Origin of the sequence: Salarchaeum japonicum (assembly GCF_020614395.1) — an archaeon.
Classification (GTDB): Archaea; Halobacteriota; Halobacteria; order Halobacteriales; family Halobacteriaceae; genus Salarchaeum; species Salarchaeum japonicum.
Window position 1 is genome coordinate 1,022,339 of sequence record NZ_CP085324.1, and the last position, 216,537, is coordinate 1,238,875.

Consider the following 216,537-nt stretch of genomic DNA (forward strand, 5'->3'; position numbering starts at 1 on the left):
ACCGGCGTCCGCCGCCCAGTCGTAGGGGAGGCTGTGGCTGTCGCCGTGGCCCGCGGTCTGACTGATGGACTTCCCGCTCGTGTACACGCGCGGCCCCGGAATCTCGCCGGACTCGACGGCCCCGCGGAGGCCGAGACCGGTCGTGCTCCCCACGTCGCGCACGCTCGTGAACCCCGCCGCGAGGAGGTCGCGGAGGTCGGCGGTCGCGCGCGCCGCGCACAGCGCGTCGCCGTCGGTCACCCAGTCCATCGGGTTCATCGACCGCGACCCCTGCAGGTGGACGTGCGCGTCGATGAGGCCGGGAATCACGGTCGCGTCGGGGTGCGAGACGTGGTCGTGGCCGTCCGGGGCGTTCACGTCCTCCTGCGTGCCGACCGCGGCGATGGTCTCGTCTTCGACGACGATGCGGGCGTCACTGAGCGGGTCGTCCGCGCGGCCGTCCACGAGGACGCCGCAATCGATAACTACCATGGTACGCTCTCGCGTAGCAGGTGAGAAAAGCCTACGGGTAGCCTACGCCGTCGGCCGGTTCGCGGTGCCGGGAACCGCGTCGATGATGCGGTCGACGGTGTCCGGGTCGTACGTCCAGAACCCGTAGAACTCGCCCGGCTCGCGCTCCTCCGCGAGCAACGCCGACTTCTGTTCGGGGCTGGGGCCGCCGTCGAACGCGACGAACCACGTCTCCCGGACGTCCGGGGAGTCCACGGGGTGCAGGGTCGTCCCGACGGAGGCCACGTCCGCGTCGGGCGCGCCGTACACGTGCACGTCCAGGTTCGTCTCCGCGAGCAACCGGTACGCCTCGTGCTGGGTTTCGAACGTCGACAGCGTCTGGAACCCCGCGACCAGCAAACCCTCGCCGACCCGCCACGCGCGGTCTTCGACCTCACGGGACGCCGTCACCATCTGCCGGCGGTCGTAGGACGTGAACGTCGCGCGGTCGAGGTGTTCGAGGAGCGCCCGGTAGGGCACCGCGTCCCCGAACTCGCGGTTCGAGCGCCCGGAGACGAGTTCGTCCACAGCCTCCACGTCCACGGACGTCACCCGTTCGCCGTCGCCGTCCGAGAGTTCGACGCGCGCGTCCGCCGCGTCCGCGACCGGTTCGTGGGCGACGCGCACGTTCTGGGACGCGAAGTAGTCGCGGACGGCGTCGGCGAGGGCGTCGGTCGGCGTGTACACTGTCAGCGTCTTCTCGCGGCTTTCGACGCCCGAGACGATGTCGCGGAGACCCATCGGCCTCCTTTCACTGACGAAACTATAAATACGTACTGCCTCGTTCGGGGTCGGACGAACCGGAAGGCGTTTTTCGCTCCCAACGTGATGTACTGGCATGGACAGGCGGCAGTTCCTTCGAACGGCCGGTGTCGGCGCGGTCGCGGCGCTCGCCGGATGCGCTGGCGGAACGAACGTCACCGTCACGTCGCTCCCGCCGGAGACGACGCTCATCGAGGTCTCGCCCGACGGCGGGTACGCGTTCTCTCCCGATACGCTCACCATCGAGGCCGGAACCACCGTCATCTGGAAGTGGTTCGACGGCGGGCACAACGTCGTCCCCGACGGCATCCCCGCCGAGTCGGACTGGGCGGGCCACGAGGAGTGGGAGGACGCCGGGTTCGAACACCAGCACACGTTCACCGTTCCGGGCGAGTACCACTACGTCTGCACCCCCCACGAGAACATGGGGATGGTCGGCGACATCACTGTCGTCGAGGAATGAGCCGCCTCGAATCCGCCGAAACGGCCGTTCTCGTGGCCGTCGGCGGGTTCGCGGGCGCGAACCTCCGATACTTCCTCGCGCTCTTTCTCCCCGGCCTGTCCGGCACGCTCGCCGCGAACGCCGCCGGGAGCTTCCTCCTCGGGTTCGTCATGTACGAGGCGTACCACGTCGGCGTGCTCGCCGACCGCACCCGCGTCGTCGCCGCCACGGGCTTTCTCTCCTCGTTCACGACGTACAGCACGTTCGCCGTCGAGAGCCTGCAGAGCGCGCCGCTCGTGCTCGCGGGAAACGTCGCCGCGAACTACGCGCTCGCCCTGCTCGGCGTGCTCGTCGGCCGCGCGCTCGCCCGCGCGCTCGGGGGTGACGCCTGATGGACGTGCCGCCCGCACAGCTCGTCGGCGCTGGCGGCGCGCTCGGCGCGCTCGCCCGGTACTACGTCGGCGTGCTCGTCCCCGAGACCGAGTTCCCGCGGAGCACGCTCGCGGTGAACGTCCTCGGGAGTTTCGCGCTCGCCCTCCTCACGTTCGCGAACGCGAGCGACACGTGGCTGCTCTTCCTCGGAACGGGCGCGTGCGGCGCGTTCACGACGTTCTCCTCGTTCGCGTACGAGACGGTGCGGCTCGCCGAGGACGGGCGGCCCCGAGTGGCCGCCGCGAACGCCCTCCTGAACCTCGTGGGGTCGTTCGCCGCGGTCGGGGTCGCGTGGGCCGCCGCGAGCCTATAGTCTTGGTAACATGACGCACCAGACAAAGGGCTTAAAACTACCGATGTGTTTGGTGTACGTACGATGGTACGCCCCAGCCGGCAGCGGGAGCGCGAGAACCAGGCGGAGGAAACGACGGGCTCCGAACAGGAGGGGGTTCGGGTCTGCCCGGAGTGTGACTCCACGAACCTCAGCGTGAGCGCGGACCAGGGGGAGCTCATCTGCGAGGACTGCGGCCTCGTCATCGAGGAGGACAACGTAGACCGGGGGCCGGAGTGGCGTGCGTTCAACCACTCGGAACGCCAGGAGAAATCCCGCGTCGGCGCGCCAACCACCCAGACGATGCACGACAAGGGCCTCACCACCCAGATCGACTGGAAGGACAAGGACGCCTACGGTCGCTCCATCAGCTCGAAGAAACGCTCCCAGATGCATCGGCTGCGGAAGTGGCAGGAGCGGATTCGGACGAAGGACGCCGGCGAACGCAACCTCCAGTTCGCCCTCTCCGAAATCGACCGCATGGCCTCCGCCCTCGGCGTCCCCCGCAGCGTCCGCGAAGTCGCCTCCGTGATTTATCGCCGCGCGCTGAAGGAAGACCTGATTCGCGGCCGTAGCATCGAGGGCGTCGCCACCGCCTGCCTCTACGCCGCCTGCCGGAAGGAAGGCATCCCCCGCAGTCTCGAAGAGGTCGCTGAAGTCTCCCGGGTCGACCAGAAGGAGATCGGCCGCACGTACCGGTACGTCGCGCAGGAACTCAGCCTCGAAATGGAGCCCGTCGACCCCAAGCAGTTCGTCCCGCGCTTTGCGAGCGAACTCGAACTCTCCGAGGAAACCCAGTCGAAGGCGAACGAAATCATCGACGTGTCCGCCGAACAGGGCCTCCTCTCCGGGAAATCCCCGACCGGCTTCGCCGCCGCCGCCATCTACGCCGCCTCTCTCCTCTGCAACGAGAAGAAGACCCAGCGCGAGGTCGCGGACGTCGCGCAGGTCACCGAGGTCACCATCCGGAACCGCTATCAGGAACAGATCGAAGCGATGGGATTCCAGTAGGCGACCGCCTCGCGTTCGCCGAACAAGCGAGCGGAGAGGAACGACCCGCGAGCACGAGTGGTTCGGAGACGGTTTACGCGGTATTTTTGCGGTGCTATCTGTTGAGCCACCGGAGCGCACCGAAACTACCGGCGAGGAGCACGAGGCCGCCGTAGAGGACGAGTTCGACGGTCGTGAGCGGGGCTTGTCGGAGGAGTGCGACGAGGATGCGGCCCGCGCCGACGGTGATGGCGGCGAGAATCAGGAGGGCGCTGAGTGCGACCTCGTATTCGAGCCAGGTCTCGAAGCCGTCACGGGAGGGCATAGCTGAGCGTTCGGGTCGGGGCCGCTAAAGGTTCGGCTCTCAGTCGAGTTTGACGAGCTGTTTGCCGATGTTCTCGCCTTCGAAGAGCCCGAGGAAGGCGTCGGGGGCGTTTTCGAGGCCGTCCGTAACGGTTTCGCGGTAGGTGAGGTCGCCGGACGCGACCCACTCGGCGAGGCGTTCGGTGGCCTGCTGGAAGCGGGGTGCGAAGTCGCGGACGAGGATGCCCTCGACGCGGGCGCGCGTCTGGATGAGATTGCCGAAGTGGCGGGGGCCGGTGGGGCGTTCGGTGTCGTTGTAGTGGGCGATCTGGCCGCAGACGACGACGCGCGCGTCCACGTTCAGGTGATCCATGACGGCGTCCGTGATGGGGCCGCCGACGTTGTCGTAGTAGATGTCGACGCCGTCGGTGGCGTCGCGGAGGGCGTCGCGGACGTCTTCGTCCTCGTAGTTGATGCCGCGGTCGTAGCCGAGTTCGTCCTCCAGGTATCGGACTTTCTCGTCGCTCCCGGCGTACCCGACGACTTCGCAGCCGGCGAGTTTGGCGAGCTGGCCGACCGTGGAGCCGACTGCGCCGGCCGCGCCGGAGACGACGACGGTGTCGCCGGGCGTGGGTTCGCCCACGTCGTAGAGGCCGAAGTAGGCGGTGCGGCCCGGCATCCCGAGCACGCCGAGCGCGGTGCTGACGGGGGCGTCGCCGGTGCGGACGTGGGAGAGCTCCGCGCCGTCGATAGCGACGTAGTCCGCCCAGCGGAGGTTGCCGACGACGGTATCGCCGGGGTCGAAGTCGGGGTGGTTCGACTCCTCGACGGTGCCGACCGCGCCGGCCTGCATCGGGTCGCCGACGTCCCAGGGTTCGGCGTAGGACTCGGCGTCCCGCATCCGGCCGCGCATGTAGGGGTCGACGGACATGTAGGAGAGGTCGACCAGCACTTCGTTCGCGTCCGGAGTCGGTTTCTCCGTCTCCCGGAGTTCGAAGTCGTCGTGGGTCGGTTCGCCCGTTGGGCGTTGCGCGAGAATCCACTGTCGGTTGGTCTCGGCCATACGAACCCGTCTCTCGGCTGGCATTTAGTCGTGTGTGGTCGGCCCCAACGACTTTTCCGTCCCCCCGCCTACGACGGTGCAAGATGGTCGAGTTCTCACGCCGGAACGTGCTCGCGGGCATGGCGACCGCGGGGGTCGCTGCGGCCGGCATCGGCGCGCTTTCCGAGACGGGGTCGGCGTGGTCGAGCGTCTCCTCTCCGACCGGGAGCAGCCTGCACGACGCGGCATACACGTCCGCGGGCGCGTACGCGGTCGGCGGGAGTGGGACGGTGCTCCGCCGCGACGGCGGCGAGTGGTCGGTCGCGCGCTCGGACGGCGCGGGCCGCGGGAAGTCCCTGTACGCGTGCGCGGCGAGCGACGACGGCGACCGCCTCTGGGTCGCGGGGTCGAGCGGGAGCGTCGGCGCGCTCGACGTCGCGTCGGGAGCGATGACGGACTTCTCGAAGCCCGTGAACCAGGGTGACTCGTTCCGGGACGTGGCGGTCGCGGGGTCGGCGGGCGACGAGCGCGTCTACCTCGCGAAGACCTCGGGGACGGTCGTCGGCGGCGAGGCGTCCGGGGAGTCGGCGTCGTGGACGGCGACCGATACCGGGAGCGGGTACGCGGTGACGGGCGTGGACGTGCGTTCGCGGGACGCGGGCCACGTGGTTACGAGCGGGTCGTCCGTGTACGAGACGACGGACGGCGGCGCGACGTGGCGGACGGTCGGCCTGGAGAAGGCCGCGGTGCCGCTGTACGACGTGGTGAGCGGCCGCGAGGAGACGTTCGTCGCGGGCGCGAACGGTCAGGTGTTCCGGCTTGACTGCGACTGCATGCGGTGGACGCCGGAGTCCGCGGGGTCGAAGGAGGTGAGCGCGTTCGAGCGCGCGGGAGACGAGTTCCTCGGCGCGGGCGGCGCGGGCACGCTCGTCGAGCGCGCGGACGCGGGCTGGACGCAGTACGGAAGCGAGACCGGCAACCACCTGAACGGCGTCGCGCTCGGCAGTCCGACGGTCGTCGTCGGCGACAGCGGCACGATTCTCGAACGGTAGGCCGTTCGCGTTCTCCCGGGAGCCACACGACGGCTAGCCGCGCGACCACCAACCATTTTTGGCCGAACGTTTTATAAATAAGTTATTTAGTGGCCGTTTGTCTAGAAGAATCCGCCATAAGCCACTTTACGTGGACACTCGTTGCGGGTAGTAGGTGAACTAACGATGTCCGAACTGCCTGTCTCACGGCGAACCGCGCTGAAGGGTGCCGGTGGCGCAGCTATCGCGACGCTCGGAGCGGCGACGGTCGTCAACACGACCACCGCGGCGAGCGACGACGGCTGGACAAAAGTGTCCAGCCCGACGGAGAAAACGCTCTACGGCGTCAGCGACACGGTCGCCGGGCCGGTCGCGGTCGGGAAGACGGGGAACATCCTCCACCGGAAGGCCGACGGCTGGGAGGTCGTCTACAACGCCGGCCCGGCGACGCGGAGCAACAGCCTCCGCACGGCCGCCGTGACCGACGACGGCAAGCGCGTCTGGTTCGCGGGCTCCAGCGGCGCGATGGGAACGTACGACGTGGAGACCGGGATGAAGACCGACTACTCCGCGCCCCACGGCATGACGAGCACGTGGGAGGCGATTACGGTCACCGGAGCGCGCGACCAGGAGACCGTGTACGTCGCGAACGGCTCCGGCGAAGTGCTCAAGGGCACCACCGACTCCGAGGGCTGTCTCGTCTGGACGAACGACAGCGACGAACTCCGCCTCCAGAAACCGGGGAGCGGCTCCACGATTCCCGCCATCGACGCCCGCGAGAACGGCACGGACACCGTCCACGCCATCGACACGAGCGGGAACGCGTTCGAGACCGCGGACGCCGGCACGACGTGGACGGACGTGGGAATCCCGGACGCCCAGGTCGCGTTCTACGACACCATCTCGTACAAGCAGGACGGCACCGAGTACGTCTACGTCACGGGCGGCACCGGGAAGGTCTACCGCCTCGACTGCTCCTGTATGCGCTGGACGCCCATCGACCTCGGGTCGAAAGCCCTCCGCGGCATCGACCAGGTGGCGAGCGGCGAGAAACTCATCGTCGGCTCGAACGGCGTCGCGTACGAGGCGAAGGCGGGCGGCACCTGGGAGTCCGCCGACACGGGCGTGACGGCCACGCTCTACGAGGCGTCCCTCAAAGACCACTACGACAGCCCGAGCGGCACGAACGTGGACGTGGTCGTCGGCTCCGGCGGCACCATCCTCGAACGCTAGTCGATAGCGCAGTTGTTCGGGCCGAGTTCCAGCTCGGTGAGTTCGGTCTCGTTCTCGACGGTCTCGCGGCCGCGATTGATGGCGATGACGCGCTCGTAGTTCGGCGGTTTCGCCGGCGCGCTCGCGGTGAGTCGCTCCACGAACGCGTCCTCGGACAGCGACAGCAACGGGAGGCGGTCGCGGAGCGCGCCGACCCGGGCTTTCACGGGCTGACCGGGCGGCGTCGGCGACCACGTGCCGTCCGCGGCGACGCTCGCGTGCCCGGGGAGCACGGCGAGCGAGTCCGGGAGCGCGAGGAGGGTTCGCTGGAGGCTCTCGTGCTGGAGGCGCGCCCCCCGGTCGGCGTCCGCGTCCCCGAACTCCAGTTCCGTCCGCCCCACGGAGTCCGTGAACAGCGCGTCCCCGGTGAGCACCGCGGCGTCCGCGACGAGGTAGCTCGTCAGGTCGGTCGTGTGGCCCGGCGTCGGCACGGCCTTCAGGGAGACGCCGCCCACCGATACGGTCTCGTTCCGCGCGATTTCCTCGTACTCGTAGGTCACGTCGCGTTCGCGGGCGTTCGCGCCAAGGTGGTAGGGCACGTCGAGGGCGTCCGCGAGCCGTCGGCCGCCGGAGACGTGGTCGGCGTGGACGTGCGTGTCGAGCACGCGCACGACCTCCCAGTCCCGTGCGTCGGCGAGGGCGCGGAACCGCTCCGTGTGCCGGGTCGGGTCGACGACGGCCGCCTCCTCCGTTCGCGGGTCGGCGACGACGTAGCCGAGACAGCCCTTCGCGCGGCGCTGCACCTGCACGATTTCGAGGTCGCTCCGCGCGACGACCGGGACGGTCTCGTAGACGGCGCTCCAGTCGCGCATGCCGCCGGCGACGACGGACACGTCACGGTAGCCCGCGGCGTCGAGTTCCTCCGCGAGGAAGCGCGAGGACGTTCCCTTCGCGCAGATGGTGAGGACGCGGTCGGTGGTGTCGAGGCCGTCGGGGAGCGCGTCCGCGGGGAACGGCTGGTTCGGCTTGTACGGGACGTTCGCGGCCCCGGGGAGGTGCCAGGCGTCGAAGCTCTCGGGCGGGCGCGTGTCGAGGATGGCGGCGTCGGCGTCCGCGTCGAGGAGCGCGGCGAGTTCGTCGGGCGTGGTGGTCGCGGGCACACCCGGGCTTGGTGGGTGGCGAACTTAGATGCACCCGATACTGTTATATGGTAACAATACTCACTAAGGTGTATGAGCGACGCGCGAAGCGGCAGTCCGGCGCTCCGACCCGTGGACGCGGCGATACTCGACTTCCTCGCGGACGGCCGCGTGGAGTACGCGGCCATCATCGCCAACCGGGTCGGCGCGCACACGCCCTACGTGGAGCGCCGCTGCGCCGTCCTCGCCGACCGCGGCCTCGTCGAACCCGTCACGGGCGAAGTCGTCTTCCGCGCGACCGACGCCGGCAAGCGCGCCGTCACCCCCGGCGGGTTCCCCGAGTAACGCCGCGCTTACCCGTCTACCGTTCTCAGCGACCGTATGGAGTTCCGTGACGCCCTCGCCGCCGACGGCGTCGTCGTCATCGTCGGAGCCGGCGGGAAGAAGACCACGGCGTTCGCGCTCGCCGACCGCATCCCGCGCGCCGTCGTCACCACGACCACCCGCGTCCCCGACCTCACGGAGCGCGTCTCGACGTTCCGCGTGACCGACGACCCGCGCGCCGCAATCGAGGCCGCGGCCGACTTCCCGGTCGGCGTCGTCGCCGGCGAGTACCGGCCCGGCCACTACCAGGGCTACGACCCCGACACCGTCGCCGGCCTCCGCGACCTCGCGGACGCCGTGCTCGTGAAGGCCGACGGCGCGCGCGGCCGCGAGTTCAAGGCCCCCAAGGAGGGCGAACCGCCGATCCCCGCGAACACCGACACCGTCCTCCCCGTCGCCTCCACCGCGGTCGTCGGCGACCCGCTCACCGACGAGTCGGTTCACCGGCCCGAGCGCGTCGCCGCGCTCACCGACCTCGAAACGGGTGACACCATCGAACCCGAGCACGTCGCCGCGGTGCTCGCACACCCCGACGGCGGCCTGAAGAACGTCCCAGCGGACGCGACCGTGATTCCCGTCCTGAACAAAGTCGACGACCAGGAGCGCCGGGATATCGCCGAAGAAATCGCGTCGGGCGTCCACGAGCGCGCGGACGTGGCGCGGGTGGCGCTCACCAGTCACGTCCGCGACGACCCGCTGGTCGGCGTTCGCTAGTCGATGCGGACGGCGGTCGCGCCCGCGCGGACGAGCGGGTCGGCGGCGTCCGCGTGCAGGGCGACCGTGCCCGCGCGGATGCCGTCCGTGACGTGCGCGACCGCGTCCACTGTGGCGTCGCCGTCCACGGTCGAGACCGCGACGCGGTCGCCGTCCGCGACGCCGAGTTCGGCCGCGTCCTCGGTGTTGAGGCGGAGGCGGTCGTCGCCGGCCTCCATCCCGAACCCGCCCGCGCGGCTCGCGACCACCAGCGCGAACGCACCCTCCGGAATCCGCGACGCCTCGAACGACGGTTCGACGAACCGCGCGCGGCCGTCCGCGGTCGCGAAGGACTCCGTGTAGAGCGTGTCTTCGCCCTGCGGCCAGCGCTCGCCGTCCGGCCCGCCGTGGAGGTCGCTCACGGCCGCGAGTTCGCGCGCGGTGTCCTCGACGTCGCCCGCAAAGGCGTCACCGGCGAGCCGGCGGCCGAGGCCGCCGAGAATCGCGTGGTCGGAGCGCGCGTCCCCGGGCGGGTCGGCGCGCGGGGAGAGCCGCTGGACGCGCCGGTCGAGCGAGGTGACTGTCCCGGGTTTTTCGAGGCCGACGGCGGCCGGGAGCACCACGTCGGCGTGCGCGGTCGTCTCCGACTCGAACACGTCCAGCACGACGAGCGTGTCCAGGGACGCCAGTCGCTCCGCGACCTCGGCTTCGTCGCGCTTCGACACCCCGGGGTTCTCGCCGACGACGAGCACGCCGCGCACGTCCTCGCCGAACGCCGGCAACGCCTCCTTCTCGGTCAATCCCGGCTCCCGGGGCGGTGCGACGCCCCACGCGTCCGCGAGGCGGGCGCGCGCCGACTCGTCGTCCAGCGGCGCGTGACCGGGGAGGCCGTCGGGCCGACAGCCGGCGTCGGTCGCGCCCTGCTCGTTGTTCAGTCCGCGCAGGAGGCCGAACCCGGTACCGGGCCGACCGACGTTCCCGGTGAGCGCGAGGAGGTCGAGGAGCGCGTTCGGCGTCGCGCCGCCGTCGTTCTCCACGCCCGTCGCGGCGAGCACGGCGACCCGGTCGGCGTCCGCCACCGCGTCCGCCACCGCGTCCACCGCGTCAGCCGACACGCCAGTCTCCGCCGCCGCGCTCACGGGGTCGATGTCCGCCACCGCGTCCGCGTACGCCTCGTAGCCGGTCGTGCGCTCGTCGAGGAAGTCCCTATCCACGTCGCCGCGTTCGACGAGGCGCGCGCACACCGCCTGGAGGAAGCGCGCGTCCGACCCGGGCCGCGGCGCGACGTGGTGGCTGGCGAGCCGCGTCGTCTCGTTCTCGCGCGGGTCGACCTGCACGAGCGTCGCGTCCCCCCGGTTCACGGCGGGGCGGACGAACGAGTCGAAGAACACGGGCTGCTGGACTGCCGGGTTCGCGCCGACTGCGAGCAACAGGTCGGTGTCGTCGAGGTCGTCGGCCGCGAACGTCGTCGCCGGATACCCGAACCGCTCGATGAGCGCGCCCGCCGCCTCCTCGTGGCACGCCCGCGCCCGGTTGTCCACGTTGTTCGTACCGAGGGCGCGCGCGAGCTTCTGCAGGCGATAGTTCTCCTCGTTCGTGCAGTGCGGCGCGCCCAGAAACGCGAGCGCGTCCGCGCCGTACTCCGCGCGAACCCCCTGAAGGCCGTCCGCGGCGCGGTCGAGCGCGCGCTCCCACGACGCCGGGACGAGGTCGCCGTCCTCGCGGACGAGCGGCGTCGTCAAGCGGTCGGGGTCGTCCAGCACGCGGGGCGCGCGGATGCCCTTCGCGCAGAGGCTTCCGTCCGGGTTCGCGGGGCCCGTCCGGCCGACCGCGCGGTCGCCGTCGTCGCCGACGTCGAGCCGGCAGCCGACCGCGCAGAGCGGGCAGACGGTTCCCTCCGCCATCAGTCCTCGGAGCGGAGGCGACTCCCCTGCGAGCGGAGCACGGAGAGGAGGTAGCCGAGTCCGGCGCGGATGTCCGCGTCGAACATCGCGCCGACGAGCGCGAACGGCCCCGCCGGCTCCGATTCCTCCTCGGCCTCCCCGACCGCGTCGAGCACGCGGTTCAATCCGGCGACCGTGGTCTCGTCCACGTCGAGCGCGGACAGCACGCCCGCCATCTCGATGAGTTCGTCGAGGTCGCCGGACTGCTGGAGCGCGAGCACGGAGTCCAAGGCGTCCGCGAGGTCGTCGCTGTTCTCGCCGACGCCCTCCGCGAGTGCGACCGTGCCCTCGGTCGAGAGCGCGTCACCGGCCTCGACGAGCGTGACGATGGACTGCGTGACCTTGTCCACGTCGTCGTCGTCCGCGCTCGCGATGACGAGAATCGCCGTCTCCAGGACGGCTTCGAGCTCGTCCGTGTACTCGATGGCGTCCGCGTAGTCCCCGCCGTACTCCTCCAGAACGGAGCGCAGGGCGTCCTCGCCCTCCTGCGGTCGCTCGGGTTCGACGTTCAGCGCCGCGTCGGGAACGTCAGTGGTCGGTTTCGCCATCGTTAGTCGTCACCCGAGACAGGTTCGCGCGTCTCGAAGTCGACGTCCGGTTCGCCCTCCACGGGCGTCACGCGCACCGCGGACACCTTGAACTCCGGCGTGCGGGCGTGCGGGTCGAGGCGCTCCGAGTCCGTGAGTTTGTTCACGCACGTCTCCGCGAAGTGAATCGGCGCGAACACCGTCCCCGACCCGATGCGGGCGGTGACCTGCGCGGGCACCGTGATTTCGCCGCGGCGGGATTCGAGCGTGACGAGGTCGCCGTCCTCGATACCGTAGTCCGCCGCGTCCTCGGGGTTGATCTCCACGAAGTCGCGGTCGTTGTACCCCTGGATTCCCTCCTCGGGGTGCGTCATCGTCCCCGTGTGGTACTGGTAGAGCACGCGCCCGGTCGTGAGCGAGAGCGGGTAGTCCTCGTCCGGGAGTTCACCCGGCTCGTTGTACCCGACGGCCTGCAGGTGCGCGAGCCCGTCCTCGGTGTTGAACTCCTCGGTGTAGAGGCGTTCCGTGCCGGGATGGTCGAGGTCGTAGCACGGCCACTGCAGGCCGCCCTCCTCCTCGACGCGCTCCTGCGTGATACCGCCGTAGATGGGGGTGAGCTGGCGCATCTCCTCCATGATTTCGGCGGTGTTGTCGTAGTCCCACTCGCGGCCCATCCGGTTCGCGAGGTCCTGGAGGATTTCCCAGTCGGTCTTCGAGTCGCCCTTCGGGTCGATGACCTGCTTCACCATCTGGACGCGGCGGTCGGTGTTCGTGAATGTCCCCGTCTTCTCCAGGAACGAACACGCGGGCAGCACCACGTCCGCGTACTTCGCGGTGTCGTTCAAGAAGAGGTCCTGGACGACGAGGAACTCCATCTCCTCCAGAACCTCGGAGGCGTGGTTCGACCCGGGTTCGGAGAGCGAGGGGTTCTCACCGATGCAGTACATCCCCTGGAGTTCGTCCTCGTTCGCCGCGAGGAACATCTCCGTCGTGTAGAACCCGGGTTCGGGGTCGATTTCGCAGTCCCAGGCCTCCTCGAACTTCTTCCGGTTCTCCTCGTCCGTGATGGACTGGTAGCCGGGGAAGTTGTCCGGGAGCGGCCCCATGTCGCCGCCGCCGCCCTGGACGTTGTTCTGCCCGCGGAAGGGGGACACTCCCGTCCCCGGTTTGCCGAGGTTGCCGGTGATGGCGGCGAGGTTCGCCATCGCCATGATGTTCTCCGTGCCGTGGGAGTGCTCGGTCAGGCCGAGCGTCCACCCGAACACGACGCGGTCGTTGCTCGTGATGGTCTCCGCGGCCGACTTCAGTTCCTCGGGCGTGACGCCCGTGACCTCCTCGACGTAGTCGGGCGTGAACTCTTGGACGGCCTCACGCACCTGGTCGATGCCGCGCGTGCGCTCTTCCACGAACTCCTCGTCGTAGAGGTCGTTCTCGATGATGTACCGGACGAGGCCGTTGATCCAGACCTGGTCGAACCCGGGCCGGACTTCCGTGTACTGGGTGGCGTACTCGGCTATCTGAACCTCGCGGGGGTCGAAGACGACGAGCTCCTTCCCGTCCTTGACGTGCTGCTTGATGCGCGTCGCGAGCACGGGGTGGGCTTCGGTCGTGTTCGACCCGGTGAGGAAGATGGCGTCCGCCTGCTCGAAGTCCTCCGTCGAGACGGACGCGGCACCGTAGCCGTACGTCCGCGCGAGCCCGGCGACCGTCGAGGAGTGACAGAGCCGGTTGCAGTTGTCGACGGTGTTCGTCCCCAAGACCTGTCGGGCGAACTTCCCCATCAGGTAGTTCTCCTCGTTCGTCGCCTTCGAGGACGCGATCATGCTCATCGCGGAGCCGCCGTACTCCTCCTTGATGTCCTGGAAGCCCTCGACGACGCGCTCGTAGGCCTCGTCCCAGGAGGCTTCGCGGAACTCGCCGTTCTCGTCGCGGACGAGCGGCGTCGTCAGCCGGCCCTCGGAGTCCACGAAGTCGTACGTGAACTTCCCCTTCACGCACGTCGAAATGCCGTTCACCGGCGACTTCTCGGGTTCCGTGGGCCGGGTGGCGAGCACTTCGTCGCCGTCCGTGTACACGTCGAACCGACAGCCGACCGCGCAGTAGCCGCAGGTCGTGTCCTCGACGGTGAGGTCTTCGAGGCGCTTATCGCCGATGGTGGTCGCGATGTCGAACAGCTTCCCCTCGGGGAGCGTTCCCGCGGCCGTCCCCTCGGCGACGTGCTCGACGTTCGACAGCGCCTTCTTCCGGGCGCCCTGCATGAAGCCGGCGACGCCCTCCTTCTGTTCCTCGTCGTCCGTGGTGCGTTCGTCCAAGTTCGTCATGGCCAGTCACGCTCCTCGTCGCCACCCGTCTCCCGGGTGGTCTCGGTTACCTGGTCGCGCTTCATCGGGGTCATCGGTCCCTTCTCCACGTCCGCGGACTCCACGACCTTCCCGACGCTGTTCTTCTGATTGAACCCGGGCAGGGGGATAGTCGTCGCGTCCTCGATGCCTTTCTCGACGAGACTCCCGGTCGGGCAGACGGTGACGCAGTGCCCGCAGGAGACACAGGTCGAGCCCTCCATCGTGTCCGAGCCGTTCTGGAACCCGATGCGGGTGTCCCCGCCGTGGCCCTCCATGCGGAGAACGCCCTCGACCTGCACGTCGTTACACGCCTCCACGCAGCGGTTGCAGAGGATGCACTTGTTGCGGTCGATCTGGATGAAGTCGCTCGTGTCGTCGATGGGTTCGTACTCGTCGCGGTCGTCGAGCACGCCGTACCGGGGTTCCTCCACGTCGTTCTCGATGGAGACGTCCTGGAGGTCGCACCGGCCGTTCTTCCCGCACGTCGTACAGCGGAGGTTGTGGTCGGAGAGCACGAGGTCGAGGTTCACGTCCCGCGCCTCGGACGCGGGAGCGGCGTCCGTGGACACGTCGAGGCCGTCCTCGGCGGGCGTGCTGCACGCCGGCACGACGCCCTCGTCGGTCTCGACCATGCAGGTTCGACACTCGCTCCGCGGGCCGATGTCCTGGCGGTCGTAGTGACAGAGCGCGGGCACGTACTCGTCGGTCTCGACTTCCTCGACGGCGTCGAGCAGGGTCGAACCCGCTTCGACCTCGACCTCCTGGCCGTCCACCGTGACGGTCGCGGTCTCCGCGCTCGTCACGTCGGGGTCGCTCGCGGTTCCGGGCGCAATCGTCTCCGTCAGTGGCGGTACGTCGAACTCCGAATGTGGTTCTGGTTCGTGTGAACTCATGGTTTCGCCCTCGCTGGCTCCTCTCCTGTCGCGTCAGAGAGACACTGTCCGGCGGGACACGTCCCCTGCGCGTGCGCTTCGAACTCCTCCGCGAACTCCTGGAGGCCCGTGCGGACGGGCCGCGGCGCGTGCTGGCCGAACGCGCAGACGCTCGACGACTCCATCACGCGCATCAGTTCGTCTATCTTCGGGCGGTCGAGCGACCCCTCGTACACGTCCCGGAGGAGTTCGGTCAACTGCTTCGACCCCTCGCGGCAGGGCACGCACCGCCCGCAGTTCGCGTCCTCCGCGAACTGCGCGCGCTTCCCGACGAACGCGACCGGACACGCGTCCGGGCCGAGCACTTCGAGCACGCCGTCCGTCCCGAGGTCGGCGGCGTCGAGCGCGTCCGGCGTCGGCGTCACGTCGAGGTCGGTGGTCAGGCCGCCGAACCGACCGCCGACGAGCACGCCCGTGTAGTCGCTGACGCCGGCGGCGTCGAGCGCGGTGTCGAGCGCGTCGTCCGCGGTGAGTTCGAGCGTCGCCTCGTCGGCGTCCCCCGTCACGGACAGCACGCGCGAGTCCGTGGGTTCGCCGCGAACAGCGGCGGCGACGTGCGCGACCGTCCGCGCCGTGTGCACCACGGTCGGCTCGCCGAACACGCCCTCGACCTCCGGCCCCGGCGGGCGGAGGCGGGCTTCGAGCCGATGGTTGCCCTCCACGGCCTCGATAGCCATCGTCGGTTCCGCGGCGCGGTACGCCGCCGGCCCCTCCACCACCGACACGTCCACGGGGAAGTCGGGGTAGGCGTCCGCGGCGGCGGTGAGCGCGTCCCGGGCGGCCTCGTCGTCCTCGCTCACGTACACGAACACCTGCACGGCGTCCACGACGCGCGCGACGTGCGCCGCGCCCTCAAGTACAGAAAACGGGTCGCTCTCCCCGAGGAGCGCGTCGCCGGGGTTGCCGTGGGCGTTCACGACGACGGCGGGACTGCCGTCGCGCTCGCGGACGCCCTCCCAGAGCGGGCCGACGGGTTCGTCGGCGCTCCAGTCCCCCCAGCCGCGCCCGAGCACGCCGCCCGCGCTCTCGACGACAGCGTCGGGGTCGGCGTCGGTGAAGCCGACCGCGTCGGCGTACGCGTCCGGGTTCGTCGGCGCTATCCAGCCGCACCGCGCGAGCACCGAGCGCTCCGCCCCGAACCCGTCGAGGTCGGGGAGCGGGAGCGCCGCCGCGTCCGCTGTATCGACCGTCGCGTCCCCGTCGGGAAGCGCGCCGTCCCCGGCGAGCGCGTCCGCGACGGCTTCGGCGTCCGCTGGTGTGGCGTTCGCGTAGAACGTCGTCTCGTCGCCGTCGCTCGCGGCGAGGAGCGGTTCGACGCCCGGCACGCCCGTCGAACCCGCCTCGACGACTGGTGCGTCCGCTCGCTCGCGGGCGGCCGCCGCGACGTCCCCCGACTCGCGACCGGCGACCCGTACCGCGAGTCGCTGGCTTCCTACAGTTTCAGACATCGTGCATCGTCTCGAACAACTGTTCTCAAGCCAGCCCCAAATAAGTTTGTTCACGCCGCCTATCCGCCAGAAAGCGGCGACTCGCGCCGGTTCGAACGACGCGCTTTTCCAGCGGCCACAACTACTATGCGCGATGCCCGACCAGCGCGACCGCGGCGTCGTCCTCGCCGGCGGCGACAGCACGCGGTTCGGCGACGCCGACAAGGCCCTCGCGGCCGTGGCGGGGACGCCGATGGTGCGCCGCGTCTTCGACGCGCTCGCGGACGCCACCGGCACGCCGCCCGCCGTCGCCGCCGGCTCCAGCCCCCCCGACGCGTACCGCCGCGTCCTCCCCGACGGCGTGCGGTTCGTTCCGGACGACGACGACTACGCCGGCCCGCTCGCCGGCCTCGCCGCGGCCGCGGCCGGACTCGACGCCGACTGGCTGTTCGCCGCCGCCACCGACCTCCCCCGGCTCGACGCGCCCGCCGTGCGGTGGCTCGCGGCCGAACGCACCCCGGACTGCGACGCGGTCGTGCCGGTCGCCCCGGACGGCGTCCAACAGCCGCTCTGCGCGTGGTACCGCCGCAGGGCCGTTCTCGACGCGCTCACGAACGTGGCGGGGACGGCGGGACCGCGCGCCCTCCTCGACCGCCTCGCCGTCCGCCGCGTCACCCAGGCCGACGCGCCGCCGGCGGTGTCGCTCGCGGACGCGCTCACGAACGTCAACACCCGCGACGAGTTCGGCTCCCTCGACCCCTGACCGCGCCGCGCGCCGCGCGCCGCGCGCCTCGTCTTGGTAACAGTCGTAATCCCACGGTACGGATTCCCTACCCGCGGAAGCCGGTAGTTACGGTTGGTTAGCGAATTTTTATACTCCTGTGAGTCCCCGGGCTAAGGTGATGTCCACAGTCAGCGCAGACAAGAACAGGTGGCTCATCGCGCTCTCGGCGGTCGCGATCCACCTCTCCATCGGTAGCATTTACGCGTACAGCATCTACCAAAACCCGCTCCAGGAGAGCCAGGGCTGGTCGAGTACTGACGTCACGCTCGCGTTCTCCATCGCCATCTTCGTCCTCGGCTTCACGGCCGCGTTCCTCGGGAAGTACGTCGAGAAGTACGGCCCCCGGAAATCCGGGCTGGCCGCCGCCGTCCTGTACGGCCTCGGCATGATCGGCTCCGGGCTCAGCGTACAGATCGGGAGCCTGCCGCTGTTCCTCGCCGCGTTCGGCGTCGTCGGCGGCATGGGTCTCGGTCTCGGCTACATCACTCCCATCGGCACGCTCGTCGAGTGGTTCCCGGACCGCCGCGGCATGGCGACCGGCCTCGCCGTCATGGGCTTCGGGGCGGGCGCGCTCGTCACCAGCCCGCTCGGCAACGAACTGATGCTCAGCTTCAGCACGGGAGCCGCGGAGTACACGCCCGGCGGCATCGCAACGACCTTCTACGCGCTCGGCGCGCTCTACTTCGTCCTGATGGCGGCTGGCGCGAGCTACCTCAAGAAACCGCCCGAGGACTGGCTCCCCGAGTCGATGCACGACATCGAGGACGCCCAGGAGCAGGCGTCCGGCGCGCTCCCCGGCCTCGACATCCTCAGCGCCGCGGAAGCCCGCGGAACCCCGCGCTTCTTCCTCATCTGGGGCATCGTCTTCATCAACATCACCGCCGGTATCATGCTGCTCGCGTTCGCGTCCCCGATGCTCCAGGAGATCGGCGGCGCAACCGCTACCACCGCAGCGTTCATCACGGGCTACATCGGCATCTTCAACGGCGGCGGCCGCATCTTCTGGTCGACGCTCTCCGACTACATCGGTCGGACGACGACCTACGCGGCGTTCATGGTCATCCAGATCGTCGCGTTCTTCGTGATGGTGCAGATCACGGGCGTCTGGGCGCTCGCCGCGCTGTTGTTCCTCATCATCACGTGCTACGGCGGCGGGTTCGCGTGCCTGCCGGCGTACCTCAGCGACCTGTTCGGCACGAAGGACGTGTCCGCGATTCACGGCTACGCGCTGACCGCGTGGGCTATCGCGGGCGTCGTCGGCCCACAGCTCGCGTCCTACGTCGTCGAAACCACCGGTAACTACACGAACGCGCTCTACGTGGTCAACGGCCTGCTCGTCGTCGGCCTCGTCCTCGTCGTCGTCCTCTGGCGGCGCCTCCAGCGCTTCGAGGAAGCGAGCGCGTCCCCCGCGTCGGCCTAACGCCGCACTCGCGGATTCCGCGGTTCCGTTTTCTCTTATCGAACGCGTCGCGTCGGCCCGACCCTGGACAGCGATTCCGCCGCGCGCGAGAGGTCGGTCGCGTCCACGAACGGGTAGACGCCGTCCACGAACGAGAGCGCGGCGCGCATCCCGGGCGCGTTCGGCGACCACTGCTCGTCCGCGGCGAGCGGGTTCAGCCAGAGCAGGAGGCCGGCGCGCCGCGACAGCCACGCGAGTTCGCGCTCCAGGCCGGTGACGCCGCCGCGTTCCAGGCCGTCGCTCACCACGACGACGACGCGGTCGCGGCCGACGGCGCTCGCGTGGGCCGTGCGGAGCGACCGGAGCGCGTCCGTGAGTCGGGTGCCGCCGCTCCACTCCGCGTTCTCGTCGGTGAGCGCCGCGACGGCGTCCTCCGTCGTTTGCGCGTCGAACGCGTCCGAGACCTCGCGCAGGCTGGTGTCGAAGAAGAACACGCGCAGTCGGTTCCACGCCCGGCGGAGCGCGTGCAGGACGGAGAGCAGGGCGTCCCGGTCGAGCGCGTCGAGCACGGACTCGCTCACGTCCACGAGCGCGACCCCGCGAACCCGGGCGGACTCCCGGGAGCGCGTGGGTCGTTCCATCGGGACGCCGCCGTACCGCACGCTCTCCCGGAGCGCGCGCCGCACGTCCGGCGTCTCCTCCCCGGTCGTCCACCGCCGCCCCGGGAGCGCCGCGAGCGCGTCCGTGAACGCCGCGACCGCCTCCCGGGAGTCCGGCGGAGCGGCGTCGAGCGACACCGGCCGACTGCCCGCGTCCGCCGTGTACGCGTCGCCCCGGCCGCCCCGGCCGGCGTCCTCGCCCCCCGACCCGTCCCCGAACCCGCTCCCGCCGCCGTCCTCGTCGGGGGTCGCGGCCGCGTCGTCCCCGCGCCGCCCGACGAGCGGGTTGTCCTCGTCGCTCCCGTCGCTCCGCGGGTAGTCGGCGTTCTCGCCGCGAACGCGCGCCCAGAACGTGTCGAACAGGCGGTCGAACGCCTCGCCGTCGCCCGGACGCGTGCAGAGCGCGGCCCGGAGCGCCGCCCGGACGCGCCCCGCATCGCGAGCGTCGAGCGCCGCCACCGCTCGCGCCGCGGACTGCGCGCCGTCACCCGGCACCGCAACCCCGGCCTCGCGGAGGTGCGCGACGAACGCGACGAGTTCGCGGCGGACGTGGGCGTCGAGCGTCACGCTACGCCCCCGTGTTCACGCCCGCGGCGGCGAGCACGTCCCGGAGCGCGTCGTCGTCGAACCGCTCCACGTCGTCCGCGTCCTTGAGCACGCAGGACAGCGTCTCCCGCACGGACTCGGCGGTGACCGTGTCGCGGCCGAGCACGGAGAACGCCTCCGCCCACTCCAGGGTCTCCGCGACGCCCGGGGGCTTGCGGAGCGGGCGCTCCCGGAGTTCCTGCACGACCCCGCAGAGGTCGGCCGCGACCCCGGAATCGAGTTCGGGAACCTTGCGCTCCAGAATCTCGCGCTGGCGGGCCGCCGACGGCGGTTCGAGGTTCAGGTAGAGACACCGCCGCTTCAGCGCGTCGCTCACCTCCCGCGTCCGGTTCGACGTGAGCACGACGACTGGCGGCGTGTCCGCCTGAACCGTGCCGAGTTCGGGAATCGACACCTGGAAGTCGCTCAGCACTTCGAGCAGGAGCGCCTCGAACGCCTCGTCCGCCCGGTCTACCTCGTCCACGAGCAGGACGGGCGGGCGGTCGCCGTCGCTCCGGAGCGCCCGGAGGAGCGGGCGTTCGAGCAGGTACTCCTCCTCGAACACCGACTCCGCGCCCGTCTGCGCGTCGAGGAGTTGTTTCGTGTAGTTCCACTCGTAGAGCGCCTCCTCGGCCGCGAGGCCCTCGTAGCACTGGAGGCGCACGAGGTCGGTGTCGAACCCGCGCGCGAGCACCTTCGCGAGTTCGGTCTTCCCCGCGCCCGGTTCGCCCTCGACTAACAGCGGCTTCCCGAGTCGGAGCGCGAGCAACGCCGTCGTCACCACGTCGTCGCCCGCGACGTACCGCTCGCGCTCGAACACCGACCGGAGGTCCGATTCCGACACCTCCGAGAGGTCGTCCATACCCACGATTACGCTCCGAGGCCTAAAGACTCGCCGGGCTACCGCCGGGTCGCGCGCGTCGCCGTCGCCTTGAACGACGCGACGACCGAACGCCCCGCGCGCAGGTCGAGGCGCTCCCGGCTCTCCTCGGTCACGAGCGCGAACACGGGCGTCCCGGTTCCGACGGCCACGGCGACGAGCGAGACGGCCTCGCCGCGGTCGATGCTCGCAATCGTTCCCTCGAATCGGTTCCGGGCGCTGGTCGCGTCCGCGTCCGGGGCGTCCGCGGGGTCGTGGAGCGTCACGGCGTCCGCGCGCAAGCATACCTGTACCGCGTCCGCGTCCGGCGGGACGAGCGCGCGCACCCGGCCCGCCGCCGTCTCGACCGTGCCGAGTTCGCCGTCGCGGGCCTCTACTGTCCCGTCGAGCACGGCCTCGGCGGTGTCGGCTATCGAGGCGTAGCCGGCGCGGAGGCGGTCGAAGCGCGCGAGCGTCTTCCGGGCGTTCTCCGTGAGTCGGCTCCCGCCGCCGCCGGAGCCGCCGCGCTGGCGCTCCACGAGCGGGCCGAACGCCGCTTCGAGGTCGGTGATGCGGGCGTGCGACCGCGAGTACGACCGCCCCAGTTCGTCCGCGGCGGCGTGAATCGACGCCGTCTCGTCCACCGTTTCGAGGAGGCGGGCGTCGCGCTCGGTTAACGTCACGCCGTCCGCCCGGAGTCGGGCGTCGAAGTCCGCGTCCATACGCCAGTGTTCGTCCCCGCGAGCAAAACGGTTATGCCGCACTCGACACAACCGCGTTGTATCCATGGGAGAACAACGGTCGCGGCGCGCCGTCCTCGCCGGGGCGGGGGCGTCCGCCGCGTACGCGCTCGCCGGCTGTCTCTCCGCCGCGGGCGACACGGGCGACGAGACCGACCTGACGGTGTTCCACGCGGGTAGCCTCTCCCCGCCGTTCGCCGCCGCCGAGGACGGCTTTGAGGCGGAGACCGGCGCGCGCGTCGTCCGCGAACCGAAGGGGTCGGTCGCGTCCACGAAGAAGGTGACGCGGCTCGGCCGGCGCGCCGACGCCCTCGGCGTCTCCGACTTCCGCCTGCTCCGCGACCGCCTCCTCCCCGACGACGGCGACTGGTACGGCATCTTCGCCACGAACGCGATGGCCATCCAGTACACGCCCGACTCCACCGGTGCGGACGAGATCTCGCGGGAGAACTGGTGGGAGGTACTCTCGCGGGACGACGTGACCGTCGCGCACTCCGACCCCGCCGTCGACCCCGGCGGCTACCGCGCCGTCATGAGCATCCGCCTCGGCGCGATACCGTTCCGCGGGAGCGCGCTCTACGACGCGGCCACCCGCGACGCCATCCTCGACAATACCGTCGTTCCGACGGGCACCGAGGCGAAACTCACCGCGCCGCTCCGCAGCGGGAAGTACGACTACGTCGTCTACTACCGGTCGCTCGCGTCCACCGCCGACCTCCCCTGGATAGCGCTCCAGCCGCAGGTCGCGCTCTCCCGGGCGACCGACGAGTACGCCGCGCACTACGCGAAGGCGACGGTGGATACTGACGCCGGGACGTTCGTCGGCGCGCCCATCGCGTACGGCATGACCGTCCCGTCGGTCGCTCGCTCGCCCGAGCTGGGCGCGCGCTGGGTCGCGTACTTCGCCACCGACCCCGGCCGGCGCGCGCTCCGTGACGCCGGCCTCGAACCAGTGACGCCGCTCGCCGTCCCCGCCGACAGCGCGGACGCCGTCCCCGACCGCGTGCTGGCGCGGGCGAGCGCGACCGACCACCTCGGCCCGCTCTCCCTCTGATGTCCGACCGCCCCGGCGACCGAACCGTCCTCCTCGCCGTCCTGACCGTGCAGGTCGTCGCGTTCGCAGTCTCGCTCGCGCTCGGCTACCCGACGCTGTACGCGGTCTTCATGGTCGTCTCCGCGATAGCGCTCGCGTACGGCGCGAACGCCGGCCTCGCGGGGATGGCGGGCGCGGCACTCGCGGCCGTCCTCCTCGTCGCGCTCGCGTTCCCGCTCGCGCTGTTCACCGCGCGTCAAGACCCGGAACTCGTCCTCGAAACACTCCGCGACCCCGCCGTCCACCGGATGCTGTACGTCTCGCTGTACGCGCCCCTGCTCGCCGCCGCGCTCGCCGTCACCACGGGCCTCCCGCTCGCCTACCTCCTCTCCCGCGACCCGCCCGGCGGCGCGCTCCTCCAGAGCGTCGTCGACCTCCCGCTGGTCGTCCCGCACGCCGTCGCCGGCATCGTCGTCCTGTTCGGGTTCGGCGAGGGCGGCGCGTTCCCCGGCCTCCCCGTGCTCGGAACCGTCACGGGCGCGGTGCTCGCGATGACGTTCGTCTCCGCGCCGTACGCCGTCAACAGCATCCGGAACGGCTTCGAATCAGTGGACTCCCGGGTCGAGCACGCCGCCCGCGTCCACGGCGCGAGCGCGTTCGAGACGTTCCGCCGCGTCACCCTCCCGCTCGCCGCCAGGGGCGTCCTCACCGGGGGCGTGCTCGCGTGGGCGCGCTCCGTCAGCGAGTTCGGTGCGGTCGCCGTCGTCGCGTACACCATCGAGTTCTTCTACCCGCTCGCGGGCGAGAGCGTGCGCTCCTCGCACGCCCCCGTCTTCGTCTTCAAGACGTACCTCGCGGGGTCGCTCGACGAGGCGAACGCCGTCGCGTTCGTCCTGCTCGCGGTGAGCATCGGCATCTTCGTCGTCGTCCGCCGCGTCGCGGACGACGGGGGGCGAGTGCTGTGACGCGCGGTCTCGACGCTCGCGTCCGCGCGACGTTCACGACCGAGGGCGCGGAGCCGTTCGACGTGGACGCCGCGCTCTCCGTCCCCCCGGGCGAGACGCTCGTCGTGCTCGGGCCGAGCGGGAGCGGGAAGTCCCTCCTCCTCGAATCCCTCGCGGGCCTCCACGACGGCGACGGTCACGTCCGCCTCGACGGCCGCGACGTCACGGACGACCCGCCCGACTCTCGGGGGTTCGGGTTCGTGTTCCAGGACTACGCGCTCTTCTCTCACCGGAGCGTCCGCGAGAACGTCGCGTTCGGCCAGCGCTACCAGTCGCGGCCGGTCGCGGACGCGGACGACGAGCGGTCGGCGTTTTCGCTCGCCACGACAGCGGACGAGACCGCGCCCCTCCCGAATCCGGACGCGCTCCTCGCCGCGCTCGGCGTCGCCGACCTCGCGGAGCGGTCGCCGGACACGCTCTCGGGCGGGGAGCGCCAGCGGGTCGCGCTCGCGCGCGCGCTCGCCGTGCGGCCGGACGCGCTCCTGCTGGACGAACCGCTCTCCGCGCTCGACGAGCCGACGCGGCGCGCGCTCCGCGACGACCTCGCCGGCGTGCTGGACGGCGTGACGGCGGTGTACGTGACGCACGACCGGACGACGGCGCGCGCGCTCGCCGACCGGGTCGCCGTGATGGCGGACGGCCGGATTCGACAGACCGGCACTCCCGCCGAGGTGTTCGAGACCCCGGAAACCCCGCGGGTCGCGCGGTTCGTCGGCGCGAACGTCCTCAACGGAACGCCGTTCGGGTATGCGGGGGAGCGGGTCGCGGTGCGGCCCGAGCACGTCGAACTCGGCGTCGCCGACGCGAGCGCCCGCGGGACGGTCGAGCGCGTGACGCGGGAGGACGCGGCGTTCCGCGTGGTTCTCGACCTCGATGGCGAGCGCGTCGCGGCGTTCACGACCGACCCGCCGACGCCGGGCGAGACGGTCGCGCTCGGGGTCGCAGACGCAGACGTGACGGTGCTCGCGGCGGAGTGAGCGACGCGAGTGTGGGACACCGACCCATACACGTAGTGCATACAACAGAACTGTTTAATGCTTCACGGTGATACGCGGTGGTGATGAGTTCGGACTTCCAGCCGAAAACGCTCAGTGACATCCCGCCCGAACGCCGGCCCTCGCTCGGGGAGGCGCTCCTGCCGATTCTCGGCGTCGTCGTCTTCCTCGGCGTCGGCTCCGGCTACCTCGGGCTCGCACCGCACGGCCCCCTCCTCTGGAGCATCGTCTTCGCCGGCCTGGTCGGCCTCGTCCGCCTCGACCTCACCTACGCCGACCTCTACGACGCCGTCTCCAACGGCCTCATCATGGGCCTTCAGGCGCTCCTCATCCTGTTCACCATCTACGCCCTCATCGCCACCTGGGTCAGCGCCGGCACCATCCCCGGCCTGATGTACTACGGCCTCGGCATCCTCACGCCCGAAGTCTTCCTCCCCGTCACCGCCCTGCTCGCCGCCGTCGTCGCGTTCTCCATCGGGAGTTCCTGGACGACCGCCGGCACGCTCGGCGTCGCCTTCATCGGCATCGGCTCCGGCCTCGGCATCCCCGCACCGATGACCGCCGGCGCGATTCTCTCCGGCGCGTACGCCGGCGACAAACAGAGCCCGCTCAGCGACACCACCAACCTCGCCGCCGCCGTCACCAACACCGACCTCTACGACCACATCGACGCGATGAAGGTCGGAACCGCGCTCGCGCTCGGCCTCTCCGTCCTCGTCTACGCCGTCCTCGGCCTCCGCGCCGGCGGCGCGATCCCCGCCGGACAGGTCGAGAGCATCCGCGGCGCGCTCGCCGGCACCTACACCACGAACCCGCTCGTCTTCCTCCCGCTCGTAGTCACGTTCGGCCTCGCGCTCTACGGCGTCCCCGCCCTCCCCACGCTCGTCACCGGCGTGTTCGCCGGCGCGTTCACCACCGTCCTCCTCCAGGGCGGACAGTTCACCACCGCCTGGAACGTCTTCCTCAACGGCACCGCGCCCGAAACCGGCGTCGAACTCGTGAACAGCCTGCTCGCCACCGGCGGCCTCTCCGGGTCCGCGTGGACCATCACCGTCGTCGTCCTCGCGCTCTCCCTCGGCGGCCTCCTCGAAGGCATGGGCGTGCTCGCCGTGCTCGCGAATGAACTCCTCGACCTCGTCTGGAGCGAGAACAGCCTCGTCGCCGGCACCGGCGTCGCCGCCATCGTGACGAACGTCTTCAGCGCCCAGCAGTACATGAGCATCGTCCTGCCCGGTGTCAGCCTCCGGAACGCCTACGAGGAGTACGACCTCGACTCCCGCAACCTCTCCCGGGCCGTCGAAGCCGCCGGCACCCCGACCGGCGCGCTCATCCCGTGGCACGCCGGCGCGGTCTACATGTCCGGCGTATTCGGCGTCCCCACCCTCACCGGCAGCATCGACCTCGCGAACCTCTCCGTCTCCATCGGCGGGTACGCGCCCTACTACGCGTTCGCCTTCCTCAGCCCGCTCATCCTGTTCGCCATGGCCGCGACCGGCTACGGATTCGTCGCGAAATCCGACACCTGAGGGGGAAGGTTAACGGTTCGCGGGGCCGAACAAAAAACCATGACCGACGACGTACTCGACGGTTTTCTCGCCGAAGCCGGCGAGCGCGACACGCTCCGCGTCGCGCTCCACTACGAGGGGGACGCACACGACATACTCTACAAGCGAGACGACATCACCGCCGAGTTCACCGACGAGGAGTTCGACGAGATGGTGAAGAACGTCATCCTCAAAGCGCTCGACGAAATCCCCGAACAAAGCGAGTTCAACCGCTGGGGGACGCTCGACGTGACCGCGCGCTGGTTCAACGAAGTCCTCATCGTCCAGATTCCGCTCGGCGACTGGGAGGGCGTCATCCTGAGCTTCGACCGCGACAAACTCGACGACTACGGCGAACTCGTCAACGCCCTCCTCAACTACGTGGACACGGAACTCCGCCCCGAAGAAGAACCGGACGACCCCGCCGAAGACCACTTCGCCTAGAGGCGCTCCCACTCCGTCGGCGTCCCCTCCAACCCGAGGACGCGCACCTCGATACCGCTGCCCTCCTCCGCGAACCGCGTCTGCACCATCCCGTCGAACAGCGGCGCGAACGTGTCGAACGCGGACTTCCCGTCCGTCTCCAGCACCGTCGCGCCGAACCAGCCGTGCTGTTGCACGCGTCCCGTGAGCACGTTCATGAACCGGAACACCCGCCGGGTGTCCGCGTACATCAACATCGTCGAGAGCGACGCCAACCCGAACCGAACCGGACGGTCTTCGTCGCTGAACTGCTTGAAGAACCCGGCCGCGCGGATTCCGATGTCGGTGAGGTCGCCCGGCGAGGAGACGTACCGGATGTTCTCCCGCTCCTGGTAGTCGCCCCCGCGCTCGCGCGTCACGCAGTCGATGACGCCCGCGCGGCCCTCTATGGTCGCCGTGCGAATCGGAGGGGACAGGTCGAGCAAGCGGTCGGCGCTGTCCCGCGTCGTCACTACGACCGCGCCTTCGCCCCGAGATATCCCGCTCTCAACGAGCGAACGGGCGATTTCGCGCTTCCGGGTCATCGCCGGGCCGCCGATGAGGAGGTTCGTCCCCTCGGGAACGCCGTCGATCGGAAGCGCCGAGCCCACATCGAACATCGAACTACCTAGTGGTTCGGGCCTAACCGTCAAAAGAATATCCGTCTACTCGCGGAGTTCGTCCGCGAGCTGTCGGGCCGCCCGACGCACCGCGTCGTCGCTCGACTCCGGCGGCTCCCAGCCGAGCGCGGACAGCTTCTCGATGGACAGCCGCATCTTCGGCACGTCACCCGTCCACCCGCGGTCGCCGCCCGTGTACTTGTACTCTGGGTCGCAGTCAAGCACGTCCGCGACGATGTCCGCGATGGTGTTCACGCTCGTCGTCGTCCGCGTCCCGAGGTTGTACGTGTTCAGGTCGTCGTCCGCGTGCTCCACGACGTGACACATCGCGTCCACGCAGTCCTCCACGTGCAGGTAGGACTTCTCCTGGCGGCCGTTCCCGAGGATTTCGAGGGAGTCCGGGTCGTCCAAGAGCTTCTCGATGAAGTCCGGGATGACGTTCCCGCGCTGGCGCGGGCCGACGATGTTCGCGAACCGGTACATCCAGGACTGGATGCCGTGGCTGTGCGCGTACGTCGACACCAGGCCTTCGTCCGCGAGCTTCGACGCGCCGTAGATGCTGATGGGTTCCAGGGGCGCGTAATCCTCCGGGGTCGGCATCGGCGCTTCCCCGTACACCGTCGAGGAGGACGTGAACGCGAGGCTGTCCACGCCGACCTCGTTCATGCGTTCGAGGACGTTGTACGTCATCTCGCCGTTCTCCTCGAACAGCTTCCGGGGGTTCGAGTAGTTCGTGTCCGTGTACGCCGCGAAGTGGAACACGATATCGACATCCTCGGTGATAACCTCGGCTACGTCGTCCGCGTCGCGGAGGTCAGCCTTCTCGAACGCGACGCCGTCGGGGACGCGGTCGCGCGTGCCCTTCGAGAGGTTGTCCACGGCGAGCACGTCGTTCTCGTCCGCGAGGTGGCCGGCGAGGTGGGAGCCGACCAGCCCGGCGGCCCCCGTGACGACGACTCGCTGTCCCGTGAGTTCCATACGCGGACTGTCGGCGGCCCGGAGAAGTGCCTTCTGGTTCAGCCGTCGCTCGGGCTTGCGTGGCGTTCGGCGACACGACGACCGGACGCGGGGGCGTGTCGCGCACTCCGAATCCGAGTCCCGCGCGGCGACGGCTACGTCACGCCACCCGCTGGCCCCGCTATCCGATTTGAACGTTCGGTTCCGAAACGCGTTACCCGGCGCGGCCGCTCCACCACGGTATGCAGGGAGAACGCGAAGTCGTCGTCTGCCGGTACGGCCACCGCCCCGGCCGCGACGACCGCATGACGACGCACGTGGGACTGACGGCGCGCGCGCTCGGCGCTGACCGCGTCGTCTTCCCCGGGAACGCCGGGCAGTCCGCCGACACCGTCCGCGACATCACCGGCCGCTTCGGCGGCCCGTTCGCCGTCGAACTCACGGACGAACAGGACGCCCTCATCCGTGACTGGGACGGCGACATCGTCCACCTCACCATGTACGGCGAACGCGTGCAGGACGTCCAGGACGAGATTCGGGAAGCGCACGCGGACGATGACTTGCTCGTCGTGGTCGGCGGGGAGAAAGTCCCGTTCACCGTCTACGACCACGCCGACTGGAACGTCGCCGTCACCAACCAACCCCACTCCGAAGTCGCCGGCCTCGCCGTCTTCCTCGACCGACTCTTCGACGGCCGCGAACTCGACCAGAACTGGGAGGGAGCCGAACGCCGCGTCATCCCCGAAGAAACCGGGAAGAACGTCGAACAGCTCGACGAGTAACACCCGGCTCACGCGTCACGTCGTTTCCGCGTTCGCGTGTTCCGCGGCGCTTCGCCGGCTCGCGGTTCGTTTCACTCTCCGCTCGCTCGTTCCGCGGCGCTTCGCGCCGCGTACCCGATGGTATTAAGGGTCGTTCGGCCCGGAGTTACACGCAAATGGCTTTTGAGGACTTACTCGACGACCCGGTGGTGCAGAAGTACCTCCACGAACTCGTCGGGCCGACGGGAATGCCGGTCGCGGCCGCGCCGCCGGACGGCGAGGTGACGGATGAGGAGCTCGCGGAACGCCTCGGACTGGAGTTGAACGACGTGCGACGCGCGCTCTTCATCCTCTACGAGAACGACCTCGCGACCTACCGCCGGGTGCGCGACGAGGACTCGGGCTGGCTCACCTACCTCTGGACGTTCGAGTACGACAACATCCCGGAGAACCTCGCGGAGGAGATGGACCGCCTCCTGGAGGCGCTGCGGGAGCGCCGCGAGTACGAACTGGAGAACGAGTTCTACCTCTGCGAGGTGGACTCCATCCGGTTCGAGTTCGGTGAGGCGATGGACTTCGGGTTCGAGTGCCCCGAGTGCGGGTCGCCCCTGGAGTCGATGGAGAACACGGACATGCTGGCGTCCATCGACGACCGAATCGACGCGCTCGAATCGGAGTTGAACGCGGCATAATGGTCGTCCTCGCAACCAAAGTGTACGTCGGCGGCGACGCCCGCGAACGCGCGCTCGACGGCCTGCGGTCGCTCATCCGGAACACGGTCGGCGACCTCGACGTGGAGTTCGAAGTCGGCGTGCGCCACGACGGCTTCCCGTCCGTGACGCTGTCCGGGCCGGACGAGGAAGTCGCGCGGAACGCCCTGCGCGAGGAGTGGGGCGTCATCACGCCCCAGTTCCGCGAGGGCGACACCTACACGGGCACGCTCGAATTCTGGGACGAGGACGGGTTCGTGCTCGACGCGGGCGAGGAAGTGCGGATTCCCGCGGACGAACTCGGGCTCGGCCCGGGGACGCCCGAGCAAATCCGGAAGCGCTTCGGTCTCGTCCAGCACGTCCCGCTCCGGTTCGTGTACGGCGAGCCGTGCTCGCTCGCGGAGGCGGAGCGCGACCGCCTGTTCGAGTGGACGCGCGGCACCGGCCGCGTGAACGTGAACAGCGCGACCCGCGGGGAGACGCGCGCGACGGTGAACCGCGCGGGTCACGCGCACGACATCGTCACGGTCGAACGCCTCGGCCTCCTCGAACAGAGCATCATCTGTCGCGAGGACACGGACGCGCCCGGCCTGCTCTCCAGCATCGGCGAATACCTGCCCGCCGAACTCCTCGCCGTCGTTCCATGAGGCGTCGCCTGGTCGCGGTGCTCGCGGTCGCTCTCCTCGCGGCCACCGCCGGCTGTGCGGGCATGGGGTTCTCCGGGGCGAGCGGCGAGGACGTCTCCTACGACTGGAACGCGTCCGCGGACGCCTCCATCGACGTGTCCACGGGCTCCTACCAGGCGGTCTACCGCGCGAACAACACCACGGAACTCTCGTTCTCGACGCCGACCGAACTCACGGGAGACCAGCCGGTCTCGCTCTCCGCCGTGAAGTTCCGGTACCCGAACGGGACGATAGTGAACGAGTCCGTGGTGGACGTCTCGGAGACGCGCTCCGAGACCGTCGTGTCGATTCCCGCCGCGGACGGCCAGTTGGCGTTCACCGCGCCCGCCAGTCAGCGCGGCGTCACCGTCTCCGCGCCCGTCGAGGGCTCCTACGAGGTCGTGCTCCCCGGCGGGATGGACGTCCTGATTCCCGTGCTCGGCCACGTCGACCCCGGCGACTACGAGCGCTCGACGGCGGACGGCCGCGTCCACCTCGCGTGGGAGTCCCTCGACGGCGGGCACGTCGAGGCGAGTTACTACTACCAGCAGGACGTCTACATCTTCGCGGGCGTCATCGTGCTCGCCGCCCTGGTGGGCGTGACGGGCGCGTTCTACCTCCGAAACCAGATTCGACGGCTCCGCCAGTACCGGGAGGACGCCGGCCTCGACGTCGAATAGCGTTTTTGTCGCCGGCGCACGTTCGTCCGGTATGAACGTCGGTATCGTCACCGTCGGCGACGAACTGCTCTCCGGCGAGACGGAGAACACGAACGCGTCCTGGCTCGGCCGCCGACTCGCGGAGCGCGGCGTCACCGTCCGCCGGACGGTCGTCGTGCCGGACGAGGTCGGGGAGATAGCGGGGGAGACTCGGGAGTTCGCGGAGCGCTACGACGCCGCCATCGTCACCGGGGGGCTGGGGCCGACGCACGACGACGTGACGATGGACGGGGTCGCGGCGGCGTTCGACCGCGACGTGGTCGAACACCCGGACGCGGTCGCGTGGTTCGCGGAGCGCGACGGCTACCACAACAGCGACCTCGCCGAGGGGACGACGTTCCTCCCGGAGGACGCGCGAGTCCTCCCGAACGAGGAGGGCGTCGCGCCGGGCGCGGTCGTGGAGAACGTCTACGTCCTCCCCGGCGTGCCCGCCGAGATGAAGGCGATGTTCGAGTCGGTCGAGAGCGAGTTCGAGGGCGAGCGCACGCACGTCGAGGTCGTGCACTCCGAACAGCCGGAGTCCGCGCTCGTGGACGCGCTGACCGAGGTACAGGAACAGTTCGACGTGACCGTCGGGAGTTATCCCGGCGACGGCGTTCGCATCCGCGTCGGAAGCCCCGACCCGGAGACCGCCGAGGCGGCGGCCGCGTGGCTCCGCGAGCGCGTCTAGCGCAGGATGGACGCGACCCACGCGACGACGAACAGGACGCCGACGGCGAGGACGGCGTAGCTCGCGAGGTCGATTGGCAGGCTGCCCGCGGTTTCGGCGACGAGTGCGTTCATACCCGGTTCTCTCGCCCCGCGGGCTTAGTGTTTTTCGAGTCGCCGCGACCCGTCCGCACTTTACGCACCCCCACATAACGGGGGTATGCGCACTATCGGAGTCGTCGTGAACCCCATCGCGGGCATGGGGGGACGCGTCGGCCTGAAGGGAACCGACGGCGTCGTGGAGGAAGCCCGCCGGAGGGGCGCGGAGCCACGCGCTCCCGGCCGCGCGCGGAAGGCGTTTCGAGCGCTCCGCGACGCCGACCCGGACGTTCGCGTGCTCGCGTACGGCGGCCGGATGGGCGCGGACGAGGCCCGGGACGCCGGGTTCGACCCCGAGATTGTCGGTACGCCCGCGGGCGACGAGACGACCGCCGCCGACACCCGCGCTGCGGTTGCGGCGTTCGTGGACGCGGACGCCGACCTCGTGCTGTTCGTCGGCGGGGACGGCACCGCCGTGGACATCGCGGAGACGCTGAACGACCTCGGCGCGGAGACGCCGATGCTCGGCGTTCCGGCGGGCGTGAAGGTGTACTCGTCGGTGTTCGCGGTGCGCCCGGAGGCCGCGGGCCGAATCGCGGCGTCCTTCGAGCGCACCGAGGGACGCGAGGTGAACGACATCGACGAGGACGCCTACCGCGAGGGCGAGGTGCGCGCCGAACTGAAGGCCGTCGTCGAGGTGCCGGTCGCGGAACAGCTCCAGTCGAGCAAACAGCTCGCGGGCGGCACCGTGGAGGCGCTCGCGGAGGGCGTGGCGGACGGCGTCGAGGAGGGCGTGACGTACGTGCTCGGCCCCGGGAGCACCGTCGGCGCGGTGAAGGAGGCGTTCGGCTTCTCGGGGTCGCCGCTCGGCGTGGACGTGTGGCGGGACGGCGAGGTGCTCGTCCGGGACGCGACCGAGGACGAGATTCTCGCGCACCTCGGCGAGGAGAACGTCGTCGTGGTGTCGCCCATCGGCGGGCAGGGGTTCGTGTTCGGGCGCGGAAACCACCAGATAAGTCCCGCGGTGATTCGGCGGAGCGAACTCGAGGTCGTCGCATCTCGGCGGAAGCTCGACGACATCGGCGCGCTCCGCGTGGACACGGGCGACGAGGACGTGGACGAGTCGCTCCGCGGCTGGACGCAGGTCAGGACGGGTCGCTTCGAGCGCCGCCTCGTCAAGGTCGTCTAAGGCCGTCCGTACGGATGCTGGGAGACCCACAGATATCCCGGGAATCCTAAGGTCAATATAAGGTTCGAGAGACAAGATTAAGTCCGATTGGTCACTCTCTTCTGGTATGGACACGCGAAAGGTTCAACGCCTCGGCCCCTCCACGCTCGCGATGACGCTGCCCGCGGAGTGGGCGCGCGCGCAGAACGTCGAGAAGGGCGAGGAGATAACGGTTCGAGAGAGCGGGAAGGGAACGCTCACCATCACGCCCGAGTCCGCCCGCGAGGAGGACACCGAAGCCACGATTCACGTCGAATCGTTCGCCGCCGACGCCCCCGACAGCGTTGACGCCGTCGAGCGCGCCATCGTCGGCCAGTACGTGCTCGGCCGGCGCATCATCCACGTCGAGAGCGACGGCGCGCTCGACTCCGCGCACATCAACGCCGTCTACAAGGCCGAAACCCAGCTCATGGGTCTCGGCGTCATCGAGGAGACGCCCGAACGCATCACCATCCGCTGTTCGGTCGACCCCGAGGACTTCGACCTCGACAACCTCCTCCAGCGCCTCGAAAACACCGGCAGTACGATGCGCGGCGAGGCCGTGAAGGCGCTCGCGCACGGCAACCCCGACATCGCCCAGCGCGCGCTCAACCGCGAACGCCAGGCGAACAAGATCTTCGTCCTCTGCCTCCGTCTCATCTTCACCGCCTACCAGAACCCGAACCTCGCGCGCGCCGTCGGACTGGACGGCGGGTTCCCCCTCATCGGCTACCGGAGCGTCGTGAAGAACCTCGAACTCACCGCCGACAACGCCGAAGACATCGCCGAAATCGTCCTCGAAACCGAGGGGCACACGCTCGACATCGACTCGAAGATACTTCGCCGCATCCGCGAGTTCACCGACCAGGTCGACGAGATAACGAAACTCTCCGTCGACGCGGTCGTGAACCGCGACTACGACGCCACCGTCGAGGTTCGCAAGCTCTTCAAGGACATCGAAGACCGCGAGGACGACATCCTCGCCGACCTCCCCGAGATGGAGAACGAGAAACTCCTCCGCGTCCGCGAAGTCCTCGTGAGCCTCCAGCAGACCGCGCAGTACGCGATGCGGAACGCCGAAATCGCCGCGAACCTCGCGCTCAACGAGCAGTCCGACCACACCACCATCAACTGAGTTTTCTCGCGCGTATCGGACTCCGACTCTCCAGTTCGCACGCGAACCCCGGGTGCTCCGCGAAGTGCCGCACCAGCATGTGGCGTCGCGACCCCGTCAACCCCGCTTTCGAGAGGTCGTCGGCGTCGAACGTCTCGGGGAGGCGGTCGAACAACCGCCGCACCTCGTCGAACGTCTCGAACACCGCCGAGTTCCCCGTTGAGTCCGCGTTCCGGCGTTCCACGACGTAACTCCCGTCCTCGCGGTGGACGCAGGCGGTGCGGAAGAAGGATTCGCGCCGCGTGAGGGCGTCCCCGACGCCGGTCTTCAGTTCCTTCGCGGCGTCCCGGGAGAGTTCGAGCGTCTCGTCACCTATCGTGACGACGACCGATTCGCCCTCGCCGTCGACTGAAATCTCGTCACGCGCGGAGAACGCGACCAGGAGACTGAGTACTCCGTGCCATACTCGACACACGGGCCTCCTCGCTCATAAACGTACCTCCCTGACTGACCGAGAGAATCCCGTCGTCCTCGGTCGTGGTTCCCGCCGTCGTCGTTCCGCCGTCGCTCGTCGTCGTGGTCGTGTCGCCGTCGAGCACGCCGCCATCGTCCGTCGTCGTTCCGTCCTCGGTGGTCGTTCCGGCAGTCGTCGTCCCGTCACTCGTGGTCGTGTCGTCGCTCGTCGTCGTGGTGGCGTCGTCGCTCGTGTCGTTCCCGGGGTCGTCCCGGAAGATGTTCGTCTCGATGGTGCGGGTGTACGTGAGGTCGCGGAGCGGGATGCGCATCGCGCTCGCGCCCTCCACGGGCGGTTCGATGACCGCGTAGAAGTCGATGGTGAGGTTCGTCACCTGGTCGTTCCGGAGGTGGGACACCCACCACTCGTCGAGGCGCTGGTTCCGGATGGCCGTCGTCGCCTCCACCTCCTTCGACGCGTGCGGCGGCACGACGACGCCCTTGTCGAGTTCACCGCTCCCGACGGAGATGTCGTTCATCGTGATGTTGTACCCGATTTTGGAGACGCCGAGCGGAGCGTCCTTCGGGTTGTGAACGAGGAACTCCATGTCGATGGGGGTCTCCGCGGACGACACCTCGCCCCAGGAGGCGTTCGTGCGATTCACGTAGAACAGGGGGTCGTCCACGAGCACGCTCCCCGAGTTTACGGCGCGCGTCTCGCTCGAATTGAACTGGCTGATGATGTCCGTCGAAATCGTCTGTCCGCCGGTCTGATAGTTGAACGTGCGGCCGAGCAGTCCGGAGTGCACGTCCGCGTTCACGACGAGCGACGTGGTCTCCTCGTTCCGGATGTGCGTCACCCACCAGTCCGGAATCCGGTCGTTTTGCAAGTATGTCGTGAGATTGATCGACGTGTTCCCGGTGTCGATGTCGAACCCGGACTTCGACCCCGTCGCCACCGTCACGTCGTTCATCAGCACGCTGTAGTTCACGGTCGTGTCGCCGAGCCGAATCCCGATTGGGTTCGGGTTGTGCACGACGAGTTCGGTGTTCACTGCCGTCGTGTCGTTCGTGACCTCCCCGAAGCCGTTGTCCATCGAGGCCACGCTCGGCACGCCGACGACACCCGTCACGACCGCGCCCCCCGCCACGACGCCCAGGCCGAGAACGACGGTGAGCGCGACGCGGATAGTGCTCCCGAACAACAGCGAACGAACGTCCATACGTCGTGAACGAACGTCCCGTGGTTAATCGTTGTCGGCCGCCATGGAAGTGATTAAGTTACTCGCACGGGACGACTCGCGTATGGCAACCGAAACTGACGCGAGCATCGGCGGCGGCGTGCTCCTCGGCGCGCTCAGCGTCGCCGGCGCGCTCGGAATGTACGTCGCGCAGAGCCAGGCGAACACCGCGTACGCGTTCGCCGCCGCAGTCACCCTCGGCGTCCTCGCCGTCGGCGCGTTCCACGTCTACGACTGACGCCGCAGGGCGATGCGTTTTTGCGGGTACTCCCACAACCACCGGGTATGCCCACGACATCGAAGACCGACCGCGTCCTCTCGTTCCTGTTCAGTCCAGTCAGCTCCGACGACCCCTTCATGACGCTCGTCGGCCTGATGCTGTTCACGGCGATGCTGTTCCTCTTCCTCCCCCTCCTCCCCGTCCTCGCCGCGCTCTGGGTGCTGGACGAGGTGCTCGGCACTCCCGGCGCGGAGTAATCAGCAGAACCATTAAGCGCTCGAAACGCATACCCTGTCGCTAATGGCCGACTACACCGAGGAGGAGCGCGAAATCGTGAACTACCTCCGGGAGAGCGTGGCCACCGGCGAGCGGTACTTCCGCGCGAAGACCATCGCGGACGCCATCGGTCTCACCGCGAAACAGGTGGGCGTGCGACTGCCGCGGCTCGCGGAGAAGTCGGAGGACGTGGACATCGAGAAGTGGGGGCGGTCGCGCTCGACCACGTGGAAGGTCGAACCGCAGTAATCGGCGGGTTTTTCTCTCGACCGCTCGACGTGGGCGTATGACCGTACGTGTCGAGCGGACGTTCGACCTCGACGCGCCGCCGGAGGACGTGTGGGCGTTCATCGCCGACCCGACGCGCCGCGCGAGCGCCATCAGCGTCGTGGACTCCTTCGAGCAGGACGGCGACGTGACGACGTGGCACGTCCGCGTCCCCGTGGTGAACCGCACGATTCCCGTCGAGACCCGGGACGTGGAGCGCGAGGACGGCGAGTACGTGAAGTTCGTCGGGAAGTCCAAGGTGCTCCGCGTCACCGGCGAGCACCGCATCGAACCCCGGGAGTGCGGGGGGACGCGGCTCCACAACGAGTTCGTGGTGGACGGCCGATTGCCCGGCGTCGAACGGTTCTTCAAGCGGAACCTCGACGAGGAACTGGACAACCTCCGGCGGCGACTGGACGAATGAGACTCGCGCTCGCCCAACTGGAGGTCGAGGCCGCGGCCGTGGACGCGAACACCGACCGCGCCGTCACCGCCATCGAAACCGCCGCAGGCGAGGGCGCAGACCTCGTCGCGCTCCCCGAAATCTTCAACGTGGGGTACTTCGCGTTCGACGCCTACCAGCGCGAGGCCGAAGCCCTCGACGGCCCGACGCTCACCCGGATTCGGGACGCGGCGCGCGAGAACGACGTGGCCGTGCTCGCCGGGAGCGTCGTCGAGGACCTCGCCGCGACCGACGGCGGCCCCGCCGACGAGGGGCTGGCGAACACGAGCGTCCTCTTCGACTCGTCGGGCGACCGCCTGCTCGCGTACCGGAAACACCACCTGTTCGGCTACGAGTCCGCCGAAGCCCGCATGCTCGTCCCCGGCGAGGACGTGCCGACCGCCGACCTCGACGGCTTCACGGTCGGCGTCACCACCTGTTACGACCTCCGCTTCCCCGAACTCTACCGCGACCTCGCGGACGCCGGCGTCGATCTCGTGCTCGTCCCGAGCGCGTGGCCCTACCCCCGCGTCGAACATTGGAAGACGCTCCCGCGCGCCCGCGCCATCGAGAACCTCGCGTACGTCGCCACCATCAACGGCAGCGGCAGTTTCGAGGACGCCACGCTTCTCGGGCGCTCCACCGTCTACGACCCCTGGGGAACCCCGATAGCCACCACCGACGACGACCCCGACATCGTCACCGCCGACGTGTCGAGCGACCACGTCGCGGAGACCCGCGCGGAGTTTCCCGCCCTCCGCGACCGCCGCCGGTAAACAACCTTATACGGGAGGACGACCAATCATCGCGTGCCGACGCACAGGCGCTTTTCTCGCCGACGTGTCGGCACAGATTGGCGTCCACGTCCGCCACACCGCGTCCACCCCTTTCCCGGCGTCCACCCGCCGGGAACCCCCACCTCCTCCCGCCACTCACACGACCTCGTAGTGCGCCACGTCCTCCTCCCACCGCGACAGTAACTCCCGGGCCGCCGCGGGCACGTGCGCCGACTCGTACTCCTCACCCGCGAACGCCCGCACCGCGTCGTAGTCCGCGAACCGAATCACCGTCACGAACTCCACCTCGCCGTCCAGCGACCGCCGCAACACCTCGCCGCCGAGACAGCCCTCGATACCGGATTCCGCGTCCGGAAGCACCTCCTCGGTCACGAACGCCTCGTACTCGTCTGCCGACGCCGGCTCCGTGTACCCGTACCAGACACGCGCAATCATACCCCCGCCTACGAACCCGGGGCTTGTCGAACCAGCGAAATAGAAGGCGCGATTCGATACGGCCTGCCGGTGGAGCGCTCGACGGAACCGACTCGGGTAGTCACTCGCTCTCGTCCCACCCAGTCGGGGTTCCCGGCATAGTCTCGAAACTGACCCCGTCCGTGCCGAACGATACGTACAGTGGGTCGTGTGGGTCGCGCCACGTGTAGGTCGCGGACGGCCCGTTCTCGACACGCACACTGACGGTGTACGTGCCGCCCCACGTGATTTTATTCTGTGCGGTCGGGTTCCAGTGTTCGGCGGGCGGGATTGCGCGTGTGGCGTCTATCTGGACGTAGTCACTGTCCGTGGGGCCGACGGTGAGCGTAACGCGCCGCGTCGTATCGGTGTCGTTCGTAATGTACACGTCCGTTGCGCCCGACCCGCCCATCTCGATACAGCCCGTCCCCGAGACGAGTGCTATCGACGCGACACTGCCGAGAACTGTTCGTCGAGCGAACCGGGGTTCCGCGCGCGGTTCCGAATCGTTCGGGTTCATCCTATCGGAACCACACTCCCCATAGTTTCTAACGCGTTTCCGTAGCTTAAAATTCGTTTTGAGCGTCCCGCGGCCGCTCCCTGTTCCCAGTACAGCCCGCTACGACCGTATTTCGTCCCACACGCCCCACGCGATGAACACGTAGAGAACCAGGAGACCGCCGAGGAAGAACATGGCGAACGGGGCGGTGAACACGCCGCTCCCGCTCGGTGACGCGGAGAGTTCCGCGGTTCTGAAGAACACGTACCCCGTGGACAGAACGAGGACAGTAAACGAACTCAGAACGCGCTTCACGAGCTCTACGAGACTGTTCTTTCGGTCTTCAGTCCCGACGAAGACTGCGATCGGTTCGTCAGCGGGCGCGTACACGTTCATCTCGCGCCCCTTCTCGGAGTATTCGGTGCCCGCGACCCGCACAACACCCGTGTCTTCGAGGTTCGACAGATGGTACGAGATCGTCTGCAGCGAGAAGCCCGTCCGCTCCTGGAGCTCGCTGGGTGTGGCTGGCTCCGAGTAGATACTGGAGAGTATTGTTCGCGCCGTGTCTGAACCGAGCGCATCGAGCACCTCACTCGTCTCGTCGTCATCGACGCCGAAAACCCGTAGCTCCCCTTCCTGCTGGGCGTCGACATCGTCGTTCGAGGACGGAAGGAGGGACATACTCGAAGTGTATCTACCGTCTCGGCACTCCCCCAAATATATCCCCCGTATCCCACTCAGCCGAGAAGCCGATAGCCCTGACGCACGAGGCGCTCAGTCGTCCTCGGTTTTGATGTCCGCTGAGAGCCCCTGGGCCATCTCGATGTCCTTGCTGTTGTTGAGCGTCCAGGCGGTGCGTTCGGTGACGGCTTCGATGACTTCGCGGGCGCTCGGGTAGCCGTTCCCGGACTTCTTCACGCCGCCGAACGGGAGGTGGACTTCCGCGCCGATACACGGAAGATTGCCGTAGGCGAGGCCGACTTCGGCGTTGTCCCGGAAGTAGTTGATCTGCCGGTAGTCCTCGCTGATGACCGCGCCGGCCAATCCGTACGGCGTGTCGTTGTGGATTTCGACGGCGCGCTCGATGTCGCCCGAGTATTCCATGAGGGCGACGTGCGGGCCGAACACTTCCTCTCGGATGCACCGGAGGTCGTCGGCGTAGTCGATTTCGTAGACGAACGGCCCGACCCAGTTCCCGTCCTCGTGGCCGTCGGGAATCTCGTCGGCGTCGAGGTCTGCGCGGTCGACGAGGACGTTCGCGCCCTCCTCGCGCGCGAGCTCGTTCCCCGCCGTGATCTTCTCGACGTGCTCGGGTTCGATGGCGGGCCCCATGAACGTCGAGTCGTCGAGCGGGTCGCCGACCGCGACCTGTTTCGCCTTCTCCACGAAGCGTTCCTTGAACTCGTCGTAGACGTCCTCGTGGACGACGAGGCGCTCCGAGGAGACGCAGCGCTGGCCGGTGGTCTTGAACGAACTCATCACCGCGGAGTGGACGGCGACGTCGAGGTCTGCCTTCTCCGTGATGACGATGCCGTTCTTCCCGCCCATCTCGCAGGCGGCGAGTTTGCCGGGTTCGCCGCCGACCTTGGAGGCGATTTCGTGACCGACTTCCGCGGAGCCGGTGAAGAGCACGGTGTCGATGCCGTCGTCGTCCACGATGCGCGCGCCGGCGTCACCGAAGCCCTGCACCATGTTGAACACGCCGTCGGGGATGCCGGCGTCCTCGAACATCTCCGCGATAATCTGGCCGCACCACGGCGTCTGCTCCGCGGGCTTCCAGACGACCGTGTTCCCCTCGACGAGGCTGACGGCCATGTGCCAGAACGGGATGGCGACCGGGAAGTTCCACGGCGTGATACATCCCACGGTGCCGCGGGGTTTCCGCCGCATGTAGGCGTCCTTCGACGGGATCTCGGAGGGAACCACGTCGCCGTGGGGGTGGCGGGCGTTCCCGGCCGCCCACTCGACCATGTGCCACGCCTCGGTCACGTCCGCCTTCCCCTCCGAAATCTCCTTCCCGCACTCCTTCGTGACGACCTCGCCGAGTTCCTCGTGGCGGTCGCGGAGCTCGTGGTAGATGTCCCAGAGGTACTCCGCGCGGTCGATGTAGGAGAGCGCCTGCCACTCCTCTTCGGCGTTGTTTGCGGCGTCGATTGCGGCGTCCACGTCCGCGTCCGTGCCGCGTTCGAACTCGCCGAGCGTCTCGCCGGTCGCGGGGTTCGTGCTCTCGAACGTCTCCGAGCCGTCGCCCGAAACCCACTCGCCGTCGATGTAGTGCTTGTAGGTACTCATCTCGGCAAAACCTGCGCGGTCTGGGAGTAAAAAGATAGGGACTTCTGCGTGGAACTGGCCGTTTCGACGAGGGACCCAGTATGGAACTCTCCGCATTTGTCCGCACGATCGCATCCGTGCTCACCGGACTCGGTGCCGTCCTCATCGTCCACCGCATCAAGCAGAACAGCCGTCAGTTCCGGCGGGACTTCGAGGACGAGCTCACGCGTGAGTACCGCGAACTCACGAAGGAGATGCCGGTGGAGATGCTTCTCGACGAGTCGAAGCCGCTGACCGAATCGGAGTTAAACCTCCTCTACAACTACGTGGACTTAACGAACGAACAGGTGTGGTTACGCCGAGAGGGGCGCGTTTCGCGGGAGACCTGGCTGAACTGGCGGGATGGGATCCGGTCGAACTTTCGACGGGAGAACTTCCGGCGGGGATGGGCGGTGATCTACTGGCGGACCGGAGAGGGGACGTTCGAGGATCTCGCGACGTTCTTCGAACGGGATTCCCCCGGTGACCCATACGACCCGTATCAGACGGCGTGAATTACGCGGCGGCCGACTCGATTTCGCCCTTGAGCGCGCCGGCGTCGAAGTCGTGGTCGGGCCGGATGTTCACGAAGTCGAGGAACTCCCAGGCGTCGAGGAGGTCGGTGGCGTCGTAGTGCTCGCACGCGGCGGCGACGGCGACGCTCGCGCCGACGAGCGGTTCGAGCACGGCGAGCGCGCACGCGAGGTCGTAGGCGCGCGCCGCGGCCTCCCGGCCCTCGCGGACGTTCGTCGCGTCGATGAAGTAGAGGTCGCCGTCGGAGACGAGGACGTTCTCCCCGCGGAGGTCGCCGTGCGCGACACCGTGGTCGTGCATCGCGCGGAGGCCCGCGAACAGCTCGGGCGCGTACGCCTCGATGTTCGCCGGGGGGAGGTCGTCGAGCGGCGTGAACTCGGGGAGGTATTCGAGGACGAGCACGCCCATGTCGTCGAACTCGAACACGTCCACGGGTTCCGGGACGTTCAGTCCGGAGTCCCGCATGCGTTCGGTGGCGTCGTACTCGTAGGCGGCCATCGCGTACGCGTCCTCGAACTGCTCGAAAAAGCCCTCGGTGCCCGAGGAGAACACGCCGAGGTTCCGCATTCCCGTGAACAGCGCGTGCACGGTCGCGTTCTGGGGCGTGACGACCTTCACGAAGTACTCGTCGTTCACCACGAACGGCGTCGAGAACCAGTTCTCCGCGTCGAGGAACGCCACGCGCACCGGCGACTCGCCGTAGCGCTCGCCGAGCTCGCGGGCGAGGGCTTCCAGCCGGTTCCAGGGAACCGTGCCGCGGACGAACCGCCGAACGCTCATACCGATACCTGGCTCGCGCGCCCCATATGCTTCCCGCCTCGCCGGGCCGTCCGGTGTGTTTATACTCTTGGTGGCAAATTTTGACGCATGGATTTCAGCGTCCCCGACGAACACCGGATGATTCGGGACACCGTCCGCGAGTTCTGCGAGGAGGAAATCGAACCCATCGCGCAGGACATCGAGGACGACCACCGGTTCCCCGCCGAAATCTTCGACGCGCTCGCCGACCTCGACATGCTCGGCGTCCCCGTCTCCGAGGACTACGGCGGGCTCGGCGCGGACTACCTCACGTATTCGCTCGTCGCGGAGGAACTCGGCCGCGTCTCCGGCTCCATCGGTCTCTCGTACGTCGCGCACACCAGCCTCGCCTCCAAACCCATCGAGCTGTTCGGCACCGACGAGCAGAAGGAGCGCTGGCTCCGCCCGCTCGCCGAGGGCGACTACCTCGGGTCGTGGGCGCTCACGGAACCCGGGAGCGGGAGCGACGCGAGCGACATGGACACCACCGCCGAACGCGACGGCGACGGCTACCGCATCAACGGCACGAAGCAGTTCATCACGAACGCCTCCGTCGCCGGGTCGGTGCTCGTGAAGGCCGTCACCGACCCCGACGCGGGCTACGACGGCATCTCCACGTTCATCGTCGACCCCGACGAGGACGACGGCTTCGAGGTCACGACCGAGTGGGAGAAGATGGGACTGAACGCCTCCCCGACCTGCGAAATCGTCTTCGACGACCTCTACGTCCCCGAGAACCGCCTGCTCGGCGCGGAGGGCGAGGGCTGGAAACAGACGATGAAGACGCTCGACGGCGGCCGCATCAGTATCGCCGCGCTCTCCACGGGCCTCGCGGAGGGCGCGTACCAGGCCGCGCACTCCTACGCGCAGGAGCGCGAGCAGTTCGGCAAACCCATCTCGAAGTTCGACGCCATCCGCGACAAAATCGTCAACATGTACCGGCGCACCGAACGCGCCCGCCTCCTCACGCACAAGGCCGCCACCGAGTACGACAAGGGCGAGAGCGTGAGCACGGAGTCCGCGCTCGCGAAACTCGACGCCTCGGAGGCCGCGCGGAAGAACGCCGAGGACGCCGTCCAGACCCTCGGCGGCTACGGCTACACCACCGACTTCGCCCCCCAGCGCTTCTACCGGGACGCCAAACTCATGGAAATCGGGGAAGGAACGAGCGAAATCCAGCACATGGTTCTGGGCCGCGAACTCGGCCTCTGACCTGGTGGACTCTGCAAGGGCGAGCGAACAGAGTGAGCGAGGGCTTGCGAGCGGGACGAGCGAAATCCAGCACGTGGTTCTGGGCCGCGAACTCGGCCTCTGACCCTAGAAGCCGACCGCGTGACCGTCTTTTCTCGGGTCTGAGCCGCCGACGAGGGTGCCGTCGTCGTCCCGCCAGACGACCTGGCCGCCGCCCCAGTGACCGCCGGCGTCGAAGAACGTGTCTTCGTCCACGACGCGGTGGCCGCGGCCTTCGAGGTTCGTCACCACGTCGTCGGGAATCCGGGTGGTTTCGAGCGCGACCCGGTTGTCCGCGAGCCAGCGGAACCGCGGCGCGTCCAGCGCGGCCTGCGGGTTCAGTTTCGCACGGAGGTTCGCGACGACCTGGAGGTGGCCCTGCGGTTGCATCGACCCGCCCATCACGCCCCAGGACGCGCGGAACTCGCCGTCCTCGCGGAGCATCGCGGGAATGATGGTGTGGAACGGGCGCTTGCCGGGTTCGAGGCTGTTCGCGTGGGCGGAGTCGAGGCTGAACGAGTGGCCGCGGTTCTGGAGCGCGAACCCGCCCGTGGTGAGCGCGCTCCCGAAGTTCATGTAGATGGAGTTGATGAAGGAGACGGCGTTCCCGTCGCCGTCCACGACGGTGAGGTAGACGGTGTCGGCGTGGTCGCCCGCCTTCGCGTCGCGGACGCTCGCGCGGTGGCCGATTTCGCGGGCGCGTTCCGCCGCGTACGACTCCGAGAGCATCGTCTCCAGCGGCACGTCGTAGGTGTCGGGGTCGGTGATGTGCTCGTAGCCGTCGGCGAACGCTATCTTGACGGCCTCGATGAGGTGGTGGAGGCGGTCGGGGTTCGTCGGGTCGTCGGGGAGGTCGAACTCGCTCGCGACGTTCAGCGCTTCGAGCGCGACCGTCCCCTGGCCGTTCGGCGGGTGTTCGAGGACTTCCAGGCCGCCGTACTCGGTGCTGATGGGGTCGGTCCACTCCGGGCTGTACGCTTCGAGGTCGGAGACGGCGAGTTCGCCGCCGTGTTCGCGCACGGTCTCCACGACCCCCTCGCCGATGGGGCCGCCGTAGAACGCGTCGATGCCCTCCGACTGGATTCGTTCGAGGGTGTCCGCGAACGCGGGGTTTCGGAGGGTGTCCCCGGCCTCGTACGGGTCGTCGTCCCCGTCGAGGAAGGTCTCGGCCGTCTCGTCGTACTCGCGGATTCGGGGGGCGGCCTGCGCGAACTGGCGGGCGACGAACTCGCTCACGGGCACGCCCTCCCGTGCGTACTCGACCGCGGGTTCGAGGAGCGCGCCGAGGCTCCGGGTGCCGTAGCGTTCCGCGAGCGCGTCCCAGCCCGCGAGCGCGCCCGGAACCGTGACCGGAAGCCCGCCGTCGGTCGGCATCGCCGGGTCGCCGCTCTCGTCGGTCGCGTCCGTGCGTTCGCGGTACGTCTCGATGTCCGCGCCGTCGGGTGCGGGGCCGCTCGCGTTCAAGGCCTCGTACTCGTCGTCGAACTGCGTGAGCGCGAACGCGTCCCCGCCGATACCCGTCATGTGTGGCTCCACGACGTTCAACACGGCCGCGGTCGCGACCGCCGCGTCCGCCGCGTTCCCGCCGTCTCGGAGGACGGAAAGGCCTGCCTGCGCGGCGACCGGATGGCTCGTCGCGACCATCCCGTTTCGCGCGTGTACGGCCGACCGCCGCGACTCGAACGCCCAGGGGTACTCGAAGTCCATACCGGCCTCTCGACGCTCGCCCCCAAAAGTCCACGCGCGACGGACGCGCTTGCCGGGACGCGGAAGGCTTCTTGACGACGGCGCGAGACACTCGCCTATGGAGTACACGACCCTCGGCGACACTGGCATGGAGGTCAGCCGCATCTGCCTCGGATGCATGAGCTTCGGCACCCCGGAGTGGCGCGAGTGGGTGCTCGACGAGGACGAGAGCCGGGAGATAATCGAACGCGCAATCGACCTCGGCATCAACTTCTTCGACACCGCGAACATGTACTCGAACGGCGAGTCCGAACGCGTGCTCGGGGACGTCCTCTCCGAGTACGACCGGGATTCGCAGGTCGTCGCCACGAAGGCGTTCTTCCAGATGGACGACGACAACCCGAACGCGGGCGGCCTCAGCCGGAAAGCCATCGAGCAGGAACTCGCGAACTCCCTCGACCGACTGGGGATGGACACTATCGACCTCTACCAGATTCACCGCTGGGACTACGACACGCCAATCGAGCAGACGCTGCGCGCGCTCGACGACGCCGTCCGCCGCAACCAGGTGCGGTACATCGGCGCGTCCTCGATGTGGACGCATCAGTTCGCGGACGCGCTCCACGCGAGCGACAGCCTCGACCTCGAACGGTTCGCGACCATGCAGAACCACTACAACCTCGCGTACCGCGAGGAGGAACGCGAGATGCTCCCCTACACCCAGAAGGAAGGCGTCGGCGTGCTCCCGTGGAGTCCGCTCGCGCGCGGCTTCCTCACCCGCCCCCACGAGGACATCGACGCCACCCGCCGCGGCGAGACGGAAGAACACATGTACGAACACCCCTACCGGGAGGGCGGCGGCCTCGAAATCAACGAACGCGTCGAAGAACTCGCCGACGAGAAGGACGTGACGATGGCGCAAATCAGCCTCGCGTGGGTGCTCCACAAGGACTGGGTGGACGCTCCCATCGTCGGCACCACGAGCGTCGAACACCTCGAAGACGCCGTCGAAGCCCTCGACATCGAACTCAGCGACTCCGACATCGACTACCTCGAAGAACCCTACCAGCCCGTGCCCGTCAGCGGCCACCAGTAACGAAACGAGCGGTGGCGGTACGGTGGCGGTACGGTCACGGTGCGGTCGCGGCGCGGTCGCGGCGCGGAGATTTCGATTCGGTGTTCTTCCGGTCGCCGGCGGCGACCGGTCTTTTTGGTCCAGATTTTTGCGGGGAGTGGGTCGCCGCCGGCGACCCCGACCCGGAAAAAGGTGGGCGTTTAGGGCCAGTTCCCGTTGCCCGTGTACGCGTCTACGACGCGTTGGATGGCGACGACGTAGGCGGCGGTGCGGAGGCTGGGGAGGTCGAGGGTTTCGTAGGCGTGGGTGAGTTCGTCGAAGGCGTCGGTGATGACGCGTTCGAGTTCGTCGTTGACGCGGTTTTCGGTCCAGGAGAAGCGCTGGCGGTTCTGCACCCATTCGAAGTAGCTGACTGTGACGCCGCCGGCGTTCGCGAGGATGTCGGGGACGACGGTGATGTCCGAGTCCTGGAGGACATCGTCGGCGTCGGGGGTGAGGGGGCCGTTCGCGGCTTCGACGATGACGTCGGCCTGTACGTCGCGGGCGATGTCTTCGTCGATGGCGTTTTCGAGGGCGGCGGGGACGAGGAGGTCGACATCGAGCGTGAGGAGGTCGCGGTTGGTGAGTTCCTCGGCGTCGTCGTAGCCGGTGACGTGCCCGGAGTCGTTCTTGAACTCCTTGACGGCGACGGGGTCGAGCCCCTCGGGGTCGTGGATTGCGCCGCTTGAGTCGCTGACGGCGACGACGGACGCGCCCTGTTCGTCGAGGAGTTTCGCGGCGATCCAGCCGGCGTTCCCGTAGCCCTGGACGGCGACGGTCGCGCCGTCGAGGTCCGTATCGAGGTAGTCGAAGACCTCGCGTGCGGCGAACATCACCGAGCGACCGGTGGCTTCGACGCGGCCCTCGCTCCCGCCGTTCTCGATGGATTTTCCGGTGATAACGCCGGGTTCAGTGGTGTTTTCGAGTTTCTCGTAGGTGTCCTTTATCCAGTTCATCTCGCGCTGGCCGGTGTTCACGTCGGGCGCGGGGATGTCCTTGTCAGCGCCGATGAACGGCCGGACTTCCTTCGCGAACGACCGCGTGAGGCGTTCGAGTTCGTCCGCGGAGTGCTCGCTGGGGTCGACGACGATGCCGCCCTTCCCGCCGCCGTAGGGGATGTCGACGACGGCGCACTTGTACACCATCCATCCGGAGAGGGCTTTCACTTCGTCGCGGGTGACGCCGGGGTGGTAGCGGATGCCGCCCTTGTAGGGGCCGCGGTCGCCGTTGAACTGGGAGCGGTAGGCGCGGAAGGACTCGATGCTGCCGTCGTCCATGTCGACGGTGAGGTTCGTCTCCAGCACGCGCTCGGGGTTCTTGAGTCGTTCGAGCACGTCGTCGCCGACGCCGTCGGGGAGGAAACCGGCGGCGTCCTCGATTTGCTCCTGCAGGTTCTCGAACGGATTGGACTCGCTCATCGACTGAACGAACCCCTCCGCTCCGAATAAACGTGATGGCTTCGGTATGGTAACATGAGATATTAGGTGTTTAATTATCTGCGTCGGCGCGGGCGACGATGCGCTCAGCCTGCGCGACCAGCGGCGCGTCCACCATCTCGCCGTCCACGCGGAACACGCCCCGCCCCGACTCGTCCGCGTCCGCCTTCGCCGCGAGCACGCGCTCCGCCCACTCCACGTCCGCGGGATCGGGGCGGAACGCGTCGTGAATCGGCGCGACCTGCGCGGGGTGGACGGCCATCTTCCCGTCGTAGCCGAGGCCGGCCGCGAACGCCGTTTCCTCGCGCAAGCCGTCGCCGTCCTCGATGTCCGTGTAGACGGTGTCGATGGCGTCCACGTCGGCGGCCGCCGCGGCGAGGACGACGTGCTCGCGCGCGTGCAGCACCTCCGTCCCCTCGTCGGTTCGGGTCGCGCCGATGTCCGCGGAGAGGTCTTCCGCGCCGAACGCCACCGCCTCGGTCGCGTCCGCCGCCGCCACCTCCTGCGCGTTCAGCACGCCCTCGGCGGACTCCACGAGCGCGAACACGGCCGCGTCCACGTCGTGTTCGCCCAGTAGGCGTTCGAGCGTCCGCACGTCGTCCGCGGACGCGGCCTTCGGGAGCATCACGGCATCGACGTGGTCGGACGCGGGCGCGAGCGCCGCCACGTCGTCGTCCGCCGCGACCCCGACGGGGTTCACGCGCACGCACACCTCGCAATCGGGGCGGAACGCCGGCGACGTCAGCACGTCCGATACCGTCGCGCGCGCCACGCCCTTCTTGTCCGGCGCGACAGCGTCTTCGAGGTCGAACACGAGCACGTCAGCGCCCGACTCGGGGGCCTTCCGCATCATCCCCGGCTGGTCGCCGGGCGTGAACAGGAGACTGCGTCGAACCATACCGCGAAAAAACACCGACGCGGCTTAGGTGTCGCGGCGGGCGAACAGCGCCACCGCGAGCGCGGCAATCACCGCGGCCGCCACGCCGAACCCGGGCGTACTCCCGCTGGACTCGGTCGTCTCAGTCGTCGTCTCTGTCTCCGTGATGGCCGCCGTCGTTCCCTCGGTCGTGGGGTCGTCGGCGTTCACGGTCGTGGTCGTCGTCTCCGTCGAGTTCGCGGCGGTCTCGGTCACCGCGAGCGCCGCGACGGCCGACCCGCCGCTCGACTGGTGGTTCACGTCCACGGGCACCTCGTACGTCCCCGCGGGGCCGTTCGCCACGTCCTCGTACACGACGACCAGCTGGTCGCCGAGCGAGAGGTCGTAGTTCCCGCCGAGGCCCACGGTCACGACCTGGCCGTCCCCGCCGACGCTCACGCTACTCACGTCGTCGGAGACGTTCACGTCCACGGTCGTCCCCGCGCTGTCGTTCCCGCGGTCGATACCGATCTTCACGACGTCGTTCTGCCCGACGGTACTCGCGTCAACGCCCGTCCCGCGGTAGTCTATCTGGAAGCCCGTCCAGGACGACCCGTCGTTCGCGCTCCCGACGACCGCCATCGCACCGTGCGTCACGCTCGCGTTCGGCGCGGCCGGCATCGACACGACCGACGCCTGCCGCGCACCCGACGCGTCCTCCGCCGTCGTCGTACTCGTGGTAGTCGGTTCCGCCGTGGTGGTCGGCTCCGCGGTCGTGGTCGGCTCCGCCGTGGTGGTCTGCGTCGTCGTGTCGTCACTCGTCGTCGTCGTTGTCGTGGTCGTCGTGGTGGTCGTTGTCGTGGTCGTCGTGGTGGTCGTGTCGGACTCGATGGTCAGCGTCGCGGACGTTTCGCCGCCGCTCGACTGGTAGTTCACGTCGAGACCGACCGTGTACGTCCCGGCGCTCGGGTTCTGCACGTCCTCGTACACGACGACGACCTCGTCGCCCTCGCCGATGTTGTAGTTCCCGCCGAGGCCGACGGTGAGCGTCTCGCCGTTGCTGTCGGCGCTCACGCTACTGAGGTCGTTCGAGACGTCCACGTCGATGGTGTCTCCCGCGGCGTCGTCCCCGCGGTCGATGCCGATCGTCGCCACGTCGTTCTGGCCGACGTCACTCACGTCCGTCTGTTCGTACGTGATTTCGAGGCCGGTCCACGACGACCCCGCCGCGCCGCCGTCCACGGTGGCGGTGACGGTGTGCGTCGCGGTCGCGTCCGGCGTGTTCGGGTCGGCGATGACCGACCCGTTGGTCGCCGCGACGGCCGCGCCGGCGATGAGGCCGACGGCGAGCAACGCCGCGAGAAGAGCGCTCGTGCGCGTCGAGAGTGAGGGCATATCTGTTACATTATGGCTCTCTGACACCGAAAAGGGTGGTGGCCGTTCGAACCGGCGGGGTTTTTCTCCCCGACTCGCGACCACCCCGGTATGCCCGGGAAGTACTACGAGGAGTTCGCGGTCGGCGAGACCATCGAACACCGGAAGTCCCGCACCGTCAGCGAGTCCGACAACCAGCGGTTCTGCGACATGACGATGAACCAGCAACCCCTCCACCTCGACGCCGAGTTCGCCGGCGACACCGAGTTCGGCGAACGCCTCGTCAACGGCCTCTACACGATGAGCCTCGCCGTCGGCCTCACGATTCCGGATACGACGGACGGCACCATCGTCGCGAACCTCTCCTACGACAACGTCGAACACCCCACGCCCGTGTTCCACGGCGACACCATCACCGCCCGCAGCACCGTCACGGACAAACGCGAGACCAGCGACGGCGAACGCGGCGTCGTCACGATGCACGTCGAAGCCCTGAATCAGAACGACGAGGTCGTCTGCGAGTTCGACCGCACCGCGCTCTCCCTCAAGAAAGAACACGCCGAGTAATCGCCGTCGAGCAGGAGTTTAGTTGTCGTCTTCGCGCCAGGTGTGCTCGCACTCCGTGCACACGAAAAAGCGCGTCTCGGACTCGTCCGCGCTCCGAATCTGCTGCATGTACCAGTACGCCTCGTCGTTCCCGCACTCGGGACAGCGCGCTTCCGTGGTCGGGAGGCCGGCGTTCTCGCCGTCCGTCTCGATGATGTCGCTCGCCTCCTGTTCCTCGGAGAGCACGTAGTTCGCGTCGGGGTCTTTCGGCTGTTTGTGCCCGCAGGAGTCACACACCCAGAGGTCGTCCTCCGCGTGCATCATCGAACCGCAGTCGTCGCAGAATTCCATGCCCGCCCTAGCGAGCGTCGTCAGTTAAGCCCCCCGACTTAGCCCTCCCCCTCGGACTGCCCGGGTTCCCCGACCGCCTCCGTCGGGAGGTTGTTTCGAATCTCGGCGTCGAGCATGCTCGGGTCGTCGAACACGTCCTCGTCGGAGCGCTCCACCACGTCCCCGAGCGGCTCCTCGCCGTCCGCGTACTGGAGGACGTACCCGTCGAGTTCGGAGACGGCGTCCCCGTGCGTCATCGGATACGGTAGGTCGGCGAGCGCGTCGTCGAGCTCGTTCAACTTGATACGCGTTACCATACTGGGGCGTCGCGGGCCTCCGCCTTAGTTCTTAGTCGAAATCGGGGTCGCGGTCTTCGAGGAACGCCGCCATGCCCTCGCGCTGGTCGGACGTGCCGAACAGGCCCGCCCACGTGCGGCGCTCGAAGTCGAGGCCGGCGTCGAGCGTGGTGCGGTGGCTCTCGTTGATGGCTTCCTTCGCGGCGGCAAGCGCGAACTGGGGTTGCGCCGCGAGGTCGCGCGCGAGGCTGTGCGCGTGGTCGCGAAGCTCGTCGTGCGCGATGACGTCGCCGACGAGGCCTTCCTCGTAGGCGTCGGTGGCGTCGATGCGGTCGCCGAAGTAAATCATGCGGCGCGCGGTCTCGTCGCCGACGAGCCGGGGGAGGCGCTGGGTGCCGCCCCAGCCCGGAATCACGCCGAGGTCGATTTCGGTCTGTCCGAGCACGGCGCGCTCGGACGCGACGCGGAGGTCGCAGGCGAGCGCGAGTTCGAGGCCACCGCCGAACGCGTAGCCGTTGATGGCCGCGACGACGGGCGCGGGGAACTCCTCGATGGCGCGCGTGAGGTCGTGGCCCTTCCGCGCGTACGCCTCCGCCTCGGCGGCCCCGATGTCCGACATGTACTCGATGTCCGCGCCCGCGACGAACGCCTTCTCGCCCGCGCCCGTGAGCACGACGGCGCGGGCGTCCCGGCGCGCGGCGTCCGCGAACGCGTCCGCGAGCGCGTCCAGCGTCGCCGCGTCAACGCTGTTCAGGCTCTCCGGACGCGTCACCGTCACCGTCGCCACGCCCTCCGAGACGTCGAGTTCGACGAGGTCGCTCATACCTCGGAACACGGCGACGGACTGCATAACGGTTGGGTTCGGGGCTTTCAGAAGGCCGAAATACCCCCGCGGCGAGATACCGGGTATGAGTCTCTCCGAGGAGGCCCGCGAGCGCCTCGCCGACATCGTGGAACTCCAGCCCACGAAGAACAAGACGCTCCAGGAGCGCTGGGGGATGGAGTCGGGGAGCGAGGTTCACCAGTTCCTCGAAGGCGAACTCAAGGACTACTACTACCGCGACGAGGACAGCCTCATCCGCGCGACCGCGGAGGCGCGCGCCCTCGTCACCGGCGAGGACGTCGGGGAGGACGACCCGCTCCGCGTCCACCTCAGCGACCTCGAACAACAGATCCTGGAAGTGCTCGCCGGCCCCGACGAGCGCTCGCAGAGCGTCGTCAGCGTCCTCCACGACCTCGAAAACGAGTTCGACGAGGCGTTCGACACGGGCGAGGTGCGGCGCGCGCTCCGCACGCTCGAACGCAAGGGCGTCGCCGACCTCATCTATCGAACCGTGCCGACGTTCCGCCTCGCCGTCCCCCGGGACGCCGTCGAACTCGCCGACTAACCCCGTCGCTCGCGTTCTCTCCGGTCGTCCAGCACGCGCTTCACTGTCTGCCCCGGCCCGCCTTCGATGGGCCAGCCCCGCTGTCGCCACTGCGGGGGTTCGGGCGAGAACTCGGGACACGACCCCGCGCACTCGCCCGCGGTCTGCTCGCGTCCCTTCGCGCGACAGTACGGCACGTAGCCGTCGCCCGCCCGCCGGAGGTCGAAGTGCCGGCAGTCGGGCCGCATCGTGTCCACGTACGACCGCCAGCCGCGCTCGTACGCGCGCTCCGCGAGCCACGACCGGAGCTTCGCCTTCCGCTCCGCCGGGACGTACTCGAACTCGCAGGCGTCGCTCCCCCGGTCGAGAATTCTGGTGCCCGGTCGCGCGGGGTCGAGCGCTCGCGGATGCCAGCGCACGTCCAGGTCGCCGTCCTCGAACACGAGGATGCCCGCTTCGACCGGCATCTCCTCGTAGAGGGCGCGGTCGCCCGACTCCGTGGCGACCCAGACCTCGTCCGCGAGCCCGAGCGCAACGTCGCGCTCCAGTTGGTCGGAGAGAGCGCGCGCCGCCGACGCGTCCAGGTCGGGCTTGTTCTCCACCGCGACGATGCGCTCCACCCAGTCCGGGTACGCGTGTTTCCGGCGGAGTTCGATGCGGCCGCCGCGCTTTCGCTTTTCCAGCACGCCGCGGGCCGCGCCGCGGTGGATGGTCTCGCGGACGTACCGCCACGGCACCTCGCCCTCCGGGAGCGCGTCCCGGTAGTACTGCCAGTCCGCGGGAGCGTGCCGACACACGAACAGGAGGTTCGGGTCGAGGCGCGTCCCGCCGAACCGGGCGCGCGCCGCGAACCCCTCCGGGTCGACTTCGAGAATCAGCGTGTCCCAGCGCCGCCGCTGCGTCCCGAGCTGGCGCGCGACGAAGAACTCGGTGTCCCGGTCGTCGAGCGGCCAGTCGGCTTCGAGCGCCGCGCAGACGCGGAGTTCGAAACTGAACTCCGCTGGCACGCTACCCCTCCTGTTCGACGCCCGCCTCGCCGTCCGCGTCCGCGTCGGCGTCCTCGGCGAGCGCGTCGTCGATGAACTCGTGGGCGTCCCGGAGGATGTCCCGCGGGCCGTCCTGCGTGATGGTGTTCACCGCCTGCTCGTAGTCGCGCCACTGGAGGTCTGAGTGTTCGCTGGACAGTTCTGCCGAGGCCTCGTACGACTTCGCGATGAAGAGGTGGACGGTCTTGTGGATGCGGTCGCCGCCCGCCTCGAACACGTAGTCGTAGTCGTCGCGGAAACCGTCGAGGAGTCTGAAGTCCTCGATACCGGCTTCCTCCTGAACCTCACGGATAGCCGTCTGCTGGAGTTCTTCGTCCCCCTCGACGCCGCCCTTGGGAAACTCCCAATCGCCGGGCCGGCTCTTGAGGAGGAGGTATTCGCGCCGGCCTCGCGTATCCCGAAAGAGGATCGCACCGGCGCTGGTTGCTTCAACCGTCATTACGTTATGTTACTTGTCTCCGGGTTAAGTGAATGTCGGACCCGCGCGACCCCGTGGCACGCGAGGGCGAAGGCACACGACTTTTCACGGTGGACTGCATCGTACCGTATTACCCAGTTCCAGCCATGACCTTCGTAACCAAGCTCACGTTCACGAGCGGGGACCGAGACACCCTCGAACGGGTCGTCCGGGACATCCGCGACAACGTACGACGAAAAGGCGCAGAGATCAAGGGCCCGCACTCGGACACGCCCGAGAACTACTACGTCTCTCAGTACAAATCCCTCGACGGGGACGAGTCAGACCAGTACGGCGCGTGGAACTACACCGTCTACCAGCGCCGCCTCGAAATCCACGGCCACGACGACCTCGCGCGCCGCGTGATGGAACGCGACCTCCCCGCAAGCATCCGCATGGAAGCGGACATCGAACGCGTTCAAGCGGTCGGCTCCACGGCATAACTTCTCACGACGCCCCGACCCCACACGTGGGGAGGGTGCGGCCAACCGAATCCGATAGCACCGCGAACAGACACCAGAGCGACGCCTCCGACAGCGCCGCTGTAACGGAGACGGCGGGCGGTTTCGACGATAGCGTTCGGACGAACGACCGAGTTCTCCGGACCGCGTTCGTCCGGTTCACTCGCAGCTTCGCCGAGATATTTTTATTGCCAGAACGCGGAGCGCTCTCGCCCTTTTTAGTCGAGGTTTTTGCGGCGAGCGGGTCGCGGAAGGCGACCCCGAGCCGTAAAAAGTCCGTTAGAAGGCGTTCGCTTCCGCCGTGATGTCCGCGTGCAGTTCCTCGCGGAGGGCGGAGTGGACGTGACAGATGTCCTCGCCGCGCGCGACGATGTCGTCGAGGTCGTCCTCGGGGACGTCGGCTTCGACCTTGATGTGGAAGCGGATGGCTTCGAGGTCGTCGTCGTCGTCCAGGTCGGCTTCGGCGTCGATTTCGATTTTGCCGAGGTCGTCGTAGTCGCGCTGCTGGCCGCCGACGCGGAACGCGGGAATGTAGCAGGACGCGTAGTCCGCGACGAGGGTGGCGTTGGGGTTCGGGCCCTCCTGGTCGGTGGCGTCGATGGTGAGTTCGAAGTCGCCGATTCGGGAGCGCGTGACGAAGCCCTCCTCCGAGGTGCTGGTGATGTCGATGTCCGTCATTGCGTTCGAGTGGTCGCCCGGAAAATAGGTAAGCGTTGTCCCTTCGGTACGCGTGGCCTCGACTCGGGCGCGCGACCGTCAGAGGGGGAAGGTCTCGTCGCCGTCGAGCACGTGGACTTCGGCGTCGCTCCCGGTGGCTTTGACTTCCTTCACGAAGTCGTCGGTGTCGATTTCGATGGGCGGGAAGCTATCGTAGTGCATCGGGAACGCGTGGTCGACGTCGAGCCAGTCCACGGCGACGGCGGCCTGCCAGGGCCCCATGGTGAAGTGGTCGCCGGCGGGGACGGCGGCGGCGTCGGGTTCGAGGTAGGGCGCGATGACGTCCTTCATCTCGGAGTGCAGGCTGGTGTCGCCGGCGTGGTAGAACGTCGTGGAGTCCTCGTCGGCGACCTGCGTGGGTTTCGTGTCCGAAATCACGAACCCGGCGGGCATCCCGCCGGTCGCGCCGTAGTCGGTGTCGATGCCGTTCGAGTGGTCGGCGCGAACCATCGTGACGAAGGCGTCGCCGGCCTCGAACGTGCCGCCGAGGTTCATGCCGGTGCCGTCCTCGACGCCGTACTCGTCGGTGAGGTAGCTGATGATTTCGGGCGTCGAGACGAAGTGCGCGCCGCGGAAGCGATCCGAGTCGGCGATGTGGTCTGCGTGGCCGTGCGTCACGAGGACGTAGTCGGGGTTGAGTTCCTCGGGGTCGGTGTCCGTCTTCGGGTTGTCGAAGAACGGGTCGATGAGGAGGCTCGTGTCGCCGACTTCGACGCCCCAGGTCGCGTGGCCGTACCAGGTGAGTTCCATTGCGGCCGTCGATACGGACGTGCGACCCATAAATCGTACCGCCGACGCTCGGTCTTCTGTTTCCACAACGCTTACGCCCCGCGTCTCGAACGCGTAGGTATGCATCACGTCCGATTCCGCGATCCCGCGGGCGCAGTCAGAGACGGCGAGTACCACGGCGACGAAGTGTCCTTCGGCGGCCGAACCTACGACATCGACGACGTGGAGGTTCTCCCGCCGACCGACCCGACGAAGGTCGTCTGCGTCGGTCGGAACTACGCGAAGCACGCCGAGGAGCGCGGTGAGGACGTCCCCGACCGCCCCCTGCTCTTTCTGAAGCCGCCGAACGCCGTCACCGGCCCGGGCGCGACCGTCACTCTCCCCGAGGGCAAGTACTGCGAGCACGAGGCCGAACTCGCCGTCGTCATCGGGAAGGAGGCGAAGAACGTGGACGCAGAGAACGCAGAGGAGTACATCGCGGGCTACACCGTCGCGGACGACGTGTCGAACCGCGACGACCAGGACGCGGAGAAGAACTGGGTTCGCGGGAAGGCGTTCGACGGCGCGTGCCCGCTCGGCCCCGTCCTCGCCGACCCCGAACACCTCCCCGAGGACGCCTCGATTTCGCTCCGCGTGAACGGCGAGACCCGCCAGGACTCCAGCATCGAGCACTTCATCTTCGAGATTCCCGAGCTCGTCGAGGAGATCACGAGCTACCTCACGCTCGAACCCGGCGACGTAGTCATCACGGGGACGCCCGAGGGCGTGAACGAACTCACCGACGGCGACCGCGTGGAGGTCGAAATCGAGGGCGTCGGCACCCTCGAACACACCGTCGAGCGCGCCTGAGCTAGATTCCGGGGACGCCGAACGCGTCGAACTCGTCCTCGAACGCGCCGAAGGATTCCGCGAACGCGAGCACGACGACGAGCGTGAGCCACGCGACGAGCGTGATGAGCGCGGCGTTCACCCAGCCGCCGGGGTAGCGGTGTTTGACGACCCAGAGGTAGGCGAGGAAGACGAGGATGGGGCCGAGGAGGGGAATCCAGCCGAGGAACGTCGCGGTTATCGCCCAGACGATTGCGCCGACCAGCGCGGTGACGACGGCGTGACTGTAGTCGTCAACGCCGGCGACGACGCGCCCGCCGACGTAGATGCCGAACCCGCCGACGAGGAGGCTGACGACGAACAGGACGAGACCGCTCGTGAGTGGTGCCATATGCGGTCGAAGGACGGCCGACTACTTAAACGAGGTTGCCGGCGAGCGCGGCGGCGTCGAGCAGGAGAAGGACGCCGACGAGCGCGGCGGCGAGGAGGAACGGCCGCGCGTTCTCCGCGGGCGTGCGAACCTTCCCGGAGTCGGCGGCGTCCGTCAGCCGGGAGACGCCGACTTCGACGAGGCCGGTGAGGACGAACCAGAGGACGACCATCGTGAGGACGAGGTGGCTGTTCGGGTCGTCCGGGAACCGGCTGGTGTAGTCGAGGACGCTCCAGAGGCCGATGCCGGAGAGGAGCATCAGCGCGCTGGAGACGCGGTTGATGGTGCTGAGCTTCCCGGCGACGGCGGCGAGCACGCCCGGGGAGGCGTCGCCGGCGCGGCCGAGCGGGAGAACGGCGTACGCCGCGAACAGGACGCTTCCCGTCCAGAGCGAGGCGAACACCAGGTGGAACGCGTACAAGGCTGTCTCGGTGAGTGCCATACCCATCCTGGGGGCGGCGGCGACTTGAAACCCGCCGGGACTGACTTTGCGCGGGCGTCCGAACCACGGGTATGGTCGCGCGAATCGTGGTTGACGACGACCCGAAGTACGACCCGAGCGCGTTCGAGCGCGCCGTCCCGGACGCCGCCGTCGCCGTGGGAGACCTCGACACCGCGGCGGGCCTCCGGGCGCACGCCGACGCGGACGTGTGGGTGACGCCGAGCACCGCGCCCGTCACCGCGGACGTGCTCGCGGACGCGAGCGTTCGACTGATAGCGCAACCGAGCATCGGCGTGGACAACGTGGACGTGGCGGCCGCGGCGGCGCGCGGCGTGACGGTGGTGCACGCCGCGGACTACTGCGTGGACGAGGTGGCGACGCACGCCCTCAGCCTCCTGCTCGCGTGCGTTCGAAGCGTCCCCGCCTACGACGCGAGCGTCCGCGACGGCGAGTGGGACTGGCGGGTCGGCGCGCCCATCCACCGGCTCGCGGGCGCGACCGTCGGCCTCGTCTCCTTCGGCCCCATCGCCCGCGCGTTCCGCGACCGCCTCCGCGGGTTCGACGCCGACGTGCTCGCCTACGACCCCTACGTGGACGCCGACGTGATGGCGCGCGAGAACGCGGAGAAAGTCACGTTCGAGGAGCTCACCGCGCGCGCCGACCACGTCAGCGTGCACGCGCCCCTCACGGACGAGACGCGCGGCCTCGTCGGCCGGGACGCCCTCGCCCGCCTCCGGGACGACGCGGTGGTCGTGAACGTCGGCCGCGGCGGCGTCGTGGACGAAGCCGCGCTGGTGGACGCGCTCGAATCCGGCGACATCGCCGCCGCCGGCCTCGACGTGTTCGAGACCGAACCCCTCCCCGCGGAGTCCGCGCTCCGCGACCGGGACGACGTGGTGTTGACGCCGCACGCCGGCTGGTACTCCGCGGAAGCGATGGCCGACGCGAACGAGTCCGTCGCCGCGGACGTGCGGCGGTTCCTCGACGGCGAGACGCCCGCGGGACGCGTCGACCCGGACGCCGACTGGCTGTAGGGAGGCTTAAGGCCGCCCGGGCGCTCGGTTCACCCATGCACCCACGGGACCTCTCCGACCACGTCGAGTACCAGGCGGGTCGGGGAATCGAGGAGGTCGCGCGCGAGCTCGGCCGCGACCCCTCGGAGTTCGTGAAGCTCGCGTCGAACGAGAACATGTTCGGCCCAAGCCCGCTCGGAGCGGAGGCCGTCCGCGAGACCGCGACCGACGTTCACCACTACCCGACCGCCGACCACGCCGACCTCGTCGCGCGCATCGCCGACGAGTGGGACGTGACGGACGACCAGGTCTGGCTCGCGAACGGCGGGGACGGCGCGCTCGACTACCTCGCGCGCGCCACCCTCGAACCCGGCGACGACGTGCTCGTGCCCGACCCCGGGTTCTCGTACTACGGGATGACCGCGCGCTTCCACCACGGCGGCGTTTCGACCTATCCGGTCGAGCGCGACGACGGCTTCTCGCTCACCGCGGACGCCGTCCTCGACGCCTACGACGGCGAGCGCGTCGTCTTCCTCACCAGCCCCCACAACCCCAGCGGCGGCCGGTTCACGCTCGACGCCGTCGAGGAAATCGCGGAGGAGACGGACGAGGAGACGCTGGTGGTCGTGGACGAGGCGTACGGCGAGTTCACGGACGCGCCGACCGCAATCGACCTCGTGCGAACCCGGGACGGCGTCGCCGGGTCGAACCCGGCGGCCAGTCGCGCGAAGCGCGACGACGTCGTGGTTCTGCGGACGTTCTCGAAGGCGTACGGGCTCGCGGGCCTCCGCCTCGGGTACGCGGTAGTGCCCGAGGCGTGGGCGGACGCGTACCGGCGCGTGAACACGCCGTTCGCCGCGAACCTCGTCGCGTGTCGCGCCGGGCTGGCCGCGCTGGAGGACGACGAGCACGTCGAGCGGACGGTCGAGACCGCGGCGTGGGCGCGCGAGTACATGACCGAGCACATCGACGCGCGCGTGTTCGAGAGTCACGGGAACTTCGTGCTCGTCGAAGTCGGGGACGCCGCGGCGGTCGCGGACGCCCTGAAGCGCCGCGGCGTCATCGTCCGCGACTGCACGAGCTTCGGGCTGGACGACTGCATCCGCATCACGTGCGGCACGAAGGAGGAGACCGAGACCGTCGTCGCGGAGCTGAACGAGGTGCTCGCGGAGTGAGAGTCGCGGTTACGGGTACGCCGGGGACGGGGAAGACGACGGCCACCGACCTCGTGGACGCCGACCTCGACGTGATTCACCTGAACGACGAAATACGCGAGCGCGGCCTCTACACCGAACGCGACGAGGAACGGGACAGTCTCGTCGTGGACGTGGACGCCGCCCGCGAGTGGCTGGACGGCCGGGACGACGTGCTCGTGGACAGCCACCTCGCGCACTACTTCGACGCCGACATCTGCATCGTCCTGCGCTGTCACCCGCGCGAACTCGACCAGCGGCTCCGCGAGCGCGGCGAACCCGAACCGAAAGCCAGGGAGAACGCTGAATCCGAAGCGCTCGACGTGATTCTCGCCGAGGCGGTCTCCGAGTTCGGGGAGAACCGCGTCTACGAGATAGACACGTCGAACCGGCCGCCCGAAGAAGTCGCGGGCGACATCGAAGCCGTCATCGCGGGCGACCGCGACCCGAGCGCGGGCCGCGTGGACTTCACTGACTACCTATGACGCTCGATCAGTACCGCTCGCTCGCCTCGCGCATCCTCCGCCCGTTCGTCCGCCTCTCGGTCAGACTGAACCTCACTCCGGACGGCATCAGCGTCGCCGCGTTCGCGCTCGCCGTGCTCGCCGCCGGCGCGTTCTATCGGGCCGGCCCCGGCCCCGACTGGTGGTACGGCGTCGGCGCGCTCCTCGTCCTCCTCAACGGGATGCTCGACCTGCTCGACGGAGCCGTCGCGCGCGAACTCGACACGGACAGCCCCGCCGGCGACCTCCTCGACCACGTCCTCGACCGCTACGCCGACATCGTCATCCTCGCCGGCCTCGCCGCCGGCATCGAACAGTACGCGCTCGGGTTCGCCGCCGTCACCGGCGTCCTGATGACCTCGTACCTCGGCACGCAGACCGAGGCCGTCGGCCTCGAACGCCAGTACGGCGGCCTCCTCGGGCGCGCCGACCGCCTCGCGCTCGTCTGCCTCACCGGCGGCATCTCGGTCGTCGTCCCCGTCGTCGCGGACGTGAGCGTCGTCGCGTGGCTGCTCGGCCTGTTCGCCGTCGTCGGCCACCTCACCGCCCTCCAGCGATTCCTCGGCGCGTGGCGAGACCTCCAGTAACCGGCGGCGTGCGTTTTAAGCCGCTCCCGGAGCTAGATTCTCTATGGTTCAATGCGAGATGTGTGGCGCGGAGACGGCGTCCCCCAAGACCATCAAGGTCGAGGGCGCGGAACTCGACGTCTGTGACGACTGCGCCGACTTCGGCACCGAAGTGAAGACCCAGTCGTCGTCCGCTACGTCCACCAAGTACTCCACGTCCTCCAGCAGTTCCTCGGGCGGCTCCAGCGGCTCCAGCGGCTCCTCCGGCGGGTCGTCGAACACGCGCCGCCGCGACATGTTCGACGAGATGGAGGAGGTCGCGTCGGACTACGACGACCGAATCCGGAACGCCCGCGAGTCCGCCGGCCTCAGCCAGGAGGAACTCGCGAAGGAAATCAGCGAGAAAGCCAGTCTGGTGCGGAAGCTCGAACGCGGTGCGATGCTCCCGAGCGACAGCGTCCAGAAGAAACTCGAAAAACGCCTCTCCATCACGCTCACCGAGTCGTCGAGCGGCGACGACGACTGGGAGTCCGAGAGCGGGGGCTCCGGCCTCACCCTCGGCGACATGGTCAAACGGAAGGACTAACCGCCGTTCTGCGCGCTCGTCTCCTGCTCGACACCCATCGCGTCGAACAGTTTTCGCTTCACCGCCTCCTCCGTCAGCGTGAGGAGGGTTTCGCGGTTCTCCTCCGAGGACTCGATGCCCGTGAAGATGCCGAGCGGAATCTCCGCGGACGCCTGCGTCGAGTGCCCCGCGGCCTCCCCGATGTCCGTGAACGCGTCCTGCAGCACCTTCCCGATGTTCAACCGGATGTCCTTCGAGCGCGCCGCGAGGTAGATGGTGTCGTCCACGATACCGAACACCGCCGTCGTCGTGATGCCCTCCAGGTTGAGGAGTTGCTGGGCGGCCTGCGCGAGCGCGTCCCTATCCCGAATGAACCCCGCGTCGCTGACGAGGTGGCTCCCCCGAACCTCGCGGTTCGTGATGGCTTCCGCGAGCACGTCCAGGGTCTCCGGACTCATGTTCGGGGATTCGACCTGTTCGAGCGTGTCGTGGTCGGCGAACGGATACAGGTAGGCCGCCGCGGTGAGGTCCGCGGGCGTCGTGTCCCGCCGGAAGTCGAGCGTCTCGGTTCGAATCCCGTACAACAGTGCGGTGGCGACCGCCTGGTCGACGCTCAGGTCGAACTCCTGGATGTACTTCGTGAGAATCGTCGATGTCGAGGAGACGTTCGGCCGCACGTCCACGAACTCCGCTTCGACCTCGCCCTCCGTCTCGTAGTGGTCGATGTAGATGTCCACGTCCGCATCGACCTGCAGTTCGCCCGCCTTCGCGGGGTCGATGAGCGCGACCGTGTCGTACTCAGAGATGTCCACGCTGTCGTACGGCGTGAGTTCGAGTTCGAGCAAGTTCACGAACGCCCGGTTCTCCTGGTGGCCGATGTCGCCGAAGTAGAGGATGTCCGCTTCCGCGCCGAGGTGTTCCGCGATAGACCGCAGCGCCGCCGCGGACGCGATGGAGTCCGGGTCGGGGTTGTCGTGCGTCAGAATCGCGAGCTTGCTCGTCGACGCCGTGATGACGTCCGCGAGCTGGCGGGCCTTGTACTCCAGTTCGCCGGATTCGAGCGCGCGGAGCGCCGCGTCCGCGATGACGTTCGACGGATTGATGACCACGTCCGCGCCCAACTGCGTGAGCTCGTCCGCCGTCACCGGGTCGCTCGCCCGCGCGACCACGAACTGGTCTTCGTTCCGGTCGCGGATGTTCTCCACCGCGGCCTCGTTCGCCTCGATGTCCGAGGACATGATGAGCACCACGTCCCGGTCGTCCACGAGCTCCGCGACCCCGTCGTCCCGGATGTCGGCGGCTTGCGCGTTCAAATCCTGGTCGCGCAACGCCTCCACGCGCGACTCGTCCTTGTCCACGATGAGCACGTCCTTCCCCCGCTCGACGAGCTCCTCCGCGACGGAGTGCCCGACGCTCCCGCAGCCGAGAATCGCGTACGTGGACATCGACGAAATCGTAGCCCGGCTACTCATGTACGAACGCGTACCCCCCGGCCGTACTTAGTCCTCCCGACAGCCCCCGAGAACCACCCACACGCGACCCCCAGAAGGAAACCTATTTTACCGTCCCGCGGATACGAGGAATCACAGGGCCGGTAGCTCAGTTCGGCAGAGCGTCTGACTCTTAATCAGACGGTCGCGTGTTCAAATCGCGCCCGGCCCGCTTCTCCCGCGAACCACGCTGGCGAGCACCGCGTGGGTGTGCGGCTTATTACCCCACGCGTCCTATGAGTCCGGGATGGCTCGCGGGGCCGTATTGTTGTGTGAGTGTCTCGTTTTCCCGTCAGTGGTTCCGGAAACCCGAAAAGCCATTTTGGTTCGGGCGCTGTTTGTAGACGTTCGTGGTATCTCTCTCGGGAGTCGTCGTGTTGGTGTGCGTGCTCGCGGGAGGCGTGGGGTCGCTCGGTCTCGCGTGGTTCCTGCGCCGGCATCGCGGGCAGGGCGGCGCGTCCTGGTTCATGGTGACGCTGGCCGCGCAGGGGGTGGCGGCGCTCGGGTACGGCATGGGGTTGGTGGTGTTCGAGTCGGCCTGGCGGGCGTTCACGGAGGCGTGGTTCCTCGCGGCGTTCATCTGGGTGGGGCCGTTCTTCCTGGCGTTCGCGCTCGAATACACGGGGCGGAGCGCGGTGCTGTGGACGTGGGCGTTCCGGGGGTTGCTGGCGGCGACGGCGGCGGGGTCGGCGCTCGCGTTGACGCAGCCGCTACACGGGTGGTTGTGGCGGGAGTTCCGGGTGGTGGAGACGCTGGGGGTCGCGGGCGCGCTCTACGAGATTCAGCCCGCGGGGTACGCGGCGATAGTGGTGTGTCTGGTGGCGGTCGGGGTCGCCGTCCTGTTGCTGGTGGAGGCGATGCTGGCGTACGGCCCGCTCTACCGCCGGGAGACGGTGGCGGTCGCGCTCAGCACGGTGCCGCCCGCGCTCGGGTTCGTGCAGTGGATAACGGGCACGGGGCCGTGGCCGGCGCTGAACCTCCTGGTGGTGTTGCTGGTGGCGCACGTGGCGTTCGACGCGTACGCGTTCGTCGGGACGCACATGTTCGAGACGAACCCGGTGACGCGGCGCGCCGCGGAGCGCAACGCCCTCGACGACCTCGACGAACCCGTGCTGGTGTTGGACGCGGGCGACCGCGTGGTGGACGCGAACGCTCGCGCACGCACCGTGTTCGACGTGCCGCCCGCGAGCGACCTCCCGGTGCCGTTCACGGGCGTGACGGGCCAGTCGCTCGACGCGGTGCGGGACGCGGGCGAACTCTCCACGGCGGGGGCGGCGGGCGGCGTGTTCGCGGTGTCGTACACGCCGCTCACGGACTCCCGCGGCGCGTCCGTCGGCGGCACCGTCATCCTCTACGACATCTCGGACGAACGCCAGCGCGAACAGGAACTCACCGTCCTGAACCGCGTGCTCCGGCACAACCTCCGGAACAAGATGACGATAATCCGAGGGCACGCGCAGTCGATGCGCGCGGAACTCGACGACGAACGCCTCGAATCCCAGGCGGACGCCATCGTGTCGTCGAGCGACGGCCTGCTCGCGGTCGCGGAGACCGCGCACGAGTTCCGGCGCGTCCGCGAGCGCGACCGCGAGTGGGAGTCCGTAGACGCCGCGGCGACCGCCGCGGACGCCCGCGAGGACGTGCTGGCCGACTGGCCGGACGCCCGCGTCGAGGTCGCGGCGGTCACGGACGACCCGGTCGTCAGAACCGACCGCGCGGTGCTCGGACTGCTCCTGTCGAACCTCGTCGAGAACGCCGTCTCGCACGCCGACGACGACCCCAGCGCGGTCGTTCGCGTTCGCGACACCGAGGACGGCCGGGTGGCGGTCGAGGTGCGGGACGACAACGCCCGGATTTCGGACGCCGAACTCGCGCCGCTGCGCGCGGGCACCGAAACCCCGCTCAGTCACGGGAGCGGCGTCGGCCTCTGGGTCGTGACGTGGTGCGCGGACGCGCTCGGCGCGTCGCTCGACTTCGCGTACGACGACGGGAACGTCGTCACCGTCACGCTCCCCGACCGCCGCGACGCGACCTAGGCCGGGTCGTTCAGCGCCGTGTCGGGACGACCGCCCTCGTAGACGGTGCGGACGTGCTCGGCTGTGGCGAGGCTGACGGCGCGCGCCGCTTCCGCCGTGAGGCCGGCGTTGTGCTGGGTGAACACCGCGCGCTCCCGATCGAGGAGCGGGTCGTCCGCGGTCGGCGGCTCCGTCTCGTACACGTCCACGCCAGCGCCCGCGATGTCGCCGGATTCGAGCGCGTCCACCAGCGCGGCTTCGTCCACGACGCCGCCCCGCGCGGTGTTCACGAGCACACCGTCGTCGGGGAGCAGTCGGAGTTCCTCGCGACCGACGACGTGCCGAGTGTCCTCGGTGAGCGGGACGTGCACGCTCGCGTCGTCCGCCGCCTCGAACACCGCCCGAACCGACTCCACGAGTTCGACGTGCTCCGGGAGAACGCCGGGGTCGACGTAGGGGTCGTAGGCGACGCAGGAGACACCGAACCCGGTGAGGAGGGCTGCGAACCGACGACCGGCGTTCCCCGCACCGACCAGACCGACCGTCCGCCCCGAGAGTTCGTGGCCCTCGAAGTCGTGGCGTCGCCAGTCCGCCTGGCGGGTCGCGGCGTCCGCGCGCACGACCTGGCGCTTCGCGGCGAGCAGGAGCGTGAGCGCGTGCTCCGCGACGGCGTTCGTGTTCTTCCCGGGCGTGTTCGCCACGAGCACGCCGTTCCGGGTCGCCGCGTCGATGTCGACGTGGTCGACGCCCGCGCCGTGCTTCACCACCACGCGCAGGGAGTCCGCGGCGTCGAAGAAGTCGGCGGTCAGCGGAACCGTGCGCGTGATGACCGCGTCGAACCGGCCGGCGTCGGCGACCAGCGCGGCCTCGTCCGCGTACTCGCTGATGGAGACGAAGGACGCGAAGTCGCTGAGTTCGTCGGGGCCGCTCGGGTCGATGGTCGCCGGCAGGAGCACCGTCCACGTCTCGGACATACGCTCTCCCTCGGGCCGTACCGCAAAAACGCTCCGCTTTCCGCGAAAAACCGAACCGGGGTCAGTAGAGTCGTTCGACGAGCCAGTACGCGCCGCCGCCCAGGACGGCCCCGGCGAACAGGCCGACGAGGAGGAGCGGCCAGAAGCTCCCCGGGAGGAGTACCGGGACGGCCGCGACTATCGTTAGGAACACCATGATACCTGCGGGGACGGCGAATCCGCTTTCGTCCGTGACCATACGCCACGATTCGGACGGCGGGTATTTTTCTTTGCGGGTTCTGTTCGGTTCGTTCTTCACCCTGGGACGCACACCGTCGCGTATGAGTCTCGACTCGCTCCCGCCGCGGCCGCTCACGGTTCCGGAGGGACGCGCCCTGCACCGCTCCGAATCGTTCCGTATGGCCGCGCCCGCGTCCGCGTCCTCGAAACGCGGCCGGGACACGCGACTGGTGTCCGCGCTCGTGCTCGTCACCGGCGACACCGTCTACGGCGTCGGGTACGACGTGGAACAGGAGGGCTGGCAGACCGTCTTCCGCGAATCCTACGGCACCGTCGGGGAGGCGGACGACCTCGCGGCCGAGGCGAACGACGACCTCCGCGAGTGGGTCGGCCACCGCGAGGAGTCCTTCGGCGAGGTCGAGGAGGGAATCGAAGCGACCGAGGAGGAGAGCGAGCGCGCCCGCCTCCTGTTCGAACAGTACGACGAACTCGCAGACGAGGGTCAGTAGAGCGCGTCGATGACGCGTTCGCGCGTCTGCGCCGTACTGCCCGAGTTGTCGATGACCGTGCAGGAGTCCTCTATCGGCTCGAACTCCTCCTTGTAGAGTTTGTACACGTCGAAGTCCGCGTCGCTCGCGTCGTCCGTGCGCGCGGCGATGCGCTCTCGCACCACGTCCTCGTCGCACTCCACGCGCACGAGGCGGAACCGCGCGTCGTGGTCGGCGGCGAGGTCGCGTGCGCGCTCCCGGTGCATCGCGCGCTTGAAGGTTCCGTCCACCACGACGGATTCGCCGCGCGCGAGGCGGGTGGCTGCCCGCGAGAACAGTTCGTCGTACACTCGGCGGAGTTCCGCTTCCGTGTAGTCGGGGTCGTCCACCACGTCCCCGCGGACGATGTCGGTCCGCAGGAGGTCGGGGTCGCCGTCCACGCGCTCCCGTATCGTCTCGGCCACCGTCGTCTTCCCGACGCCGGGGAGTCCGCACACGACCACCAACTCGGGTCTGCCGCCGTCCGCTCGCGCACTCATCGTACGAGTACGTGGAGGGGCCGACCGATTAATCAAGGTGTGGAAACGTCCTCGTCGCCGAGTTCGTCCTCGCTGAGTTGAATCACGGACTCATCCTCGTCCTCCGTCATTCCCGTCGTCATCAACAGCCGGATGGCGGCGCGCACGCTCAACTCGGACTCGTGCGCCTGGCTCTCCGGCACGAGGATGAGCGACCCCTGCGTCGGGTTCGGACTCCCCGGCACGAACACGTTGTACGCCTCCTCGCCCGCCACGTCCTCGACGCCCGCGGGACTGTCACCGGTCTTCAGGCCGAGGCGGTAGACGCCGTCCTGCGGCCACTCCACGTACACGACGGACTCGAAGTCCGAACTCCGCGTCGTCACCGACGACACCATCCCCCGGATGCTCCCGTAGATGGTGCGGAACACGGGGATGAACGTCACCACCCGGCCCGTCCGCCCGAACACGCGCTTTCCGACCGACCACTGCGCGACCGCCCCGACGACGGTGACGCCCACGACGAACAGCACCAGCGCGAGCAGTTGCGCGAGCAGGAGGTTGTTCGCGGTGAACGTCGCGAGCCGCGACCCCTCGATGAGCGGCGCGAGGAATCCGGTCACCCACGAGAACACGAACTGAAGGATGACGAGCGTCACGAGCAACGGCGCGACCAGTATCAACCCTGCCAGGAAGTCGCTCTTCAACGAGGTCTTGATTCGCATACTCGAACCCCGTCCGCACCCAGAATAAACGTAGGGGACGCAGACCGAACCACCACGAACACATCGTATCCCCGCGGTCGTGAAGCTGGAGCGGAGACGGTCACAGAGAGAAACGGTAGCGGGCGGGAAATTGGATAGTACCGCGAGCGCCGTCGGCGCTCGCGGCCTTTTTCCCTCCAGGTTTTTGCAAGCGGGGGTTCGCGGAGCGAACCCTCCGCAGTAAAAAGGTGGGCTAGTAGATGAGTTCGTCGTCGTTCTCGACCATGTAGAGGGTGCGGGCGGAGATGTTGACGGCGTGGTCGCCGATGCGTTCGAGGTCGCGGATGGTGAGGAGCATGCGGGAGACGTCCTGCATGAGGCTCTCGATTTCGTCTTCGGTGGTGTCGTCTTCGACTTCGGTTTCGATGAGGTCGCGGACGACGGTCTGGCTGGCGTCCTCGCACATGGCGTCGATGTCGTCGTCGCGGTCGGCGATGGCGAAGCAGGCGTCGGCGTCCTCGTTCGCGTAGGCGTCCATGGCGTCCTCGACCATATCGACGGTCTCCTGGCCGATGGCGTGGATGTTGACCTCGGGGAACATCTCGTGTTCGGCGTCGAGGGTGTACTCGCCGAGGTTGACGGCGAGGTCGGCGATGCGTTCGAGGTCGGTGATGATTTTGAACGAGGACGCGATGAGACGGAGGTCGCCCGCCACGGGCTGTTGGAGCGCGAACAGATTGATGCAGTCCTGTTCGAGGTCGAGGTAGAGGTCGTTCACCTCGTCGTCGCCCGCGATGACGTCCTTCGCGAGTTCCTCGTCGGACTGCTGCATGGATTCGAGCGCCATGCGCAGGCGGTCGGTGACGACTTCACTCATGTAGAGCACGTCGTTGCGTAACGCTTCGAGTTTCTCTTGATAGGATTCTCGTGGCATACTGTGTTACCCGAACTTGCCCGTAATGTAGTCTTCGACGCGCTGGCTCTCGGGGTTCTCGAAGATCTGGTCGGTGTCGCCGTACTCGACGAGCTCGCCGCCCGTGAGGAAGACCGCCGTCTGGTCGCTGATGCGCGCCGCTTGCTGCATGCTGTGCGTGACGACGACGACCGTGTAGTCCTCCGCCAGGTCTTCGATGAGGTCTTCGATTTTGGCGGTGGCGATGGGGTCGAGGGCGCTCGCCGGCTCGTCCATCAGAATCACTTCGGGGTCGACGGCGAGACAGCGCGCGATGCAGAGGCGCTGTTGTTGGCCGCCCGACAGCCCCAGCGCGTTGTCGTCGAGGCGGTCGCTCACTTCGTCCCAGAGCGCGGCCTGCCGGAGCGCGCGTTCGACGAGTTCGTCCTCGGTTTCGTCGTCGCCGCGACCGAGGAGCCGGGAGAGCAGTCCGGTGTCGATGTCGCCGTGTTTGCGGGGGCCGTAGCTGACGTTGTCCCGAATCGACTTCGGGAAGGGGTTCGGTTGCTGGAACACCATCCCCACCCGTTTGCGGAGTTCCACCAGATTGACCCCGTCCTGGTAGATCTCTTCCCCGTCGAGCTCCACGGAGCCGTCCACGCGCGCGCTCTTGATGCGGTCGTTCATGCGGTTGAGACACCGGAGGAACGTCGATTTCCCGCACCCCGACGGCCCGATGAGCGCCGTCACGGATTTCTCGGGAATGTCGAGGTCGATGTTCTTGAGCGCGTGCTCCTCCCCGTAGTGGACGTTCACGTCGGTCGCGGAGATCTTCGCGTCCCCCTCGAACTCGTAGTTCGTCCACGCGGAGTCGATGCGTTCTTCGCTCTCGCCGGCGGTGCGTTCGGATTCGGTGTGTTGCGTGCTCATGCTTCGAGTTTCTTCCGGAAGTAGATTCGTGAGGCGATGCCGATGGCGTAGAAGCCGAGGACGACGAGCAGGAGGACGAGCGCGGTCGCCCACGCGAAGCCCTCACCCATCTGTCCGACGCCGGCGCTGATGCTGGCGAACAGCTGGTAGGGGAGCGCGCTCGACGGTTCGAGGAGCGCGCCCGTGTTCAGGATGTCCACGAACGGGAACGAGGACGTGAAGGAGAACGACCCGAGGACGTTCGCGCCGTTCGTCGGGAACGGCTCGCCCGTCATGACGAGCAGGATGGGCGCGGTCTCGCCGGCGATGCGGCCGACGCCGAGGATGACGCCCGTGATGACGCCCGGCATCGCCGCGGGTAACACGACGCTCTTGATGGTCTGCCACTGGGAGACGCCGAGCGCGGCGCTCGCGTCACGGTACTCGTCCGGGACATTCAGCAAGGCCTCGCGGCTCGTGATGACGACGAGCGGGAGGAGCATGAACCCGAGGACGAGCATGCCCGCGAGCAGGCTGTTCGTGTTCCCGAGGCGGGGCACGAGAAACGCCAGCCCGAACAGGCCGTACACGATGCTGGGCGTGCTCCAGAGGCCGTTCGTCGAGACTTCGACGAGCTGAGTGAACCGGCCCTGCTCGGCGTACTCGGTGAGGAACACCGCGGTGCCGACGCCGAGCGGGACGGAGAGCAGGACGGACCCGATGACGAGCCAGACGGTGCCGACGATGGCGGGCGCGATGCCGTTCACGGCGTTCGTGAGCGCGACGCCCTCCATCACGAACGGCCAGTAGAACCAGACGATGGGGCCGCTGAAGATGACGTACTGGTCGAGGAGGGGAACGTGGAACCAGAACCACGGCCCCCAGTAGAGGCCGTACTGGATGCTCCGCGTCATCGGCTCGAACCCGCGGACGACGATGAGGCCGACGATGACGACGAGGAGCGCTATCATCGCGGCGGCGTTCGCGCCGACGAGGAAGTTCGCGCCGCGCTCCCGGCCGCGCGCCCCGAACCCGCTGTACGCCTGCGCGCTCACCCAGGCGAGGGCGAGGCCGGCGACGCCGACGAGGACGGGAACGACGGTGTTCGGCGTGAACACGGCGGAGGACTCGATGGGCGTCCACCGCCACCCAGGGCCGATGACATCGAGGAGGACGACGAGCGCGACGAACCCCGCGAACCCGCCGCCGGCGACGGCGAGCCCCACGTCCTCGCGCGGGTAGGCGACGAGCGCGACCGCGACGGCCGCGCCGACGAGCGCGCCGACCGGCCAGAGCGTCGCGAACCCGAGGGTCTGTGCGGCGACCAGGCCGCCGGTGACGAGGCCGAGCAGGCCGAACCCGGCGACGACGGAGACGCCGGCGGTCGTGTTCGGCGTCGTGTCGATGGCGTCGAGGCGGGACGCGACGCCGACCGCGGCGAGCGCGAGCGCGCCGACGAGCAGGCCGCCCGCGAGCCAGTCGGAGAGCGCGACGCCCGCGAGGTCGGTGGTGACGGGAACGACCTGCGCGAACGCGAGGATGCTCGCGGCGAGCGCGAGCGCGCCCGCAGTGACGCCGACGCCCGCGGCGTACTCGGCGCGCGACGATTCGGACTGAACGAGCGAACTCACTCCTGACCACCCAGTTTCCGGTTCATGCGTGCTTCGATGTACTGCGAGCCGATGCTGAGCGCGAGCACCGTCACGAACAGGACGACGCCCGCGGCGAACAGCGCGCTCATCTGACTCCCCGTCGCGATGCCGTACTGGCTCGCGATGAGCGACGTGAGCGTGATGGTGCTCCCGAACACGTCGTAGAGCGGGTCGGGGAGCTCGGTGAGGTTCGCGAGGATGACCGTCGCGGCCATCGTCTCACCGACCGCGCGCCCGACGCCGAGGAGAATCGCGGCGGAGACCCCGGAGAGCGACGCGGGAAGGGTGACGCTCGTCGTGGTCTGCCAGCTCGTCGCGCCGAGCGCGAGCGACCCGTCCTTCATCTCGCCGGGCACGCTCGCGATGGCGTCCTCCGCGACGGACACCACGGTCGGGAGCGCCATCACGCCGATGACGAACCCGACGACGACGAGACTCCCGAACGTCGGGAGGCTGAACTCGTCCATCATGAAGCCGCTGAGGACGATGAAGCCGATGAAACCGTACACGATGGAGGGGATGCCGGCGAGCGTCTCCACGCTCGGCTTCAGGATTTCGCGCGCCCACCCGGGAGCCATCTCGCTGATGAACAACGCGCCGGCGACGCCGAGCGGTCCGGCGACGGCGGTCGCGATGAGGGTCGTGACGAACGTCCCCCAGAGCATCGGCGCGAGCGCGTACAACTGCTGGCTCGGCGTCCAGAACGGCGACGACGTGTCCGTGAACATGCGGAGGCCGGGCACGTCGAACGACACGCCGAACAGCGAGACGTGGTGGCTCATCAGGCCGAACGCCTCCCGCGAGCGCAGGAAGAGGTAGACCATGATGAGGCCGAGCACGAGAACGGTGCAGGCGGTCGCGACGAACGCGAGGTAGCGCGCGGTCGCGCCGGGATAGCGGAACGCGCCGAACGCGTTCGCGGCGACGAACCCGACGAGGGGAACCCACGCGAGCGTGTTCCCGAGCGTGAACGCCGCGAGGAACGCGACGAGGAACAGGGTTCCCAGTCCGCCGACGACCTTCGTCCCGCGGTCGAGGCGAACCACCCAGTCCGCGGCGGCGCGCGCGGCGTCCTGAACGCGGTTCGTGGCCGACTCTGCGACGCTCATACTGTGTCGGGGAGTTTCGCGAGTTCTTCGTCCTGTCGCTCCTGCGTGAGCGCGGAGTACCCGACCGGCTTCACGAAGTTCTCCTGGCCGTAGTCGCTGAGAATCATCCGGAGGAACGCCGCCTCCATCTCCGACGTGCCCTCGTACGTGTAACAGTGGAGGTCGCGGGAGAGGGGATAGTTCGGGTCGGAGAGGTTCTCGCCGGGCACGTACTCGGTGCCCTCGAACGTGAGCGAGATGGCGGGCACGGAGTCGTCGACGAACGCGAGCGCCATGTACGCGATGGCGTTCCCGGAGCGCGCGACGATGTCCCGCACCTGCTGGTTCTGGCCCTTGCGCACGTCGATGCCGGGCATCGGCGCGTTCGGGTCGCCGTAGAGATTCGTGCGGAACGCAGTGTCGGTTCCGGAGCCCTCGGCGCGCCCGATGCACTGGATTTGCTTCGACGGGCCGTCGTAGTCGGGGACGTCACGCCAGTCGGTGATGTCGCCCTTGTAGATGGCGCGCAGGGTCTCCGCGGTCATGTGGGTGACGCCCGCGTCGTACACCTCCTGACTGATGACGATGGGTTGGGCGTCCACGCCGACGACGTGGTTCTCGAACTTCGACAGCTCCTCCTCGCTCGCCTCCGGGAGTTCGGCGGAGACGGGCGCGCTCGAATTCCCGATGTCGACGCGGCCCGCTTTCAGGTTCTCCAGGCCCGTACCGGAGTGACTGAGGTTCACCTTCACCTCGAACGGCGGAACGCCGCCGTCGGCGGGGCCGAACCCGTAGAGGCCCGCCCAGTAGTCCGCGAGGTGGGCGTCGGTGTCGATATCGTACTGCTCGGGACCCCAGTACTCCTCGTCGTCGGGGGCGGCGTTCGACCCCCAGTACGAGGACGCGCGGTTCGCGATGGGGAACACGGTGGACGACCCGCCGGCGCGCAGGAGCGGGACGCTCCCGCCGCCTCCGTCGCCGCCGCCGTCGGTGTCGCCGCCGCTCCCGGGCGGTGTCGGACTGGTGCTGATACAACCGGCGAGTGCGGCGAGCGCCGACCCCCCCGCAGCGAGGGCGAGACGGCGTGTCGCACGCCTTTCAGACATCACCCGGACGTACCCGAGACGGGGGTAAATACTCTACTATTACAACTATATAGTAGAATATACATCGTGGTATATCCGCTCTATTCGGGCGCGGTTTCGGACGGTGTATCGCGATATATGTGGGTTGTACGGGCCGCTAAGGCGATATCGGGGCGCACACGAACCATCAATATATAGACCGAAGATAATTTATTGTGTAGCGCGTAGCGGTGGGTATGGAACGACGGAAGGTGCAGGTGACGGGCGGGTCGACGTTCACGGTCTCCATCCCCAAGGACTGGGCGCGCGAGAACGACATCGAAGCCGGCGACGAGATGGTGTTCCACGAGGACGGCCGGAGCCTCCTCGTCCAACCGGTCGGGAGCGAAGACCCCGTCCGGGGGACGTTCGACATCAGCGGCCTCGACGGCGACCACCTGATGCGAACCGTGATGACGATGTACGTCTCCGGGTTCGACGTCCTCGAACTCGAATCCGACCGCATCACCGCCGACCAGCGCCGCGTCATCCGGAACGCCACCCAGAGCCTCGTCGGCCTCGAAGTCCTCGAAGAGACCGGCGACCGCGTCGTCATCCAGGACCTCCTCGATTCGAGCGAACTCTCCATCCACAACGCCGTCCGCCGCATGCGCCTCATCTCCACGTCGATGCTGGACGACGCCGTCACCGCCATCGTCGAGAACGACGACGACCTCGCGCGGGACGTGACCGAACGCGACGACGACGTCGACCGCCTCTGGTTCGTCGTCTCCCGCATCTTCCGCGGCGCGCTCCGCTCCCCCGAAGCCGCCACCGAAATCGGCGTCTCCCGCGAAGTCTGCTTCGACTACCATTCGAGCGCGCGCCAGCTCGAACGCATCGCCGACCACGCGACCAAGATGGCGAACGTCGCGCTCGACATGGACGAGGACATCCCGGAGGAAGTCGCCGACGCGCTCGACGAACTCCACGAGGAAGCAATCGGCATCGTGGACGTGGCGATGGACGCGCTCGTCACCGACGACACCGGCGAAGCCACCGACCTCGCGAACGAAGCGCGCGAACGCATCCCCCACATCGACGACCTCACGCGCGCCGTGGACGAACACCTCCGCGACCTCGACCCCCGGAACGCACAACAGCTCAGCCTCGTCGTGGACTCCCTCTCCCGGTGCGCCGACTACGGCGGGAACATCGCGGAAACCGCACTCCAGAAAGCAGCGCCCACGCCGGGCGTTTAGTCGTCGCCCGCCGTCACCGGCCCGCTCGGCTCCGGCGCTTCCTCCTCGATGCTCGGCGGGTACTGCCCGCGGTCGAGCACGAGGTCGGACTGCGGGCGCGCCATGCACGTCAGCGCGTACTCCTCCGCCTCCTCCTCGGTGAACCCGCGCGCGGCGGGCTGTGCGACCTCGCCCTCGATAATCTTCGCCGAGCACGCCAGGCACATCCCGACCCGACACGAGTACTCCTGCGCGATACCCTCACGGAAACACGCCTTCAAGATGGTCTCCTTCTCGGAGACCTCGATGGTCTCGTCGCGGCCGGCGAACTCGACCGTGTACGTCGTCATACACCCTCGTTCTGCGACGACGGGTAAAACTCTTTATTCCGCGGTGTCCCCGCGCAGGCGACGGATTAAGGAGTAAAGAGTTTTCCCGCCCGCCTTCAATCGGGCGAGTATGACTACCCACGAGTACGACGCGGTCGTCGTCGGAGCCGGCACCTCCGGCTGTTACGCCGCCGCGACGATAGCGCAGGCGGGCTACGAGGTCGCTATCGTCGAGCGGAAGACCGAGCAGGAGGCCGGTCACATCGCGTGCGGGGACGCCCTCAAGGGCGCGGCGAACTTCCCGGACGCCATCCCGAAGTCGAAACTCGAACCCGCCATCACCAACACCGAGGTCGACCACGGCCGCTTCGAGATTCCCCAGGAGGACACCGTCCTCGAAATCCCCGTTCCCGGCGAACTCGCGGTCGTGGACCGCTGGAAGTACGGCCAGTGCGTCATCGGCGGCGCGGAAGACCGCGGCGTGGACTTCCACTACAACGTCGTCGTCACCGACGTGCTCCAGGACGACGACGGCACCGTTACTGGCGTCCGCGGGAAGCACAAGGGCGACGTTCACCAGTTCGACGCCGACATCGTCGTGGACGGCGCGGGGTCGCTCAGCGTCCTCCAGGACAACGCGGACTTCGACGGCACGCACTTCGACACGAACGTCAACTACAGCCAGTTCTGTAGCGGCTACCGCGAAATCGTCGAGGTCGAGGAGGAAGTCGAGTGGAAGGACGCGCTCGTCTTCAAGCCGACCAAGCGCGCCGCCGGCTACCTCTGGTACTTCCCGCGCACCGGCACCGAAATCAACGCCGGCCTCGGCTTCCAGATGACCGAGGAGCCGATGCAGATGATAGACGACCTCAAACGCGACCTCCGGAACCGCCCCGAGTTCGCGGGCGCGACGGTCAAGGACAAACTCGGCGCGGCGCTCCCCACCCGACGGCCCTACGACTCCGCCGTCGCGAACGGCTTCATCGCCGTCGGCGACGCCGCCGGCCTCGTCAACCCCACCACCGGCGGCGGCATCGCCGGCGCGGCCTACTCCGGGAAGTACGCGGGCGAACAAGCTATCACGGCCATCGAGGAAGGCGACGTGAGCGAGGAGAACCTCTGGCGGTACAACGAACGCGTCATGGATCACTTCGGCGCGCGCTACGCCGGCCTCGACGTCTACAACATCCTCTCCACCGCCGTGGACGTGGACAACCTCATGGGCCTCCTCGCCAGCCTCCCCATGGGTAAACTCAGCGAAGCCATCTACGCCGGGAGCGCCGAACTCAGCCTCGGCGTCAAGGTGCAGACCGCCATCAAGAGCTTCGGGAACTGGGGCACCATCTACAACCTCTACCAGACCAAGAACCAGGCCGACCGCCTCCTCGACCACTACGAGTCCTACCCCGACAGCCCTCACGCCCTCGACACCTGGCAAGACCGCCGCGACGACATCATGACCGACGTGTACGACGTCACCGGCGCAGACCCCAAGTACTGAACGTACCTTTTACTCTGCGCTCGCTTCGCTCGCTCGGTAAAAGCTACGACACTCGCTTATCTGATAAATGTTCAAATAGGATAGCGAGGCCAACGTGTGGCATCACGTAACCGTCGTCGCGCGCGGAACTCGCGAAACCCCGCCGGCCGTCCGCGCGCGGAACTCCGAGGCCGTCGTGAACGCCCCTATCGAGCTACGGCTCGTTCTCCGCGATGGAGAGAATCGAGTCCGCGAGCACGTCGATACCGATGGGGATGCTGGCTTCGTCCACGTCGAACGTCGCGGTGTGGTGGCCGCCGGGGTGGTCGGTGCCGACCGCGAGGTAGCACGCGAGGCCGCCGTTGTCCTGGACCTCCTGCATCAGGAAGGTCGCGTCCTCGCTCCCGCCGAGCTTGTCGCTCTCGACGGGGCTGTCCACGCCGTCGGTCGCGCTCGCCACGTCGTAGACGATGTCCGCGAGCGCGCGGTCGCTCGCGGCGCTCGGCGCTTCCCCCTCGGTGTGGATGTCCACGTCCACGTCGTGCATCTCGGCCGCGCTCCGGAGCACGCGGTGCGCGTGGTCTTTCATGTAGTCCTTGAGCTCCGTCGTCTCGCCCCGGACTTCGCCCTCGACGAAGGACTCCTCGGGGATGACGTTCGTCGCGGTGCCGCCGCCGACGAGCCCGGCGTTCACGCGGGTCTCTCCCTCCGAGTGCCGGGGGATGCCGTAGAGGTTCTGGATGGCCGCCGCCATCGCCTGCACGGTGTTCCGGCCCGCCTCGGGTTTCGCGCCGGCGTGCGCGGGTTCCCCTTCGTACTCCGCGAGGAAGTGCGACACCGCGAGGAAGCCGTCGATGCCCGCGACGACCTCGCCCGTCGGGTGGTCGAGGCCGACGTGCACGGCGAGCAGGTAGTCCACGTCGTCGAGGTGGCCGGAGCGCGCCATCGCGCGCCCGCCGCCGACGCGCTCCTCTGCCGGCTGGAAGAACACCTTGAACGTGCCCTCGAAGTCGCTCTCCTTGACGCGTTCGAGCACGCCGATGCCGAACGTCGCGTGCGCGTCGTGGCCGCAGGCGTGCATCGCGCCCTCGTTCTCCGAGCGGAAGCCCTCGCGGGCGGGGACGTGGTCGTCGTCGTCGGACTCCGCCTGCGGGAGGCCGTCGATGTCCACGCGCAGGCCGACCGTCGGGCCCTCGCCCGTCCGGAGCACGGCGACCGCGCCCGTGAAGCCGCCGCGGAGGTCTTCGAGCACGTCGGGGTCTGCGCCCGCGTCGAGCGCGCGGTCGTACCAGTCGTCCAGCACGTCGTCGTCCGGGACGGCCATCCGTTCGTCCGTGTTCAGCGCGTCCGGGCCGACGTGGAGTTCGTCCACGCCGATGCGCTCGACTTCCTCGACGATGCGCGCGGTCGTGTAGAACTCGCGCCACGCGGGTTCCGGGTGCCGGTGGAGGTCGCGTCGGAGCGCCACGAGGCGGTCGTGCGTCGATTTGCTCATGCCCGGAGCGACGACGCGGGCGGGTTTAGTTGCGTCGCCGCCGGAAACCTTGACGATGCCCCGAACTATATGTGGGCAGATACCAATCAGCAGTCACGAGGGAGAGATGAATGTCAAGTCCAGATGATGTAGACGACGTACAGACCGAACTCAACGAAGCCGAGGACGCGCGCACCGCGCCGACCCTGGAGTTCTACGGGGGGCGGGCGGCGAGCGCGATTCCGCTCGGCCTGTTCGTGGTGTGGGCGGTCGTCCAGAGCGGCCTGTTCGGCATCGGCGACACGACCGGCCTGGTGCTCGGGATGCTGGTCTCGCTCGTCGTCGGGATGTTCTTCGTGAAGGGCGACTGGAAGCACTACGCGAACGCCATCTTCGAGGGGATGACAGAACGGGTCGCCGCGACGGCCATCGTCGCGTGGCTCTGGGCGGGCATGTTCGCGCAGCTCCTCCAGGACGGCGGGTTCGTGAACGGCCTCATCTGGGTCGCGAACGCGGTTCCCGTCTCGGAAGCCGTACTCCCGACCCTCCTGCCGGCGCTGACGTTCGTGCTCGCGGCGCTGCTCGCGACCGGTATCGGAACCGGGTACGGAACCACGATCACGTTCGTCACGACGTTCTTCCCGGCGACCGTGCTGCTCGGCGCGAACCCCGTCCTGATGTTCGGCGCGATTCTCTCCGGCGCGGTGTTCGGGGACAACCTCGCGCCCGTCAGCGACACCACAATCGTGAGCGCCGTCACGCAGGACGCCGACATCGGGGGCGTCGTCGCCTCCCGGTTGAAGTACGCGTTCGTCGCCGCCGCGCTCGCCATCGTCGGCTACCTCATCGCCGGCCAGCTGATGGCGACCTACCAGCCCACCGGCGACGGCCTCCCCTCGGGGAACGTCGTCGGCCTCGTCCACCTCGTCTCGATGGGACTCGTCATCTGGACGGCCGTGAACGGCCGGCACATCGTCGAAGCCATCTCGTGGGGCATCATCGCCGCCATCGTCTTCAACGTCGGCCTCGGCCTCGCGCCCGCGAGCAGCATCGTCCAGTTCGTCGCGCCGACCACCGCGCCGTTCGCGGACGCGTTCACCGCGCTCCCCATCGTCACCATCGCCGGCCCCGAAACGCCCGCCGCGGGCGTCTACGGCAGCCTCTACACGGGCGCGGCCGGGTTCTTCCCGCTCATCGTCCTCACGCTCCTCATCGTCGCCGCCGCCCGCATCATGATTCAGGGCGGCGGCTTCGAGGCCGTGCAGGACTTCCTGCTCTCCACCGTCGCGACGAAAGTCCGGCGCGCGGAGACCACGATGGTGCTCGGCACCGCCGGCGTGAACGCCATGATCACCATCAACACCGCCGCGGAAATCGCCATCGCGCCGTACGTCGCGCGCATCGGCGAGCAGTTCAACATCAACGGCTACCGCCGCGCGAACATCCTCGACGCGAACACGAGCGCGCTCGGGTACATCTTCCCCTGGGCGGGCGGCGTGCTCGCCGGGTACAGCCAGATGCCCGCGCTGGTCGAGGAGTACGGCGTCGAGTCGATGCTCGTCAACCCCGTGGACGTCTGGCCGTTCGTCTTCCACGGCTGGCTGCTGTTCTTCGTGTTCCTCGCCGCCGCCCTCACCGGGTACGGCCTGGAGTACGCTACCGACCGTGAGGCCGAGGAGGTGGCGCGCGTATGAACCTCGACGCGTTCTTCGCGGGCGTCGGGTTCCGCACCGCGACACCGAGTTTCGACGCCGGCGACGAGTTCGTCGTCGTCGTCACCGGCCGCGAGGGCGACACGCCCGTCGTCCGCATCGGTGACTCCGTGCTTCGCGTGCCGGACGCGCCCCGCGACAGCGTCCGCACGAAAGTCCGCGTCCGCGTGGAGTCCTTCGACGACGCCGACCACACCGGCACCGCGACCTACCTCGAAACCGTCGGGGAGACCGCGTACTGACTCGGCACGTTCTTCATTCTTCGCGCCGCGCTGGTTCGTATGGTCGATTACCGCCCCCTCCCCGACGACCGCACGGAGGAGTTCCGGGCGTTCGTCACGTACGCCTTCCGCCCCGAATCGGGGCCGCACGACCCCGACGCGGACGACGACCCTCCCGAGCCCGCGCAGGTCGGCGACCCGTACGGCGTCTTCGACGGCGACGACCTGCTCGCGGTCTGCCGGCACTACTGGTTCACGGCGCGCGTCCGCGGCGACACCCATCCGATGGCCGGTCTCTCGGCGGTCGCGACGCCGCCCGAGAACCGCCGGCGCGGTCTCGTCCGCGACATGCTCGCGGAATCCCTCCGCGAGTACCGCGACCGCGACACCTACCTGAGCGCGCTCTGGCCGTTCAAACACCCGTTCTACGCGCAGTTCGGCTGGGCGACCATCACCGAACACGTCGTCCACGAGTGCCCGCCGGACGCGCTCGCGTTCGCCCGGGACGCCGAACTCCCCGGCACCTGGAGTCGCCTCGACGCCGACGACTGGAGCCGGCTCCCGGACGTGCTGGCCGCGCACGGCGAGCGCTACGAACTCACGCTCGACCGCACCGAAGAGTGGTGGCGAAAACGCGTCTTCCGCGGCTGGGACACCGACCCCTACGTCTACTGCTGGCGGGACGCCACCGGAACCGACCGCGCGTACGTCGTCTACCGCGTCGAGTCGGACGACGGGAAGACGCTCACCGTCCAGGACGCCGCGTGGACGGACTACGACGCCTACCTCGCCGTCCTCGGCTTTCTCTCCGACCACGACTCACAGGTCGAAACCGTCCGCCTCCGCACCGCCACCGACTCCCCGCTCCTCGACGTCGTGGACGACCCCGGCGAGGTCGAGACCACCGTCTCCGCCGGCCCGATGGCCCGACTCGTGGACGTGTCCGCCGCGCTCACCGCGTTCGACTACCCGCCCGTGGACGCCGACCTCACGGTCTCCGTCAGCGACGACCTCGCGGACTGGAACGACGACACATTCCGCCTCACCGTCACCGACGGTACACCCGAAATCGAACGCACGACCGCGGACGCCGACCTCGCGCTCGACGTCGGTACGCTCACCCAGCTCGCCGTCGGCCACCGAACCGCCCCCGATCTCGCACGCACCCGCGACCTCCGCGCGGACGACGACACTTTCGACACGCTCCGCGACCTCTTCCCGGAAACCACCACCTTCCTCCGCGAGGGCTTCTAGTCCGCCGACTCGTCGGTCGAGGACTCCGCCGGCGTGAACGTGACGCCGCCGATTTCCACCTCGTCCGGAACCCCCGCTGCGTCGTGCGACCCCACGGGTGGACGGTTCACGTCGGCCGCCGCCGAGGCGTCCAGGTCGGTGTCGTCGTCGAGTCGAGTCATGTCGCCGTCGGCGTCGCGGGCGTCCTGGTCTATCCGCATCGAGCAGAAGTCGACGCCGCACATCGAGCAGAACCGCGCGTCCTTGTAGTTGTCCCCGGGGAGCGTCTGGTCGTGGTACTCGCGGGCGCGGTCGGGGTCGAGCGCGAGCGAGAACTGCCGCCGCCAGTCGAACTCGTAGCGCGCCTCCGAGAGCGCGTCGTCCCAGTCGCGCGCGCCCGGCCGGTCGTTCGCCACGTCCGCGGCGTGCGCGGCGATGCGGTACGCCGCCAATCCGTCCCGAACGTCCTCGCGTTCCGGGAGCCCGAGGTGTTCTTTCGGGGTGACGTAGCACAGCATCGCCGCGCCCGCTCTCCCCGCTTCGGCCGCGCCGATCGCGCTCGTGATGTGGTCGTAGCCGGGCGCGATGTCGGTGACGAGCGGGCCGAGGACGTAGAACGGCGCGCCGTCGCAGACGTCCTGTTGGCGTTCGACGTTGTCGGCGATTTCGTTCATCGGGACGTGGCCCGGCCCCTCCACCATCACCTGGACGCCGTGGTCTCTGGCCGTCCGCGTGAGTTCGCCGAGCGTGTCGAGTTCCGCGAACTGGGCGTCGTCGCTCGCGTCCGCGAGACAGCCCGGTCGGAGGCCGTCCCCGAGCGAGAACGTGACGTCGTGTTTAGCGAATATCTCACAGATGTCCTCGAACGTCGCGTACAGCGGGTTCTGCATGGCGTTCTCCTCCATCCACTGCGCGAGTATCGACCCGCCCCGGGAGACGATACCCGTTTTCCGGTCGTCGGTCAGCGGGAGGTGTTCCATCAGGACGCCGGCGTGAATCGTCATGTAGTCGACGCCCTGTCGGGCCTGTTTTTCGATGACGTCGAGGAGGAGTTCGTGCGTGATGTCGGCGGGGTCGTCGACGCGCGCGACGGCCTCGTACAGCGGAACCGTGCCGACCGGAACCGGCGAGTGCGCGACGTTCGCCTCCCGTATCGCGTCGAGGTTCGGTCCGGTGGAGAGGTCCATCACGGTGTCGGCCCCGTAGTGAACCGCCGCGTGCAGTTTTTCGAGTTCGCCGTCCCGGTCGCTCGTCTCCTCGCTGTTCCCGATGTTGGCGTTGACTTTCGTGGCGAACTCGCGTCCGATGACCATCGGGTCGAGCGCGTCGTGGGCCGTATTGTTCGGGATGACGGCCTGGCCGTCGGCGACCTGCTCTCTGACGAACTCGGGGTCTCGGTTCTCGCGTTCGGCGACCCGTTCCATCGCGTCGGTCACGTCGCCGTTTCGAGCGCGCTGGAGTTGCGTCCGAACCATGAATAACTAGGTTATACCACCAAGTGATATTACTTCCGGCTTCCGCCAGTACGCTCACCACGCATCCAGCAAAACCCTGTTCCGGCGAGCGAACGACAGTGAGAAAGGGGAGTCAGTCAGCGCGACGCGCTGACGTTGGACGAAAAAGCGCTCGCTGTGCTCGCGTCAGTCGAGGCTCATTCCCGCGTGCCAGCGGTCGACGCCTTCCTCTTCTTTCTTCTCGTCCATCTTCGCGAGGAGTTTCACGGCGAGGCTCGCGGTCTCGGACGCGCGGTACTCGCCCTCGGTTCGGAACTCGCCCGTAACGCGGTTCGCGTAGACGGAGCAGACCGCGCCCGCGCGGAGGCCGTAGACGTTCGCGATGGTGAGGATGGCGGACGCCTCCATCTCGATGTTCTTCACGTTCGCCGCTTCGAGTTCCGCGATGAGGTCTTCGCTCCCGGCCGCGCGATACCCGCCGAACCCGGGACGGCCCTGGCCCGTGTAGAAGCCGTCGGCGCTCATCGACACGCCGACGTGGTAGTCGTGGTCGAGGCGCTCCGCGGCCGCGACGAGCGCGCTCACGACCTCGTCGTGCGCGACCGCCGGATAGTCCTCGCGGACGTACTCGTCGCTCGTCCCCTCCTGGCGAACCGCGCCCGTGGAGATGACGAGGTCGCCCACGTCCATGTCCGCGGAGAGCGCGCCGCACGACCCGACGCGGATGAACGTGTCCGCGCCGACCCGCGCGAGCTCCTCCACCGCGATGGCCGCGGACGGACTCCCGATCCCCGTCGAGGTCACCGAGATGGGCGCGCCGTCGTACGTTCCGGTGAGCGTGCGGTACTCGCGGTGGTACGCCTTCTCCTCGTAGTCGTCCCAGAACTCCGAAATCTTCTCCACCCGCTCGGGGTCGCCGGGCAGGAGCACGGTATTCGCGACGTCTCCCTCCGCGAGTTCCACGTGGTACTGGACCTCCTCGTTCGGGTCCTCCGAATCACCGGGCATACCGACCGGTCGGCGGGCGGCGCACAAGGGTCTTCCCGTTCGATGCCGGAACGCCAAGGCGTCCGACTCGGCGAACGCTCAACCGCGACGGCTCAGTCGAGCATTCCCCGCGTGATGGTGTTCGGGATGAGGTCGCCGAGTTCGTAGACGCCGCCGTCGTCGCCGTCAACGGCGACCGGGAAGTCGTCGTCACAGAACTCCGCGAGCGTCTGCCGACACATCCCGCAGGGCGTCACGCCGTCGCGGGCGGCGGAGGAGACGGCGAGGCGCTCGAACGCCGTGTGGCCGTCCGCGACGGCCTGCGAGATGGCGACCTCCTCCGCGTGCATGCTGTTGCTGTAGTTCGCGTTCTCAATATTACAGCCCGTGTAGACGGTGCCGTCCGCGGTCTCGATGGCCGCCCCGACCTTGTACTCGGAGTAGGGAACGTACGCGTTCTCGTAGGCGTCGCGCGCGGCCCGCATCAAGTCGTCCATACGGGGCGGTCGCGCGCTGGCGGAAAAGGTGGTTCGCTTCTACCGGGAGTCCTCGCCGGAGTCGTAGTGCTCGCCGGCGGCCGCGGGGATGCGGGTGCGGCCGACGAACACGAGCACGACGATGACCGTCGCGTACGGAATCGTCTGCACGAGCTCCGACGGGATGGCGATACCAGCCTGCTGGAGGCCGATCTGGAGCGAGTCCAGCCCGGAGAACAGCAGGGTCGCGACGAGCGTCCCCAGGGGGTTGTAGTTCCCGAAGAGGTAGGTGGCGATGGCGATGAAGCCCTTGCCGTTCACCATCGTCGCGCCGCCCGCGGTGAACGCGCCGACGTGTCCGAGGGAGAGCGCCGCGCCCCCGATGCCGGCGAGCACGCCCGAAATGAGGACGCTCGCGTACCGGACGCGGTCGACGCTCACGCCCGCGGTGTCGAGCGCGCTCGGGTTCTCCCCGCTCGCCTCGACCCAGCGACCGAACTGGGTGCGGTTGAGCACGTACCAGCACGCGGGGACGGCGACGAACATCATGTAGACGATGATGTTCGCGGAGAACACAACGTCCCCGAAGTAGGGAATCGTGGAGAGCACGGGAATCGTGATGTCGCCGAGCGTGGACACCTGGACGTTCTTCGTGCCGAACAGCACGATGGACGCGAACGGCGCGATGCCGAGCGCGACCAGCCAGACGGCCAATCCGGCGATGATCTGGTCGGCTTCGAACTCGATGCAGACGACGGCGAACAACAACGCGAGCAGGGTGCTCGCGAGCACGCCGACGAGGAACGCCACCCAAATCGAAGGAATGGGGCCGACGCTCGTGCCGGTGCCGAGGAGTTTCGCGGCGGCGACGCCGGCGAACGCGGAGACGATGAGCAGGCCTTCGAGGCCGATGTTGATGACGCCGGACTTCTCCGCGAAGATGCCGCCGAGCGCGGCGAGCGTGATAGGGACGGCGAGGCGGAGCGCGGCCTCCGCGGTGCCGGTGTCGGTGACGAGGCCGAACAGGGAGTCCGGGAACGCGACGCCGAGCACGACGAGCGCGGCGAACACGCCGACCGCGGCGCGGAGCGCGTTACGCACGCTGCTCACCCCCGAGGCCGAGATAGCGCTTCCCGATGAGCCGGAAGAACTCCGGCATCGCGACGAACAGGATGATGAGGCCGCGGAGCACGTCCACGAGCTCCACCGGCACGTCCGTGGAGAAGTCCACGGCGATGGTTCCGGATTTCAGGACGCCGAAGAGGAACGCGGCCGCGCCGACCCCGATGGGGTTGTTCCCCGCGAGGATGCTGACGGTGATGCCGTCGAACCCGAGCGAGGGGAGGCCGGTGAGGAACCGTCCCTTCACCATCAGCACCCAGACCGCGCCGCCGACGCCGGCGAGCGCGCCCGAGAGCGCCATGCTCAGGACGGTGGTTCGCTTCGCGTCCACGCCGCTGTACGCGGCGGCCTGCTCCTGGAGGCCGCTGGTGCGGATGTCGTAGCCGAACGAGGTCTTCGCGAGCAAGTAGGCGACGCCCGTGATGAACGCGAGCGCGCCGACCAGCGCGACGAGGCTGAACGCGTCCCGCGCCTCGAACCCGATGAATGGGACGTTCGGTATCTTCGCCGCCGCCGGGATGACGGCAGTCTGCACGAGCTGACTCGACTCCGGCATGAGGAACGTGGAGACGAGGACGTACGCGACGTTCGACGCGATGAAGTTCAGCATGATGGTCGTGATGACTTCGTTCGCGCCACCGTACGCCTTCAGCGCGCCCGGAAGCGCGCCGTAGAGGCCGCCGGCGACCGCGCCCGCGAGCAGGCCGAGCGGCACGAGGAAGACGGTGCCGAGGACGCCGGACGGCGCGATTGCGCCCGCCCAGATGGTGGCGACTGCGGCGGCGAGCGCGCCGAACACGAGCTGGCCCTGCACACCGATGTTGAACAGGCCCGCGCGGAACGACACCGCGACGGCGAGGCCCGTGAAGACGAGGAGCGTGGTCTGCTGGAGCGCGATGGCGATGCGGTAGTTCGTCGGCGACCAGCCGCCCTGTTCGGGGTGGCCGAGCGCGCCGAGGAACAGCTCGGTGAAGACGTTGATGGGGTCGTAGCAGACGCCGACGCCGAGCACGCTGAACGCGGGGGACGCGCAGGTCGCGACGATGCCGGAGACGAACACGACGAGCGCGCCGACGAGGATGGAGAGCGCGAGCGCGGCGGCGCTCACCGCGATGCGCTCCTTCGCGGACGCGTCCACGAGCCGTTCGAGCGCCTGTCGGAACTTACTCATCGAACCCCTCCGGGTACTCGCCGGCCATCAGCAGGCCGAGTTCTTCCTCCGTCACGGTCTCCGGTTCGACGACGGCGACGAACTCGCCCTCGTACATCACCGCGAGGCGGTCGGAGAGGCTCCGCACCTCGTCGAGTTTCGAGGAGACGAGGAGGACGGCGTCCCCGCTCGCGCGGCGGTCGAGGAGTTCGTCGTGGATGAACTCGGTCGCGCCCACGTCCACGCCCCGCGTGGGGTGGGTGGCGACGACGACGCTCGGGTCGCGTTCGAGTTCGCGGCCGACGATGAACTTCTGCTGGTTCCCGCCCGAAAATGAGGCGGCGTCCGCGTCCGCGTCGGCGGGCCGCACGTCGTACGTGTCCACGATGTCCTCGGCGTGGTCGCGCGCGGTCCGCCAGTCGAGCACGCCCCGACTGGCGTACGGCGGGCCGTGTTGCGCGCCGAGGATGCCGTTCTCCACGAGGTCGAAGTCCATCACGAGGCCGCGCGCGTGGCGGTCTTCGGGGATGTAGGCGAGGCCGGCGTCGATGTGGTCGCGGCGGGACGCGGTCGTCACGTCCTCGTCGTGGAGGGTGACGGTGCCGGCGTCGGGTTCGCGGAGGCCCGTGATGGCTTCGACGAGTTCGGCCTGGCCGTTCCCGTCCACGCCCGCGATGCCGAGGATTTCGCCCTCCCTGAGTTCGAAGTCCACGTCGTTCACGCGCGCCACGCCGTCCGCGTCGGTGACGGTGACGCCGTCCGCGGCGAGCGACACCGCGCCCGGCGTCGCCTCCGACTTCTCCACCTCGAACAGCACGTCCCGGCCGACCATCCGCTCCGCGAGGTCTTCCCGGGTCGTATCGGTCGCGTCCACGGTTCCGACGTTCACGCCGTCCCGGAGGACGGTGATGTCGTCCGCGACGGCCATCGCCTCGCCGAGTTTGTGCGTGATGAACAGCACGGTCTTCCCCTCCGCGGTGAGTTCCTCGAACACCGCGAACAGGTCTTCGACCTCCTGCGGCGTGAGAACCGCGGGGGGTTCGTCGAGCACGAGCGTGTCCGCGCCCCGGTAGAGGGCTTTCAGAATCTCGACGCGCTGTTTCTCCCCGACGCTGATGTCCTCGACGCGGGCGTCCGGGTTCACGTCGAACCCGTAGCGCTCGGAGAGGTCGCGGACGGCCTCGCGGGCCGCCTCGGCGTCCGTCCGCAGGCCGAACCACGTCGTCGGTTCGTCCCCGAGCACGACGTTCTCCGCGACCGTCATCGTGTCCACGAGCATGAAGTGCTGGTGAATCATCCCGATGCCGGCGTCGATGGCGTCCCGCGGACTGTCGAACTCGCGGGCCGCGCCGTCGATTTCGATAGTGCCCTCGTCGGCGTCGTACAGGCCGTAGAGGACGTTCATCAGCGTCGTCTTCCCCGCGCCGTTCTCCCCGAGCAGGGCGTGAACCGACCCGGACTCGACGGAGAGCGACACGGCGTCGTTCGCGACGACGCCGGGGAACCGTTTGGTAACGTCCGTCAGCGTGATTGCGTCTGACATTAAAGCGGGGATGAGGGTGTTACTGGGGTTCCGAGGGGACGGTGATGTCGCCCGCGATAATCTGGTCTCGGGCGTCCGCGACGCTCGACTTCACGTCCTCGGGAATCTGGCCGCCTATCTGGTCGCCGTAGACGGCTTCGACGCCGTTGTCGCTCAGGCCGAAGGTCGCCTGCTCACCGCCCTGGAAGTTGTCGTTCACGACGCTCTCCACGGCGGTGTAGACCGCGGTGTCCACGCGCTTGACCATGCTCGCGAGGATGACGTTCGCGAAGGACTCCTGCGTGACGGACTGGTCTTTGTCCACGCCGATGGCGAACTTCCCCATGTCCTGTGCCGCGCGGAACACGCCGACGCCGGTCGCGCCCGAGGCGTGGTAGACGATGTCCGCGCCGTTGTTGTACATCGAGCGCGCCTGCTCCTGGCCCGCCGCGGGGTCGTTGAAGGAGCCGACGTAGGACGTGATGACCTCGATGGAGTCGTCGTGGTGGTGGACGCCCGCCTCGAAGCCCGCCTGGAACTTCTGGATGAGCGGCGTCTCCGTCCCGCCGACGAACCCGACGGTGTTCGTGTCAGCGGTCGTGTTGCCCGCGCCCGCGGAGAAGTCCCGCGTGGTGAGCATGCCCGCCATGTAGCCGACGAGGAACGACCCCTCGTGCTCGCGGAACCCGTAGCTCGCGACGTTCGACTCGTCCACGACGGAGTCCACGATGGCCCAGTTCTGGTCGGGGAACTCGGTGGCGTTCGTGGAGAGCGCGTCCGCCTGCGCGTACCCGATGCAGGCGACGAGGTCGAAGTCGCCGGACTGCGCGTACTGGCGCTGGGTCGGCTGGAAGTCCGAGTTCGTCTCGGTCTGGGACTCCTCGTACGTGATGTCGAGTTCGTCCGCGGCGCGCTGGATGCCGGTCTGCGCCTGGTCGTTGAACGACCCGTCACCGATGCCGCCCGTGGCGTACACGATGCCGATGTTCGCCGCGGCCTCGTCGCCCCCGCCGCCGCTCGAACAGCCCGCGAGGCCGGTGAGACCCGCGGCTCCGAGCGCACCTGAGAGTTTGAGGAACTGCCGCCGCCGTTCGTCGGTATCCACCATAATCGAGTACAGAAATACCGTGTACTCGCATAAATGCGTCGTTCGAATGCGGAACTTGTTCACATACGTGTGTACGATGTGTTATGTGTTCGCCACCGCGCCCTCCACGAGTTCCGTCACGTCACCCACCAGGGCGTCCACGTCGTCCGCTTCCGCGTACACTCGGACGTAGGGTTCGGTGCCGGACGGCCGGACGAGCGTCCACGACCCGTCCGGGAACTCCGCGCGCACGCCGTACTCGGTGTCGATGTCGGCGTCGGGGAACGCGTCCGGAATCGTGGTTTCGAGCGCGTCCATCGCGGCCGCCTTCCGCTCGTCCGGACAGTCCACGCTCACCTTCCGGTACGGGCGCTCCGTCACCGGGTCGCGCAGCGCGTCCAACCCCTCCGCGGCCGCGAGACGGGACAGGACGGCCGCGCTCGCCACGCCGTCTATCCAGCCGCCGAACCCGGGGTGGATGTGCTTCCACGGCTCCGCCGCGTACACCACGTCGCCGCCCGCGGCCTCCGCCGCCGCGATGCCCTCGTGGAGCGCGCCCAGTCGAACCCGCTCGACGCGACCGCCGGCCGCCCGGACGCGCTCGTCGATGCGCGCCGACGCGTTCGGCGTCGTCACCACCACGGGGTCGAGCGCGCCGCTCTCCCGGACGTAGCGCTCCGCCAGAATCGCCAGCACGGTGTCCTCGTGCACGACCTCGCCCGACTCGTCCACGACGACGATGCGGTCGGCGTCGCCGTCGTGCGCGATGCCGAACGCGCAGTCGGAGTCCGCGACGAAGTTCGTGAGGTCGCCGAGCGTCTCCGGCGTCGGCTTGCTCGGCCGCCCCGGGAAGTGGCCGTCCACGTTCGCGTTCAGCGCGACGACCTCCGCGCCGAGCGACTCAAGGACGTGCGGCGTCGCCACGCTCCCCATCCCGTTCCCGCAGTCCACGGCGACCCGGAGACCGTCGAGGCCCGCGCCGAACTCGCGGGCGTACGCCGCCACCGCCGTCCGGTAGTCGTCCAGCACGCCGACGTGTTCCGCCTCCCCCCACGCGTCCCACGCGGCCGGCGGTTCCTCCGCGGCGACCCGCTCCTCGATGACCGCCTCCTGGTCGGCGTCGTACTCGCTCGCGTCGTCGAACAGCTTGATGCCGTTGTCCTCCGGGGGGTTGTGCGACGCGGTGAGCATCACGCCGCGGCGGCCGCGCGACGCGAACGCCAGCGCCGGCGTCGGCACCACGCCCACCCGGCGCACGTCCGCGCCCGCGCTCCGCAGACCGGCGGCCATCGCGTCCGCGAGCGCGCCACCGGTCTCGCGGCCGTCCCGTCCGAGCACGAACTCGCCGCCGTCCGCGCCCGCGGCCCGTCCGACCGCGAGCGCCAACTCGGGCGTCACGCGCTCCGTCGCGCTCCCGCGAATCCCAGCCGTCCCGAACAAATCCATACCGGGGAGAACACGAGCGGACGGCTTTACGGCTACGGTCGAACGCCGCCTAGATCTCGATGCCGCTCGGGATGAGGCTGTGGCGGCGGAGGAGGTCGCCGTCCGTGTTGTAGACGAGGAAGGTGTCCTTCTCGTAGGTGGCGACGTGCTCGCCGCCGCGGTGGATGTGAACGCGGTAGCGCTTCTCCGTGTCCGAGACGCGGCCGTACTCGCGGGCGGCGCGGATGAACTGGAGGACGTCGTCGGCGTCCTCGTTGAGTTCGAGCACGAAGTCGCCCGTGAGGCGGTGGGTGACGGCGACCACGCCGGTCGCGTCCGAGTCGTCCACGTCGCCCTGCAGGCGGAACGCCACGTCGATTTCGTCGCCGGCGAGCAGGTCGCCGTCGGCGTCCGTGAGGCGGTCTTCGAGCGCGGCGCTCCCCGTGAAGTCGATGGTGACGGTGGGGCGCTCCGGGGGTGCGTCGTCGTCCTCGACCCAGTCGATGTCGGTCACGTCCAGGGTGAACTCCTGTCTCCTCATTTGCACTATGTCGTACGCTACGTGTTCACACGGCTTGAACGTGACGCCGAACCCGCCCGCGGGCGTCGACAGGATTTAAGCGCGGTGACGCCCAACCCTGAGTGAATGTCGAGTGAACTCTTCGACGGACTCTCCGACTCCCTCTCGACGCAAGCCGCCGACCTCAAGTGGCGTCTCCAGCGGCTCACGGACGTCCTGCGCGGCACGCACGTCTCCGTCGAAGACTACCGCCCGAGCGAACACGACCCCCTCGTGGACTTCGACGGCATCGACGGCTTCGAGGAGGTCGAACGCTACTGGGTGAACGCGCCCTACGCCTTCATCAGCATCAACTACAACGACGACGACAACGAACACCGGTACGCCGTCGTCGAACCCAGCCTCGACGACTTCGAACGCGACCTCCTCGACCAGTTGTTCGAGGACATCCGCGACACCCTCATCTTCAGCGCGCGCTACGACGCCGACGACCCCGAACACGTCCTCCGCGAACAGATGCGCGACCTCGTCTCCGAGTACGGCGTCGTCGTCGAAACCGAGAGCTTCCACCGCCTCTTCTACTACCTCTACCGGGCGTTCGAGGGCTACGAGAAGATAGACCCCCTGATGCAGGACAACCACATCGAGGACGTGTCCTGCGACGGCTACGACATCCCCATCTTCGTCTACCACGACGAGTACAGCGACATCCAGACCACGGTCGAGTTCTCCGAGGACGAACTCGACTCCTTCGTCGTCCGGCTCGCCCAGCAATCGGGAAGACACATCAGTATCGGCGACCCCGTCACCGAAACCACGCTCCCGGACGGCTCCCGGGCGGAACTCGCGCTCGGCCAGGAAGTGACGCCGCGCGGGAGCGCGTTCACTATCCGCCAGTACGACGAGGAACCGTTCACGCCAGCGCGCCTCATCGACTTCAACACGTTCGACCTAGACCAGATGGCGTACCTCTGGCTCGCCATCGAGTCCAACAAGTCCCTCATCTTCGCCGGCGGCACGGCGTCCGGGAAGACCACGTCGATGAACGCCATCTCGATGTTCGTCCCGCCGCGCTCGAAAGTCCTCACCATCGAGGACACGCGCGAACTCACGCTCTACCACGACAACTGGCTCTCCAGCGTCACCCGCGAATCCCTCGGGGAGGGCGACGACATCACGATGTACGACCTCCTGCGCTCGGCGCTCCGCCACCGCCCCGAGTACATCATCGTCGGCGAGGTTCGCGGGGAGGAGGCGATGACGCTCTTCCAGGCGATGAACACCGGGCACACCACGTACTCCACGATGCACGCGGACAGCGTGCAGACCGTCATCAACCGCCTTGAGAACGAACCCATCAACGTCCCGCGCGCGATGATTCAGAGCCTCGACATCCTCTGCGTGCAGACCCTGACCTACGTCGGGGAGAACCGCGTGCGCCGGAACCGCACCATCGCGGAAATCGAGGGTATCGACCAACGTACGGGCGACCTCGACTACTCCACGGCGTTCGAGTGGCGGGCGGGCGACGACAGCTTCCAGCAGTTCGACAGCATCGTCCTCGACGAAATCCGGGACGAACGCGGGTGGTCGCGCGGCGAACTCCTCCGCGAACTCCGGAACCGGAAGAAAGTCCTCCAGTACCTCGTGGAGAGCGGCGTCACCGACTACCGGCAGTTCACCGCGCTCGTCAACGAGTACTACGCGCACCCCGAGCGCACCGTCTCCCGCATCGAAGGCCGCGTCGACGCGGACATCACAGACGCCGACGTGGTCGCGGACGAGGGATGATTCTCGAACTCCTCCCGCTGTTCGTCATCCTGCTCGGCCTCGGCGTGCTCGCGCTCGCACCCGTCGTCCCCCGCATCGACCGCGTGCTCACCCGCCTTGCGCTCGCCGCGTTCGGGTCGTACGCCCGCCAGCGCGAACGCGTCAACACCCGACAGGTGCAGACCCTGCACGGCGCGCACGTCGACACCACGTACCGCGTGTACGCCGCGAAGACGTTCCTCTACGCGACCATCGCGGCACTCGTCGCGAGCCTCCTCACCGTCTACATCGTCGCCGGCGTCCTCATCCTCCTGCTCGCGCCGAGCGGCGAAGCGCTCCGCGCACGCCTCCCCGCCACCGTCGCCTCGCTCGCCGGAAGCGGCAGTCTCTCCGTCCTCCAAGTGTTCGTCGTGTTCCTGTTGAGCGCCGCGACCGTCGGCGTCGCCGTCGCGCTCGCCACCTACCGACTCCGGTGGTCGATGCTCTCCTATCGCGCGAGCGAACGCCGCCGCCGCATCGACGCCACGCTCGAACGGAACGTCGCGTTCATGTACGCGCTCTCCCGGAGCGGGATGGCGTTCCCCGAAATCCTCCGCATCCTCGCGCGCAACCGGGACGTGTACGGCGAGACCGCGACCGAGATATCGGTCGCCGTGAAGGACATCGACCTGTTCGGCGCGGACGTCATCGGCGCGATGCGACGCATGGCGAACCGCACCCCGAGCGACGAGTTCAGCGAGTTCTGCGAGAACCTCGTCAGCGTCCTCCAGAGCGGACAGAGCCTCCCGAACTTCCTCCGGGACGAGTACGAGTACTACAAGGAGGAGTCCGAATCCCAGCAACAGCAGTTCCTCGAACTCCTCGCGACGCTCGCGGAAGGCTACGTCACCGTGTTCGTCGCCGGCCCGCTCTTCCTCATCACCATCCTCGTCATCGTCGGCCTGGTCTCCGGCGGCATGCTCCCCGTCCTCCGCGCCGTCGCCTACATCGTCCTCCCGCTCGCCACGCTCGGGTTCGTCGTCTACCTCGACAGCGTCACCGAGGACTCCCACATCACGCGCGGCGACCGCGGCGACCGCGACGACGTTCGCTTCCAGGACATCCCGCGACGGGGCGAAACCACGGTCGCGGACGGCGGCCAGCACGACAACGTCGCCCGCCTCGCCATCCACCGCCGCCTCGAACCCATCAAGTACCGCCTCCGGAACCCGATCGAGCAAGTCCGCTCGAACCCCGAATCCCTCCTCCTGGTCACGATACCGCTCGCGCTCCTCTACGTCGGCGCGGACGCCTGGTTCGCGTACACCGCGGGCGACTTCGGCCTGCGCGCCATCGACGACCCCCTGATTCTCGCGTCCATCGGCGTGCTCGCCACCTACGCCGGCGTCTACGAACTCGAAAGCCGCCGCATCAAGAACATCGAGGCCGCCATCCCCGACCTCCTCGAACGCCTCGCGAGCACGAACGAAGCCGGGATGCCGATCGTCGCGAGTTTCGGCCGCGTCGTCGGCAGCCAACTCGGCTCGCTCTCCGAGGAACTGAAGAAGACGTGGACGGACATCACGTGGAACGGCCGCGTCGAACCCGCGCTGGAGCGCTTCGAGAACCGCCTCCAGACCACGACCGTGACCCGCGTCGTCACGCTCATCACGAACGCGATGAACGCCAGCGGCGACATCGGCCCCGTCCTCCGCATCGCCGCCGACGAGGCGAAAGCGACCCAGCGCCTCCGCCGCGAACGCCGGAACGAACTCCTCACCTACCTCGTCGTCATCTACCTCGCGTTCTTCGTCTTCCTCACCATCGTCGTCGCGCTCGACACGATGTTCATCCCGAGTCTCCCCTCGGGCGAACTGTTCTCCGTCAGTTCGCCCGCCGGCGGGTCGGTGACCGGCATCGGCAACCTCGGAATCGGCGGCGCGAACGTCGATAAGGACGCGTACAGCCTCGTGTTCTTCCACACGTGCGCCATCCAGGCCGTCTGCTCGGGGTTCGTCGCCGGACAGATGGGTGAGGGGAGCGTGAAAGCCGGCGCGAAACACGCGACCGCGATGCTCACAATCGCCTACCTCGTCTTCCTCGCGTTCGCATGACCCGGAACGTCCACGAGACCTACGACCGCATCGCCCGCCACTTCTCCCAGACCCGCGAATACGCGTGGCCGGAAGTCGAGGACTTCGTCGGCGACGCGAACGCGACGCGCGCGCTCGACATCGGGTGCGGGAACGGCCGGCACACGGAGTTGCTCGCCGCGCACGCGGACGCCGCCGTCGGCGTGGACGCGAGCCGCGGCCTGCTCGACGAAGCCGTCGCTCGCGCAGACGACCGGGACTTCGACGCGGCGTTCGTCCAGGGCGACGCCGCCCGCCTCCCCGTCCGCGAAGACAGGTTCGACCTCGCGGTGTACGTCGCGACCATCCACCACCTGCCGACGCGGGACGCCCGCCGCGCGAGCCTCGACGAACTCGCCCGCACCCTCACCGCTGACGGGCGGGCGCTCGTGAGCGCGTGGAGCACCGCGCACTCGAAGTTCGACCGAACCGACGGCTTCGACACCACCGTGGACTGGACGCTCCCCGGCGGCGACACCGTCCCCCGGTTCTACCACATCTACGCGCCCGACGAGTTCCGCGCCGACATCGACGCCTCCGCGCTCGAACTCGTGGACTTCGAACTGTCGAGCGGGAACTGCTACGCGACCGTCACGAAGGGCTGACAGTCCGGACTACCCACTCGCCGCGCGGCGTCCGAACGTTCACCAGTCCGCGCGACGACACACTACGCCAACACCACCCCCTGCCCCCGGCATCCCGTTTGAACCCTCCCGCGAAAGGAAACATCAATAAACGACCCACGGATAGACCCACTCGCGCACCGATGTTGCGCAAACCGCGGGTTTGCGATGCATGGTGTGGCCGACGCGAGCACCGATGGTCTAGTGGCAGGACCTGAGCCTTCCAAGCTCATGGCCCGGGTTCAAATCCCGGTCGGTGCATTTCTATCGAACGAAGTGAGCGTGAATGCGCAGGGAGTTGAGCAAGCGAGTCGCAGCGCCCGACGGGCGACCGTCTCGCCCAGTTCAAATCCCGGGCGGTGCAGTCTTCGGGGGACGAACTGCCGAGCGAGTGCTAACGTGGTTTCTATGTGGCTGGGTTCTCTGGTGGGCGGTATGTCCGAGTTCGAGTCAGACGTGGAGACGGCGCGTTCGCTTCTCGACCGCGAGGGATTGGACGGGTTCTTCGTCGGTGTGGTGGATGACGAGGAGTTGGATTACGTGTTGTCCCACGAGTTCGAGGACGCGGAGACGACGGGGATGCGGGCGTTGAGTCTGTTGGCGGCGCACGTGGAGTCCTTCTCGACGCAGGCCGGGGTGCCGGCGGAGCAGGTGGCGGAGGACGTGGTTCGGTTGCTGGACGCGCAACCGCGGGAGGAGCAGGACTAGCAGTCTACTTTCGTGCAGTTGTCGTTCCGCCAGATACGCCAGTCGCCGTCGTGGGTGCGGAGGCCCACCGTTTCGGTGGTCTGTCGGGGTGTGCCGTCGTCGCTGGCGATTGTGAGCGCGACGTCGACGGCGGCCGCGCCGTCGGTTCGCTCGACGACTTCGACGCCGTCTATCGTCACCTCCTGGGTGGGGACGGACTCCTCGGTCACGGGGAGGTTCGAACTCGGGGTTTCGGGGTGGGCGAGCGCGTTCGCGCGCTCGACGTTCCCGGCGATGAGCGCCTCGTAGAACGCGCGCGCCACCGCGTCAGGCGTGTTCTCCGCGTCCGCGTCGGAAGCGGACGCCGTGGTCGTCGCTTCGGTGGTGGTTTCGGCGGCGGTCGTGTCGGTCACGCTCGGCGCGTCACTCGTGCTGTCCGAACAGCCGGCGAGGCCGGTCGCCAGGGTGCCGGCCGCGGCGGCGAGAACGGTTCTGCGGCGCATGGCCGGAACTCAAGCCACGCGTCCGTAAATGTACTGAACGCTAGTCGCAGCGCTGGTCGATGATGCGGTCGATGATGTCGCCGGTGGAGAGGAGTTCGTCGTCGTGCTGGGGGTCGCGGGGGGACGCGCGTTCGACGGTGCAGTCGATGCCGCGAGAGTCGAGTTCGGCCTGAATTCCTTCGGGGTCGTGGTGTTGGTCGTAGCCGAGCGCGATGACGTCCGGGTCGATGTCCTCGATGGGCGCGAAGATGTCGGACTCGTGGCCGACGCGGGCGTGGTCGACGACGTCGAGCGCGGCGACCACGTCGCGGCGCTGTTCGTTCGAGAGGACGGGTTTCTCCTTGTGCCCGACGTTCTCGCGGCGCGCGATGATGACGTGGAGTTCGTCGCCCATGCCGGCGGCGTCCGTGAGGTAGTGGACGTGACCGGGGTGGATGATGTCGAACGTGCCCTGCGCGACGACCTTCATAATTCCTCGTCGATGTCCGCTTGCGTGAAGTCGAAGAACGATTCGGGGTCGGGGAGGTCGACGTCGAACACGTCGAGCGACCGCGGTTCGCCCTCGCGGTCGAACGACCGCCAGCAGTCGGACTCGTAGGGCGCGCCCATGATGACGTGAACGGGCCACTTCCCGAACATCGAGCGGTCGGCGGCGCTCGGTTCGAGCACGCCGTTCGGGTGGGAGTGAATGCTCCCGATGGTGTGGGAGTCGTTCGGGACGAGGTTCGACTGGAGGGTCGCCTGCACGGGACTGGATTCGGTGCCGGGGACGACGAGCACGTCCGTGACGATGTCGCCGTCGGCGTCCACGCCGAGGTCGCTCGCGGGCGTGCCGCGCAGCACGCCGAGGTACTCGTCGGGGTGCGTGTCGGCGGCCGCCGACAGCGCGAACGAGAGCGTGTCGGCCGCGATGCCGACGACCTCCCGCCGCGAACGGAACAACATACGAGGTAGTCGCGGCGCGGCGACTCTAAGGGTTGCGATACCCCCGAGTCGGCCTTTCGGGAGAGTTAAAAGCCACGACACCCACCTGTGTCCTAATGAGTGACTCTCGTTCTGACGACCGCTCGGTCGTCTATCGGCTCTCCCCCGACTGTACGTCGGACGCCATCGAGGTCGGCGAACGCTACCACGCCCGCGTGAACGGCGTGGTCGAGTACGGCGTGTTCGTCGACGTCTCCAAGCACGTCTCCGGCCTCGTCCACGAATCCGACATGCCCGAGGACGCGTCCTACGACGTGGGCGACGACCTCGTCGTCGAACTCGCGGCCGTCCGCGACAACGGCGACCTTTCCTTCGAACCCGTCGCGGGCGACGACTTCGAGACGGTCGAGCGCTCCGTCCAGTACGACGTTGCGGCGGTCGAAACCCTCGCCGACCGCGTCGGCGACACCGTCCACCTCGAAGGCGAGGTCGCGCAGGTGAAGCAGACCGGCGGCCCCACCATCTTCCGCGTGCGCGACGAGACCGGAATCGCGCCCTGCACCGCCTTCGAGGAGGCGGGCGTCCGCGCGTACCCCGAGGTCGACCTCGAAGACGTCGTGCACGTCACCGGCGAAGTCGAGACCCGCGAGGGGAGCGTGCAAGTCGAAATCGAGGACATCGACGTATTGGACGACCCCGCGGCGACCGACCTCCGCGACCGTCTCGCCGCCGCCGTCGCCGAGCGCGCGGAACCCGTCGAGACCGAACCGCTCGTCGAGTGGCCGGCGCTCTCCGGCCTCCGCAACGACCTCCGCGAGGTCGCGCGCCAACTCCGGAAGACCGTCCTCGAATCCCGTCCCATCCGGATGCGCCACCACGCGGACGGCGACGGAATGTGCGCGAGCGTCCCCGTCCAGCTCGCCCTGGAGCAGTTCATCGACGCCACCCATCAGGACGACGACGCGAAACGCCACCTCCTCAAGCGCCTCCCGAGCAAGGCGCCGTACTACGAGATGGAGGACGCGACCCGCGACCTCAACTTCGGGCTCGAAGACCAGGCACGACACGGCCAGAAACTCCCGCTCCTACTCATGCTCGACAACGGCAGCACCGAGGAGGACACGCCCGCGTACGAGGCGCTCGACCACTACGACATCCCCATTCTCGTCGTCGACCACCACCACCCCGACCCGGAGGCCGTCGACCCGTTCGTGGACGCGCACGTCAACCCCTATCTGCACGGCGAGGACTACCGCATCACCACGGGCATGATGTGCGTCGAGCTTGCGCGCATGATTTCGCCCGAACTCGACGGCGAACTCGACCACGTCCCCGCCGTCGCCGGGCTCTCCGACCGCTCGAAGGCGGACGCCATGTCGGACTACCTCGCGCTCGCCCGGGACGCCGGCTACGACGAGGAGTTCCTGCACGACATCAGCGAAGCCCTCGACTACGAGGCGTACATGCTCCGGTACGACTCCGGCGCGACCCTCGTGAACGACGTGCTGAACGTCGGCGGCGACGAGGAACGCCACCGCGACCTCGTGCCGTTCCTCGCGGAGAAAGCGGAGACGGCGGTCGACCGCCAGCTGGACGCGGCGATGCCGCACGTCGAACACCGCACGGTCGCGAACGACGCGAACCTCTACACCATCGACGTGGAGGAACACGCCCACCGCTTCCAGTACCCCGCGCCCGGGAAGACCACGGGCGAGATTCACGACGAGAAGGTCGTGGAGACGGGCGAACCCGTCATCACCATCGGCGTCGGCCCCGACTTCGCCGTCCTCCGCTCCGACGGCGTGCGCCTCGACATCCCCCAGATGGTGTCCGACCTGAACGACGAACTCCCCGGCGCGGGCGTCTCCGGCGGCGGCCACCTCGTCGTCGGCTCTATTCGGTTCGTGCCCGGGATGCGCGAGCAAGTGCTGGACGCTCTCATCGAGAAGATGGCGGACGCGGAGCTCGACGAGGAACTCCGTTCCGCCCCGACCCGGTGAACGACACCCGACGCCACAGCACGCCCATCGCTCCGAGCACGACGATGAGGGTGACCGCGAGCAATTCGAGCGGGAGTCGCCACACGCCGCCCCGCCAGTCCGCGCGGAACACGCCGGCGTAGTAGTCCGCCACCCGCTCGCCACGGAGGACGACCATCACTTCTCTGTTGTTCGTGACGGACTCGTGGTTCCAGTTCAGACTCCCGACGAGCGCCGCGTCCTCGGTGACGACGCCCTTCACGTGGAGGTGGTCGAAGCGCGAGCGCGGGTCGACGACGCGCGCACGCAACGACAGTCCCTCCTCGCGCGCCGTCTCTCGGAGTCGCTCCGCGAGCGCCCGGTTCTCCTCGCGGACGTACCACGCGCCGCCGAGCAGAACGTGGGTGCGGACGCCGCGCCGGGCGGCGTCGAGCGTCGCGTTCAGGAAGCGGTCGTCGTCGATGCGCACCTGCTGGACGAGCAGGCGGTCGGACGCGTTCCGCACCACGCCGAGCGTCGTGGCGTGGCCGTCCTCGGGCGTGACGAACACCGACGCGTCTGCGATGCCGTTCCACGCGTCGAAGTCGCTCCGATAGCTGGCGGTCGCGGGCGCGCCGTCCTGGAACGTCGCGTTCGCGCGGTACTCGCGCCACGGAATCCCGTCCCGCCACGTGCTGTCCGCGCGATGAACGGCGGCCAGGCGGTCGGCGAGCCCGGGGTCGCGGAGGACGACGCCCCAGCCGCGGGTGGCGTGCCCGCCGACGCCGCCGGGTTTCCAGTTCTCGGAGGTGACGAGCGCGCGGTCGTCCGCGACGGCGTACTTCGCGTGGTGGTAGGCGTACCGCGACCGCGGGCCGTCGAGCACCCGAACCCCGACCCCCGAAGCGGCGAGCCGGTCGAGCACGCGCGCCGACGCGTCGGTGACGCCGCCGACCGGCCCGCCCTCCACGAGCACGCGGACGGTGACGCCGCGGTCGGCGGCGGCCGCGAGCACGCGAGCGACCCGCGGGGAGGAGAACGTGTAGCCCGCGAGGAGCACGCGCTCTTCCGCGCCCCGGAGCGCCGCCAGCACGCGCTCCGGGGCGTCCGGGAGCGCGAACGCCGACACCGGCACGTCGCTCGCGCTCGCCGTCGCGAAGGCCGTCGCGCCGAGCGGCCGCCAGCCGCCGTCCGCGAACACCTCGCTCTCCGGCGCGTTCTCGTACGTCAGCCTGTCCACCACCGTCCCGTTCCGTCGGAGAACGAGGGGCTCCCCGCCGTTCGCCAACCGCGGGAACCCCGGCACTCGAACGACGGGGGCGTCCGTGAGGTTCCGGGCGAGCGCGGGGTCGCCCGCGAGCGCGACCCGCCCCGAGACGGTTCTCCCTGGGAGTCTGACGGTGTCTTCGCCGTCCGAGAGCGTGTACGCTCCCAGTCGGGTGTTCTCGGGGACGGTGAGCGTGACGTACTCGCCGCGGTCGCCGTCCGTCGCCGGGTTCGGGACGACGCCCGCGAACGACACCGAGAGCACGAGGGCGAGGGCGAGCGCGCGGAACACGACCCGTCTGGCCGCGGCTTCCGGTATGAACCCTCGGGGTTTTTGCGGTCGCGTTCGTCGAACCCCGCATGGACCTCGTAGAGACGCTTCGTCTCGCAAGCTACGCCGCCGGCGCGCTCGGCGGCGCGTTGCTGTTCGTCGAAACGTTCCAGCTCCCGAGCTACGTCGAGTACGACACGGACTTCGGGTCGTACAGCGTGCAACTCAATCCGCAGGAGGCGAGCGAGTACACGTGGGTCGGCAGAATCGGCTTCCTCGCCGTCGCGCTCGCGTTCGTCGGGCTGTTCGTCGCGACCTTCCTCTAGGCGTCCAGCGCCGCCACCGCTTTCTGCGCTTCCTGCTGGATGATGAAACTCCGCTCGTCCGCGTACTCGGCGGCGGCGTCGAGGGCGCGCTCAGTGCCGATTTGGACGAGCGCCCACGCCGCGCTCGCGCGAACGCTCTCGGATTCGTCCTCGTCGCCGAGTACGCCGGCGAGCGGGTCGATGGCGCGCGTATCGCCGATGAGTCCGAGGGAACGCGCGGCGACGCTGCGCACGCTCTCGTTCTCGGCGACGAGCTGATTCGCCACGTCCTGCGTCGCCTCTTCTGCCCCGATTTCCGCGACCGCGCGCAGGCCCGCCTTCTGGAGTTCGGGGTTCGACTCGGACGCCGTGTACTCCTGGACGGCGTCGAGGCCGTCCTCGCTCCCTATCTTCCCGATGGCCTCGATAGCCGGAATCTCGCGGCGGTTCGCGAGTTCGCTCAGTTTGTCGAGCGCGTTCTCGTTCCCCATGTGCTTCAGCGCGTCGAGCGCGTGCCGCTTCATGTACTCCGAGTCCCCCATCTTCTCGATGAGCAGGAGCACCATCTCGGCGTCGTCGCGCTTCTGCCACTCCTTGAGCGCGCTCCACTCCGGGGGGAAGTCCTTGAACTTCCCGCCGAGCGCCTCGTAGTAGCCGTCCCGGCGCAGTTGCTCGCGCACGGAGAGATCCGTCCACTCCTCCGCGTCCTCGACGCCCGCTTCGAGCGTGTCGGTCGCGTCGAGTAGGGCCGCGATTTCGTCGGCGTCCTCGTCAGCGTCTAGGCCGGCGTCCTCGACGGCCGCCACGAGGTCGTCGAACGCGCTCACGTCGAGGTCGTCCGGCGCGCTCACGTCGGCGTCGAGCGTGTCGTTCACGGTCGCCGCGAACGCCTGCACCGCCTCGACCACGGCGTCGCGTCCGTCCGCCGTCCACCGCGTCCCCTCGACGGTCGTCTTCACGCCGTTCACGTCGCTCACCACGTCCTCGGCGTACGGGCCGCGCTGGTCTTCGACGCCGCTCCGAACGTCCGAAAGACGGCTCTCAAGTTCCTCGCGGGGGTCGTCCGCGTCCTCCTCGTCCTCGTCTGGTTCGGGGAGGTCGGCGTCGTCGAGGTCGGCCTCGATGTCGTCCAAGAGTTCGTCGACATCGTCGAGGTCGGCCTCGGTTTCGGCGTCGTCGAGCGCCGCCTCGGCGTCGTCGAGTCGTTCTTCGAACGCCGCGACGGTTCCCGGTTCGGGTTCCGCGGCGTCGGTCTCCGCCTCCGCCTCGGCGTCCGCGTCGTTCTCGGCCGGTTGGTCGGCCGAATCCGCGTCCTCGTCGCTCATACAGAGTGCTTCCGCCAGTACGCCTATCAGGGTTTCCCTTCGGTGCGGGGGTAAAAGCGGGGGGCGAGGAGGAGGTAGGTGAGCGCGAACGCCAAGAGGAGGCGGGGGAGCGCGTGCCCGGCGACGTTCGGCGCGAGGAGCGCGAGCGCCTGCACGACGCCCATCGCGAGCGCGTGCGCCGGCCGGAGGTCGGGGTAGGGAATCCGGCTCACCATCAGGGCGACGAACGCGGCGAGCGCGACGAGCAACGCGAGCGGCGTCGCGCCCGCGAGCAGGCCGGCGGCGAGAATCGTCCCGGCGAGCGTCGTCTGCACGCCCCGGGTCTCCGCGCGCCCGGTGTCGTACGCCGTGTACAGTCCCAGTCGTACGACGGCCGCCGCGACGAACAGCGCGCCCGCCACCACGGACGCGAGCACGAGCGGTGACTTCGCGGGGTTGGCGTCCGCGACCGCGGCGAACACGAGCGCGGCGGGCGCGACGCCGAACGACGCCACGTCCGCGAGCGAGTCGAGGTACTCGCCGACCGGCGTCCCGCCGTACCGCCGCGCGAGCAAGCCGTCGATTGCGTCCACGATGGCCGCGAGCAGGAGGACGCGCGCGGCGAGCGCGACGCTCACCGTCGCCGCCGCCACCGCAGCGAACCCGAGGCCGGCGTTCACGCTGGTCGCGACGTCCGCCGCTCCCAGCCGTCCCGCGAACCGTGGACGCGGTCGCATATCCACTCGTCCGCCAGCGGCGTCCTTACGTGTTTATATCGGACGACGGGACCGGGTCGCCTATTAGGTCGGCCGCGAAAGGTCGTGTATGGATCGTCGTTCGTTCCTCGCGGCAGTCGGCGCGGTCGGCGCGACGGGCGTGCTCGCGGGCGCGGCGAGCGTGCTCGCGGACTCGACCGACTACGACGTGGCGATGCGGTCGAACGCGTTCGCGCCCGTCGAATCGAAAGCCATCGACGTGCCCGCGGACGCACCCGGCTACATCCCCGACGACGTGCCGACCATCGAAGTCGCAGTCGGCGAACCCGTCACGTGGCTGAACACGGGCACCCGCTACCACACCGTCACCGGCGTCGCCGCCGCGATGCCGGACGGCGCGGACTACTTCGCGTCCGGCGGCTACGACACCGAATCCGCGGCGCTCGAAAGCTTCGAGCGAGAGGTCGGCGGCGGCGGCGCTATCGCGCCGAGCGAGTCGTACACGCACGTCTTCGACACGCCGGGCTGGTACTACTACTACTGCATTCCCCACGAGCCCGCGAATATGGTCGGAAACGTGAGAGTCGTCGAAAAGTAGTTAGGCTTCGTCTTCGTCCTCGACGGCGACCGAGGTCTCCTCCTCCTCGTAGACCTCCTCGGGGTGCGCTTCGAGCGTCGTCTTCCCGATTTCGACCCGGCGGAGCGGGTAGATGGTCTTCGCGTCGTTGTAGATGGCGGAGGAGAGGCGGCCCTCGACGATGGAGTCGATGACGTCCTCGAACGCGCGTTCGGTGGCGGCCGTCTCGACGATGTCGATCATCGTGCGACGGATGGCCTTGCGCTGGGACTCGTCGGCCTGCTTCGTCGTGTACGCTTCGGGCTGAATCTTGATGCGGTAGTCGTCCGCGGTGCGGGCGACGACGACAGCGTGAATCTTCGAGGAGCCGCGGCGGACGAGACTGCGCTTGTAGTCCCGGGAGAGCTCGTGCTTCACGAAGCTCGTGTACGCGGTGTCGCTCCCGACGTCGTCCACCTGGAAGGTGAGTTTGACGTTGTTCTCGCCGCTCTGGTCGGTGATTTCGCCGAGCGTCGTTTCGATGGTTCGGTCGATGACCTGTTCGGGTTCGGAAGCGAGGGTTTCACCGAGTTCCGCGCGGTCGAACTGTTCGGGCGCGAGGACGGTGTACCACCGCTTCTGCTGGTTCTTCTTGGAGACGGATCGTTCGCTCATTGTTGTGTAGTGTTGAATCGGTGTGCGTGCTGTGCGACTTCGACTGCGACGGTGACGTTGACCGTGTAGTCGTCCAGGGTCGTGCGGAGGCCGCCCACGCTGGGGCGTTCGATGCGCGTGACGACCGACTCGTCACGGGCCTCCGTGTGCATCTGGTCGGTGTTGTCGGGGCGAACCGCGTTCGCGACCAGTTCGGGGTACTCGACGCGGGTGCGCACGGTCGCGCTCCGCGTCATAGTTCCCCCCGAACGGTCTCCGCGAGGTCGTCCGTGAGACGGGTGCTCGATGCGAGGTCGTCGCGGCCGCCGACGTTGTCTGCGCCGACGGCGGCCGCGAGAACGCGGCGGGCGTCGGCGTCGGTCGTCGCGAGGGCGGCCGACTCGTCGGTCGTGGCGAGCGCGGCGGGTTCCTCGCCGTGGAAGTCCCGCGCGAGGCGCGCGACCAGCCACGGGTCGGCGTCGCCCGCGTCCACGGTGACGAGGCCGCTGTACCGCTTCACCTCGCCGGCCGCGAGCGCGGCGTGAACGCTCGTTGCGGCGTCCCGCCACGCGTCGAGCGTGTCCGCGCGGTCGCCGCGACCGAGCGCGAACGCCGCGCCGACGCCGGGCGCGGTGCGCGCGACCGCGTCGAGCACGTCCGCGTACCCCTCGATAGTCTCGAAGGAGCCGTCGTCGACGACGTGCGGGCGGAGGACTCGGGCGAGCGCGTCCGCGGCGCTCGCGGGCGCGCCGTCCGTGACGTCGAGCGCGACCCGCGAGGCGAGTCGGCGGTGCGCGTCCGCGTCGAGTTCCGCGGGCAGACCGAGTTCGGCGAGCAGCGCGCCCGCCATCCCCTCGTCGCCCGAGAACGCGCCCGAGAGACGCGTCGAGTGCGCGAGGCCGTCCGCGAGGTCGGCGACCGGAATACCGACACCGGGCCGCCGCGAGACGGCCGCCGCGTCGAGCACGTCACCCTGCGGCGTCCAGCCCGCGGAGACAGCGCCCGCGAGCGCCAGCTCGGCGTCGGCGGCCTCCGGCGCGAGCCGGTCAGCGACCGCGTACGCCGCGAGCGCGCTCGGGCCGTCCGCGTCGAGCGGCTGCGCGTCCTCGCCCGCGTCCACGCCGACGGCGAGCGCCGTGTCCGACGCCGCCACCGACGCGACCCGCGACCGCGCGCTCGAACGCGACCGCGCGAGCGACACCTGGTACGGCGTCCCAAGCGCGTCACACGCACGAGCAAGCTGGCCCGCGGCAGCGAGGCTATCGCCGTCCGCGTGCGCGACGGCGTACACGAACGCCGCGTCACGCACGCGCTCGGCGAGCGCCGCCGACTCGAACGATGCAGTCCGCCCCGTCGCAGCCATCTATTCGAGGAGGTCGACCGCGGCGTCGTACGAGTACGTGAAGTCCTCGTCCAACTCGTCGCCCCGGTAGTAGTCCACGAGGCGGCGAATCTTCGACTCCGTGTTCTGGAGCGCGCGACGGTTCTGGTGGTCCTGGCCGTTCTCGTCCACGTGCTCGCGGAGTCGAATCGCCTTCTCCATCAGGTTCCGGAGGTCTTCCGGAATGTCGGCGCGCGCGTCGTTCTCGTCGAGGATTTCCGTGACGCTCTTCCCCGTCGCCAGGGAGACGTCCGGAACCGGCGTGCCCTGCACGCCCTCGTCACGGAGCTTCAACCCGATCTGGCTCGGGTCGAAGCCCTGTTCTGCGAGTTCGACGACGCGCTCTTCGATGGCGTCCTCGTCAACGTCACTCCACTCCGGCGGCTCGTCTGCCACGGGCTTCTCCGAACCGGATTGCCCGCGGCGTCGCGTATGCATTCGTGCCATTGTTGATGATTGGAACCGCACGAACCGCAAGCGGCACGCTGGCGTGCCGGCACTACCGCATTCCCAAGCCACCCAATCGGATGGCGAGTCAGAATTACGGCCGTGCTGTTCCCTACACAGTAGGACTGGGCCGAGCCTCTAAAGCGTTTCACTTCCCCCCTGATTCCGAACCGAGGGTCTTATATGGAAACCCCGGCCAACAAATGAACGCGAGGGCTCGTAGATCAGTGGTAGATCATCCCCCTGGCACGGGGAAGGCCTCGGGTTCAAATCCCGACGAGTCCACTCCCAATCGCACTTGTTTTCGCCCTGTGTCGCTGATTTGTCCGGTTCGTGTGGTTATACGATGTCGTCGCGGAGGTTAGTAACGTTCATCAGGTCGGTGAGTAGGCGGGTTTCGAAGTCGTCGTCGGCGACGACGAGTTCCGCGCCCGTGGAGCGCGCTGTCGCGGCGATCAGTAGATCGCGAGTCGCCATTCGTTCCCCGTCGTCGAGGAGTTGATCCTGTATTCGCGCGGCTTCGAGGGCGATATTCTCGTTCAAGTCGAGTGCTTGCACGCCCCCGAAGTCCTGGCTGACTTCGACGACATCGGTTGAGCCGACACCCAACAACAGCGCATCGCGATCGCTCGATAGTCTCCCTGGTATCCGCTAGCGCCCCCTCGTTCGTTCCGCTGGTGGCGGTCAGTTCGGGTGTTCTCTCGTACGCGACTAGCACGAGCCCTGCCCACAACACGGGACTTCTGATCCGACACAGAGTCGTGGGTTCGCGAGCTCGCCCACACTCTCTTTAGGTAGGCCTAAAATCCGTAGCGCTTATACTCTCTTAGGTTCGCCTAAAACTCGTGATTCGGAACGACCACGCGGCCCGACCGCTCCCCCGCCGGAACGCGCCGGCGAGCGCGCCCGCTCCTGCGCGCCGGGTAGCGTCGGCCGAGACGACGGACGAACCGACCAGCCCCGACGACCCGGAGGTGACGCCGACGTGAGTTCGCGCGTCTCCGACCGGAACAGACAGCGTTCCCGGCGCGCCGAAGAGGGACGCTTCGCCTGGATACACGACCGGAAACTCATCGGCCTCTGCGCCGCGAGCGCCGCGCTCGTCGTCGCGTTCGGCCTCATCCAGGTGACGTTCGGCTCCTACTCCATGACGGTTCCCGCCGCCTGGGGAGCCGTCTTCGACCCTGCCGTCCTGCTCGACGAACGCTACCTCCTCGACTACTTCCTCGGCGAAGGCCTGATGCGCACCATCACGGGCTTCCAGGGCGAAGAACTCCCGCAACTCGCCACCGAGACGCTCATCGTCTGGAACATCCGGCTCCCCCGCGTGTTCGTCGCGGCGTTCGTCGGCATGAACCTCGCCGTCTCCGGCGCTATCTTCCAGGCCGTCACGCGGAACGAACTCGCCAGCCCGTTCATCCTCGGCGTCTCCTCCGGCGCGGGCCTGATGATTCTGCTCTCGCTCGTCGTGTTCAGCAGTCTCACCGCCTTCCTCCCCATCGTCGCCGCGCTCGGCGGTTCCATCGCCTTCCTCATCGTGTACGCCATCGCGTGGAAAAACGGCACCAGCCCCGTCCGCCTCGTCCTCGCGGGCGTCATCGTCGGCACCGTCTTCAGCTCCCTCCAGACGGCGATGTTCTTCTTCGCGGACGACATCGGCGTCGTCCAGACCGCCATCTCGTGGACGACCGGCTCCCTCACGGGCGTCGGCTGGGAGCAGGTGCGAATCATCCTCCCCTGGACGATTCTCTCGATGCTCCTCGCCGTCCTGAGCGCCCGCCAACTCAACGTCCTCCTGCTCGGCGAGCAGACCGCGCGCGCCCTCGGCGTCTCCGTGGAGAAGGTCCGGTTCGCGCTCTCCGGCGTCGCCGTCCTCGCCGCCGCCGCGAGCATCGCCGTCGCCGGCATCGTGAGCTTCGTCGGCCTCATCGTCCCCCACCTCGTGCGCACCGTCGTCGGAAGCGACTACAAGAAACTCGTCATCGGCTGCCTGTTCGCCGGCCCCGCGCTCATGGTCGCCGCCGACGTCGGCGCGCGCCTCGGCATGATGGTCGTCACGGGCGCGACCAGCGGCCAACTCCCCGTCGGCATCGTCACCGGCCTCATCGGCGGCCCGTACTTCCTCTACCTCATGCGGCGCAAACAGAACCTCGGTGAAATCTGATGTCCGGCTTCCCATCCATCTTCACGGCACGCACGGACGCGACGACCGACGCATCGACCGACGACGCACCCCGCGACGACCTGAACGCGGAACTACTGCCCAGCGACACGGACGCCGGGTCGCTCTCCGGGACGGAACTCGTCGTCGGCTACCCGGGAACCGAGGAACCCGTCATCGACGGCGAGACCATCGAGGTCGCCGCGGGCGAGGTGACGGCGCTCATCGGCCCGAACGGGAGCGGGAAGAGCACCCTCCTGAAGACGCTCGCGAAGCAACTCGACCACGACGCGGGGTCGGTGCTGGTGGACGGCCAGGACATCCACTCGCTCGACGCGAAGGCGCTCGCGAAACGCCTCGGCCTGCTCTCCCAGCAGAGCGCGTCCCCGAACAGCCTCACGGTCGAAGACCTCGTCTACCACGGCCGCTACCCCCACCGCGGGTTCTTCGAGGAGGTGACGATGGACGACCAGGACGCCGTGAACCGCGCGATGGAACTCGCGGGCGTCACCCACCTCTACGACCGCGAACTCGGGAGTCTGAGCGGCGGCCAGAAACAGCTCGCGTGGATTGCGATGGTGCTCGCACAGGAGACGGACATCCTCCTGCTGGACGAGCCGACGACGTTCCTCGACCCCCACCACCAGCTGGAAGTCCTCGAAATCGTCGAGCGCCTCCACGACGAGAGCGACATCACGGTCGTGCTCGTCCTGCACGACATCGAACAGGCCGCTCGGTACGCAGACCGCGTGGTCGCGCTCCGGGACGGCGAGATTCAGGCGCGCGGCGCGCCGGACGAGGTGGTGACCGAGGAGTTGCTCGCGGACGTGTTCCGCATCGAGGCGGAGGTCGCGCACGGCCCGAACGGCCCGTCGGTGACGATGGTGCGTCCGCTCCACGCCGACGCGGACGGCGACGCGGACGACGAAAAACCGCCCGGAAGAACCGACTCGGCGTCGAAGCCGGCGGAGTAGTTTCGTTTCCACGGTTTCTCCCGGATTCAGTAACGCCTATATACTTTTAGGCTAGCCTAAAAATATGGCACGCGACTTCGACGCGCGCACCGACGCGACGCGCAGAGACTACCTCAAGACCGGTACCGGCCTCCTCGCCGCCGGCCTCGTCGCCGGCTGTTCGAGCGACAGCGGCGACGACACGACCGCAACGACCACCACCGAGGGAACGACGGGCACGACCACCGAGAACACCACCGCCTCGGAGTTCCCGTACACCGTCTCGATGGCTCCGATGGGCGACGTGGAGTTCGAGGCGGTTCCGGAGACCATCTTCACCCGCCTCACTCACCTCGCGGGGATGGCGTTCGCGCTCGGCCGCGGGAACGACGTGAACGCGATGCACGCCCCCGCCTACTACGACGCGCTCTGGAACCAGTTCACGCCCCGCCTCCCCGGCGTCGAACTCGACTGGACTGGTCTCTACTCGTCGTGGAACGTCACCAAGGAGAAGCTCTACAGCCTCGACAGCGACGTCCACCTCGCCGACCCCGCCAGCGTCCTCGCCCTCGATTCGTGGGACATGGCGGACATCGAGGAGATAGCGACCAACATCAGCCCGTGGTTCGGGAATCACTACAGCCACCGCCACACCGAGCCGCCCGCGGCGTACGCCGACAGCTACGAGTACTACACGCTCTGGGAGCAGTTCGAGAAGGTCTCCCAGGTATTCCGGGACGAAGCGAAGTACGAAGCGCTCGCGGAAATCCACGCCGACGTGCTCGACCGCATCGAGACCGACCTCCCCGACGGCGACCGACCGAGCGTCGTCATGGGCGGGTTCAGCGACCCGAGCGCGCCCTACGTCTACAACGTCGATACGCCCGGCTTCCTCACCGCACACATCCGTCCGCTCGACCCCGTGGACGCGTTCGGGGACGACGTGGCGTCCGGCTCCCGCGTGGACATGGAGGCGCTCGCGGAAGCCGACCCCGACGTCATCCTCGTCTTCGGCGGCCTCCACCCCAGCTACAGCATGGGCGACATCCGCGCCGCGCTCGAAGACGACCCGGTCGCCCAGACCATCACCGCCGTGCAGGACGGCCGCATCTACCCGCAGGGCGGCCGCTACCAGGGCCCGATTCTGAACCTCTTCCAGCTCGAAATGACGGCGAAACAGCTCTATCCCGACGCGTACGGCGCGTGGCCCGAGTACACCGAGGGCCCGTACCCCGACCTCCCCAGCGAGGAGCAGTTCTTCGACCGCCAGCGCGTCGCGGACATCATCAACGGAGACTTCGAGGCGTGAGCGACCCCGAGACGGCACCACCGAGAGACGTCGTCGTGGTCGGCGGCGGGCCCGCGGGCTGTTCAGCGGCGGTGTTCACCGCGCGGTACGGCCTCAGCACGATCGTGTTCGACCGGGGACGGTCGTCGCTCCAGCGGTGTGCGTACCTCGAAAACTACCCCGGTTTCCCCGCGGGAATCGACGTCGGGACGTTCTACGACCTCATTCACGACCACGTCGAGGAAGCGGGCGCAGACCTCGTCTCGGATATGGTGGTGTCGGTCGACCGCGCCGCCGATGGCGAGTTCGTCGTCGAGCGACAGGAGGGAGACGCCGTTCGCGCGCGCCGCGTCGTCGCCGCGACCAGGTCCGACGCGGACTACCTTCGGTCGCTCACGGGAGACGGGGCGTTCGTGGAGCACACGCACGACGGCGAGACCCACGAGCACTTCGACCCCGAGTACGCCGACCCGGACGGGCGCACCCCAGTCGAGGGCCTGTACGTCGCGTCGCCCGCGGGCGAGCAGGACGTGCAGGTCGTCGTGGCGGCCGGCCAGGGAGCGCACGTCGCCCGCACAGTTCTCGGGGACGTGCGTCGCGAACGCGGCTATCCCGAGATGGTCGCGTCCCACTACGACTGGCGGCGCCGCGACGCCGAACTAACCGGGGAGTGGCGAGAGCGCGACCGCTGGCGCGAACTGTTCGCCGAGCGCGCGCCGGACGACCTCGACCTCGCGGACGACCGCGTCGTCGAACTGCGAGAGCGCGAAATCGATCGCCGGCTCGACGCCTACCTCGACGATGAAGAAGTCACGGCCCGAACCGAACGCGGACAGGACCGCCTGCTGGAGCACATCGACGACGAGCGCATTCTCGCCGCCGCCCGCGAAATCGAGGCCGAGCGCGCGGACGAGACGCCCTGACACCGCGACGACCGAAGAACCTATAGTGTTTTAGGCTAGCCTAAAACTATGTCCGGCGACGACATACACACCGAACGAACCCGGCGAGACTACTTGAAGTACGGCGGCGCGATTGTCGGTGGCGGCCTGCTCGCCGGCTGTAGCGGGCAGTCGGATTCGGAGTCCCCGTCGACACACACGACCACCGACGACCCGGTAACTGCGACGGATACCACCACGTCGGAAGACGAGCGCTACTCGGTGACGATGGCACCGGCGGGAGAGGTAGCGTTCGAGCAACCGCCGGAGAGTGTGTTCACCATTCTCGTCCATCACACGGACATGGTCGTCGCGCTCGGGCACGGCGACGCGCTCAACGCCATGTACAGCCCGTCGAACTTCGAGGGGAACTACGAGAAGATTCTCGAACGGCTCGACGGCGTGTCAGTCGACTGGTCGGGTCTCTACAACTCCTGGAACCCGGACAAGGAAACCCTCTACGAGCTCGATAGCGACATCCACCTGGCTGACCCGGCGTACGTCTCGACGATGGACGCCTGGGATACCGCGGACGTCGAGGAAGTCCGGACGGAGATCGCGCCGTGGTTCGGAAACGCGCTCAGTCGGAACCACACCCAGCCACCGGACGACTGGGCGGATCGGTATCAGTACTACACGCTCTGGGAGATATTCAACAACGTAGCGCGGGTCTTCCAGGAGGAGGAACGATACAGCGCGCTCGCTGACGTTAAATCCGGGCTCGATTCGACGATCAGTTCCAGCATCCCGGCCAGCGGTGAGCGGCCGCGAACGGCGCGGATTATGACGGCCCCGGAGCTGGATACTATCTGGACGTTCCACATGAACGGCCCGGGGTTCATCCGGTCGCACACGCGTCCGTTCGGGGTCACGGACGTCTTCTCCGATATCCCGGAGGCGACCACAATCGACCTGGAGGCGCTCCTGGAAGCCGACCCGGACGTCATTCTCGTCGAGAACGCTTTCGCGCGGAGCGAGGAGTGGCGGACAGTGAAGGAAACCTTCCACAGCGACCCGGTCGCACGGGAGATTCAAGCGGTGACAAACGACCGCGTCTATCCGCTCAGCGCCCGATACGGCGGGCCGATCATGAACCTCTTCCAGTTGGAGATGGTCGCGAAAGAACTCTATCCCGAGCAGTTCGGGGAGTGGCCGGACTACGACGGGGGCCCGTATCCCGACTTCGATACGTCTGAACAGCTGTTCGACCGCCAGCGCGTTGCGGACATCATCAACGGAGACTTCGAATAATGACTGACACGAGCGACACGACGCGATACGACGCACCGACCCGGCGGGACTACGTGAAGTACGGCGGCGCGCTCGCGACCGGCGGCCTGCTCGCCGGCTGTTCGAGCGACGACGCGACACCTGAACCGACGACCGGAACGACCGACGGGACGACCGACGACACGGAGACGACGACGGCGGATTCGTCGTACTCGGTGACGATGGCTCCCGTGGGCGAGGTCGAGTTCGACGCGGTGCCTGAGCGCGTCCTCCCCTACTATCCGATATCGGCGGGTGCGACCATCGCGCTCGGGCACGGGGACGCTATCACCGGCATCGGGTACGACAAACAGCTGTTCGGGAACACCGTGGACTACTACTACGACGCCCTCGACGGCGTCTCCTTCGAGTGGGAGTCCCTCGGGCGGGTGACGCCGAGCGGCGAACCCGGGACGCTCGACACCGAGCTGTTCTACGAGCTCGACAACGACGTGCACTTCTTCGACCCGTGTCTCCTCCGCAGTAGCTCCTTCGGGTGGAGCGAGGCCGACATCGAGGCGATCGCGACCGACGTCGGCCCCTGGTTCGGGAACTACTACAGCCGGACGAACGCGACCCCGCCGGCGTGCGAGGGCGACTACGAGCACTACACGCTCTGGGAGTACATCGGGAAACTCGCGGACGTCCTCCAGGAACGCGAGCGGTACGCGGCGCTCAAGGCCGTTCGGGACGACCTCGTCGCGACCATCGAGCGCGGGCTTCCGCCCGCCGAGGAGCGGCCGTCGCTCGCCATCGTCGCGTACTCCGGCGGGACGTTCTGGCCGTACGACTTCACGCAGGACGGCTACCTGTGGAATCACGTCCGGCCGTTCGGCGCGACGAACGCGTTCACGACCACCGAGGGCGGCCCCGGGTCGGACGGCGCGTACGACTACGAGGGACTCATCGAGGCCGAACCCGCTGTCGTCCTCCGGTACTGGGGGACGGCGCTCGGGGACACCTTCATTCAGGCCCGGGAGGAGGTGTTGAACGACCCGCTCGCGGCGGAGGTGCCGGCGTTCCGCGACGGCCGCTACTACCCGTCCGGGCACGGCATGCAGGGGCCCGTGATGAACCTCTTCCAGTTGGAGATGACCGCCAAGCAACTCTATCCCGACCAGTTCGGCGCGTGGCCGGGCTACGGCGACGGCGAGCGCTATCCCGAGATTCCCGAAGACGAGCGGTTGTTCGACCGCGACGAGGTCGCGGCCATCGTCACGGGCGACGCCGCGTAGGGTCGGCGGAAACCCGAACGCTTTTTGCTTTAGGGTTGCCTAAACCGGGGTAATGCCTGACACACGCCGCGCGACGCAGAACCGCGCCGACGCCCGCGCCGACCCCGTGGAGGGTGACGCGGACGCGCGGCCGACCCTGAACTGTCGCGAAATCAGCGCCGGCCGCCGCGTGTTCGTCGAACCCGGGAACGGCGACCGCTGGCTCGCCACCGACAGTGCCGTCGAACTCAGCGACTACCGCTAAAAACCGGGTTACGGCTGGCGGACGAGCGTGTCGTCCGCGAGGAACTTCTCGATGTCGTGCGCGTCCGCCTCGATAGTCTCGATGTGGTCGCGCAACACGTCCGACGTCGCTTCGTCACCCAGGTCGTCCGCGAGCGTGATGTGGTCGCGGAACTGCACCGCGAGCGTCGCGTACCCGTCGAGGTCGTTCGAGAGCGACGACCGGAGGTCGTACACGTCGCCCGCCTCGATGCGGAGCGGCGCGTGCTCCCGGATACCCTTCGGGCCGTTCACGGGCACGCCGCCGAGCGCGACGACGCGGATGGCGAGTTCGTCCGTCAGTTCCGCGAGCCGGTCGGCCGCGTCTTCGAGGAACTCCACGACCTGGCCGACATCCCGGCCGCGGAGCGTCCAGTACTGCTTGCGGAGTTGGTTGAACAGGATGTACAGCCCGGAGAGGTCGTCGTTCAGGGCGTCCACCAGCCGCTCGGTCGCGGCGGTGTCGAGGCGGAGCGCGTTCTCCCCGACCGTCCCCCACTCCTGGCGGAGCGCGTCCTCGCCGGGGTGCCGGAGGTGGGGCGCGCTCATCGCGACACCTCCACGAGCGTGTCGTCCGCGAGCAGTTCCTCGACCTCGTGCGCCTCCGCTTCGAGGGCTTCCAGTTCGTCCTGCAGGAGTTCGACGGTCGCCTCGTCGCCCACGTCCTTCGCGAGCGTCACGTGGTCGCGCATGCTCGCGGCGAGCGTCGCGTACGCCTCCAGGTCGCCGTCGAGGGACGCGCGGAGGTCGAAGCGGTGTTCGGCCTCCAGGTGCACGGGCGAGCACTCCTGAATCTGGGGCGGTGTGCTCGCCGGGACGCCGCCGAGTTCGGTGATGCGTTCCGCGAGGGCGTCGTTCAGGTCGCGCGCCCGCTCGTAGCCGTCTTCGAGCACGTCCGCGACCTGTTCGTGTTCCGCGCCGGCGGCCATCCAGTAGTGCTTGCGCAGGAGGTAGAAGAGGTTGAACGCGCCGGCGTGGTCGGCGTTCAACGCTTCCACGACGTGCGCCGCGTCGTCGCGGTCGAGGCGGAGCGGGTTCTCCTCGACCGTCCCCCACTCCTGCTGGACGGTCGCGCCGTCGAGCGGCTGGACGAGACGACCCGTTTGCGGGTTCGACATCGTTAGTTCGTGCGGACGAGCGTGTCGTCTTCGAGGTAGTGGTCGACCTCGTGCGCGGCGTCTTCGAGGTCTTCGAGGATGCCACGGAGGAGTTCGCTGGTCGCGTAGTCCTCCAGGTCTTCCGCGAGGCCGACGTGTTCGCGCACGGTCTCGATGATGTCGCCGTACATCTCGCGGTCGTGTTCGAGCGAGGTGCGGATGTCGTAGACGTCCTCGCCCTCGAACTCGACGGGCGCGTGGGCTTCGAGGTTCGCGGGGCCGCTGACGGGGACGCCGCCGAGCGCCTGCGCGCGTTCGGCGAGTTCGTCCGCGGCGTCCTCCGCTTCCTCCGCGCGCTCGCCGAGGAACTCGTGGAGGTCGTTGAACTCCGCGCCCTCGACGTTCCAGTGGTGCTTGCGGAGCTGGTGGTAGAGGACGTACGTCGCGGCGAGGTCGACGTTCAGCGCTTCGATTATCTGCTCGGCCTTCGCGGTCTCGATGCGGACGGCGTTCTCCTCGACGGTTCCGGCTGCTCGACGAACGGTTTCCTGAGTGCTCATTGCGTTCGTACACACGTGCGGAACCGACTTAACTGTTTTCCCCAAGAAGAACTATTTTTTCGGCACACCGAATTTAGGTTTCCCGAAAATGTAAAATCGGGGGCGTGCCGTGAACTACCAGACAGAGAGAGAACACGTCTCACGGAGTCGGGTTTCGACGCGGAGAACGGACTACCGCTGGATGCAGTAGTGGCAGGCGGCCGGCGTGGTGAGACAGATCTTGTACTCGGTCTCGACCGGACCGGAGCCGTCGTCGCTCTCGACGATGGAGTCCCACTTCGGAAAGAGGAGGTCGGCGGGTTCGTCGCACGCGAAACAGGTCGCCATCGACGTGACCGTCTCCGGGGTCAGCCACTCGTCCTCGCAGTCGAGGCAGAGACTCCCCGCCACCGTCCCGGATCGCCGCCCCACGGCGATCCGGTCGTAGTCGGCTGCGCGTCCGCAGCGATAACACTCCATGGTGATAGCGCACTCTCGTGCGACTCCGGTCTAGGCCATCACGGACACCCGTATTAGTATTTGGTCAGAAATAGAACTATTCCGCTGGGGCGTCGGTACGGTCGTTCAGAGGGCGCGAAACACGCGAATCGTGTCGCGGGACGTCGGTTCGCAGAGGAGTTGCGCCGCCCCGCGGTCGGAGAACACGCGCTTCCAGTCGCGGTGGTAGAGCGGGAAGTCGTCGTTCACGTAACTCACGTCCTGGTCGCCCGCGGTCGGGTTGTTCCCCTCGTTCTCGGCGGTGGCGAGCAGGTCGTCCGTCACGCGCACGACCTCCTCGAACACCCAGTCGTCCTCGGGGTGGACGTGCTGGAGGGTCTCCACGCTGTACACCGCGTCGAACTCGCCATCCTCGAACTCGGGGAGGACGTCTTCGAGCGCGCCCGCGTGGAACGTTCCGGCGTCGTGGAGGCGCGGGAAGTGCTCGGCCATCACGTCGAACGACTCGGCGTTGATGTCGATGCCGTGGAGGTTCTCGAACCCCTGCTCGCGGAGGTGCGCGAGGTGGCGGCCCGACCCGCAACCGAGTTCGAGAATCGCGGCGTCGTCCGCCAGGTAGTGACTGAACGCGTCGGCGAGCGTCTCGCTCACGTCGTTCGGGCCGAGGTGCGCGTAGTACTCCGGCGAGAACTCCCCGGAGCGCTCCGCCCAGTCCTCGCGAACGTCGTCCGGGTGCATACACCGGTAGACGGCCGTCCGTCGTTTATACCCCGCGACTCGGCTCCCAGTCGGGTTCTATCGGCTTGCGGGCACTTTTCGCAGGGGATGCGAAGAGAAAAGTTACGTATCGACGTACGCTGGGTTATGTCCGAACCTCGGCACGCAAAACTCGACAGGTACCTCCGCGACCGGGCGGGCGACGCCTACCGCACGGCGTTCCGGTACGACGCCGACGGGTGGGAGCCGATTCACGTCCGCGAGGACTTGGCGACGCGCGAGCTACACACGCTCCTCCCGGAGCTCGTGGAGCGAGTGCGGGGGACGCGAGCGTGGGTGTCCGAGGAGGAGTACGAGCGGTTCGGTGGGACGACGGCGACGATGGAAATCCACGAGGAGGGCGTGCTCCTCCACGTCCCGGACGGCGAGAACGCGGGCGTGCTGGTGTCGCTCGACGTGGACGCCGCGCGGAGCCTCGTCGGGTTCGTCGCGGAGTGCGAGGCGAAACTCCACGAGCGATGAAACCCTTATACGCGCTGAGTCCCAAGCCCTGATATGAGCTACGACGCCGTCGTGTTCGACAACGACGGGGTTCTCGTCGGTCGGACGAGTTACAACGTGCTGCGCGAAGCCGCGGAAACCACCTTCAAGCAGTTCGGTGTGACCGACCCCGACCCCGAACACATCGAGACGATGGCCGCGGGCGTCGACCCCTCGGACATCGATGAGATCTGTAACGCGTACGACCTGAACCCCCACCAACTCTGGGAGATTCGCGACCGGGCGGGAACGCTCGCGCAACGCACCGAAGTCCACGAGGGCCGCAAGACCCTCTACGACGACCTGCACGTGTTGGACGACCTCGACCTCGATTACGGGGTCGTGAGTTCGAACCAGCAGGCGACCGTCGAGTTCGTGCTCGACCACTACGGCGTCTCCGACCGGTTCGGCGCGGTGTACGGCCGCGAGCCGACGCTGGAGAGCCTGCGTCGCCGGAAGCCGAACCCCTACTACCTGCATCGCGCGCTGGAGGACTTGGGGACGACGAACGCGCTGTTCGTCGGGGACAATGAGTCCGACATCCACGCGGCGAACAACGCCGGCATCGACTCGGCGTTCATCCGGCGGCCGCACCGCGAGGACTGGTACCTGAACGTGGAGCCGACCCACGACATCGACGGGCTGGACGACCTGCACGACATCTGCGCGCCCTGACGGTCGCCCCCCTTTTTCGCCCCCGTTGTGCTAATAGTTACCACGCGCCAAAGATATATGGTGGTGGGGACGAATGTCAGGAACGTTCGGGTGAGAAACCGTGTCTGTAACACAACGCGCCGGCCGCTGGACGCTCGGGGAGAAGACGGATGGAGTATTCATCGTGAAGAAGGGCGGACAGTACGAGGCGAAGATACTCACTGATCGCTACGACCCCGAGCCCGAAGAAGACGAACGCAGCGTCCTCAGCACGCTCATTGAGGTTCAGGACTCGCGGGCGGCGCGGGAGGCGTTCCACGAATACGTCCGCACGGAGTCGCGGTTAGTGCCGAGTCGCGAGTAACGCCACAACGGTTTTTTGACTCGCGGCGATACCCCGGGATATGTCGGACTTCGATACCTACGAGTGCGACACGTGTGGTGGCGAGTTCAAAGCGTACCCGGACTCGAACGCCGCGAACGCAGGGTTCTGCAGTCCGCGCTGTCAGACGAGTTAGTTCTGCGGGCTGTAGTTCGGCGCTTCGTCCGTAATCATCACGTCGTGCGGGTGGCCCTCGGTCTGTCCGGCCTGGGAGACCCGCACGAACTCCGCGCGCTCCTTGTAAGCCGGGATGGTCTCCGCGCCGACGTACCCCATGCCGGACTGGATACCGCCGACGAGCTGGTGGAGTTCGGACGCGACACTGCCCTTGTAGGGCGTGGCGGCCTCGACGCCCTCGGGGACGAACTCCTCGTCCTCCTGTTCTTCCTTGAGGTAGCGCTCGCCGCCGCCGGACTGCATCGCGCCGACCGACCCCATTCCGCGGTACTGCTTGTACTTCTTGCCGTCCACGGTGATGACGCGACCGGGGGCTTCGTCCGTGCCGGCGAAGTAGGAGCCGAGCATCACCGCATCCGCGCCCGCGGCGATGGCCTTCGCGGCGTCGCCGGAGTACCGGATGCCGCCGTCCGCGATGACGGGCACGTCGTACTCGGCGGCCACGTCCGCGACCTCCGCGACGGCGGTAATCTGGGGCATTCCCGCGCCCGTGACGACGCGCGTCGTACAGATGGAACCGGGGCCGATACCGACCTTGATGCCGTCCGCGAAGTCCACGACTTCCTCGGCGGCCTCCTTCGTCCCGACGTTTCCGACGACCACGTCCGCGTCGATGGTCTCGCGAATCTCGCGGGCAGAGTCGATGACGTTGAGGTTGTGCGCGTGCGCGCAGTCGATGAAGACGACGTCCGCGCCAGCCTCGTCGGCGGTTTCCGCGCGCTCCACGTCGAACGGTCCGACGGCGACGCCGACGACGAGTTCGCCGTTCTCGTCGCGCGCGGCGTCGTCGTGCTCGCGGCGTTCGAGGATGCTCTGCATCGTGACGAGCCCGTCGAGTTTGCCGTCCTCGACGATGGGGATGCGTTCGACCTTGTGGTCGTACATCAGGTCGAGCGCCTCGCGCGCCTCGACGTCGGGACCGGCGGTGATGACTTCGTCGGTCATCGCCTCCTCCACGAGGTCGTCCTCGTTCACGCCGAGGTAGGGCCGGATGTCCGTGTTCGAGATGATGCCGAGGACTTCGTCGTCGTCGTCCACGACGGGTGCGCCGCTCACGCCCTCGTGCGCCATCATCGCGTCCACGTCACTGATGGTCTGTTCGGGGCGCGCGGTGACCACGTCCTCGCGGCGGATGACGAGTTCGTCCGCGCGCTTCACGCGCTCGATTTCGGCCGCCATCTCCTCCGCGTCCATGTTCTGGTGGAGGACGCCGAGGCCGCCCTCGCGGGCGAGCGCGATGGCGAGGTCGCTCTCGGTGACGGTGTCCATCGCCGCGGAGAGCACGGGCGCGTTGAGTTCCACGTTCTTGGAGACGCGCGTGGAGACGTCGGCCTCATCGGGTTCGACGCGGCTCTCCTTCGGGCGGAGAAGGACGTCGTCGAAGGTCAGCGCTTCCGGTACCTGGAGTTTCTCGGAGAAATGTCCGTCGCTGGAATCGTCTCGCGCCATGTAAATCGCACACGTTCGTGGGGGAAAAGCGTTCCGAGACGCCCGACGATGTGCACCACAGTGCCACACGCCCGGTCGGCGTTGACGCGCCCGCAACAGCCGCGAGAGTGAACGATTGTCGGAATATGGGATTTCCGGCCCACGAACCCACGCCATAGTTTAAAAAAGCGCGAAACTATCATCGGCGCGTGTCGGCGTTTCTCACACAATACTTATGCGTTCGTCTCGAATACCCGGACGTATGGACTCCCACAGTCCCAGCATCGCGCGCACCGCCGGCAACCACGCCCTCCCCTCCGGCATCCAGACACTCGTGTGCGCGAAATTCGGGACAACGGGATCGAAATTCGACTGGCAGCCCGCCGGTCGAGACGGCGCGTCGCGGTCGTCGCGTCCCCGCTACCACCGGACGGCCCCCGGTCACGGCCATCATCCCTGATGAGTAGCTCACGCCACCCAATCGCGCTCCGCCTGGAGCGGCAGGTCGGCGGCGCGACCCGCCTCCTCGCGACTGTGATGCTCCTCCCGCTCGTCGACGGCATCTTCCCCGCGCTCGTGCTCGCGGGCGCGCTCGACACGTGGACGGGCGTCCTCCAGGTCGGCCTGCTCGTCTTCGGCGGGAGCGCCACCGTCGCCGTCATCCTCGCCGAACTCGAAACCGACGTTCGGAAGCAAGCGCGCGCCGTTCTCACCGTCGGCGTCCCGCTCGTCGCGCTCGCCGTCGTCGAAGCCGCGCTCGCACCGACCATCGAGAGCCTGCTCAACATCCACGTCTTCGAGCGGTTCGCCGGCCTCGTCATCCTCGCCATCGCCGCGAAGACCGCGAGCGCCACCATCGGCGAGTACCTCCCCAGCCCCGGCGTCATCGTCGGCCTCGGATTCGTCGCCGCCGTCAGCCTCGGCGACGTGACGCTCTCCGTCCAAACGAACCCCACGCTCATGCTGCACGCCGCCGCCGCCGGACTGGTCGCCGTCCTGTTCGCGCTCGGCGTCGTGTTCGCCCAGCCCTACCTCTACCGCCTCATCGACATCGACCGCTTCCGGTTCGGCTCCGCGGTCGCGCTCGCGACGCTCGCGCTCAGCCTGTTCGTCCCCGCGACCATCCCCCCGGAAGCCCCAATCGTCGTCTTCGCCGTCGCCGGCGTGCTCGCCATCGACCCCGACGCCGCCGACGAACTCGCGCACGGCGACGCGTCCGCGAGCCAGCCCGCCGCCACGGACGGCGGCGACGACGACGAGGAGTCCGGCCGCGCCTACCCCGGAGAAGACGCCGGCGAGGAACGCGCGCCCTGGCTGTAACGGAGGCCTTAGGGCGCTCCGCGCGCTCCCCCCGAGTATGTCCGAGAACCGCGTCGTCCAAGGCCGCATGGTCACCCCGAAGAAACTCGCCGAACTCGTCGAAGGCGACTCCGTGATGGAAGCCGAAGCCATCGAAGACGCCGACCGCGACTGCCCCGACTGCGGCGGCGACGTCATCTCCGTCACCTACATGCCCTCCGTCACCGAGCTCGTCACCGGCTACAAGTGCCAGGACTGCGACTGGCGCGAACGCACCGACGCGTGACCGGGGTGCTCGCGTGGAGCGGCGGCAAGGACGCGACGCTCGCCCTCCACCGACTCATCGAAGCCGGCGACCCGCCGGTCGAACTCTACACCACCGGCAGCCGGGAGACCGACCGCACCAGCATGCACGGCGTCCGCTGGCGACTGATTCGCGACCAAGCCGACGCGCTCGGCTTCGACCTCCGCCGCGTCGACATCCCCACGGACGCCGACAACGACACCTACGAAGCCACCATTCGCGACCTCCTCGACGACTACGCGGAACGCGGCGTCACCGAAGTCGCGTACGCCGACCTCTACCTCGAAGACATCCGCGACTACCGCGAACGCCTCCTCGCCAGCACACCGCTCGCCGGCCGCTGGCCGCTCTGGGGCGAACCCACGAACGCCCTCGCCCGCGAATTCATCGACCTCGGCTACCGCGCCACCGTCGTCTGCGTCACCGACGACCTCGGCCCCGACTTCCTCGGCCGCACCTACGACCACAGCCTCCTCGACGACCTCCCAGATGGCGTCGACCCCTGCGGCGAAAACGGCGAATTCCACACCTTCGTCCACGACGGCCCCCACTTCCAGCACGCCCTCGACATCGCCCACGGCGACACCGTCACCCGCACCCTCGACGACACCACCCACCACTACCTCGACCTCACCTGAATCGAAACCCATTTACTTAGAATCCTCCAACGAACGAGTGCACGGGGCTGTGGCCAAGCCAGGCATGGCGACTGACTCCAGAGGCCACGCGCCCGGGACGAAATTCCAGACTGGTATACCGAGCGACCGACTGATCATCGGCTCGCGACGACGACCCTCTGGAGTTCCGAGGCGCACCGGAGATATCAGTCGATCGGGGGTTCAAATCCCTCCGGCCCCATTCTTCCAATTCACTGATAACTTCTCAGAGTAGTGGCGACGCCGCTCCGTCGTAGGTGGGCGGATTCGATACTTCCGCGAGTTTTGCGTCGAGACTGGTTCGGTGTCGTTCGCGAGTTCAGTAGTCGGCGGGCCCGGTTTTGTCGCCGTTCTCGTCGTATTCGTAGAAGCCGGTGCCGGTCTTCTTGCCGAGGTCGCCGGCCCGGACTTTGCGTTTGAGTATCTGCGGGGGTTTGAAGCGTTCGCCGAGTTCGTCGCGGAGGCTTTCGGCGATGTCGAGGCGGACGTCGAGGCCGACGAGGTCGGTGAGTTCGAGGGGGCCCATGGGGTGGTTGTAGCCCTCGCGCATGCCGGCGTCGATGTCGCCGGGGCTGGCGACGCCTTCTTCGACCATGCGGGCGGCTTCGAGGCCGAGCGCGACGCCGAGGCGGGAGGTGGCGAACCCGGGGGTGTCGCGGACGACGACGGCTTCCTTCCCGATGTCCTCGACGTAGTCGGTGGCGAACGCCTCGATGTCCTCGCTTGTCTGCTCCGCGACGACGACTTCCACGAGGTTCATCAGGTGTGGGGGGTTGAAGAAGTGGAGGCCGATGGCGCGGCTGGGGTCGTCGAGGGCGCTCGCGAGTTCGGTGACGGGGAGGCTGGACGTGTTGGAGCCGAGGACGGCGTCCGCGGGCGCGGCGGACTCGATGTCCGTGAACACGTCCTGCTTGAGTTCCATGTCCTCCGGGACGGCTTCGACGACGAGGTCGGCGTCCGCGACGGCGTCGTCGAGGTCGACGATGCCGTCGATGCGGGCGAGCGCGGCGTCCCGCTCGCTCTCGCTGACTTTCCCGCGTTCGACGCCCTCCGCGAGCGTGTCCTCGATGCCGTCGATGCCGGCTTCGACGCGGTCTGCGTCGATGTCGCGGACGACCACGTCGTGGCCCGCCATCGCCGATACCTGTGCGATTCCGCTCCCCATCTGTCCCGCGCCGACGACCGTTACGTGCATGGCGTGGAGTGCGGGCGACGGTCACGAAAGCCGTTCGGTTCCGGGGAGAGCGAGATTTTATACGTCGCGGCTTCCTCGCTCTCGTGTATGGATTCACGTACGGTCGAGCGCGTGCGGTCGTGGGAGTCGGTGTCCGTCACCGACGGCTACCGCGGCCTGCACGGGCTCGCTGACCGAGAGTTCTCGGGTGCCGTCGTGGCGGACGACACGTGGCTGTTCATGTTGAACGGCCGCGTCGTGGGGGTGTTCGAGGGGAGTATCGAGGACGTCGAGGACGCCTCGCTGGACGTCTACGAGGCACCGCATCTCTCGCTGCCGCTGTTGTTCGCGATGCAGGAACGCGGCGGGGAGACGCAGGCGACCTACTACACGAACGACACGCCGCTCTCGGAGACGGACGCGACGCTCGCGGACGCGGGGTTCACGGGCTACGTCGAACTCTCCGAGAACGTGCTCTCCGGCGACTACTACACGGCCTACTACGGCGGCCGGTCGCTGAGCGCGGCGTTCGTCGGGTCGAGCGAGGAGCTCGTCACCGGCGACGAGGCGTTCGAGCGCGCGGACGACGAGGTCGGGCTCTACGAGGTCGTGAAGGTCGATATCGACGTGACCGACGTGCCCGAACCCGCGGAACCCGAACCGGAAGACGAGTCTGACGTCGCGGTCGCCGGCGGAGCGGCGGACGAGACGGAGACCGCCGAGCCGACGCCCGACGCCGCGGCGGACGTGGACGCCGCGGACGAACCCGAGAACCCAGTCCAGGACGCCGATACGGACGACGCGGCGGTCGAGCCTGACGCGTCCGCGGAGCGCGCGGTGAAGACGCCGGAGGAACCGACTGCGGACGCGACCGCCGACGAGCCGACCGCCGACGAACCGGCGATTTCGGAGGCTGAAGCGGACGCGAGCGCGGAGGCGTCGGCCGACGCGGACGCGGCGTCCGAGCCCGAGCAGACCGCGGACAGGGAGCGCGACCCGCCGGCGGAGCGGCCGTCACCGGAGCGCCCGGAGTCCGAGGGCGTGGCGGAGTCGCCGTCGGCGCGCGCGGTGGACGACACCGCCGCGGAGGACGGCGTGTTCTCGGAGGAGGCCGAGTGGCGGGAGACGACGACCGTTCCCTCCCTCGACCCGGAGAAAGCGGCGTCACGGCCGAGTTCGGGCGCGTCGTCGGGCGCGACCGCGTCCCAGCGCACCGAGCGGAAGGCGGCACAGCAGACGGTCGCGCGGCGCTCCCAGTCGAACCGGCAGTCCGCGTCGGCGTCGTCCGAGCAGGTGGCGACGCTGAAGGAGGCGGTCGCGGCGCGCGAGGAACGCATCGAGGAACTCGAATCGCGCGCGGCGGACGCCGAGAGCGAGGCGGAGGAACTCCGGACGGAAGTCGCGGAACTCCGCGACGAACGCGACGCGCTCCGGAACGAAATCGAGGAACTGCGCGCCGACCTCGAAACCGCGCGCGAACGCGCCGAAACCGCGAACGCGAGCGCGACCGAGGACGCCGCGCCGTCCGACCGGACGCCCGCGGAGGCGCTCGCCGGCACGAACCTCTTCGTCCGATACGGGTCGAAGGCCGACCCGACCCTGGACGCCGTCGCGAACGGCGACGCGAGCGCGGAGGCCGTGAACGCGAACCTGCGGCTCGAACACCACACGCAGTTCGACGCCAGCGAGACGACCGTGAACGGCGACCCCTTCGACGACTTCCTCGAAGGCACGGCCGCCTACCGGTTCGTCTCCTGGGTCGTCCGCGACCTCCCCTACGAACTCCTCGACACCGGCCGAACGAATGGCCTGGCGGACGTGTTCGACGCGCTTCCCGACATCGACCGCGCCGAACTCGACGGCACCATCTCCGTCCGGGACGAGGAGGGCGAGGAACTGCGCTCGACGTTCGACGTGGTGCTCCGCGACCGCATGGGCAACCCCCTGCTGGTCGCCGAACTCAACCCCGAACGCGACCCCGTGACGGGCGACGAGATGACCGGTCTCGTGGAGAACGCAGAAGTCGTCGCGGACGCGCAGGACACGCTCGGCGGCGCGTTCTACGTCACCGCGTCCTTCTTCGAACCGGACGCCCTGGAGGCGGCGAAGGACGCGACGGACGGCGGCGGGTTCCTCTCACGCAGTGACAAGGAGAGTTACGTCAAAGTCGCTCGGAAGTCGGGCTTCCACCTCTGTCTGGTCGAGGACAGAAACGAGACGTTCCACGTGACGGTTCCCGAACTCTAAACTTCGGCTTCCTCGGTGTCGATTTTCATCGATTCGAGCTTCCCGATGATTTCGTCCACTTTGTCGTCGAGTTCCTCGACGAACTCCTCCGTCCGCTCGGTGGTAATCGCGCCCTGGCTGGACGCCTCGATGAGGTCTTCCTCTTCGAGCACGCGAAGGCTGTACCGCACCTTGTGGTGGGGGTAGCCGGTCTCGTTCGACATCTTCACGATGCCGATGGGTTCGCGTTCGAGAACCATCCGGAGGACTTGGAGGTGGCGTTCGAGCATGTCGACTTCCTTCTCAAGGCGGTCTATCATGGCATTTGTTAACTTGTCTTTGCGGAGTTTAAAGGTTACTCTCCGCGAACGCCCGCCCTCTCTCAATTCGAACGCTTCGATACGCCCCAGTATAACCGTTTTGGGCGCTCCGCGTGGCGTTGGTAGGACGTGCGCACAACTACGCCGTCACGGATTCAGTCCGGCACGAACGTGCGCATTTTCGGCGTCGAATCCGTAATCTGTTTACCCGGGGCGCGGAACTGTTCGACCATGACCGTCACCATCGTCGGCGCCCAACTGGGCGACGAAGGGAAGGGCGGCGTCGTCGACATCTTCGGCGACGCCGTCGACGTCGTCGCGCGCTACCAGGGCGGCGACAACGCAGGCCACACCGTCGTCCACGAGGGCGACGAGTACAAGCTCTCGCTCGTCCCGTCCGGTGCCGTCCGCGGGAAGACCGGCGTCCTCGGGAACGGCTGCGTCGTCAACCCCCGCACGCTGTTCGACGAACTCGACGCGCTCCGCGAGCGCGGCCTCGACCCCGACGTTCGCGTCGCCAAGCGCGCGCACGTCATCCTCCCCTACCACCGCGTCCTCGACGGCATCGAGGAGGAAGCGAAGAGCGAGGACGACCAGGAAGTCGGCACCACGGGCCGCGGCATCGGCCCGACCTACGAGGACAAGGCCGGCCGCCGCGGCGTCCGCGTCGGCGACCTCCTCGACCCCGACGTGCTCCGCGACCGCCTCGAATACGTCGTCCCCCAGAAGCGCGCCATCGTCGAGAACGTCTACGGCCTCGACGTAACCGACCTCGACGACCCCGACGCGTTCGACGTGGACGCGCTCCACGACGAGTACACCGCGGTCGGCGAGCGCCTCGCGGAGAACGACATGGCCGTGAACGCGGGCGAGTTCCTCGCGAGCGCCATCGACGACGGCGAGAACGTGATGATGGAGGGCGCGCAGGGCACCATCATCGACATCGACCACGGCAACTACCCCTACGTCACGTCCTCCAACCCCACCGCGGGCGGCGCGGCGACCGGCACCGGCCTCAGCCCCGGCGTCGTCGGGACAGGCGAAGTCGTGGGCATCGTCAAGAGCTACCTCACCCGGGTCGGGAGCGGCCCGATGCCCACCGAACTCGGCGGCGTCGAGGGCGACACGCCCGGCTACGACGAACAGGGCGCGGGCGAAAACGAGGAACTCGCGACCTACATCCGCGAGGAGGGCGGCGAGTACGGCACCGTCACCGGCCGCCCGCGCCGCGTCGCCTGGCTCGACATGCCGATGCTCCGGCACGCCGCGCGCGCGAACGGCTTCACGGGCTTCGTCCTCAACCACCTCGACGTGCTCGCCGGCCTGGACGAAGTCGCGGTCGGGCACGCCTACGAACTCGACGGCGACGTGCTGGAGACGATGCCCGCCACGACCGAGGAGTGGGCGCGCTGCGAGCCCGTCTACGAGACGTTCGACGGCTGGCCCGAGGTCGACTGGGAGACCGTCGCGAGCGAGGGCTACGACGCCCTTCCCGCGAACGCTCAGACCTACGTCGAGTACGTCGAGGAGGAACTCGGCGCGCCCGCGTACGCCATCGGCGTCGGCCCCGGCCGCGAGGAAACCGTCGTCCGCCACGACCCCTTCCAGTAGTCGGCCCATACTTTTCTGAACCCCCGACCCCACGCCTCGTGTATGCGACGGGGGGTCAGGGCCGCGCTCGGAATCAGCATCGCAGTCGCAACGCTCGCGTTACTCGTGAACGCAGTCGGCTGGAACGCGTTCGCGAACGGGCTCGAACGAGCGAACAAACCGCTGTACGCGCTCGCCGTCGTCGCGTCCGTCGGGTCGCTCCTCGCGTGGGCGCAAGTCGCGCGCCGCCTGTTCGACACCGTCGGCGGCCGCCTCGACGGCGTCGGGTTCCACACCGCCTACTTCTCCGGGTTGTTCGGGCGCGCCGTCCTCCCCGGCGGCCACGTCGGCGGCATCGGCATCGTCTCCTACGTCCTCTCCCGGTACGGCTCCGGCGAGTTCGAACGCCCGCTCGTCGCCATCTCCACCACCGAGTTCGCGAACAACGTCGCGTCCGCCACGCTCGCCACGTTCGGCCTCGCGTTCGTCCTCACCGTCGGCCACAGCAGCCTGCACGGCGTCGGGTTCGTCGCCGTCGTCGCCATCGCCGGCATGCTCGCCGCGCTCGTCGCCGCCTACGTCCTCATCGTTCGATTCGACGCCATCGGCCCCGTCGCGCACGCCCTCGCACGCGCCGTGCGCGCCACCGTCGGCCGCGTCTCCAGTCGTGTCCGTGACGCCGCCTCCGCCGAACGCGTCGCGGAGCGCGTCGAGCGCGCGAACGAGGTCGCACACACCCTCCGCGAGAACCCGCGCACGCTCGCGTCGGCGCTCGCGTTCAGCCACCTCGGCTGGGCGCTCTACGTCCTCCCGCTCTACCTCTGCCTGCGCGCGGTCGGCGTCCCCGTCGCCTACCCCACGCTCCTCTTCGTCGTTCCCATCGCCGGCCTCACCGCCGTCATCGGCACCCCGGGAGGCATCGGCGTCGTGGACTCCGCCATCACCGCACTCATCCTCGCGCTCACCCCGCACCCGGCGGGCCCCGTCGTCGTCGCCGCCCTCCTCTTCCGCGCCGCCGACTACGGCACCACCGTCCTCGTCGGCGGCCTCTCCGCGCTCTACCTCACCACGCTCGACGCCCCCAGCCCCGTCAGCGTCCTCCGCGAATAGGGAACCCGCACGCTTTTGCCGGGCGCTCCCCACCACTCGCGTATGAAGGAAGACCTCCTGGACATCGTCTGCTGTCCGCTCGACAAACACGACCTCGAACTCGACATCGACGAGGAGGAGGACGACGACATCGTCTCGGGCACGCTCACGTGCACCGAGTGCGGCGAAGCCTACCCCATCGAGGACGGCATCCCGAACCTCCTCCCGCCGGACATGCGGGAAGCAGCCTAGAGCTTTTTCCCTCGGGCCACGAAGCGAGCGTGTGGCCGACACTCTCACGGTACGCGTGAACGCCGACGGCCCGCACTCCGTGAGCGCCGACGCAAGCGACTTCGAGACCACGGGGTCGTTCTCGCTCGTGCTCGACAACGACGGGTCGCCCGCGCACGTCCACGTCCGCCTGGACGACGCCCTCCGCCGGGTCGCCGCGCTCGACGACACCAACCACTACGTCGACCGGAACGCCACGACCATCGTGGACATCGAGATTCTCGACGGCCCGCGGCCCGTCTCCGGCACGCTCACCGTCTTCACTGGCTACGGCTCCGAGTCCGTCGAGGTGCCCGTCAGAATCGAGGAACCGTCGGAGACGAGCGAGGGCGTCGCCGTCGGCGAAGACCTCGCGCACAAACCGAGCCGGGAGCCGGACGCGTCCCCCGAAACGCTCGTCGTTCCCGGCGTCGTCGCCGCGACGGGCGTGCTGTCCGCCGCGCTCGCGCTCGTCTTCCTCACCGGCGTCGTCGCGCTGTTCGTCGCGGGCGTCGCGCTCGTCGGCGGCCTCGCGATGGCGGGCTTCCTCCTGCGCGCCACCTAGTCGTCGTACGTCGGCGTTCCCGACAGGCCGCGGTCGTCCATCTGCTTCGCGCGGAGGTAGCGCGCCCGATACCGGTTCGCGCCGTCGTTCACGTCCGCCTCCCGTATCTCGTCCGTGCGGACGTCCGCGACCGCGCCGATGATGTCCTCGACCTGTTCTTTCTCCGTCGGCGTGAGTTCGAACGTGTACTCGCGCTCCTCGTCGCGTTCGAGCGTGACGAACTTCCGCGCCGCCGCGACGAACAGCGAACACGGCTCCCGGCACGGGAACGCGCCCTCACCCCCGGGAGTGTCGATTTCGGTGTCCTCGTCGTACTCCCACTCCCGGCGCTTCAGGCACTGCGAGTCCACGCAACACGCCTCGGTCGCCCACTCCAGCTGTTCGGGCGTGAGCTGGCTCACAATCTCGTAGATGCCGGACTGGCGCTCCGCGGCCTCCCGGTAGTGCGTCACGTCCAACTCGCCCTCCCGTTCGCGGTGCCAGTTCGCCACCGTCGCCGGGTAGACGAAGTCCACCGTCCGCACCAACTCCTCGCCGCTGAGGCCCGTGAACACCCAGCCGTGCGGCAGGCTCGGCGCGGTCGAGAGCGGGCGGTACTTCCCGTCGTCGTCGTGCTTCACGAGCTGTCGGGCGTCCAGCGGGTCGGTGTAGGATTCGAGGTCGTCCTCCCCCGCGTCCTCGTGATGGCAGACCTCGTAGACGTGCTCGCCGTCGCGGATGCGCGCGGTGACGAGGAGTTCGCCCCACTCCCGAGTGAGGCCCTCAGTGCGGAGCGCGTCGAGGCGCTCGGGCACGGTGTCGTCGCCGTTCGCGTGCTCCACCCACCGGAGGAACGCCCGGCGGGGCGTGCCGTCGCCCGCGACCTCGTGCTGCCAGTAGTACCAGTTCGCGACGTACTCGTTGCCCGTCGCGGCGTCGCCGAGTTCGTCCGTCGAGAGGCCGCGGTGGCTCTCCGCGGGCGTCTCGAACCGATAGCCGTACGTCGTGTCCTCGACGTGGAGACCGTCGAATTCGACGCCGTCGGTGGCGGCGTCGATGAGCGCCGCGACCTGCACGGTCTCGCTCACTAGTCGCTCACCGCGTTCACGCCGCCGGTCTCCTCGCGAACCTCCGCGATGGCCTGCTCGACGGCCGCGCCCGCGTCGCCCGCGCGCTCCAGAATCACGTCAGCGACCAGGGGTTCCGTGCCGACCGCGCCCGCGTACCAGATGCGGTGGCCGTCCACGGTCTCCGGAACCTCCCAGCCGGTTCGGTAGTCCTCGGTGATGCCCATGTCCTCCGGGATGTCCTCCTGCGTGTGGAAGCCGTCAGCGACGAACAGCGGGACGACGACGATGTCGGGCGCGTCGAAGAACTCCGTCACGTCGTCCACCTCGGGGTCTTCGTCCATGAACACCGCCTGCACCTCGTCGAACCGCCCGCGCTCGCGGATTCGGTCGGCGTGATAGTAGATGGCCTTCGCCGAGTTCTCGTTACGCTCCGTGCCGTGCCCGACGACCGCGAGACCGAACCCCTCGCCCACGTCGTCGTCGCCCGTGACCGACTTCGCGCGCTGAACGATGACGTCGCTCATCGAATCGTGCGTCCCGACCGGCCCGCAGTAGTGAATCGTCTTCCCCACGTCCGTCGCGTCGAGCGTGACGTGGTCGGCGTCCGTCCCGTCGGACTCCCAGTCCTCCACGCTCCACTCCTCCAGGCGGAGCTCGCGCGGAATCACTTGCTCCGTGAAGTAGCCCTCGCTCACGAACAGCGGCACGACGAACACCTCCTCTGATTCGAGCGTCCGCAACACCTCCCGGAACGAGGGTTCCTCCTTCCAGAACGCCTCCCTGACCTCGTCGAACGCTCCGGTCGCGCGAATCGTGTCCGCGTGCGTGAACGCGGGTTCGCTCGACCCCGGGTTCAGGTGCGAGCCGTGACCGACGATGACGAGCGCCTGACTCATGTGTGGATGAAGGAACGCGTCGGTCTTAGTGACTTCGCAACCATCGAGCGTTCCCGGAACACGGGAAGGCTTTTCGTCGCGCCGTGACTCCCCTCGGGCGATGCCTTCGCTCGCGGAACGAACCCGGACTGCGGTGGACGCCCGTCCGTTCCTCCGGACGGCGCTCGCGGCGGGCGTGGTGAACTACGCCGCCGCCGCCCGCCTGCTCGACATCGAGGGGGAACAGGACGCGGTGGCGACCGCGCTCCGCCGGTACGCCGCCGACCTCACGCACACGACCGAGGCGGCGGACGCGACGGTGCGGATGGAGAGCGGCCTCGGCGAGAGCGACACCGGGATGCTCGCGGTGAACGACACCGCGTACGCGTCCGGCGCGGGGTCGCTGACGGGCGTCGTCGCGACCGGCGGCGGCGTGGATGCGCGAGCGACGGCGACAGTACTCGCCCGCCTCGACGCCGCCGGTATCGCGCCCGAGGCCGCCGGGTACGCCGACGGCTCGCTCGTCGTCGTGGTCGAACGTCGGGACGGCGCGACCGCCTTGCGGGCGGTGGAAGACGCGCTCGCCGCCCTCGAACGCGTGGACTCCTGACAACGCCTGACGCGTATTCGGTGATTTAAGAACGGGGGCGGCGTACGGCCCCCTATGACGCTCCACGTGACGAACACGCTCTCCGGGGAGAAAGAGCCGTTCGAACCCCAAGACCCCGAGCGCGTGCTCCTCTACTACTGCGGACTCACCACGTCCGACCCGCCCCACCTCGGGCACGCGCGCTCGTGGGTGCACGTCGACGTGATGCATCGCTGGCTCGAATTCATCGGGTACGACGTGCGACACGTCGAGAACTTCACGGACGTGAACGAGAAGATCGTCGCCCGGGTCGGCGAGCAGGGCGACGACGAGGACGACGTGGCGAAACACTACATCCGGGAGATCATCGAGGCGATGCGCGGCCTGAACCTCAAGCGCGCCGAAGTCTACCCCCGGGTGTCAGAGCACGTCCCCGAAATCATCGACCTCGTGGAGACGCTCGTCGAGAAGGGGTACGCGTACGAGTCCAACGGCTCCGTCTACTTCGACGTGACCGCGTTCGAGGAGTACGGGAAACTCTCGAACCAGCGCCTCGACGACATCGAAGAACAGGGCCAGGAGGACGAACGCTCGGAGAAACGGAACCCGGCGGACTTCGCGCTCTGGAAGGCGGACGGCGTCTCCGCGGACGCCGTCGAGGAACACCGCGGCCCCGACCACCCGGGGACGCCCGCGCACCCCGAGGGACAGACGTGGGAGTCCCCGTGGGGCGAGGGACGCCCGGGCTGGCACATCGAGTGCTCGGCGATGAGCATGACCCATCTCGGGGAGACGCTCGACATCCACGTCGGCGGCCGCGACCTCGTGTTCCCCCACCACGAGAACGAGATAGCGCAGAGCGAGGCGGCGACGGGCGAGACGTTCGCGAACTACTGGCTGCACTGCGCGCTCTTCGAAATCGGCGACGAGAAGATGAGTTCGAGCCTCCGGAACTTCATCACCGCCGAGGAGGCCATCGAGCGCTTCGGCCCGAACGTCGTGCGCACCTTCCTCGTCTCCGGCACGTACAACAGTCGACAGACGTACAGTGAGGCCGCCATCGAGGAAGCCGAGGAGCGCTGGGAGCGCCTGTCGCGGGCGTACGACCGCGCCGCCGACGCCGCGGACAGCCCGGACGCCTACGCGAAACGCGCGGACGACGACCTCCGCACGGCCGTCGAGACTGCGCGCGAGGACTTCGCGGCGGCGATGAACGACGACTTCAACACCCGGGAAGCGCTGAGCGCGCTCGGCGACGTGGCGTCCGCCGTGAACGCGCACGTGGACGCCAGCGACGAGTACGACTACGCCGGCCTCCGCGAGGCCATCGAGGCGTTCACCGACCTCGGCGGCGTGCTCGGCCTCCAGTTCGAGACCGTCACCGACGGGAACGCCGACCTCGCGGGCGACCTCGTGGAACTCGTCCTCGACCTCCGCGAGGACGCGCGGGACGCGGGCGAGTACGAGCGCGCGGACGACCTCCGGGACGGCCTCGAAGCCCTCGGCGTCACGGTCGAGGACACCGACGACGGCCCCACGTACCGTCTCTGACAGGTAGCCGTCGTCTTTATCCCGGCTTCGAGCCAACAGAACGCCATGTCACGACGAACAGCGGTCGCAGCCGCGCTCGCCGCGCTCGTGCTCGCGAGCGGCTGTCTCGGGTTCCTCAGCGGGCCCGTGACGTTCTCCGCGAGCCAGGTCACCGTCCAGGACTCGGCGCTCGAATCCGCCGGGTACGAGGAGGTCGCCGTCGAGGAGATGCAGGTCAACCGCACGTTCGAGGCGGCCGGGCAGTCGAAGACCGTGGAGATAACGAACTGGGTCGCCCAGTACGAAAAACAGGTGAGCGTGCTCGGCGTCGAACGCCGCGCCGCCGTCTTCGGGACGTTCTCCTCGCCCGAGGTGAGCGTGCTTGGCCAGAGCTTCAACCCCCTCAACGAGTACGACGACCGCGAAATCGCCGAACTCATCCAGCAACAGTACGGCACCATCAGCGACCTCACCGCGGTGTCGAACACCACGATGACCGTGCTCGGCCACAGCACGACCGTGACGAAGTTCTCCGGCACGGCGAACTTCGACGGGCAGAGCATCGACGTGTTCGTCCACGTCACGAAGGTGAACGACGGCGGTGACATCGTCGCCGCGGTCGGCGTCTACCCCCAGCAGTTGGACGGCGAGGAGGAACACGTCGTCACGCTCCTCCAGAACCTCCAGCACGCGTCCTAACGCGAAGGCTTTTTTCGGCGTCCCGTGAGGAGTCGGTATGGATAGCGTTCGCGCGGCCGGCGGCCTGTTGACCGCGCTCTCCCTCCTCGCGTACGCGGCCGGCGTCCTCCAGCCGTATCCGGGGCGCGCGTTCTCCGTGACGGGCGTGATGGTCGGCGTGACGCTCGCCGCCGTCGGCCGCCCGACCCGGGGTGATGGCGCGTGACGGTGACCGCCATCGTCTACACGGACGCGGGCATTACGACCTACGACGACCTCGCCGCGGCGAAAGCCGCGCGCGGGACGACGTGGATTCGCGCCGACGACCCCACGCCCGACGAACTCGCCGCGGTGCGGGACGCCTGCGGCATCCACCCGCTCGCCGTCGAGGACGTGGAGAACGGCGTCCGCCCGAAGACCGAGGAGTTCGACACCCACACGTTCCTCCTCGTCACCGACGCCCGCTTTCGCTCCGGGGAGACGACGTTCGACCAGGAACTCGACACGCGACCCGTCGGCCTGTTCGTCGGCGAGGACTGGCTGGTCTCGCTCACCTACGACGACGTGCACGCCATCGGCGCGGTGCGCGAGGCCATCGACCGCGAGGACGCCCGCATCCTCGGCCGCGGCCCCGACTTCACCGCGTACCGCGTGCTCGACCGCATCGTGGACGACTACTTCGCCCTGCTGGACGACATCGAAGACCGCATCGAAGCCATCGAGGGCGAAATCGTGGACGCCGCCCGAAGCGACCTCCTCGACGACATCAACGACGTGCGCCGCGAACTCCTCGCCGTCCGCAAACTCCTCTGGCCGACCCGGGACGCCGTCAGCGGGTTCGCGCGCGGCGACCCGCCCGAGGTTCGCGCGGAGACCGAGAAGTACTACCGGGACGTGTACGACCACGTCGTCCAGCAAGTAGACCTGGTGGAGACCTACCGCGACCTCGCGTCCAGTTCGCGCGACATCTACCTGAACGCGCTCAGCCAGTCCACGAACGAGGTGATGAAACGCCTCACCGTCGTCGCCACCATCGTCCTCCCCCTGACGTTCGTCGTCGGCGTGTACGGCATGAACTTCGAGACGATGCCCGAACTCGGCTGGCCGTACGCCTACCACGCCACCCTCCTCGGCATGGGATTGCTCTCCCTCATCCTCGTGTGGTACTTCCGCGAGCAGGACTGGCTATAGCGCGAGCGGCACCAGGAGGACGCCCATCAGGCACGTGCGGCGCGCGCCGAACCACACGGGCAGGTGTCCGAGCGCGCTCGCCGCGACCAGGACGCCGACGCCGCCCGTTCCGGAGAGCACGTACGTGAGCGACGCGACGAGCGCGAGCACGGCGACGACGACGCGCCGATGGTCGATGTTCCCGACGACCCGGAGGTAGGTGTCGCCGACGGTGACGACGAGACAGACCGCGACCGCACCGGCGAGCGCGACCGCGAGCAAGAAGACGGGGAGGTCGAGGGGCGCGCCCGACCGGTCGAGCGCCACCAGCACGCCCGTGTGCGGCGCGCCGAGCGAGACGAACGCGTAGAGCGCGAAAATCGTATTGGAGGTGTTGACGCCGCTGGTGGCGACGACGTACGCGCGGTCGGGGTCGCCCCTGCGCGGGAGGACGCCGAGCGCGGCGGTGGCGGCGACGGCGCTCGACACCCCGGAGACGTACGCGACGGCCGCGCCCGCGGCCGACCCCGCGAGCGCGGACACGCCGACGCTCCGCGGACTCGACTCGACGACCGCGTCGCCCTGTTCGGGGACGCCCGCGCCGCGGAGCGCGGCCAGCAACACCGGTACGCCGAACAGGCCGGCGAAGAGCGGGAGGAGCACGTCGCCGTCGCCGAGGGGCGCGTTGAGTGTCGCGTCGAGCACCGCGAGACCGAGCACGCCGGAGAGCGCGACGCCGAGCGCCGCGCCGACGCGGGCGCGGGGCGTGCGTTCGCTCGCGACGAGCGCGCACGCCACCCCGGCGAGAACCAGCGGCAGGTGCGCGTCCAGCCACGGACTGACGTACCGCATCCCCATCGTCACCGGCACGCCGAGCACGAACGCAAGCACGACGGCGCTCGCGCTCCCCAGCGCGGACAGCCGCAGGGCTTCGCGGCCGCGACCGGCGAGCACGAGCCGGTGGCCGGGGAGGGCGGTGACGGCCATCGCGGCGTCAGGTACGCCGAGCGCGAGCGCCGGCACGATATCGAGAAAGGAGTGCGTTACGCCCGCTGTGAGCACGACGACCCCGACGAGCACGGGGTCGCCGGGGAACTCACCGGCGAGCGCCGCCAACAGGACGGCGAGCGTGTTCACGTGCAACCCCGGCGTCAACCCCGAGAGCGTGCCGAGCAGAACGCCGCAGAGCGCGGCGGCGAGCACGCTCCCAGCCAACGCGGGGTCGAGGAGCACGCGCAACCCTTCCAGCATCACCCACCGCTGGCCGCCCCCTCCTATTTGAACCTACGCGCGGCTACCCGGGTTGCGTCGAAAGAAAGAACGGTGAGTTACGGGACGGAATTAACCGAAGAGGTCGCCGAGACCCTCGCCGCTGGCCTCTTCTTCCTCTTCTTCGCCTTCGTCTTCCTCGGCCTCGGCCTCCTCGGCCTCTTCCTCGGAATCGTCCTCGTCCGCGCTACCCTCAGCGGAGCCACCGGCGGACGCGCCGCCCGCGGCGGGCGCTGCGGCAGCCGTCTCGATGGCTTCCTCGATGTCGACGTCCTCCAGCGCGGCGACGAGCGCCTTAACGCGGGATTCCTCGACGTCGACGCCGGCCGCGTCGAGGACCGACGTGAGGTTGTCTTCGTTGATCTCCTCGCCCGATTCGTTCAGGATGAGTGCTGCGTAAACGTACTCCATTATTAGTCACCAAACATGTTTCCGAGACCTTCGGCGCCGGACTCGTCGTCCTCGTCCTCGCTGGACTCGCCTTCCTCGGATTCCGCTTCTTCAGTAGCCTGTTCGTCCTCGTCCTCGGTCTCCTCGACCGTGGACTGCTCGACTTCGACGCCGCGGAGTTCCTCCGGGAGCGCCTCGTCGTCGTCGATCTGCGCCGCGAGCGCACGCACCTGCGCGTCCGCCTTCGCGACGAGGTCGTCCGCGAGCTCGGGGCTCTCGACGGCCGCGTGGATGCCGAGGCTCTTCGCCTCGCCGGCGGCCTTCGCGAGCATCGTCGGCACGGTCTGCGCCGTCGGGTACTCCGCGTTGATGGAGAGGTTCCGAGCGGCGGCCGCGGCGGACTGGATGTCCGCGCGGTACTCGTCCACGTCGATGGCGAGCTCGTCGGGCATGAACAGCACGCCCTCGGAGTACACCGCGCGGAGGTCGAGACCGACTTCCTTCGGCTCGATACCGAGTTCGGAGAGGACGTTGGCGACGTCGTCACCGACGACGTCGCCTTCCTCCACGACCACGGAGTCGGAGAGCACCTGAATGGAACCCTCCTGAATCCGCGCGTCGGCACCGATCTGCTGGAGTTCGCCGACGAACGGACCCGGGTCGACGCCCGTGTCGCCCTCGGGGATGACGATGTCGTTCGGCGCGACTTCGCCAGCGTTGATGGGCGCAGGGGTCTTCGACGCTTCGAGCTGCTTGTACAGCCCGAACGGGTTGTCGTTCGTTCCGACGAGTCCGACCTGATTGCTCACGTACTCCGTGAGGTCTTCGAGGCCGCTGTCCACTTCTTCGAGCGCACGCACGAGCAGGGTGTTCCGACTCATGCGGAGTTCGGCGCTCCCGTGGAGCGCGCGACGCATGTCCTGGAGCTGTCGGCTCGGGATACCGGCGACGTTCACGACGCCGATACTGTCGTAGGACTCGATGAGCTCGACGAGCTCGTCGACTTCCTCCTGCTTCCACTCGGGAATGTGGTCGGTGGTGCGCTCAGTTTCTGCGGACATCTCAGGCCACCTCGACGGACGGCCCCATCGTGGTCTTCACGTAGATGGAGTCCACGTTCAACGGGCCTTTTTCGAGCGTTGCGTGCAGTCGACGCACGATAACGTCGATGTTGTCCGCGATGTCTTCCGGCGTCATGTCCTCCGCACCCACGCGGGTGTGGAAGGTGCGCCGGTCGCGCGAGCGAAGCTGCACGGTGTTCTTCATGCGGTTTACGGTCTCGACAACGTCGTCGTCGGGCTGGAGCGGGGTCGGCATCTTCCCGCGCGGACCGAGCACAGTACCGAGGTAGCGACCGATGTCCTGCATCATGGACGCTTCGGCGACGAAGAAGTCGGTTTCGTCGGCGAGGTCTTTTGCAGCGTCATCGTCGTCCCCGAGGTCGGACAGCTCGTCCCCGTCGAGCACGTCGTCAGCGACGTCCTCGGCGCGAACGGCGGTCTCGCCCTCGGCGAACACCACGATCTGTGTCTCCTGTCCGGTTCCCGACGGCAGCACGACGCTCTCGTCGACACGATTCGACGGGTCGTTGAGGTCGAGGTCTCGCAGGTTCACGGCGAGGTCCACCGTCTCGCGGAAGTTCCGCTCAGGGGCCTCGTCGAGCGCTTGAGAGACTGCCTCGTCTATGTCATCTGCCATCTTTCACCTCCGTAGTGTACTTGCCCCCTCTCGGGGAGCTCCTACGGGTCAGTGAAACAGGCTACGCCTGTCTCGTCTCGAAAAACGACCATGCCGCACTTAAGGCCGTCGTTACGCGAGAAGCGGGCGGAGGATTCACCCGTGCGGAGCGCCGAGGGCGGTCGTGAGCGAGTTTCCCACGGAGCGCGTCGAGGCCGCGACCGACGCCATCGTCGTCCGCCTCAGCGAACTCTCGGGCGGCGAAATCGGCCGGGTGTGGCGCGCCGGCCTGGACTCCGGTCGGTCGGTCGCGGTGAAGACAGGCCCCGCCCCGCTCGACGTCGAAGCCCGGAGCCTCCGCGTGCTCGCAGACCACGGCGCGCCCGTCCCCGGCGTCGTCTGCGCCACCGAGGACGTACTCGTGCTCGACTACGTCCCCGGCGAGGAGTGGACGCCCGCAATCGAGCGCGCGCTCGGCCGCCGGGTCGCCCGCCTCCACGACCACACCCACGACACCTACGGCTGGCCCGAACCCACGTGGAAGGGCCGCTTCGAACAACCGAATCCCCGCCTCCGGGACTGGCCGACGTTCTTCGGTGACTACCGTCTCCGCCCGGTCGCGGACGCCGCCCACCGCCGCGACGCCGTCACCGACGACCTTCACGCGCGCGTCCACGCGCTTGCGGACGACACTCACACACTTCTCCCCGACCGTCCCGCGCCCCGCCTCCTCCACGGCGACCTCTGGCGGAACAACGCCGTCCCCGGAACCGACGACGTGCGCGCGCTCCTCGACCCCGCGCCCTGGTACGGCCACCACGAGGTCGAACTCGCGTACGCCGACTGGAGCGGTCTCGGCGACCCCTTCAGAGCCGGCTACGAGGCGGTTCGCGACATCGACCCCGAATTCGAGACCCGCCGCCCGCTCTACGAACTCTACTTCGCGCTCGACCACGCCTACCACTTCCCCGGCGAGGACTACGCCCGGTGGGCCGCGGACAGACTCGACAGGCTCGGCTACTGACGGAGAGAACGGAAGAACGGGAACCGCGGATTCGAATTACGCTTCGGCCAGCGTGTCGTCGAACTCGCCGTCGTCGACGCGGGCCTTGAAGCTACGGGCGTCCTCGCCCTCGATGGTGACACCGAGGCTGACGCACGTGCCGGCGACTTCCTTCGCGGCGTTCTTCGTGTCGTACGCGAGGAGGTCGGGCTTCTTCTGCTCCGCGATGCTCTTGAGCTGGTCGATGGAGAGGTCGGCGACGAAGTCCTCCTGGGGCACGCCGCTCCCGGTGTCGAAGCCGGCCTCGTCCTTGATGAGTTCCGCCGTCGGCGGGACGCCGACTTCGATGCTGAAGGAGCCGTCCTCCTCGTACTCGACGGTGACGGGGACTTCCGTGCCGTCGAACGCGGCGGTCTGGTCGTTGATCTCTTCGACGACTGCCTGCACGTCCACGGGCGTCGGTCCGAGCTCGGGACCGAGCGGCGGGCCGGGGTTGGCCTGACCGCCGGGTACGAGCACTTCGATAGTCTCAGCCATACCTATCCGAACTGTCGCCGCGGTTTTAAGGATTACCTTTCAGGGGAGGCTGATTCCCTGCCGGGTGAGGTAGTCGTTGACAGCCTTGATTTCGACGGGACTCCCGATGATGCGGGCGAGGCCGCCTTCGTCCACGACCGTGACGACGAACCGGTCGTCGATGTCCGCGCGGTGCTCCCGGAGGTCGTCCGCGGGGAGGACGATCTGGGTGCTGTCGCGCAGACTCTCGGGGTCGGGCATCACGCGGACATGCAGGAGTTGGGCGCTTTAACGTGTCGAAACCGCGCGAGGTCGGCGGTGCGGGCCTGATGAACAGGAATAAAGGCGGGACAGGCGTAGGGCGGCGTAATGGGACTGGAGGAGGAGATCGAGGAGTTGGAGGAGGAAATAGCCAACACTCCGTACAACAAGTCCACTGAAGCCCACATCGGCCGCCTGAAGTCGAAGCTCGCGGACAAGAAGGAGAAGCTGGAAGCCCAGCAGTCCGGGTCGGGCGGCGGTGGCGGGTACTCCGTGAAGCAGCACGGGGACGCGACGGTGGCGCTCGTCGGTTTCCCCTCCGTCGGGAAGTCAACGCTCGTGAACGCGCTGACGAACGCGGACAGCGAGGTCGGCGCGTACGAGTTCACCACGCTCGACGTGAACCCCGGGATGCTCGAATACCGGGGGGCGGACATCCAGATTCTGGACGTGCCGGGCCTCATCGAGGGCGCGGCGGGCGGGCGCGGCGGCGGGAAGGAAGTCCTCTCTGTCGTCCGCTCCGCCGACCTCATCGTGTTCGTGCTGTCCGCGTTCGAAATCGAACAGTACGACCGGCTCGACGACGAGCTCTACAACACGAAGATTCGACTCGACCAGGAGCCGCCCGCCGTCCGCGTGACCCGGAAGGGGAAGGGCGGTATCGACGTGAACACGTCCGGCGACATGGAACTCGACCCGGATACGGTTCGCGAAATCCTCCGCGAGCAGGGGTTCGTGAACGCGGACGTCGCCATCCGCGGGAACCCGGACGTCGACCAGCTCGTGGACGGCGTGATGGACAACCGCGTCTACCTGCCGTCGATGGTCGCGGTGAACAAGGTCGACCTCATCGAGCCGTCGTACGTCGAGACGGTGAACGAGAAGCTCGAAGCGCGCGACATCGACCCGGACGATGCGGTGTTCATCAGCGCGCACGAGGAGAAGGGCTTGGACGCGTTCAAGGAGCGGATGTGGGAGGAACTCGGCCTCATCCGCGTCTACATGGACAAGCCGGGCCGCGGCATCGACTGGGAGGAACCGCTCGTGGTCGAACGCGGCGCGACCGTGGACGACGCCCTCCACAAGCTCGGCGGGACGCTCGACGAGCGCTTCCGGTTCGCGCGCGTCACCGGCCCGAGCGCCCAGCACGACGACCAGCAGGTCGGCCGCGACCACGTCCTCGAAGACGAGGACGTGCTCCGCGTCGTCGCCCGGCGATGACCGACCGAAGACGCGTTCTCGCCGTTCTCCTCGCGGGCGTCGTTCCGTGGACGGTGTATTTCTACGACGGGGGCGCGGGCGGGTTCGCCGCTTACGGCCTCCTCAGTTTCACGCCCTCGTTCCGCGTCACCGACCTCGCCGCCTACCTCGACAGCGCCGTCGTCCCCGGCGGCTGGTTCAGCGCGTGGCTCACCGGCGTCCTCCTCTACGCGCTCGCCCTCCTCAGCCTCGCCCTCGGTGCGCTCGGCCTCGAAGACCACCGCGTGACCGACGGCCTCCTCGCGCTCGCGGGCCTGAACGAACTCTACTTCGCCGTCGGCTTCTACACCAACCGCGACTACCTCACGCTCCCGCTCGGCGCGCTCTGCCTGCTCGCGGTCGCCGTCTGGGACTACCGCCGCGTTCGCGGCAGGGCGTTCCGACCCCAGTAGGTTTACGCCGCCCCCGTCCCAGCACTCGACCATGAGCGACTTCGTGCTCGACCATACGATGATTCGCGTGAGCGACCTGGAGGAGTCCATGGACTGGTATCAGTCCCACCTCGACTACGAGGAGAAGGGTCGCTGGGACGGCGACGGCTTCACCATCGTCTACCTCGGCCCCGAGGACGTCCACGAGGACGGCGCGCTCCTCGAACTCACCCACAACGAGGGCGAGGAGGACTACGACCTCGGTGACGCCTGGGGCCACATCGCGGTGCGCGTCGAGGACGTCCACGACGCCTACTACGACCTGATGGACGAGGGCGTCGAGGACTACCGACGCCCCGAGGACAACCCGGGCTACGCGTTCGTGAAAGACCCCGACGGGCACGAAATCGAAATCGTCGAGCGCGACCACGGCGCGAAGTGGAGTCTCGACCACACGATGATTCGCGTCGAGGACGCCGACGAACACCTCGGCTATTGGACGCGGAAGTTCGAGTACGAACACGCCGGGCGCTGGGAGGCAGACACGTTCGCGAACTACTTCCTCAAGCCCGCGGACGCCCCCGAGGAGGCGATGACCGTCGAACTCACGTACAACTACGACGGCCGGAGCTACGACCTCGGTGACGCCTGGGGCCACCTCGCCGTGCGTACGAGCGACCTCCACGACGACTGGGACACCCTCATGACCCGCGAGGCCGAGGACTACCGCGACCCCGAGTCTTGCGACGACATGTACGCGTTCACGAAAGACCCGGACGGCCACGAAATCGAGATTCTCGACCCCCACGACTCGCCCGTCGACCGCTCCTAAACCGTCCGGTCGTCGCCTACACAGTTCGTTCCTCGACTACTTTTTCCGGCGCGCCCGCGAGTCCGGTGAGCGCGTCCGCTTCGACGTGATGGAGGTCGCCGGGAATCACGAGCAAGTGGAGCGGGTCGCCGAAGTCCCGCCCGGCGAGCGCTCCCAGGGTATCGGCGGCGACGAGCGCGTCCGGCGCGCCGGCGCGCGCGACGACGACGCCGAGCGCGTCCGGGTTCCAGTGGTCCGCGAGCAGGCCGGCGGCGTGGCTCGCGGTCATGTAGTCGTCGCCCTCCCGATACGGATTATCGACCTTGATGTCGAGGTAGCAGAGCGTGTGCAGGCCGCGCTCGCGGTTGTCCTCGATGGTGTCGACGACGGAGCCGGGGACGCCGTCCGCGCCGTGCACCCACTCGAACGGGAGCGTCGTCGCCTTCCCGAACCGGTAGTTCTGGAGGCCCGTGAGGGAGGACGCCGCGGACTCCGCGGTGGGCGCGTGAATCACGCGGGTGTCGATGCCGCGGTCGTGCGCGCGCAGTCGGAGGTCGACGTGCGTCGTCGAAATCATCGTATCGCCGGCGGTGAGGAACACTACGTCCTCGGACTCGGCGGCGTCGAGAATCGGGTCGGGGGTCTGTTCGACGCCCTCGCGGTCGCGAACCTCGATGGTGGTGTCGTGGTAGGCTTCGAGGTCGGCGACCGTCGCGCCGACGAGGTGGCTGGTGTAGAACTCCGCGAACGCGCGGTCGGCCTCCCGGACGGCCTCGCGGCCCTCGACGGTGATGGATTCCTCGTCGTAGAGCCCGAGACCGACGAACGTGAGCATACCCGCCTTCGGGTACGCGGGCGCTTTTCGGTTTCGGGTCGAGTCCGAAGCCGGTAAACCCCGGCGTCGCCGAGAGCGAGTATGGAAGTCCCGTGCGTGCGCGTCCCCGTCGCGGAGGGCGAAGCGACCCGACAGCGGCTCGCGGACGCCGACCTCGTCGACCCCGACTTCGACATCGTGGTCGAGGACGACACCCTCTACATTCCCGTCACCGACCCGGACGCCGTCGAGGCGTTCGAGGTGACGACGCACGACGCGCCCGAGCGCCGGACGCCGACGACGCCCGCCGACCGCCTCGGGTTCGAACCGACGTACGAGCGCCTCGGCGACATCGTCATCGTGGACGAGGACGACCCGGAGCGCGCCCGCCGGATTGCGGACGCCATCCTGGAGTCTGACGTGCGCGCGAAAACCGTCGTCAATCGCGCGTCGAAGGTGAAGGGCGAGACGCGCGTCCGCGACTGGGACGTGCTCGCCGGCACCGAAACCGAGACCGTCCACCGCGAGTACGGCCACGAGTTCGCGCTCGACATCACCCAGGTGTACTTCTCGCCGCGCCTCGCCACCGAACGCCACCGCGTCGTCGAACAGGTCGAACCGGGCGAACGCGCGTTCGACATGTTCGCGGGCGTCGGCCCGTACGCGGTTCCGATGGCTGACGCGGGTGCCGAGGTCGTCGCCGCCGACATCAACGAGGCCGCCATCGACTACCTCCGGGAGAACGCCCGCCGGAACGGCGTCGAAGACCGAATCACCGCACACGCGGGCGACGTTCGCGAACTCGCCGCCGACTACGAGGACTGGGCCGACCGCCTCGTGATGAACCTCCCGCACAGCGCGGGCGACTTCCTGGACGCCGCCGTCCGCCTCGCGGGCGACGACTGCACCATCCACTACTACGACATCCAACACGAGGACGACAAGTACGGGCCGGGCGAGCGCGCCATCCGGGACGCCGCCGAACCCGACTACGCGGTCGAAATCGAGACCCGGCACACCGTCCGGTCGTACGCGCCCCACGAGTACAACGTCTGCCTCGACGCCCGCCTCACCCGAGCCTAACGCTTATTCACTCGCCGTCGATACAGTCGTCTATGCCCGCCCTCCTCGAAAACGACCACGCGCGCGAACTCGGTGGCGTGGTCGCGCTCGCCGTCCTCCTCGCGGCGTTCACGGACATGGACGCGTCCACCGCCGCGCTCATGGTCGGCCTCCTCGGTGGTGTCACCGCCACGAACTGGCTCATCGACGCCTACGACCTCCCCGGCGAGACCTCGCGGGGCGCGTACGGACTGCTCGTCGTCCTCGCCGCCGCGTTCGTCGCAATCACTACCGTTCCGCGAACTCCCGCCGTGGTCGCGTTCGCCGGCCTGCTCGCCGCGTTCGGCGCGTGGAGCGTCCTCGACGCCTACACCGCCTTCCGATACGAGGACGACGCCGACACCCACGCGTTCCTCCGCGGCGTGGACGACGACGGAACCGAAGTCATGCTCCGCATGCAGACCATGAACGCCATCAATCGGGAACTCAAGAACGCCGACGGCACCCGAACCCCCAGTGAACTCGCGGACGCCCTCGCCCTCACCGAAACTCGCGTCGAACCCGCGCTCTCCTACCTCGCCAGCAAAGGCCACGCCGAACGCGTCGAGGACGGCTACCGCGCCACCCCGCCCCGCTGGGGCCGCCTCCACCCCGTCGTCGCGTTCGCGCGCTGGCTCCCCCGCCGCATCCTCGCGCCAGCCCGCCGACTCCGAGGGTGATTCGACAGCCTTATTTCTATCATCCGGCTACGGTGGAATGCGAAGGCGCGCCGGTATAGCTCAGACTGGTAGAGCGATTCCTTCGTAAGGAATAGGCCAAGGGTTCAAATCCCTTTACCGGCTCTCCTCGGGTTCTCGGTCGTTTTTTATCCGATAGCTGTGAGTCTCCGGGTATGGTTCGAAATCGGTCGCACGCGTTAGCCGGGAGTCTGGTGCTCGCGGTGGGCGTGTTGTTGGCGTTGGCGTTCACGACGGCGGAGGCGTTCTATCCGGGGTACAGCACGTCGTCGCTGACGATTAGCGCTCTCGGGTCGGACACGGGCACGCCGGAGTCGCGGCTGGTGTTCAACGGGGCGATGGTGGTCTCCGGGGGGTTGATGGCGGCCGCGGCGTACTTCCTCCGGGACGTGTACGACTCGATGGTGGTGCCGGCGCTAGCTGGGGTCACCGGCGTGGTCGGGTTCGCGGGCGTGGGGTTGTTCCCGTCGCAGACGGGTGCGCCGCACGCGCTCGCGGCGATGGTGTCGTTCGGCGGGAGCGGTCTCGTCGCGCTCGCCGTCGCCCGCGCGGAGTCGGCGGCGTTCAAGTACGCGTCGGCGGTGCTCGGCGTCGCCATCCTCGTCACGCTCGCGGGGTTCGTCGGCCTCCGGGACGGCACCGCGCTCGGCATCGGCGGACTGGAGCGCTGGGTCGCCTACCTCGGGATTCTCTGGGCGGCGAGCTACGGCGGGTTCCTGCTCGCGCGCGAGTGATCAGTCCACGACGGCCGGGGTCGCTCGGGCCAACTATCCGAGCTACTTCCGTCCCGCCTTGTCTGGCTACACGCCGAGGTGGTCGGCGAGCCGGCCGTACACGTCCGCACAGCTCTCTCCCGGCGTCCGGTGGGCCGCGGTGGTGCCGAGCGTCGTCCAGTCGCCGACGAGAACGAGGCGTTTGCGGGCGCGGGTGAGCGCGACGTTCAGGCGTCGCGGGCCCTCGTCGGGGAGTTCGAGGAACCCGCTCGCATGCGCGTCGTTGCTCCGAACGAAGGAGACGACGACGCCCTCGCGCTCGCCGCCCTGGAAGGAGTCGATGGTGTCCACGGTCACGTCGGAGAACCCGGCGTCCCCGAGTCGCTGGCGGAGCAGTCGAACCTGGCCGGTGTAGGCGGCGATGACGCCCACGTCCGCCGCTCCGAGTCCGTGGTCGCGGAGGCGTTCGACTTCCGTGACGACGGCGTCGGCCTCCGCGGGGTTCGCGTACGAGTTCCCCGCCACGTCCTGGTGTTCCGGCCCGGTCACGTCCACGCCCTCCAGCGCCGGGAGGTCGCCTATCGTCCACGACTCCTCTCGCTCGGTGGTTTCGAGGAGGTCGTCGTAGAACTCCTCGTTCGGGAACGCCGCGATGTCCTCGTGCATCCGGTACTGCTCGCGGAGCGGGACGGCGAGGCCGTCGCCGTAGCGCTCCAGGAGGGACTCGAAGAGCGACGCGTGGGAGTCCGCGTCGGTGTCGTGTTCGCTCGCGCTGTACGGCGGGAGCTGTTTGTGGTCGCCGGCGAGCACGAGTTTACGCGCGCAGTCGAGGACGATGGCGGTCGCGGGCCGGCTCGCCTGCGTCGCCTCGTCCAGGACGCCCACGTCGAAGCGGTTCCGGTCGAACGCCGCGGCCGCGCTCGTCGTCGCCGCGACCACGTCCGCGCCTTCGAGCGGTTCGTTCGCGTACTCCGCCGCGACCACGTCGTTCGCCGTGTTCCCGCCGGCGCGCGCCAGGGAGATGCCGGCGTCGTCCGCGAGCCCGTGCAGCGAGTCGGGGTCGGGGCTGTCGGGCGTGCTGTCCCCGACGAGGAGGTTGTCCACGGCCTGATTCGAGTGCGCGGCGACGAGCACGCGCTGGCCCTGCGTCGCGGCGTACCGAACGTACGCGGTGAGCGTCCGCGTCTTCCCGGTTCCGGGCGGCCCGTGGATGCAGACGGCGTCCTCGGCGGCGTCCGCCCAGACGAGCGCGCGCCGCTGGTAGTCGTTCAAGCTCGGCGTTGGAGTATAGTCCGAGTGCTCGTTCACCGTGAACCCGAGCGGTCGAGTGCCCGCGAGCAGGGCGCGCTTCGCGTCGTCCGCGCCCACGGCGTCGATGGCGTCCAGACGTCGCTGGAACGGCACGGGGTTCAGGAGGCTGGTGAGCCAGGCGTCCGCCTCGTTCAGCGCGCGTTCGAGCGTCTCGTCATCGATTCCGGGGTCGAGCGGACGGAACGTCGCGTGCGGGGTCTCCACCGAGACGAGTTCCACGTCCAGGGGCAGCCACGACGGCCCGCCGCGCGCGTCCAGGAGACACCGATTCCCGGGGAACAGGCCCTCGTCCCGGCGCAACGAGGCGTCGTCGCCGACGTGCTGGAGGACGAACGCGACGTCCCCCATCTCGTCCCGGGTCGTCCCGACGAACGCGAACGGGCCCGCGGCCTCCCCGCGCCGAATCGACTCGCCCAACCCCAGCTCGCAGTACGCGCGTCGCGCCCCCGAGCGCTCCGCGTCCTTCTCCGTCCGCACGAACTCGCGGAGGTCGCCCAGCACCGCGGCCTCGTCCACCGCGTGCGGTTCCGCGGGCGCGAGTTCGCTCGGCGGCCGGTCGTCGTCGGAGAGCCCCGCGTCCGACGGCGTGATGTCGTCGCGCAACCAGAACTGGACGCGGTGCCCGATTTCCGTGCCGGCGGCGTCCGCGCAGTCCACGAACCGCTCCCGGCCGCTGATGCCGAACGACGTGTCGTGCCACCCGACCTGCTCTTTCTCCGGCCGGAACAACACGTACTCGTCAGTCAACACGGGGTCGTCGCCGTCGAACAGCGGAACGACGTACGCGTCCCCGCTCGGCGCGCGAATCCCCAGCGCCTCCATCGCGTTCCGCGCCGCGAGCGCCACGTCTATCGGCCGATACTCCTCCCGGAGCGTGCCCTGGAACAGCGTGGCGTCCGTCACCCGCCACTCGTCGAACGCCGGCGTCACCGCCACCCACCTCCACTACGACTTCCGAACACGGCCCTACTGGGGGATTCGAATTCCTGAACGTTCCGAAACGATGGAGGCGACGAGGCGAAACACGGGCGTCGAGACCGCCCACACCAATCATTCAATATAGCGATATTCAGTTTACGAGTTTGGTGTGGGTCACGTCGTGAGCGAGTAAATCGAGTCGAGGTAGACCTCGCGGACGCGGTCGCCCCAGTTGTGGGTGTACGTGTCGATGATGTCGTCGGCCACGTCGCCGCGGAGGTACTTGACGACGCCGCGGTCGCCGGTGCGGTCGCGGAGATGCGTGGTGAAGAAGTGCCGGAAGTAGTGGGGTGTGACGTTCTCGGTGGCGTCCGCGCCGGGTTCGTACCAGCCGGCGTCGGTCGCGTGCCGCGTAACGACGTTCCGCACCATCTCGGGCGTCAGGCGTTCGCCCCAGGCGTCGCTCGTGCTCACGAACAGGGGGTCTGCGGGCGACGGCGCGTCCGGGCGAATCGCGAGCCAGCGGAGGAGTGCGCGCTTCAGTTCGCCGTCGATGGGCACCAGCGTCACGCGTTTTCGCTTGTTCGACGCCGTGCGCTCCTCGCCGTTCACGGTCGCGCCGCGCACGGTATCCGGGTCGACGAACAGCGTGTCCGTCCGGCCGTCGAGGTGCGCGCGCCCGCCCAGCTCGTAGGCGTCCCCGAGTTCGGGCGCGTCGAGCGTGACGTCGCGGAGGTCGAGGTTGCAGAGCTCTCCCACCCGAACCCCGGTCTTCAGGAGCGTCATCACGAGCGCGCGCTCCAGCGGATGGCGGATATCTGCGACGAACGACCGCATGCGCGGAATCGATATCTCGCGGCGCGCCGGGTCGGTGTCGATGGACTCGTCCATCTCCTCGACCACGAGCGACATCGGGTTCGCCTCCAGTTCCCCGACCTGGGACATGTACGCGTAGAACCGATGGACGTAGGACGCGTACGTCGCGACCGTGCTGTCCGCGCGACCGTCCCGAATCGACGACACCCACGCGAGGCAGTCCCGGCGGTCGGCGTCCGCGGGCGACACCCCGCGCTGGTCGAGAAACGCCGCGTACTCGCCGAGAACGCGCTCGTACGCCGCTCTCGTTCGCTCGCTTTTCCCATGGAACCCCATGTCCTCCAGGAAGTACTCGACGCGCTCGCTCATTCGTCCACCAGCGTGTACCCGCCCTCGCGCGGCCGATACCGAACCGCGCCCTCGTCTTCGAGCGACTGGATCGCGGCCTCGACCTGGTCTTCCACGTCGTCGGTCACCGCCGCGAGCAACTCCTCCCAGTCCAGCGTCCCCTCGGACTCCAGACACGACCGAACGTCCTCTTCCAACCCCGTTTCACCGCCGTTACCCCCAGGGTCTACGCCCCCAGAACCACCCTCCTCGACACCGATATCGATGTTCCGCCGGCCCGCCTGCACCATCGCCCGCACGAACTCGCTCTGCGTCATATCCAACTCCTCGGCGTCCGCGACCCACTCCTCCTTCTGCCACCGCGGCACGTACGCCTTCACCGACGTGCGCTCTGCATTCTCGCTCATACACCACGCCTCACACCCCGCCACCATCAAAGTTCCCACTGCGGTGGATAAATACACTTATCAGCAATAGTGTGCCTGGCTAAGTAGTGAATTGTAGTGCTACTCTGATTGATTCCTGCTTCTAGGCCCCATTTAGATTGATTACTATTGGAGTTGTGTAGTCCCATGTGGATTTCTTACTAACTTGGGTTCGAGAGGCGATTTGATTCACCGATGCGCCGGAGCGGCGTGGTCACCCGGCCCGCGCGCGAGACGCCCGCCCGAGGGAGTCAGTTTCGTCGAAGCAACTTCCTGATTGCGTCCGCCGACTGTCCCTCGGTGGCTGGCGGCGCGCGTTCTCGAAACGCTCGCGAAACGGAAACGTCGAGGACTGGCGATTCGCACAAGACATGATACTGATGGCCCGCGCTATAGTCGTGTCGTCGCCTGTCGTCCATCGAGCGCGAGCTTCGGTGACGGACTGTCCGTGCCGACGAGGCGTACCGAGCGGGTAGCTGGTAAACGAACCCGCTCAGACTGCGCGTGCGCTCGATTGCGCGCCGTCAACTATCCACAGGGTGCATCTGGGGTGTGGGGAGCATCGTATGCACTATCGCGGCGGAACGGCCGTGCCACGATGAGATACCGCGTGGCTTCCGACCGCTGTCCAGAAACGCGCCGCCGTTCGAGTCTCCCACGCCGTCGAACACGCATAGGCGCGCTCGTCTCCTGCGTCGGTCGTCCGGCGTGGTCGCGGCTCCGTACCCACCGTCGGTTCGGTGCTCCCGCATCGATGATCTGTCGCGATTTAGGCCGTTCAGATTCGTTGGATAGAATATGTCGTATTATTGACTTCCGTCCCGTGTCCGATAGGCCCCTCATAAATTGTATGTCGCTATATCTAATCGTGGTGGTCGTGTGGGTGTCGCAGGTATCGAGTGCTCCGGACGGGTACCGAGTGCTTCGGGTGGTTCATAGCAAGGCTTTCCGTCGCTTTCGCGCGATTCGAGGGTGATGGAGGCAGCCGGTGTGACCGACGACCGTATCGAGGAGCTGAGCGAGACGTACCTCGAAGAGGTGACGGAGTGCGTGAGCGCGCTGGACGGCGTGTTCGACGGCACCGAGTCCGGCGTCGAGCGCGTCGAATCCCTGGAGTCGCGGTGCGACGAGACGGGGCGCGCGCTCCGGTCGGCGCTCGGCGCGGCCGCCCCGACGTTCCGCGGCGTCTACCTGCAGGCGGGCGACCTCGCGGAGTTCTACACGCGCACGGACGAGGTCGCGAACCACGCTGAGGCCGTCGCGCTCGACTACCGCGCGACCGGCGCGTACCTCGGGCCCGTCCGCCCGCACCTCCGGGAGATGGTGGCGGACGCGGTGGTGGCGAGCGCGCACCTCGAAACCGCGACCGCCGCCTACCTCGCGGACGGCGAGGACGACACGGTCTCCGAGGCGGTGTCCCGCATCCGGGAACTGGAGCGCGCGTGCGACGACCGCCGGCACGACGCCGTCCGCGTCGCGTTCGAACAGCGGGACGCGGCGGACGCGCTCGTCGTGCGCGAACTCGTGCGGGGCGTCGACGCGGTCGTGGACGCCGTCGAGGACGCCGCCGACCACATCGAGTTCATGGTGTCGCTCTCGCCCTAGGGGAGAATCCCGACCTCCTGGAGCAGGGACTCGGTTCGCGCCACGTCACCGAGCGTGGCGAGCGAGAGCGCGGGCGGGGAGAGCGCGTCCATCGGCGGGAGCGCCGCTATCGGCGCGACGCCGTCGGTGACCGGGTAGGCGAGCGCGTCGGTGGCGACGAACTCCTGGGCCTCGGCGCTGAGGAGGTGGCGGACGAACTCGCGTGCGAGCGTCGCGGCGCTGCTCGCGCGGAGGACGGCGGCGGCGGTGGCGTTGACGAGCGCGCCCGCGTCACCCTCGGTGAACGCGAGGCCGAGGTCGGGCGCGTCCTCGCCGGCGCGAACACGGAGCACGTCCTGGTGGGAGGCGAGCGCGAGCGACGCGTCTCCGTGCGCGACGGCGTTCACGGCGAAGAACTCGCCGTCCACGGTCTCGGTGTCGGCGGCGAGCACGGAACGCAACCACTCGCGGGCGGTGTCCCGGCCGGCGAGCGCGCGGAGCGCGGTGACGAACGTCCGGAAGCCGTAGGAGCGCGGCGCCCACGCAATCGACCCCGGGACGTCGTCCGGGAGCGCGTGGACGCTCGTCGGCATCGCGTCCGCGTCGAACGCCGCGGCGTCGTAGGCGAGCGCGCGGGAGTGCGCGCCGACGCCCACCCAGGTGTCGGTCGGACGGAACCGCCGGGGGACGCGCGCCGTCACGTCGTCCGGGAGCGGCGCGGTGAGGTCGTCGTCCGCGAGCGTGTCCACGGCGGCGGCGTCCGTCGCCAGCAGGACGTCCGCGCGGACGTTCCCGGCCTCCGCCTGCTCGCGGAGCGCGGCGACGAGCACCTCCGCGGGTTCGACGCGGAGCGTCGGGTCGAACCCGGGGTACGTGCGCTCGAAGAGGCCGACGAGGCGTTCGTAGCGCTCGCTCGCGCTCCCCGCGACGTAGACGGTGAGGCGGCCGTCGAGTTCGGGGAGGTCGGCGATGCGCGGCCCGTCCGGTACGGGGCGTTCGCCCACGAGACCGGTGTCGCCGCGGAAGTCGTCGAGCGTCGGTTTCGGGGTGTCGTCGCCGTCGCTGAGCACGGTCGCACAGCCGGCGAGCGACCCGAGGAGGGCGGTGCCGCCGGCGAGGACGCCGCGGCGCGTGTGGAACGACCGCTCGGTCATCGTCCCCCACCTGTTTGCCCCGACAGTATCAGCCTACTGTTTTCCGCGTCACCCAAACCGTGAAGGCGTTCGCTCGCGCTCGCCCGAGTATGGACAGGGTAGCCGTAATCGGTGCGTCGATGACGCGGTTCGGCGAGCGCGACGACTGGGTGCGCGACCTGCTCGCGGAGGCCGGGGACGCCTGCCTCCGGGACGCGGGCGTACCGTCGGACGCGGTCAAACACGTCTACGTCTCGAACATGGCGAGCGGCGAGTTCGAGGGGCAGACGGGCGTCTCGAACATGCTCGCGCACGACCTCGGCATGGTCGGCGCGTACACCCAGCGCGTCGACCAGACGAGCGCGTCCGGCGGCGCGGGAATCTACGCCGCCTGGCAGTCCGTCGCGTCCGGCGCGAGCGACATGACGTTGCTCGTCGGCGGCGAGAAGATGACGCACCGAACCACGGGGGAGGCGACCGACGTCATCGCGAGCCTCACGCATCCCGTGGAGTACAAGCACGGCGTCACGCTCCCGAGCTTCGCGGGCCTCACGGCCCGGCTCTACCTCGACGAGTACGACGCGCCCCGGGAGTCGCTCGCGGCGGTCGCGGCGAAGAACCACCGGAACGGCGTGGACAACCCCCACGCCCAGTTCCGCAAGGAGGTCAGCGAACAGGAGATTCTGGACTCCCCAATCGTCGCCGACCCACTCCGGCTGTACGACTTCTGCCCCATCACGGACGGGTCGGCCGCCCTCCTGTTCTGTCCGGAGTCCGTCGCGCGCGAGTACACGGACGACTACACCGTCGTCTCCGGGGTCGCGGGCGCGAGCGACACGCACGTCGTCCACGAGCGCGACGACCCGACCACGATGAAGGGCGTCGCGGACTCCGCGGACGCCGCGTTCGAGATGGCGGGTCGGAGGCCCGACGACGTGGACGTGGCGGAACTTCACGACATGTTCACCATCCTCGAAGTCCTCCAGCTCGAAGCCCTCGGGTTCGCGGAGGAGGGCGAGGGCTGGCGGCTCGCCCCCGACGGCGTCACCGAACGCGACGGCCGCCTCCCCGTCAACACTTCGGGCGGCCTGAAGTCGAAGGGCCACCCGCTCGGCGCGAGCGGCGTCGCACAGGCCTACGAACTCCACCGGCAACTCACCGACGACGCGGGCGACCGCCAGGTCGATGCGGCGGTCGGCCTCGCCTGCAACGTCGGCGGGTTCGGGAACTGCGTCACCACCACCATCCTCGAAACGCCATGAACGCCCATCGCTGTCCGAACGACCACCTCACGTATCCCGGTCACGCCCGCTGTCCCGACTGCGGCGAACCACAGGAAGACACCGTCTCGCTCGCCGACCGCACGGCTGAGGTCGTCACGTGGACGACGAGCACCGCCACCCCGCCGGGCGTCCGCCAGCCCAACCACCTCGCCGTCGTCGAGTTCGACGTGGACGGCCAACCGGTGCGTGCGCTCGGCCAACTCACCACCGACGACATCGAAATCGGCGACACCGTCACACCCGTGCACGTCGAGGAACTCCGCGACCCCGACGCCGGCATCCGCGAACCCGAGAGCCAGAACTGGGACGGCTACCGGTTCGAACCCGCGTAGGAGGGGGCGGCCGGCCGTTCCGAAAATAGCCGTTACCCGAACACTTTCACTGACTGACCAGATAGTCAGTATCATGTCTCATACGACAGCGAGCCTCGACGGGGAGGTCGCGATAGTCACCGGCGCGTCCTCGGGAATCGGTGAAGCGACGGCGAACGCGCTCGCCGACGCGGGCGCGAGCGTCGTACTGGCGGCGCGCCGCGAAGACGAACTGAACGCGGTCGCGGCCGACATCGAGGACGACGGCGGCGACGCGCTCGTCGTCCCGACCGACGTCACGGCCGAGGACGCAATCCAGAACCTCATCGACACGACGACCGCCGAGTACGGCGGACTCGACATTCTCGTGAACAACGCTGGCGTGATGCGTCTCGGCCCCGCACAGGTCGTCGACACCGACGAGTGGCGGCAGATGATCGAGGTTAACCTCCTCGGACTGATGTCGCTCACGCACGCCGCGCTCCCGGCGCTCACCGACGGGGCCGGGCACGTCGTCAACATCTCGTCAGTCGCCGGTATCGAAGCGATGCCGGGTGGAACCGGCTACAACGCTAGCAAGTTCGGCGTGAACGGATTCACGGACGCGCTCCGCCAGGAGGTCAACGACGACGACGTCCGCGTGACCCTCGTCGAACCCGGACTGGTCGACACCGAACTCAGCGACGAGATGCCGCCCGAACCCGAACCGCTCGACCCCGCAGACATCGCGCACTCCATCCGCCACGCCGTCACCCTCCCGCAGAACGTCAGCATCAACGAACTCCTCATCCGACCGACCGGCCAGGACTGAACGCCACAGCCTACAGGCGGACGGGCACGCCGTGCTCGTCGAGGTACTCCTTGACTTCGTCCACGCCGTACTCGTCGAAGTGGAAGATGGAGGCGGCCAACGCAGCGTCCGCGCCCGCGTCGAACGCGTCCTTCATGTGCTGGGGGCCGCCGCAGCCGGACGAGGCGATGACGGGCGTCGACACCGAATCGCAGACGGCGCTCGTGAGCGGGAGGTCGTAGCCGTCCTTGGTGCCGTCGGCGTCGATGGAGTTCACGAACAGTTCGCCCGCGCCGCGGTCTTCGGCCTCCTGCACCCACTCCACCACGTCCCGGCCGGTGCCCTCGCGACCGCCCTTCACCGTGGCTTCGAACCAGCAGGACTCGCCGTCCACCTGCTCGTAGTGCTCGCCGTCTTCGTCGAAGCGACGTTTGGCGTCCACGCTGACGACCATGCACTGACTGCCGAACGCGCGCGCGCCCTCCGTGATGAGTTCGGGGCGCTGGATGGCGGCGGTGTTGATTGAGACCTTGTCCGCGCCGGCGCGAAGCGTCTCCTTCACGTCCTCCCTGGTGCGGATGCCGCCGCCGACGGTGAGCGGGATGAAGATTTCGTCCGCGACCCGGGAGACGGTGTCGAGCATCGTCTCTCTCCCCTCCGCGCTCGCGGTGATGTCGAGGAAGACGAACTCGTCCGCGCCCGCCTCGTTGTACTTCTTCGCGAGCTCGACGGGGTCGCCCGTGTACTGGAGGTCTTCGAACTGAACGCCCGTGTAGACCGCCGCGTCCCCGCTCTCATCGAGATCCACGTCGATGCACGGGATGACGCGTTTCGTCAACATACCCGTTCGTTCACTCGGACGGCGTTTCACGGTTTCGCCTCGATACGTCACGCTGATAGTGGAACCCGGCCTACGTCGAGTATGACGTTTCTCGTCGCCTACGACGACTCGGAACTCTCGCGAACCGCGCTCGACCGCGCCGTGGAGTTCGCGGGGGAGCGGGAGGTCGTCGCCGTCACCGCGATACCGCGCAGTCCGGCCTACGCCCGCGCGAACGACTGGCTCGACGCCGACGAAGCGTTCGACATGGACGCAATCGAGGAACGACTCCGCGACCGCGTCCACGAACGCCAGCCGGACGTGTCGTTCGAACCGGTTCGGTTGGAGTCCGCGCCGCCGCTCGCGACCATCGGTCTCGCGGTGCGGAAGGCCGCCCGCCGGTTCGACGCCGACGTCGTGTTCGTCGGCAGTCGGAGCGCGGGTCGTCTCGTCACGAACCTCGTGAGCGTCGGGCAGAACGTCGCGACCGACGCGGGCTACGACGTGCACATCGTCCGGCATCCGTCATAGCGAAGTACGCGGCCGCAGAACCCCCGGGTATGAGTGACACCACCGATACCGACGAACCAGCCGACGAACAGGACGGGGCGTCCCGTCACGACTCCCGCGTCACGTCGCCGATGCAGGCGTACGGCGGGCGCGCCGTCCTCACCGGTTTTCTCGTTCTCCTCCTCGGGCTCGCCGTCGTCGTCGCCCCCGCCCTCCTAGTCTAGTTCGGCGGCGAGCGTGTCGCGGGCGTCCGCGACCGCTTCGAACTCGTACGCGAGTTCGGTTCCGTTCACGTCGAGCGAGAGCGCGCCCGACCCGTCGCTGTGTCCGAGTTCGACCGCATCCACGCGGGTGCGGACGGCGTCGGGGTCGGTGGTTTCGACGACGGCGCGGCCCGGCGCTTCCGAGAACAGTTCGGGGAGACCGGGGACGCTCGCGTCGAGGCCGGCGTCCGCGGTGAGCATCTCGGCGAGCGTGACGGCGAGGCCGCCGTCGCTCACGTCGTGCACCGCGAGCGTGGAGTCGAGGTCTGCCACGGAGGCGAGGCCGGCGACGCGGTCGGCCGGGTCGTCGGGGAGCGCGGGGAAGCGGTCGCTTCCGTCGAACTGCGCGAGGTACTCGCTCCCGCCGAGACCGCTCGCGTGCCCGCCGACGAGCAACAGCGTTCCCTCGCCGCTGAGACCGGTGCCGGGCGCGTCGTAGCCCGATTTCGTGCCGAGCATCGCGAGCGTCGGCGTCGGCGGAATCGGCCCCGTCGCGGAATCGTTGTAGAGGCTGACGTTCCCGCCGACGACGGGGACGGAGAGGTCGCGACAGCCGTCCGCGAGGCCCTCGACGATGTTCGTGAACCCGCCGTACACGCCGGGTTTCTCGGGGTTCCCGCCGTTGAGGCAGTCCACGGCCGCGAGCGGGGTCGCGCCGACCGCGGCGAGATTGGTGGCGTTTTCGACGGCGGTGGCGTACGCGCCCTCGTAGGGCGCGGCGCTCGTCCAGTTCGGGTTCGCGCCCGCGGACAGCGCGACGCCCTGTTCGGCGCGCCGCACCGCGAGCAGTGCGGCGTCGTCGCCGGGGCGGACGCTCGTGCGCGCGCCGACCTCGTGGTCGTACTGGCGGTACACCCAGCGTTTGGAGGCCGTGTTCGGACTCGCCAGCACGGCGTCGAACGCGGACGCGACGCTCGTATCAGGAATGGAAACGGTCGGTTCGGGCGGCGCTTCCGTCGGGAGGTCGTTGAGCGGCGCGCCGTCCGCGAGGTACTCCGCGGGCGCGTCCACGACGGTTTCCCCTTCGAACTCGCAGACGAAGTTCCCGGAGTCGGTCACGTCCCCGATGACGGAACAGCCGAGGTCGTACTTGTCGGCGATGTCGCGGACTGCGTCGACGTTCTCCGGTGCGACCTCGTAACACATCCGCTCCTGGGACTCCGCGAGCAGGATTTCGGTCGCGTTCATGTTCGGCTCGCGCTGGTGGACGTCTTCGAGCGCGATGACGCAGCCGAGACCGCCCTTCGCGACCATCTCGCAGGACGCGCCGCCGAGTCCGGCCGCGCCGAGGTCGCGCGCGGACTCCACGAGGTTCGCGGAGACGAGGTCTTCGCTCGCCTCGATGAGGAGCTTTTCAGTGTAGGGGTCGCCGACCTGCACCGCGGGCCGGTCTTCGGTTTCGGCGTCCTCCGCGAGGTCTTCGCTCGCGAAACTCGCGCCGCCCAATCCGTCCCGGCCAGTGCTGTTCCCGACGAGCACGAGTTTGTTCCCGGGTTCCTGGGCCGTCGCGGTGACGAGGCGGTCGGCGTCGAGCAGTCCGACGCACGCGACGTTCACGAGCGGGTTCCCCTCGTAGTCGCCGTGGAACTGCGTGCTCCCGCCGACGGTCGGGACGCCGATGGCGTTCCCGTAGTCGCTGATGCCTTCGACGACGCCGTCGAGGAGGTACTGGGAGTGTTCGGCGTCGAAGTCCCCGAAGTAGAGCGAGTCCGCGAGCGCGATGGGGTACGCGCCCATCGAGAGCGTGTCGCGGACGATGCCGCCGACGCCGGTCGCCGCGCCGTCGTAGGGGTCGACGTAGCTCGGGTGGTTGTGGGACTCCACGCCGAACGTCAGGTAGGTGTCCTCGTCCAGCGCGACGACGGCGGCGTCGTCACCGGGGCCGACGACGACGCGGTCGCCCTCGCTCTCGAACGCGGAGAGGAGCATGCGCGAGGAGCGGTACGCGCAGTGTTCGCTCCAGAGGTTCTCGAAGAGCGCGGCCTCGGTCGTCGTGGGGTCGCGGCCGAGTTCCGCTTCCACGAGTTCGCGGTCCGAATCGGCGAGACTCATTCAACTACGTGTACCGACACCCGCCATTAATGCGTTTCCATGTGCACGTTCGTGCACCTAGAGTTCGACGCGGTGGGAGGTCACGCCCCGCAACTGCGAGTAGGCCTCCGACTGCATCACGCCCGACGCGACCACGTACACGCCGGTCGCGCCCGCGTCCCCCGTCGCGCGGGTGAGCGTCGAAACGAGCCGGTAGAGCCGCTCGGCGTCCGCGTACATGTAGAGCGTGCTGAGGTTGTCGAACACCACCCAGCCGCCCTCTCGGACGTACTGGAGGGCGTTCGAGTACTGGATGCTCAACCCCGTGAGGTCGCTCGGACTCACGCGCTCGGACACCCAGAGCGGGCCGTCGTAGCTCACGGACGACCCCGTGACGGGGATGACGCCGACCCGGGAGGGGTCGACGCCGCGCTCCCGGAGGTCGCGTTCCGTCCGCGTCGGCGACGCGCTCGTCCGCACCAGCAGGAGGTTGTCGAACGCGCGCTCGGGGAGCGCGTCCAGCACCGACCTGTGCGGCGGCGCTTCCGCGAGCACCTGCGTCCCCGCCGGAAGGTCGTTCAACTGCCCCGTCGCGCTCTCAGGCATCCTCGAACCCCCCGGTGTCCGCGCTCGCGTCCTCGGCGACCGTGCGGTCGCGCGTCGTCTCCACGAAGTCCCGCGCGAAGTACGCCGCCGCCGCGACGATACAGGCGCTCGCCGCGACGTAGAACACGTACGAGACGAGCACGACGAGTCGCGACTCCACGAGGTCGAAGTCGTACGCGAAGTTCGCGCTCGCCCCGGCGCTCAACAGGCCGAGCGTCACGGCGAACAACAGCACGCCCTCCCGGTAGAGCACGGCGTCCGCCCGCCGCACGAGCACGTTCACCACCACGAGCATACAGGCGAACAGAACGCACGTCTGCGCCGCGAACACCGCGAGCGCCGCGGACTCGACGCTCACGGCGCGACACCCCGCGTCATCCGGTTCAGCCGCACCGTCGCCACCACCATCGCCGCGACGCTCACCGTCCAGAACGCCGACGACACCACGAGGTACCACGCGCCCGGGAGCGGGAGCTGGGCCGCCATCGTCGTCCCGAGGAACCCGACGATAGCGACCGTGATGGGTTGCAGGACGCCGCCCCACGTCGTCCCCGCGTACCCCCGCGCGGCGATACCCATCACGACCACCGCGACCGTCAACAGCGTGCTCTGCGCGACGATGAGCGCGTCGAGCACCACGTCCATCGTGCTCACGGCTCCAGTCCCTCCCGTCGGTCTCGCATCGTCCGACGCCACACGTTCGCGCTACCTAACGTCTTCGCCCGTACCGGGGGGCTTTTGCCGGCGGCCCGCGAACGCCGATTCGTGCTGTCCGTCGAACTGCACTCGCACTCCGCGCTCTCCTACGACGGCCGCGACCCCGTCGAGATGCTCCTGGAGCAGGCGCGCGCGGTCGGCCTGGACGCGCTCGCGGTCACCGACCACGACGAGATAGACGCGAGCCTCGACGCCGCCGAGAAAGCCGGCGAGTACGGCCTCGTGGGGATTCCAGGGATGGAGGTCACGTCCGCCGCGGGGCACGTGCTCGCCATCGGCGTCCGCGAGGCCGTGCCGACCGGCCTGCCGTTCGACGAGACACTGAGCGAAATCCGCGCCCGCGGCGGCATCGCGGTCGTCCCGCACCCGTTCCAGGAGTCCCGGAGCGGCGTCGCGGCGAACGTCTCGCGGCGCGACCTCGCGTCCGCGGACGCCATCGAAATCTACAACTCCAGGCTCCTCACCGGCCGCGCGAACCGGCAGGCCGAGCGGTTCGCGGAGGAACACGACCTCCCGATGACCGCGGGGAGCGACGCCCACATCGCGGAGATGGTGGGGCAGGCCGTCACGCGCGTCGATACCGACGAGCGCTCGCTCGACGCGATTCTGGACGCCATCCGCGACGGCCGTACCTCCGTGGAGGGGACGCGAACGCCGTGGCGCGTGAGCTTCCGACAGGCCGCCGGGGGCGCGAAACGCCGCGTGAAAAACCGGCTCCGAGAGTTCTTCTGATGCTCCCCCAGTCCGTCCTCGACGCCGTCGCGTCCGGCGACCCGCTCCCCGGAACCACGGGGTTCGCGGGCGAACTCCCGGACGGACGGCTCGCGCGCGACGTGCTCGGCCGCGAACTCCTCTACACCGATTCCGGGGACTGGAGCCACACCCCCAGCGACCTCGACCAGCCCACCCCCTTCCCGGCGGGCCACGTCGGCACGCCCGACGACCACGAGCGCGTCTGGCGGCTCCCCGACTCCACCACCGACGGCGGCCTCGACGCCCTCGAATCGGCGCTCGACACCGCCCTCGACGACGCAAGCGCCGGCGACGGGGACGCGGCGGTCGCGTTCTCGGGCGGCGTGGACTCGGCGCTCGTCGCGGACGCGGTGGACGCGCCCCTGCACGTCGTCGGCTTCCCCGACAGCGCCGACATCGCGGCGGCGCGGGAGTCCGCGAGCCTCCTCGGACGCGACGTGACCGTCCACGAACTCGCCATCGACGACGTGGAGGACGCGGTTCCCGGCGTGGCGCGCGCCATCGGCCGGACGAACGCGATGGACGTCTCCATCGCGCTCCCCCTGTTCTTCGTCGCGGAGCGCGCGAACGCCGACCGCCTCCTGCTCGGACAGGGCGCGGACGAACTGTTCGGCGGGTACGCGAAGGTCGAGAAGGCCGAGACCGACCCCCGCACCGACGCCGACACCGTCCGCGGCGCGCGCGACGAGGTCGTGAGAACGCTCCCCGACCAGCTCGAACGCGACGTTCGCGCGGTGCGCGCGACCGGGACGGAGCCCGTGACGCCGCTCCTGCACGATGCCGTCGTCCGCGAGGCGCTCCGGCTCTCCGACGACCTGCTCGTCGCGGACGGCACGCGGAAGCGCGCGCTCCGCGAACTCGCCGCCGACCGCCTCCCCGACCCGGTGGCGTACCGCGAGAAGAAGGCCGTGCAGTACGGCAGTCTCGTCGCGCGCGAACTCGACCGGCTCGCCCGCCAGGCCGGGTTCAAGCGCCGGATGGACGACCACGTCACGAAGTACGTCGAATCCGTCGTCTAGCCCGCGAGCGAACGATTCGCGGCGTCGGGTGTGAGTGAGTACCAATCTGTTTTGGCAGAAACGCTATCCCGGAGTAGCGGAAATATTTGCGTGATGTCGGAACCACTACTCGACGGGAAGACGGCGGTCATCACGGGCGCATCGAGCGGGAACGGCCGCAGCATGGCGCGGACGTTCGCCGAGGAGGGCGCGGACATCGTCGTCGCGGACATCCGCGACGAACCCCGCGAGGGTGGGACGCCGACGCACGAACTCGTCCCCGACGAGACGGACGCGGACGCCGCGTTCGTCGAGTGCGACGTGACGAACCGGAGCGACCTCGTGGACGCCGTAGACGCCGCCGAGGAGTTCGGCGGCATCGACGTGATGGTGAACAACGCCGGTATCTTCCGGAGCGAGGACTTCACCGAGGTGTCCGAGGACGAGTTCGACCAGCTCATGGACATCAACGTAAAGGGGACGTTCTTCGGCGCGCAGATCGCGGGCGAGCGCATGGCGGCGAACGGCGGCGGGAGCATCATCAACCTCTCCAGCGTCGCCGGTCTCAGCGGGTCGCCCGACCACGTCACGTACTGCACGTCGAAGGGCGCGGTACGACTCCTCACGTACGCGGTCGCCGCCGCGCTCGGCCCCGACGGCGTGCGGACGAACGCCATCCACCCCGGTCTCATCGAGACGGCGATGACGACGGAGGACGTGCCCATCATCGGGACGGACGCCGGCGACCAGTACCTTCAGGGGATTCCCTCCCGGCGCTGGGGTCAGCCGGACGACGTGGCGGACGCCGCGCTGTTCCTCGCGAGCGACCTCGCGAGTTACGTCAACGGCGAGTCGCTCGTCGTGGACGGCGGGATGTCGAACAGTCAGTGATCACTCGGCGGCCGCGATAGCTTCGAGCGCGATTTCGCGGGTGTCGGCGTCGATACCGCTCTCGCGGAGGTCGCGGGCGGTGTACCAGTCCCAGGCCTCCGGGCCTTCCTCGCCGTCCGCGGGGTCGATTTCTCTCCCCTCGACGGTGGCGAAGTAGACGTGGTCGACGTGCTGGTGGCCGACCGTACCGTCCGGGTGGACGTTGATGTCGTACAGCATCTGGTAGCGCGGCCGCGGGAGCGCTTCGCCCGCGGGCGCGGGCACGTCCGGCGCGTCCCCGAGGAGCGTCGGGTCGAGGCCGGTCTCCTCGCGGACTTCGCGCAGACCGGCCTCGTGGGGGAGTTCGTCCCGATCGACGTGGCCGCCCGGCGGGATGCGGATGCCGAGGCGGGCGTGTTCGTGGAGCGCGGTCGCTCCGTCGTGTACGACGTAGACGGTCGCGGTGAAGTGTCGCGTCGTCTCCATACCGCGAGAACGAGGGGGAGTCCTATGCGTCCATCGGGATGTCGCTCGCGGCTTCGAGGAGTTCGTGGTAGCGGTTGCGGATGGTGACCTCGCTGATGTTCGCGACCTCGCTCACCTGGTTCTGGGTGACGCGCTCGTTCACGAGCAGGCTCGCCGCGTACACCGCCGCGGCCGCCAGCCCGACCGGGGATTTCCCGCTCGTGATGCCCTCGTCCTGGGCGTTCGAGAGGAGTTCGCGCGCCTGTCGCTCCACCTCGTCGGAGAGGTCGAGGTCGCTCACGAACCGGGGGACGTAGCTCGCGGGGTCGGCGGGCGCGACCTCCAACCCGAGTTCGCGCACGACGTACCGGTAGGTGCGGGCGATTTCATCCTTGTCCACGCGACTGACGTTCGACACCTCGTCGAGACTCCGGGGCGTGTTCGCCTGTCGCGCCGCCGCGTACAGCGCCGACGTGGCGACGCCCTCGATACTGCGACCGGGAAGCAAGTCCTCGTCGAGCGCGCGCCGATAGATGACGGACGCCGTCTCCCGAACCGGCTTCGGAAGCCCCAACGCCGAACTCATGCGTTCGATTTCGCCGAGCGCCTGCTTCAGATTGCGCTCCTTCGAGTCCCTGGTGCGGAAGCGCTCGTTCCACTTACGCAGTCGCTGCATCTTCTGGCGCTGATTCGAACTCAAACTATTTCCGTAGGCGTCCTTGTCCTGCCAGCCGATGTTCGTGGACAGGCCCTTGTCGTGCATCATGTTCGTCGTCGGGGCACCCACGCGGCTCTTCTCGTCCTTCTCGGCGGCGTCGAACGCCCGCCACTCCGGCCCGCGGTCGATGCCGTCCTCCTCCACCACCAGCCCGCACTCCGTGCAGACGGTCTCGCCGCGCTCCTCGTCCACGGCGAGGCTCCCGCCGCACTCCGGACACTGGAGGTCCTCCGAGGACTCTGTCTCCTGCTCGGTGCGTCGCTCGTCGCTCCGTCGTCTGAGGCGTGAATCACTCATAGTGAACCCGGCGACGCCCCACGCGCGCCGCCCGTGTGTAATCGAGTGCCTAGTGGTGACGCCCGGCCGCTGAATAAGGCTTATGACCGTATCGAAACTCTTACCGACGCCACAACCGAGTCTCGGGATATGAGCGAACCCGCCGTCGACGCGGAGGAAGTCCGGCACGTCGCGGACCTCGCGCGCGTCACCCTCTCCGAGGACGAGGTGGACGCGTTCGCCGAGCAGTTCTCCGAGGTTCTCGGCTACTTCGAGGCCCTCGAAGACGTGCCCGAGGTCGAGTCCGAACCCGAACTCGTGAACGTGATGCGCGAAGACGAAGTCGAGGAGTCGCTCTCCCAGGAGGCGGCGCTCGCGAACGCCGACGAGAGCGAGGACGGCTTCTTCAAGGGGCCGCGGGTGTCGTAGATGTCGCACAACGCGTTCATCACCGAGACCGACATCGCGGGCGACGAGTCCGGCGTCCTCGACGGCCGCACGGTCGCCGTGAAGGACAACATCTCCACCGAGGGCGTCCGCACCACCTGCGGCTCGGAGATGCTCTCCGACTACGTCCCGCCCTACGACGCCACGGTCGTCTCCCGGCTCAAGGACGCCGGCGCGACCATCGTCGGGAAGGCGAACATGGACGAGTTCGGGATGGGGACCACCACGGAGACGTCCGCGTTCGGCCCCGTCACGAACCCCGTGGACGACGACCGCGTCCCCGGCGGCTCCTCCGGGGGAAGCGCGGCGGCGGTCGCGGCGGGCGACGCCGACCTCGCGCTCGGCAGCGACACCGGCGGCTCGATTCGCTGTCCCGCCGCCTACTGCGGCGTCGTCGGCATCAAACCCACGTACGGCCTCGTTTCGAGGTATGGCCTCGTCGCGTACGCGAACAGCCTCGAACAGATCGGCCCCATCGCGAACACCGTCGCGGACGCCGCCGAACTCCTCTCCGTCATCGCCGGCCCCGACGAGAACGACGGCACTACCCGGAAAGCGGGTGCTGACGCGGACTACGCGAGCGCCGCGACCGGCGACGTCGAGGGCCTGACCATCGGCGTGCCGACCCAGTTGGTCGGCGGCCGCGAGCGCGCGGGCGACGACCCCGCGGAGGGCGGTGAGACCCGCGCTGGCGCGGACGAGGCCGTGGTCGAGGTGTTCGAGGACGCGCTCGACGAGTACCGGGACGCGGGCGCGGAAATCGTCGAGGTCAGCCTGCCGTCGGTCGAGTACGCGGTCGCCGCGTACTACGTCATCGCCATGTCCGAGGCGTCCTCGAACCTCGCGCGGTTCGACGGCGTGCGCTACGGCACCTCGGGCGGCTACGACGGGAACTGGAACGAGGCGTTCTCGGACGCCCGCGAGGAGGGCTTCGGGGACGAAGTGAAACGCCGCGTCCTCCTCGGGACGTACGCGCTCTCCGCGGGCTACCACGACAAGTACTACAAGCAGGCGCAGGAGGCCCGCGCGTGGGTGAAACAGGACTTCGACGAGGCGTTCGAGACCGTGGACGTGCTCGCGTCCCCGACGATGCCGATGCTCCCGCCCGAACTCGGCGAAAGCCTCGACGACCCCCTCCAGATGTACCTCGCGGACGCGAACACGGTGCCGGTGAACCTCGCGAACCTCCCCGCAATCAGCGTGCCCGCGGGCGAGTCCGACGGCCTCCCGGTCGGCCTCCAGCTCGTCGGCCCGGCGTTCGGCGAGGAGACGATTATTCGCGCGGGCAGCCTGCTGGCCTAGGCGGCGTCCCGCCGTTTCTGTTCTCCGGTCGTTCCGTGCGCGTCGAGCGTCGGCGTCGCGTCGGCGTCGCGAACGCGGACATCGCGCTGCGGGAACGGTATCTCGACGCCGGCGGCGTCGAGGCGCGCGTAGATATCGCGGTTGAGTTCGTGGGTCGCGCGGCCGTCGTGGAGCGGGCTCGGCACCCAGACGAGGAGTTCGTAGTCGAGCGCCGAGTCCCCGAACCCGCGGAAGCGCGCCCGCGGACTCGGATTGCTCGCGGCGAGTTCGACGGCGTCCGCGGCGGCGAGCAGGCACTCCTCGACGGTGTCGAGGTCGCTCCCGTACGCGACGCCGACCGGAACTTTCACGCGGGTCTTCCCGACAGGCGCGGAGTGGTTCGTGAGCTGGGCGGAGTTCAGGACGGCGTTCGGGACGGTGACGACGACGTTGTCCCGGGTGAGGATGCGCGTGGAGCGAATCGAGATGTCCTGGACGGTGCCGGCGACGCCGGTGTCGAGTTCGACGTAGTCGCCGACGGCGTACGTGCCGTCCACGTAGAGAGAGATGGAGCCGAAGAAGTTCGCGACCGTGTCCTTCGCGGCGAACCCGATTGCAATACCGGCGATGCCGGCGGAGGCGAGGAGGGGCGTTATCTCTATCTCCCAGACGGTGAGCACGACGAACGCGGTCGCGACGAGCACGAGGAACGTCCAGAGGTTCTGGAAGATGGGCGCGAAGTCCGCGCCCTCGTCGGTGTGCGCGTCGTACGCGCGCAACCCCTGGGTTCCGAGGCGGGCGAGCGTGCGCGCCCAGACGAGCGCGGCGGCGGTGAGCGCGCTCGCGCGCAGGACGAGCGCGGTCGCGTCCGTCACGGGGACGACGCTGGGCGCGAGGAACGCGCCCGCGACGGCGACGGTCACGGGTATCGGAACCCGGAGTTCGCGGAGGAGCGCGTCGTCCACGGTCGTGCCGGTGCGGCGGGTGAGTCGGCGGACGGCGCGCAGGCCGACTTCGTTCACGAGCACGGCCGCGACGAAGGACGCCGTCACGAGGGCGGCGACGCCGAGCCACGGCGGCAGGCCGGCGAGCCAGTCGAGGAGTCCGGGAAGCATGCGGTCGGTAGGCGGTCTGCGGGCATAGCGTCTCCGGCGGCCACAGCGTTTTGGTGTGTTCGTTCGAGGAAGCCTGTATGGGAACGGAGGAACCGCCGGCTCCGAGCGGTGAGAACCGCGCCGGCGAGGAACCGAGCGCCGCGCCGGTCGGCGAGACGACCGACGAGGCGACGGTCACGGACGAGGGCGTCGAACTCGAACGAACCATCGGGCTCGTCGGCGGGCTCGCCATCGGCGTCGGGACGATGATAGGCGCGGGAATCTTCGTCTTCCCCGGTTTGGCCGCGGAGGAGGCGGGGCCGGCGGCGGCCGCGTCGTACGCCATCGGCGGCGTCATCGCGTTGCTCGTCGCGCTCCCGGCGTCGGAGCTCGCGACGGCGATGCCGCGCTCCGGCGGCGGCTACTACTTCATCTCGCGGTCGCTCGGGTCGCTCGCGGGCGCAATCGTCGGCATCAGCCTCTGGCTCGGATTGGTGTTCGCGTCCTCGTTCTACCTCGTCGGGTTCGGGAGCTACGCCGTCGAACTCCTCGGGCGCGCGGGCGTCGCGCTCTCCTGGCCCGTCCCGCCGACGACCGCGCTCGGCCTCGTGTTCGGCGCGCTCCTCACCGCGATGAGCTTCACCGGCACGGAGAACACCGCGAAACTCCAGAACGCGGTCGTCGCGTTGCTCCTCGTGATTCTCTCGGTCTTCCTCGGATACGGCGGCCTCGACGCGCTCGGCGTGTTCGGCGCGTCCTCGACCCCGGAGGCGTTCGCGCCGTTCGGCCTCGCGCCCGTGTTCACCACTGCCGCGCTCGTGTTCACGTCCTACCTCGGGTTCGCGCAGGTCGCGACGGTCGCCGGCGAAATCAAGAAACCCGGCCGCAACCTCCCGCTCGCGATGGTCGGGTCGGTGATTCTCGTCACCGTCTTCTACGTCGCCACCATCTTCGTCGCGACGAGCGCGTTCGGCAGCAAGACCCTCGGCGGGTTCGGGGAGACGGCGATGGTCGAGGTCGCGGGCGAGTTCTTCGGCCTGCCCGGCGTCATCGCCATCCTCCTCGCGGGCCTGCTCGCCACCGTGTCGAGCGCGAACGCGTCCATCATGAGCTCCTCGCGCGCCGTCTACGCCTTGAGCCGGGACGCGCTCCTCCCGAAGAAGGCGGGCGCGATTAACCTGAAGTACGGGACGCCGCACGTCGCGCTCGCGATGGCGGGCGTCCCCGTCCTCGTGCTCGTCGCGTCCGGGCAGACCGAGGTGCTCGCGGAGGTCGCGTCCTTCCTCCACCTCGTGATGTACGGCCTCATCTGCGTCGCGCTGTTCCAGATGCGGCGGAACACGCCCGAGTGGTACGACCCCGACTTCCGCGTCCCCGCCTATCGCGTGGTCGCGGGCGTCGGCGCGCTCGCGAGTTTCGGCCTCATCGCGTTCATGCAACGGCTCTCACAGGTAATCGGCGTGGCCTTGATGGTCGCGGCGGCCGCGTGGTATTACTACTACGCCCGCGACGTCTCCCTCAAGGGGGTGCTCTGAGATGAGAACGATACTGCTTCCGCTCCGCGTGCTGGAGGACGAATCGCTCTCGCCCGGCCTCGTCGAACTCCTCGCGCCGACGGACGTGCTCGTGCTCGGCTACTACCGCGTCCCCGACCAGACGCCGCCCGGCGCGGCGCGCGAGCAGTTCGGCGACCGCGCGCAGAAACGACTCGACGACGTGGCGGCCGCGCTCCGGGACGCGGGCGCGACCGTCGAGACCCGGATGGTGTTCACGGGCGAGGTCGAGCAGACCATCGCCCGCACCGCCGACGAGGCGGACGCGGACGCCGTCGTCCACCCGGGCGCGGCGATGCAGGTCGAGGACGTGCTCGTCCCGCTCGTCGGCCAGCCGGACCTCGCGGAGGTCGCGGGGTTCGTCGCCGGTCTCGTCGCCGGCCGCGACATCGACGTGACGACGTTCGCGCTGGACGAGAATCTCGCGCCCGAGGACGTGACGGCGGCGCTCCGCGAGGCGGGCGTGGACGCCGACCACCTCACCGCCGCGGACGCCTCCGGCGGCGGCCCCGTGGACGCCATCGCGTCCGTCGCCGCGGAGTACGACGCCATCGTGATGGGTGAACCGCAGCCGTCGCTCACGGAGTGGGTGTTCGGAGAGCTCGAAGACAGAGTCGCGACGGAAGCGCTCGGGCCCGTGTTCGTCGTCCGGGCGCGCGAGTAGTCACTCCTCGTAGACGAGGTTGAGAATCCACTGGCTGAACGCGTCGCTCTGCGGGTCGAGTTCCTCCTCGCCGACGAACGGCGAGAGCATGTCGCCCGCCATCAGGAGGGAGAAGTCGAGGTCGGCCTCGTCGATGACCGGTTCGAGGTAGTACGTGGTGTTCCCGTTGTAGACGGTTTCCTCGCGGTCGACGAGTCCGTACTCCTCCAGTTTGGAGGCGATGCGGCTCCCCTTCCGGGAGGACACGTCGAGTTCCTTCCAGAAGTCGCTCTGGTGGATGCCGCCGGTCTCGTGGACGAGCTCCACCGCCCGTCGTTCGACCTCCGAGAGTTCCGGCTGGTCGTCGCTGGCGCTCATAGTCGAATAGGCGTCCGCGCGCGGTTTAAATGTGGCCGTTGCGGTCGTCCGCGGGGTCGTACTTGGTGCGACACGGCGGGCCGTCAGCGTAGTCGAAGCGCACGTCGCCGGCGCTGTCGATGCGGACGAGCGAGGACGAGCGCGTGCCGAACCCGCGGTCTTCGTGGTGGACGCACGCGCCGACATCGTGGTCGCGCAGCACCGCCTTGGTCTCGTCCAGCCAGGCGTCGGGGTCGCCGTCAGTCGGCGGGAGGGCGTCGCGGACGGCGGGCGCGCGTTCGGGCGGCGCGTATCCGGTGTTCACGACGACGTGGACGCCGGGGTCGAGTCGCTCCTCGGTGAGCGTGCCGTCCCAGGAGAGGCGGACGGCGTCGTCGGCGTCCGCGAGCACGAGGTTGAAGCCGTCGTAGTCGTGCTCGTCGAGTTCCGCGCGGACGCGGTCGCGGGCCGCGTCAGCGGTGGGTTCTTCGAGCGCGTCCCTGACGAGCAGGCCGCGCGAGCGCTCGCCCTCCACGCCGTCGGCGCGCCGGTTCGTGATGCCGACGAACAGTCGGGTGTCGGTGACGCCCATCCACGTCCCGCCCGCCCGCTCGTCGGCGGGCGCGAGCGCCGGGCGCTCCCAGTCGCGAACCCGGGGCGGCGTCGAGGGCCGGTTCACCGATTCGTCGCGGTTCGCGGCGACCACCACGGGCGCGTCCGGGAACGCCCGCCACGCGAGTATCAGGGTGCACACGACCGGAGACACGAGCGCCGCGACTTAAACGTCCGCGGCCGCGGCGAGCGCCTCCCGGACGGCCGCGCGGTCGACCGTCCCCGACGCCGTGCGCGGCAGGTCGTCCGCGAACGCGACGGTTCGGGGAACCTTGTAGCCCGCGAGGCGCTCCCGGCAGAACGCCCGAATCTCGTCGGCGTCCGTCTCGCCCTCCGGGACGACGAGCGCGGCGACGCGTTCGCCCCACTCGGGGTCGTCCAGTCCGACGACGGCCGCCTCCGTGACGGCGGGGTGGTCGCGGAGCACGTCCAGCACTTCGGCGGGGTGGACGTTCTCGCCGCCGGTGATGATGCGGTCGGACTGCCGGTTCAGGACGTGAAGCCGGCCGCTCGCGTCGATGTAGCCGGCGTCCCCGGTGTCGAAGCCGTGCCGGGTGAAGGCGTCGGCGTTCGCCTCGGGCGCGTCGTAGTACCCGGGCGTGATGGAGGGGCCGGCGACGTGTATCGCGCCGACTTCGCCCGCCGGGAGTTCGCCCTCGGGCCCGGCGACGGTCACGTCGTAGCCCATCAGCGGCCGGCCGACGGAGTCGGGCGCGGCCTCGGTCTCGGCGGGCGTGCCGGTCGCAATCTGCGAGGCCGCTTCGGTCATCCCGTAACTCGGATGGACGGGGACGCCGCGCGACACCGCGTCCTCGCGGAGTTCGACGGGCGTGGGCGCGCCGCCGACGAGGGCGAAGCGGAGCGAGTCGGGGAACTCGCCGGCGTCGAGCATCCGGCGGAGCATCGTCGGCACGAGACTCACGCCCGTGCAGTCGTGGGCGTCGAGGTTGTGGAGGGTTCGCGCGGCGTCGAAGCCGCGTTGGACGACTGCCGTCGTCCCGTAGAGGACGCTCCGCAGGACGATGGAGAGGCCGCCCATGTGGTACATCGAGAGCGGGCAGAGCCAGCGGTCGTCGGGGAGGGCGCCGAGGCGGAAGGCGGACGCGGCGGCGGCGGCGAGGAAGTTCGCGTGCGTCAACCGCACGGCTTTCGGGTCGCCGGTCGTGCCCGACGTGAACATCAGCGCGAGCGCGTCCGAGACCGACCGGTCGGGTTCGGGAACCGCCGCGTCGTGTGCGTCGAGCGCGTCCACGCCCTCGTGGTCGGGCGCGTCCACGGACGCGACGGGAACCTCGCCGGCGGCTTCGACCGCGTCGGTCTCGCTCTCGGCTTCGGTGACGACGACGTGCACGTCCGCGGTCTCGACCTGCCCCGCGAGTTCGGCGGGCGCGAGGCGGGCGTTCAGGGGGACGAGCGTCGCGCCGACGCGCTGTGCGGCGAACACGAGGCGGACGAACGCGGGCCGGGTCTCCATCAGCACGCCGACGTGGTCGCCGGGTTCGACGCCCAGTCCCGCGAGGCGGCGCGAGGTGGTCTCCACCGCGTCGTCGAGGTCGCGGAACGACCACTCTCGGGAGGAATCCGCGTCCACGAGCGCGAGCGCGTCCGGCGACGCGCGGACGCGGTGGGCGAGCCAGTCCCTCACGGCTCCACCTCCCCGGGGAGGTTTCCGGGTTCCTGCGGGACGCTGACTTCACCGTCCTCGACGGGCGCGGGGTCGGGCGCGAGGTCGTCGTCGAGCAGGTGGGCGGTGGCGAGGCCGCACGCGGGCATGCCGGGGAGGCTGGCGGCGAGGTGGACGGCGGCGGTGCGGGCGACCACGGCGTCGATGGTCGTGGTCGCGACCGCCGCGACCCCGGCTTCGCGCGCGGTCAGCGCGGCCTCGCGGGCGCGGTCGATGCCGCCGAGCGCCATCGGCTTCAGGACGACGGCGTCCGCCGACTCGGCCGCGAGCACCTCGCGAATCCCGTGTTCGGTGAGCGTCTCGTCGAGCGCGACGCCCACGTCGTGTTCGCGGAGCGCCGCGTGCCCGTCGAGGTCGCCCTTCGCGAGCGGCTGTTCGACGTACGAGACGACGCCGGCGAGTTCGTCGAATACATAGTTCGCCTCGTCGGCGCTCCAGGCGGCGTTCGCGTCCGCGCGGAGTTCCACGTCCGCGCCGACCGCCTCCCGCACCGCGCGGAGGCGTTCCACGTCGTCCGCGACGGGTCGCGCGCCGACCTTCACCTTCACGCAGTCGAACCCGGACGCGACGGCCTCCCGGGCGGACTCGACGGTTCCCTCGACCGGGGCGTCGCCGACGGTGGCGTTCGCGGGCACGGATTCGACACGGGCGTCGTCGTCCGCGAGGAATCGGTACAGGGGTTCCTGTTCGACCCGGCTGGCGGCGTCGAGGTGCGCGAGCGAGACGGCGTGGCGAGCGGCCGGCCGGCCCTCGCAGGCGTCGAGCGCGGCCTGCCAGTCGGGGAGCGCGGCGTCCGCGGTTTCGAGCGCGTCTCGGCAGTCCTCGTGGGACTCCGTCCAGCCGGGGAGGGGGGTGGCTTCGCCGAGGCCGTCGCGGGAGCGGAGGAGGAATCCCTCGCGTTCGGTGATGGTTCCGGCGGCGGTGTCGAGCGAGTCGGCGAGCGGGAGGGAGAACGAGGAAATCATAGCGCGAGTCCGAGCGCGAACAGGACGGTGTAGAGCGCGAGCGTCTGGCCCGTCCGGGTGAGCGCGGGGTTCAGTTCGTCGCCCGCGGTCTCGGTGAGGACGGTGCGGGTGACGGACGCGGCGAGCGGGAGCGAGAGCAGGGGGAGGAGGACGAGCGGGTCGGCGGTGCGGAGGTAGAACCAGCCCGGGGTGAGGTAGGCGAGCGCGAACAGCGCGACGTACTGCGCGCGGCTGAACGCGTAGCCGAACCGGACGGCGAGCGTGTTCTTCCCCGTTCGGGCGTCCTCCTCGCGGTCGCGGACGTTGTTCACGACGAGGACGTTCGTCGCGATCGCGCCGACGGGCAGGCTCGCAACGAAGGCGTCCACGGTGACGGTTCCCGCGGGAATCCAGGCGGGGAACGCGCCCGCGACCAGGGAGGCGGCCTGCACGTAGTACGTGCCGACGACGGCGACGATACCGAAGAAGACGAAGACGAACAGGTCGCCGAGTCCGTGGTAGCCCAGGGGGTAGGGGCCGCCGGTGTACGCGATGCCGGACGCGACCGACAGGAGGCCGATGACGAGGATGGGGACGCCGCCGACGTACACGAGGGAGGTGCCGAGGAGGATGGCGGCGGCGAACGTCCCGTACATCGCGCGCTTCACCTCGCCGGGTTCGATGAGGCCGCTCGCGGTCACCCGGGTGAACCCCTCGCGGTCGTCGGTGTCCGCGCCCTGCACGGCGTCGTAGTAGTCGTTCGCGAAGTTCGTGCCGATCTGGATGAGGAGCGACCCGACGAGCGCCGCGAGCGCCGGGAGGGGCGCGAACACGCCGTCCCGGAGCGCGAGTCCGACTCCGACGACGACGGGCGCGGCGGCGGCCGGGAACGTGTGCGGGCGCGCCGCGACCACCCACGCGCGCGTCCGCGAGATGTCCGCTTCCGCTTCTGACATACGCCCGGGTTCGTGGCGGTGGAGGAAAGCGCCTGCGATTGTCCGACCCCGTGCGGTTTTTCCCGCCGGCGCTCGGACTCCCCGGGCGTGTCCGACACCGCGGCCGACATCGAACCGGAGCGCGCACCGCGCGGGGAGGGCTGGCTGTACGCGTGGGGCGGCGCGAACGTCGCCATCGGCGTCGCGAGCCTCCTCGTCCCGCTCTACGTCGTCCAGCTCGGCGGGGACGCCGTCGCGCTCGGCGTGCTCTGGTTCGCCACCTCGATGGCGATGGCACCGAGTTCGCTCGCGGTCGGCCCGCTCACCGACCGGTTCGGCCATCAGCGCACGGTCGTCCTCGTCGGGTTCGCGGGTATCGCCGTCGCGTTCGCCGCGCTCCCGCTCCTCGGGTCGGTCGCCGCGGTCGTCGTCGCGGACGCGGCGCTCTGGCTGTTCGTCGCCGCGGTCACGCCCGTCATCACCACGCTCGTGCTCGCGGACGCCCCGCAGTCCCGCTGGAACGGCCGCATCGCCCGCCTCAACAAGTACCAGGGGTACGGCTGGACCGCCGGCCTCGTGCTCGGGTCTGTGTGGACGCTCGTCGTCGGCTCGCGCCTCCCCGCGATAGACACCCAGCGCGCGCTCCTCTGGCTCTGCGCGGCCATCACCGTCGCCTGCACCGCCGCGGCCGCGCGCTCCCTCCCGAGCGAACCCGGCACGCGCGGCCTCCGCGGCCGCCTCCGCTCCCGGCCGTCCCGGCGCGCCGTCCGCGCCGTCTTCTCCCCACTTCTTCCGGGGCGCGTCGTCTCGCTCGCCCGCACCACCAGCCCCCGCGACCTCCTCACCGGCCTCAGCCGCCCCCTCATCGTCTACTTCGCCGCCGTCTCCGTCTTCTTCGCGGGGTTCTCCGTGTTCAGCGCGCCGCTCCCGGACTTCCTCACGCAGGCCGGGTTCGGGGACGGTGCCGTGTTCGCGCTGTACGTCGTCTCCAGTCTCGCGTCCGCCGTGTTCTACGTCGGCGCGGGCGAACTCGCAGACCGCTACGACCTCCGCCGCCTCCAGTCCGGCGCGCTCGGCCTGCGAGCCGTCGTCTTCCCCGTCGTCGCCGCCGTCGGGTACGCCGTCCAGGCCTCGACGCTCACCGGATTGGCCGCCGTCGCCTGCCTGTTCGCGCTCACCGGTCTCTCCTGGGCGGTCATCGCCGTCACCGCGAACTCGCTCGTCGCCCGGTACGCCAGCCCCGGGAACCGCGGGGCCGCGCTCGGCCTCTACACCGCGCTCTCCTCCGCCGCGGGCGGCGTCGGCGGCCTCCTCGGCGGCTGGCTCGCCGCCGCCTACGACTACGTCCCGACGTTCACGGTCGCCGCCGTGCTCGTCGTCGCCGGCGCGGCCGTCGTGCTCGCGCTCGACGCCATCGACGCCAATCCCACGAACTGAGAACGCGAGTCGGAGTTAACAACCAGGGGGTGGAAGGAGGACGTGTGACACGTCCCCCGTGTCACGCTCGCTACGGGAGTACGAACGACCCCCGTCGTTCGCCTGACCATCCCGACATGCACTGACTGGCACCCGCCGTCGTCGGGCGCTCGCGCGGCTCCGTAGCGGCCGTGCGTGGACGCGCCCGGCGCGCGGCGAATCGGACACACATCCGGGGACGGCTCCCCCTCGTCCCCCTCCTGCAGTCTGTCCTACTCTGCGGTCTCTACGTTTCTGAACTCGAAGCGCGCGCCGCCCGACTCGCTCTCCGTCAACTCGACCCGCCAGCCGTGCGCTTCCGCGATGGTGCGCGCGATGTTCAACCCGAATCCGGTGCCGTGGTCGCTCGACGAGTACCCGGTCTCGAACACGCGCTCGCGCTCCTCGTCGGGGATGCCGGGGCCGTCGTCGGCGACGTAGAACCCCGCGCCGTCGGAGAGCCAGCCGACCGTCACGGTCACGCGGCCGTCGTCGCCCGCGCCGTGCTCGACGGCGTTCCGGAAGAGGTTTTCGAGGAGTTGCCGGACGCGGCTTCCGTCGGCGCGCACCCGCGGGAGGTCGCGGGTTTCGAGCGTGGCCTCTGCGGTGTCCACGGTCTCCCACGCGTCCGTCACGACACCCGACAGCGACACGGTCTCGGGGTCGTTCACGGTGTCTCCCTGCCGGGCGAGCGCGAGCACGTCCTCGACGAGTTCGTGCATCCGGGAGAGCGCGTCGTCCACGCGGTCGAGCGCGTCCGCCGTCTCCGCGTCCGCCGTCTCGCGCGCGATGTCGACGTAGCCCTCCGCGACGTTCAGGGGGTTGCGGAGGTCGTGGCTGACGACGCTCGCGAACTCCTCCAGGCGGCGGTTCTGCCGGGCGAGTTCCTGTTCGCGTTGCGCGAGTCGCTCCCGGGTTTCGATGACGGCGATGGCGTTCCCGAGCGTCTCCCCGAGTTCCGTGAGCACGTCGCGTTCGGTCTCGTCGAACACGTCCGGGCGGTCGGCGTAAATGCTGTAGAACCCGTAGACGGTGTCGTCGTGGTGGATAGGGACGACGGCGAGCGACTGGACGCCGTGCTCGCGGAGCATACGCCACCACGGCTCCATCGTCTCGTCCGCGTACACGTCCGGAATCGCCTGCGTCTCACGCGTCTTGATGGCGCGCCCGCCAGCCCCCTGTCCCTTCTCGGTGTCGTCCGTGGGGATGGTGAGTGAGTCGAAGTAGTCGTCGGGCAGGCCCGCCCACGCGGACGGCCGCACCACGTCCGCCTCGGCGTCGTACCGGCCGACCCAGACGGCCTCGTAGGGGTCGGACGTGGCGAGGCGGTCGCAGACGGCCTGTTCGAGGGTGTCGCGGTCGTTCGCGTGCACGACCTCCTGGGTGGCGACGCGGAGCGCGTTCGTGATGCGGTTCAGGCGGTCGAGGTCGCGCTGGCGCTTCCGGTTTCGCGCGTCGTACACGCCGACGAGCACGCCCGCGAGCGCGCCGACCGTCGCCGCGTCCACGATAGCCGTCGAGAACAGGGACGTGAACACGGGCGCGTCCGCGGTCACCCAGAGCACCGCCGCCGGCAACAGCCCCGCGGCGACCGCCGTCCACGCGAGCACCCGGGTCGTACACCACGCCGACACGAGCCCGCCGCGCGCGATGGCCACGCCGACGCCCGCGATGGCGACGGAGAGCGCCGTCGTCACCGCGAACGCCAGCGGCGGCTCCGACCCCGTCGTTCCCGCGTGCCCGACCGCGAGCGCCGCCCCGAGCGCCACGAGCACCCCGCCACACACCCGCCGGGACACCACGACCATACTTACACTCGACGTGACGCACGAAAATAGATTGGGGCGGGATAGCGAGAGCGGTGTACCGACGGACAGTACCGGTCGCCGAAGGCGACCGGGTTTTTCCCTCCAGGTTTTTGTCGGAGCGGGGCGCTTCGCGCCCCTCTCGGAGAAAAAGGTGGGTTAGTAGTACCAGGGGTAGTCGTCGAAGTCGGGGTCGCGGTTTTCGAGGAAGGCTTCCCGGCCTTCGCGTGCTTCGTCGGTCATGTAGCCGAGGCGGGTGGCTTCGCCGGCGAAGACCTGCTGGCCGACCATGCCGTCGTCGGCCATGTTGAAGGCGTACTTGAGCATGCGGACGGCGGTCGGGCTCTTCCGACTCATCTCGTCCGCCCAGTCGAGCGCCACGTCCTCCAGGTCGTCGTGGGCGACGGCTTCGTTCACCATGCCCATGTCGGCGGCTTCCTCGGCCGAGTAGGTCTTCCCGCGGAAGAACACCTCGCGGGCTTTCTTCTGCCCGACCTGTTTGGCGAGGTAGGCGGAGCCGAATCCGGCGTCGAAGGAGGCGACGTCGGGGTCGGTCTGGAGGAACTTCGCGTGGTCGTCGCTGGCGAGCGTGATGTCGCAGACGACGTGGAGGGAGTGGCCGCCGCCGACGGCCCAGCCCGGGACGACGGCGACGACGGGCTTGGGCATGAAGCGGATGGCGCGCTGGACTTCGAGAATGTGGAGGCGGCCCGCCTCACCGGGGTCGGGGTTCTCGTCTTCGCCCTGGTATTCGTACCCGGAGTCGCCGCGGACGGACTGGTCGCCGCCCGAGCAGAACGCCCAGCCGCCGTCCTTGGGACTGGGGCCGTTGCCGGTGAGGAGGACGCACCCGATGTCGGTCTGGCGTTTCGCGTGGTCGAGCGCGGTGGCGAGTTCGTCCACGGTTCCGGGACGGAACGCGTTGCGTTTCTCGGGGCGGTCGAACGCGATGCGGACGGCGTCCACGTCCGTCCCGCGGTGGTACGTGATGTCGCGGAAGTCGAAGCCCTCGACCTGCTCCCAGCGGTCGGGGTCGAAGAGTTCAGAGACCATACTCGCACTCCCGGGCAAGCGCGCAAAAAGCTTCCCTACTCGCCGTCTCGGTCGTCGAGGACGCCGCGAATGCGTTCGAGTTCCGCGAGCACGTCGTCGAGCGTCGCGTCCCCGCCACTCGGTCGCGGTTCGCTTCCGGTGGCGTCGCCCGCGCCGCGTTCGGCGCGCACGCGCTCGACGAGTCGGTCGCGGACTTCCTCGTAGTCGGTGATGGCGCTCACGGTGACCTCGGGGGTGGTCTGGCCGGAGCGACCGGCGGTCTGGACGGCGACCGACCCGACGCCGAAGTACCGGAGCACCGGCCCCTGTTTGGTCTCGACGTTCGTGATGCGGGCGTACGGAACCGTGCTCTTCGAGCGGAAGAAGACGCCGCCGCGCGCCTCGAACTCGTCGCGTCCGAACCGGTAGCCGACGGTTCGCTCGTACGCGCCCGCCCACCACCAGACGAGCGCGAGGACGACGAACGCGACGGCGGCGACGGCGGCGGGGACGTACCAGGGCGCGGCGAACGCGGTTCCGACGACGGGAATCGCGGCGACGAACAGTATCAGCAGGAGGAATTGCACGCGGTAGACCGCGGCGACGGCGTCCGACCCGAACCACTCCGATTCGCTGTGCGTGCTCATACCGGAGAGACGCACACGACCGGCTTAAACGGCCAGGGAGGCGTGCGCGCTCGTGTCACGCGAGCTCCTCGACCACGCGCTCGCGGAGTTCCTCGCGGCGTCGGTGGCTCGCTTCGGCGTCGGTCACGACCTCGATGACCTGGGTTCCCTCGCTCGTGAGGCTGGCGCGGTAGCGCTCGGGGAAGCCGTCGCAGTCGGTGCGGGCGTAGTCGAAGCCGTAGAGGTCGCCCGTCGGTTCGAAGTCGAGGCCGTGCGGGGTCTTGAACTGGCCCTGGAACGGCGGGTCGAAGTCCTCGATGGGGAGCATGTGGAAGATGCCGCCGCCGTCGTTGTTCACGAGGACGACGGTCGCGGACTGGTCGCAGCGCGCGAGCGCGAGCAGGCCGTTCATGTCGTGGTAGTACGCGAGGTCGCCCGTGAGGAGGACGAGCGGGTCGTCCGTCGCGCTCCCCGCGCCGAGCGCGGTGGAGGTGACGCCGTCGATGCCGGACGCGCCGCGGTTCGCGAGCACGGACACGTCGGCGTCCCGGGGCCGAGCGAACCGGTCGATGTCCCGGACGGGCATCGAGTTCGAGACGAACACCGTCGCGGGGTCGGGCGCGGACCCGACGACCTCCCGGGCTATCGCGCCCTCCAGTCGGTCGGCGTCCGCGACGGCGTCCCAGTGCGCGCGCTCGGCGGCGCGGAGTTCCGGCCAGTCCGCGCCCCGCTCGTCGGCGCGCGCGGCGAGACTGCGGGCGAGCGGCGCGGGGTCGCTGACGACGAGGTCGCTCGCGGTGAACGAGGCCTCCCGCCAGCCGGCGGCGGGATCGACGAGCGCCTGGCGGGCGTCAGTGCGCGCGAGGTAGTTCCGGAGCGGCTTCGAAGTGGGGGACGCGCCGAACCGCAGGACGAGGTCGGGACTCGGCCAGTCGGCGGTGACGCGGTCGTCGAGGTAGCCGTCGTACCCGCCGAGCGTCGGTACCTCGACCGTGTGCCCGCCGAACCGGAGGCCGGAGAGCGGGTCGGCGAGCACGGGATAGCCGAGGGCGTCCGCGAGTCGGCCGATTGCGGGGGCGTGCGTCGGATGGTCGGTCGGGCCGGCGACGACGAGCCCGCGCTCGGCGTCCGCGACGAGCGTTTCGAGCCGGTCGAGCGACTCCTCGCTGGGCTGCGTTTCGCCCGCGTGGTGGGTGACGAACGGGGCGTCCCGGCCGTTCGCGGCGAGCGGGTACTCGGTATCGAAGTCGTCGGAAACGGCGTGGGGCGGCTTCGATTCTGTCGGTTCGAGCGGCTTCTGGAACGGGCAGTTCAGGTGTACCGGGCCGGGGTTCGCGCCCCGGGATTCCGCGAGCGCGCGGTGAACCGTCGTGCGGACGGCGCGCAGGCGGCGCGGTTCCGCGTTCGGCTCGGGGAGGTCTTTGTAGAACCGGACGGAACTCCCGTAGAGTTTCTCCTGGTCGACGGTCTGGTTCGCGCCGCTGTCGCGGAGTTCGGCGGGGCGGTCGGCGGTGAGCAGGAGGAGCGGGACGCGCGATTGCGAGGCCTCCATCACGGCCGGGTGGAGGTTCGCGGTCGCGGTGCCGGAGGTGGTGACGACGGGCGTCGGGCGGCCGGTGCGTTTCGCGCGGCCGAGCGCGAAGAACGCCGCGGCGCGCTCGTCGAGGTGGCTGAACACGCGAATATCGTCGTGGGCGTCGAACGCGACGGTCAGCGGCGTGGAGCGACTGCCGGGCGCGACGCAGACGGAGTCGATTCCGGCCTTCGCGAGTTCGTCGACGATCGCGCGCGCGAACAGCGTGCTCCGGTTGGGTGCGGTCATTCGAGCGCGTCCAGTATCGGCCGGTACTTGAGGAGGACTTCCTCCCACTCGGTGTCGGGGTCGGAGTCCGCGACGATGCCGTTACCCGCGAACAGCGTGGCCGCGCCGTCGTCCGCGACGGCCGACCGGAGGGCGACCGCGAACGTGCCGTCGCCGTCCGCGTCGAACCAGCCGACGGGCGCGGCGTACCAGCCGCGGTCGAACGTCTCTATCTCTCGAATCGCGTCCAGCGCGGCGGCCGGCGGGAGGCCGCCGACGGCGGGCGTGGGGTGGAGGGCGTCGGCGAGCGCGAGGACGTGGTCGTCGGTGTCGGCGCTGATGGGCGTGAAGAGATGCTGGACGTTGGTGAGCTTCCGCACCTGTTGGTCGCCGGTCGCGACGTTCCGCGCGTGGCCGTCGAGCTGGTCGCGGATGCTGTCCGCCACGAGCTGGTGTTCGTGCTGGTACTTCTCCGAGTTGCGGAGGTCGGCTTCGAGCGCGTCGTCCTCCGCGGGCGTGTCGCCGCGGGGCGCGGTGGACGCGAGCGCGCCGGTTTCGAGGCGGCCGCCGTGGCGGGTGACGAGGCGTTCGGGGGTCGCGCCGAAGAACGTCCGGCCGCCGTTCGCGCGGAACGCGAACCGGAAGCAGTCCGGGTAGGCGTCCGCGAGGCGGTCGAAGGCGTCCGGGAGGGAGAACGCGCCGTCGAGTTCCGCGCGGAGCGACTGCGCGAGCACGGCCTTCTCCAGCGTTCCGGACTCGATGCGCTCGACGACCTGTTCGACCTGGTCGCGCCAGGTCTCGCGGTCGGTGGTTCGCTCCGTCCGCCGGACGCCGGGCGGGGCGGCGAGGTCGCCGTGGGTGGTGTCGCGGGCGGCGGCGGCGACTTTGTCGAGCGTCCGTTCGACGGACGCGGGCGTGGCGTCCGCGCCGTACTCGTTCACCGTGAGGTAGGTGGCGTCGTCGGTGACGGTGAACTGGACGTGCGGCAGGACGAACCCCGCGCCGGGAAAGCCGTCCCAGACGCCGGTGGCGTCGTGTCTGTCGTGGAAGGAGAAACCGCCGACGAACCGGGGGCGCGCGACGTGCGGGGCGGCGTCGGGGCGGTCGATTGACGAGAAGACGGTCGCGGCCTGCTCGCGCACGGACGCGAAGCGGTCGGTGCCGCTCGCGGTGACGAACGCGGCCGCGCCGCGCGCGAGGACGGCGGGTTCGTTTGGCGCAGTCCAGATGGCGTGCGGTCGTTCCGCGGCCCGCACGAGCGCCGAGAGCGGCGCGTCGTCGAGGCGGCGGGTTCGGCTGACGAGCCGTCCGCCCGCCGGCACGGACTCCTGCGCGTTGCGCCGAGTTCCCATTACCCGATTTTCGGACGGCGGTCGTTTATACTTTCCAGTACGCGACCACGCCCGAATACCGTGAGTTATATTAGAACTAGAAAATATTATTCGAATACGATGGTAGACGACCGGATTCCGACGACGCACATCGGCAGCCTCCCCCGACCGCCCGAACTCCTCGACCTCCTCAAACAGCGCGAAGAGGGCGAGGACGTCGACCCCGACGAGTGGGAAGCCGCGACCACCGACGCGACCCACGAGGTCGTCCGCCGGCAGGCCGACGTGGGCATCGACAGCGCGAACAACGGCGAACAGTCCCGCGTCTCCTTCAACTGGTACGTGAAGAACCGCCTCAGCGGCATCGAAGGCACCGAAGAACAGGAACTCTGGGCCGACCTCCAGGACTACCCCGAGTACGCCGAGGAGACGTTCAAGACCGACGTCATCAACCTCGCGGAACACCCGGTCGTCACCGGCCCCATCGAGTACACCGGCGTCGAGGAAGCAGAAGCCGAAATCGCCGAGTTCGAGGCCGCGCTCGATGACGTCGACGCCGACTTCTCGGACACATTCCTCACGTCCGCGTCCCCGAGCGTCGTCACCGCCACGCACGTGAACGACCATTACGACGACTACGAGGAGTACCTGTTCGCCGCCGCCGACGCGATGCAGACGGAGTACGAACTCGTCGCGGACGCCGGGTTCACGCTCCAGATCGACGCGCCCGAACTCCTCACCGTCGGCCAGACCGCCGCGTACGCCGACGCCTCCTTGGAGGAAATCAAGGACGCAACCCGCCTCCACGTCCAAGCGCTGAACGAGGCGCTCGAAAACGTCCCCGCAGAACAAGTGCGCCTGCACACCTGTTGGGGGAGCTACGAGGGCCCCGGCCACCTCGACACGCCGCTCGCCGAGATGCTGCCCGTGCTCTACGAAGCCGACATCACCGGCCTGAGCGTCGAGCAGGCGAACCCCCGCCACCAGCACGAGTACCGCGCGTTCGCCGAACACCCACTGCCCGACGGCTGGACGCTCATCCCCGGCGTCGTGGACGTGAAGACGAACATCATCGACCACCCCGAAACCATCGCGGACAGGATAGAGCGCGTCGCCGACGCCGTCCCCGACGACACCCAGTTGGTCGCCGCGCCCGACTGCGGGTTCGGCACGCAAGCCGGCATCGGCATGGTCGACCCCGAAATCGCGTGGGCGAAACTCGAAGCGCTCGACGACGGCGCACAGATAGCCGCAGACCGCATCTACTAGGAAGAAGACCTATTCTCCCGCGCGTCCTCTCTCGGCGTATGAAGGGACTCTCCGGAAAGACCGCGGTCGTCACGGGCGCGGGGTCGGGAATCGGCCGCGCGAGCGCACACCGGTTCGCCGAGGAAGGCGCGAACGTCGTCGTCGCCGACATCACCGAGGACGGCGGCCGCGAAACCGTCGCCCAAATCGAAGCCGCCGGCGGCGAAGCGACGTTCGCCCAGGTGGACGTCTCCGACCTCGACTCCGTCCAGCGAATGGTGGACGTCGCCGTCGAAACCTACGGCGGATTGGACTTCGCGCACAACAACGCCGGCATCCTCACCGACTTCGCGGGCGTGGACGACATCACCGAAGCCGACTGGGAGCGCATCATCGACGTGAACCTCAAGGGCGTCTGGACGTGCATGAAAGCCGAACTCCCCGCCATGACCGAAGGGAACGCGATCGTCAACACCGCCTCCGAAGCCGGTCTGGTGGGGATGGGCGGCCTCAGCAGTTACGCCGCGAGCAAACACGGCGTCGTCGGCCTCACCAAATCCGCCGCGCTCGAATACGCCGAGAAGGACATCCGCATCAACGCCATCGCCCCCGGCCCAACCAAGACCAACATCCAATCCAGCATCACCGGCACCGGCGACTCACTCCTCGCCCGCGCCAAATCCGCGCTCGAACTCGTCCGCCTCGCCGTCCGCACCCTCCGCGCCGACTTCGACACCAGCGCCATGCGCGACGTCCCCATGAACCGCATCGCAGACCCCGAAGAAATGGCTGGAGCCGTCGCCTTCCTCTGCTCCGACGACGCCTCCTACATCACCGGCCACACCCTCCCCATCGACGGCGGCCAAGCCGCCGACTAACCCCCTGTCGTCACCAGAACGCTTCGCGTCCTGGTTGGCTCACGAGACCAAGCGCGTCTCGTGAACGTTCGCGCATTCGTCCAGCTTCGTCGCTTCGCTCCTCAGCTGTACCGTTCTTCGTTCCACGGATTCGCGGTGTTCGAGTAGCCGCGTTTCTCCCAGTAGCCGCGCTCGGGTTCAGTGAGGAATTCGACGCCGTCCACCCACTTCGCGCCCTTGTAGGCGTAGCGGTGGGGGGTGACGACGCGGAGCGGGCCGCCGTGTTCGCGGGGGAGGTCGTCGCCGTCGTACCCCCAGGCGAACATGACTTCCTCGCGCGCGCACTGGTCGAGCGGGAGGTTGGTGGTGTAGCCGTCGAGGGCGTGGAACATGACGTGGACGGCGTCGGACTGGACGCCCGCGGCGTCCATCAGGGCGGGGAAGGTGACGCCCGTGAACTCACAGTCGAACTTCGACCAGCCGGTGACGCAGTGGAAGTCCTGGCGCTGGGTCTCGCTCGGGAGGTCGCGGAACTCGTCCATGGAGAGCGAGAGCTCGTTCTCGACTGCGCCGGTGACGGTGAACGTCCAGTCGTCGGGGTCGTAGGTCGGCGTGCTTCCCTTCGAGAGCACGGGGAACTTGCTCGTCTCCCGCTGTCCGGGCGGGAGTCGCTCCCCGTCGAACTCCTCGTGGAGGTCCGTGACGTCCTTCACGCTCATACTTCGGGTTCGGACGGGCCGCACGTATGCGTACCGATACCAGGAACGGCTAACTCTCGATACTTCTCACCGGGATTCGTTTTCCACGAGGAAAAGAATCCTTTTCTCAGGCGGAATTCGGCCCGCCAAGTTTATCAACGGGTGGGGCAAACGCCCATCTAGAACCCATGCCGACAGTGGAGCTAAACATCCCCGACCACATCGAGATGCAGATCGCCCAGCTCGTCGAACAGGGCGAGTTCATGAGCCGCGAGGAGGCCATCGAAGACCTCCTCTCCGCGGGAATCCGCGCGTACAAGACCAGCGGCCCGATGGACGACGACGCCGGCCTCGAAGACGAGGGCATGATGGGCCACGAGGACGAGTACGTCTTCTAGGGCGTGTGAGCGCGTAGCGAGCAAGGTTTTTACCGTCAAATCGCATAGCGCGATTATGCACAAAGACGAACTGCTCGACCTCCACGAACAGCTGGTCGAAATCAAGGACGACATCCGCGATTACGACCAGATCAACGAGGAAGCGTTCGACGCGTACGAACAACTCGACGTCGACCCGAGTCACGTCCACAAGTCCAAGAGCGAGCACAAGCACGCCGTGTTCGTCCTGGGGAACGCGCTCGCGAACGCGATGAGCGAGGACGAGTTCTCGAACGCCGGCCGCCTCTCCAAGCGCATGGAGGAACTCGCGGACGACGCCGGCTCAAAACTCTAGTTACTGCGCCGCGGATTCGTACGCCGTCTGGAAGTCGCTGAGCTGTTCGTTCACGCGCGCCGCGCCCGCTTCGAGCGCGTCCAGGGGGTCTTCGCCGTCCTCCGTCTTGAGGGAGAGGAGGGGTTCGGTCTGGCCGCCGGACTGCTCGGGGTTCTGGTCGTAGGTCGCCGCGGCGACGCTGTCCAGTTCGAGGAGCGCGCCCTTCAGGACGTTCATGAAGGTGTGGTCTTCGCCCCCGATTTCTATCACCAGTTCGGACTCCGATTGCTCGACAACCCGCAAATCCATACACGAACGCAGGGGTAGCGCGCGTTTCAATCTTCCGCACCGGCCTCCCCGACCGGTGGGACGCGCGCCGGGCGACGGGACGCGCGGCGTCGGGCGGCGCGTTTTATTGGTGGGGCGTGACTTGACTCGGGTATGGTGTCGCTTCCCGTCGTCCTCGCGCTCTCCTGCCTGCTCGGCGCGGCCGCCGCGGGCGTTCTCTCCCGGGTCGCGGGCGTCCGTCTCTCCGACGGCCTGCTGGTGGTCGCGCTGCTCGTCGGCGTCCTCGGCGTCGGCGTCGCGGCCGCGCTGGGCGTCGTCCCCGTCGCCCCGGCGCTCGCCGCCGCCCTCGCGCTCGCGCTCGTCGCGTCGTTCGGCGTGGTGCGCGCGCTCGACCGACCCCGCGGCCGGTGGTTCCGCCGCCTCCGTTCCCGGCTCCTGTTCGGGGTGCCTTGGGGGTCGCTCGTGTCGATTCTCGGCGTGCTCGCGTTCTACCTGTTCGTGCAGGGCGGCGCGGACGGCCTCTACTCCCCACTCACGCTTCCATTCACGTCGTGGTCGTACACGTACCCGCTGGGCGTGCTCACCGCGCCGTTCGCGCACTCGGGCTACGGCCACCTCTACGGCAACCTCGTGGGAACGGTCGTGCTCGCGCCGCTCGCGGAGTACGCGTTCAGCCACTTCCCCACCGAGCGCGGCGACGGCAGTTTCTCGTCGCTCCGCGCGAACCCCTACGTGCGCGCGTTCGTCCTGTTCCCGCTCGGCGTCCTCCTCGTCGGCCTCGCGACGAGCGTGTTCGCGTGGGGGCCGGTCATCGGGTTCTCGGGCGTCGTGTTCGCGTTCGCGGCGTTCGCGCTCGTGCGCTACCCGCTCGCCGTCGTCGTCGCGCTCACCGTTCGGAGCGCCGTCTCCACGCTCTACAGCGCGCTCACCGACCCCGTCGTCGTCGCGTCCGCCGGCTCCTCCTACGGCGGGCCGTGGTGGGCGGGCGTCGCCGTCCAGGGCCACTTCCTCGGGCTGACGCTCGGCGTCCTCCTCGGGGTGGTCGTGCTCGCCAAACGCGACCGCGGGCCGTCCGCCCTCCGCCTGTTCGCCGGCACCGTCCTGTTCGCGGCGTCGCTCTCGCTGTGGGCGTGGTGGTGGTACCGCGGCCCCGCGACCTACGTCCTCTACCGCGCCGTCGGCGTGCTGTTCGTGCTCGCCGTCGGCTGGGTCGTCGCCGCCGCCGTCCGCGCCGGCCGGTCGCGCGACCCGCTCGGCTGGGGAACCGACATCTCGCGGCGGCAGGCCGGCGTTCTCCTCGTCCTCGTCCCGCTCGCCGTGATGGCGGGCGTCGCCGCGCCGATCAACTACACGACGACCGACGGGAGCGGCCTGCCCGCCGACGCCGTGGAGGTCGGGGACTACCAGGTCGCGTACGCGGAGAACGTCCCGAACCAGCGCGTGAGCGGCATCGACGTGTCGCTGTTCGGGGAGTCCACGAGCGTGAACGCGAGCGGCGTCATCGTCTACAGTTCCGAGCGCGCGCTGTGGACGGAAGCCGTCTCCGCGGGCCGCCTCGCGTTCACGGGGACGAGCACGGTTCGCGTCGGCGGTCTCGGGTGGGAGTCCGAGGTGCGGGCGGAGCGCCGGGGCTGGGTCGCGGCGGGCGGTGGCGCGGCCTACGTCGTCTCCCTCACGCCCGACGGTGGCGACCGGCGGTACGTCTACGGCTCCGACCCCGCGACCGCCGACCTGACGCTCGCCGGGCGGAACGTCAGCATCGTCACCCGGGAGGGCGCGTTCTACCTCGCGCTCACCCGCGACGGCGCGGTTCTCGACGCCGCACCGGTTCCCGCGGCGGGGAACGCGACGACCGTCGAGGGCATCCGGTTCGTCCACCGGAACGACGAACTCGTCGCGGTCTACGACGGCACGCGCGTGACGGTCGCGAGCGAGGAGACGTACAGCTATTCCCAGGAAATCCGGTAGACTTCGGCGTCGAGCGTTTTCGAGTCCGCGTCGTGAAACGCGAACTGGCGGGAGAGGGCGAACTCCGCGCGGAAGGCGTGCGTGACTTCGCCGCCCGCGTCGCCGGCGAACGACTCGACGAACGACTTGCTCCCGGCGTTGTGCACGGAGTAGGAGACCCTGGAGAGCCGGCTCGCGGCGTCGAGGAATCGGCGGTCGGCGTGTTCGTTCCCGCGCTGCGCGCCGAACGGCGGGTTCATCAGCACGGTCGCCTCCGTACTCTGGAGCGGCGGACGGGTCGCGTCCCCGCGCACCCAGTCCACGGGCGTCGCGGGCGCGAGTCGTGCTTCGTTCTCGCGGGCGACGGTGAGCGCGCCCGCGTCGATGTCGAGGCCGACGACGCGGGGGGCGTCCGCGAGCGCCGCGCCGAGCGCGAACATGCCCGTTCCCGTCCCTAAATCGAGGACGGTGCGGTCGAGGTCGTCGTGGAGGCCGGCGAGGTGGACGACGTGCGCCGCCAGCTCGGCGGGCGTCGGGTACTGTTCGAGTTCCACCCGCGGCTCCCGGAACCCCTCGACGTCCTGGAGTCGCTGTTCGAGCGCGCGTTTCACAGGACGAGGGAGGCGGGGGAGGAAGAAACGGTTTACGAGAGGGAGAGCGGGCCGTCGAGTTCGAGGGTGACGCCCTCGCGGCGGGCGCGTTCGGCGGACGCGGCGAGCGCGGGTTCGACCTTCGACGCCTCGGCGACGCCGTCGAAGGAGACGGTGAGGGTGTCCGCGCCGAGGTAGGCGGCGGCGTCGATGTGGTCGCGAACGCGGTCGATTTCGTCCTGCGTGGCGAACGAGCAGTCCTCGTCGAAGCACGCCGAGAGTTCGAGGACGTCCGCGGTGTAGTCTTCCGCGCGGAGTTCGTCCTTCACGTCGCGGAGGTAGGACGTGGAGAGGGAGGCGAGCGATTCCGCGTCGATGGTGACGGGGGTGGCGTTCGTCGGGCGACAGCTCGCGACCGCGCTTCGGACACCGGACTGCGTCGTGCTCATACACACCCATACATACTGAGAATACAAAAGCCTTTGTCTATGTCCAGTAGTAATTACTCGGGGGGTGGGAACGGTAGTTACACCGACTTCACCGATAACGTTCTTATCGCTGGTCGGCCTATTCGAGGGTATGTCCATCGACCGCGAGACGTTCGACGCCGCGAGCGAGGGCGAACTCGCAGACCTCTCGACACCCGAGCGCGTCCTCGGATTCCTCGCCGCGCACGCCGACCGCGCGTTCGAGGCGAGCGAAATCGCGTCCCGCACGGACCTCGACCCGGGCGCAGTGAGCACGGCGCTCTCACGGCTGAAGGAGCGCGGGCTGGTCGAACACAAGGCGACCTACTGGGCGGTGATCGACGACCCAGACCGACTCGAATCCTACAGCGGGTACGAACACGCCACCGCGCTGTTCGACGACCAGCTCGGCGAGGAAGACTCGGACGCGTGGCGCGAACACGCGCCTGACGAATCCCACCCGACCGAGAACGCGTGACCGACGACAGAATCTACGACCGCGGCGAGTGGTGTACGGAGCCGACCCGTTCAAACGAGGGGCGTCAGGGCGACCGTGGCTCGTTCTCTCCAACCACGCGGATCGGCCGTTTCACGGCGAACAGTACATCGCCGTCACGCTGACCACTCGCTCGTGGCTGGACGGATTGATCGGGATACCGGCGTCGAGTTGGGTTCGCGGCGGCACTCCCGAACCGAGCCGCGTCGTCCCGTGGGGCGTGCAGTCGCTCGCCGCGGGCGACATCGCGCGCTGGCAGGGGACGCTCACGGAGTCGATAGTCGAGAAAACGATAGCTGCGCTCGTAGAAGAACTCGACGCCTAGTCTACCAGGTGCCGTGGAAGGTGTCGAACTCCAGTTCGTCGAGCGGCTTGTTCCCGACCGCAATCTCGTACTCGCCGGGCGTGAGCATCGGCTTGTGGAACCGCGGCCCGTCGTCGGTCGTGATGCGGGGACAGCCCGTGTTCACGAACGCGTCCATGTCGAAGTTCCGAAGCCTGTCCGGCGTGACCTCGTCCATCGTGATGAGGTAGGCGTTGTCGTTGTTCTCCACGATTTCGTTCGCCTGTTCCCAGCGGCCCTGGCCGATCTTCGTGCAGAAGATGACGCCCCACTTCTCGGCGTCCATCGCCTTGTGCACGCTCGCGTACCGCTGTTTCATGAACTGCTCCTGGTCGGCGATGGAGATGGAGTTGTTCACGGGGTCGGCGATGACGACGTTCTTCTCGGGGTGTTCCATCGCGAGGCCGAGCGGGTGGAACTTCCCGCCGCCGACGTACAAGACCTGGTCGGCGTCGATGTCCGCGGACGCGTAGTTACAGCCGAGCACCTGGCCCTCGTGGGTGAGGCGGTCGTCGCCCCGACGGGTGTGGACGGTGTACCCGCGCTCTTCGAGCCACGTCCGCATCTCCTCGAACTTGTTCATGTGCTGGGCGGTCGTGACGAGACCCACGTCGTCGCCGTCGAGCTCGTCGAGGGCTTCCTGCATGATGGGCGTCACGTCCACGTTCGAGAAGAGCGGGACGTAGATGATTTTCTCGGACTCCTTCATCGGGCTGTGGCCGAAGTGGACGAACACGTCGGTGCGCCGCATGAGGTAGGTGTCGAGGTCGCACGCGCCGTAGCACGGCTTCCCGGACATCATCACGCGCACGTCGTCCGGCAGGGCCTCGCGGAGGTCGTCGGTGACGGCGGGGCCGCGGCGCTTCAGTCCCTCGGGGAACTGGAGGCCGACTTTCTCCGCGCCGCGCTCCTCGACGGCGTCGACGATGCGGTCGAGTTCGTAGTCCCACGTTCGGTCGTGCTTCAGGGAGAGTCCGGTGTTCCGGAGGTCGCCCTCGGTCCGCTCCTGCTGGCTCATTACAGTCGCGTATTCGCCCACGCCGTTTAACCCCGGCGTTTGGGGCGACGAACCGCAATCACCGAGACCCGCGAAATCCTTGGTGTCGCGTCCCATACGGGGTTCCGAAGCCACCACTCTTTTCCGTCGCCCGGCGTTTGCCACCGGGTATGTCTGGCAGTGACGAGAGACAGCGAGAAGCGATGCCTCGGGACACGAACCACAGCTCTGCGAGTCGCCGGGCGTTCCTCGGCGCGGCCGGCGCGGCCGCGACGACCGGCCTCGCCGGTTGCACGGGAATGCTCGGTGGCGGCGGCGACAGCACCACCACGCTCCGCGTGACGGCGTGGAGCGGGAACTACGGCGAGCGCTTCCGGCAGGCCATCAAGCCCATCTTCGAGTCGCGGTTCGACGCGGAACTCGAAGTGAACACGGGCTGGAACAGCCTCCTCTCGAAGATTCAGGCCGCGCCCGCGGACGACCCGCCGTTCGACGTGACGGTCACCTGCGAACCCATCTACTACAACGGCCGGAACGCCGGCCTGTTCGAGGAGCTCCGCTACGAGGAGAACATCCCGAACATCGACAACGTCATGCAGCACTACAAGGACGTGCGCCCCATCTCGCACGGCGCGCCCGCTGACGGCGCGCCGCTCACCATCCTCTACCGGGACAGCCTCGACGAGCCGGTGGAGACGTGGAGCGACTTCACGAGCGAGACGGTGACGAACTCCGCGGGCGTCGGCGTGGACGGCGGCTTCTGGATTTATCCCCTGCTCGGCGCGGGCGTCGGGACGGACGCCGCGCCCGCCGCGAACGAACTCTACCAGGAGCAGCACCACGAAACCCTCATCGACACTCTGGAGGAGTGGCCCATCACGGGCTGGGCGAACTCCGGGACGGACATCTGGCGGCAGTTCCAGGGCGGCACCATCGACGCCGCGCAGTGGTACTTCGGCCAGGTCTACTACGACATGGAGAACCACGAGGACGTGTCGTTCTCGATGCCGGACGCGAACGCCGGCTACATGGACAACTGGGCGGTCGTGCGCGGCACGGACAAGCGCACGCTCGGCGAGGAGTTCATCAACATGCTCCTCGACCCCGAAGTGCAGAGCAAGTGGTCGGAAGACCACCCGCTGTTCTTCACGACCGAGGGCATGTCGTACGCGGGCGACCTCGGCGAGTACCTCCCCAGCACCGCGGAGGAAGCGCAGAACATGGCGCTCCCGCGCTGGGGCGAACTCGCCGACTACTCGGACAAGTTCTCGAACACGGTCAAGGAGATGAAGACGAACTAAATGGCGTCCGTTACCCTCTCCGACCTCCGCAAGGAGTACGGCGACCTCACGGCCGTGGACGGCCTCAGCCTCGACGTGGACGACGGCGAACTCCTCTGCCTGCTCGGCCCGTCGGGCTGCGGGAAGTCCACGACGCTCCGGATGCTCGGCGGCCTCGAAACGCCGACAGACGGCGACGTGCACATCGGCGGCGAGCCGGTGACCGACCAGCCGCCCTACGAGCGGAACACGTCGATGGTGTTCCAGTCGTGGGCGCTGTTCCCGCACAAGAGCGTCCTCGAAAACGTCGCGTTCGGCCTGAAGATGGACGGCGTCGGGAGCGAGGAGCGCGAGGAGCGCGCCCGCGAGATGCTGGACGTCGTGGAGATGGAGTCGTTCGCCGACCACGACCCGACCGACCTCTCCGGCGGCCAGAAACAGCGCGTCGCGCTCGCGCGCTCGCTCGCCATCGAACCCGACGTGCTCCTGCTCGACGAACCGCTCTCGAACCTCGACAAGCGGCTGCGCGAGCAGATGCAGCTCGAACTCCGGAACATCCACGACGCGGTGGAGACGACGTTCGTCCACGTCACGCACGACCAGAACGAGGCGTTCACGCTCGCGGACAGCATCGCCATCATGAACGACGGCGAAATCGAGCAGGTCGGCGCGCCCCGCGAGGTGTACGACGACCCCGTGAGCCTGTTCATCGAGGAGTTCCTCGGGGACACGAACCTCGTGGACGCGACGGTCGCGTCCGTCACGGACGACGGCGTGGTCGCTGACACCGCGTTCGACGCCGACATTGACGTTCGGACGGGCGACGCCGCCGTCTCCGAGGGCGACGCGCTCACCATCTCCTTCCGCCCGGAGGAACTGGACGTGTCGCCCGCGAGCGCCGCGGACGGCGGCGCGGCCGTGGCGTCCGAACCCGCGACCGCGCTCACCGGCGACATCACGGACGTGCTCTACCGCGGCTCCTCGGTGCGGTTCTACGTGGACATCGCGGGCGAGAGCCTGTTCTTCGAGCAGAGCGTCGGCGCGGACACCGGCTTCGAGGTCGGGGACACGGTCGAGGTGTCGTGGAACCCGAGCGACCTCCTCGCGTTCGCGGGCGACGGCGAGCGCGTCGGCCGAGGTGGTGAGTAGTGGCGACGGAGTCGATGTTCGCGTGGCTCGGCCGCCGCATCAAGAGTCAGAACACGGGGAGCGTCATGCTCATCGCGCCGCTCGCCGCGTTCGAACTCGTGTTCTTCGTCGTTCCCTTCCTCATCCTCGTGCGGATGAGCCTGAACGAGAGCGCGCAGGCCGGCCCCTACCAGTCGGGATTCACGCTCGACGCCTACCGGTCGGTGCTCGACTCCACGCTCTACCACGACCTCGTGTTCTTCTCGTTCAAACTCGGCGTCATCGCGACCGTCGTCGCCGTCCTGCTCGCGCTGTTCTACGCGTACGCCGCCTACCGCGCGACGGGCGTCCGGAAGTCCCTCCTGTTGTTCTCCATCATCCTCCCGCTCCTCACGACGCTCGTCGTGAAGACGTACGCGTGGCGGCCGCTCCTCGCGCCGAACGGCGTCCTGAACGACCTCCTGATGGCTGTCGGACTGACGAGTTCGCCGATACAGTTCGCGCCCGGGATGTTCGGCACCGTCGTCGGCCAGGTGTACATCGTCTTCCCGTACGCCGTGCTCGCCATCTACAGCGTGCTCTCCACGATGGACTGGGACACCGTCGAGGCGGCGCGCGACCTCGGGGCGTCCCGGCCGCGGTCGTTCCTCGAAGTCGTCGTCCCCGAAGCGCTCCCCGGAATCGCCGTCGCGACCGTCGTGTCGTTCGCGTGGAGCGTCGGCGCGTACGCCGCGCCCAGCCAGCTCGGCTCCGGCGAGCAGACGACGTTCGCGATGGAGATAGAGAGCCTGATGCTCACGGCGTTCGACTGGCCGACCGGCGCGGCGTTCAGCCTCCTGATGCTCGCCAGCATGCTCGTCGTCTCGCTCGCCGTGATGCGCCTCCTCACCGGCTCCGTCGGAGGTGTGCAGGATGTCTAGAGTGAGCCGGGAGCGCGTCGAGGACGCGCTGTTCCGCGCGGGCTACTGGCTGCTGTTCGCGGTCATCATGCTCCCCATCCTCGTCGTGTTCGTCACGTCCTTCCAGCAGGGCGAGTACCTCACGTTCCCGCCGAGCGAGTACAGCCTCCGCTGGTACGGCGAGTTCTTCGCGAGCGAGGAGTGGCTGAGCGCCGTCGTGGACAGCGCCGCCATCGGCATCGGCGCGTCCGTGCTCGCGACCGTGCTCGGCGTCACCGGGTCGCTCGCCGTCCAGCGCTCCGACTCCGCGCTCTCCCGCGTCCTCCCGCCCGTCATCCTCCTGCCGCTCCTCCTGCCGCCGGTGGTCATCGGGCTGACGCTCCTCATCTACGTCAACCGCATCGGGTTCACGAGCGCCTACCTCAACATCGTCGTCGCGCACACGCTGTGGGCGACGCCGCTCGTGTTCTTCGTGATGCAGTCCGTGTTCGCGCGCTTCGACTGGAGCCTCCGCGACGCCGGCATGGATCTGGGCGCGCGCCCGTCCCGGGTGTTCTACCACGTCGTCCTGCCGAACGTCCGGAGCGGCGTCGTCATCTCCGCCGTCATCGCGTTCATCGTCAGCCTCCAGGAGTTCATCATGGCGCTGTTCCTGAAGAGCTACTACGTGAAGACGGTGCCCGTGCTCGCGTGGACGTCGCTCGAATCCTCGCTCACGCCGATGGTGAGCGTCGTCTCCGCCTTCCTCGTGCTCACGTCCATCGTCGGCGTGCTCGTCGCCGCCGCGGTGATGAACATGGAGTGGCTCGCGGAACAGCTCTAGACCGCGCTCTCCGCGAGCGCCGCTATCGCGCGCCGCACTCGTTCTGACGCCGCCTGCGTCGAGACGCCGAGTTCGTCAGCCACGTCCGCGAGCGTCGCGTCCCGCGGCACGCCGAAGTAGCCGAGCGAGAGCGCGACGGACAGGGCCTCGCGCTGGGCGTCCGTGAGACCCTCGGGGTCGTCGTCGGAGTCCACGCCCTCGTAGAGCCGTCGGAGGGAGAACGTGACGCCGCCGTTCCCGCAGACCTCGCGGAAGTCCGCGAGCGCGTCCCGGTCGGGGAACCGCATCTCCACCCGCCAGCCCGAGGGCGCGCTGTAGAGGCCGACGAGCGCCGCGCCGAGTTCGACGTACGTCGGGTAGAGCACGGTGTCGTGGTCGGCGCTGATTTGGACGCGGTAGAGCCGGCGGTCGTCCAGGTCGTCGAGGAGGACGGCGTTCGTCACGGAGTCGTCGCCGGCGAGCGCGTCGTCGAAGTCGTCGAGCGCGCCGGCGTCGGCGTCGTTCCCGGGGGTCGCCCAGAAGAAGATGAGCGGGCGCTGGGGGTCGGTCGCGACCTCGTGCTGGACGTTCACGTCGATTTCGGGGACGGCGTTGCGGGCGTGGTGGAGGACGAGGTCTGGACCGGTGAGGCGGAACTCGGCGATGAGGCTCATCGTCCGGCTCAAGGGGTCGGTCGTGTGATAGTTCCTCCGGGTTTCCCGAACGCTTAGGGCGGTTCCGCGACACCGCCGGGGTATGGAGAGCGACTGGGGCGACTGGCTGCCGACGGCGGTCGCGGCCGCCGACCCGGACACCGTCGCCGTCTGGTATCTCGGCTGTAACGGCTTCGTGCTCAAGGGACGCGAGGGAACCACCGTCTACGTAGACCCCTACGTCGGGACGGGCGACCCGCCGCGGACGGTGCGGATGATTCCCGTTCCGTTCGACCCCGCGGACGTGGCGCACGCGGACGCGGTGCTGGCGACCCACGAGCACACCGACCACGTGCACGGGGAGACTCAGGGGCCGATTCTGTCGAACAGCGAGGCGACGTTCTACGGGCCGCAGGCGAGCGTCGCGGTCACGCAGGAGGAGAACTGGCAGGCCGCCTACGACCTCGGAACCGACCAGTTCCAGACCGTCGCGGAGGGCGAGTCGTTCGACCTCGGGGAGTTCACGGTGCACGTCGAGTACGCGCACGACCCCGACGCCACCGACCCCGTCTCGTACGTGTTCGAACACGAGACGGGGACGTTCTTCCACGGCGGCGACACCAAGCCCGACGACGGTCTCGCGCGCGTCGGCGACGAGTACGACATCGACCTGGGTGCGCTCGCGTTCGGGTCGCCCGGCACGATTCCGGACAAGGAGACGCGGGAACCCAAGTACACGAAGTGGTACAGCGACGAGGCCGAGGTCGTGGAGGCCGCACGCCTGCTCGACCTCGACCGACTGCTGCCGACGCACTGGGACATGTGGAAGGGCCTCACCGCGAACCCCGAGGCGTTGCGGCCGCACGCCCGGAGTTTCGACGCGCCGAACCGGCTCGAACTGGTCGAAATCGGCGACCGGATAGAGCTGTGAGAGTCGTCGAAGCCACCTCGGAGGCGGCGCGCGCGGACGCGTTCAGCGTTCGCCGCGAGGTGTTCGTTGAGGAACAGGGCGTCCCCGAAGACCTGGAGTGGGACGACCACGACGAGGCCGCGAACACCCAGCACTTCGTCGCGTACGACGACACGGAGACGCCCGTCGGGGCGGCGCGCCTCCGCCCGAAGGACGACGACACGGGGAAGGTAGAGCGCGTCGCGACGCTGAAGGAACGCCGCGAGGAGGGTATCGGGCGCGCGCTCATGGACGAACTGGAGGACGCGGCGCGCGAGGAGTACGACCGCCTCGTCCTGCACGCGCAGACGCACGCGGAGTCGTTCTACCTCCACCTGGGGTACGAGACGACGAGCGACGTGTTCGACGAGGCGGGCATCCCGCACGTCGAGATGGCGAAGCGCCTGAACCGCAATCAGTAAACCGACGCGGCCGCTTCCTTCGGGTGATGAGTGAGACCGTCCACGTCGCCGTGCCGCGGAAGGGCCGCCCGCTGGAAGCCGTTCTCGACCGGCTGGCGGGCCATCCCGACGCGACCGGGGACGCCGCGGCGGTCGCGGACGACGTGTCGAACGTCCTCCGCTACGAGAAATCGATAACGAAGGACAAGCAGGACGCGGAGGCGGGCGTGTACGACCGGCTCGCGGACTACTCGTCGCCCGGCGACGACCGCGCGCCCGACTTCACGCTCCTCCGCGACGACCGCGCGGGCTTCCCGCGCCGGGTCGTCTTCGACAGCGTCACCATCGACCTCGGGGACGTGGACGTCCACCTGGTCGGTCGGGAGGAGCCGTTTCGCGCGCTCCGCACGCACGAGTTCGCGCTCGGGTTCGACAGCGCCGACCTCGTCCTCGAAGAGGTGGTCGGGCTCGAACCCGACCCCCTCACGTCGCTCGCGGACGTGAACGACCGCATCGACCCGCACGACACGGACGTGCGCGTCGTCACCGGCCTCGGCGACACGGTCTACCACACCCTCCTCGCGACGCACGAGGCCGTGGACGCCGGGCCGACCGGCGCGCTCGACCGCGAGTTCGTCGCGGACTACGAGGGGCCGTTCTGCATCAGTCCGCGCTACGAGCGCCTCGTGGAGGCCGTGCTCGGCACGCGCGCGGCCGAGGGACTCGACTTCGTCTACCCCGAACCGGGCGTCGAGGAGGAGGCCGCCATCGCGGACGCGGGCGTCGGCGCGTACCTCACCGTGACGGGGTCGACGGCGCGCGAACACGGCCTCGAACTCGGCGAACGCCTGTTCCCGAGCGAGACCGTCCTCATGGAGAACACGTGCGAGGCCGACAGTGCGGCCATCGAGCGCGTGCGGGAGGCGCTCGGGCACGCCGTCGAGGAGACCGCGCTCGCGATGAACTAGCTTTTCACGCTCGCCGCCCGACGCCGGGGTATGTTCGAGTACACGCGCACCGTGGACGTGCGCTACCAGGACTTCGACACCGTGGGCGTCGCGAACAACGCGACGTTCGCCACGCTCGTCGAGGAGGGCCGCCGCTACTACCTCGAAGACCACGTGGGAATCAGTCTGGACGACTCGCGGGTGGTGCTCGCGCACCTGGAGTTCGACTTCGAGCGCCCCGTCACGGAACCGTCGAGCGTGGACGTGTCCGTCCGCACGGAGGACGTGGGATCGTCGAGTTTCACGCTCGCGTACGAGGTCACGCAGAACGGGGAGCGAATCGCGACCGCGGAATCGACCCAGGTCACGATAGACGACGCGGGGCGGCCGCGCGACCTCCCCGCGTCGTGGCGGGCGGCGCTCGACTAGTTACTGGACGGCGAGTTCGTCCGCGCGCTCGGCGGCGAGTTCCGCGAGTTCGTCCGTGGTGAGGTCGGAGCGGTCGGCGAGCACGCGCGTCAGCATGCCGAGCTGGTCGATGGCCGCGCCGTGGAGTTCGCGTCCCTCGACGGTGCTTCCGAAGTAGAACTCGGGCGCGCCGTCCGCGTGGAGCAGGCCGAGGTAGAGTGAATCGAGGTTCTCCGCGTCGAGTGCCGACACCGCCTGCGCGCGCACTTCCTCGAATTCGGGGTCGTCGCTCATACCGCCCGCTCGGGGTTCCGCGGTGAAAAACCCCGTCGTCCCGGCGAACGACAGACCCGGTCTGCACGACCGACACGGGGAGGGACGTGGGGGTAGTCGATGCGTGTATGACGACACTCCGGTACGCGACATCGGCCGACGCGTCCGCGGTCGCCGCCCTCCGCACGGCGGCGGCGCGGGCGTTCGGCCCCGCACACTACACGGGCGACGAACTCGACCACTGGACGCGCGAACGCGACCCCGACGCGCAGTCGTTCGACGACGGCGTGCACGTCGTCGCGGAGCGGGACGGCGCGGTGGTCGGCTGGGGGTGGGTGCGGCCCGAGCGCTGTGAGTTGAGCGGCGTCGCCGTCCACCCCGAGCACGCGCGGGAGGGCGTCGGGACGCGCCTGTTGGAACGACTGGAGAGCGAGGCGGCGGACGCGGGCTGTACGGCGCTCTCCCTGTGGGCGGCGCTCCCGAGCGTCGGGTTCTACGACGCGAACGGCTACGAGCGCGTGCGCCGCGTCACGCTCGATTCGGGGTCGGCAGGGCTCCCGCACGTGGTGATGCGCAAGCACGGCGTTCCCCTCGGGAGCGTGGACGCCGGCGCGGGCCGGGCGGCCCGCGCGGAGTGCGTCGAGGAGTAGGGTACCGAAGCCGTCACCTACTTCCCACCGACTGAGCAAGCAGTCAGCATGTCAGTTTCGCCTGCTGAGTCCTTACTGTCGCACGCCGACGGAGGGGTCGCCTGATGGGCGTGTTCGACACCGACCGCCGCATCATCGTCCTCGCGCTCGCGCGGATGGCCGATGCCATCGGGAACTCCTTCCTCATCGTCGTCCTCCCGCTCTACATCGAACACCTCGTCGGGGGCGGCGAGTCCGGCGTGTTCGTCGAACTGTTCGGGCTGTCCGCGACGCTCTCGCTCGGCCTGGCGACCGGTATCGTGCTCTCGCTGTTCGGGTTCCTCAACAGTTTCGCCCAGCCCTTTACGGGCCGGTGGAGCGACCGCGTCGGGAAGCGCAAGCGCTTCATCATCGCCGGTCTCGCCATCCTCACGGTCACGAACCTCGCGTACGTCCTCGCGGGCAGTTACTTCAGCCTGTTCGGCATCCGCGCCCTGCAGGGCCTCGGCGTCGCGTTCACCGTCCCGGCGACCATCGCGCTCGTGAACGAACTCTCGTCGGACGCGAGCAGGGGAGAGAGCATGGGCGTGTTCAACACGTTCCGCCTGCTCGGGTTCGGGATGGGACCCATCGCGGCCGGGACGTTCGTCCACCTCTACGGCTACAACGCCGCGTTCGCGTTCGCCGCGGGCGCGGCGTTCGTCGCCACCCTCCTCGTGTACCTGCTCGTGGAGGACGCGGAGGACACGGAGGCGAGCGCGGGCGAAGACCTCTCCATCGAGGTCCTGAACTCCGCGAACCGCGGCGTGCTCGACCCCGTGTTCACGCTCGGCCTCGCCTCGCTGTTCATGGCCATCGGCATCGCGCTCCTCGCCGCCATCGAGACGAAGGTGAACGCCCGCCTCGACCAGGGGAGCTTCCTGTTCGGCGTGGAGTTCGCGGCGTTCGTGCTCGCGCAAGTGCTCGTGCAGGTGCCCGTCGGACGGCTGAGCGACCGGTACGGCCGCCGCCCCTTCATCCTGCTCGGCCTCGCCATCCTCGCGCCCGCGACGCTCGCCCAGGGGTTCGTCACGACGCCCGCCCAGATGATTACCGCGCGGTTCGTGCAGGGCGTCGCCGGCGCGATGGTGTTCGCGCCCGGGTTCGCGCTCGCCGGCGACCTCGCCCGCCACGGCGACTCCGGGACGAAACTGAGCGTGCTCACGATGAGCTTCGGCCTCGGCACCGCAATCGGCCCGCTCGCGGCGGGCGTGCTCTACAGCATCGACTACGCCGCGCCGTTCGTGTTCGGCGGCGTGCTCGCGCTCGTCGGACTCGTGCTGGTGTACACGCAGGTGGCGGAGACGGTTGACCCCGACGCGGAACCCGCAGGGGCCGCGCCGCAGGATTAGAGCCGGTAGTCGTCTATTTTCGCGCCGGCGACGCGGTAGCTCGCGTAGCCGCAGATACCGACGAGAACGGCGGTGAGGAGCGTTCCGAGCGCCTGCACGAGGCTCGCGGCGAGGCCGAGGCGGTCGGCGAACGCGTCCGCGACCGCGGGCACCTGGGTGGCGAGGCCGGGCGCGGCGACGACGAGCAGGACGAGCGAGTAAATCCCGAACGCGATGAGGCTCGGCGCGACGACGCGGCGGCTCCGGGAGATGCGGACGCCCTCGAAGCGCGGGAACAGCGCGCCGACGCCGGTGGCGAGCATGCCCGCGCCGACGAGCAGGGCGACGGTGGACGCGACGAGCAGGGCGACCTGGACGGGGTCGAAGGGGACGAGGACGGCGGCGGCGACGGCGAGCGGGAGGACGACGAGCGCGCCGCCGAGCGCCGCGGCGGTGACGAGGCCGCGCGCGAGCGACCGGCCGGGCACGCCGCTGGTGAGGGTGACTGGGAGCATCGCGCCCTCGTCGCCGAGGGGGTTGAGCGCGAACCCCGCGCCGGCGGCCCACGCGCCGTAGACGGCGAAGATGGCGGGGAGGGTCGCGGGGACTTCACCGGTCTGCACGGCCTGCGTGACGGGCGTGAGCAGGACGAACGCGGGGTAGATGACGAACACGAGTTTGATGGGGGCGCGGCGGGCGCGCGTCCACGCGGTGCGGGCGACCCACGCGGACGGCCGGCCGACGACGCGCTCCAGGGGGCCGGCGGAGACGGAGGTTTCGCCGTGCTCGACCCGGGCTTCGGTGTGGGCTTCGTCCACGTACCAGGCGGCTCCCGCGCCGCGGATGGCGGCGGCGAGCAGGACGGGGATGGCGGCGAGCGCGACGGCGAGGCCGACGCCGGCGTCCGTCGGGGAGGCGGAGTCGATGACGGCGAACGGGAGCAGGCCGACCCAGCCGAGCGGGGTCGCGCCGACGGCGTCGAGGATGGGCATGAAGAACGAGGCGTCCTGGGAGACGCCGACGACGTAGATGTAGGCGACGAAGACCGCGACGCCGAGCGGCGTCTTGTACTTCGAGAGGCGTTCGCTCGCGGTGAACCCGTACCGGAGCGCGTAGCCGAGCGCGTGCCCGGCGGCGGTGCCGAGCACGCCGAGGGTCGTCGCGGCGACGAGGACGGACGCGCCGAGCGCGGGCGACCCGGAGCCGGCGGCGAGCGCGACGGACACGCAGACGACGGGGAGCGCGGCGTACGCGGCGACGCCGACGAGTTCCGCGAGCAGGAGGCCGAGCACGGCGTCTCGGTAGGGAATCGTGGTGAGCATCCCGGCTTCGTGGTCGAGTTCTCCCTGCTCGCCGACGATGCGGATGCCGGTGAGGCCGGCGGCGGCGAGGAAGAGCGCGGCGGCCGCGAGCCGTCCGTACCGGACTATCTCGGCGTCCACGGTGCCGGAGATGGATTCGCCGACGTTGAACGCGCCGAACGCGGCCGCGACGCTGAACACGACGAGGAAGACGCCGGCGACGGCGAGCGCGCCGCCCTGGAGGCGACTCCGGAAGAGCACGCGGATGCGGCGTTTCGTCTCGACGCGCGCGAACAGGAGGGCGTGCCCGACGTTCGGGGTCTTCACGTGCCGTCCACCTCCGTGGTGACTTCGAGGAAGACGTCTTCGAGGCTCTGCTGTTCGCCCGTCTCGGCGCGCTTCTTGAGGGCTTCCGTCCCGCCCTCCGCGACCAGGTCGCCCTTGAACAGGACGCCGACGGTGTCCGCGAGTTCGTCCACGACGGAGAGGATGTGACTGGAGAGGAACACCGTGGTCTCGTCCTCGGCGAGGTCTGCGATGGTGTCGCGGACGGTGCGGGCGGCCCGCGGGTCGAGACCGGACGTGGGTTCATCGAGGAAGACGACCTCGGGGTCGTGGAGGAGCGCCTGCACGATGCCGGCCTTCTGCTTCATTCCCTTCGAGTACGCGCTAATGCGCTTGTCGGCGTCGTCCGCGAGGCCGAAGCGGTCGAGGAGGCTGTCGATGCGTTCGGTGGCGTCGGCGGGCGGGAGGTCGCGGAGGCCCGCGATGTACTCCAGTTGCTCGCGGCCGGTGAGTTCGTCGAACAGCGGCGGTTCCTCGGGGAGGTAGCCGATTCGCTCCACGAGCGCGTCCCGGTCGTCGATGGGTGCGCCGGCGACGGACGCGGTGCCGTGCGTCGGTTTCGTGAGCGTCGTCAGCATCCGCATCGTCGTCGTCTTCCCGGCTCCGTTCGGGCCGAGGAAGCCGTACACGGTGCCCTGGGGGATGGAGAGGTCGAGGCCGTCGACGGCGGTTTCGTCGCCGTACCGCTTGGTGAGGCCGGTCGCTTCGATAGCGGGGGATGGCATAGCCGGGTGTCGATGGCGCGGCGAGGAATAAGTTCCGGGAGTTAGATGTCGAGTTCGTTCGCGAACCAGGTCTCCAGGGACTCCGTGAGCACGGACGCGAACCGCGAGTTCGCGCTCCACATCGCGGTCTCCGTCGAGCCGTCGTACACGCCGAGCACGATGGCGTTCCCGTCCACGAGCGCGATACGGCTCGTCGGCGGTTCCGGATGCACGGGTTCCGTGATGTGACTGGTCGCGACACCGCGGTCGGCCGCGGCGGCGATGACGTCCTCGGACTCGCTCACGACCTGCACGGCGACGCCGCGATCGGCCGCGGCGGCGATGACGTCCTGGACGACGTCGGGGAAGAACGCCATGCGCGCCGTGCCGAACAGCACGCGGTCGTCGGCGTCCGTGACGGCTTCGACGATGCGGTCTGCGACGGCGTCCGTCCCCGTGACGGTCCAGACGGCCTCCCGGCTCTCGTCGGTGTCCGCGAGCTCGCTCTGAACGGACTCGATGTAGTCGAACGCGCGGTCGCGGTCGGCCTCGAAGCGCTCCCGGAGGTGGTCGCGCGCCGCGTCCAGCGACACCGGCCGGTACCGCCGCGGCGTGGTCTGCTGGACTTCGAGCAGGCCGGCGTGTTCGAGGTCTTCGGCCGCGCCGTACACCTGCGAACGCGGGACGTCCGCGACCTCGGCGATGTCGCTCGCCGTGCCGGTGCCGAGGCGCTGGAGCGCCACGAACACGCGGGCTTCGTACGTCGAGAGGCCGAGCCGGGTGAGGGCGTCGACCGCGTCCGATTCGTTCATTCGTCCTGATTCAGCCACTGCTCGTGGATGCGTTCGTACTGCTCGGGCGACAGCGCGCCCGCTTCGAGCTGCTGGGCGGCGAGCGCGAGATCCTGCCGGCTGACCTCGCCCTCGCTGACGATGCGTTCGAACACGTCGCTCACGACGGTGACGAACCCGTCGCCCTCGACGCTCGTCGCGCCGCGGGCGGTGCGGAGTTCGCCGTCGAAGCGCACGGTCTCGTTGTCCTGGGCGTCCCCGGGCACCGAGACGGTGTACTCGACGCGCGCCGGCGTCGCCGCCTCGGTCTCCCAGACGGCGTACAGCGTGCCGTCGGTGACCGTGGTGCTGAGCGCGTCGGGGTCGACGTGGTCGAGTGAGTCCACGGGCGCGTCCTCGCGGAGCACCGCGCGCCCCGCGACTTCGGGGAGGTGGACGACGACCGTCGCCTCGCCGCCGGGCTGGACGAACCGCGGCGACGCCTCGCGGGTCGGCGCGTCGGTCGCGCCCTCGCCCACGTCGACCGCTCCGGTGCCGTCGGAGCCGGAACCGGAGCCGCCGTTCCCGTCGTCGAACTCGCCGCCGCCGAGCGGGTTCGTGTACCGCGTCCAGACGACGAGGAGGCTCGGGAGCACGAGCACGGCCGCGAGGAACGCGTAGATGATGGTCATGCCCGTGATGATGCCGAACTGCTGGAGCGGCGGGAGCACGGCGAACACGAGCACGCCGAACCCGCCGACCGTGGTGGCGGCGCTCCCGAGGAGCGCGCCGCCGGTGCCCTTGAGCGCGACGGCGAGGGCGTCGAACGCGTCACCGCGGCGTTCGAGTTCCTGGTTGTACCGCTCGCTCAAGTGGATGCTGTACGCCACCCCGAGTCCGACCGTGAGGCTCGTGATCATCCCCGTGAGGACGTTGAACGGGATTCCCGCGAGGTACATCGTCCCGAGAATCCACGCGACGCTGAACACGACCGGGAGGAGGGTGACGAGGCCGAGCGTCGCGCTCCCCTCGGTGAGCCGGTAGGCCGCCATCAGGAAGACGACGATGGCGATGAGGGTCACGATGAGGCTCTCGATGACGGTGTCGAGGAGCTGGTCTTGAATGATCTTGAACAGGATGCTCTGGCCGGTCGCGGTGGCGGTGAGGCCGCCGCCGTCGGCGACCGCCGCGACGGCGCGCATCTGTTCGGTGACATCGTTCCCGGACGCGCCGCCCTGGATGGAGACGACCATCCGGAGCGCCTCGTAGTCGTCGCCCTCGTGGGCGATGACGCCGCCGGCCTGGTCGGGCGCGACGGCGAACAGCGCGTCGTACACGCCGCTCACGTTCTCGTCGGGAACGCCGTTCCCGTCCGTGTCGGCGGCGGTGTACGTCTCGTTGAACGTCTCGTTCTGCGCCGCGACTTCCTCCATCACCGTGAGCGGACTGGTGATGGCGGCCTCGCCGCCGGAGAGCGTGACGGTCACGCCCTTCTCGCCGGCGGCTTCCTGCGCGTCGTGGAGGCGTTCGAGCGCGTTATCGCTCGATACCTCTCCTTCTATCAGTATCTGTGCTTGCGAGTCCTGCCGGAGGAAGTTGTCGTTGACGTACTGGAGGTTCTCCTTCGCCGTGTAGTCGTGGGGCGCGAACGGCTCCGGGAGGTCTTCCATCCACGCCGGCGGGTCCTCCGCGATGAAGTCCGTCTGGCTGAACGAGGTGTCCACCTGGGTCGCGCCGTACGCGCCGCCGGCGCTGAGGAGGACGGCGAACAGGATGACGAGCCACGGCGACTTCTTCGCCGCCGTGCTGCCGACGGTGAGCGCTTTTCCGAGGCGGCCGCCGCCCGTGCCGAACGCGCGCTTCTTCCGGTCGAACCCGCGGGATTCGAGGAACTCGTCGAGTTCGACCTTCAGCGCGGGAATCAGCACGCCGAACACGAGGAGCGCGGCGGTGATGCCGACGGAGCTGACGATGCCGAAGTCCTGGATCGGCGGGAGGGGGCTGACGAGGTTCGAGAGGAACCCGATGACCGTCGTCGCCGTCACCCAGACGAGGGCGATGCCGACGCCGGCGAGCGCGACCCGCATCGACCCGCGCGGGCCCTCTTCGACGGCTTCGCGCTCCTCGCGGTGCCGCATGAAGATGTGTATCGCGTAGTCGATACTCAGTCCGATGAGCAGGACGGGCACCGCGATGAAGATCTGGTTGAACGAGATGTCCGCCCAGCCCATGAAGCCGAACGTCCACACGAGCACCGCGAGGATGCCGAGGAGGCCGAGCGCGATGTCGAGGAGGTCTCGGTACGCGATGATGAGCGTGATGAGGACGAAGATGAGGGCGAGCGGGCCGACGATGAGCACGCTGTCCGTCATGGACTGCGTGATTTCGTCCGCGATGATACCGCCGCCGAACACCATGTAGGTGTTCCCGTTACTCCGGGAGGTCGCGATGTCCTGCATCGCGGTCTGCGTCTCGACGAGCCGGTCGCTCGCCGACCCCATCTCGGTGTCGGAGTCGGTGGTCTGCGTGACGATGATCATCGTCGCCTCGGCAGGCCCCGACTCGTAGCCGGTCGGCATCAGCGCGAGCACGCCGCCGCCGCTCCCGCCGTTCCCGTTCTGGAGCACGCTGGTGACGAGGGATTCGACCTCGCTCGCCTCCATCGACTCTAGCTGGTCTCTCTGCTCGGCGAGCGTGGGCGTCCCGGCGTTCTGGAGGGCGTCAGCGTCCTCCTGGAGTGCCGCGTAGTCGGCGGCGAGCACGCCCTGCGTGCCGAGCGTGTACGCCTCCTGGACGGCCTGCTCGCCGGAGGCGTTCCGGAGTTGCTGGGCCGCCGTCTCGAACGTGGCGTAGTCCGTGTCGTTCAGGTCAACGGTCGTGCTCGCGCGCACGTCGGAGAACGCGGCCTCGATGGACGCGTTCGGGTTCTGGCGGAGGTCGGTGAGCGCGCCGCGGAGCGTCGCCGCCGTCTCGTTCAGGGTCTGGCGGCGCTGTTCGAGTTCGGCCGCCTCTTCCTGGCGAATCGCCGTTATCGCGACGACGTTCGCCACGCCCGACGTGGGCGACTCGTTCACCAGCGAGGGAGCGATGGTCTCGTTCTCCCTGAGCGTCTGCTGGAGGTCGATGCTCTCGACGAGTTGGTCTTTCGCGAGGACGTCGTCCCCGCGCATGATAATCTGGACTGTGGTCGTGTTCTGGTCGCCGGTCTGGAAGTTGTTCTGGATGTAGTCGAGCTTCTGGGATTCGGTCGTGTCGCTCTGGAACTGGCTGAGCGACGACGACTGCTCGACCATCGGCGCGCCAGCGCCGACGACGACCGTCAACAGCACCATGATAGCTATCGCTGCTTTGCTGTGGTCGGTGACGGCGGTGACGAGGCGGTCGAACGCGCTCACCCAACCACCACCGTTGTCAGTAGGAAGGTACTCACAGGTCTATCTCGTCCGTATCGAGTAGCGTTCGGTACATATCCTTTCTGGAACCGACACGACTCCCAGCGAGACGCGCACCTATGTGGGATGCGACCGAACCCCACTGTATGTCGGACTGGACGCCCGCCGAGATGGCCTCGCAGACCGGGAAGACCGTCGTCGTCACCGGCGCGAACAGCGGCATCGGGTTCGAGGCGACGAAAGAACTCGCCGCGCGGGGCGCGCACGTGGTGATGGCGTGCCGGAGCACCGACCGCGGCCGAACCGCGAAACGCGAGATAGAAACCGAGTACTCGGGCGCGTCCCTCACGGTGCGCGAACTCGACCTCGCCGACCTCGACTCGATACGGGCGTTCGCGGAGTGGTTCACGAGCGAGTTCGACGCGCTCGACGTGTTGGCGAACAACGCGGGCGTGATGGCGATACCGCGCTCCGAGACCGAACAGGGGTTCGAGACGCAGTTCGGCGTGAACCACCTCGGCCACTTCGCGCTCACCGCCCGCCTCCTCCCCGTGCTCCGCCGGACGAACGGCGCGTCCCGGGTGGTGACGCAGTCGAGCGGCGTGCACGAGCGCGGCCGCATCGACTTCGACGACCTCCAGGGCGAGGACGACTACGACAAGTGGGACGCGTACGCGCAGTCGAAGCTCGCGAACGTGCTGTTCGCGTACGAACTCGACCGTCGCCTCCGCACGGCGGGCGCGAGCGTCACCAGCGTCGCCTGCCATCCCGGGTACGCGGCGACGAACCTCCAGCTACGCGGCCCCGAAGCCGAGGGGAGCCGGCTCCGCCTGCTCGCGATGAAGGCCGCGAACGTCGTGCTCGCGCAGAGCGCCGAACGGGGCGCGTGGCCGCTCCTCTACGCCGCCACGAACCCCGACATCGACGGCGGCGAGTACGTTGGCCCCACCGGATTGTTCGACATGCGCGGCCACCCCGGCCCCCAGGAGTCGAGCGAACGCAGTCGCGACGAGGACACCGCGCGACGGCTCTGGACGGTCTCCGAAGACCTCACGGGGGCCGCGTTCGGCCTTCCCGCGCCTTGAGTGACGGCGAGAATTTATACCGTATCGGGTCCCTGGGTCGGTATGGACGACGTCGAACTCGACGAACTCGTCTCCGCGCTGACGCCGCGCGAGGAGAACCGCGCGCTGAAGACGTACCAGAACACGGTCTCGGTCGCCTGTCCCGCCTGCGGCGACCCGTTCGACGACCTCGTCGTCTGCAAGGAGAACCCGACGAGCCTCAACCTCTCCCAGCAACTCGACTTCTGCGTCGGCGTGGACGACGACCGCGCGCTCATCTTCACGCACAAGCGGTAGGCCGTCGCGGACTGACAGCGCGCGCGGAGATGCAAAGAATCATACGCGATACTGTGCGAGAGCGTGTATGAGCGTTGACGACTGGGACGCGACGGCGGGGCGGCCGCGCGCGCCCGGTGTCACCGCGGGAGCGCCAGCGAACCGACGCGTAGCGTGGTCGGCGTCGCCGGTGACGCGCGATGTGTGAGGATGAACGCGTCGTCTTGTCCCTCCTGGACGACGAGTACGCCCGGGAGATTCTCAAGGAGACGAGCGTCGAGCCGCTGTCCGCGAAGGCGCTGACGGAGCGCTGTGACGCCTCCCCGCCCACGATTTATCGGCGGCTCGACCGCCTCCAGGAGCAAGACCTCGTGGTCGAACGCCAGCGGCTGTCGGCGGACGGCAACCACCACGCGGTGTACTCGGCGACGTTCGAGCGCGCGGTCGTGGAACTCGAATCCGGCGACCTCGCGGTGGAGGTGTTCGTTCGGGACGACCCCGCAGACCAGTTCACGCAGTTGTTCGAGGGGCTCCGATGAACGTCGGCGGCGTCTCCGTCACGACCAGCGGCGGCACGCCCCTGCTCGTCGTCGGGCTGTTCTTCAGCGTCGCCCTCGCGACGGTTCTCGGCGGCGTGCTCGTCGTCCGCATCGGCCGCGGCTACCGCAGAACGGGGAGCCGGCACTTGCTCGCGCTCGGCGTCGGTTTCCTGTTCGTGGTGCCCGTCCCGAAGCTCCTGAACCTCTCGCTCTCGACGGGCACCGCGCTCTCCTACGACGCCATCGCGCTCGGCGCGTCGGTCGCACAACTCCTCGGGTTCGCCGTCATCCTGTACGCAATCTATGACACGTAACGAGACCGCACGCCGGGGTGGGACGCGGTGAGTTCGCTCGCAACCGTCGCGACGTGGCAGGTCGTCCTCGACGCCTTCCTCGTCTGCGTCGGCGGTCTCGTGAGCGTGCACGCCTACCGGGGGTATCGGCGCAACGACAGCACGGCGATGCTCGCCGTCTCGGTGGGGACGCTGGTGCTCGTGCTCGCGCCGTTCCTCCTCGAATACGTGTTCGAGGCCGCCACGGTTGTCACGCCCCTCCAGAGCGCGGTGCTCCGGCAGGCCGCGGACAGCGTCGCCGTGCTCGTCATCCTGTACGCGCTCCTGCGTTAGTCCTGCTCGGCGACGCGGCGGTCGTCCGGCGTCGTCGCGGGTTCCTCGACGGGCGCGGCGCGGGCAGCGTGGACGACGCAGCCGGCGAGAATCACGAGGAGGCCGTAGAGCGCGAGCGACCCGACAGAGAGGACGGCGCGACTCGCCGCGACGACGGAGATAGTGAGTGACGCGGGCGCGCCGAGCGCCCCGAGCACGTCCGCGACCATCGCGGGCTGCACCGGCGCGAGCACGAGCGCCGTCCCCGTCAGGAAGCACGCGCGGACGACGGGGTCGCGAACCGTGTAGAGGAGCGCGACGAGCGGGACGTACGCGTAGAGGACGTGGTGGACGTTGGACGCGGGGGAGACGAGTAGCATCACGACGAGCGTGCCGAGGTAGGCGACGGCCCGGTTCTGTTGGGTTTCGACGCGCGTGTAGAGCGCGGCGAGCGCGGGGAGCAGGAGGAGGCAGGCGAGCGCGGTGTACGCGAGCGGGTGGGCGTCCGGGAAGAGCGCGGCGAGCGGGCGCTGGAGCGTCAACGCGGAGACGTTCGGGCTCATCCCGGCGGCGAGGTCGTGGACGCGGCTCCGCTCGAAGACGATGAAGCGGACGTACTCGGCGTGGAGCGGCCAGCCGAACGCGGCCACGCCGGCCGTCCACAGCGCCGCCGTCGCGCCGACGCACCACGCGATGGCCCGCCACGCGCGCCGTCGGGCGAACCAGACGAGGAGGAACAGCGGGAAGAGTTTGAACGCGGACGCCAGCGCGAGCACGCCGCCCGCCGTCCGCTCCCGGCCCGCCGCGAGCGCGCGGTGGACGGTGAGGAGGGCGAGGAGGACGAACAGGCCGAGTTGGCCCTGGCCGAGCACGACGACGGGGTACGTGCTGAGCGTGAAGAACGCCGCGACGAGCGCGGCGTCGGTTCGGGTGAGTCGAACGTCGCGGTCGCGGAGGCCGGCGATGACGAGGGCGGCGCAGGCGAGGCCGGCGATGACGCTCACTGCGGCGTGCGCGAGGTACGCGGCGCTCCACGAGACGAGCGTGTACGCGTAGAACGCGACGACCGTGACGGGCGGGTACACCCACTCACCGCCGCCGACGGCCGGGGAGACGCCGACGAACGGCCGGCCGTCGCGCGCGAGCGTCGCGGCGTGGTGGTACGCGCGGAAGTCCCACGCGAACGGCGCGGTGTCCGCGAGCAGGAAGAAGTAGGCGGGGACGAGCGTGCCGACGAGCACGCCGAACGCGAGGACGGCGCGGACGCGGCGACGGGACGCGGCGCGCACTACGACCACCGCGGAGGGACGTGGGTCGCGCGTCGAATCGCGGCGTCGCTGTCGGGGGAGGGGGGCGTGGACGGGGCCATCGTCGGAGTCGATGGCGTCGGCGGGCTTAACGGGTCGCGGGCAGTTTCTCGCTCTGAAACCGGAGGCGACACCGAGGGGTTTACGGGCGCGCCCGCGGACGTTCCGGGCGTCATGCGTCCTCGCTCACGCGCCCTCCTCGTGCTCGCGGTGCTCGTCGCGGGCGCGGGCTGTGCGGCCCTCCCCGGTGACAGCCAGCCGAACCCGGCGGACGTCCGGCAGAACGCGGTGTCGAAGGTTGATGCGCTCGACGCGTACGCGGCGACCGTGCACGTGCGGTTGAACGGGTCGCTGAACCAGACCGTGACGTACCGGGTCGCCTACCAGGACGGGCGGACGAACGTCACGTACCGCTCCCCGGAGCGGGTCGCGGGGACGCGGCTGGTGTCGAACGGGACGGCGACGGTGCAGTACGACCCGCGGACGAACCGGGCGACGGTGACGTACGGGACGACGCCGACGCACCCGTTGGCGTCGCTCGCGGGGATGCTCGACGGGAACGCGACGTACGAGGGGGAGACGGAGGCACGCGACGGGTTCGCGGTCGAGTACGCCGTGGAGGGCGGTGACGCGTCCCTCCAGGTGGGCGCGGGCGGCGGCCCCTACCAGTTCGTCTCGAAGGGCGCGGACGTGAACCGGACGACGCGCGTCTGGGTCGACCGCGACCGCGGGATTCCCGTGAAAGCCCGGACGGTGTCGGCGTTCGAGAACACCACCCAGCGGCTCACGGTGGAACTGACGAACGTCACGCTCAGCCCGACGTTCGCGGACGACCGGTTCGACCCGAACGTCCCGGCGTCCGCGACGGTCACGACGAACCGCGTCGTCACGAGCGACGACATCGCGGCCATCCGGGCGAACGCGTCCGTGTCGGTGCCGACGCCGGACGTGCCCGCGCCCTACGAGTTCGAGGACGGAATGGTCGTCTCGTACGGGAATCAGACGACGGTGACGCTCACGTACGCGACGCCGAACGACACGACGCTCCTCGTGACGAAGCGCGTGCCGGCGAGTGAGCGCGCGGGTTCGGGCGAGCGAATCGACGTGTCGGGCACGACGGTTCGGTACGTCGAGGACGGCGACCGGACGCAGGTGCGGTGGACGGCCGACGGCGCGACGTACACCGTGACGGGCGACGGTCGCGACCTTCTCGTCGCCGTCGCCGAGTCGCTCGTCGCGGGAGAAGCGTCAGCGGGGACGGGGGCGACGGCGTCCGGGACTACCCGCCCGGGTACCGTGTCGGTTGCGACGTGTTTCTCTGACTGAAACTCCCCGATAGCTATACGCCGCGCGGGCCGCGACCTCCGGCATGGACTTCGCGCCAGCGGTCTCGTTCTCCGATGTCGCCGGCGGCGCGCTCGTGCTCGTCGGCCTGGTCGTGCTCGCGGTCAGCGCCCGGTACGTCTGGCGGGCGTCCGTCGTCGTTCGCGCGCCGGCGGTCGCGGCGCTCGACGACGCCGCGGAGGGAGCGGTCGTTCGGCTCACGGGAACCGTCGAGGAACCCGTGAATGACGCGGTCGTCGCGCCGTTCAGCGGCCGGGAGTGCGTCGCGCTCCGCGTCGAAATCGAGGAGCGCCGACTCAGCGTGCTGTACGTCCTCCCGTGGTACGTGACGGTGTACGAGGCGACCGCGGCGGTTCCGTTCACGCTCGCGGCGGGCCGCGCGTCGGTTCGGGTCGCGGAGCCGACGCGGACGGTGCAGGCCGACACGACCATCGTCGCGCGCGCCGGCCCCGGAGAGTCGCCCTCGGACGATATCTCGGCGTTCGAGCGGGACGCGGACGGCGTGTCGGCGTCGTCGTGGTGGCGGTCGCCGCCGCGCGTCCTCCGCCCGGTGTTCCGCGCGGTCTCCATCGGGACGCGGCGCTACACCGAACAGCGCATCGCGCCCGGCGACGAGGCGACCGTGGTCGGCCGCGTTCGGGACGGCACGCTCGACTCGCTCGTCCTCTCCGACCGCGGGCCGCGCGCGACCGTGGTTCGGATGGCGCGAACGGCCGTCGGCGGCGTCTGCGTCGGTCTCGCCGGGCTCGCAGTGGGGGGATTCCTCCTGCTCGGGTAGGCAATTCATCGACACTGCGCGTGTGTGGAGTGCGTTTCGAGGCGGAGAGCTAGCTACTGGGCGTACTGTAGAGGGAGAGGGGGAGGCTGTGCTCTAGACTGACGCGGGTCGGGGACCGGAGTGGAAAACGAACGCTGTTGTATCCGGCAACAGATAAAGCGTTAGCTTTCCAGTTACAAATAACGGAAGGAATAGTATAAGTCTAGGGGTCAGCGCAGCGCGTCGATGTCGGACGCGTCCACTGGTGGGTACGACCGGTCGCTTTGCGTGATGCCGTGGCGCGCCCACGTTGTTGCCTGTTCGAGCGCGATGGTCGCCGGGTCCAGGAACGGCACGTCGAGGCGCTCCGCGACGACCTCGTGTTGCTGTGCGAACGAGAGGGTCATACACCCGGGGAACAGCGCATCCGCGCCGTCCTCCCGCACCGCGCGCGCACCGGTGTCCACCATCCGCTCCGCGAGCGCCGTGGACTCGTGGTCGATGTCCTCGACGGGCGCGTCGACCGACCGAACGCCTGCGCACCGATCCGCAAGCCCGAGCGCGTGCAGTTGCTCGCGGCACATCGGGACGGTGCGGTCGAGGACGGTGAGCCAGCCGAACCGGTCGGCGACCTGCGCGGCGGTGTGAACCGTCGCTTCCGCCGGGCCAACGACCGGAATCGGCACCAGCTCGCGGAGCGGTCGCAGGCCGGTGTCGCCGAAGCAGCCGACGACGATGGCGTCGTACTCGGACTCGATAGCGCGCGCCCGACTGAGGGTTCCGGGGACGCTCAGGGCGTCGTCGACCGTGGACTCGATGCTCGACGGGCCGTCCGGGGAGGCGTTGACGACCGTGACCGAAGCGCGCGTCAGATCGTTTGCGATGCGCTCGCGGCGCGCTCGCTCGTCCGCCGCGAACCCGCTCCCGGGGACGAGATACGCGATATCCACCATTAGAGGAGTCGGCGGGCGCGGCGCACCTCGGCGACGACCGCGTTCTGTTCGCGCTTCAACTGGGTCTGTAGGAACTTCACGTCGTCGCCCTCCAGCGCTTCGAACTTCGCGGCGGGCGCGAGCCGCGGCACGGGCTGGCGGCCGACCGCGGGATCCTGCTCGAACTGGCCCTCGGAGACGAGGTTCACGCGCGTCAGGATGCGCGACAGCTGTTTGATCGTCTCGTTCGCCTTCGCGGCGGACACGTCGCCGGTCTCGACAGCGTCGTAGAACGCGTCGAGGTCGGTTTCGAGCGACTCGAGCGATTCGATAGCGGGCGAGAAATCGAAGTGGTCGCCGGCGTCCTCGTCGTAGCCCTCCACGGCGTCACGGATGGCGGCGGCGTTACGCGTGTGGTCGAACGGCAGCACGTCCGCGTTCAGGACGCGCGCGACGCTCACCGCGTACAGCCGGATGTCGCGGACGAGTTCGTCCTCTCCGGCCTTGTCGAGCGTGTCAGTGGAGACGTGCCAGGCGTCCGAGTTCCCGCCACAGCCCCCGACTTCGTGGAACCCGCGCTCCTCGCGTTCCGCGGTCGGGATGTTCGAGGACAGCATGAAAAATCCCGTGATGCCGAGGTTGTCGAACGAGTAGTCGCCCGCGCGGTGCGGGAAGTGCTCCTCGTACGGCGCGCCCGTCACGTCGTCGATGGCGTCCCCGACGAGCCCGTGCGCCTCGGGCGTCCAGCACGACATGTCCGTGTAGTCGGTCGCGTCCTTCGCGCCCGGACTGTCCATGTTCACCTGCGCGACGCAGTTCTCGTCGAGTTCGTGCGCGAACTCGTCCGCGTACCACGTTGACCCCGCGTACCGGCCCGTCGAGTGTGCGGGCCACCACGCGATGCGGATGTCTCGGTCGAGGTCGTCGCTGTGCTCCTCGAAGACGCGCGCGAGTTCGAGGAGTCCCGCATCACCTGTCGCGTTGTCCGTGATTCCGACGTACCACGAGTCGTAGTGTCCGTGCAGGAGGACGAAATCGTCGCTCTCGCTGTTCCCGCCCTCGATGCGCGCCTCGACGAGCGGGCACTCCATCCAGTCCGTCGTGAGGTCGGTCTCGATTTCGAGTTCGAGCCCCTCCTCTGCGAGCGCCCAGTCCTTCAGCGTCTCGCCGTCCGGGTTGTTCACGTTGACCACGGGAATACCGGGAATCTTCTCCTTCTCGTCGAGCCGCGGCGCGCCACCCCAGACGGGCGTTGCGATGCCGTTGTGCGGTTCGCGGTCGTGTTCGTGGATTGCGACGACGCCGATGGCGCCCTTGTCTTCGAGGATGCTGGTCGCGCGAATCGAGAGGCTTCCCGCGGCGGTGAGCGCTATCTTCCCGGAGAGGTCGCCCACGTCCGCGAACGCGCCCTCGCCCGCCGCGCCCTCGGAGAGCAGTCCGCTCTCGACCTCGCCGACGTACTCGACCTCGCCCTGCACGGTCGTGGACTCGGAGAAGGAGACGGTCTTCACCGGCCCGGGTTCGAACTCCTTGTTCAGCGTACGAATATCCGCGTCGTGTGGTTGGCTGATGTAGAGTTCGGGGTCGTAGCGGCTCGCGTCCACGTCGAACGCATCGAGCCGGTCGAGGATGTACTCGGCGGCCTCGACCTCCTCCGCGGTACCGGAGAGGCGGTTGAGGTCGGCGAACTCTTCGAGGAGGGCCCACGATTCGTCGACGGAGATGTCGTCCACGAGCGACCGTTCGAAGTCGCTAAGCGCTTCACTATCCGCGATAGTCTGACTCATCCGCTTGAGACTCTCACACCCACCCGCAAAAGCGTTCGCCTTGCGGTAGCCCACCACGCGCGCCGGGGTCGCCGCTGCGCCGAAACCGGCGGCGAGACCGGGTTGTGACAGAACCAACGCTTATACTGCCGGGGGAGAAACCCAGTCTCGTATGCCTGCGACAGAGTCACAGAACCGTATCACGGACACCGGACAGGCGGGCTTCTTGCTCCTCCTCTCCGTGAGTTGCGTCGTGTTCGCCGTCGGCATCTCGATAACCCTCCTCGGGCTGACGACGCCCTACCTCATCTCGCTCACCGACAAAATTGCCGTCGTCGCCGTCGGCATCGCGGCGATACTCGGCGGTGCGACCGGCGCCTACACCGCGCTGTCGTAGAGGTGACAGGCGACGTAGACACCATCTACTTCTCGATACTCGGGTGACGCGATCTCGCACTCGCTCGTGAACGTCTCCGCGAGCGTCGCCGCCGCTGCCTCCCGGTCGTCGTTCGACAGGGCCGCGAGCGCCGACTCGACCGCCGACTCCGCCGCCGCGTCCGCGAACCCACCCGAGAAGTACGCGTCCCGAAGCGCCGCGGCGTCGCTCTCGCCGTCCGCGGAGATGACGCTCCGAACGCTGTCGGACTCGACGTCCTGCCGGAGATCCATGACCTCGCGGAACCGCTCCTGCGCGATATCAAGATTCTCGGGCGGAATCACGTCGGGACAGCGCGTGTGGAACCGACAGCCCGACGGC

Annotated in this window: 244 protein-coding genes and 5 tRNA genes (2 of these 249 only partly in view); 128 read left to right on the forward strand and 121 right to left on the reverse strand. The window is 68.8% G+C overall.

Annotated features, from left to right (window positions below; all coding sequences use genetic code 11):
* A protein-coding gene (locus LI334_RS05845) for a metal-dependent hydrolase family protein (RefSeq protein WP_227262232.1) crosses the window boundary here: on the reverse strand, positions 1-471 show its 5' portion. Its footprint begins 750 nt before the window's first position; 471 of the gene's 1,221 nt are visible here — the first part of the coding sequence; the start codon lies at positions 469-471; its stop codon lies beyond the left edge, outside the window.
* 42 nt (positions 472-513) lie between these two features.
* Entirely contained in the window at positions 514-1,230 is a 717-nt protein-coding gene (locus LI334_RS05850; protein WP_227262233.1) for a DICT sensory domain-containing protein, read from the reverse strand.
* A gap of 97 nt (positions 1,231-1,327) precedes the next feature.
* On the opposite strand from LI334_RS05850, the gene LI334_RS05855 reads away from it, so the two are divergent.
* The 4 genes from LI334_RS05855 to LI334_RS05870 all read left to right on the forward strand — a co-directional run bounded on the left by LI334_RS05855 (position 1,328) and on the right by LI334_RS05870 (position 3,467).
* Positions 1,328-1,714 (forward strand): plastocyanin/azurin family copper-binding protein, encoded by a 387-nt coding sequence (locus tag LI334_RS05855; RefSeq protein WP_227262234.1) that lies wholly within the window; start codon positions 1,328-1,330, stop codon positions 1,712-1,714.
* Complete coding sequence (locus LI334_RS05860; protein WP_227262235.1) at positions 1,711-2,085, forward strand: CrcB family protein; 375 nt, start codon at positions 1,711-1,713, stop codon at positions 2,083-2,085. Before LI334_RS05855 ends, LI334_RS05860 begins: the two co-directional genes overlap by 4 nt.
* On the forward strand, positions 2,085-2,438 hold the full coding sequence (gene crcB / locus LI334_RS05865; RefSeq protein WP_227262236.1) for a fluoride efflux transporter CrcB: 354 nt from the start codon (positions 2,085-2,087) through the stop codon (positions 2,436-2,438). The genes LI334_RS05860 and crcB overlap by 1 nt, the downstream gene beginning before the upstream one ends.
* 63 nt (positions 2,439-2,501) lie before the next feature.
* Complete coding sequence (locus LI334_RS05870; protein ID WP_227262237.1) at positions 2,502-3,467, forward strand: transcription initiation factor IIB; 966 nt, start codon at positions 2,502-2,504, stop codon at positions 3,465-3,467.
* A gap of 94 nt (positions 3,468-3,561) precedes the next feature.
* Here LI334_RS05870 and LI334_RS05875 read toward each other — a convergent pair whose 3' ends face one another.
* Both LI334_RS05875 and LI334_RS05880 read right to left on the reverse strand, forming a co-directional pair.
* A complete protein-coding gene (locus LI334_RS05875) occupies positions 3,562-3,771 on the reverse strand; it encodes a hypothetical protein (protein ID WP_227262238.1) in 210 nt (69 codons plus the stop codon).
* Between the two features lie 39 nt (positions 3,772-3,810).
* The gene (locus tag LI334_RS05880; protein WP_227262239.1) at positions 3,811-4,812 is read right to left on the reverse strand and encodes an NADP-dependent oxidoreductase; all 1,002 of its coding nucleotides are present in this window, start codon (positions 4,810-4,812) and stop codon (positions 3,811-3,813) included.
* An 83-nt stretch (positions 4,813-4,895) separates the two neighbouring features.
* Here LI334_RS05880 and LI334_RS05885 point away from each other — a divergent pair, with 83 nt between their 5' ends.
* Both LI334_RS05885 and LI334_RS05890 read left to right on the forward strand, forming a co-directional pair.
* Entirely contained in the window at positions 4,896-5,843 is a 948-nt protein-coding gene (locus LI334_RS05885) for a WD40/YVTN/BNR-like repeat-containing protein (RefSeq protein WP_227262240.1), read from the forward strand.
* A gap of 165 nt (positions 5,844-6,008) precedes the next feature.
* Positions 6,009-7,055 (forward strand): beta propeller repeat protein, encoded by a 1,047-nt coding sequence (locus LI334_RS05890; protein WP_227262241.1) that lies wholly within the window; start codon positions 6,009-6,011, stop codon positions 7,053-7,055.
* On the opposite strand, the gene LI334_RS05895 is transcribed toward LI334_RS05890, so the two are convergent.
* Entirely contained in the window at positions 7,052-8,194 is a 1,143-nt protein-coding gene (locus LI334_RS05895; RefSeq protein WP_227262242.1) for a rhodanese-like domain-containing protein, read from the reverse strand. The two genes, LI334_RS05890 and LI334_RS05895, sit on opposite strands and share 4 nt — an antisense overlap.
* Before the next feature lie 72 nt (positions 8,195-8,266).
* Here LI334_RS05895 and LI334_RS05900 point away from each other — a divergent pair, with 72 nt between their 5' ends.
* Positions 8,267-8,518: a hypothetical protein gene (locus tag LI334_RS05900; RefSeq protein WP_227262243.1), complete on the forward strand. Its 252-nt coding sequence runs from the start codon at positions 8,267-8,269 to the stop codon at positions 8,516-8,518.
* Between the two features lie 36 nt (positions 8,519-8,554).
* On the forward strand, positions 8,555-9,271 hold the full coding sequence (gene yqeC / locus LI334_RS05905) for a selenium cofactor biosynthesis protein YqeC (protein WP_227262244.1): 717 nt from the start codon (positions 8,555-8,557) through the stop codon (positions 9,269-9,271).
* Here the strand turns inward: yqeC and LI334_RS05910 are convergent.
* From LI334_RS05910 to LI334_RS05930, 5 genes are read right to left on the reverse strand one after another with little or no spacing between them, the layout of a single operon-like run.
* The gene (locus LI334_RS05910) at positions 9,268-11,154 is read right to left on the reverse strand and encodes a molybdopterin oxidoreductase family protein (RefSeq protein ID WP_227262245.1); all 1,887 of its coding nucleotides are present in this window, start codon (positions 11,152-11,154) and stop codon (positions 9,268-9,270) included. The two genes, yqeC and LI334_RS05910, sit on opposite strands and share 4 nt — an antisense overlap.
* Positions 11,154-11,741: a DUF1641 domain-containing protein gene (locus LI334_RS05915; RefSeq protein ID WP_227262246.1), complete on the reverse strand. Its 588-nt coding sequence runs from the start codon at positions 11,739-11,741 to the stop codon at positions 11,154-11,156. The genes LI334_RS05910 and LI334_RS05915 overlap by 1 nt, the downstream gene beginning before the upstream one ends.
* Positions 11,742-11,743: 2 nt before the next feature.
* A complete protein-coding gene (gene fdhF, locus LI334_RS05920; protein WP_227262247.1) occupies positions 11,744-14,041 on the reverse strand; it encodes a formate dehydrogenase subunit alpha in 2,298 nt (765 codons plus the stop codon).
* Entirely contained in the window at positions 14,038-14,955 is a 918-nt protein-coding gene (locus LI334_RS05925) for a 2Fe-2S iron-sulfur cluster-binding protein (protein ID WP_227262248.1), read from the reverse strand. Before LI334_RS05925 ends, fdhF begins: the two co-directional genes overlap by 4 nt.
* A complete protein-coding gene (locus LI334_RS05930; RefSeq protein WP_227262249.1) occupies positions 14,952-16,442 on the reverse strand; it encodes an NADH-ubiquinone oxidoreductase-F iron-sulfur binding region domain-containing protein in 1,491 nt (496 codons plus the stop codon). The genes LI334_RS05925 and LI334_RS05930 overlap by 4 nt, the downstream gene beginning before the upstream one ends.
* A 133-nt stretch (positions 16,443-16,575) precedes the next feature.
* On the opposite strand from LI334_RS05930, the gene mobA reads away from it, so the two are divergent.
* The gene (gene mobA / locus LI334_RS05935) at positions 16,576-17,184 is read left to right on the forward strand and encodes a molybdenum cofactor guanylyltransferase (RefSeq protein WP_227262250.1); all 609 of its coding nucleotides are present in this window, start codon (positions 16,576-16,578) and stop codon (positions 17,182-17,184) included.
* Between the two features lie 139 nt (positions 17,185-17,323).
* Positions 17,324-18,625, forward strand: a complete 1,302-nt coding sequence (locus tag LI334_RS05940; RefSeq protein ID WP_227262251.1) for an L-lactate MFS transporter — start codon at positions 17,324-17,326, stop codon at positions 18,623-18,625.
* Between the two features lie 35 nt (positions 18,626-18,660).
* Here the strand turns inward: LI334_RS05940 and LI334_RS05945 are convergent, their stop codons facing one another.
* From LI334_RS05945 to LI334_RS05955, 3 genes are read right to left on the reverse strand one after another with little or no spacing between them, the layout of a single operon-like run.
* Positions 18,661-19,830, reverse strand: a complete 1,170-nt coding sequence (locus tag LI334_RS05945; protein ID WP_227262252.1) for a VWA domain-containing protein — start codon at positions 19,828-19,830, stop codon at positions 18,661-18,663.
* Between the two features lies 1 nt (position 19,831).
* On the reverse strand, positions 19,832-20,710 hold the full coding sequence (locus LI334_RS05950; protein WP_227262253.1) for an AAA family ATPase: 879 nt from the start codon (positions 20,708-20,710) through the stop codon (positions 19,832-19,834).
* 38 nt (positions 20,711-20,748) lie between these two features.
* Positions 20,749-21,429: a TOBE domain-containing protein gene (locus LI334_RS05955; RefSeq protein ID WP_227262254.1), complete on the reverse strand. Its 681-nt coding sequence runs from the start codon at positions 21,427-21,429 to the stop codon at positions 20,749-20,751.
* A gap of 64 nt (positions 21,430-21,493) precedes the next feature.
* Between LI334_RS05955 and LI334_RS05960 the strand changes: the two genes are divergently transcribed.
* The 5 genes from LI334_RS05960 to LI334_RS05980 all read left to right on the forward strand — a co-directional run bounded on the left by LI334_RS05960 (position 21,494) and on the right by LI334_RS05980 (position 26,467).
* Positions 21,494-22,501 (forward strand): extracellular solute-binding protein, encoded by a 1,008-nt coding sequence (locus tag LI334_RS05960; RefSeq protein ID WP_227262255.1) that lies wholly within the window; start codon positions 21,494-21,496, stop codon positions 22,499-22,501.
* Entirely contained in the window at positions 22,501-23,445 is a 945-nt protein-coding gene (locus LI334_RS05965; protein ID WP_227262256.1) for an ABC transporter permease, read from the forward strand. Before LI334_RS05960 ends, LI334_RS05965 begins: the two co-directional genes overlap by 1 nt.
* Positions 23,442-24,461 (forward strand): ABC transporter ATP-binding protein, encoded by a 1,020-nt coding sequence (locus tag LI334_RS05970; RefSeq protein ID WP_227262257.1) that lies wholly within the window; start codon positions 23,442-23,444, stop codon positions 24,459-24,461. The genes LI334_RS05965 and LI334_RS05970 overlap by 4 nt, the downstream gene beginning before the upstream one ends.
* Before the next feature lie 80 nt (positions 24,462-24,541).
* Positions 24,542-26,005 carry an arginine/ornithine antiporter ArcD gene (gene arcD, locus LI334_RS05975; protein WP_406675871.1) on the forward strand — a complete coding sequence of 488 codons (1,464 nt, stop codon included), beginning with the start codon at positions 24,542-24,544 and terminating at the stop codon, positions 26,003-26,005.
* 39 nt (positions 26,006-26,044) lie between these two features.
* Positions 26,045-26,467, forward strand: coding sequence for a hypothetical protein (locus LI334_RS05980; protein ID WP_227262259.1), 423 nt, complete (start codon positions 26,045-26,047; stop codon positions 26,465-26,467).
* Here LI334_RS05980 and LI334_RS05985 read toward each other — a convergent pair.
* Positions 26,464-27,105 (reverse strand): RAD55 family ATPase, encoded by a 642-nt coding sequence (locus tag LI334_RS05985; protein ID WP_227262260.1) that lies wholly within the window; start codon positions 27,103-27,105, stop codon positions 26,464-26,466. The two genes, LI334_RS05980 and LI334_RS05985, sit on opposite strands and share 4 nt — an antisense overlap.
* A gap of 45 nt (positions 27,106-27,150) precedes the next feature.
* On the reverse strand, positions 27,151-28,083 hold the full coding sequence (locus LI334_RS05990) for an NAD-dependent epimerase/dehydratase family protein (RefSeq protein ID WP_227262261.1): 933 nt from the start codon (positions 28,081-28,083) through the stop codon (positions 27,151-27,153).
* Between the two features lie 221 nt (positions 28,084-28,304).
* On the opposite strand from LI334_RS05990, the gene LI334_RS05995 reads away from it, so the two are divergent.
* The 7 genes from LI334_RS05995 (at position 28,305) to LI334_RS06025 (ending at position 34,006) form a co-directional block, all read left to right on the forward strand.
* Positions 28,305-28,844, forward strand: a complete 540-nt coding sequence (locus LI334_RS05995; protein ID WP_227262262.1) for a tRNA (cytidine(56)-2'-O)-methyltransferase — start codon at positions 28,305-28,307, stop codon at positions 28,842-28,844.
* Between the two features lie 155 nt (positions 28,845-28,999).
* Positions 29,000-29,515 carry a transcription factor gene (locus LI334_RS06000; RefSeq protein ID WP_227262263.1) on the forward strand — a complete coding sequence of 172 codons (516 nt, stop codon included), beginning with the start codon at positions 29,000-29,002 and terminating at the stop codon, positions 29,513-29,515.
* Positions 29,515-30,180: a DUF2110 family protein gene (locus tag LI334_RS06005; protein ID WP_227262264.1), complete on the forward strand. Its 666-nt coding sequence runs from the start codon at positions 29,515-29,517 to the stop codon at positions 30,178-30,180. The genes LI334_RS06000 and LI334_RS06005 overlap by 1 nt, the downstream gene beginning before the upstream one ends.
* Positions 30,177-30,878 carry a DUF5803 family protein gene (locus LI334_RS06010; RefSeq protein WP_227262265.1) on the forward strand — a complete coding sequence of 234 codons (702 nt, stop codon included), beginning with the start codon at positions 30,177-30,179 and terminating at the stop codon, positions 30,876-30,878. Before LI334_RS06005 ends, LI334_RS06010 begins: the two co-directional genes overlap by 4 nt.
* 31 nt (positions 30,879-30,909) lie before the next feature.
* On the forward strand, positions 30,910-31,587 hold the full coding sequence (locus LI334_RS06015; protein WP_227262266.1) for a competence/damage-inducible protein A: 678 nt from the start codon (positions 30,910-30,912) through the stop codon (positions 31,585-31,587).
* A 198-nt stretch (positions 31,588-31,785) separates the two neighbouring features.
* On the forward strand, positions 31,786-32,853 hold the full coding sequence (locus LI334_RS06020; protein ID WP_227262267.1) for an ATP-NAD kinase family protein: 1,068 nt from the start codon (positions 31,786-31,788) through the stop codon (positions 32,851-32,853).
* 106 nt (positions 32,854-32,959) lie between these two features.
* Positions 32,960-34,006, forward strand: a complete 1,047-nt coding sequence (locus LI334_RS06025; protein WP_227262268.1) for a phosphate uptake regulator PhoU — start codon at positions 32,960-32,962, stop codon at positions 34,004-34,006.
* Here the strand turns inward: LI334_RS06025 and LI334_RS06030 are convergent.
* Both LI334_RS06030 and LI334_RS06035 read right to left on the reverse strand, forming a co-directional pair.
* Positions 33,999-34,400 carry a DUF7528 family protein gene (locus LI334_RS06030; protein WP_406675872.1) on the reverse strand — a complete coding sequence of 134 codons (402 nt, stop codon included), beginning with the start codon at positions 34,398-34,400 and terminating at the stop codon, positions 33,999-34,001. The genes LI334_RS06025 and LI334_RS06030 overlap by 8 nt on opposite strands.
* Positions 34,401-34,404: 4 nt before the next feature.
* Positions 34,405-35,661, reverse strand: coding sequence for an LEA type 2 family protein (locus LI334_RS06035; RefSeq protein WP_227262270.1), 1,257 nt, complete (start codon positions 35,659-35,661; stop codon positions 34,405-34,407).
* An 82-nt stretch (positions 35,662-35,743) separates the two neighbouring features.
* Between LI334_RS06035 and LI334_RS06040 the strand changes: the two genes are divergently transcribed.
* The 5 genes from LI334_RS06040 to LI334_RS06060 are packed head-to-tail and all read left to right on the forward strand — an operon-like array spanning position 35,744 to position 37,660.
* Positions 35,744-35,917, forward strand: a complete 174-nt coding sequence (locus LI334_RS06040) for a DUF7525 family protein (protein WP_227262271.1) — start codon at positions 35,744-35,746, stop codon at positions 35,915-35,917.
* A gap of 47 nt (positions 35,918-35,964) precedes the next feature.
* On the forward strand, positions 35,965-36,156 hold the full coding sequence (locus tag LI334_RS06045; protein WP_227262272.1) for a DUF7535 family protein: 192 nt from the start codon (positions 35,965-35,967) through the stop codon (positions 36,154-36,156).
* Positions 36,157-36,199: 43 nt separating this feature from the next.
* Complete coding sequence (locus LI334_RS06050; RefSeq protein ID WP_227262273.1) at positions 36,200-36,424, forward strand: DUF7123 family protein; 225 nt, start codon at positions 36,200-36,202, stop codon at positions 36,422-36,424.
* A gap of 37 nt (positions 36,425-36,461) precedes the next feature.
* Complete coding sequence (locus LI334_RS06055; protein WP_227262274.1) at positions 36,462-36,866, forward strand: SRPBCC family protein; 405 nt, start codon at positions 36,462-36,464, stop codon at positions 36,864-36,866.
* Positions 36,863-37,660, forward strand: a complete 798-nt coding sequence (locus tag LI334_RS06060) for a carbon-nitrogen family hydrolase (RefSeq protein ID WP_227262275.1) — start codon at positions 36,863-36,865, stop codon at positions 37,658-37,660. Before LI334_RS06055 ends, LI334_RS06060 begins: the two co-directional genes overlap by 4 nt.
* Positions 37,661-37,816: 156 nt before the next feature.
* Here LI334_RS06060 and LI334_RS06065 read toward each other — a convergent pair whose 3' ends face one another.
* The 4 genes from LI334_RS06065 to LI334_RS06080 form a co-directional block, all read right to left on the reverse strand.
* A complete protein-coding gene (locus LI334_RS06065; protein ID WP_227262276.1) occupies positions 37,817-38,116 on the reverse strand; it encodes an antibiotic biosynthesis monooxygenase family protein in 300 nt (99 codons plus the stop codon).
* A gap of 100 nt (positions 38,117-38,216) precedes the next feature.
* On the reverse strand, positions 38,217-38,654 hold the full coding sequence (locus tag LI334_RS06070; protein WP_227262277.1) for a hypothetical protein: 438 nt from the start codon (positions 38,652-38,654) through the stop codon (positions 38,217-38,219).
* Positions 38,655-38,753: 99 nt separating this feature from the next.
* On the reverse strand, positions 38,754-39,314 hold the full coding sequence (locus LI334_RS06075) for an ArsR/SmtB family transcription factor (protein WP_227262278.1): 561 nt from the start codon (positions 39,312-39,314) through the stop codon (positions 38,754-38,756).
* A gap of 93 nt (positions 39,315-39,407) precedes the next feature.
* Positions 39,408-40,925 (reverse strand): aldehyde dehydrogenase family protein, encoded by a 1,518-nt coding sequence (locus LI334_RS06080; RefSeq protein ID WP_227262279.1) that lies wholly within the window; start codon positions 40,923-40,925, stop codon positions 39,408-39,410.
* A gap of 80 nt (positions 40,926-41,005) precedes the next feature.
* Between LI334_RS06080 and LI334_RS06085 the strand changes: the two genes are divergently transcribed.
* A complete protein-coding gene (locus LI334_RS06085; protein ID WP_227262280.1) occupies positions 41,006-41,458 on the forward strand; it encodes a hypothetical protein in 453 nt (150 codons plus the stop codon).
* Between the two features lies 1 nt (position 41,459).
* Here the strand turns inward: LI334_RS06085 and LI334_RS06090 are convergent, their stop codons facing one another.
* A complete protein-coding gene (locus tag LI334_RS06090; RefSeq protein WP_227262281.1) occupies positions 41,460-42,257 on the reverse strand; it encodes an RIO1 family regulatory kinase/ATPase domain-containing protein in 798 nt (265 codons plus the stop codon).
* A gap of 87 nt (positions 42,258-42,344) precedes the next feature.
* On the opposite strand from LI334_RS06090, the gene LI334_RS06095 reads away from it, so the two are divergent.
* Positions 42,345-43,487, forward strand: coding sequence for an acyl-CoA dehydrogenase family protein (locus tag LI334_RS06095; RefSeq protein ID WP_227262282.1), 1,143 nt, complete (start codon positions 42,345-42,347; stop codon positions 43,485-43,487).
* Positions 43,488-43,592: 105 nt separating this feature from the next.
* Here LI334_RS06095 and ggt read toward each other — a convergent pair whose 3' ends face one another.
* Complete coding sequence (ggt, locus tag LI334_RS06100; RefSeq protein WP_227262283.1) at positions 43,593-45,212, reverse strand: gamma-glutamyltransferase; 1,620 nt, start codon at positions 45,210-45,212, stop codon at positions 43,593-43,595.
* Between the two features lie 97 nt (positions 45,213-45,309).
* On the opposite strand from ggt, the gene LI334_RS06105 reads away from it, so the two are divergent.
* Positions 45,310-46,287 carry an aldo/keto reductase gene (locus LI334_RS06105; RefSeq protein WP_227262284.1) on the forward strand — a complete coding sequence of 326 codons (978 nt, stop codon included), beginning with the start codon at positions 45,310-45,312 and terminating at the stop codon, positions 46,285-46,287.
* Between the two features lie 179 nt (positions 46,288-46,466).
* On the opposite strand, the gene LI334_RS06110 is transcribed toward LI334_RS06105, so the two are convergent.
* The 3 genes from LI334_RS06110 to LI334_RS06120 form a co-directional block, all read right to left on the reverse strand.
* Entirely contained in the window at positions 46,467-47,723 is a 1,257-nt protein-coding gene (locus tag LI334_RS06110) for a Glu/Leu/Phe/Val family dehydrogenase (protein WP_227262285.1), read from the reverse strand.
* Positions 47,724-47,793: 70 nt separating this feature from the next.
* Entirely contained in the window at positions 47,794-48,639 is an 846-nt protein-coding gene (locus tag LI334_RS06115; protein WP_227262286.1) for an HpcH/HpaI aldolase/citrate lyase family protein, read from the reverse strand.
* Between the two features lie 24 nt (positions 48,640-48,663).
* Positions 48,664-49,992: a PGF-CTERM sorting domain-containing protein gene (locus tag LI334_RS06120; RefSeq protein WP_227262287.1), complete on the reverse strand. Its 1,329-nt coding sequence runs from the start codon at positions 49,990-49,992 to the stop codon at positions 48,664-48,666.
* Between the two features lie 90 nt (positions 49,993-50,082).
* On the opposite strand from LI334_RS06120, the gene LI334_RS06125 reads away from it, so the two are divergent.
* Positions 50,083-50,538, forward strand: a complete 456-nt coding sequence (locus tag LI334_RS06125) for a MaoC family dehydratase (protein ID WP_227262288.1) — start codon at positions 50,083-50,085, stop codon at positions 50,536-50,538.
* A gap of 18 nt (positions 50,539-50,556) precedes the next feature.
* On the opposite strand, the gene LI334_RS06130 is transcribed toward LI334_RS06125, so the two are convergent.
* From LI334_RS06130 to LI334_RS06140, 3 genes are read right to left on the reverse strand one after another with little or no spacing between them, the layout of a single operon-like run.
* Entirely contained in the window at positions 50,557-50,868 is a 312-nt protein-coding gene (locus tag LI334_RS06130) for a transcription factor S (protein WP_227262289.1), read from the reverse strand.
* 38 nt (positions 50,869-50,906) lie between these two features.
* Positions 50,907-51,164: a DUF5789 family protein gene (locus LI334_RS06135; RefSeq protein ID WP_227262290.1), complete on the reverse strand. Its 258-nt coding sequence runs from the start codon at positions 51,162-51,164 to the stop codon at positions 50,907-50,909.
* Positions 51,165-51,195: 31 nt separating this feature from the next.
* Positions 51,196-51,966: an enoyl-CoA hydratase/isomerase family protein gene (locus tag LI334_RS06140; RefSeq protein WP_227262291.1), complete on the reverse strand. Its 771-nt coding sequence runs from the start codon at positions 51,964-51,966 to the stop codon at positions 51,196-51,198.
* A gap of 85 nt (positions 51,967-52,051) precedes the next feature.
* Between LI334_RS06140 and LI334_RS06145 the strand changes: the two genes are divergently transcribed.
* Positions 52,052-52,531, forward strand: a complete 480-nt coding sequence (locus LI334_RS06145; RefSeq protein WP_227262292.1) for a DUF5797 family protein — start codon at positions 52,052-52,054, stop codon at positions 52,529-52,531.
* Here the strand turns inward: LI334_RS06145 and LI334_RS06150 are convergent.
* A complete protein-coding gene (locus LI334_RS06150) occupies positions 52,528-53,517 on the reverse strand; it encodes a DUF5787 family protein (RefSeq protein ID WP_227262293.1) in 990 nt (329 codons plus the stop codon). The two genes, LI334_RS06145 and LI334_RS06150, sit on opposite strands and share 4 nt — an antisense overlap.
* Position 53,518: 1 nt before the next feature.
* Entirely contained in the window at positions 53,519-53,995 is a 477-nt protein-coding gene (locus tag LI334_RS06155; protein WP_227262294.1) for a bis(5'-nucleosyl)-tetraphosphatase, read from the reverse strand.
* A 125-nt stretch (positions 53,996-54,120) separates the two neighbouring features.
* Between LI334_RS06155 and LI334_RS06160 the strand changes: the two genes are divergently transcribed.
* A complete protein-coding gene (locus tag LI334_RS06160) occupies positions 54,121-54,456 on the forward strand; it encodes an uS10/mL48 family ribosomal protein (protein WP_227262295.1) in 336 nt (111 codons plus the stop codon).
* Positions 54,457-54,753: 297 nt separating this feature from the next.
* Here the strand turns inward: LI334_RS06160 and LI334_RS06165 are convergent, their stop codons facing one another.
* Both LI334_RS06165 and LI334_RS06170 read right to left on the reverse strand, forming a co-directional pair.
* Entirely contained in the window at positions 54,754-55,152 is a 399-nt protein-coding gene (locus tag LI334_RS06165) for an OsmC family protein (RefSeq protein WP_227262296.1), read from the reverse strand.
* 78 nt (positions 55,153-55,230) lie between these two features.
* Positions 55,231-55,941 carry a metal-dependent hydrolase gene (locus LI334_RS06170; protein ID WP_227262297.1) on the reverse strand — a complete coding sequence of 237 codons (711 nt, stop codon included), beginning with the start codon at positions 55,939-55,941 and terminating at the stop codon, positions 55,231-55,233.
* Positions 55,942-56,040: 99 nt separating this feature from the next.
* Here LI334_RS06170 and LI334_RS06175 point away from each other — a divergent pair, with 99 nt between their 5' ends.
* Positions 56,041-56,769, forward strand: a complete 729-nt coding sequence (locus LI334_RS06175) for a fumarylacetoacetate hydrolase family protein (RefSeq protein WP_227262298.1) — start codon at positions 56,041-56,043, stop codon at positions 56,767-56,769.
* A gap of 1 nt (position 56,770) precedes the next feature.
* Here the strand turns inward: LI334_RS06175 and LI334_RS06180 are convergent, their stop codons facing one another.
* Positions 56,771-57,139 (reverse strand): hypothetical protein, encoded by a 369-nt coding sequence (locus LI334_RS06180; RefSeq protein WP_227262299.1) that lies wholly within the window; start codon positions 57,137-57,139, stop codon positions 56,771-56,773.
* 25 nt (positions 57,140-57,164) lie between these two features.
* Positions 57,165-57,620 (reverse strand): transporter, encoded by a 456-nt coding sequence (locus LI334_RS06185; protein WP_227262300.1) that lies wholly within the window; start codon positions 57,618-57,620, stop codon positions 57,165-57,167.
* 71 nt (positions 57,621-57,691) lie between these two features.
* On the opposite strand from LI334_RS06185, the gene LI334_RS06190 reads away from it, so the two are divergent.
* From LI334_RS06190 to LI334_RS06210, 5 genes are read left to right on the forward strand one after another with little or no spacing between them, the layout of a single operon-like run.
* Positions 57,692-58,654 carry an NAD(P)-dependent oxidoreductase gene (locus LI334_RS06190; protein WP_227262301.1) on the forward strand — a complete coding sequence of 321 codons (963 nt, stop codon included), beginning with the start codon at positions 57,692-57,694 and terminating at the stop codon, positions 58,652-58,654.
* A 35-nt stretch (positions 58,655-58,689) separates the two neighbouring features.
* Positions 58,690-59,808, forward strand: a complete 1,119-nt coding sequence (gene hisC, locus LI334_RS06195) for a histidinol-phosphate transaminase (RefSeq protein WP_227262302.1) — start codon at positions 58,690-58,692, stop codon at positions 59,806-59,808.
* Positions 59,805-60,311, forward strand: coding sequence for an adenylate kinase family protein (locus LI334_RS06200; RefSeq protein WP_227262303.1), 507 nt, complete (start codon positions 59,805-59,807; stop codon positions 60,309-60,311). The genes hisC and LI334_RS06200 overlap by 4 nt, the downstream gene beginning before the upstream one ends.
* Entirely contained in the window at positions 60,308-60,916 is a 609-nt protein-coding gene (locus LI334_RS06205; RefSeq protein WP_227262304.1) for a CDP-alcohol phosphatidyltransferase family protein, read from the forward strand. Before LI334_RS06200 ends, LI334_RS06205 begins: the two co-directional genes overlap by 4 nt.
* 43 nt (positions 60,917-60,959) lie before the next feature.
* On the forward strand, positions 60,960-61,481 hold the full coding sequence (locus LI334_RS06210) for a multiprotein bridging factor aMBF1 (protein ID WP_227262305.1): 522 nt from the start codon (positions 60,960-60,962) through the stop codon (positions 61,479-61,481).
* Here LI334_RS06210 and LI334_RS06215 read toward each other — a convergent pair.
* Positions 61,478-62,932, reverse strand: coding sequence for a DHH family phosphoesterase (locus LI334_RS06215; RefSeq protein WP_227262306.1), 1,455 nt, complete (start codon positions 62,930-62,932; stop codon positions 61,478-61,480). The genes LI334_RS06210 and LI334_RS06215 overlap by 4 nt on opposite strands.
* Before the next feature lie 116 nt (positions 62,933-63,048).
* Between LI334_RS06215 and LI334_RS06220 the strand changes: the two genes are divergently transcribed.
* Together LI334_RS06220 and LI334_RS06225 are read left to right on the forward strand one after the other, a co-directional pair.
* A tRNA-Lys gene (locus LI334_RS06220) sits at positions 63,049-63,122 on the forward strand.
* A 178-nt stretch (positions 63,123-63,300) separates the two neighbouring features.
* Entirely contained in the window at positions 63,301-64,986 is a 1,686-nt protein-coding gene (locus LI334_RS06225; protein WP_227262307.1) for a sensor histidine kinase, read from the forward strand.
* Here the strand turns inward: LI334_RS06225 and LI334_RS06230 are convergent.
* Both LI334_RS06230 and LI334_RS06235 read right to left on the reverse strand, forming a co-directional pair.
* Positions 64,983-65,939, reverse strand: a complete 957-nt coding sequence (locus LI334_RS06230) for a hydroxyacid dehydrogenase (RefSeq protein ID WP_227262308.1) — start codon at positions 65,937-65,939, stop codon at positions 64,983-64,985. The two genes, LI334_RS06225 and LI334_RS06230, sit on opposite strands and share 4 nt — an antisense overlap.
* Before the next feature lie 61 nt (positions 65,940-66,000).
* Positions 66,001-66,177 (reverse strand): hypothetical protein, encoded by a 177-nt coding sequence (locus LI334_RS06235; protein ID WP_227262309.1) that lies wholly within the window; start codon positions 66,175-66,177, stop codon positions 66,001-66,003.
* An 82-nt stretch (positions 66,178-66,259) separates the two neighbouring features.
* On the opposite strand from LI334_RS06235, the gene LI334_RS06240 reads away from it, so the two are divergent.
* The gene (locus LI334_RS06240; RefSeq protein WP_227262310.1) at positions 66,260-66,667 is read left to right on the forward strand and encodes a hypothetical protein; all 408 of its coding nucleotides are present in this window, start codon (positions 66,260-66,262) and stop codon (positions 66,665-66,667) included.
* On the opposite strand, the gene LI334_RS06245 is transcribed toward LI334_RS06240, so the two are convergent.
* From LI334_RS06245 to LI334_RS06275, 7 genes are all read right to left on the reverse strand, one after another.
* A complete protein-coding gene (locus LI334_RS06245; RefSeq protein ID WP_227262311.1) occupies positions 66,661-67,185 on the reverse strand; it encodes an AAA family ATPase in 525 nt (174 codons plus the stop codon). The two genes, LI334_RS06240 and LI334_RS06245, sit on opposite strands and share 7 nt — an antisense overlap.
* A gap of 32 nt (positions 67,186-67,217) precedes the next feature.
* The gene (locus LI334_RS06250) at positions 67,218-67,889 is read right to left on the reverse strand and encodes a DUF502 domain-containing protein (RefSeq protein ID WP_227262312.1); all 672 of its coding nucleotides are present in this window, start codon (positions 67,887-67,889) and stop codon (positions 67,218-67,220) included.
* A gap of 232 nt (positions 67,890-68,121) precedes the next feature.
* Positions 68,122-68,802, reverse strand: coding sequence for a phosphate signaling complex protein PhoU (gene phoU, locus LI334_RS06255; protein WP_227262313.1), 681 nt, complete (start codon positions 68,800-68,802; stop codon positions 68,122-68,124).
* 6 nt (positions 68,803-68,808) lie between these two features.
* Positions 68,809-69,690 carry a phosphate ABC transporter ATP-binding protein PstB gene (gene pstB / locus LI334_RS06260; protein ID WP_227262314.1) on the reverse strand — a complete coding sequence of 294 codons (882 nt, stop codon included), beginning with the start codon at positions 69,688-69,690 and terminating at the stop codon, positions 68,809-68,811.
* Complete coding sequence (gene pstA, locus LI334_RS06265; RefSeq protein ID WP_227262315.1) at positions 69,687-71,300, reverse strand: phosphate ABC transporter permease PstA; 1,614 nt, start codon at positions 71,298-71,300, stop codon at positions 69,687-69,689. The genes pstB and pstA overlap by 4 nt, the downstream gene beginning before the upstream one ends.
* Positions 71,297-72,430, reverse strand: coding sequence for a phosphate ABC transporter permease subunit PstC (gene pstC / locus LI334_RS06270; protein WP_227262316.1), 1,134 nt, complete (start codon positions 72,428-72,430; stop codon positions 71,297-71,299). The genes pstA and pstC overlap by 4 nt, the downstream gene beginning before the upstream one ends.
* Positions 72,427-73,515: a PstS family phosphate ABC transporter substrate-binding protein gene (locus LI334_RS06275; protein ID WP_227262317.1), complete on the reverse strand. Its 1,089-nt coding sequence runs from the start codon at positions 73,513-73,515 to the stop codon at positions 72,427-72,429. The genes pstC and LI334_RS06275 overlap by 4 nt, the downstream gene beginning before the upstream one ends.
* A 215-nt stretch (positions 73,516-73,730) precedes the next feature.
* Between LI334_RS06275 and LI334_RS06280 the strand changes: the two genes are divergently transcribed.
* Entirely contained in the window at positions 73,731-74,735 is a 1,005-nt protein-coding gene (locus LI334_RS06280) for a phosphate uptake regulator PhoU (protein WP_227262318.1), read from the forward strand.
* On the opposite strand, the gene LI334_RS06285 is transcribed toward LI334_RS06280, so the two are convergent.
* Positions 74,732-75,064, reverse strand: a complete 333-nt coding sequence (locus tag LI334_RS06285) for a 2Fe-2S iron-sulfur cluster-binding protein (protein ID WP_227262319.1) — start codon at positions 75,062-75,064, stop codon at positions 74,732-74,734. The genes LI334_RS06280 and LI334_RS06285 overlap by 4 nt on opposite strands.
* A gap of 109 nt (positions 75,065-75,173) precedes the next feature.
* On the opposite strand from LI334_RS06285, the gene LI334_RS06290 reads away from it, so the two are divergent.
* Positions 75,174-76,544 (forward strand): geranylgeranyl reductase family protein, encoded by a 1,371-nt coding sequence (locus LI334_RS06290; RefSeq protein ID WP_227262320.1) that lies wholly within the window; start codon positions 75,174-75,176, stop codon positions 76,542-76,544.
* Between the two features lie 193 nt (positions 76,545-76,737).
* Here the strand turns inward: LI334_RS06290 and LI334_RS06295 are convergent, their stop codons facing one another.
* Entirely contained in the window at positions 76,738-78,018 is a 1,281-nt protein-coding gene (locus tag LI334_RS06295) for an amidohydrolase (RefSeq protein ID WP_227262321.1), read from the reverse strand.
* Positions 78,019-78,128: 110 nt separating this feature from the next.
* Here LI334_RS06295 and LI334_RS06300 point away from each other — a divergent pair, with 110 nt between their 5' ends.
* Genes LI334_RS06300 through LI334_RS06310 form a run of 3 tightly spaced genes read left to right on the forward strand, consistent with a single transcriptional unit; the run spans position 78,129 to position 81,184 of the window.
* Positions 78,129-79,691, forward strand: coding sequence for a Na+/H+ antiporter NhaC family protein (locus tag LI334_RS06300; protein ID WP_227262322.1), 1,563 nt, complete (start codon positions 78,129-78,131; stop codon positions 79,689-79,691).
* The gene (locus LI334_RS06305; protein WP_227262323.1) at positions 79,688-79,951 is read left to right on the forward strand and encodes a DUF7513 family protein; all 264 of its coding nucleotides are present in this window, start codon (positions 79,688-79,690) and stop codon (positions 79,949-79,951) included. Before LI334_RS06300 ends, LI334_RS06305 begins: the two co-directional genes overlap by 4 nt.
* Before the next feature lie 39 nt (positions 79,952-79,990).
* Positions 79,991-81,184: a GNAT family N-acetyltransferase gene (locus LI334_RS06310; RefSeq protein WP_227259549.1), complete on the forward strand. Its 1,194-nt coding sequence runs from the start codon at positions 79,991-79,993 to the stop codon at positions 81,182-81,184.
* On the opposite strand, the gene thiC is transcribed toward LI334_RS06310, so the two are convergent.
* The 9 genes from thiC to LI334_RS06355 form a co-directional block, all read right to left on the reverse strand.
* Positions 81,181-82,638, reverse strand: a complete 1,458-nt coding sequence (gene thiC / locus LI334_RS06315; RefSeq protein WP_227259550.1) for a phosphomethylpyrimidine synthase ThiC — start codon at positions 82,636-82,638, stop codon at positions 81,181-81,183. The two genes, LI334_RS06310 and thiC, sit on opposite strands and share 4 nt — an antisense overlap.
* A gap of 165 nt (positions 82,639-82,803) precedes the next feature.
* Positions 82,804-83,625, reverse strand: coding sequence for a nucleoside phosphorylase (locus LI334_RS06320; protein ID WP_227259551.1), 822 nt, complete (start codon positions 83,623-83,625; stop codon positions 82,804-82,806).
* 92 nt (positions 83,626-83,717) lie between these two features.
* Complete coding sequence (gene cdd / locus LI334_RS06325) at positions 83,718-84,101, reverse strand: cytidine deaminase (protein ID WP_227259552.1); 384 nt, start codon at positions 84,099-84,101, stop codon at positions 83,718-83,720.
* A 39-nt stretch (positions 84,102-84,140) separates the two neighbouring features.
* Positions 84,141-85,190, reverse strand: coding sequence for an ABC transporter permease (locus tag LI334_RS06330; protein WP_406675850.1), 1,050 nt, complete (start codon positions 85,188-85,190; stop codon positions 84,141-84,143).
* Positions 85,174-86,373, reverse strand: coding sequence for an ABC transporter permease (locus tag LI334_RS06335; RefSeq protein WP_227259554.1), 1,200 nt, complete (start codon positions 86,371-86,373; stop codon positions 85,174-85,176). Before LI334_RS06335 ends, LI334_RS06330 begins: the two co-directional genes overlap by 17 nt.
* Positions 86,366-87,895, reverse strand: coding sequence for an ABC transporter ATP-binding protein (locus tag LI334_RS06340; protein ID WP_227259555.1), 1,530 nt, complete (start codon positions 87,893-87,895; stop codon positions 86,366-86,368). The genes LI334_RS06335 and LI334_RS06340 overlap by 8 nt, the downstream gene beginning before the upstream one ends.
* A gap of 19 nt (positions 87,896-87,914) precedes the next feature.
* Complete coding sequence (locus LI334_RS06345; RefSeq protein WP_227259556.1) at positions 87,915-88,982, reverse strand: BMP family lipoprotein; 1,068 nt, start codon at positions 88,980-88,982, stop codon at positions 87,915-87,917.
* A gap of 81 nt (positions 88,983-89,063) precedes the next feature.
* Positions 89,064-90,407: a phosphopentomutase/phosphoglucosamine mutase gene (locus LI334_RS06350; RefSeq protein ID WP_227259557.1), complete on the reverse strand. Its 1,344-nt coding sequence runs from the start codon at positions 90,405-90,407 to the stop codon at positions 89,064-89,066.
* Positions 90,408-90,456: 49 nt separating this feature from the next.
* Entirely contained in the window at positions 90,457-90,927 is a 471-nt protein-coding gene (locus LI334_RS06355; protein ID WP_227259558.1) for a DUF5793 family protein, read from the reverse strand.
* Between the two features lie 105 nt (positions 90,928-91,032).
* Between LI334_RS06355 and LI334_RS06360 the strand changes: the two genes are divergently transcribed.
* The 5 genes from LI334_RS06360 (at position 91,033) to LI334_RS06380 (ending at position 96,118) form a co-directional block, all read left to right on the forward strand.
* Positions 91,033-92,697: a type II/IV secretion system ATPase subunit gene (locus tag LI334_RS06360; RefSeq protein WP_227259559.1), complete on the forward strand. Its 1,665-nt coding sequence runs from the start codon at positions 91,033-91,035 to the stop codon at positions 92,695-92,697.
* Complete coding sequence (locus LI334_RS06365; protein WP_227259560.1) at positions 92,694-94,769, forward strand: type II secretion system F family protein; 2,076 nt, start codon at positions 92,694-92,696, stop codon at positions 94,767-94,769. The genes LI334_RS06360 and LI334_RS06365 overlap by 4 nt, the downstream gene beginning before the upstream one ends.
* Entirely contained in the window at positions 94,766-95,392 is a 627-nt protein-coding gene (locus tag LI334_RS06370) for a class I SAM-dependent methyltransferase (protein ID WP_227259561.1), read from the forward strand. The genes LI334_RS06365 and LI334_RS06370 overlap by 4 nt, the downstream gene beginning before the upstream one ends.
* 208 nt (positions 95,393-95,600) lie before the next feature.
* Positions 95,601-95,671 (forward strand) — tRNA-Gly (locus LI334_RS06375).
* Positions 95,672-95,845: 174 nt separating this feature from the next.
* Positions 95,846-96,118: a hypothetical protein gene (locus LI334_RS06380; protein ID WP_227259562.1), complete on the forward strand. Its 273-nt coding sequence runs from the start codon at positions 95,846-95,848 to the stop codon at positions 96,116-96,118.
* Here LI334_RS06380 and LI334_RS06385 read toward each other — a convergent pair.
* From LI334_RS06385 to LI334_RS06395, 3 genes are read right to left on the reverse strand one after another with little or no spacing between them, the layout of a single operon-like run.
* Positions 96,115-96,600: a nuclear transport factor 2 family protein gene (locus LI334_RS06385; protein ID WP_227259563.1), complete on the reverse strand. Its 486-nt coding sequence runs from the start codon at positions 96,598-96,600 to the stop codon at positions 96,115-96,117. The two genes, LI334_RS06380 and LI334_RS06385, sit on opposite strands and share 4 nt — an antisense overlap.
* Positions 96,601-96,640: 40 nt before the next feature.
* Positions 96,641-97,069 (reverse strand): adenylyltransferase/cytidyltransferase family protein, encoded by a 429-nt coding sequence (locus LI334_RS06390; RefSeq protein ID WP_343750102.1) that lies wholly within the window; start codon positions 97,067-97,069, stop codon positions 96,641-96,643.
* Positions 97,066-97,545, reverse strand: a complete 480-nt coding sequence (locus tag LI334_RS06395; RefSeq protein WP_227259564.1) for a Mov34/MPN/PAD-1 family protein — start codon at positions 97,543-97,545, stop codon at positions 97,066-97,068. The genes LI334_RS06390 and LI334_RS06395 overlap by 4 nt, the downstream gene beginning before the upstream one ends.
* A 95-nt stretch (positions 97,546-97,640) precedes the next feature.
* Between LI334_RS06395 and LI334_RS06400 the strand changes: the two genes are divergently transcribed.
* Positions 97,641-99,524: a DHH family phosphoesterase gene (locus tag LI334_RS06400; RefSeq protein WP_227259565.1), complete on the forward strand. Its 1,884-nt coding sequence runs from the start codon at positions 97,641-97,643 to the stop codon at positions 99,522-99,524.
* Here LI334_RS06400 and LI334_RS06405 read toward each other — a convergent pair.
* Positions 99,463-101,040: a phospholipase D-like domain-containing protein gene (locus LI334_RS06405; protein WP_227259566.1), complete on the reverse strand. Its 1,578-nt coding sequence runs from the start codon at positions 101,038-101,040 to the stop codon at positions 99,463-99,465. The genes LI334_RS06400 and LI334_RS06405 overlap by 62 nt on opposite strands.
* 68 nt (positions 101,041-101,108) lie before the next feature.
* Between LI334_RS06405 and LI334_RS06410 the strand changes: the two genes are divergently transcribed.
* The gene (locus tag LI334_RS06410) at positions 101,109-101,345 is read left to right on the forward strand and encodes a hypothetical protein (RefSeq protein ID WP_227259567.1); all 237 of its coding nucleotides are present in this window, start codon (positions 101,109-101,111) and stop codon (positions 101,343-101,345) included.
* Here the strand turns inward: LI334_RS06410 and LI334_RS06415 are convergent.
* Positions 101,342-102,649, reverse strand: coding sequence for a HEAT repeat domain-containing protein (locus tag LI334_RS06415; RefSeq protein WP_227259568.1), 1,308 nt, complete (start codon positions 102,647-102,649; stop codon positions 101,342-101,344). The genes LI334_RS06410 and LI334_RS06415 overlap by 4 nt on opposite strands.
* Positions 102,650-102,675: 26 nt before the next feature.
* Positions 102,676-103,365 carry a protein sorting system archaetidylserine synthase gene (locus LI334_RS06420; RefSeq protein WP_227259569.1) on the reverse strand — a complete coding sequence of 230 codons (690 nt, stop codon included), beginning with the start codon at positions 103,363-103,365 and terminating at the stop codon, positions 102,676-102,678.
* Between the two features lie 88 nt (positions 103,366-103,453).
* On the opposite strand from LI334_RS06420, the gene LI334_RS06425 reads away from it, so the two are divergent.
* Positions 103,454-103,942, forward strand: a complete 489-nt coding sequence (locus tag LI334_RS06425) for a cupredoxin domain-containing protein (protein WP_227259570.1) — start codon at positions 103,454-103,456, stop codon at positions 103,940-103,942.
* Here LI334_RS06425 and LI334_RS06430 read toward each other — a convergent pair whose 3' ends face one another.
* Genes LI334_RS06430 through LI334_RS06445 form a run of 4 tightly spaced genes read right to left on the reverse strand, consistent with a single transcriptional unit; the run spans position 103,943 to position 106,382 of the window.
* A complete protein-coding gene (locus LI334_RS06430) occupies positions 103,943-104,575 on the reverse strand; it encodes a 30S ribosomal protein S3ae (RefSeq protein ID WP_227259571.1) in 633 nt (210 codons plus the stop codon).
* On the reverse strand, positions 104,572-104,811 hold the full coding sequence (locus tag LI334_RS06435) for a KEOPS complex subunit Pcc1 (RefSeq protein ID WP_227259572.1): 240 nt from the start codon (positions 104,809-104,811) through the stop codon (positions 104,572-104,574). Before LI334_RS06435 ends, LI334_RS06430 begins: the two co-directional genes overlap by 4 nt.
* Positions 104,808-105,917 (reverse strand): hypothetical protein, encoded by a 1,110-nt coding sequence (locus LI334_RS06440; protein WP_227259573.1) that lies wholly within the window; start codon positions 105,915-105,917, stop codon positions 104,808-104,810. Before LI334_RS06440 ends, LI334_RS06435 begins: the two co-directional genes overlap by 4 nt.
* Positions 105,918-106,382 carry a 30S ribosomal protein S15 gene (locus tag LI334_RS06445; protein WP_227259574.1) on the reverse strand — a complete coding sequence of 155 codons (465 nt, stop codon included), beginning with the start codon at positions 106,380-106,382 and terminating at the stop codon, positions 105,918-105,920. It abuts the gene before it with no gap.
* Between the two features lie 213 nt (positions 106,383-106,595).
* On the opposite strand from LI334_RS06445, the gene LI334_RS06450 reads away from it, so the two are divergent.
* A tRNA-Ala gene (locus tag LI334_RS06450) sits at positions 106,596-106,667 on the forward strand.
* A gap of 54 nt (positions 106,668-106,721) precedes the next feature.
* Here LI334_RS06450 and LI334_RS06455 read toward each other — a convergent pair.
* The gene (locus LI334_RS06455) at positions 106,722-106,991 is read right to left on the reverse strand and encodes a PIN domain-containing protein (RefSeq protein ID WP_227259575.1); all 270 of its coding nucleotides are present in this window, start codon (positions 106,989-106,991) and stop codon (positions 106,722-106,724) included.
* Between the two features lie 236 nt (positions 106,992-107,227).
* Between LI334_RS06455 and LI334_RS06460 the strand changes: the two genes are divergently transcribed.
* The 8 genes from LI334_RS06460 to LI334_RS06495 all read left to right on the forward strand — a co-directional run bounded on the left by LI334_RS06460 (position 107,228) and on the right by LI334_RS06495 (position 114,473).
* Positions 107,228-107,371 (forward strand): hypothetical protein, encoded by a 144-nt coding sequence (locus tag LI334_RS06460; RefSeq protein WP_227259576.1) that lies wholly within the window; start codon positions 107,228-107,230, stop codon positions 107,369-107,371.
* Positions 107,368-108,546, forward strand: coding sequence for a FecCD family ABC transporter permease (locus LI334_RS06465; RefSeq protein ID WP_343750101.1), 1,179 nt, complete (start codon positions 107,368-107,370; stop codon positions 108,544-108,546). The genes LI334_RS06460 and LI334_RS06465 overlap by 4 nt, the downstream gene beginning before the upstream one ends.
* Entirely contained in the window at positions 108,546-109,517 is a 972-nt protein-coding gene (locus LI334_RS06470) for an ABC transporter ATP-binding protein (RefSeq protein ID WP_227259577.1), read from the forward strand. The genes LI334_RS06465 and LI334_RS06470 overlap by 1 nt, the downstream gene beginning before the upstream one ends.
* Before the next feature lie 64 nt (positions 109,518-109,581).
* Positions 109,582-110,805, forward strand: a complete 1,224-nt coding sequence (locus LI334_RS06475; protein ID WP_227259578.1) for an ABC transporter substrate-binding protein — start codon at positions 109,582-109,584, stop codon at positions 110,803-110,805.
* On the forward strand, positions 110,802-111,707 hold the full coding sequence (locus LI334_RS06480) for an FAD-dependent oxidoreductase (RefSeq protein ID WP_227259579.1): 906 nt from the start codon (positions 110,802-110,804) through the stop codon (positions 111,705-111,707). Before LI334_RS06475 ends, LI334_RS06480 begins: the two co-directional genes overlap by 4 nt.
* A gap of 48 nt (positions 111,708-111,755) precedes the next feature.
* Positions 111,756-112,976, forward strand: a complete 1,221-nt coding sequence (locus LI334_RS06485; protein WP_227259580.1) for an ABC transporter substrate-binding protein — start codon at positions 111,756-111,758, stop codon at positions 112,974-112,976.
* Positions 112,976-114,229: an ABC transporter substrate-binding protein gene (locus LI334_RS06490; protein WP_227259581.1), complete on the forward strand. Its 1,254-nt coding sequence runs from the start codon at positions 112,976-112,978 to the stop codon at positions 114,227-114,229. Before LI334_RS06485 ends, LI334_RS06490 begins: the two co-directional genes overlap by 1 nt.
* Positions 114,230-114,281: 52 nt before the next feature.
* Complete coding sequence (locus tag LI334_RS06495) at positions 114,282-114,473, forward strand: hypothetical protein (protein ID WP_227259582.1); 192 nt, start codon at positions 114,282-114,284, stop codon at positions 114,471-114,473.
* Positions 114,474-114,481: 8 nt separating this feature from the next.
* On the opposite strand, the gene dpsA (LI334_RS06500) is transcribed toward LI334_RS06495, so the two are convergent.
* From dpsA (LI334_RS06500) to LI334_RS06520, 5 genes are all read right to left on the reverse strand, one after another.
* Entirely contained in the window at positions 114,482-115,039 is a 558-nt protein-coding gene (dpsA, locus tag LI334_RS06500; RefSeq protein WP_227259583.1) for a DNA starvation/stationary phase protection protein DpsA, read from the reverse strand.
* Positions 115,036-115,608 carry a DNA starvation/stationary phase protection protein DpsA gene (gene dpsA / locus LI334_RS06505; protein WP_227259584.1) on the reverse strand — a complete coding sequence of 191 codons (573 nt, stop codon included), beginning with the start codon at positions 115,606-115,608 and terminating at the stop codon, positions 115,036-115,038. The genes dpsA (LI334_RS06500) and dpsA (LI334_RS06505) overlap by 4 nt, the downstream gene beginning before the upstream one ends.
* Positions 115,609-115,610: 2 nt before the next feature.
* Positions 115,611-116,147 carry a DNA starvation/stationary phase protection protein DpsA gene (gene dpsA / locus LI334_RS06510; protein WP_227259585.1) on the reverse strand — a complete coding sequence of 179 codons (537 nt, stop codon included), beginning with the start codon at positions 116,145-116,147 and terminating at the stop codon, positions 115,611-115,613.
* Positions 116,148-116,318: 171 nt separating this feature from the next.
* Positions 116,319-116,558: a hypothetical protein gene (locus LI334_RS06515; RefSeq protein WP_227259586.1), complete on the reverse strand. Its 240-nt coding sequence runs from the start codon at positions 116,556-116,558 to the stop codon at positions 116,319-116,321.
* Between the two features lie 153 nt (positions 116,559-116,711).
* Positions 116,712-117,323, reverse strand: coding sequence for a class I SAM-dependent methyltransferase (locus LI334_RS06520; protein ID WP_227259587.1), 612 nt, complete (start codon positions 117,321-117,323; stop codon positions 116,712-116,714).
* A gap of 126 nt (positions 117,324-117,449) precedes the next feature.
* Between LI334_RS06520 and LI334_RS06525 the strand changes: the two genes are divergently transcribed.
* The 3 genes from LI334_RS06525 to LI334_RS06535 all read left to right on the forward strand — a co-directional run bounded on the left by LI334_RS06525 (position 117,450) and on the right by LI334_RS06535 (position 118,860).
* Positions 117,450-117,824 (forward strand): hypothetical protein, encoded by a 375-nt coding sequence (locus LI334_RS06525; RefSeq protein ID WP_227259588.1) that lies wholly within the window; start codon positions 117,450-117,452, stop codon positions 117,822-117,824.
* Positions 117,825-117,857: 33 nt separating this feature from the next.
* The gene (locus LI334_RS06530) at positions 117,858-118,517 is read left to right on the forward strand and encodes an HAD family hydrolase (RefSeq protein WP_145847636.1); all 660 of its coding nucleotides are present in this window, start codon (positions 117,858-117,860) and stop codon (positions 118,515-118,517) included.
* 100 nt (positions 118,518-118,617) lie between these two features.
* Positions 118,618-118,860 (forward strand): hypothetical protein, encoded by a 243-nt coding sequence (locus LI334_RS06535; protein ID WP_227259589.1) that lies wholly within the window; start codon positions 118,618-118,620, stop codon positions 118,858-118,860.
* 150 nt (positions 118,861-119,010) lie between these two features.
* Here the strand turns inward: LI334_RS06535 and guaB are convergent, their stop codons facing one another.
* Entirely contained in the window at positions 119,011-120,504 is a 1,494-nt protein-coding gene (gene guaB, locus LI334_RS06540; protein WP_227259590.1) for an IMP dehydrogenase, read from the reverse strand.
* Between the two features lie 438 nt (positions 120,505-120,942).
* Here guaB and LI334_RS06545 point away from each other — a divergent pair, with 438 nt between their 5' ends.
* The 4 genes from LI334_RS06545 (at position 120,943) to LI334_RS06560 (ending at position 122,944) form a co-directional block, all read left to right on the forward strand.
* Positions 120,943-121,803 carry a DUF5794 domain-containing protein gene (locus LI334_RS06545; protein ID WP_227259591.1) on the forward strand — a complete coding sequence of 287 codons (861 nt, stop codon included), beginning with the start codon at positions 120,943-120,945 and terminating at the stop codon, positions 121,801-121,803.
* 37 nt (positions 121,804-121,840) lie between these two features.
* Positions 121,841-122,068, forward strand: coding sequence for a DUF5795 family protein (locus LI334_RS06550; protein ID WP_227259592.1), 228 nt, complete (start codon positions 121,841-121,843; stop codon positions 122,066-122,068).
* Entirely contained in the window at positions 122,065-122,724 is a 660-nt protein-coding gene (locus LI334_RS06555; RefSeq protein ID WP_227259593.1) for an adenine nucleotide alpha hydrolase, read from the forward strand. Before LI334_RS06550 ends, LI334_RS06555 begins: the two co-directional genes overlap by 4 nt.
* A 43-nt stretch (positions 122,725-122,767) precedes the next feature.
* Positions 122,768-122,944, forward strand: a tRNA-Trp gene (locus LI334_RS06560).
* 117 nt (positions 122,945-123,061) lie between these two features.
* Here the strand turns inward: LI334_RS06560 and LI334_RS06565 are convergent.
* Positions 123,062-123,937 (reverse strand): 3-hydroxyacyl-CoA dehydrogenase family protein, encoded by an 876-nt coding sequence (locus tag LI334_RS06565; protein ID WP_227259594.1) that lies wholly within the window; start codon positions 123,935-123,937, stop codon positions 123,062-123,064.
* Between the two features lie 87 nt (positions 123,938-124,024).
* Between LI334_RS06565 and LI334_RS06570 the strand changes: the two genes are divergently transcribed.
* On the forward strand, positions 124,025-126,163 hold the full coding sequence (locus LI334_RS06570; RefSeq protein WP_227259595.1) for a DUF7527 domain-containing protein: 2,139 nt from the start codon (positions 124,025-124,027) through the stop codon (positions 126,161-126,163).
* Here the strand turns inward: LI334_RS06570 and LI334_RS06575 are convergent.
* Positions 126,160-126,462 (reverse strand): hypothetical protein, encoded by a 303-nt coding sequence (locus LI334_RS06575; protein ID WP_227259596.1) that lies wholly within the window; start codon positions 126,460-126,462, stop codon positions 126,160-126,162. The genes LI334_RS06570 and LI334_RS06575 overlap by 4 nt on opposite strands.
* 231 nt (positions 126,463-126,693) lie before the next feature.
* Between LI334_RS06575 and LI334_RS06580 the strand changes: the two genes are divergently transcribed.
* From LI334_RS06580 to LI334_RS06595, 4 genes are read left to right on the forward strand one after another with little or no spacing between them, the layout of a single operon-like run.
* Complete coding sequence (locus LI334_RS06580; protein ID WP_227259597.1) at positions 126,694-128,073, forward strand: adenylosuccinate synthase; 1,380 nt, start codon at positions 126,694-126,696, stop codon at positions 128,071-128,073.
* A gap of 42 nt (positions 128,074-128,115) precedes the next feature.
* Positions 128,116-129,162 (forward strand): lysylphosphatidylglycerol synthase transmembrane domain-containing protein, encoded by a 1,047-nt coding sequence (locus LI334_RS06585; RefSeq protein ID WP_227259598.1) that lies wholly within the window; start codon positions 128,116-128,118, stop codon positions 129,160-129,162.
* A gap of 42 nt (positions 129,163-129,204) precedes the next feature.
* On the forward strand, positions 129,205-129,393 hold the full coding sequence (locus tag LI334_RS06590; protein WP_227259599.1) for a methytransferase partner Trm112: 189 nt from the start codon (positions 129,205-129,207) through the stop codon (positions 129,391-129,393).
* 31 nt (positions 129,394-129,424) lie between these two features.
* Complete coding sequence (locus LI334_RS06595) at positions 129,425-129,976, forward strand: DUF7524 family protein (RefSeq protein ID WP_227259600.1); 552 nt, start codon at positions 129,425-129,427, stop codon at positions 129,974-129,976.
* Here LI334_RS06595 and LI334_RS06600 read toward each other — a convergent pair.
* Positions 129,973-131,043: a DR2241 family protein gene (locus tag LI334_RS06600; protein ID WP_227259601.1), complete on the reverse strand. Its 1,071-nt coding sequence runs from the start codon at positions 131,041-131,043 to the stop codon at positions 129,973-129,975. The genes LI334_RS06595 and LI334_RS06600 overlap by 4 nt on opposite strands.
* On the reverse strand, positions 131,043-131,921 hold the full coding sequence (locus LI334_RS06605) for a CbiX/SirB N-terminal domain-containing protein (protein ID WP_227259602.1): 879 nt from the start codon (positions 131,919-131,921) through the stop codon (positions 131,043-131,045). The genes LI334_RS06600 and LI334_RS06605 overlap by 1 nt, the downstream gene beginning before the upstream one ends.
* Positions 131,922-132,021: 100 nt before the next feature.
* Between LI334_RS06605 and LI334_RS06610 the strand changes: the two genes are divergently transcribed.
* Genes LI334_RS06610 through corA form a run of 5 tightly spaced genes read left to right on the forward strand, consistent with a single transcriptional unit; the run spans position 132,022 to position 135,888 of the window.
* The gene (locus tag LI334_RS06610; RefSeq protein WP_227259603.1) at positions 132,022-132,510 is read left to right on the forward strand and encodes a DUF7523 family protein; all 489 of its coding nucleotides are present in this window, start codon (positions 132,022-132,024) and stop codon (positions 132,508-132,510) included.
* Between the two features lie 54 nt (positions 132,511-132,564).
* Positions 132,565-134,040, forward strand: a complete 1,476-nt coding sequence (gene cysS / locus LI334_RS06615) for a cysteine--tRNA ligase (protein WP_227259604.1) — start codon at positions 132,565-132,567, stop codon at positions 134,038-134,040.
* 45 nt (positions 134,041-134,085) lie between these two features.
* Positions 134,086-134,718 (forward strand): DUF6517 family protein, encoded by a 633-nt coding sequence (locus LI334_RS06620; RefSeq protein WP_227259605.1) that lies wholly within the window; start codon positions 134,086-134,088, stop codon positions 134,716-134,718.
* Between the two features lie 37 nt (positions 134,719-134,755).
* A complete protein-coding gene (locus LI334_RS06625; protein WP_227259606.1) occupies positions 134,756-134,923 on the forward strand; it encodes a hypothetical protein in 168 nt (55 codons plus the stop codon).
* Positions 134,920-135,888, forward strand: coding sequence for a magnesium/cobalt transporter CorA (gene corA / locus LI334_RS06630; protein WP_227259607.1), 969 nt, complete (start codon positions 134,920-134,922; stop codon positions 135,886-135,888). The genes LI334_RS06625 and corA overlap by 4 nt, the downstream gene beginning before the upstream one ends.
* On the opposite strand, the gene LI334_RS06635 is transcribed toward corA, so the two are convergent.
* The 4 genes from LI334_RS06635 to LI334_RS06650 form a co-directional block, all read right to left on the reverse strand.
* Positions 135,883-137,118, reverse strand: coding sequence for a tripartite tricarboxylate transporter permease (locus LI334_RS06635; RefSeq protein WP_227259608.1), 1,236 nt, complete (start codon positions 137,116-137,118; stop codon positions 135,883-135,885). The two genes, corA and LI334_RS06635, sit on opposite strands and share 6 nt — an antisense overlap.
* A gap of 90 nt (positions 137,119-137,208) precedes the next feature.
* Positions 137,209-137,547 (reverse strand): 50S ribosomal protein P1, encoded by a 339-nt coding sequence (rpl12p, locus tag LI334_RS06640; RefSeq protein ID WP_227259609.1) that lies wholly within the window; start codon positions 137,545-137,547, stop codon positions 137,209-137,211.
* Positions 137,548-137,549: 2 nt separating this feature from the next.
* Positions 137,550-138,587: a 50S ribosomal protein L10 gene (locus LI334_RS06645; RefSeq protein WP_227259610.1), complete on the reverse strand. Its 1,038-nt coding sequence runs from the start codon at positions 138,585-138,587 to the stop codon at positions 137,550-137,552.
* Between the two features lies 1 nt (position 138,588).
* Entirely contained in the window at positions 138,589-139,224 is a 636-nt protein-coding gene (locus LI334_RS06650; RefSeq protein WP_227259611.1) for a 50S ribosomal protein L1, read from the reverse strand.
* A 163-nt stretch (positions 139,225-139,387) separates the two neighbouring features.
* Between LI334_RS06650 and LI334_RS06655 the strand changes: the two genes are divergently transcribed.
* Positions 139,388-140,227 carry a fructosamine kinase family protein gene (locus tag LI334_RS06655; protein ID WP_227259612.1) on the forward strand — a complete coding sequence of 280 codons (840 nt, stop codon included), beginning with the start codon at positions 139,388-139,390 and terminating at the stop codon, positions 140,225-140,227.
* Between the two features lie 36 nt (positions 140,228-140,263).
* On the opposite strand, the gene LI334_RS06660 is transcribed toward LI334_RS06655, so the two are convergent.
* Both LI334_RS06660 and LI334_RS06665 read right to left on the reverse strand, forming a co-directional pair.
* Complete coding sequence (locus tag LI334_RS06660) at positions 140,264-140,743, reverse strand: 50S ribosomal protein L11 (protein WP_227259613.1); 480 nt, start codon at positions 140,741-140,743, stop codon at positions 140,264-140,266.
* Positions 140,744-140,782: 39 nt separating this feature from the next.
* Entirely contained in the window at positions 140,783-140,983 is a 201-nt protein-coding gene (locus tag LI334_RS06665) for a VNG_1110C family protein (RefSeq protein ID WP_227259614.1), read from the reverse strand.
* Positions 140,984-141,091: 108 nt separating this feature from the next.
* Between LI334_RS06665 and LI334_RS06670 the strand changes: the two genes are divergently transcribed.
* From LI334_RS06670 to LI334_RS06680, 3 genes are read left to right on the forward strand one after another with little or no spacing between them, the layout of a single operon-like run.
* Positions 141,092-142,204, forward strand: a complete 1,113-nt coding sequence (locus tag LI334_RS06670; RefSeq protein ID WP_227259615.1) for an OBG GTPase family GTP-binding protein — start codon at positions 141,092-141,094, stop codon at positions 142,202-142,204.
* Complete coding sequence (locus tag LI334_RS06675; protein ID WP_227259616.1) at positions 142,201-142,635, forward strand: hypothetical protein; 435 nt, start codon at positions 142,201-142,203, stop codon at positions 142,633-142,635. Before LI334_RS06670 ends, LI334_RS06675 begins: the two co-directional genes overlap by 4 nt.
* Before the next feature lie 31 nt (positions 142,636-142,666).
* The gene (locus LI334_RS06680; protein WP_227259617.1) at positions 142,667-143,446 is read left to right on the forward strand and encodes a VOC family protein; all 780 of its coding nucleotides are present in this window, start codon (positions 142,667-142,669) and stop codon (positions 143,444-143,446) included.
* 16 nt (positions 143,447-143,462) lie between these two features.
* Here the strand turns inward: LI334_RS06680 and dph5 are convergent, their stop codons facing one another.
* A complete protein-coding gene (gene dph5 / locus LI334_RS06685; protein WP_227259618.1) occupies positions 143,463-144,260 on the reverse strand; it encodes a diphthine synthase in 798 nt (265 codons plus the stop codon).
* A gap of 81 nt (positions 144,261-144,341) precedes the next feature.
* Between dph5 and LI334_RS06690 the strand changes: the two genes are divergently transcribed.
* The 4 genes from LI334_RS06690 to LI334_RS06705 all read left to right on the forward strand — a co-directional run bounded on the left by LI334_RS06690 (position 144,342) and on the right by LI334_RS06705 (position 146,772).
* A complete protein-coding gene (locus LI334_RS06690) occupies positions 144,342-145,322 on the forward strand; it encodes a class I SAM-dependent methyltransferase (protein ID WP_227259619.1) in 981 nt (326 codons plus the stop codon).
* Positions 145,323-145,354: 32 nt separating this feature from the next.
* Complete coding sequence (locus LI334_RS06695) at positions 145,355-146,020, forward strand: hypothetical protein (RefSeq protein ID WP_227259620.1); 666 nt, start codon at positions 145,355-145,357, stop codon at positions 146,018-146,020.
* Between the two features lie 49 nt (positions 146,021-146,069).
* A tRNA-Thr gene (locus LI334_RS06700) sits at positions 146,070-146,143 on the forward strand.
* A 50-nt stretch (positions 146,144-146,193) separates the two neighbouring features.
* Complete coding sequence (locus LI334_RS06705; RefSeq protein ID WP_227259621.1) at positions 146,194-146,772, forward strand: DUF998 domain-containing protein; 579 nt, start codon at positions 146,194-146,196, stop codon at positions 146,770-146,772.
* A 66-nt stretch (positions 146,773-146,838) separates the two neighbouring features.
* Here LI334_RS06705 and LI334_RS06710 read toward each other — a convergent pair whose 3' ends face one another.
* The 3 genes from LI334_RS06710 to LI334_RS06720 form a co-directional block, all read right to left on the reverse strand.
* Positions 146,839-148,992 carry an AAA domain-containing protein gene (locus LI334_RS06710; protein ID WP_227259622.1) on the reverse strand — a complete coding sequence of 718 codons (2,154 nt, stop codon included), beginning with the start codon at positions 148,990-148,992 and terminating at the stop codon, positions 146,839-146,841.
* Positions 148,993-149,154: 162 nt separating this feature from the next.
* Positions 149,155-150,165: a tyrosine-type recombinase/integrase gene (locus LI334_RS06715; protein ID WP_227259623.1), complete on the reverse strand. Its 1,011-nt coding sequence runs from the start codon at positions 150,163-150,165 to the stop codon at positions 149,155-149,157.
* Positions 150,162-150,551 carry a DUF5805 domain-containing protein gene (locus tag LI334_RS06720; RefSeq protein WP_227259624.1) on the reverse strand — a complete coding sequence of 130 codons (390 nt, stop codon included), beginning with the start codon at positions 150,549-150,551 and terminating at the stop codon, positions 150,162-150,164. Before LI334_RS06720 ends, LI334_RS06715 begins: the two co-directional genes overlap by 4 nt.
* A gap of 993 nt (positions 150,552-151,544) precedes the next feature.
* Between LI334_RS06720 and LI334_RS06725 the strand changes: the two genes are divergently transcribed.
* Positions 151,545-152,174: a DUF47 domain-containing protein gene (locus LI334_RS06725; RefSeq protein ID WP_227259625.1), complete on the forward strand. Its 630-nt coding sequence runs from the start codon at positions 151,545-151,547 to the stop codon at positions 152,172-152,174.
* Here the strand turns inward: LI334_RS06725 and LI334_RS06730 are convergent.
* Positions 152,171-153,307 (reverse strand): extracellular solute-binding protein, encoded by a 1,137-nt coding sequence (locus LI334_RS06730; RefSeq protein WP_227259626.1) that lies wholly within the window; start codon positions 153,305-153,307, stop codon positions 152,171-152,173. The two genes, LI334_RS06725 and LI334_RS06730, sit on opposite strands and share 4 nt — an antisense overlap.
* 89 nt (positions 153,308-153,396) lie before the next feature.
* On the opposite strand from LI334_RS06730, the gene LI334_RS06735 reads away from it, so the two are divergent.
* The 3 genes from LI334_RS06735 to LI334_RS06745 all read left to right on the forward strand — a co-directional run bounded on the left by LI334_RS06735 (position 153,397) and on the right by LI334_RS06745 (position 155,691).
* The gene (locus LI334_RS06735; RefSeq protein WP_227259627.1) at positions 153,397-154,548 is read left to right on the forward strand and encodes a thiolase family protein; all 1,152 of its coding nucleotides are present in this window, start codon (positions 153,397-153,399) and stop codon (positions 154,546-154,548) included.
* The gene (locus LI334_RS06740) at positions 154,545-154,901 is read left to right on the forward strand and encodes a Zn-ribbon domain-containing OB-fold protein (protein WP_227259628.1); all 357 of its coding nucleotides are present in this window, start codon (positions 154,545-154,547) and stop codon (positions 154,899-154,901) included. The genes LI334_RS06735 and LI334_RS06740 overlap by 4 nt, the downstream gene beginning before the upstream one ends.
* A 73-nt stretch (positions 154,902-154,974) precedes the next feature.
* Positions 154,975-155,691 (forward strand): SDR family oxidoreductase, encoded by a 717-nt coding sequence (locus LI334_RS06745; RefSeq protein WP_227259629.1) that lies wholly within the window; start codon positions 154,975-154,977, stop codon positions 155,689-155,691.
* Between the two features lie 10 nt (positions 155,692-155,701).
* Here LI334_RS06745 and hisF read toward each other — a convergent pair whose 3' ends face one another.
* Positions 155,702-156,511, reverse strand: a complete 810-nt coding sequence (hisF, locus tag LI334_RS06750) for an imidazole glycerol phosphate synthase subunit HisF (RefSeq protein WP_227259630.1) — start codon at positions 156,509-156,511, stop codon at positions 155,702-155,704.
* Between the two features lie 81 nt (positions 156,512-156,592).
* Between hisF and LI334_RS06755 the strand changes: the two genes are divergently transcribed.
* Together LI334_RS06755 and LI334_RS06760 are read left to right on the forward strand one after the other, a co-directional pair.
* Entirely contained in the window at positions 156,593-157,021 is a 429-nt protein-coding gene (locus tag LI334_RS06755) for a universal stress protein (protein WP_227259631.1), read from the forward strand.
* A gap of 29 nt (positions 157,022-157,050) precedes the next feature.
* Complete coding sequence (locus LI334_RS06760; protein WP_227259632.1) at positions 157,051-157,224, forward strand: DUF7550 family protein; 174 nt, start codon at positions 157,051-157,053, stop codon at positions 157,222-157,224.
* Here LI334_RS06760 and purL read toward each other — a convergent pair.
* From purL to LI334_RS06780, 4 genes are read right to left on the reverse strand one after another with little or no spacing between them, the layout of a single operon-like run.
* Positions 157,216-159,315 (reverse strand): phosphoribosylformylglycinamidine synthase subunit PurL, encoded by a 2,100-nt coding sequence (gene purL / locus LI334_RS06765; protein ID WP_227259633.1) that lies wholly within the window; start codon positions 159,313-159,315, stop codon positions 157,216-157,218. The genes LI334_RS06760 and purL overlap by 9 nt on opposite strands.
* A gap of 57 nt (positions 159,316-159,372) precedes the next feature.
* Entirely contained in the window at positions 159,373-159,900 is a 528-nt protein-coding gene (locus tag LI334_RS06770; RefSeq protein WP_227259634.1) for a DUF7504 family protein, read from the reverse strand.
* A complete protein-coding gene (locus LI334_RS06775; RefSeq protein WP_227259635.1) occupies positions 159,893-160,258 on the reverse strand; it encodes a hypothetical protein in 366 nt (121 codons plus the stop codon). The genes LI334_RS06770 and LI334_RS06775 overlap by 8 nt, the downstream gene beginning before the upstream one ends.
* Complete coding sequence (locus LI334_RS06780) at positions 160,255-160,554, reverse strand: hypothetical protein (protein WP_227259636.1); 300 nt, start codon at positions 160,552-160,554, stop codon at positions 160,255-160,257. The genes LI334_RS06775 and LI334_RS06780 overlap by 4 nt, the downstream gene beginning before the upstream one ends.
* Before the next feature lie 111 nt (positions 160,555-160,665).
* Between LI334_RS06780 and LI334_RS06785 the strand changes: the two genes are divergently transcribed.
* The 3 genes from LI334_RS06785 to LI334_RS06795 all read left to right on the forward strand — a co-directional run bounded on the left by LI334_RS06785 (position 160,666) and on the right by LI334_RS06795 (position 163,259).
* On the forward strand, positions 160,666-161,349 hold the full coding sequence (locus LI334_RS06785; protein WP_227259637.1) for a PHP domain-containing protein: 684 nt from the start codon (positions 160,666-160,668) through the stop codon (positions 161,347-161,349).
* Positions 161,349-162,389: an asparagine synthase C-terminal domain-containing protein gene (locus LI334_RS06790; RefSeq protein ID WP_227259638.1), complete on the forward strand. Its 1,041-nt coding sequence runs from the start codon at positions 161,349-161,351 to the stop codon at positions 162,387-162,389. The genes LI334_RS06785 and LI334_RS06790 overlap by 1 nt, the downstream gene beginning before the upstream one ends.
* Positions 162,390-162,482: 93 nt before the next feature.
* Complete coding sequence (locus tag LI334_RS06795) at positions 162,483-163,259, forward strand: SDR family oxidoreductase (RefSeq protein ID WP_227259639.1); 777 nt, start codon at positions 162,483-162,485, stop codon at positions 163,257-163,259.
* Here LI334_RS06795 and LI334_RS06800 read toward each other — a convergent pair whose 3' ends face one another.
* Positions 163,260-163,724, reverse strand: coding sequence for an NUDIX hydrolase (locus tag LI334_RS06800; protein WP_227259640.1), 465 nt, complete (start codon positions 163,722-163,724; stop codon positions 163,260-163,262).
* Positions 163,725-163,746: 22 nt separating this feature from the next.
* Positions 163,747-164,718 (reverse strand): transcription initiation factor IIB, encoded by a 972-nt coding sequence (locus tag LI334_RS06805; RefSeq protein WP_227259641.1) that lies wholly within the window; start codon positions 164,716-164,718, stop codon positions 163,747-163,749.
* 129 nt (positions 164,719-164,847) lie between these two features.
* On the opposite strand from LI334_RS06805, the gene gatC reads away from it, so the two are divergent.
* Together gatC and gatA are read left to right on the forward strand one after the other, a co-directional pair.
* Entirely contained in the window at positions 164,848-165,126 is a 279-nt protein-coding gene (gene gatC, locus LI334_RS06810) for an Asp-tRNA(Asn)/Glu-tRNA(Gln) amidotransferase subunit GatC (protein WP_227259642.1), read from the forward strand.
* Positions 165,127-166,446 carry an Asp-tRNA(Asn)/Glu-tRNA(Gln) amidotransferase subunit GatA gene (gene gatA, locus LI334_RS06815; RefSeq protein ID WP_227259643.1) on the forward strand — a complete coding sequence of 440 codons (1,320 nt, stop codon included), beginning with the start codon at positions 165,127-165,129 and terminating at the stop codon, positions 166,444-166,446. It begins immediately after the preceding gene.
* Here the strand turns inward: gatA and LI334_RS06820 are convergent.
* Positions 166,443-167,540 (reverse strand): mechanosensitive ion channel family protein, encoded by a 1,098-nt coding sequence (locus LI334_RS06820; protein ID WP_227259644.1) that lies wholly within the window; start codon positions 167,538-167,540, stop codon positions 166,443-166,445. The genes gatA and LI334_RS06820 overlap by 4 nt on opposite strands.
* A 77-nt stretch (positions 167,541-167,617) precedes the next feature.
* Here LI334_RS06820 and LI334_RS06825 point away from each other — a divergent pair, with 77 nt between their 5' ends.
* Positions 167,618-169,054, forward strand: coding sequence for an APC family permease (locus tag LI334_RS06825; RefSeq protein WP_227259645.1), 1,437 nt, complete (start codon positions 167,618-167,620; stop codon positions 169,052-169,054).
* Position 169,055: 1 nt separating this feature from the next.
* Positions 169,056-169,736 carry a universal stress protein gene (locus tag LI334_RS06830; protein ID WP_227259646.1) on the forward strand — a complete coding sequence of 227 codons (681 nt, stop codon included), beginning with the start codon at positions 169,056-169,058 and terminating at the stop codon, positions 169,734-169,736.
* Here the strand turns inward: LI334_RS06830 and LI334_RS06835 are convergent, their stop codons facing one another.
* Genes LI334_RS06835 through LI334_RS06855 form a run of 5 tightly spaced genes read right to left on the reverse strand, consistent with a single transcriptional unit; the run spans position 169,737 to position 174,268 of the window.
* Positions 169,737-170,093: a helix-turn-helix transcriptional regulator gene (locus LI334_RS06835; protein ID WP_227259647.1), complete on the reverse strand. Its 357-nt coding sequence runs from the start codon at positions 170,091-170,093 to the stop codon at positions 169,737-169,739.
* Between the two features lie 25 nt (positions 170,094-170,118).
* Positions 170,119-170,826, reverse strand: coding sequence for an NRDE family protein (locus LI334_RS06840; protein ID WP_227259648.1), 708 nt, complete (start codon positions 170,824-170,826; stop codon positions 170,119-170,121).
* 24 nt (positions 170,827-170,850) lie between these two features.
* Positions 170,851-172,329 (reverse strand): o-succinylbenzoate--CoA ligase, encoded by a 1,479-nt coding sequence (gene menE / locus LI334_RS06845; RefSeq protein ID WP_227259649.1) that lies wholly within the window; start codon positions 172,327-172,329, stop codon positions 170,851-170,853.
* On the reverse strand, positions 172,326-173,333 hold the full coding sequence (locus LI334_RS06850) for a mandelate racemase/muconate lactonizing enzyme family protein (protein WP_227259650.1): 1,008 nt from the start codon (positions 173,331-173,333) through the stop codon (positions 172,326-172,328). The genes menE and LI334_RS06850 overlap by 4 nt, the downstream gene beginning before the upstream one ends.
* Positions 173,330-174,268, reverse strand: coding sequence for a 1,4-dihydroxy-2-naphthoate polyprenyltransferase (locus LI334_RS06855; protein WP_227259651.1), 939 nt, complete (start codon positions 174,266-174,268; stop codon positions 173,330-173,332). The genes LI334_RS06850 and LI334_RS06855 overlap by 4 nt, the downstream gene beginning before the upstream one ends.
* Before the next feature lie 87 nt (positions 174,269-174,355).
* Between LI334_RS06855 and LI334_RS06860 the strand changes: the two genes are divergently transcribed.
* Positions 174,356-175,684: an MFS transporter gene (locus LI334_RS06860; protein ID WP_227259652.1), complete on the forward strand. Its 1,329-nt coding sequence runs from the start codon at positions 174,356-174,358 to the stop codon at positions 175,682-175,684.
* 251 nt (positions 175,685-175,935) lie between these two features.
* Here LI334_RS06860 and LI334_RS06865 read toward each other — a convergent pair whose 3' ends face one another.
* The 5 genes from LI334_RS06865 to LI334_RS06885 all read right to left on the reverse strand — a co-directional run bounded on the left by LI334_RS06865 (position 175,936) and on the right by LI334_RS06885 (position 182,318).
* Positions 175,936-177,510: an ATP-binding protein gene (locus LI334_RS06865; RefSeq protein ID WP_227259653.1), complete on the reverse strand. Its 1,575-nt coding sequence runs from the start codon at positions 177,508-177,510 to the stop codon at positions 175,936-175,938.
* A gap of 156 nt (positions 177,511-177,666) precedes the next feature.
* Positions 177,667-178,560: a 1,4-dihydroxy-2-naphthoyl-CoA synthase gene (locus tag LI334_RS06870; RefSeq protein WP_227259654.1), complete on the reverse strand. Its 894-nt coding sequence runs from the start codon at positions 178,558-178,560 to the stop codon at positions 177,667-177,669.
* A 35-nt stretch (positions 178,561-178,595) separates the two neighbouring features.
* The gene (locus LI334_RS06875; RefSeq protein ID WP_227259655.1) at positions 178,596-179,186 is read right to left on the reverse strand and encodes a PH domain-containing protein; all 591 of its coding nucleotides are present in this window, start codon (positions 179,184-179,186) and stop codon (positions 178,596-178,598) included.
* Between the two features lie 55 nt (positions 179,187-179,241).
* Positions 179,242-180,987 carry a 2-succinyl-5-enolpyruvyl-6-hydroxy-3-cyclohexene-1-carboxylic-acid synthase gene (gene menD / locus LI334_RS06880; RefSeq protein WP_227259656.1) on the reverse strand — a complete coding sequence of 582 codons (1,746 nt, stop codon included), beginning with the start codon at positions 180,985-180,987 and terminating at the stop codon, positions 179,242-179,244.
* Positions 180,984-182,318: an isochorismate synthase gene (locus tag LI334_RS06885; protein WP_227259657.1), complete on the reverse strand. Its 1,335-nt coding sequence runs from the start codon at positions 182,316-182,318 to the stop codon at positions 180,984-180,986. The genes menD and LI334_RS06885 overlap by 4 nt, the downstream gene beginning before the upstream one ends.
* A gap of 99 nt (positions 182,319-182,417) precedes the next feature.
* Between LI334_RS06885 and LI334_RS06890 the strand changes: the two genes are divergently transcribed.
* A complete protein-coding gene (locus LI334_RS06890) occupies positions 182,418-183,566 on the forward strand; it encodes a cobalamin-independent methionine synthase II family protein (protein ID WP_227259658.1) in 1,149 nt (382 codons plus the stop codon).
* 38 nt (positions 183,567-183,604) lie between these two features.
* Positions 183,605-184,423, forward strand: a complete 819-nt coding sequence (locus tag LI334_RS06895; RefSeq protein WP_227259659.1) for an SDR family NAD(P)-dependent oxidoreductase — start codon at positions 183,605-183,607, stop codon at positions 184,421-184,423.
* A 101-nt stretch (positions 184,424-184,524) separates the two neighbouring features.
* On the opposite strand, the gene LI334_RS06900 is transcribed toward LI334_RS06895, so the two are convergent.
* Positions 184,525-185,121 (reverse strand): sulfite oxidase-like oxidoreductase, encoded by a 597-nt coding sequence (locus LI334_RS06900; protein WP_227259660.1) that lies wholly within the window; start codon positions 185,119-185,121, stop codon positions 184,525-184,527.
* A gap of 167 nt (positions 185,122-185,288) precedes the next feature.
* Here LI334_RS06900 and LI334_RS06905 point away from each other — a divergent pair, with 167 nt between their 5' ends.
* Positions 185,289-185,498, forward strand: a complete 210-nt coding sequence (locus LI334_RS06905) for a DUF7120 family protein (RefSeq protein ID WP_145847473.1) — start codon at positions 185,289-185,291, stop codon at positions 185,496-185,498.
* Positions 185,499-185,553: 55 nt separating this feature from the next.
* Positions 185,554-185,832, forward strand: a complete 279-nt coding sequence (locus LI334_RS06910) for a UPF0058 family protein (RefSeq protein WP_145847471.1) — start codon at positions 185,554-185,556, stop codon at positions 185,830-185,832.
* On the opposite strand, the gene LI334_RS06915 is transcribed toward LI334_RS06910, so the two are convergent.
* Entirely contained in the window at positions 185,833-186,120 is a 288-nt protein-coding gene (locus LI334_RS06915; RefSeq protein WP_227259661.1) for a DNA-directed RNA polymerase subunit L, read from the reverse strand.
* Positions 186,121-186,252: 132 nt separating this feature from the next.
* Between LI334_RS06915 and LI334_RS06920 the strand changes: the two genes are divergently transcribed.
* The gene (locus tag LI334_RS06920; protein ID WP_227259662.1) at positions 186,253-188,067 is read left to right on the forward strand and encodes a rhomboid family intramembrane serine protease; all 1,815 of its coding nucleotides are present in this window, start codon (positions 186,253-186,255) and stop codon (positions 188,065-188,067) included.
* Here LI334_RS06920 and LI334_RS06925 read toward each other — a convergent pair.
* Positions 188,046-188,657, reverse strand: a complete 612-nt coding sequence (locus LI334_RS06925; protein WP_227259663.1) for an METTL5 family protein — start codon at positions 188,655-188,657, stop codon at positions 188,046-188,048. The two genes, LI334_RS06920 and LI334_RS06925, sit on opposite strands and share 22 nt — an antisense overlap.
* 32 nt (positions 188,658-188,689) lie before the next feature.
* Positions 188,690-189,085: a hypothetical protein gene (locus LI334_RS06930; RefSeq protein ID WP_227259664.1), complete on the reverse strand. Its 396-nt coding sequence runs from the start codon at positions 189,083-189,085 to the stop codon at positions 188,690-188,692.
* Positions 189,086-189,215: 130 nt separating this feature from the next.
* On the opposite strand from LI334_RS06930, the gene LI334_RS06935 reads away from it, so the two are divergent.
* A complete protein-coding gene (locus LI334_RS06935; RefSeq protein ID WP_227259665.1) occupies positions 189,216-189,581 on the forward strand; it encodes a MarR family transcriptional regulator in 366 nt (121 codons plus the stop codon).
* A 31-nt stretch (positions 189,582-189,612) separates the two neighbouring features.
* The gene (locus LI334_RS06940; protein WP_227259666.1) at positions 189,613-189,924 is read left to right on the forward strand and encodes a type II toxin-antitoxin system PemK/MazF family toxin; all 312 of its coding nucleotides are present in this window, start codon (positions 189,613-189,615) and stop codon (positions 189,922-189,924) included.
* Between the two features lies 1 nt (position 189,925).
* On the opposite strand, the gene dph2 is transcribed toward LI334_RS06940, so the two are convergent.
* The gene (gene dph2, locus LI334_RS06945) at positions 189,926-190,960 is read right to left on the reverse strand and encodes a diphthamide biosynthesis enzyme Dph2 (protein WP_227259667.1); all 1,035 of its coding nucleotides are present in this window, start codon (positions 190,958-190,960) and stop codon (positions 189,926-189,928) included.
* 149 nt (positions 190,961-191,109) lie between these two features.
* Here dph2 and LI334_RS06950 point away from each other — a divergent pair, with 149 nt between their 5' ends.
* Genes LI334_RS06950 through LI334_RS06965 form a run of 4 tightly spaced genes read left to right on the forward strand, consistent with a single transcriptional unit; the run spans position 191,110 to position 195,069 of the window.
* Positions 191,110-192,240, forward strand: a complete 1,131-nt coding sequence (locus LI334_RS06950) for an ABC transporter substrate-binding protein (RefSeq protein WP_227259668.1) — start codon at positions 191,110-191,112, stop codon at positions 192,238-192,240.
* Positions 192,241-193,368 (forward strand): ABC transporter ATP-binding protein, encoded by a 1,128-nt coding sequence (locus tag LI334_RS06955; protein WP_227259669.1) that lies wholly within the window; start codon positions 192,241-192,243, stop codon positions 193,366-193,368. It abuts the gene before it with no gap.
* A gap of 14 nt (positions 193,369-193,382) precedes the next feature.
* Positions 193,383-194,267, forward strand: a complete 885-nt coding sequence (locus LI334_RS06960; protein ID WP_343750124.1) for an ABC transporter permease — start codon at positions 193,383-193,385, stop codon at positions 194,265-194,267.
* Positions 194,260-195,069, forward strand: coding sequence for an ABC transporter permease (locus LI334_RS06965; protein WP_227259671.1), 810 nt, complete (start codon positions 194,260-194,262; stop codon positions 195,067-195,069). The genes LI334_RS06960 and LI334_RS06965 overlap by 8 nt, the downstream gene beginning before the upstream one ends.
* On the opposite strand, the gene LI334_RS06970 is transcribed toward LI334_RS06965, so the two are convergent.
* The gene (locus LI334_RS06970; protein WP_227259672.1) at positions 195,066-195,722 is read right to left on the reverse strand and encodes a helix-turn-helix domain-containing protein; all 657 of its coding nucleotides are present in this window, start codon (positions 195,720-195,722) and stop codon (positions 195,066-195,068) included. The genes LI334_RS06965 and LI334_RS06970 overlap by 4 nt on opposite strands.
* 82 nt (positions 195,723-195,804) lie before the next feature.
* Between LI334_RS06970 and LI334_RS06975 the strand changes: the two genes are divergently transcribed.
* From LI334_RS06975 to LI334_RS06990, 4 genes are read left to right on the forward strand one after another with little or no spacing between them, the layout of a single operon-like run.
* Positions 195,805-196,632: an MBL fold metallo-hydrolase gene (locus LI334_RS06975; RefSeq protein ID WP_227259673.1), complete on the forward strand. Its 828-nt coding sequence runs from the start codon at positions 195,805-195,807 to the stop codon at positions 196,630-196,632.
* Positions 196,629-197,072 carry a GNAT family N-acetyltransferase gene (locus LI334_RS06980; protein ID WP_227259674.1) on the forward strand — a complete coding sequence of 148 codons (444 nt, stop codon included), beginning with the start codon at positions 196,629-196,631 and terminating at the stop codon, positions 197,070-197,072. Before LI334_RS06975 ends, LI334_RS06980 begins: the two co-directional genes overlap by 4 nt.
* Positions 197,073-197,098: 26 nt before the next feature.
* Positions 197,099-198,019, forward strand: a complete 921-nt coding sequence (locus tag LI334_RS06985; protein ID WP_227259675.1) for a hypothetical protein — start codon at positions 197,099-197,101, stop codon at positions 198,017-198,019.
* A 30-nt stretch (positions 198,020-198,049) separates the two neighbouring features.
* The gene (locus tag LI334_RS06990) at positions 198,050-198,427 is read left to right on the forward strand and encodes an acyl-CoA thioesterase (RefSeq protein ID WP_227259676.1); all 378 of its coding nucleotides are present in this window, start codon (positions 198,050-198,052) and stop codon (positions 198,425-198,427) included.
* Here LI334_RS06990 and LI334_RS06995 read toward each other — a convergent pair whose 3' ends face one another.
* A complete protein-coding gene (locus tag LI334_RS06995) occupies positions 198,428-198,700 on the reverse strand; it encodes a hypothetical protein (protein ID WP_227259677.1) in 273 nt (90 codons plus the stop codon).
* Between the two features lie 107 nt (positions 198,701-198,807).
* On the opposite strand from LI334_RS06995, the gene LI334_RS07000 reads away from it, so the two are divergent.
* Complete coding sequence (locus LI334_RS07000; protein ID WP_227259678.1) at positions 198,808-199,329, forward strand: GNAT family N-acetyltransferase; 522 nt, start codon at positions 198,808-198,810, stop codon at positions 199,327-199,329.
* 104 nt (positions 199,330-199,433) lie between these two features.
* Positions 199,434-200,699, forward strand: coding sequence for an MFS transporter (locus LI334_RS07005; protein ID WP_227259679.1), 1,266 nt, complete (start codon positions 199,434-199,436; stop codon positions 200,697-200,699).
* On the opposite strand, the gene LI334_RS07010 is transcribed toward LI334_RS07005, so the two are convergent.
* The 4 genes from LI334_RS07010 to LI334_RS07025 are packed head-to-tail and all read right to left on the reverse strand — an operon-like array spanning position 200,696 to position 207,193.
* Positions 200,696-202,306: a hypothetical protein gene (locus LI334_RS07010; RefSeq protein ID WP_227259680.1), complete on the reverse strand. Its 1,611-nt coding sequence runs from the start codon at positions 202,304-202,306 to the stop codon at positions 200,696-200,698. The genes LI334_RS07005 and LI334_RS07010 overlap by 4 nt on opposite strands.
* Positions 202,303-203,049 (reverse strand): ABC transporter ATP-binding protein, encoded by a 747-nt coding sequence (locus LI334_RS07015; RefSeq protein WP_227259681.1) that lies wholly within the window; start codon positions 203,047-203,049, stop codon positions 202,303-202,305. Before LI334_RS07015 ends, LI334_RS07010 begins: the two co-directional genes overlap by 4 nt.
* Positions 203,050-203,090: 41 nt before the next feature.
* On the reverse strand, positions 203,091-203,840 hold the full coding sequence (locus LI334_RS07020) for a TrmB family transcriptional regulator (protein ID WP_227259682.1): 750 nt from the start codon (positions 203,838-203,840) through the stop codon (positions 203,091-203,093).
* Complete coding sequence (locus LI334_RS07025; RefSeq protein WP_227259683.1) at positions 203,837-207,193, reverse strand: MMPL family transporter; 3,357 nt, start codon at positions 207,191-207,193, stop codon at positions 203,837-203,839. Before LI334_RS07025 ends, LI334_RS07020 begins: the two co-directional genes overlap by 4 nt.
* Positions 207,194-207,336: 143 nt before the next feature.
* Here LI334_RS07025 and LI334_RS07030 point away from each other — a divergent pair, with 143 nt between their 5' ends.
* The 5 genes from LI334_RS07030 to LI334_RS07050 all read left to right on the forward strand — a co-directional run bounded on the left by LI334_RS07030 (position 207,337) and on the right by LI334_RS07050 (position 209,695).
* Positions 207,337-208,275 carry an oxidoreductase gene (locus LI334_RS07030; RefSeq protein WP_227259684.1) on the forward strand — a complete coding sequence of 313 codons (939 nt, stop codon included), beginning with the start codon at positions 207,337-207,339 and terminating at the stop codon, positions 208,273-208,275.
* Between the two features lie 42 nt (positions 208,276-208,317).
* On the forward strand, positions 208,318-208,551 hold the full coding sequence (locus LI334_RS07035) for a DUF7385 family protein (RefSeq protein ID WP_227259685.1): 234 nt from the start codon (positions 208,318-208,320) through the stop codon (positions 208,549-208,551).
* Positions 208,552-208,730: 179 nt separating this feature from the next.
* The gene (locus LI334_RS07040; protein ID WP_227259686.1) at positions 208,731-209,069 is read left to right on the forward strand and encodes a winged helix-turn-helix domain-containing protein; all 339 of its coding nucleotides are present in this window, start codon (positions 208,731-208,733) and stop codon (positions 209,067-209,069) included.
* Positions 209,066-209,383: a DUF7521 family protein gene (locus LI334_RS07045; RefSeq protein ID WP_227259687.1), complete on the forward strand. Its 318-nt coding sequence runs from the start codon at positions 209,066-209,068 to the stop codon at positions 209,381-209,383. Before LI334_RS07040 ends, LI334_RS07045 begins: the two co-directional genes overlap by 4 nt.
* A 27-nt stretch (positions 209,384-209,410) precedes the next feature.
* A complete protein-coding gene (locus LI334_RS07050; protein ID WP_227259688.1) occupies positions 209,411-209,695 on the forward strand; it encodes a DUF7521 family protein in 285 nt (94 codons plus the stop codon).
* On the opposite strand, the gene LI334_RS07055 is transcribed toward LI334_RS07050, so the two are convergent.
* Complete coding sequence (locus tag LI334_RS07055; RefSeq protein WP_227259689.1) at positions 209,692-210,963, reverse strand: glycosyltransferase family 87 protein; 1,272 nt, start codon at positions 210,961-210,963, stop codon at positions 209,692-209,694. The genes LI334_RS07050 and LI334_RS07055 overlap by 4 nt on opposite strands.
* 192 nt (positions 210,964-211,155) lie before the next feature.
* On the opposite strand from LI334_RS07055, the gene LI334_RS07060 reads away from it, so the two are divergent.
* Together LI334_RS07060 and LI334_RS07065 are read left to right on the forward strand one after the other, a co-directional pair.
* A complete protein-coding gene (locus LI334_RS07060) occupies positions 211,156-212,307 on the forward strand; it encodes an outer membrane lipoprotein-sorting protein (RefSeq protein ID WP_227259690.1) in 1,152 nt (383 codons plus the stop codon).
* A 43-nt stretch (positions 212,308-212,350) separates the two neighbouring features.
* The gene (locus LI334_RS07065) at positions 212,351-213,103 is read left to right on the forward strand and encodes a hypothetical protein (RefSeq protein ID WP_227259691.1); all 753 of its coding nucleotides are present in this window, start codon (positions 212,351-212,353) and stop codon (positions 213,101-213,103) included.
* A 209-nt stretch (positions 213,104-213,312) separates the two neighbouring features.
* Here the strand turns inward: LI334_RS07065 and LI334_RS07070 are convergent, their stop codons facing one another.
* The gene (locus LI334_RS07070; RefSeq protein WP_227259692.1) at positions 213,313-214,035 is read right to left on the reverse strand and encodes an aspartate/glutamate racemase family protein; all 723 of its coding nucleotides are present in this window, start codon (positions 214,033-214,035) and stop codon (positions 213,313-213,315) included.
* Positions 214,035-215,801, reverse strand: a complete 1,767-nt coding sequence (locus LI334_RS07075) for a M28 family peptidase (protein ID WP_227259693.1) — start codon at positions 215,799-215,801, stop codon at positions 214,035-214,037. The genes LI334_RS07070 and LI334_RS07075 overlap by 1 nt, the downstream gene beginning before the upstream one ends.
* 151 nt (positions 215,802-215,952) lie before the next feature.
* On the opposite strand from LI334_RS07075, the gene LI334_RS07080 reads away from it, so the two are divergent.
* A complete protein-coding gene (locus LI334_RS07080; RefSeq protein WP_227259694.1) occupies positions 215,953-216,177 on the forward strand; it encodes a hypothetical protein in 225 nt (74 codons plus the stop codon).
* Here LI334_RS07080 and LI334_RS07085 read toward each other — a convergent pair.
* Positions 216,159-216,537, reverse strand: the 3' end of a protein-coding gene (locus tag LI334_RS07085; RefSeq protein ID WP_227259695.1) for an ABC transporter ATP-binding protein. It continues 1,943 nt past the right edge of the window; the window shows 379 of its 2,322 coding nt (coding positions 1,944-2,322); its start codon lies beyond the right edge, outside the window — the gene reads right to left on this strand; its stop codon occupies positions 216,159-216,161. The two genes, LI334_RS07080 and LI334_RS07085, sit on opposite strands and share 19 nt — an antisense overlap.

Excerpts from the sequence above, each read along its gene's own strand:
- LI334_RS05885 (WP_227262240.1), top strand. The coding sequence starts at position 4,896 with ATGGTCGAGTTCTCACGCCGGAACGTGCTCGCGGGCATGGCGACCGCG.
- LI334_RS06280 (WP_227262318.1), top strand. The coding sequence starts at position 73,731 with ATGGAACGACGGAAGGTGCAGGTGACGGGCGGGTCGACGTTCACGGTC.
- LI334_RS06740 (WP_227259628.1), top strand. The coding sequence starts at position 154,545 with ATGAACGCCCATCGCTGTCCGAACGACCACCTCACGTATCCCGGTCAC.
- LI334_RS06345 (WP_227259556.1), bottom strand. The coding sequence starts at position 88,982 with ATGGTGGATACCGACGAACGGCGGCGGCAGTTCCTCAAACTCTCAGGT.
- LI334_RS06790 (WP_227259638.1), top strand. The coding sequence starts at position 161,349 with ATGCTCCCCCAGTCCGTCCTCGACGCCGTCGCGTCCGGCGACCCGCTC.
- LI334_RS05955 (WP_227262254.1), bottom strand. The coding sequence starts at position 21,429 with ATGGACGCGGACTTCGACGCCCGACTCCGGGCGGACGGCGTGACGTTA.
- LI334_RS06950 (WP_227259668.1), top strand. The coding sequence starts at position 191,110 with ATGTCTGGCAGTGACGAGAGACAGCGAGAAGCGATGCCTCGGGACACG.
- LI334_RS06155 (WP_227262294.1), bottom strand. The coding sequence starts at position 53,995 with ATGACGGTTGAAGCAACCAGCGCCGGTGCGATCCTCTTTCGGGATACG.
- LI334_RS06800 (WP_227259640.1), bottom strand. The coding sequence starts at position 163,724 with ATGGAGACGACGCGACACTTCACCGCGACCGTCTACGTCGTACACGAC.
- LI334_RS06215 (WP_227262306.1), bottom strand. The coding sequence starts at position 62,932 with ATGAGTAGCCGGGCTACGATTTCGTCGATGTCCACGTACGCGATTCTC.
- LI334_RS06075 (WP_227262278.1), bottom strand. The coding sequence starts at position 39,314 with ATGTCCCTCCTTCCGTCCTCGAACGACGATGTCGACGCCCAGCAGGAA.
- LI334_RS06230 (WP_227262308.1), bottom strand. The coding sequence starts at position 65,939 with ATGTCCGAGACGTGGACGGTGCTCCTGCCGGCGACCATCGACCCGAGC.
- LI334_RS05915 (WP_227262246.1), bottom strand. The coding sequence starts at position 11,741 with ATGGCGAAACCGACCACTGACGTTCCCGACGCGGCGCTGAACGTCGAA.
- LI334_RS06935 (WP_227259665.1), top strand. The coding sequence starts at position 189,216 with ATGTCCATCGACCGCGAGACGTTCGACGCCGCGAGCGAGGGCGAACTC.
- LI334_RS06145 (WP_227262292.1), top strand. The coding sequence starts at position 52,052 with ATGAGTCTCTCCGAGGAGGCCCGCGAGCGCCTCGCCGACATCGTGGAA.
- LI334_RS06495 (WP_227259582.1), top strand. The coding sequence starts at position 114,282 with ATGCCTGACACACGCCGCGCGACGCAGAACCGCGCCGACGCCCGCGCC.
- LI334_RS06055 (WP_227262274.1), top strand. The coding sequence starts at position 36,462 with ATGACCGTACGTGTCGAGCGGACGTTCGACCTCGACGCGCCGCCGGAG.
- LI334_RS06670 (WP_227259615.1), top strand. The coding sequence starts at position 141,092 with ATGGGACTGGAGGAGGAGATCGAGGAGTTGGAGGAGGAAATAGCCAAC.
- LI334_RS06875 (WP_227259655.1), bottom strand. The coding sequence starts at position 179,186 with ATGAGCACGCACAGCGAATCGGAGTGGTTCGGGTCGGACGCCGTCGCC.
- LI334_RS06680 (WP_227259617.1), top strand. The coding sequence starts at position 142,667 with ATGAGCGACTTCGTGCTCGACCATACGATGATTCGCGTGAGCGACCTG.
- LI334_RS05925 (WP_227262248.1), bottom strand. The coding sequence starts at position 14,955 with ATGAGTTCACACGAACCAGAACCACATTCGGAGTTCGACGTACCGCCA.
- LI334_RS06585 (WP_227259598.1), top strand. The coding sequence starts at position 128,116 with ATGCGACGGGGGGTCAGGGCCGCGCTCGGAATCAGCATCGCAGTCGCA.
- LI334_RS07035 (WP_227259685.1), top strand. The coding sequence starts at position 208,318 with ATGGACGACGTCGAACTCGACGAACTCGTCTCCGCGCTGACGCCGCGC.
- hisC (WP_227262302.1), top strand. The coding sequence starts at position 58,690 with ATGCACCCACGGGACCTCTCCGACCACGTCGAGTACCAGGCGGGTCGG.
- LI334_RS06190 (WP_227262301.1), top strand. The coding sequence starts at position 57,692 with ATGGTCGCGCGAATCGTGGTTGACGACGACCCGAAGTACGACCCGAGC.
- LI334_RS06895 (WP_227259659.1), top strand. The coding sequence starts at position 183,605 with ATGAAGGGACTCTCCGGAAAGACCGCGGTCGTCACGGGCGCGGGGTCG.
- LI334_RS06730 (WP_227259626.1), bottom strand. The coding sequence starts at position 153,307 with ATGACCGAGCGGTCGTTCCACACGCGCCGCGGCGTCCTCGCCGGCGGC.
- LI334_RS06690 (WP_227259619.1), top strand. The coding sequence starts at position 144,342 with ATGGAAGTCCCGTGCGTGCGCGTCCCCGTCGCGGAGGGCGAAGCGACC.
- LI334_RS06490 (WP_227259581.1), top strand. The coding sequence starts at position 112,976 with ATGACTGACACGAGCGACACGACGCGATACGACGCACCGACCCGGCGG.
- LI334_RS06520 (WP_227259587.1), bottom strand. The coding sequence starts at position 117,323 with ATGCACCCGGACGACGTTCGCGAGGACTGGGCGGAGCGCTCCGGGGAG.
- LI334_RS06965 (WP_227259671.1), top strand. The coding sequence starts at position 194,260 with ATGTCTAGAGTGAGCCGGGAGCGCGTCGAGGACGCGCTGTTCCGCGCG.
- LI334_RS06020 (WP_227262267.1), top strand. The coding sequence starts at position 31,786 with ATGCGCACTATCGGAGTCGTCGTGAACCCCATCGCGGGCATGGGGGGA.
- LI334_RS06095 (WP_227262282.1), top strand. The coding sequence starts at position 42,345 with ATGGATTTCAGCGTCCCCGACGAACACCGGATGATTCGGGACACCGTC.
- LI334_RS06135 (WP_227262290.1), bottom strand. The coding sequence starts at position 51,164 with ATGGTAACGCGTATCAAGTTGAACGAGCTCGACGACGCGCTCGCCGAC.
- LI334_RS05980 (WP_227262259.1), top strand. The coding sequence starts at position 26,045 with ATGACCGACGACGTACTCGACGGTTTTCTCGCCGAAGCCGGCGAGCGC.
- LI334_RS06185 (WP_227262300.1), bottom strand. The coding sequence starts at position 57,620 with ATGGCACTCACCGAGACAGCCTTGTACGCGTTCCACCTGGTGTTCGCC.
- LI334_RS06715 (WP_227259623.1), bottom strand. The coding sequence starts at position 150,165 with ATGAGCGAGCGCGTCGAGTACTTCCTGGAGGACATGGGGTTCCATGGG.
- LI334_RS06470 (WP_227259577.1), top strand. The coding sequence starts at position 108,546 with ATGTCCGGCTTCCCATCCATCTTCACGGCACGCACGGACGCGACGACC.
- LI334_RS06085 (WP_227262280.1), top strand. The coding sequence starts at position 41,006 with ATGGAACTCTCCGCATTTGTCCGCACGATCGCATCCGTGCTCACCGGA.
- LI334_RS06695 (WP_227259620.1), top strand. The coding sequence starts at position 145,355 with ATGCCCGCCCTCCTCGAAAACGACCACGCGCGCGAACTCGGTGGCGTG.
- LI334_RS07030 (WP_227259684.1), top strand. The coding sequence starts at position 207,337 with ATGTCGGACTGGACGCCCGCCGAGATGGCCTCGCAGACCGGGAAGACC.
- LI334_RS06065 (WP_227262276.1), bottom strand. The coding sequence starts at position 38,116 with ATGATTGCGCGTGTCTGGTACGGGTACACGGAGCCGGCGTCGGCAGAC.
- LI334_RS05985 (WP_227262260.1), bottom strand. The coding sequence starts at position 27,105 with ATGTTCGATGTGGGCTCGGCGCTTCCGATCGACGGCGTTCCCGAGGGG.
- LI334_RS06745 (WP_227259629.1), top strand. The coding sequence starts at position 154,975 with ATGTCTCATACGACAGCGAGCCTCGACGGGGAGGTCGCGATAGTCACC.
- LI334_RS06425 (WP_227259570.1), top strand. The coding sequence starts at position 103,454 with ATGGATCGTCGTTCGTTCCTCGCGGCAGTCGGCGCGGTCGGCGCGACG.
- LI334_RS06025 (WP_227262268.1), top strand. The coding sequence starts at position 32,960 with ATGGACACGCGAAAGGTTCAACGCCTCGGCCCCTCCACGCTCGCGATG.
- LI334_RS06430 (WP_227259571.1), bottom strand. The coding sequence starts at position 104,575 with ATGAGCGAACGATCCGTCTCCAAGAAGAACCAGCAGAAGCGGTGGTAC.
- LI334_RS06235 (WP_227262309.1), bottom strand. The coding sequence starts at position 66,177 with ATGGTCACGGACGAAAGCGGATTCGCCGTCCCCGCAGGTATCATGGTG.
- LI334_RS06310 (WP_227259549.1), top strand. The coding sequence starts at position 79,991 with ATGGTCGATTACCGCCCCCTCCCCGACGACCGCACGGAGGAGTTCCGG.
- LI334_RS06620 (WP_227259605.1), top strand. The coding sequence starts at position 134,086 with ATGTCACGACGAACAGCGGTCGCAGCCGCGCTCGCCGCGCTCGTGCTC.
- LI334_RS05950 (WP_227262253.1), bottom strand. The coding sequence starts at position 20,710 with ATGGACGACCTCTCGGAGGTGTCGGAATCGGACCTCCGGTCGGTGTTC.
- LI334_RS07040 (WP_227259686.1), top strand. The coding sequence starts at position 208,731 with ATGTGTGAGGATGAACGCGTCGTCTTGTCCCTCCTGGACGACGAGTAC.
- LI334_RS06245 (WP_227262311.1), bottom strand. The coding sequence starts at position 67,185 with ATGAGTGCGCGAGCGGACGGCGGCAGACCCGAGTTGGTGGTCGTGTGC.
- LI334_RS06735 (WP_227259627.1), top strand. The coding sequence starts at position 153,397 with ATGGACAGGGTAGCCGTAATCGGTGCGTCGATGACGCGGTTCGGCGAG.
- LI334_RS06080 (WP_227262279.1), bottom strand. The coding sequence starts at position 40,925 with ATGAGTACCTACAAGCACTACATCGACGGCGAGTGGGTTTCGGGCGAC.
- LI334_RS06130 (WP_227262289.1), bottom strand. The coding sequence starts at position 50,868 with ATGGAATTCTGCGACGACTGCGGTTCGATGATGCACGCGGAGGACGAC.
- LI334_RS06400 (WP_227259565.1), top strand. The coding sequence starts at position 97,641 with ATGAGTGACTCTCGTTCTGACGACCGCTCGGTCGTCTATCGGCTCTCC.
- LI334_RS06665 (WP_227259614.1), bottom strand. The coding sequence starts at position 140,983 with ATGCCCGACCCCGAGAGTCTGCGCGACAGCACCCAGATCGTCCTCCCC.
- LI334_RS06930 (WP_227259664.1), bottom strand. The coding sequence starts at position 189,085 with ATGAGCACGACGCAGTCCGGTGTCCGAAGCGCGGTCGCGAGCTGTCGC.
- LI334_RS05875 (WP_227262238.1), bottom strand. The coding sequence starts at position 3,771 with ATGCCCTCCCGTGACGGCTTCGAGACCTGGCTCGAATACGAGGTCGCA.
- LI334_RS06050 (WP_227262273.1), top strand. The coding sequence starts at position 36,200 with ATGGCCGACTACACCGAGGAGGAGCGCGAAATCGTGAACTACCTCCGG.
- thiC (WP_227259550.1), bottom strand. The coding sequence starts at position 82,638 with ATGGTTCGGACGCAACTCCAGCGCGCTCGAAACGGCGACGTGACCGAC.
- LI334_RS06165 (WP_227262296.1), bottom strand. The coding sequence starts at position 55,152 with ATGACGGACATCGACATCACCAGCACCTCGGAGGAGGGCTTCGTCACG.
- LI334_RS06825 (WP_227259645.1), top strand. The coding sequence starts at position 167,618 with ATGGGAACGGAGGAACCGCCGGCTCCGAGCGGTGAGAACCGCGCCGGC.
- hisF (WP_227259630.1), bottom strand. The coding sequence starts at position 156,511 with ATGTTGACGAAACGCGTCATCCCGTGCATCGACGTGGATCTCGATGAG.
- LI334_RS05930 (WP_227262249.1), bottom strand. The coding sequence starts at position 16,442 with ATGTCTGAAACTGTAGGAAGCCAGCGACTCGCGGTACGGGTCGCCGGT.
- LI334_RS06955 (WP_227259669.1), top strand. The coding sequence starts at position 192,241 with ATGGCGTCCGTTACCCTCTCCGACCTCCGCAAGGAGTACGGCGACCTC.
- LI334_RS06060 (WP_227262275.1), top strand. The coding sequence starts at position 36,863 with ATGAGACTCGCGCTCGCCCAACTGGAGGTCGAGGCCGCGGCCGTGGAC.
- guaB (WP_227259590.1), bottom strand. The coding sequence starts at position 120,504 with ATGGCGCGAGACGATTCCAGCGACGGACATTTCTCCGAGAAACTCCAG.
- LI334_RS06755 (WP_227259631.1), top strand. The coding sequence starts at position 156,593 with ATGACGTTTCTCGTCGCCTACGACGACTCGGAACTCTCGCGAACCGCG.
- LI334_RS06645 (WP_227259610.1), bottom strand. The coding sequence starts at position 138,587 with ATGTCCGCAGAAACTGAGCGCACCACCGACCACATTCCCGAGTGGAAG.
- LI334_RS05910 (WP_227262245.1), bottom strand. The coding sequence starts at position 11,154 with ATGGCGGAGGGAACCGTCTGCCCGCTCTGCGCGGTCGGCTGCCGGCTC.
- dpsA (WP_227259585.1), bottom strand. The coding sequence starts at position 116,147 with ATGAGCACTCAGGAAACCGTTCGTCGAGCAGCCGGAACCGTCGAGGAG.
- gatA (WP_227259643.1), top strand. The coding sequence starts at position 165,127 with ATGTCGCACAACGCGTTCATCACCGAGACCGACATCGCGGGCGACGAG.
- LI334_RS06240 (WP_227262310.1), top strand. The coding sequence starts at position 66,260 with ATGAGTCTCGACTCGCTCCCGCCGCGGCCGCTCACGGTTCCGGAGGGA.
- LI334_RS06350 (WP_227259557.1), bottom strand. The coding sequence starts at position 90,407 with ATGGATTTGTTCGGGACGGCTGGGATTCGCGGGAGCGCGACGGAGCGC.
- LI334_RS05900 (WP_227262243.1), top strand. The coding sequence starts at position 8,267 with ATGAGCGACGCGCGAAGCGGCAGTCCGGCGCTCCGACCCGTGGACGCG.
- LI334_RS06120 (WP_227262287.1), bottom strand. The coding sequence starts at position 49,992 with ATGCCCTCACTCTCGACGCGCACGAGCGCTCTTCTCGCGGCGTTGCTC.
- rpl12p (WP_227259609.1), bottom strand. The coding sequence starts at position 137,547 with ATGGAGTACGTTTACGCAGCACTCATCCTGAACGAATCGGGCGAGGAG.
- LI334_RS06355 (WP_227259558.1), bottom strand. The coding sequence starts at position 90,927 with ATGAGGAGACAGGAGTTCACCCTGGACGTGACCGACATCGACTGGGTC.
- LI334_RS06650 (WP_227259611.1), bottom strand. The coding sequence starts at position 139,224 with ATGGCAGATGACATAGACGAGGCAGTCTCTCAAGCGCTCGACGAGGCC.
- LI334_RS06380 (WP_227259562.1), top strand. The coding sequence starts at position 95,846 with ATGTCCGAGTTCGAGTCAGACGTGGAGACGGCGCGTTCGCTTCTCGAC.
- LI334_RS06010 (WP_227262265.1), top strand. The coding sequence starts at position 30,177 with ATGAGGCGTCGCCTGGTCGCGGTGCTCGCGGTCGCTCTCCTCGCGGCC.
- LI334_RS06995 (WP_227259677.1), bottom strand. The coding sequence starts at position 198,700 with ATGAGCGACGACCCCGAATTCGAGGAAGTGCGCGCGCAGGCGGTGTCG.
- LI334_RS06910 (WP_145847471.1), top strand. The coding sequence starts at position 185,554 with ATGCACAAAGACGAACTGCTCGACCTCCACGAACAGCTGGTCGAAATC.
- LI334_RS06970 (WP_227259672.1), bottom strand. The coding sequence starts at position 195,722 with ATGAGCCTCATCGCCGAGTTCCGCCTCACCGGTCCAGACCTCGTCCTC.
- LI334_RS07045 (WP_227259687.1), top strand. The coding sequence starts at position 209,066 with ATGAACGTCGGCGGCGTCTCCGTCACGACCAGCGGCGGCACGCCCCTG.
- LI334_RS06885 (WP_227259657.1), bottom strand. The coding sequence starts at position 182,318 with ATGGGAACTCGGCGCAACGCGCAGGAGTCCGTGCCGGCGGGCGGACGG.
- LI334_RS06435 (WP_227259572.1), bottom strand. The coding sequence starts at position 104,811 with ATGACGCGGAGCGCGACCGTGCGCACCCGCGTCGAGTACCCCGAACTG.
- LI334_RS06415 (WP_227259568.1), bottom strand. The coding sequence starts at position 102,649 with ATGAGCGACGAGGACGCGGATTCGGCCGACCAACCGGCCGAGAACGAC.
- LI334_RS06590 (WP_227259599.1), top strand. The coding sequence starts at position 129,205 with ATGAAGGAAGACCTCCTGGACATCGTCTGCTGTCCGCTCGACAAACAC.
- LI334_RS06855 (WP_227259651.1), bottom strand. The coding sequence starts at position 174,268 with ATGTCAGAAGCGGAAGCGGACATCTCGCGGACGCGCGCGTGGGTGGTC.
- LI334_RS06045 (WP_227262272.1), top strand. The coding sequence starts at position 35,965 with ATGCCCACGACATCGAAGACCGACCGCGTCCTCTCGTTCCTGTTCAGT.
- menD (WP_227259656.1), bottom strand. The coding sequence starts at position 180,987 with ATGACCGCACCCAACCGGAGCACGCTGTTCGCGCGCGCGATCGTCGAC.
- LI334_RS06905 (WP_145847473.1), top strand. The coding sequence starts at position 185,289 with ATGCCGACAGTGGAGCTAAACATCCCCGACCACATCGAGATGCAGATC.
- phoU (WP_227262313.1), bottom strand. The coding sequence starts at position 68,802 with ATGCCACGAGAATCCTATCAAGAGAAACTCGAAGCGTTACGCAACGAC.
- LI334_RS06675 (WP_227259616.1), top strand. The coding sequence starts at position 142,201 with ATGACCGACCGAAGACGCGTTCTCGCCGTTCTCCTCGCGGGCGTCGTT.
- LI334_RS06105 (WP_227262284.1), top strand. The coding sequence starts at position 45,310 with ATGGAGTACACGACCCTCGGCGACACTGGCATGGAGGTCAGCCGCATC.
- LI334_RS06070 (WP_227262277.1), bottom strand. The coding sequence starts at position 38,654 with ATGAACCCGAACGATTCGGAACCGCGCGCGGAACCCCGGTTCGCTCGA.
- LI334_RS06365 (WP_227259560.1), top strand. The coding sequence starts at position 92,694 with ATGATTCTCGAACTCCTCCCGCTGTTCGTCATCCTGCTCGGCCTCGGC.
- LI334_RS06900 (WP_227259660.1), bottom strand. The coding sequence starts at position 185,121 with ATGAGCGTGAAGGACGTCACGGACCTCCACGAGGAGTTCGACGGGGAG.
- LI334_RS06015 (WP_227262266.1), top strand. The coding sequence starts at position 30,910 with ATGAACGTCGGTATCGTCACCGTCGGCGACGAACTGCTCTCCGGCGAG.
- LI334_RS06275 (WP_227262317.1), bottom strand. The coding sequence starts at position 73,515 with ATGTCTGAAAGGCGTGCGACACGCCGTCTCGCCCTCGCTGCGGGGGGG.
- LI334_RS05940 (WP_227262251.1), top strand. The coding sequence starts at position 17,324 with ATGTCCACAGTCAGCGCAGACAAGAACAGGTGGCTCATCGCGCTCTCG.
- LI334_RS06820 (WP_227259644.1), bottom strand. The coding sequence starts at position 167,540 with ATGCTTCCCGGACTCCTCGACTGGCTCGCCGGCCTGCCGCCGTGGCTC.
- LI334_RS06865 (WP_227259653.1), bottom strand. The coding sequence starts at position 177,510 with ATGGTCGTGGTGTCCCGGCGGGTGTGTGGCGGGGTGCTCGTGGCGCTC.
- LI334_RS06485 (WP_227259580.1), top strand. The coding sequence starts at position 111,756 with ATGTCCGGCGACGACATACACACCGAACGAACCCGGCGAGACTACTTG.
- pstC (WP_227262316.1), bottom strand. The coding sequence starts at position 72,430 with ATGAGCGTCGCAGAGTCGGCCACGAACCGCGTTCAGGACGCCGCGCGC.
- dph2 (WP_227259667.1), bottom strand. The coding sequence starts at position 190,960 with ATGAGCCAGCAGGAGCGGACCGAGGGCGACCTCCGGAACACCGGACTC.
- LI334_RS06370 (WP_227259561.1), top strand. The coding sequence starts at position 94,766 with ATGACCCGGAACGTCCACGAGACCTACGACCGCATCGCCCGCCACTTC.
- LI334_RS06035 (WP_227262270.1), bottom strand. The coding sequence starts at position 35,661 with ATGGACGTTCGTTCGCTGTTGTTCGGGAGCACTATCCGCGTCGCGCTC.
- LI334_RS05960 (WP_227262255.1), top strand. The coding sequence starts at position 21,494 with ATGGGAGAACAACGGTCGCGGCGCGCCGTCCTCGCCGGGGCGGGGGCG.
- LI334_RS07060 (WP_227259690.1), top strand. The coding sequence starts at position 211,156 with ATGCGTCCTCGCTCACGCGCCCTCCTCGTGCTCGCGGTGCTCGTCGCG.
- mobA (WP_227262250.1), top strand. The coding sequence starts at position 16,576 with ATGCCCGACCAGCGCGACCGCGGCGTCGTCCTCGCCGGCGGCGACAGC.
- LI334_RS06210 (WP_227262305.1), top strand. The coding sequence starts at position 60,960 with ATGGTTCAATGCGAGATGTGTGGCGCGGAGACGGCGTCCCCCAAGACC.
- LI334_RS06725 (WP_227259625.1), top strand. The coding sequence starts at position 151,545 with ATGGAGGCAGCCGGTGTGACCGACGACCGTATCGAGGAGCTGAGCGAG.
- LI334_RS06300 (WP_227262322.1), top strand. The coding sequence starts at position 78,129 with ATGTCAAGTCCAGATGATGTAGACGACGTACAGACCGAACTCAACGAA.
- LI334_RS05965 (WP_227262256.1), top strand. The coding sequence starts at position 22,501 with ATGTCCGACCGCCCCGGCGACCGAACCGTCCTCCTCGCCGTCCTGACC.
- LI334_RS07070 (WP_227259692.1), bottom strand. The coding sequence starts at position 214,035 with ATGGTGGATATCGCGTATCTCGTCCCCGGGAGCGGGTTCGCGGCGGAC.
- LI334_RS06475 (WP_227259578.1), top strand. The coding sequence starts at position 109,582 with ATGGCACGCGACTTCGACGCGCGCACCGACGCGACGCGCAGAGACTAC.
- LI334_RS06890 (WP_227259658.1), top strand. The coding sequence starts at position 182,418 with ATGGTAGACGACCGGATTCCGACGACGCACATCGGCAGCCTCCCCCGA.
- LI334_RS06290 (WP_227262320.1), top strand. The coding sequence starts at position 75,174 with ATGACTACCCACGAGTACGACGCGGTCGTCGTCGGAGCCGGCACCTCC.
- LI334_RS06390 (WP_343750102.1), bottom strand. The coding sequence starts at position 97,069 with ATGAAGGTCGTCGCGCAGGGCACGTTCGACATCATCCACCCCGGTCAC.
- LI334_RS07000 (WP_227259678.1), top strand. The coding sequence starts at position 198,808 with ATGACGACACTCCGGTACGCGACATCGGCCGACGCGTCCGCGGTCGCC.
- LI334_RS06285 (WP_227262319.1), bottom strand. The coding sequence starts at position 75,064 with ATGACGACGTACACGGTCGAGTTCGCCGGCCGCGACGAGACCATCGAG.
- LI334_RS06550 (WP_227259592.1), top strand. The coding sequence starts at position 121,841 with ATGTCCGAGAACCGCGTCGTCCAAGGCCGCATGGTCACCCCGAAGAAA.
- LI334_RS06395 (WP_227259564.1), bottom strand. The coding sequence starts at position 97,545 with ATGTTGTTCCGTTCGCGGCGGGAGGTCGTCGGCATCGCGGCCGACACG.
- LI334_RS06180 (WP_227262299.1), bottom strand. The coding sequence starts at position 57,139 with ATGGCACCACTCACGAGCGGTCTCGTCCTGTTCGTCGTCAGCCTCCTC.
- LI334_RS06625 (WP_227259606.1), top strand. The coding sequence starts at position 134,756 with ATGGATAGCGTTCGCGCGGCCGGCGGCCTGTTGACCGCGCTCTCCCTC.
- dpsA (WP_227259584.1), bottom strand. The coding sequence starts at position 115,608 with ATGTCGAACCCGCAAACGGGTCGTCTCGTCCAGCCGCTCGACGGCGCG.
- LI334_RS07005 (WP_227259679.1), top strand. The coding sequence starts at position 199,434 with ATGGGCGTGTTCGACACCGACCGCCGCATCATCGTCCTCGCGCTCGCG.
- LI334_RS06580 (WP_227259597.1), top strand. The coding sequence starts at position 126,694 with ATGACCGTCACCATCGTCGGCGCCCAACTGGGCGACGAAGGGAAGGGC.
- LI334_RS06445 (WP_227259574.1), bottom strand. The coding sequence starts at position 106,382 with ATGGCACGAATGCATACGCGACGCCGCGGGCAATCCGGTTCGGAGAAG.
- LI334_RS06720 (WP_227259624.1), bottom strand. The coding sequence starts at position 150,551 with ATGAGCGAGAATGCAGAGCGCACGTCGGTGAAGGCGTACGTGCCGCGG.
- LI334_RS06420 (WP_227259569.1), bottom strand. The coding sequence starts at position 103,365 with ATGCGACCGCGTCCACGGTTCGCGGGACGGCTGGGAGCGGCGGACGTC.
- pstB (WP_227262314.1), bottom strand. The coding sequence starts at position 69,690 with ATGAGCACGCAACACACCGAATCCGAACGCACCGCCGGCGAGAGCGAA.
- LI334_RS06115 (WP_227262286.1), bottom strand. The coding sequence starts at position 48,639 with ATGGTTCGACGCAGTCTCCTGTTCACGCCCGGCGACCAGCCGGGGATG.
- LI334_RS06975 (WP_227259673.1), top strand. The coding sequence starts at position 195,805 with ATGGAGAGCGACTGGGGCGACTGGCTGCCGACGGCGGTCGCGGCCGCC.
- LI334_RS06545 (WP_227259591.1), top strand. The coding sequence starts at position 120,943 with ATGAGTAGCTCACGCCACCCAATCGCGCTCCGCCTGGAGCGGCAGGTC.
- LI334_RS07080 (WP_227259694.1), top strand. The coding sequence starts at position 215,953 with ATGCCTGCGACAGAGTCACAGAACCGTATCACGGACACCGGACAGGCG.
- LI334_RS06830 (WP_227259646.1), top strand. The coding sequence starts at position 169,056 with ATGAGAACGATACTGCTTCCGCTCCGCGTGCTGGAGGACGAATCGCTC.
- LI334_RS06385 (WP_227259563.1), bottom strand. The coding sequence starts at position 96,600 with ATGCGCCGCAGAACCGTTCTCGCCGCCGCGGCCGGCACCCTGGCGACC.
- LI334_RS06090 (WP_227262281.1), bottom strand. The coding sequence starts at position 42,257 with ATGAGCGTTCGGCGGTTCGTCCGCGGCACGGTTCCCTGGAACCGGCTG.
- LI334_RS07015 (WP_227259681.1), bottom strand. The coding sequence starts at position 203,049 with ATGCCATCCCCCGCTATCGAAGCGACCGGCCTCACCAAGCGGTACGGC.
- LI334_RS06835 (WP_227259647.1), bottom strand. The coding sequence starts at position 170,093 with ATGAGCGCCAGCGACGACCAGCCGGAACTCTCGGAGGTCGAACGACGG.
- LI334_RS06305 (WP_227262323.1), top strand. The coding sequence starts at position 79,688 with ATGAACCTCGACGCGTTCTTCGCGGGCGTCGGGTTCCGCACCGCGACA.
- LI334_RS06005 (WP_227262264.1), top strand. The coding sequence starts at position 29,515 with ATGGTCGTCCTCGCAACCAAAGTGTACGTCGGCGGCGACGCCCGCGAA.
- LI334_RS06605 (WP_227259602.1), bottom strand. The coding sequence starts at position 131,921 with ATGAGTCAGGCGCTCGTCATCGTCGGTCACGGCTCGCACCTGAACCCG.
- LI334_RS06795 (WP_227259639.1), top strand. The coding sequence starts at position 162,483 with ATGTCGGAACCACTACTCGACGGGAAGACGGCGGTCATCACGGGCGCA.
- LI334_RS06920 (WP_227259662.1), top strand. The coding sequence starts at position 186,253 with ATGGTGTCGCTTCCCGTCGTCCTCGCGCTCTCCTGCCTGCTCGGCGCG.
- LI334_RS06525 (WP_227259588.1), top strand. The coding sequence starts at position 117,450 with ATGTCCGAACCTCGGCACGCAAAACTCGACAGGTACCTCCGCGACCGG.
- fdhF (WP_227262247.1), bottom strand. The coding sequence starts at position 14,041 with ATGACGAACTTGGACGAACGCACCACGGACGACGAGGAACAGAAGGAG.
- LI334_RS06575 (WP_227259596.1), bottom strand. The coding sequence starts at position 126,462 with ATGATAGACCGCCTTGAGAAGGAAGTCGACATGCTCGAACGCCACCTC.
- LI334_RS05870 (WP_227262237.1), top strand. The coding sequence starts at position 2,502 with ATGGTACGCCCCAGCCGGCAGCGGGAGCGCGAGAACCAGGCGGAGGAA.
- LI334_RS06205 (WP_227262304.1), top strand. The coding sequence starts at position 60,308 with ATGACGCTCGATCAGTACCGCTCGCTCGCCTCGCGCATCCTCCGCCCG.
- LI334_RS06990 (WP_227259676.1), top strand. The coding sequence starts at position 198,050 with ATGTTCGAGTACACGCGCACCGTGGACGTGCGCTACCAGGACTTCGAC.
- LI334_RS06770 (WP_227259634.1), bottom strand. The coding sequence starts at position 159,900 with ATGCCTGAGAGCGCGACGGGGCAGTTGAACGACCTTCCGGCGGGGACG.
- LI334_RS06985 (WP_227259675.1), top strand. The coding sequence starts at position 197,099 with ATGAGTGAGACCGTCCACGTCGCCGTGCCGCGGAAGGGCCGCCCGCTG.
- dpsA (WP_227259583.1), bottom strand. The coding sequence starts at position 115,039 with ATGAGCGCGCCCCACCTCCGGCACCCCGGCGAGGACGCGCTCCGCCAG.
- LI334_RS05860 (WP_227262235.1), top strand. The coding sequence starts at position 1,711 with ATGAGCCGCCTCGAATCCGCCGAAACGGCCGTTCTCGTGGCCGTCGGC.
- cdd (WP_227259552.1), bottom strand. The coding sequence starts at position 84,101 with ATGGACGACTTGATGCGGGCCGCGCGCGACGCCTACGAGAACGCGTAC.
- crcB (WP_227262236.1), top strand. The coding sequence starts at position 2,085 with ATGGACGTGCCGCCCGCACAGCTCGTCGGCGCTGGCGGCGCGCTCGGC.
- LI334_RS05855 (WP_227262234.1), top strand. The coding sequence starts at position 1,328 with ATGGACAGGCGGCAGTTCCTTCGAACGGCCGGTGTCGGCGCGGTCGCG.
- LI334_RS06705 (WP_227259621.1), top strand. The coding sequence starts at position 146,194 with ATGGTTCGAAATCGGTCGCACGCGTTAGCCGGGAGTCTGGTGCTCGCG.
- LI334_RS06635 (WP_227259608.1), bottom strand. The coding sequence starts at position 137,118 with ATGCTGGAAGGGTTGCGCGTGCTCCTCGACCCCGCGTTGGCTGGGAGC.
- LI334_RS06335 (WP_227259554.1), bottom strand. The coding sequence starts at position 86,373 with ATGAGTAAGTTCCGACAGGCGCTCGAACGGCTCGTGGACGCGTCCGCG.
- LI334_RS06760 (WP_227259632.1), top strand. The coding sequence starts at position 157,051 with ATGAGTGACACCACCGATACCGACGAACCAGCCGACGAACAGGACGGG.
- LI334_RS06160 (WP_227262295.1), top strand. The coding sequence starts at position 54,121 with ATGACCTTCGTAACCAAGCTCACGTTCACGAGCGGGGACCGAGACACC.
- LI334_RS06110 (WP_227262285.1), bottom strand. The coding sequence starts at position 47,723 with ATGAGCGAGTCCAATCCGTTCGAGAACCTGCAGGAGCAAATCGAGGAC.
- LI334_RS07075 (WP_227259693.1), bottom strand. The coding sequence starts at position 215,801 with ATGAGTCAGACTATCGCGGATAGTGAAGCGCTTAGCGACTTCGAACGG.
- gatC (WP_227259642.1), top strand. The coding sequence starts at position 164,848 with ATGAGCGAACCCGCCGTCGACGCGGAGGAAGTCCGGCACGTCGCGGAC.
- LI334_RS06140 (WP_227262291.1), bottom strand. The coding sequence starts at position 51,966 with ATGAGCGACCTCGTCGAACTCGACGTCTCGGAGGGCGTGGCGACGGTG.
- LI334_RS06610 (WP_227259603.1), top strand. The coding sequence starts at position 132,022 with ATGCCTTCGCTCGCGGAACGAACCCGGACTGCGGTGGACGCCCGTCCG.
- cysS (WP_227259604.1), top strand. The coding sequence starts at position 132,565 with ATGACGCTCCACGTGACGAACACGCTCTCCGGGGAGAAAGAGCCGTTC.
- LI334_RS05995 (WP_227262262.1), top strand. The coding sequence starts at position 28,305 with ATGCAGGGAGAACGCGAAGTCGTCGTCTGCCGGTACGGCCACCGCCCC.
- LI334_RS06125 (WP_227262288.1), top strand. The coding sequence starts at position 50,083 with ATGCCCGGGAAGTACTACGAGGAGTTCGCGGTCGGCGAGACCATCGAA.
- LI334_RS07020 (WP_227259682.1), bottom strand. The coding sequence starts at position 203,840 with ATGAACGAATCGGACGCGGTCGACGCCCTCACCCGGCTCGGCCTCTCG.
- LI334_RS05880 (WP_227262239.1), bottom strand. The coding sequence starts at position 4,812 with ATGGCCGAGACCAACCGACAGTGGATTCTCGCGCAACGCCCAACGGGC.
- LI334_RS05890 (WP_227262241.1), top strand. The coding sequence starts at position 6,009 with ATGTCCGAACTGCCTGTCTCACGGCGAACCGCGCTGAAGGGTGCCGGT.
- LI334_RS06960 (WP_343750124.1), top strand. The coding sequence starts at position 193,383 with ATGTTCGCGTGGCTCGGCCGCCGCATCAAGAGTCAGAACACGGGGAGC.
- LI334_RS06320 (WP_227259551.1), bottom strand. The coding sequence starts at position 83,625 with ATGCCCGGTGATTCGGAGGACCCGAACGAGGAGGTCCAGTACCACGTG.
- LI334_RS05850 (WP_227262233.1), bottom strand. The coding sequence starts at position 1,230 with ATGGGTCTCCGCGACATCGTCTCGGGCGTCGAAAGCCGCGAGAAGACG.
- LI334_RS06175 (WP_227262298.1), top strand. The coding sequence starts at position 56,041 with ATGCATCACGTCCGATTCCGCGATCCCGCGGGCGCAGTCAGAGACGGC.
- LI334_RS06565 (WP_227259594.1), bottom strand. The coding sequence starts at position 123,937 with ATGCACGTAACGGTCGTCGGCGCGGGACAGATGGGGAGCGGAATCGCA.
- LI334_RS06360 (WP_227259559.1), top strand. The coding sequence starts at position 91,033 with ATGTCGAGTGAACTCTTCGACGGACTCTCCGACTCCCTCTCGACGCAA.
- LI334_RS06570 (WP_227259595.1), top strand. The coding sequence starts at position 124,025 with ATGGATTCACGTACGGTCGAGCGCGTGCGGTCGTGGGAGTCGGTGTCC.
- LI334_RS07065 (WP_227259691.1), top strand. The coding sequence starts at position 212,351 with ATGGACTTCGCGCCAGCGGTCTCGTTCTCCGATGTCGCCGGCGGCGCG.
- ggt (WP_227262283.1), bottom strand. The coding sequence starts at position 45,212 with ATGGACTTCGAGTACCCCTGGGCGTTCGAGTCGCGGCGGTCGGCCGTA.
- yqeC (WP_227262244.1), top strand. The coding sequence starts at position 8,555 with ATGGAGTTCCGTGACGCCCTCGCCGCCGACGGCGTCGTCGTCATCGTC.
- LI334_RS06170 (WP_227262297.1), bottom strand. The coding sequence starts at position 55,941 with ATGGAACTCACCTGGTACGGCCACGCGACCTGGGGCGTCGAAGTCGGC.
- LI334_RS06295 (WP_227262321.1), bottom strand. The coding sequence starts at position 78,018 with ATGAGCAAATCGACGCACGACCGCCTCGTGGCGCTCCGACGCGACCTC.
- LI334_RS06340 (WP_227259555.1), bottom strand. The coding sequence starts at position 87,895 with ATGTCAGACGCAATCACGCTGACGGACGTTACCAAACGGTTCCCCGGC.
- LI334_RS06530 (WP_145847636.1), top strand. The coding sequence starts at position 117,858 with ATGAGCTACGACGCCGTCGTGTTCGACAACGACGGGGTTCTCGTCGGT.
- LI334_RS05990 (WP_227262261.1), bottom strand. The coding sequence starts at position 28,083 with ATGGAACTCACGGGACAGCGAGTCGTCGTCACGGGGGCCGCCGGGCTG.
- LI334_RS06440 (WP_227259573.1), bottom strand. The coding sequence starts at position 105,917 with ATGGCTGCGACGGGGCGGACTGCATCGTTCGAGTCGGCGGCGCTCGCC.
- LI334_RS06870 (WP_227259654.1), bottom strand. The coding sequence starts at position 178,560 with ATGGTCTCTGAACTCTTCGACCCCGACCGCTGGGAGCAGGTCGAGGGC.
- purL (WP_227259633.1), bottom strand. The coding sequence starts at position 159,315 with ATGAGTCTCGCCGATTCGGACCGCGAACTCGTGGAAGCGGAACTCGGC.
- LI334_RS06805 (WP_227259641.1), bottom strand. The coding sequence starts at position 164,718 with ATGAGTGATTCACGCCTCAGACGACGGAGCGACGAGCGACGCACCGAG.
- LI334_RS06410 (WP_227259567.1), top strand. The coding sequence starts at position 101,109 with ATGGACCTCGTAGAGACGCTTCGTCTCGCAAGCTACGCCGCCGGCGCG.
- LI334_RS06000 (WP_227262263.1), top strand. The coding sequence starts at position 29,000 with ATGGCTTTTGAGGACTTACTCGACGACCCGGTGGTGCAGAAGTACCTC.
- LI334_RS06660 (WP_227259613.1), bottom strand. The coding sequence starts at position 140,743 with ATGGCTGAGACTATCGAAGTGCTCGTACCCGGCGGTCAGGCCAACCCC.
- LI334_RS06040 (WP_227262271.1), top strand. The coding sequence starts at position 35,744 with ATGGCAACCGAAACTGACGCGAGCATCGGCGGCGGCGTGCTCCTCGGC.
- LI334_RS06850 (WP_227259650.1), bottom strand. The coding sequence starts at position 173,333 with ATGATTTCCTCGTTCTCCCTCCCGCTCGCCGACTCGCTCGACACCGCC.
- LI334_RS06250 (WP_227262312.1), bottom strand. The coding sequence starts at position 67,889 with ATGCGAATCAAGACCTCGTTGAAGAGCGACTTCCTGGCAGGGTTGATA.
- LI334_RS06915 (WP_227259661.1), bottom strand. The coding sequence starts at position 186,120 with ATGGATTTGCGGGTTGTCGAGCAATCGGAGTCCGAACTGGTGATAGAA.
- dph5 (WP_227259618.1), bottom strand. The coding sequence starts at position 144,260 with ATGCTCACGTTCGTCGGTCTCGGGCTCTACGACGAGGAATCCATCACC.